This window comes from Exilibacterium tricleocarpae (assembly GCF_007004655.1).
In the GTDB taxonomy this organism is placed as follows: Bacteria; Pseudomonadota; Gammaproteobacteria; order Pseudomonadales; family Cellvibrionaceae; genus Exilibacterium; species Exilibacterium tricleocarpae.
The window spans coordinates 1-226,561 of sequence record NZ_ML660097.1 but is presented as its reverse complement, the minus strand read 5'-3'; the positions used below and the strand labels follow the sequence as shown (position 1 = coordinate 226,561).

Below are 226,561 nucleotides of genomic sequence, written 5' to 3'. Positions count from 1 at the left end.
CCTGTTTCGACGCCTGAAAGGATTCCGAAGAATCTTTAGCCGATTCGACAAGCTTGATGTGGTTTTCAGGTTTTTCATTAACTTTTCACTGATCGCCGACAGGCTGATTAGTGTGAACAGGCCCTAGGACGTTTCATCGAGAATCAAAAACGACAGGAAAATCATAAACAAACTCAAACCCACCACAAACGGCAGCGCCGGGTAGGTAAGCATTACCAGACCGGCAGAGATCCAGAGGTTTTTTACAATACCGCGTTTGCGGTGGTATTTCGTGGTGAAACGCCGGCGGTGGAAATGTGCCGGGTCCGGATTGATGTTCCTGGCCGGCCGCGACTGCATCTGTTGCCACCACAGGCGCAGGTAGAAAACCACCAAAGCCTTTAACATCGCCGCACTCCCCATAACCGAGGGTCATGGGGCTAAGTATAGGCGATTGAGCGAAAATGGCTAACCTGCAACCGGTTCCCGCATGGTGACAAATTCTTCAGCGGCGGTGGGATGAATACCGATGGTGTTGTCGAAGTCCTGTTTAGTGGCGCCCGCTTTTATGGCAATACCTATGCCCTGAATAATTTCACCGGCGTCAGAACCCACCATATGGCACCCGACAACTTTTTCCGTGACGCCATCGACCAGAAGTTTCATAAAGGTTTTTTCATCCAGGCCGCTCAGGGTGTGCTTCATATGGGTGAACGATGACTGGTAAACCTGCAGTTGCGGGTAGCGCTCCCGGGCCTGCTCTTCGGTCAGGCCCACGGTGGCGATATTGGGTTGGGAGAAGACGGCGGTGGGAATATTATCGTAGTCCACCGCCGCATTGGGCCTGTCGCCAAACAGGTAATGCGCCAGCGCCATGCCCTCGGCCAGTGCCACCGGCGTCAGTTCGATCCTGCCGATCACATCGCCGATGGCAAAAATCGACGGCTCCCCAGTCTGGAAATTGTCCCCGACCATCACCGCACCATTTTCGCGCAATTTCACCGCGGTGTTTTCCAGCCCCAGCCCATCCGTTTTGGCGCGCCGCCCGGTGGCGTACATCACCGCATCCACCACCCGGGTGCGACCCTGGGTATCGGTCACCTCCAGCTCACCGGAGGGCAACCGCTCGATCTGCGCCACGGAGGTATCAAAATGCAAGTTGACGCCTTTTTTCTCCATCTCATCGGCAACCACTTTGCGCACGCCGGCATCGAACCCGCGCAAAAACAGTGGGCCGCGGTAATACAGGTGGGATTCGGCACCGAGGCCATTGAAGATACCGGCGAACTCCACCGCGATATAACCGCCGCCGACCACGATCACCCGCTTGGGAAATTCTTCCAGATAAAAGGCCTCGTTCGACGTGATCACATGCTCGGCACCGGCGAAGTCCGGTACAAAAGGCCAGCCGCCTGTGGCAATTAAAATACGCTCGCTGGTAAAGCTGCGGTCGCCGACTTTGACGCTGTGGGCGCCGGTAATTTCGGCCCGCCCCTCAATCAATTCCACACCGGCGTTGGCCAGTATACTGCCGTAGATACCATTTAAGCGCTCGATCTCCCGGGTCTTTCTGTCGCGCAGGGTCGGCCAGTCAAAATGTGGCTGCGGTACCTGCCAGCCAAATCCCGCCGCCGCTTCGAAGTCCTCGCTGAAATGGGAGCCGTAGACAAACAACTTTTTCGGCACACAACCCACATTGACGCAGGTGCCGCCGAGGTAGCGGTCCTCGGCCACGGCCACGCGCGCGCCCAGTTGCGATGCGATACGGCTGGCGCGAACACCGCCGGAGCCGGCGCCAATAACAAATAAGTCGTAGTCAAAGTTGCTCACAAGCCTTCCTCACAAAGTCAAGAATATCGTCGCGCCGCTGGATAACGCTGGCAAAAGACAGCCAATCGCAGCAGAAGTTCATAGCGAGCGGGTCACCCAACTGCCGCAAACTATACCGGAACCCACTGCAAAGAGCAGGTTGTATATGACTATAGCGTTGATTGAGAGAGTTTAAGTCAGCCCGGATATTGCCGGGCAGTCAGATCAACCAGTTGGCACAGTTTTAGGCCGTTAGAGCACATCGAATCCGGGCTGGTGGCGTTCAGGCTTCGGTGTCGATACGGGGGCGCCCGGCGCCGCGCCGGCGATCGCCGCCGCAGCGCAGGTCCACCAGCGGTTTTTGCTGCCGCTGGCGGCGCTCGCGATGCCGGCGCCGATCTTGCGCCGGCGGCTTGGCCGGTTCGTCGGTCGCCTTGGCAGCGGCTGGAATGCCCGCGCCCTTGCGACTTTTGCCGGTCACTTTCTTGGCGGGTGTGACGGGTGTTGTCGGTCCTATATGTACCATGGCTCACCCCATTGGAAACGTTCCGCGGATGCAAAGCTGGGGATACTGTGCGGAAGTGGCATAGTTCCCCTTGAACAGGCTATCGGCCTCGTACGCAGAAGCTTGACCCTCACAAAGCGTTGCGGTGGCACCCCTCGCGGTGGCACGGTGCGGGGACGTAACTTCAGTTGCGTCCCCTTAGAATGGGGCCACTCCCCCTTCTAAAGGCACCACCTCCAGCGGCACGGTGCGAGGACAGGTTTTACCTGTCCCCCTCGAGAGGGACCACGCCACTTTTAACTGGCACTGCTACCTGTTTGTCGCAATGTTGGAAAGGGAACGAAGGAGATCGCAGTGACGGATAGCGGTGCTACTAGAGAGGCAAGTGGCACCATTCTAAGGGGACAGGTAAAACCTGTCCCCACACCATGCCAACGCGAGAGGTGCCACCAAAAGTAGTGCCGTCAGTCACCGGCCGCCTGAAACCAGTTGAGTTTCTCCCGCAGCCTCACCACCTCGCCGATAATCAGCAGTGTGGGCGCGCGCACCTCATTGGCCGCCACCACAGCCGGCAGGCTGGCGATATCGGCACTGAACACCCGCTGTTGCGGTGTGGTGCCTTTTTCCACCAGCGCCGCCGGTGTCGCCGGGGAGCGCCCGTGCGCGATCAGGGCTTCGCAAATAGCCGTCAGCCCGGTCAATCCCATATAAAACACTAACGTCTGAGTCGGCTCCACCAGTTCCGGCCAGTTGAGGTTGATACCGTCGCTTTGCAGGTGCCCGGTGACAAAGCGCACCGACTGGGCGCAATCGCGATGGGTCAGCGGAATCCCCGCGTAGGCCGCGCAACCGGAGGCGGCGGTAATACCCGGCACTACCTGAAACGGAATATGGTGTTCGGCCAGGCGTTCGATTTCCTCACCGCCGCGACCAAAAATAAAGGGATCGCCGCCTTTCAACCGCAGAACGCGCTGGCCCCGTTGCGCCAATTCCACCAGCAACTGGTTGATATCGGCCTGGGGCAGCGCGTGATCGCAGCGGCGCTTGCCGACATAGATACGCTCAGCGTCGCGGCGCACCAAATCCAGCACCGGCTCCGATACCAGGCGGTCGTACAAGACAACATCCGCCTGCTGCATCAGCCGCAGCGCGCGAAACGTCAACAGATCGGGATCACCGGGGCCGCCGCCCACCAGATAGACCTCGCCTCTGACGGTCTCCGGCAGTCCCTGTTCACGCGCCTCGAGCTGTTTTTGCAGCAGTGTCTCCGCCTCGGTTTCACGGCCGCTGAAAACCAGCTCGGCGACCGGGCCCTGGAGATGCTGTTCCCAAAAATCGCGGCGCCGGTCGACATCGGTAAACAGCCGCTTGGCCCGATCCCTGAAGCGGCTGGCCAGCCCCGCCAGGCGCCCGTAGGCGGCCGGCACCAGGGATTCGATGCGGGCCCGCAGCAACCGCGCCAGCACCGGCGCCTGGCCGCCGCTGGAAATACCGATCACCAGGGGGCTGCGATCTACAATCGCGGGCATGATAAACGAGCACAGGCGCGGACTGTCCACCACATTGACCGGCAGGTTGCGCGCCCGGGCGTCGCGGGAAACCTGCGCATTCAGTGTTTCGTCGTCGGTGGCGGCAATCACCAGCACACACCCCTGCAGTTGCGCCGCTGAGTAGGTCTCAAGCCGCACTTCGCCGTCGCCGGCCACCAGCGACGCCAACTCGGCGCCCACCCGCGGAGCCACCACCCGCACCCTGGCGCCGGCTTTTACCAGCAGCCGGGCCTTGCGCAGGGCGATGCCACCACCGCCGACCAGCAGGCAGCGCTGTTGTTTGAGATCAAAGAATAACGGGAGATAATCCATCGCGGCGGCAACCCAAATGTCAGCCGATTTTTGCCAGACCGCCGGCGTAGGGTCGCAACGCCGCGGGCACGATCACACTGCCGTCGGCCTGCTGGTAGTTTTCCAGCAGCGCAATCAGGGTGCGGCCGATGGCCAGACCCGAGCCGTTGAGAGTGTGCAGCAACTCAGCTTTACCGGTCTGCGGGTGGCGGTAGCGAGCCTTCATACGGCGGGCCTGGAAATCGCCAAAGTTACTGCACGAGGAGATTTCCCGATAGCGGTTCTGCGACGGCAGCCACACCTCGAGGTCATAGGTTTTGCGCGCCGAGAAACCGAGGTCGCCACCGCACAGAATCACCGTGCGATAGGGTAATTCCAGTTTCTGCAGAATCGTCTCGGCCTCGGCGGTGAGGGTTTCCAGCGCGCCCTCCGATGCCTCCGGCCGCACGAACTGCACCAGTTCCACTTTCTCGAACTGGTGCTGGCGGATCATGCCGCGGGTGTCTTTGCCGTAGCTGCCGGCCTCACTGCGAAAACAGGGACTGTGGCAGACGAACTTCATCGGCAGTTGCGCCCCGCTGTCCAACAGCTCGTTGCGCATAATGTTGGTGACGGGAATCTCCGCCGTCGATATCAGGTAGTAGTCCCGCTCGTCATCGAGTTTGAAAGCGTCCTGTTCAAACTTCGGCAATTGCCCGGTGCCGTACATCGAGTCGCGATTAACAATATAGGGGACATAAATTTCCCGGTACCCATGCTCGCCGGTGTGCACATCCAGCATAAATTGAATCAGTGCCCGGTGCAGGCGGGCGATAGCGCCGTACATCACGACAAAACGCGAGCCGGTGAGTTTGCTGGCCGTCTCAAAGTCCAGGCCCTGCAGCGCCAGTCCCAGGTCGACATGATCTTTGACCGCGAAATCGAACTCGCGCGGCGAACCCCAGCGCCGCACTTCGATGTTATCGTCTTCGGTAGCACCCGCCGGCACCTCCTCGGCGGGTATGTTGGGCACACTGCTCAGCAGCGTATCCAGTTGCCCCTGCACCGCGTGTAACTGGTGCTCGGCCTCGCTCAACGACTGCTTCAGGTTCTCCACCTCTTTCAGCAGCGGCGCGATATCCACACCTCCGGCTTTCGCCTTGCCAATATTTTTCGAGCGGCTGTTGCGCTCCTGCTGCAGGCGTTCGGTCTTTACCTGGATCGCTTTGCGCTCCTCTTCCAACGCGTGAATACGGCTGATATCGAGCACAAAACCGCGTTTGCTCAGGGCCTCGGCAACAGTTTCGGGATGAGTACGGACTAGTTTTGCATCTAACATAGTGACTAAACAGATGATGGTTGAAAGATAATTAAAACAGTGATTCGCCTGCTAAAAAATACGCAGACTTACGTGCACCGCCAGTGCCACGGCCGCCAGGCAGGTGATCACACTGGCGGCGATATAGGTCAGTGCCGTCAGCGCATGGCCGTTTTGCCAGAGGTTCAGCGCATCCAGTGAAAACGTCGAAAAGGTGGTGAAGGCCCCGAGAAACCCCGCCATCAACAGATGGCGCCACTCGGGGCTGACCAACCCCTTTTCGATAATTACCACGTAACAGACGCCGATCAGAAATGAGCCCAGCACATTGACGATCAGCGTACCGAGGGGAAAGCGGTTTTCCATAATCGGGTAGGCGTAGCTCGTCACCGCATAGCGCCCCAGCGCCCCCAGCGCGCCGCCCAGTGCTACCGCCAGCCAGTGCACGGGAAGCTCCCTTTGTCACGTTTCGCTGCGCTGTTTGCTATCTGACGGGTCGCCGTCGGGTCGCTTCTCGCCAGACTGTTTCTCATTCGGCTCTCTGCCTTCACCCTGCTGCCGGTCCAGCGCCCGCAGGTGCTCCAGCTTTTCTTTGATCTTGATTTCCAGACCCCGCTCCACGGGCTCGTAGTAATATCGGGCTGTCATCTCGTCGGGAAAGTAACGTTCCCCGGCCGCGTAGCCGCCCTCCTCGTCGTGGGCGTAGCGATAGGCCTGCCCGTAAGCCAACTCTTTCATCAAACCGGTGGGAGCATTGCGCAGATGCAGCGGCACCTCGTAACTCGGCAGTTGTTGCACATCCGCCATGGCACTTTTGAACGCATTATACACGGCATTGCTCTTGGGCGCTGCCGCCAGATAGACGATTGCCTGGGCGATGGCCAGTTGGCCCTCGGGGCTGCCCAGGCGCTCCTGGGTGTCCCAGGCGTTGAGCGCCAGTTGCAGGCCGCGCGGATCGGCGTTGCCGATATCCTCGCTGGCCATGCGCACCAGCCGCCGGGCGATATAGAGGGGATCGCAGCCGCCGTCGAGCATCCGCGCCAGCCAGTAGAGGGCGGCGTCCGGGGCCGAGCCGCGCACCGACTTGTGCAGGGCCGAAATCTGCTCGTAAAACAGGTCGCCGCCCTTGTCGAAGCGGCGCACATCGCCGGCCAGCACCTCCTCCAGCGTGGCCCGGGAAATCTGCGCCCCGCCGGCGTCCTCGGTGGCGAGGTCGGCGGCTATTTCCAGCAGGTTGAGCGCCCGCCGCGCGTCGCCGTCAGCGGCCCGCGCCAGCAACTGCAACTCTTCGGCAGCAACTGTCAGGGTCCGCTGACCTAAGCCGCGCTCGCTGTGCAGCGCCCGCTTGAGCAGCTCGACAATATGTTCCTCACTGAGCGAGCGCAGCACATAAACACGGCAGCGTGACAGGAGCGCGTTATTGAGCTCAAATGAAGGGTTTTCCGTGGTGGCGCCGATAAAAATAAGGGTGCCGTCTTCGACAAACGGCAGAAACGCGTCCTGTTGCGCCTTGTTGAAACGGTGCACCTCGTCGACAAACAGGATGGTTTTGCGACCGCGACCGGCCCGTTCCTGCTCGGCCACGGCAACGGCCGCGCGAATATCCTTGACGCCCGCCAGCACTGCCGAGAGAGTTTCGAAGCGGGCATCGGTCAGTTCGGCAAGCATCTTTGCCAGAGAGGTTTTACCGACACCGGGCGGCCCCCACAGTACCATCGAGTGCAGTTGGTCTTTTTCGATGGCCTCGCGCAGCGGCTTGCCCGGCCCCATCAGGTGTTCCTGGCCGATGTAGTCGTCGAGCGCGAGCGGGCGCATGCTGGCGGCCAGCGGTTGCTGCGCCGGTTGGGCAAACAGGTCGCTACTCATCGACCAGCACGTCGGTGCCGGGCGGCGGGATAAAGTTGAACTGCTGGTCGTCGACGGAGGGGTTGACCGCCAGATCACCGAGTCGAATGGTGGTGGTCTGGCCGAGGCTGTCGGCGAGCACCATCTCGCTCAGCTTGCCGGCGGCAAACTTCACTACCAGTGATTCGAACAGATTATTCTTACCTTTGGGCTGCAGGGCGAAGGCCTGTTGAGCGGTGCCCGACTCGACAACATCGACGTTGAACTGCGCGCGGATTTGCTCCACTTCGCCGCTGAGCAGCAGCGCCGGTGTCTGTTGCATGCGCTGATCGACGGCACGCACCGTCACCTGCTCCAGGTCGGGGTCGTAGAGCCAGAGCTTTTGTTGATTGCCGACCAGCAGCTGGTCGTAGGGGGTCTTGGTTTGCCAGCGAAACCTGCCGGGTTTTTTCAGGGCGAACAGACCGCTGCTTTGTTCGAGTAGTTCGCCATCGCGGTCGAGCATCGTCTGCTGAAAGCTGCCGGTCAGGGTTTGCATCGGTGCCAGCAGCTGGCTGAGTTGTTCGACCGGTGAGGCGGTGCTTGCGGCTTGGGCGAGACCGCTGCAGATGAACAATAGCAGGAGGCTTAAACTACGCATAAACGACACCATTCTCAATATATTTCCAGTCACAATGCTGGTTCAATGAAGCTTAACACCCGATGAACAGGGCTTATGCCGCTAATCACCTGAGCAGGCTATCGGCACCCCTAGCGGCGCACGGTGCGGGGACGTAACTTTAGTTGCGTCCCCCTCGTGTTAAAGGCGTTCGTGTTAAAGGGGTCGGAGTGCTTGAATTTTGACCAGGAACGGCCTGGTCAAAATTCAAGCACTCCGACCCCTTTAACAAACCGTTCCACCGGAGGTGGCGCGGCTGACCAGTCTATTGCTTAGGCGGCGGCGGTGCCAACACCTCGCGGTTGCCGTTGGCCCCCATCTCACTCACCACCCCCGCCGCCTCCATGGCTTCTATTAGGCGCGCCGCCCGATTGTAACCAATCCGCAGCTTGCGCTGTACCGAGGAGATCGACGCCTTGCGGGACTCGGTTACAAACGCCAGCGCCTCGTCGTAAAGAGCATCGGCTTCACTATTGCCACCCTCCTCCTCGCCCTCGGTGCTGAGACCGGGCACCGGAATGCTGTTGGTACTTTCATCGATCACGCCCTCGAGATAGTTGGGCTCGCCGCGGCGCTTCCAATCCGCCACTATCTTGTGGACTTCATGATCGTCGACAAAAGCACCATGCACCCGCTGCGGCACGCTGGTGCCCGGGGGCAAATACAACATATCACCGTGCCCCAACAACTGTTCGGCACCACCCTGGTCGAGAATGGTGCGTGAATCCACCTTGGAGGATACCTGAAACGCCATGCGCGTCGGCACATTGGCCTTGATCAACCCGGTAATGACATCCACCGACGGCCGTTGCGTCGCCAAAATCAGGTGAATACCCGCCGCCCGGGCTTTCTGCGCAATGCGGGCAATCAACTGCTCCACCTTTTTGCCCACAATCATCATCATGTCGGCAAATTCGTCGATCACCACGACAATGGCCGGCAGCGGCTCCAGATCCGGCGCCGGCGCCTCTTCCTCCCCCGCTTCATAGTGCTCGGAAGCCACCCACAGGGGATCGGCAAGCGGCTCGCCGGCCTTGATGGCTTCTTCGACCTTGCGATTGAAGCCGGCCAGGTTGCGCACCCCGAGCGCCGCCATCAGCTTGTAGCGACGCTCCATTTCCCCCACACTCCAGCGCAGGCCGTTGGCGGCATCCTTCATATCGGTAATGACCGGCGTCAACAGATGCGGTATGCCCTCATAGATAGACAGCTCCAGCATTTTCGGGTCCACCAGTATCAGTCTCACCTCCTTGGGCGTGGACTTGTACAGCAGACTCAGCAACATCACGTTAACACCCACCGACTTGCCTGAACCGGTGGTACCGGCCACCAGCAAGTGCGGCATCTTGGCGAGGTCGGCGATCACCGGTTCGCCGGAGATATCGTGTCCCAGCGCCAGGGTCAGCGGCGATTTGGAATGCTCGTAAGCAGCCGAAGCCAGGACTTCGCTGAGGCGCACCATTTCGCGGTGCTCATTCGGTATTTCGATCCCCACCACCGATTTACCGGGAATCACTTCCACCACCCGCACGCTGATCACCGCCAGGGAACGCGCCAGGTCTTTGGCGAGGTTGGTAATACGGCTGACTTTCACCCCCGGTGCCGGTTGAATCTCAAAGCGCGTCACCACCGGGCCGGGCAATACCGATACCACCTCGGCGACTATGCCGAAGTCCTTGAGCTTGAGCTCGAGCAGCCGCGACATGGCCTCCAGCGACTCCTTTGAATACCCCTGGTCCCGATGCTTATCGGGAGGGTCGAGCAGGCTCAGCGGCGGCAACTCGCCGGTCACCGGGGTGTCGAACAGCGATACCTGCTTTTCTTTCTGCAGCCGTGGACTCGGCTTGGGTTTCTTTGGCGGCGCGCTGATTTTCGGGGGAATCCGCGCGGCGTCCGCCTTTACCTGTTTCTCCACCGACTGGCGGCGCTCTTTCAACGCCCGCTGCGCCCGGCGCCGCTCTTGCCAGGCCTGGCGCCGCTGCTGGACTGCGGCGCGAACCGCACCTATGGCCTGCAGGGTCCGACGCCCGATGGCATCCATCAACCCCAACCACGACAGGTCGGTAAATATGGTGAGGCCAAATAAAAACGTCGACAGCAGCAGCAGAGTGCCGCCGGTGTAGCTGAAAGCCCCCTCCACCGCCTGGGCCACAGAAGCGCCCAGCACCCCGCCGTTGGAGAACGGCAGTGGGCTGCTCTCGCCGCCGTAGTAGAGTGACGCGAGGCCGGTGCCGGCCACCATGACCAGCGCCAGACCGACGATACGCAACCCGAACAGCACCCAATCCCAACCGGTGTGGCGGGCCCGGTCGCGGAACACCAGCCAGGCCCGGTAGGCCAGCATCAGGGGAAACAGAAACGCCAGATAACCAAACAGCGAGAAAAACACATCCGCCACCCAGGCGCCGGTGGGGCCGCCGGCATTGCGCACTCCCTCGCCGCTGCCGGTGCTGGACCAGCCCGGGTCTTCCGGGCTGTAGGTCACCAGGGCGAGCATCAGGTACAGGCAGACGGCGACCAGGCCAATCAGCGCGCCTTCCTTGAGTATCCGCAGGGTAAACCCGGCGGCGGCCACCGGCGGGCGGGTGTCTGAGGTATTACTGGTCTTCAAGCTGCTATCCTTGGGATTATCCCGGTATTAACTGCGCCTATTGTAATGGCTATCAATGATTTTTCTAGGTTATTCAGCCGCTTATCACACACTTTTAGACGGAGTTGGAACTTTGGGTGACATCTTCCCGGGACCGGTCACGGGATTTAGCAGATTATCTGAGCGACAGGAGCAATGCACCCGATAAATTCACACAATGGTCCATATTAACGGATACTATTTTGCGGCTCCGGGGGGATTCACTTATGATAACTCGCTCCGGGCTTCATGCCTCCGACATCTTGAGATTTATCCATGAGTGAGCCACAACACCACCGCCTGATCATTTTGGGGTCAGGCCCGGCGGGCTATACCGCCGCTATTTACGCCGCCCGTGCCAATCTGAATCCGGTGGTCATCACCGGCATGCAACAGGGTGGTCAGTTGACCACCACCACGGACGTGGAAAACTGGCCCGGCGGTATCCCGGAACTCCAGGGTCCCGACCTGATGGTACAAATGCAACAGCACGCCGAGCGCTTCGACACCCAGGTTATTTTCGACCATATCGAGAAAGTGGACCTGAGCCGGCGTCCTTTTACCCTGACCGGCAGCAATATCTATACTTCTGACGCGCTGATCATCGCCACCGGCGCTTCGGCCCAGTATCTCGGCCTGCCCTCGGAGCAGGCTTATATGGGCCGCGGAGTCAGCGCCTGCGCCACCTGCGACGGCTTCTTTTACCGCGATCAGAAAGTCGCTGTCATCGGCGGCGGCAACACTGCCGTGGAGGAGGCCCTGTATCTTTCCAATATCGCCAGTGAAGTGGTGCTGGTGCACCGGCGCGACGCCCTGCGGGCGGAAAAAATTCTGCAGAGCAAACTGTTTGAAAAAGAACGCAACGGCAATGTGCGGATCATGTGGAATCACACACTCGATGAGGTGCTCGGCGAAGATGCCGGCGTCACCGGTATGCGGATCAAAAGCACAGTGGATCAGAGCACCCGGGACCTCGATGTACAGGGAGTCTTTATCGCTATCGGCCATATACCCAATACGGAAATCTTTGCCGACCAACTGGAAATGAAAGACGGCTATATCATTATCAACAGCGGCCTGGAAGCCAATGCCACCGGCACCAGCGTCCCCGGCGTGTTCGCCGCCGGCGATGTGGCGGACCATATCTACCGCCAGGCGGTAACCTCCGCCGGCGCCGGGTGTATGGCAGCTCTGGACGCGGAAAAATTTCTCGACGACTGACGGGCCGCCACACCGGTGTCACAGATACCCTGGCTCGACTGCGACCACTTGGCGTTCCCGCCCCTCGAGCAGGCGCTGACATCCCCTAACGGCCTGCTGGCCGCGGGGGGTGACCTGCGGCCGCAGCGACTGCTGTATGCCTACCGCCGCGGTATCTTTCCCTGGTATGAAGAGGGGCAACCCATCCTCTGGTGGAGCCCCAGCCCGCGGATGGTGATCTTCCCCCACCAGTTGCATATCGCCCGCAGTCTGCGCAAAATCCTGCGTCGCGGCCGCTTCACTGTCACTGCCGATACCGCGTTTGAGCGGGTCATCGAGGCCTGCGCCGGCACCCGCCGGCACGCCGGCAGTGACGAGGGAACCTGGATTACCGCCGCGATGCAGCGCGCTTACTGTGAGTTGCATCGCCTGGGTCACGCGCATTCGGTGGAAGTCTGGCTCGACAGCAAACTGGTGGGTGGTCTCTACGGCATTGCCCTGGGGCAGGTGTTTTTCGGCGAATCCATGTTCAGCCTGGAACGGGATGCCTCTAAAGTGGCGTTCGTGCACCTGGTGCAACAATTGGGGGATTGGGGTTTCCAACTGGTGGACTGCCAGGTGGCCAGCGACCATCTGTCGAGCCTGGGCGCCGGGGAGATTTCAAGGCAACGGTTCGCGCAATTGCTGTTAAACTATGTCGACGTCGAACCAGAGATTAATAGGCCAGATATCGACCGGCCTGACCTTGAACGCGACGCCGCCACCGGGCACCGGAATCGACAGTCCCGCTGGCGAATGACATGGCGATACAAGAATGACTGATTTATCCAATCTTCGGCTGTTTGCGACCCATCCCCACACCTGCAGCTATCTGGTCGAGCAGAACGCCACCACCGTATTTGTGGACCCCACAGCCACGATTAATGTGAAACTGTATAGCCGCCTCTCGGAAGTGGGTTTTCGCCGCAGCGGCAGTCACCTCTACCGCCCGCACTGCGAACACTGCCGCGCCTGCATACCCGCCCGCATTCCGGTGGCCACCTTCACACCCAATCGCCGCCAGCGCCGCTGTCGCCAGCGCAACCGGGACCTGAGCATAGCTACTGTCGACAGCCTGGGACGAGAGGAACACTACGCGCTTTACGAGCGCTACATCTGTGAGCGCCACAGCGACGGCGATATGTTCCCGCCGACCAAAATGCAGTTTGACGCGTTTTTGACCAGCGAGTGGAACACCACCGAATTCGTCGAGTTTCGCCACCGCGACCGACTGCTGGGCGTCGCAGTCAGCGATATTATGGATAACGGTATTTCCGCCGTTTACACCTATTTTGACCCGCATGAGGAGCGCCGCAGTCTGGGTACTTTCGCCATCCTGCACCAGATTGAAAGGGCCCGGGAGCTGGGTCTGCCCGCGGTGTATCTGGGTTACTGGATCAGGCAGTGTCGAAAAATGCAGTACAAATCCGAGTTTCGCCCGCTCGAAATCCTGGTGGACAACCGCTGGGTGACTTTCCAACCCCGCTAGCAGCGACTTTTTTGGCATTTGCGGCCAAAGTCACTTGGCTACACTGCCTAATTCAGGCACAATTCACGCCTGCTCGCATAGCGCCCCTTTTTTCCTGGTTTCAAACACTGAGCCAATACACGGTTAGCTGAGCCGCGCACTGTCAATATTGACGCCGGGTTCTCGATTGACGATAACTTCCCGGCTCGCCGGTTTAGCGCTGGCAGTACTATTGAGGAAAACGCCGCATGGCAAAAGAAGATCATATTGAAATGGAGGGAGAGGTTATTGACACCCTTCCCAACACCACATTCCGGGTAAAATTGGAAAACGGCCATGTGGTGACTGCGCATATCTCCGGGAAAATGCGCAAGAATTACATCCGCATACTGACCGGCGATAAAGTCAAAGTTGAATTGACACCCTATGACTTGAGCAAGGGCCGGATTACATACCGGGCCCGCTAGAACAGCGGCCCCATGTAGCCATTACCTATTATAGCGATTACCTATACTGTAATTGCCACTTCTCCAAGCAGCACTAGCAATTGACCAGACGGCCTGGCTACCGGCAACAGCCCCGGCTACTTTAACGACCTGCCCAGTGCCACAGACAACCTGCCTCAACAAACGATCTGCCCGGGCAGCTAACCTGCATCAACTGTCAGCGTCAAATCATCATCTTGTACGAACACTCGCACAGTGCCGCCATTGGTGGACAGATCGCCGAACAGCACTTCTTCGGCCAAGGGTTTTTTGACCTTGTCCTGAATCAGGCGCGACATGGGCCGCGCGCCCATTTTTTCGTCGTAACCGTGCTCGGCAAGCCACTTGCGGGCGTCTTCGGTCACATCCAGCACCACATTCTTTTCGTCGAGCTGTGCCTGTAATTCCACCAGGAATTTATCGACCACGGTTTTAATCACATCCGGGCTCAAGGCACCGAACTGAATAATGGCATCGAGACGGTTGCGAAACTCCGGTGTGAACATTTTCTTAATCGCTTCCATGCCGTCGGTGGAGTGATCCTGTTTAACGAAGCCGATCGAGCGGCGACTCATCAGCTCGGCGCCGGCATTGGTGGTCATAATGATAATGACGTTGCGAAAATCCGCTTTGCGACCGTTGTTATCGGTAAGGGTACCGTGATCCATCACCTGGAGAAGCAGATTGAATACCTCCGGATGGGCCTTTTCGATTTCGTCAAGCAATACAACGCTGTGGGGCTGCTTGGTGACTGCATCGGTCAACAGACCGCCCTGGTCGAAGCCTACATAGCCCGGCGGTGCGCCGATCAGCCGCGAGACGGTGTGCCGCTCCATATACTCCGACATGTCGAAGCGCAGCAACTCAACTCCCATCGCCTTGGCCAACTGCCGGCACATCTCGGTTTTACCAACGCCGGTGGGGCCGGCAAACAGGAAGGAACCGATCGGCTTCTCGGCGATATTGAGCCCGGCCCGGGACAGTTTGATCGCCGTCGACAGAACGTCGATCGCCTCATCCTGGCCAAACACGGTCATTTTCAGATTGTCGTCGAGTTTGCGCAACTGCTCTTTATCCGACGAGGACACACTCTTCGGTGGAATACGCGCGATCTTGGCGACGATATTTTCCACATCGGTAACGCCGATAACCTTCTTGCGTTTGCTCTCCGTTTGCAGTTGCTGGTAAGCACCGGCTTCATCGATCACATCGATCGCCTTGTCCGGTAAATACCTGTCAGTGATATAACGGTCGGAAAGCTTGGAGGCGGCGCGCAGCGCCGTATCGGTGTAGCGCAGGTTGTGGTGTTCCTCAAAGCGACTTTTCAGGCCTTTGAGAATCAGATAGGTCTCATCGACAGTGGGCTCGTTGACATCGACTTTCTGGAAGCGCCGCGACAGCGCGCGGTCCTTCTCAAAAATGCCGCGATACTCCTGGAATGTGGTGGAGCCGATACACCGCAGCTCTCCGGAAGTCAGCAGCGGCTTAAGCAGATTGGAGGCATCCATCACCCCGCCCGAAGCGGCTCCGGCACCGATAATGGTGTGAATTTCATCGATAAAAAGCACTGCGTCTTCGTGCTTTTTCAGATCCGCCAGCAACCCCTTAAAACGCTTTTCGAAGTCGCCGCGGTACTTGGTACCGGCCAGCAGTGAACCCAGGTCCAGGGAATAGACCACACTCTTCAGCAGTATCTGCGGCACCTCGCCATCGACGATGCGCTTGGCCAAACCCTCGGCAATGGCTGTCTTGCCAACGCCGGATTCGCCCACCAGCAACGGGTTATTCTTGCGCCGGCGCGACAGAATCTGACTCACCCGTTCCACTTCTTCGGCACGCCCCACCAGCGGATCAATGCGGCCCATGGCCGCCACCTCGTTGAGGTTGGTGGCAAACGACTCCAGCGGGCTCTGGCTCGGACTGCCGTCGGTACCGATACCGTCTTCGTCCTGGTGGTCGTGACCCGGCTCGACACTGTGACCGGAAGCGTGATCCGAATGACCGGCCACTTTGGAAATACCATGGGTAATGTAGTTGACCACATCGATACGGGCGATACTCTGCTGCTTGAGGTAATAGACCGCCTGGCTCTCCTGCTCACTGAAAATGGCGACCAGCACATTGGCTCCGGTCACCTCTTTCTTACCCGACGACTGCACGTGAAAAACCGCCCGTTGCAGGACCCGCTGGAAACCCAACGTAGGCTGGGTCTCCCGTTCGGTATCGTTTTCCGGTATCAGCGGCGTCGTGGAATCGACAAATTCGATTAAGTCCTTGCGCAGGCCGTTCAAATCCGCACCGCAAGCTCGCAACACATTGGCCGCGGATTCGTTGTCAATCAGCGCCAACAGCAGGTGTTCCACGGTCATGAATTCATGCCGCTTGGACCTCGCGCCCTTGAAGGCCAGATTCAAGGTAACTTCTAAATCCTTGCTCAGCATTAGCTATAACCTCTAAAGCAAAAAGCGTTTAAAAGCGCGCCTGTATAAAAACTAATCACCATCCCCTCCCGATACCTCAATCTCGCACAACAGAGGATGCTGGTTCTCTCTAGCATATTGATTGACCTGTGCCGCTTTAGTTTCAGCAATATCACGTGTAAATACTCCACACACCGCCTTCCCTTCAGTATGCACCGTCAACATAACCCGTGTCGCCTTCTCGCGGGTCATTCCAAAAAATGCCTCCAGGACTTCGACGACGAAATCCATCGGCGTGTAATCGTCATTAAGCATGACAACTTTGTACATCGGGGGCCGCTTAAGTTCAGGCTTGGACTCCTGAACCGCCAGGTCCCCATCGTCGTATGGCACCGGGTGGTCGCCATCTTTACTTAATTTTAGTTTAAGATAATCCAGATTACCCATAGAAGATCGATACAAATGCTGTGTATTAACTACCGTCTCAAGGCCGTAACCTGACACGATTTTCCCCCAAAAACCAGTTTTTTTACCCGCCCCAATGGCCGTAAGTCACCTCCCAAGCACACTCTGTGCGCTGTTTTTGCCTATATTCTTAGTAGACCGGCAAATTATCGGCAAAAACTTGACATTCCAACGATTGTTAGTTACAAGAGCATAGCCTAAGCTGGAGTCTGGGCCCAGGATATACAATAAAAGCTGATAGTGCGATACGACCAGTGCGAGCAAGACTGTTAGTAAAACTAAGTCGTTTGGAAAGCACTTGCCCTAAAGCGCTAAAAGAAGGATCCAAGCCATGCCTACTGGTACTGTCAAGTGGTTCAATAATGCTAAGGGTTACGGGTTCATCCTACCCGATGAGGGCGGAGAAGACCTGTTTGTACACTACTCCTCTATCCAGATGGATGGCTACAAAACCCTCAAAGCAGGACAAGAAGTCTCTTTCGACGTCATTCAGGGCGACAAAGGCAAGCATGCCACCAATATACAGGTGCCCGGCGGTAATAAACCCCGCGCCAACACCGTCGCCAGCGGCGAGACAAGTCCGGGAGAGACAACAAAGCTGGAAGCGGTACCATGATCTGAGACCAGGACCACGATCCGGGCGCATGAACCAAGCGCTATCCTGATACCTGACAACAACCCGCCTGCCAAATCAAGCACCTGTCAGATACCGCACTTGCCACACCCTGCCAACCCGGCGGGGACTGTAGAAACGGCATCTCAGAAACCACTTCACCGACAAAAGCCCCTGGTTAAACAGGGACTCTTGGCGCTAATGGTTGGGTAATCACATATGCTTGATGATCTGGTCACCAAAGGCCGAGCAGGACAGCAGTTGCGCATCTTCCATCAGGCGCTCGAAGTCGTAGGTCACCGTTTTCGCACCAATGGCACCCTCGGTACCCTTGATGATCAAATCCGCCGCTTCGTTCCAGCCCATGTGCCGCAACATCATCTCCGCCGATAAAATCAGCGAACCGGGATTGACCTTGTCCTGTCCCGCATACTTGGGTGCCGTGCCGTGGGTTGCCTCGAACAGGGCTACCGCATCGGACATATTGGCACCTGGGGCGATACCGATACCACCCACCTGGGCCGCCAGGGCGTCGGAGAGATAGTCGCCGTTCAGGTTCAGGGTGGCGATCACGCTGTACTCCGCCGGGCGCAACAGAATCTGTTGCAGCATGGCATCGGCGATCACATCCTTAATCACTATGTCCTTGCCGGTACGCGGATTTTTCACGGTATGCCAGGGGCCGCCGTCCAGCGGCTCAGCGCCGAATTCGTCGCGGGCAATTTCATAGCCCCAATCACAGAAGGCGCCCTCGGTAAACTTCATGATATTGCCCTTGTGCACCAGGGTTACCGACGGCAGGTCTTGATCCACTGCGTACTGAATGGCCTTGCGCACCAGGCGTTTGGTACCTTCCGCAGACACCGGTTTTACCCCAATGCCCACATGCTCCGGAAAACGAATCTTGGTGACGCCCATCTCCTGTTGCAGGAACGCCACCACTTTCTTCGCCTCGTCGGTGTCCGCCTTCCACTCGATACCGGCGTAGATATCTTCGGAATTCTCGCGGAAAATGACCATGTCGACCAGGTTGGGCTCTTTCACCGGCGAGGGGACGCCGCTAAACCAGCGCACCGGGCGCTGGCACACATACAGGTCCATCTCCTGGCGCAGGGCGACATTCAAAGAACGAAAGCCCCCGCCCACCGGGGTGGTGAGGGGGCCTTTAATACCCACGACATAGTCTTTGATCGCTTCCAGAGTTTCCGCCGGGAACCAGTCGCCGTCGTATTTCTCCGCCGCTTTTTCGCCGCAGTAAACTTCCATCCAGGCGATGGATTTTTCACCACCGTACGCTTTTTCAACCGCCGCATCAGTGACTTTTCTCATCACCGGTGTAATATCCACCCCGATACCATCGCCTTCGATATAGGGGATGATCGGACGGCTGGGAACGTTGATAGAGAAGTCCGCGTTTACAGTGATTTTGTCACCCTCGGCGGGGACTTGGATATGCTGATACCCCATTATTTACTCCGTTGTGTCGTCGCTTGTTCAGTTGCATTGCCAGGCGGAATTTGCCCGGTGGGTATGGTCAATCGAGATAGGGTTAACCATTGGGTGTGATTACTACTATAGCGCCCTGGCAAATCCCGTGAAGTATATCAGCTCCACTTTATTTTTGTAGTTTATTTACAGAACCGATTCACCTGACACCGGTCGACAACGGCGTATTTATGGCCCGATTAATTCTGTTTAACAAACCTTTCGGCGTCCTGAGCCAGTTCAGCGACAGCGGCAAACGCGCCACGCTGGCCGACTATATCACCCTGTCCCAGGTCTACCCCGCCGGTCGCCTGGATCGGGATTCAGAGGGACTCCTGTTGTTGACCGATGAAGGAAAACTACAGCATCGCATCAGCCACCCGGATCACAAGTTGCCGAAGACCTACTGGGTTCAGGTCGAAGGTGTCGCCGGTGCCGAAGCCGTCGAACAATTGCGCCGCGGTGTCACCCTGAAAGACGGCCCTGCCCGCGCGGTGCAGGCCGCGATCATGCCACCACCCTCGGTCTGGGGGCGAACCCCGCCGATCCGACAGCGCCGGCATATTCCCACCAGTTGGCTGCGGCTGACCCTTACCGAAGGTCGCAACCGCCAGGTCAGGCGTATGACCGCGGCGGTGGGACTGCCGACCCTGCGCCTTATTCGCGTGGCCATCGGCGACTGGCAACTGGGCGAGCTGCAGCCGGGCCAATGGCGTCAACTGCCGGTTCACTTATCCGCCCGCAGGGGACCGCAACACACCCACTCCCGCCGCCGCGAGGTAAAGTCGCCACGGCGACGCCCATAACACCGGAACCCTTTCGGTGTGCGCCGTCGCAGGTAAAGTTCCCGCGGCGGCATTCGTGACAGCGGGGCGCTTTCCCATTCTCACCCGCGCGGGGGTAACCTTGCCACGGCGACGCCCCCGATGCGGGACGTCTTTCTATTCCCTCGGCGACGGGGTAAAGTTGCCGCGGCGAGCGGTGAGCTTTCCCACTGTCAGCACAGCGGGTAAAGTCAGTTGACTGCAACGGGCGGTGCGCCGCGATTATCGCCACCAGGGGTTAAACGTACCGCTTGTTTTACGGGCGGGGTTAAAAAAGCACATTAAAAAGCCGTATTTAAGGAGTATTGGGATGGAGTGGTACCCCCATGTCACCGTCGCCTCAGTCATAGAAGATGCGGGGCGCTACTTACTGGTGCACGAACTATCCGATGGTCAACGAGTCTATAACCAACCCGCCGGTCACCTGGAGCCGGACGAAAGCCTGTTCGAGGCCGCTCGGCGGGAAACCCTGGAGGAAACCGCCTGGGAGGTGCGCCTGACACAGTTTTTAGGGGTTTGCCTCTACCGCTCGCCCCACAACGGCATCACTTATGTGCGCAATACCTTCAGCGCCGTGCCGCTGCGCCACCACCCGCACCGCCCTCTCGATGCGGGTATTGAAGCCGCGGTTTGGCTGACCTATGAGGAAATACTGCAACGCCGGGACCAGCTGCGCAGCCCGATTGTGCTGCAGGCCATAGATGCTCACCGGGCCGGGCGCCACTACCCCTTGGACCTGGTCCACGACCACAGGTAGAATGGCGCCGCCGCACTGCTGTTGCAAACACAGGGCGGCAACCGGCATAACCGCGACCAGGCAGATGACAAACAACAACGTGCAATCCCGACCGCAAACCACCGATACTGCAACCGAGCCGTTGCGGGTTATTGTCGGCATGTCCGGCGGTGTGGACTCGTCGGTAGCCGCCCTGTTATTGCAACGGCAAGGTTACCGGGTCGAGGGATTGTTTATGAAAAACTGGGACGAGGATGACGACACCGAATACTGCACAGCCAAAGCCGATCTGGCGGATGCCCAACAAGTGTGCGACACCCTCGGTATTGATCTGCACACCGCCAATTTTGCCGCGGAATACTGGGATAATGTCTTCGAGCATTTTCTTACGGAGTACCGCGCCGGTCGCACCCCAAACCCGGATATCCTGTGCAATCGCGAAATCAAATTTAAAGTCTTTCTGGAGTACGCCCAGATACTCGGCGCCGATCTGATCGCTACCGGCCACTACGTGCGCCGCGGCGACAGCGGCGGCAAAACTCACCTGCTCAAGGGGCTCGATCCCAATAAGGACCAGAGTTACTTTCTCCATGCGGTCGGCGCCACCGAGTTTGGCCAGTCGCTGTTCCCGCTGGGGGAACTGGAGAAACCCGAGGTGCGCCGCATAGCCGAGCAACAGGGTCTGACAACCCATGCAAAAAAAGACAGCACCGGTATCTGCTTTATCGGCGAGCGTCGCTTTGCCGACTTCCTGCAGCGCTATCTGCCGGCTCAACCCGGCGCTATCGAAACACCTGACGGCACGCTCATCGGCCGCCACAACGGCTTGATGTACCACACCATCGGCCAGCGCCAGGGGCTGGGTATTGGCGGCGTGAAGGGGGCATCCGAGGCGCCCTGGTATGTGGCGCGCAAAGATCTCGAGCGCAATGTGCTGGTGGTGGCGCAGGGCAGTAACCACCCGCTGTTGTTTGCCGATAGACTGCACGCCGGCCCGGCCCATTGGATCAACGGGGCGCCGGCCGGCCTCGATACCGATGTGGGTTACCGGTGTTGTGCCAAAACCCGCTATCGGCAGGCGGACCAGGCCTGCACCGTGCGCACAGTCGCCGGTAATACGGCCTTGGTGGTGCATTTCGAGCAGCCCCAGCGGGCCATTACGCCCGGGCAGTCCGTTGTGTTCTATGATGGGGATACCTGCCTGGGCGGCGCCGTGATCGAGCGTGCCGGCGCCCCCCCGCAAGGTGGACACAGTGCCCTTGAACCGCCAGCATAAGTTGAGGTAATACTTGTCACAGCAAGCCCCGGATTCCGACAGCGTGCAGGATAAATGGCATGACATCACCATCGCCCTGGCCGGCGTGTTCCAGGCTGCGGCACTGGTGGAACAACTGGCCAAGACCGGTTACCTGCCCACCGATCCCTATCGCACCTGCATCGAGAGCTTGTTTGCGCTCAACCCCGCTTCCACCGAGGCCGTCTTCGGCGGCCGCGGGAATTTAGAGCTGGGACTCAAGGTGTTGAGCGACCTGCTGCAACAAAACCGCAGCCGGGAACACAGCCACACGCTGCGTTACGTTCTGGGAATTTTGCATTTACAGAAGAAACTCGGCAAACAAAACGATATGCTGAATATCATCAGCAGCCGCCTCAAGCAGGCCGAGCAACAGGCCGAGCACTTCTCCAGCACCCACGACAATGTCATCGCCAACCTGGCGGATGTCTACACCGATACCATCAGCACCTTCCGCTTTCGCATACAGGTCATGGGAGATTACAACTACCTGCAGCAATCGCGTATCGCCAATCAGGTCAGGGCGCTGCTGTTTGCCGGGGTCAGGGCCGCCACGCTCTGGCGCCAGGTGGGTGGCAATCGCATCCAACTCGTCCTGCAGCGCCGGCGCCTGTTCCAGACCGCCGATGCCCTGTTGAAAAACCCGCAAATTTAACTGTGCAGGGAGCACTGGCGGCACAGGCCGGCAGGCCCGGCAACAGACCGGACGCGAGAGCAACGGCCCTGAAACCTGTTCCAATTTCGGGTACAATCTTCGGCCTTCGATTACCTGCCCGCCAGGTTGTGTTTTGATCAGCTCTCGACACGGTTACTACCTTATGGATCTCTCCCCCCTCACAGCAGTTTCCCCTATCGACGGCCGCTATGGCAGCAAGACCGTGCCACTGCGCCACATTTTCAGCGAATTCGGCCTGCTGCGTTGCCGGGTTGAAGTTGAAATACGCTGGCTGCAGCAACTGTCGCGTCACCCGCAGATTACCGAGGTCCCGGCCTTCAGCGACGCTACCGAGGCACTGCTGGACAGCATCGTGGCCGACTTCAACGAAGACCATGCGGCGCGGATCAAAGCCATAGAAAGCACGACCAATCACGACGTCAAGGCTGTGGAGTACTTTATCAAGGAGCAGTTCGACGGCAATACCGAACTGGCCGCGGTCCTTGAGTTCGTGCACTTCGCCTGTACCTCCGAGGACATCAACAATCTCGCCCACGGCCTGATGCTGAAGGCCGGGCGCGAACACCTGGCACAACAGATGCAGTCGATCGTCGACGCCATCTGTGCGTTGGCGCAAACCTATGCCGGCGACCCCATGCTGTCGCGCACCCACGGGCAGACCGCCTCCCCCACTACGGTCGGCAAAGAGATGGCCAATGTGGCCGCGCGCCTGCAGCGCCAGTTGCAGCAGGTAAAAAACGTGGAGCTGCTCGGCAAAATCAACGGCGCTGTCGGCAACTACAACGCCCATCTGTCGGCCTACCCGCAGATCGACTGGGCGGCTAATGCCCGCGTCTTCGTGGAGAGCCTGGGGCTCGGTTGGAACCCGTTTACCACCCAGATCGAACCCCACGACTATATCGCCGAGCTGTTCGACGCCCTGGCGCGCTTCAATACCGTGCTGATCGACTTTGATCGCGACCTCTGGGGTTATATTTCACTCGGTTACTTCAAACAAAAAACGATCGCCGGGGAAGTGGGCTCGTCGACGATGCCGCACAAGGTCAACCCCATCGATTTCGAGAACTCGGAGGGCAATCTGGGCCTGGCCAACGCCGTGTTTCAGCACCTGGCGGCCAAGCTGCCGATATCGCGCTGGCAACGGGACCTGACCGACTCCACGGTGTTGCGCAATATGGGGGTCGGCTTCGGCTACAGCGCCATCGCCTACGCCTCCACGCTGAAAGGTATCGGCAAACTGGAAATCAACCGCCAGCGTCTGGCCGAGGACCTCGACAACAGCTGGGAAGTATTGGCCGAACCGATCCAAACCATTATGCGCCGCTACAATATCGAGGCGCCCTACGAAAAGCTGAAGGCCCTGACCCGTGGTCAGACCATCACCGCGCAGGTGATCGCCGACTTTGTGGAAACCCTGGACGTTCCCCTTGAGGCCAAGCAGGCGATGCGCGCCCTGACCCCCGCCAACTATACCGGCAACGCCGAGCAACAGGCGCAGTCGATCAGCGGCGACTAGCGACATACAAACATTGCCGTATTAATCGATGAAAGCCATTAAAAATTTCGACCAAAATACGTTTCTGGCTGAATTTTGGCAACAGCAGCCTCTGGTAGTAAGAAAGGGGATTGAAAATACCGAGCAGCTACTGACGCCGGAAGAGTTAGCCGGACTGGCCTGTGAAAGTCACGTCGAGTCCAGGTTAGTTACGCATTTCGACAATAAGTGGGAATTAACACACGGCCCGTTATCTGAACAGACATTCTTAAATTTGCCAAACAGCGATTGGACGGTACTCGTACAATCGGTTGATCTTTTTATTCAGGAAGTGGCGGCACTGCTCGATTACTTTAGGTTTTTACCGAACTGGCGTATAGACGACGTCATGGTAAGTTTCGCCAGCAAGGGCGGCACTGTCTCCGCTCATTACGACTTCTATGACGTTTTTTTGATTCAGGGAAAAGGTAGCCGAAAATGGCAGACCGGTGAGTTTTGTTCACCCGATACGGCCTTAAAACCTGATCTGCCGATGAATATTTTAGCGGATTTTCACCCGACCAAGGAATGGGTGTTGCACCCGGGCGATATGTTATATATCCCGCCTAAGCTGGCACACTACGGCATCGCCCTGGAAGACTGTATGACTTACTCAGTGGGCTTCAGAGCGCCGTCTAAAGCCGAAATTGTCGACTTTTTTGCAACATCAGTAATGTCGCAAGTGGGTGGCGATACTCGATATGAAGATACGCAAAGCACCCTGCGGGCGGACCACCATGAAGTCAATCAGGAGACATTAGAGAGCGTTCGCCAGGCTATAATCGACCTTGCCAACAATAACAACATCCTGCTTTCGGTGATGGCTGAAATTGCCACTAAAAGCAAGTATTCGGAGCGTGATTGTGATGACGTGCGAGACTGGAAAACCCGGCTTAAATCAGGCTGTGTGATTGTGCGCTCTCCGCTGAGTCGATTTAGTTATTACTCCGGCCCTTCGCCCGCGCTTTTCGCCGATGGATCGAGCTACACTGTGACTCTTGAATTAGCCGAGTTTATCTGTAAGTTTGATTGTATAGATTCAACAAATATGGATTCAGTTTTGGCAATGGAGGGTGCTGAAAACCTGATTTCTGAACTAATGGATGTCAAGTGTTTACTAGTTGATGCCCCAAACACCGCACTGCATACCGCTACGCCTGAGCAACTAATCTGACACCGCTGTGGCGGCGCCTTCACCTCTATTCATTATCTACCCCCCCCCCTTTCACTGCTCACATCCTTGTGATTCGCTCAGGCGATGTCTGCTATGACATTGTGGGGAAGAGGGTGTTTACCAACCGCCTCCCCAGCCCCCATCATCCACTTCCACCGGTATTACGGTGCTGAGACCACTTTTATAGGTAACTCTTACCAGGTAGGTTCCGGAAGTGGGATAAATATGGCTCGCCTGTTTTGAACTACCCACATCATTGAGCTGGCTCGTGGTGCCCCTGCCACCAGATTGAAGCGGCTGTATCAAAACACAACGAACATTTCATTCTCCGCCGCCACCGCTTACACTAACTGGCAGACCTTACGTTTTGGATTTCGCCACAGGCTGTAATCGTGACCAAGCAATTATGGACAGTTGATATTGTTGACTGGGAAACAAACCACCTGGTACTGACTGACTTACGCACTCAGGTTTTTATCGTCGAACAGGATGTGCCCGAAGAAGAAGAACTGGACGGGCTCGACCCCGGTGCCTTCCACTTTATCGCCCGCGACGCCGAGGGCAAAGCCGGCGGCACCGCCCGGCTGTTGCCGAGCGGCCAGGTAGGGCGTATGGCCGTGCTGAGCCCCTACCGCCAATGCGGTATCGGCTCCGCCTTGCTGCGCTATATTATCGACTGGCATCGAGACCGGGCGCTGCCGCCGCTGTTCCTGCACGCGCAAACCCATGCGATCCCGTTTTACCAAAAACTCGGTTTCCAGGCCCGGGGGCCGGAGTTTCTCGACGCCGGTATCCCCCACCGGGAAATGGTGATGGATCATGACTGAGCGCGTCTCATCCGACCCCAACCTGCACCTGCTCGGCGACCTCGACGCGTTTCGCACCCACGCCCTCGAGATGACCGCCCATGCCCAGCGCAGTATCGATATTCTCAGCGCGGAACTCGACTTTCCCCTCTACAACCAAGAGGGGTTTCAGCAAGCGCTGTCGGCGCTGGCCCGGCGCAGCCGCAACAGCCGCATTCGCATTCTGGTCAAGTCGACCCAGCCCATGGTGGAAAAGGGGCACCTGGTGGCACAACTGGCCCAGCGCCTGCCCAGCAAACTGCAGATTCGCAGGCTGAACCAGCCGCCCCAGGACGACGCCATGGCTTATCTGATAGCGGATCGGGAATTACTGCTATATAAGAATGACGAAGAACAATACCAGGGATTTGCCAATTACGCGGCACGTCCGGAGGCCCGGCGCCTGCTTGAGGAGTTCACTTACCTCTGGGAACAGCAGGCTCGCCCGGACCCGCAACTGCGACTGCTAACGCTTTAGGTGCGCGGACGATAACAGACGACCGCCAGGCGGCGGAGATCGCTATGACTATGAATATGAGAGCTTTTACCTTCCTATTAACAATGCTGCTCGTCACACTGCTGGCGACAGCCAGTGTTGCGGAGACTCAGCAGGTAGATGTTATCGAGGTACAAAACCGGCCGGCCGAGACACTGATAGAGGTTATCCGTCCGCTGCTGCCCGCCGGCGCTGCCATCAGCGCCAGCGGCAACCAGTTAGTGGTGCGCTCGACCCCGGAAGAAATCGCCAAGCTGAACCTGCTGATCGAAGAGCTGGACCGACCACTGGCACAGTTTCTGCTCAGCGTGCGGTTTGCGCCGGACACCGGCACGCGTCTGGACGAACAGGCCGCGGTGCGGCGTTACAGTACCCGGCGCGGTGCCGGTTACTACCAGGTCCGGGCCCTGGAGGGCTACCCGTCGCATATCGAAACCACCACCGAGCTGACCGATAGGGTCGACCTCCAGGCTATCTATCCCGGCTACCTCCTGTTGGATCGGGAAAAACGCCAGTTGGTGGGCAACTTCTACGCCACCCCCAGAGCTCTGGGGCAAGACCGGATAACCCTCGCCATCAGTACCCGCACGGCCCGCGATGCAGGTCATCGTCAACTCTCACAATCCTACACGGGGGCGATTACCGGCAAACTGGGCGAATGGCTGGCGGTGGGAAGCACCGGCCAACGCCACAATGAAAGCAGTGCGCGACGGCGCTCCACCGCAGCAACCGATCGCGTGATTATTTACCTGAAGGCGGAGCGGCTTGAGTAAGGTATGACGGCTGTTTACCCGCAACCTGTCGGATATTGCTTTTTCAGGTGGGCTACGGACTGCCGCACCAGTTTTTTCAACACACCCAGGTCTATATCCTCCAGCCTTTTTACATACAGACAGGATTTGCCGGTCTTGTAGTTACCCAGCCTCGCCATCAGTTCGTCAAACTGGCTGAAGCCACTGATGATATACAGTGTCAGGGCCTGCTTTCTCGGCGAGAAGCCGGTGAGGAACCACTCCCCTTCCCTGCCGGAGGCATATTTGTAGTGGTAACTGCCAAAACCGACCATACTGGCGCCCCACATACGGGGCTCCAGCTTTGTCACCTGCGACATCAGCTCGAGTACGGTAAAGCACTCATCGCGACGCCGGTCATCGTCGAGGGCATTCAGAAACTGGTGTACGTCACCCTGATTCTGTGTGTTTTTGTTTGCAGCCATAACCCCATTCCCCTAAATCCCCCGGCGGCGGGTCAGTACCGCTCGCCGGCAGTCGCATGCGCAGCGGAAATATCGTCGAGTTCGGACACCTCCGCGGCGCTCAGCGCCAAGTCCCCGGCCCGCCAATTTTCCTCCAGATATTTGATGCGCTTGGTACCGGGTATGGTAGTGATATCGTCGCCTTTGGCAAGCACCCAGGCCAGCGACAGCTGTGCCGGCGTGACACCCTTGCGCGCCGCAAAAGCGACAATCTGGTCGGCCAGCTTGCGGTTGTGGTCGATCGCCTCAGCTTCAAAACGGGGGTTATTCAAGCGCCAGTCGCCCTCCTCCATATCGGCACGGGAGCTGATGGTACCGGTCAGAAAACCGCGCCCGAGCGGACTGTAGGCGACAAAGCCAATACCCAGTTCGCGGGCGGTCGGCAATATCTGCCCCTCTACATCCCGCGACCAGAGAGAATACTCGGTCTGCAACGCCGCGATAGTGTGCTCGCCGGCAGCCTTACGCAGATTCTCCGCATCGGTCTCCGACAGGCCGATATGCTTTATCTTGCCCGCCTGCACCAATTGCGCCATCGCACCGACGGTCTCTTCAATCGGCACGTCCGGATCGCGCCGGTGTTGATAATAGAGATCGATACAGTCTATGTTCAGGCGCCGCAGCGAGGCCTCACAGGCCGCCTTGACATACTCCGGCCGCCCGTTGACACCACTGAACTCGCCGGTTTCCGTGCGCTCTATACCGAACTTCGTCGCCACCACAATATCGTCGCGCCGCCCCGCCAGGGCTTTCGACAGCAGCGCTTCGTTGGTGTGAGGCCCATAGATATCGGCCGTGTCCCAAAACCGGCAGCCCATCTCATAAGCGGCGTCCAGGGTTTTGAGGGCACTGCTCTCGTCGCCCGGCGCGTAGAACTCCGACATCCCCATACAGCCCAAACCGACGGCCGGCACCTGTGGCCCCCCGGGGCCCAATGTTACTGATCGCATTGCAGTCACCTCGCTTGTGTTTCACCTGTGGATTAACAACTCACTGCCAGGCAGGCTAAGGGTTTGAGTTAACTCTAAGTCAAGCTTTTTTCACCACCTGCAGGCGGTGCTTTTGGTAGTAATCGATTTTGTAATCGATGGCGGCCAACCAGTTCTGCCACTGTCCAAGCTGCTCGCGCACATAGACGCGGTGGTTTTCGAGGATGGTCTGGCGCTCCGCCAAGGTAGCGTCGCCCTGCTTCACCAGGGCGACGTAGTGTTGAATCTGCGCGATCGGCATACCGGTGGCTTTTAGCTTCTTGATAAATGCCAGCCATTCCAGATCCCGCTCGGCGAACACCCGATGTCCATTGCTCCCGCGCCGCACGTCCGGCAGTAACCCGATACGCTCGTAGTAGCGCAGAGTATGGGTGCTCAAGCCGCTGCGCTTTGCCAATTCTGAGATGGTCATGGTCTGGTGTCCTTTGTTCTGTAAAGCGTCTGGTAGATTACCTTATGAAGGGTCTTTCCGTCTGCGCAAAAAAAAACCGGCATAACCGCCGGTTTTTTCAAACTCAGGATATCTCAAGCGCCATACCTGGCCTTGGCTTTGCGCCGGTAGGCATGCAACAGCGGCTCAGTGTAACCGTTGGGTTGCGTCTTGCCCTCGAACACCAGCGCACAGGCCGCTTGAAAAGCCACACTGTTATCGACATCAGGTGCCATATTGCGATAAGCGGGGTCGCCGGCATTTTGCCCGTCCACCACGGCGGCCATGCGGCGCAGGGTTTCCATCACCTGTTGCTGCGAACAGATACCGTGTTCCAGCCAGTTGGCGAGATGCTGGCTGGAAATTCTCAAAGTCGCCCGGTCCTCCATCAGCCCGACATTGTTGATATCGGGCACTTTCGAACAACCCACCCCCTGCTCCACCCAGCGCACCACATAGCCGAGAATACCCTGGGCGTTGTTGTCCAGCTCCGCCTGGACCTCGGCCACCGTCAGGGTTGCCGGATCGGCCAGCAGCGGGATATTGAGAATATCGTCGAGACTGGCTCGGGGCCGCTGCGCCAGTTCCGCCTGACGTGCCTGCACGTCGATGCGGTGGTAGTGGATACTGTGCAGTGTGGCGCCGTTGGGCGAGGGCACCCAGGCGGTCGTGGCGCCGGCGTTGGGGTGGCCGCCTTTCTGCTCCAGCATGGCCGCCATTTCATCGGGCATGGGCCACATCCCCTTGCCGATCTGCGCCCTGCCCTGCAACCCGGTTTCCAGGCCCACATCCACATTCCAGTCCTCGTAGGCGTTGATCCAGGCCTGCTGCTTCATTTTGGTTTTCGCCACCATCGGGCCGGCCAGCATACTGGTATGAATTTCATCGCCGGTGCGATCCAGAAAGCCCGTGTTGATAAACACCACCCGTTCGGCAGCCACCCGAATGCACTCCTTCAGGTTCACAGTGGTGCGGCGCTCCTCGTCCATAATACCGACTTTCAAGACGTTGTCCGCCAGGCCCAGCGCCGCTTCGATACGGCTGAAAAGATCGCAGGTAAACGCCACCTCGGCGGGCCCGTGCATCTTGGGTTTGACAATATAGACGCTGCCGGTGCGGGAGTTGGCGAGCCGGTTTTGCCGCTTCAAATCGTGCAGGGCTGCCAGACTGGTTACCATACCGTCGAGAATGCCCTCGGGTATTTCGTTGCCGTCGCTGTCCAGCACGGCATCGGTGGTCATCAAGTGTCCGACATTGCGCACAAACAACAGGCTGCGACCGTGCACGCTAAACAGTTCGCCATTGCTGTCGCGGTAATCGCGGTCGCTGTTCAAGCGCCGGGTCACAGTGGCGCCGCCTTTCTCGAACGTGTCCTCGAGAGTGCCTTTCATCAGGCCGAACCAGTTGCCGTAAACCTCCGCCTTATCCTCGGCGTCGGCGGCGGCAACCGAATCCTCGCAGTCCATAATGGTGGTAACCGCCGCCTCCAGCAGCAAATCCTTGACACCGGCGGCGTCGGTTTTGCCGATAGCCGAGGTGGGATCGATTTGAATTTCGATATGCAGGCCGTGGTTCTTTAACAAGACCGCGCTGGGGCTGGCGGCACTGCCCTGATAACCGACAAACTTTTCCGGCTGGGCCAGACCCGCCTCGACACCCCCGGCCAGCGTCACCACCAGGTGACCTTCCCTGACGCTGTAACCGGCGGCATCGGCATGACTGGCATCGCGCAGGGGCGCGGCCTGGTCCAGCAGGTCGCGGGCGAAAGCGATCACCCTGGCACCACGCACGGGGTTGTAGCTGCTGCCGCGTTCGGCACCCCCGTCTTCGGCGATCACGTCAGTGCCGTAGAGCGCATCGTAGAGACTGCCCCAACGGGCATTGGCGGCGTTGAGGGCAAAACGGGCGTTTTTCACCGGCACCACCAGTTGCGGGCCAGCCTGTACCGCGACTTCGTCGTCGACCCCCGCCGTCGTTACTTTGAAATCCTCGCCCTCAGGCAACAGGTAACCAATATCGATCAAAAAGGCCTTATAGGCAGCGGCATCGTGGGGTTGGCCGGCACGGGCCCGGTGCCAATCGTCGATCTGGGTCTGGAGTTGATCGCGCGTCGCCAGCAGGGCCCGATTGCGAGGCACAAAATCGTCGAGGATCGCCTCCAGTTGTGCCCAAAAGTGTGCCGACTCTACCCCGGTTCCCGGAATGATCTGGTCGTTTACCAGGTTGTAGAGCACTTCGGCGATCTGCAAACCGCCACTTTGAATTCGAGTGGTCATAGGTATATTGGCCTCGAGTCTGTGCGTTGGGGAGCTCGATCCCGGTTGGTGTAGTGCGTAAATTCCGCGTCGATACCGCCCGGAAGAGCCCGTGGAAGACGGGTATTATTGTCGCGGCCGGCGTTGGTGGCTACGGATTTTAGTGAGCGGGGCATAATTTCGCTAATTTATAGCTCTTATACCCACTATTCTGGCTGCGAATAGTGGTGTCAGCCTCAGTCGAGTTTGTGGGCCACCGTCGACACCAGATCCCGCATCCATTTGTGCCCGGCATTGTGCTGCAACAGCGGGCTCCACGCCATTTTCAATTCCAGGGGCGGAATGTCAAACGGCGGCTCCCTCGCCACCAGGCGCGGATTGTCGCGCTGCAGGCAGGCGGCCTTCGAGGGAATGGTAACCACCAGGTCGCGCTGTTCGGCCAGCAGCATGGCCGACTGATAGTGGCGGGTAAACACCTTGATCTGGCGTTTTTTGCCCGCCTTTCTCAGCGTCTCATCCACCCAGCCGAGCCGTTGCACATCGTCGGGATTGACTCCCACGCCCACGCCCATGCCGGTTTTACTGACCCAGACATGGTGGGCAAGGAGATAGGCATCCAGATCGAAGTGCTCGAGAATCGGGTTGTCGGTACTCATCAGGCAGGAAAAGCTGTCCTTCCACAGGGTTTTCTGGTGAAACGACTGGGGCATGGAGTCAAAGCGGTTGATCACCATATCCACCTTGCCCTGTTCCACATCGAGAAAACTCACATCGCTCGGCGTCATGATATCCAGGGTAATACCGGGGGCGCTTACCCGCAGCTCACTCAGCAGCCCCGGCATCAGCGTGGCTTCGGCGTAGTCGCTGGCCATAATCCGAAACACCCGCTCGCTGCCGGCGGGGTCGAAATCCGACTGGGGCTGGACGACCCGCTCCACATCGAGCAGCACCCGGCGCACCACCGGTTCCAATTCCCGCGCCCTCTCCGTGGGGGTCATTCCCTCGCTGGTTCGCACCAGCAGCGGATCGTCAAACAGGTCCCGCAACCGGCGCAGGCCGTTACTCATGGCCGGCTGGCTGATCCCCAGGTGATTGGCCGCCTTGGTCACATTGCGCTCGCGCAGCAGGACTTCCAGATAAACCAGCAGATTGAGATCAACCCGATTGATATTCATCCCACCCCCTCTCATGCCGCCATTGCTTGTTTCATTCACGCAGAGAATAGCGAAAATAAAAAGTATAAATTAGCGAAATCATATGCGGCTGTCTAGAATCCTCTACATATCGCCTGGTACAAATTCGATGGACAGGCAGAAAGTACCAGGCAGAAAGTACCAACAGAAAAAGCAAGTACCGACAGGTTTAAGCGAAAGTACCGACAGGTTTAAGCGAAAATACCGACAGGTTTAAGCGAAAGCACCGAAAGATAAAGAAAGCACTGTCAGGCAGAGAGTACTGATAACCCCATCCAACCGATCGCAGAGGACAGAGGATAAGCAGATGTCAGCAGATAACGCTCCAGGCGGCTACGACCGCGCCGCCGAAATCGCGGCCATAGAGAAAGACTGGGCCGAGAACCCCCGCTGGAAAAATGTCAAGCGTACCTATGGGGCCGCTGATGTGGTACGCCTGCGCGGTTCCGTAAAGAAAGAAAATACCCTCGCCCGCCGCGGCGCCGAAAACCTGTGGCGCCTGATCAATGAGGGCGGGCGCCCGGCTTTCCGCCCGGAAAAAGACTTCGTCAACGCCATGGGCGCATTGACCGGGGGCCAGGCGGTACAGCAGGTTAAAGCGGGCGTACAGGCTATCTACCTGTCCGGCTGGCAGGTCGCTGCCGATGCCAACACGTCGGAAACCATGTATCCGGATCAATCCCTCTACGCTGTGGATTCCGTGCCGACAGTGGTGCGCCGGATCAACAACGCCTTTACCCGCGCCGACCAGATTCAGTGGAAAACCGGCAAAAACCCCGGCGATGAGGGCTATATCGACTTTTTCGCTCCCATTGTGGCCGATGCGGAAGCCGGCTTCGGCGGCGTGCTCAACGCCTACGAACTGATGAGCAATATGATTGCAGCGGGCGCCGCCGGCGTCCACTTTGAAGACCAGTTGGCCTCGGTAAAAAAATGCGGTCATATGGGCGGCAAAGTATTGGTGCCGACCCAGGAAGCGACACAGAAGCTGGTGGCCGCGCGCCTGGCTGCAGACGTTGCCGGTGTACCGACTATCGTGCTGGCGCGCACAGACGCCAACGCCGCCGACCTGCTCACTTCCGATTGCGACGACTACGATAAGCCGTTTACCACCGGCGAGCGCACGGCGGAAGGTTTCTATCGCGTCAAGGCCGGTATCGACCAGGCTATCGCCCGCGGCCTTGCCTATGCGCCCTACGCCGATCTGCTCTGGTGTGAGACGGCAACCCCCTGCCTGGAAGAGGCGAAAAAGTTCGCCGAAGCCATTAGAAAGGAATACCCGGACCAGTTGCTGTCCTACAACTGCTCGCCGTCTTTCAACTGGAAGAAAAATCTCGACGATGCCACCATCGCCAAGTTCCAGACCGAACTGAGCGCCATGGGCTACAAGTTCCAGTTCATTACCCTGGCCGGCATCCACAATATGTGGAACGGTATGTTCAACCTGGCCCACGGCTATGCCCGTCGCGATATGTCCGCCTATGTGGAATTGCAGGAAAAAGAATTCGAGGACGCCGCCAAAGGCTACACCTTTGTGGCGCACCAGCAGGAAGTGGGTACCGGCTACTTCGATGATATGACGACCGTAATACAAGGTGGCCAGAGTTCAGTTACCGCCCTGACCGGTTCTACTGAAGAAGAGCAGTTCTGATCCGCACAGCAACAGCATTCTATTAATGCGTTTGCCGGGCAGCCTCAGGGCTGCCTTTTTTGTGTGCGACAAGCATGGCGCGAAGCACTTTGACCGACACTGTTCCAGTACCAGCGGTGGTGCCGAGATGACAGGGGAAAGATCGCCGGGTGGAATCCAAAGCAAACGCATGCGTCACATCGACCCGGCGCACAGCAATCGCACACCGGCAGTCTTTAAACGGGGAGACCCGGCACCACTATGACTGCCGGCACGGCTGCCCTCAGGCCGGCATACTCAGCGGTTCGGCCGCGACGATGACACCATTGTTATCGGCGTAGACATATTCACCGGGCACAAAGGACACGCCGCCAAAGGTTACGGTCACGTTTAAATCGCCAATCCCTCTTTTTTGCGTTTTCAACGGCACGGTGTCCAACGCCTGGACGCCGAGATCGAGCGCGCCTATGGCATCCACGTCGCGGATACAGCCATAGATAATAATCCCCTCCCAACCGTTGTCGACTGCAGATTCGGCGATCATATCGCCAAGTAGCGCGCGCCTTAGCGACCCGCCACCGTCGACCACCATGACTTTGCCGCGACCTGGCTGCGCCGCCTGCTCCTTAACCAGCGAGTTATCCTCGTGGCACTTCACGGTCACTATCTCCCCGCCGAAGGCAAAACGCCCGCCGAAGTTGCTGAGCATGGGCTCCATCACGCGCACCAACTCGGGGTGGGCATCGCACAGGTCCGGCGTTGAATAGGGCATAAACGTTTCCTTAAATGGTTTCAGCTAAAACAGAGCTACAACAAGACACCCACCTGATTACCTTCGTAGGCAAGGGGGAATTTTTCCAGCGGCGCCAGGCTGGCCGCAACGCCACCACGGGCACCACCGGTTTGTAAATCAAACTCGATACCGTGCAGCGGACAGCGCAGCCAGCCGCTTTGCACAGTGCCATGGGTCAGTGGCGCGTCCATATGCGGGCAGCGGTTGGCGATCAGGTACGTCTCGCCCTGCACCTGCAGCAGCAACAGTTCGCGGCCGGCAACTTTAAACGGCCGGGAATACCCGTCGTGAAGACGGTGCAATTGTTCCAACGGATAAAACGTCACTGTGTTGCTCCTGCGATCGAACACTCACCACCGGTACTCTCGACGCGCGTGGTAAAAGCACAACAATAGCACTACAATGCCGGCCTTCAAATTACTACAGCACTATGACCCAGCTCAGCGTTACCGATATCGATTACCGGCCGGACAGCCGCCCCCTGTTCGAGGCGGTCGCCGACCTGCCGCAGGCGGTCTGGCTCGACAGCGGACGGCCGCGCAGCCGCTTCGGCCGCTATGATATCATCGCGGCCGCCCCCGAGACGCTGCTCACCACCCGCGGACTCTGCACCGAAGTGACCACCGCCAGCGGCAAGCACTCGGCCCGGGACAACCCATTCGCGCTGGTGCAGGCTCACCTGGAGCCACTGCACACCAGTGTCGCTAAAGACCTGCCCTTTTGCGGCGGCGCGCTGGGCTATTTCGGCTATGATCTGGGCCGGCGCCTGGAGCGATTGCCCAGCCTGGCGGCGGCGGATATCGACCTGCCCGATATGCAGATCGGCATCTACAACTGGGCTTTGGTGCAGGATCACCAACAGCGCCACGCCTGGCTGCTGTGCCTGCCCGACTGCGCCCCGACTCACCGGCGCGACATCCTGCAAAGAGTATCAAAAAAAGATACAAAAAATGTTAATAATTTCTTTAAAATTAAAAACTTAAAATCAAATTTTGATGTAAGTTCTTACAAAGAAAAACTCGCCAAAATCGATGCCTATATCCACGCCGGCGACTGCTACCAGGTGAACTTCGCGCAGCGCTTCAGCGCTGACTTCGAAGGCTCGCCCTACGCCGCCTATCGGCGGCTGCGACAAGTCCTGCCATCACCCTATTCCGCCTTTATGGACCTGGGAGACCAGGCGGTGCTGTGCCTGTCACCGGAGCGCTTCATCCACCTGGCCGGCCAGCAGGTCGAGACCAGACCTATCAAGGGCACCCTGCCCCGCGGGGCCAGCGCCGCCGCCGATCGGGCCAATGCCCAGCGCCTGCAGGCCAGCGCCAAAGACCGGGCGGAGAATCTGATGATCGTCGATCTGCTGCGCAACGATCTCGGTAAGAGCTGCCTGCCGGGCAGCGTCAGGGTACCGGAGCTGTTTCGGCTCGAAAGTTTTCCCAACGTTCACCATCTGGTGAGCACGGTCACCGGCACGCTGAGCAGCGACCGATCGCCGCTGGCGCTGCTGCAGCACTGTTTCCCCGGCGGTTCCATCACCGGCGCGCCCAAACTGCGGGCGATGCAGATAATCGAGGAGCTGGAGCCGTGCCGGCGCAGTATATACTGCGGTAGCATCGGGTATATCAGCGCCAACGGTAACATGGACACCAATATCGCTATCCGCACCCTGGCTTGCGACGGCGACCGCATCCACTGCTGGGGCGGCGGCGGTATCGTCGCCGATTCAGAGCCCGATCTCGAGTACGCTGAAAGCCTGGCCAAGATCCAGGTGCTGCTTGACGGCCTCAGTGCGTGAGGCCGCGTTTCGGAATTACCTCAGGGTTCCAGGTTGCGCGAGCTGGCCGCTATGAACTGGGCCTGTAATTCCTCGTAAGTGTTCACGGCGGGATACTGGGGAAACTCATCGATCACATTCTGCGGTGCCCGGAACAAAATGCCGGCATCGGCCTCCGCCAGCATAGTGGTATCGTTGTAGGAATCCCCGGCTGCTATGGTGCGATAGTACAGCGACTTGAACGCCACTATGGCCTGGCGTTTGGGATTGGCCTGGCGAATGGTGTAATCGGTCACCTCGCCGCTGGAATCGACGGTCAACCGGTGACACAGTAGCGTTGGATAGCCGAGTTGCCGCATAAGCGGACCGGCAAATTCGTAAAAGGTATCGGACAGGATCACCACCTGAAACCGCTCGCGCAGCCAGTCAATAAAGTCCTTCGCGCCCTCCAGCGGTTGCAGCCCGGCGATAACCGCCTGGATTTCGTTGAGCCCCAAGCGGTGTCTGGCCAGTTCCTGCAGGCGCATGGTCATCAACTCGTCGTAATCGGGAATATCCCGGGTGGTCGCTTTCAGCGCATCGATGCCGGTCTTCTCGGCGAACTTAATCCAGATTTCCGGAATCAATACCCCTTCCAGGTCGAGACATGCCAGTTCCACACAGAAATCCTCGTTGTAAAGTGAAATTGTATAGTGAAGTCTTACCGCCCGGCGTTTGCGGGACGGGCTGTCGGTGCAAATGTTTTCGCGCGAGGCATTATTTAGCCGAGCCTTCTTTTTAAAGTCAGGTCTGAACTAATTGGCTTCCGTTAAAGGCGCGGACGTTCGCCTCCAATGCTCTCTTTCACTTAAAACCTACTTTTATGGTGGTGCTTAAGCAAAGACGTGCCACTTGACCGGGCTGCCTCTGGAGGCGAACGTCGGTTTTAGTGAGTGCCATCCAAGCCAGTCCTTTTGTCAAAACCCAGCCAATCTAACGTTTTCGATCCGGGGGCGCAAATAGCTGTCGCCTATACTCAGACTGTTTTTTCACGTGGAACATATATTAAAAGATGGATGTTTATTATTCTGCTTATAAATTAACTTCATTTAAAAATCTCTCTAAGCCTTTGTTTTTTAAGTGAAATAATCATACATCTAGTACCTATAGGATTTCCAACCACTAGATATTGTATATTTATACGCCGAGATGGTGATTTAAAAGTCAATGTTCCACGGAGCTGGCCAGCACCGCCCCGTGTCGGTGGGACTGGTTATAACGCTATGCTGGTTGATTCTTTTTAAGTTCAAATAGCGTCTGGTATCCTTCGCAACCTGCCGGTAGCCCTGGCCCACAGGTCACCACCCTGTGACAGCCCATTGCTGTTTGGCAACCGATTGCCCGTTAACGACCGGAAAGCTGACAATGACCACCGAAGTTTTGGATACCCTGGACCTGGACCGCCACCTGCAGTCGCAATCCCCCCTGGACGTGATCAAGTACGCCCTGGAACAGTTCGACAATATCGCCATTTCGTTCAGCGGCGCCGAAGACGTGGTGCTGATCGATATGGCGATGGAGATATCCCCCCACGCCCAGGTGCTCTGCCTGGACACCGGCCGCCTGCATCCGCAGACTTACCGCTTTATTGACCGGGTGCGTGAGTTCTACGGTATCGACATTGATGTGTTATCCCCGGATGCCGCGGCCGTGCAACAGTTGGTCAAGGCAAAAGGTCTTTACAGCTTCTATAAAGACAACCACCAGGAGTGCTGCGGCATCCGCAAAATCGCGCCGCTGCGCAAAAAGTTGCTGGAGGTGGACGCCTGGATTACCGGACAGCGCAAAGACCAGAGCCCCGGCACCCGCGCCGGCATCCCGGTCATTCAGGACGATAAGGTCTTCGCCAGACCCGACGCCAGCCTGACCAAATTCAACCCGCTGGCCAACTGGAGTTCGCAGCAGGTTTGGGCGTATATTCGAGACCGCGATATACCCTACAATGAGCTTCACGACCACGGCTATATCTCCATCGGTTGTGAGCCCTGCACACGCCCCGTGGGACCCAACCAACACGAGCGGGAGGGTCGCTGGTGGTGGGAGGACGCCACTAAAAAAGAATGCGGTCTACACGCTGCCAATGGCCGCTGACGGCGAATCATGGGAAATCCAACCGGGTACTATACCGGGGACACATACCGGGGACAGACACTATCGGGGGCTACCCTATCGGACCCCGAAGCAGAGGAAAACACGACGTGAAAATTACCCTCGTAAAAAAGTTGCTTGCCGACGGCTCGCCCTGCAAAAAGTGCGGCGATGTGCTGCAAAAGCTGGAGGAGTCCGGCTATATGAGTCGCATCGACGAGGTCCTGGTGGCCGACGAGCGCGATCCGGACAGTGCCGGCATCAAAGTGGCGGCGCAGCACAACGTCAATCGCGCGCCTTTCTTCGTGGTGGAGGAGGACGGCAAAGCACCGGTGATATACACGGTTTACTTCAAGTTCGTGAAAGAAGTGCTGGCGCAGAAAACCAGCGAGACGGATGAATTGAAAGAAATTATGAACGACAACCCGGACCTGGATTATATCTAAGCGGGCTGTATAGTTCAGGCGAACGCTGCCGCCCTCGGCAGCCGAAAATCCGGGGGCCACAAGCCTCCGGTCCGGCGTACTCCTTATACATGCATCTTATGCGTGCTTCTTGTACAGGTTCCCTGCCGGTAAGCCCGCCGGCCAGGGGCCGATGCCAGGACCGCCCCAATCGCCTTAAGGCCGGCCCCGGCTAATAGGTCGGCAACTCGATATGCTGGAACAACTCGTCCAGTTCGGCCTTCGAATGGCGGTTATAGGCCTCGCTGACAATTTCCTTGTTAAGGTGAGGGGCAAACTGCTCGATAAATTCATACATAAAGCCACGCAGGAAAGTGCCGCGCCGAAATCCGATCTTGGTGGTGCTGGGCTGGAACAAATGGCTGGCATCCAAAGCGACAAGATCACTGTCCCCTTCTTCGTCATAGGCCATCTTGGCCACAATGCCGATCCCCAACCCGAGCCGCACATAGGTTTTTATGACATCCGCATCGGCAGCGGTAAACACCACTTTGGGCGCCAGCCCGCGCTCGATAAAGGCCTCGTCGAGTTTCGAGCGGCCGGTAAAACCAAACACATAGGTGACGATCGGATGCTTGGCCACGTCCTCCAGCGATACCTCAGACACCTGGCACAGCGGGTGATCCTTGGGCACGAGTATGCAACGGTTCCAGCGATAGCACGGCATCATAATCAGGTCGCTGAACAACTCCAGGGCCTCGGTGGCGATGGCAAAATCCACCGTGCCATCTGCCGCCATCTCGGAGATTTGCATGGGCGTGCCCTGGTGCATGTGCAGAGATACATCCGGGTAGCGCTCGATAAACGTCTCGATGACCTTGGGCAGCGCATAGCGCGCCTGGGTATGGGTGGTCGCCAGGGATAAACTGCCTTTGCGCTCGTTGCTGAATTCTTGTGCTACCTGCTTGATACTCTCGACTTTTCGCAGTATCTCCCCGGCGGTCTTCAGGATAGCCTCGCCCGCGGGGGTGATGCGGGTCAGGTGTTTACCGCTGCGAGAGAAGATTTCTACACCCAGTTCATCTTCGAGAAGTCGTATTTGCTTACTGATACCCGGCTGTGACGTGTATAAACTCTGGGCTGTTGCCGAAACATTCAAATCGTGGTGTGCCACTTCCCAGATGTACCGCAACTGCTGCAGTTTCATAAATCCCTCCGAATGGCCGCAGTCTTATTAAGCTGATTATAAAAATAGAAGAAAATATTCTTTTCCAGAATAGTAACAAATAGATATATTTGCCAGCCATATTTTTAAATTTGTACTGATAAATGCCCGTTTCTATAACCTTGGCCTATATGCATGGATATAATTCTCTATATAATCGCGGGAGCGGCCGTCGGTATGGCAGTGGGTTTAACCGGTGTGGGCGGTGGCTCCCTGATGACGCCACTGCTGATTCTGTTCGGCTTTCCCTATAACGTCGCTATAGGCACTGATCTTCTCTACGCGGCGATTACCAAATCCGGCGGCGTGGTAGCGCACCGGCGCGCCGGCAATATCCGCTGGGACCTGGTTTGGTGGTTGGCCGCCGGCAGTATCCCGGCAGCTGTCGCCACCGCGGCACTGCTGAAAACCGTGTTCGGCGGCGCCGAAGACTATAAAACACTCCTTACCACCAGTCTGGGGATCATGTTGATCCTGACTTCGGCGGTGCTGCTGTTCAAAAACCGCATCAAGGCGCGCTGCCAGTCCGCCCCCGAACCTCGCTGGATAGACCGCCATGCTAAGGCGGTTACCCTGGTATCCGGCGTACTACTGGGTGTATTTGTTACCCTTTCATCGGTTGGCGCCGGCGCCTTCTGTGCGGCACTGCTGTTGGTGCTCTACCCCCACCTGCCGGCGCTGAAAGTCGTCGGCACCGATATTGCCCATGCCGTGCCGCTCACGTTTATCGCCGGTCTCGGACATCTGGCGCTCGGGAACGTGGACTTTATGCTGCTCGGCTGCCTGCTGATCGGCTCGCTGCCGGCGATCCACTTCGGCACACGCCTGGGCTCAAAGCTGCCCAACCAAGTACTGCAACCGATTCTGGCAACACTGCTGATGATGCTCGGTGTCAAGTTTGCCTTTTTCTAGGTATTGCCAGTGGCGCGCTAGGTAGAGGAAGACAGATCGGCCCGGCGCACCATCGGCACCACATAGACGGGAACCTTGGCTCGCAGTAATACTTTGTTGGCTACCGACCCCAGCGTGTGATCATCCATGGCTTTGCCGCTGTGACTGCCCATCACGATCAGGTCGACCTGCCGGCGACCCGCTTCCTCGAGAATGACCTGGGCAGGTTGACCCTGCAATACCTGAATATCATCGATGAAACTGATATCGTCCTGACTGTCCATATATTCCTGCGCCAACACAACTTTTACCCGGGCGCGAATGGAGGCCAGCATCTCCTCCACGCCCGCCGTGGTCAGCGCCTCGCCCGAGGCCTGCGGCAGATAACTCTTTACCATGGCATTGGCGAAGCTGCCAAGCGGCTCAACCACATGCACCACTATCACCCGGGCCTTACAGGAGCCGGCGAGAGCAACCACGTGCTGAAGAACATAGGAGGTAAACACGCCGAGGTCCGTGGCAAACAGTATCGTTCGAATCATAGTCCCCTCTGTAAGTACCGGCCCAGCCCGGTCGAGGCACCGAGCTAATGCGCTTCAAACCTAAGCATAGTCGTACCGGAACCAGGCGTCGCAGTACCAGCAGCAATACCTGAATCAACAACAATAGTACCGGAACCCACAACAGCGGGGTCGCGCCCGCAGCGCCGATCTGGCTGAAAACCCGACCCGGTGCCCGCGGCCGCCGCGGTACAGGCGAACGTCACGACTGCGGTGCGGGTTCATTGGCGACGCCGTGGGGTACGTGGCCGGTCGCCACATGCTCCTTGGCAGACAGGCAATGACTGGGCTGATCATCAAAAAAGACGTCGGCACCGTAAGCTTTCAAAAACTCGCCCTTGTCGAGGCCACCGAGAAACAGCGATTCGTCGATGCGAATATTCCAGGCGCGCAGTGTGCGAATCACGCGCTCGTGGGCGGGCGCCGAGCGCGCCGTTACCAGCGCCGTGCGAATGGGACAGGACTGGTCGGCAAACTCGTGCTGCAGGCCCTGCAGCGCGGCCAGAAAAGCTTTGAACGGCCCGCCGCTCAGGGGTGTTTTGGCGGCCGCCCGCTCGCTTTCCGCAAACGCTTTCAAACCCTGGGTTTTATAGATTTGCTCCGCCTCATCGGAAAACAGTACGGCGTCGCCATCAAAGGCAAAGCGCAGCTCATCGCCCTGTTGCTGATCGTTGTTGGAGGGCATCAGGGTCGCCGCGGCGATGCCGTGGTCGAGTGCGTTGCGCACGTCCTCCCCTTCGGTGGACAAAAACAAATGGCAGCCAAAAGCGCCGACGTACCGATAGGGGCTGGCGCCACCGCAGAACGCGGCCCGGGTGATCTGCAAACCGTAGTGCTCGATCGAGTTGAAAACCCGCAGTCCCGTGTCTGCGCTATTGCGCGACAGCAGGATCACCTCAACTCGCGGTTCGCCATCCAGCTTGTCGTTGATACGCAACAGTTTCTGCACCATGGGAAAGGCGTCGCCGGGCGCCAGCACATCCCCTTCGTGCTCGATCTGGTAGTGGGAGTAAGCATCGAGACCGTCGCTGATGTAGACCTGGTGACTGTCATCGAGATTGAACAGCGCCCGCGAGGAGATCGCAATTACCAGTTTGCTACCAAATCCTGTCGGCATGGCCTGTTCCTGAGAGGTCTCTGAAAGTTATCTGCAAATATCTGGTACTATTCTACGAGTTAACGGGAGCCGTGTCAGCTTATGCAACTAGCCGCCGCACACCTTTGGTTAAGGGACAACGACCTCGGCACTGTGGTGCAGGCCACCCGGCTCGGCGGCGGCGATATCTGCGCGACCTGGTATATCGAAACAGACTTGCAGCAACGCTTTTGCCTCAAAGTGCTGGAGACGGCACCCGCCGATATGTTCCACAGCGAAGCCGCCAGTCTCGAAGCGATTCACAATACTGGCACACTGCCGGCACCGGTGGTGTTTGAAGCCCAGGCGCAGTTTCTGGCCATGGAGTATATCGCGGCGGGCACGCCGGCTGGCGATTACTGGCAGCAGCTCGGTCGCGGACTGGGTCTGATGCACCGCCAGCCGGCACCGCACTTCGGCTTTGGTAGCGATAACTATTGCGGCACCACGCCACAACCCAATCCGCGCTGCGACTGCGGTTTCGATTTTTTCGCCGAGCAACGCCTGCTTTACCAGGCGCGGCTGGCCCAGCGGCGCGGCCTTTTATCGAGCGGCGACTGCCAGGGCATCGAGCAGCTCGCCGCCAGGTTGCCGGAGCTGGTGCCGGAGCAACCGCCGAGCCTGGTGCACGGCGATTTGTGGTCCGGCAATATTCATATAAACAGCGCCGGGGCACCGGTACTGATTGACCCCGCCGCGCACTGGGGCTGGGCCGAGACCGATATCGCCATGACGCGTCTGTTCGGCGGCTTCGCCGAGGATTTCTATCGCGCCTACCTGGCGGTAAACCCGCTGGCGCCGGGGTGGGAACAACGGCTGCCGCTCTACAACCTCTACCATCTGCTCAACCATCTCAACCTGTTTGGCCGCAGCTACTACGGACAGGTGCGGTCAGTTTTGGCTGCTTTTCAGTAACCGCTCATTTGCTTCAGGCAACTGATGGTGATCGAGCGCATCGGCTCAGTGTACAGGTCGGCGCGGCCGCTTCAGGGCAACAGCACCACCGAGCCGGAAGTCTTCCTGGCCTCCAGGTCGCGGTGGGCCCGAGGCGCTTCGGCCAGGGCATAGGTGTGGTTGATATTCACCGTCAGCACACCTGCCTCCAGCAGTGCAAACAGCTCCCGCGTTAATGCCAGACGCTCCGCCGGGCGCTCGATGTAGTGCCATAAGGTGGGGCGGGTTAGAAACAGCGAACCTTTCTGCGCCAGTGTCAGCGGTTTGACCTCCGGTGCCGGCCCCGACGCATTGCCGTAACTCACTAACATACCGCGGGTGGCGAGGCTGTCCAGCGAAGCGGCAAACGTATCCTTACCGACCGAATCATAGACAACCTCCACCCCGCGCCCCTCGGTCAGTGCCCGCACCCGCTCGGCAACCGCCTGCTGGCGATACAATATAACGTCGTCGCATCCTTGTTGTGTTGCCAGCTCCGCTTTCGCCGGCGAACCCACACTGCCGATCACCCGGGCCCCCAGGTGCTTGGCCCACTGTACCAACAGCAATCCCACACCGCCGGCCGCCGCATGCACCAGCACCTGCTGGCCGGCCTGCACCGGGAATGTCTTACGCAGTAAAAAAGCGGCGGTCAGCCCCTTTAGCAATACTGCCGCGGCCGTGGTATCGTCGATGCCGTCAGGCAGTGGAATAAGGTTGTCTGCCGGCATAATACGGGCCTCGGCATAGGCGCCAATCGGCCCCTGGCAATAGCCAACCCGGTCACCGATGGCCAGGTCGCCGCACTCTGGTCCTACCGCCTCAACGACCCCGGCCGCCTCTACCCCCAATCCCGAGGGCAGCTCCAGGGGATAAAGCCCGGACCGATGGTAGGTGTCGATATAATTCAGGCCGATCGCGGTCTGCCGCAACAACACTTCGCCCGCACCGGGCTCGTCGAGTGTCTGCCCGGACCACTGCATGACTTCGGGCCCGCCCTGCTCGCTCAGGCAGAACCTTTTTACGTTAGTTTCCATCGATAACGACTCCTTCACTGCTGCTGGTTGAGATTGATTACCGCACTCTCATCGCGTTTGTTAGATGATCATCCAGACACTCTGAGAGCGCTGGAACAGATTTGCTGACTGAAAAACAACACTGGGCATAAGAAGCCGCTTCTGCCATTATCATGCGAATCAGATTGCGTGCCAATAAGTAAACCCATATTTCCTTTTCAATCATATCAGGTGCTTTGCAGCTCAATGTCTCCATGTCAAGTGTCGTCTAGCGCAAGTGGACGCAGAATTACCGGACTTAATCAAAGAGCCTACGAAGAGGCGAAATAGATGCAAGCCCATTTATTCGCACAGTAATAACATCTGCCTGTGAGGAAACAGGTTCATTGATCATTACGTATCATTGAGTCTGGCTTCAAGCTTTTAAAAGAGGCTGTTTTGTACTCGAAAGGACATAGGTAAATTGGCGCCCTTATATTCGATACAACCTTGAGAAGGTTGCACCAGTTTAAATGCAAACGGAAACTGTATATTCCGTATCTGATTATTGGGAATCACGTTTTGCTGCGGCGTCACACCGGCATTATTCACCGATTCGTAAACCCAGCAAGCAGGTGACCGTAAGCCCAGAAACTCATTGTCTGACACTGTAAAACTGTGCCTTGTATAAATTTTGATTACAGCGTCCAGGGCACAATCAGTGACGCCAGACTGATCAAATGAATTAGCTTTTATGACGTGTGTGCCTTGTTCAGCACCTTTGTCATGGGTCCAGACTTCCGTTCCATGGGCGTTGCAACAAGTATTTCCAACACAGTTTAAATCGCCACCTTCAAAATACACTAGGCTGGCAGCGCTTGTGGTCTCCAAATCGCGCAAATAGTTGTTAGTTATGTTAGTAAACTGAGCATCTGTCTGAATGACACGAGCAGCGACTGATGTATCCGACAAAGTGCTATTCATACCCAAGATTTGATTATCTTGGAAACTGACTCTTGTATTTCCGGCACCGTTACCTTTCAAAGCCCTGACAATAAAACGTACACTTTCAGTCATGGTATTGTGACTAAAATTCAGTTCTCCACCTACCAATCCATCGGCAAGCATCCCACTCATCAGATGAGTATGATTTTGGGCAATGTGAATAGGCAGGTCGAATGGCGGCGTAACTGTGCGCAAGATTGTCAAATCGCTTTGAATGATTGCACCGGAAAAATGATGTGACCAGGGTGTAACTAAAGATGTAGCTATAAGAGCAGCCCTGTTTATTCGTTCTATGGATGTTGGGAACAGGCTGGAACGGGGAAAACCGCTATCTCGGAACAATCAGCATCACGCTTTTTGGAGTAACTTCTGTTTAATCGTGTCAGAGTTGCATTATCCCCTGTTGCTCTTCAACGGGTAATGTCCGCTGTCCCTCTGTAATTCGTGCCAGAGTAAAATCTGTTTATTACTGTTATTTAGAGGGAGAATATGGCCAGTTCGGCAATTCGTGCCAGAGTGGATGAGCCACTAAAAAAACGGTGCCAGCAGAGGATAAATTGACCTCAAAAAAATGGGGTCAGAGTCAATTTAAGGGGATTTTTTCCCTCTTTTTTTTCAAATTTTTATCTGTTTAAATGCCGGTTACTTGACCAAAACAACTCATCGATTGTGCCAAAGCAATCACTGACAAGTTGGCTAAACTGGATCAGGACCTGATTTCTAAATGATGTGGCAACCCTGTAATAGTTGCATCGCTACACGCTTTAGAGCCTCGTTAGACTTACTTTATTTTATTGCGGGAGAAGGAAATTTTTATGCAAGAGCTTTCCGGTTATTACAATCATTCAGCAACCCCATATCCGACGCCGCTGTTTACCACTAGATTGAACAATGTGACTGCAGATGAGGGGCGGCCTTTACCGGGTGACATGCGAGAGGTCATGGAAGCTATCTTTGGAATTGATCTCAGTGATATACGCCTGCATAGAGACGACCTTCCCGGTTTATTGGGGGTAAAGGCCTTTGCCGTCGGGCGCGACATTGTGGTTGTGCCTGAGTGCCAGTTGGATTCGCCGGAGGGTTGGCATATCTTAGGGCATGAATTAACCCATGTGGTTCAACAGGGGATGGGGTTACTGGATCATATCCCGGATGATCGGGCTCATCTGCATATCGACTGGCTGCTGGAAACCGAAGCCGAACTTATTGGAAGCTATGCCGCACAGATATCTGACAGCAGAACTCTGCCGAAAAGCCCGGTATATTTGTCCTCACCAATCACCCGCTCTTCATCGAGGACAATCCAGTGCCTGATGTCGCTGGAAGATTTTAAAACGGCGACGAATGCTGCGGGCAAGCGCAACAAAATCACTGCAGTACAGAATGAACTGCAAGCGTTTCACACACTTGACAGCAAGGAACCAAAAGACTACACCGCCATACTGAAACAATTAAGGAAGTTGTACGAGTCCTGTAAAACCTACCATAAAGAGCGGCCGGGGAGCAATCGTAAAGCGGGTGTGGATAGACTAATGAGGGAGATAGGGTTCGAAGAGGTAGTGTTGACTTCACTGGCGAAATACCATACCGCCGGGGATGAATTAGAAAAGTGGGACTACCTCGATGAATGTATGGCCCGCTATCAAAAAATTAGAGGTCGCAGCGAGTTTACTCGTAAGCTGCTGGGGCCTGAGCTGGATGCGTTGATGACTAAATACAGTTCAATCAAAGCAACGGATTTAACCACCGCCATAGTAAAAAAAGATATCGAAGCATTGAAAGCGGCTGCCAAACGAACGGATATTCCCGATATTTTGAAGTCCTGCATTACTGAGGTGACTGCGCCAAATAATTTGAAAAACTTGGATATGACTATTTGGATGCCGGGGGCGAAGTACAACACAGTTAGAGATAAATCTCTCCAGAAATACACACTTAAGCACACTCTGGCGCAGGGCAGGGGCAAAAACTTCCGCCTTGGTTCTCTATTGCATGAGCTAACACATGTATCGATTGCCGAGACTTATTCAAACAGTGTATTGATGCTAGCAATAGGTAGCGAAGCCACTGATACAGAAATACTTAATGAAGCGCGGTTGCGCAAATCGCATATCGGAGCGCTAAAAGAAGCGATAAAAACCACATCTGACCAGGATCTAGTACCTTTTCTTAAGAAGGAAATGACAGATAAAGCAAACTATCCTGTCAGTGGCAAGCTTATTACTTACTTATCGAACTTCAAAACGAAAATGCCGGAGGTTGAACATAAGCGCCTTTCGGCTCTGGCACGTTCCGGGCTTGATAGCGAGTTGATTGAATATGATACAGTGATCAATCAAATGATGATGTGGTGTTATCTTTATAACGTGGACCCGGAAAATAAAGTTTACAAATTGCTGAAAACATACGCTAGAGTCGCCTACGATCGCCGGGCCGCCTACCGTAATGGTGTGCGATCTATTGGCAACCGGCGACACAGTTTTTAAAGTTGAATGCGGGACGACTAAAAATCACCCCACAGATGTTGTAGTATACCGATGGCTACCAGCGGTGCCATCTCGGTTCGCAGCACTCGCGGTCGTCCCCCGCTGCATGCATTCCTGCTGGCGAAGGTCCCGAAGGACTAGGTCCGGAAGGAGGCAAAAGTGCCACTGAAGTGAAATTGTTTTCTGGTCGAGACACTAGATCTGGGTCAACAGATGTTCCCGCTCCCAGGGCGTGATAGTCGCCATAAAATCCTTGTATTCGGCATACTTCAATTCCCAGTACAAGGTGAGGAAGCGGGGACTGAAGACGTCGCCCAGCGCTTTGCATTTTTTCATATTGCCCAGGGCGCTCAACAAATCCTCCGGCAGAAACAGCGACTTGGCCGCATAGGCGCTGCCGGTCATTTCCCGACTTGGACTGAGACGCTGGCGCATCCCCAGCAACCCACAGGCCAGGGTTGCGGCAATGGCCAGATAGGGATTGGCGTCGGCACCGATCACCCGGTTTTCAACCCGGCGGTTGGCGGGCTCAGAGGCCGGAATGCGCAGCCCGACAGTGCGGTTTTCATAGCCCCAGTGCGTGGTTACCGGCGCAAACGCATTGCGGACAAAACGCCGGTAAGAATTGATAAACGGGGCAAACATCGGCAATAGCGCGGGTATGTATTTTTGCAGACCGCCGATGTAGTGATAGAGATTGTCATGGTTGCGCCCCTCGGCATCGACAAATACGTTGTCGCCGGTTTCGATCGCGTAAACACTTTGATGGATATGCATGGCATTGCCCGGTTGATCGGCTACGGGTTTGGCCATGAAGGTAATCGTCTTGCCGTGCTCGGCCGCCGCTGCCCGGGCCAGGCGCTTGAACATAAACGTCTGATCCGCCGCCGCCAGCGGATCACCGTGTTTCAGGTTGATTTCGAACTGCCCCGGGCCGGCTTCATGGGTAAGCACATCGATATTGACACCCAGCGCTTTCCCATAGGCGTAAATACTGTCGATCAACCCCGCGTATTCCTGCAAAATATCGACACCGTAGGACTGCTGGCCCGACTCTCTGGCACCATTGGAGAGAATCGGACGCGCCAGAGGTAGATTGGGATCACTGTGCAGCTCGGCGATGTAGAATTCAAATTCAGGCGCGACCGTAGCTTTGAAACCGAGCGCCGCAAAGTGTTCGATAACCGTCCTTAGCGCCTGCCGGGGCACCAGGTCGGACGCCTCGCCATTGTCCTCGCGGGCGTCACAGATCACCGATGCCACCCGCCCCTGGCGCCAGGGCAGGACCCGCAGGGTCGACAGGTCCGGCTGTAAATTGATGTCCGGTTCCTGCACGGCAACCACACCGGCGTCAATGGTGCGCCCCTGTACATCCTGGGAAAACAACGACTCGGCAATCCGCAGATGGTCGTCGCTTACGGCCTGGACAAACTTGTCCGCCGGCAGCACCTTGCCCCGGGCGATACCCGCGGCATCGGCAGCGACACATTCCACTTCATCGATATCGCGCTGGTTTAACCAGTCCGGTAGCGATGTCCGGGTCGGCGTCTCCGCCGCCTGCGTATTTTCCAGCGTTTTGGTCATATCGATACTATCCTTCTCCATATCTTTTTATCTGTCTGTCCGACTTGTCGTCTTAACCGAGGTGTCTAAGTTGTTGACCGACTTGTCCGGCGTGCCTGCGGTACCGAATCGCGACGGGTCTCCTGCGTTTGCGCCGCCTGCCAGCTGGCGGCTGCTTGCAGGCATCTTGATGGTTTGATAGCGTCAACCGTCTATAGCAGAGACGTGTGCCTCCACTCCACCAGCGTCCACGGCGGCGCCACCGGATCGGCGGCTGGCACGGTGATATTGAACGACACCATTATAGCGGAGCTTTTTCATGCCCTCAGCGAATCGAGACCAGGGTACCTACGACACCGCCGACTACCAGGCGGCCGACGGCAGGCACCACCTGCATCCCTTCACCGATTTCAAATCACTGCGCAGTCGGGGTACCCGGGTCATCACCCGCGCCCAGGGCATTTACCTCTGGGATTCGGAGGGCCATAAAATGCTCGACGCCATGGCCGGTCTGTGGTGCGTCAACCTGGGTTATGGTCGCGAGGAACTGGCCCAGGCGGCCTACACGCAAATGCAGGCGCTACCCTACTACAACAGCTTCTTCCAGACCACCACCCAGCCGGCCATCAAGTTGGCCGAAAAACTGGCTGAGGTGTCACCGGAGAGCCTCAATCACGCCTTTTTTACCGGTTCGGGATCGGAATCCAACGACACTATCATACGCATGGTCAGGCGCTACTGGCAGTTGCTCGAGCAGCCGCAAAAAACCGTGATCATCAGTCGCAACAACGCCTACCACGGCAGTACCGTGGCGGCCACCAGCCTCGGCGGCATGCGCTATATGCACGACCAGAACAGCCTCGCGATCGAGGACTTTGTCCATATCGACCAACCCTACTGGTTTGGCGAGGGCGGCGGGCGTCCGGTGGAGGCGTTTGGGCTTGCCGTTGCACAGCAGTTGGAGAGCAAAATTCTCGAGTTGGGGGTGAACAGAGTTGCCGCCTTTATTGCCGAACCGGTGCAGGGGGCCGGTGGTGTGATTATTCCACCGGCCAGCTACTGGCCGGAAATTCAACGTATCTGCGACCACTACGGCATACTGTTGATCGCCGATGAAGTCATCTGTGGTTTCGGTCGTTTGGGCGCCTGGTTCGGTTCCGATCACTTCGGCATCAGACCGGACCTGATGACGATTGCCAAAGGGTTGTCATCCGGTTATCTACCCATCGGCGGGGTCCTGGTCGGCGACCGGGTCGCCGGGGTTTTGATCGACCAGGGAGGAGAATTTGCCCACGGCTTTACCTACTCGGGCCATCCCACCACGGCGGCCGTAGCGCTGAAGAACCTGGAAATCCTGCAACGCGAACAGATCATTGAAACCGTCGCCGCGCAGACCGCCCCCTATCTAGAGGCCGCCTGGGGCAAACTGGGCGAGCATCCCCTGGTGGGGGAAGCGCGCAGCCTGGGCCTGCTGGGGGCGATAGAGCTGGTAAAAGACAAGCAGTCCCGCATCCGCTTTGACGACAAGGGCAGTGCCGGCGCCCTGTGCCGCGATATCTGTTTCGACAACGGGCTGGTGATGCGGGCAGTGGGGGATACCATGGTAATCTCCCCTCCCCTCGTCATCACCACTGCCGAGATTGACGAGTTGGTTGAAAAAGCATCCCGATGCCTGGACAAGACCCTGGCGGCCATCAACGACGGTAAATTGTCCGACTAAATCAGCCCCCTGAACGCAGCACCGGCGGGCCTTCATGCGCTGAGGCCCGCAACCGGCACTTGCCCGCTATGACAACTCGGGCACCGCGGCCCTGCTCTCAAAGTAATCACGCGTCAGTTTCACCACGACCGGACTCAGCAGAATCAAACCGATCAGGTTGGGAATGGCCATCAGTGCATTGAGAATGTCGGCCACAATCCACACCAGATCGAGTTTTACGACCGCGCCGACCGGAATCGCAAGCACCCAGGCCACCCGAAACGGCACTATGGCCTTGACGCCAAACAAGTACTCGGCACAGCGCTCACCGTAGTAACTCCAGCCCAGCATAGTGGTAAAGGCAAATAACACCAGCCCCAGGGATATCACGGTATCGCCGTAGGGCAGTACCATATTGAAGGCGGCCTGGGTCATATTGACGCCCTGCGCGCCGCTGGTCCAGACACCGGTCACCACGATACACAGACCCGTCACACTACAGACGATCAGGGTATCGATAAACGTGCCCAGCATGGCCACCACACCCTGGCGTACCGGGCTGTTGGTCTGGGCGGCGGCATGGGCAATAGGCGCACTGCCGAGGCCCGCCTCATTGGAGAACATACCGCGCGCCACGCCGCGCTGAATCGCCAACCAGACCGATGCCCCGGCGAAACCACCCACCGCCGAGACCGGTGTAAAAGCGCTTTCCACGATGGTGACGACCGCCGAGGGGATCTCAGTGAAGTGAAACGCCAGCACAACCAACCCGCAGGCGAGGTAAGACAGTGCCATAAACGGCACCAGCTTGCCGGCCACGTTGCCGATGCGCTTGATGCCGCCGAGCAACACCAGCGCCACCAGCACCGCCAGCACCACGCCGGTCAGCATCACCGGCACCGCAAAAGACTCCCGCAGCGCATTGGCAACGGAGTTGGACTGTACTGTGTTGGCAAGGCCGAAGCCCGCCAGGGTACCGAAAATGGCAAACAGAGTGCCGAGCCATTTCCACTTTTCCCCAAGGCCGTTTTTGATGTAATACATGGGGCCACCCACCCGGCGGCCCTCTTCGTCCACTTCGCGATACTTGACCGCCAGCACCGCCTCGGCATATTTAGTGGCCATGCCGACCAGCGCCGTGCACCACATCCAAAACAGGGCCCCCGGGCCGCCGATACCGATCGCGGTGGCGACGCCGGCGATATTGCCAGTGCCGATAGTGGCCGACAGTGACGTCATCAGGGCATTGAAAGGGGTAATATCGCCCTCTCCCTGACTCTTGCGGCCGGAGAACAGCTGCTTAAAACCGTAACCTATTTTCTTGAGCGGCATAGCCCGCAGGCGCACCATCAAAAACAGTCCGGTGCCCAGCAGCAGCCCCATCAGCGGCTCCCCCCACAACAGATTGCTCAACTTACCGGCGTACTCGATCATTACTTCCATAGTTATTATTCGCTTTTCAATAGAGTTATGTTTTAGCGTTAGATTTCTGCATTACAATCAGTTCGCGCTGCCCGGGCGCGTCGGCAGTGGCTAGGTGTTCGAATCGGTAATCGACGCCAGCAGTTGCCGGCGCTGGGGAAACAAGCCGAATACTCCACCGGTGTGAATAAAGACGATATCGCCGTGTCGCGGCAGACCACCGGCTTTTATTTCGCTTATCATGCCGTGGAAAGCCTTGCCTGTATAGACGGGGTCGAGCACCAACCCCTCAAGCCCGGCCACCAGTTTAATGGTCTCGAAGACCTCCGGCGATGCCTTGGCATAGCCGGCACCGATATAGCGGTCGTTGGTGATGACATCGACCTGCCCCAATTCTACCTCGACCGCATAGCACCGCTGCCACTTCAGCAGATCGTCGCCGACCTTCTCCCGAAAGTAGGCCGCATCATCACAAACCGCCATGCCCACCACCCGGCAGCCCAGTCCCAACAGCCTGGCGCCGACCGACAAGCCGGCCTGGGTCCCGCCGGAACCGGTGGCAGTAACGATATGGCTCGGGGCGATTCGGTGGGTGTGGAAATCCTCTGCCAATTCTTCGCAGGCCCTGACATAGCCCCAGACGCCGATCTCATCGCTGGCACCGGTGGGTATGGAAAATGCCTTGCGACCCAGGCTGCGATAATGTGCCTGCCAGCGCTGGAAAATAGCCTCAAGATCGGTTTGAAACTCAGCCTGTGCATAGTAGCTGACCCGGGCCCCGGCGAGGTAGTCGAGCAATAGATTACCATCGACCTCTGCCGGCGCCTCGCCCCTGAGTATCAAGTGCACACTGAGCCCCAACTGGGCCCCCAGTAATGCCGTAGCACGGCAGTGATTCGATTGCAGACCGCCGCAGGTAAGCAGCGTATCGCAGCCTTGGCGCTGCGCCTCGGCCAGCACGAATTCCAGCTTGCGCACTTTGTTGCCGCTGAGCACGCTACCGGTGAGATCGTCACGCTTAACCCACAGCCGTGGCCCCCCGAGATGGTCCGACAGTCGATCGAGCGGCTGCAGGGGTGTCGGCGTCCGTGCCAGCGCCAGACGCTGGGGGTAGACGAGCGTCATCGGGGCGAGCCGCCGGCCGGTATTGCCGGGGTCGGCCTATATGGCTTTGATGGTGCCTTTGGGCAACACAGCATGGACGGAGCCTTTTTGAAACTTCAGCTCGATATTATTGCCGGCATCGACAACGATATAGTCGCCATCCACCTTGGTGATCTTGCCCAGCAAGCCGCTGTTGAGGACGATTTCATCGCCCTTATTCAACGAACTGACCAATTCCTGGTGTTCCTTCTGGCGTTTGCGCTGGGGTCGGATGATGAAAAGATACATGAACACAAATAAGCCGCCGAACATGATCAGCGTGATCATGGGGTTGGCTTCCGGCGCCGGGGCCGACTGTGTTTGTGCCATAGCGGCAGGAATCAGAAATTCCATGCAAATTACCCTTATTAGTCGTCTCTGGAAAAGCGGGTAACTCTACCGTGTTTGGGGGGCACAGGCAATCGCCCGTCGATCGACAGGAGGGATACCGACTGGGTAATTTCGAGCGCCCCTAAAAAACCACGCCGGCAGCGGAGTTACCCCTGCCAGTGCGGTGTGCTGGGCGCCCGTAGCTTACTAAGCGTAGTCTCGAAACAGTTTTCTAAACGTACTCGGAGACAGATTAGTCCAACGTTTGAAAGCGTTGGTAAAGCTGGTTCGATCGGAAAAATCCAGCGAGGCCGATATACTATCGATACTCAGATTTTGTTCGATCAGATACCCAATGGAAAAATGAAAACGGACTTGATCACGCAGCTGGGCGAAACTGATGTGCTGTTGCTGCAAACGCCTTTGCAGGGTTCGCTTGGACAGATTCAGTTCTTCAGCAATGTAATCAATTGCCAGCGGTGCTTTACCGATACGACGTTGCAAAACCTCTACAACACGACCGGGAACACCATATACTTCTGGTAAACGCGCCTGCTGGATATACTCGTCCAGAGACTTAACTCCGGCTACGGCAAACCCGGCTGCTTCATTAACGCGTTCTTTTGCTTGGGCAGATTGTATTTCAATCATTCTGGCCACTCCTTCTGCCATAAGTTCTATGGTTTCAATGTCATTAGGGGAGAATTCCCCTTGCCGAGGAGTGGTTGAGATAAAACACAACACCCCAAAAAGTTGTTGGCCCACTTTAATAGGCGTACCTATATAGGACGTGGCACCCAGACCATTATAAGCTACAAACGGAGATTGCACACGATCGGCACCAACTTTTGGCGCACATATCGTTTTTTCCTGCTGCACTATTTCATCGCAAAAACTTCCCGCCAAATCCAACTCCTGATCGGTGCTGAATTGTTCCGAGTTGCGAGTGACAGCCAGCAGCCGATGCCGCGACGACTCTTGGACTTTACTGACAAAGCCGTGTTGCGCACCGAACATTCGACAACCGCTGTCCAGGTAAGCCTGGTACTGAGCCGTCGAAGACTCTAAAGGATTTGCTAACAGATTGTATAGAAAGCGCAGCCGATCCGTAAAACTACCGAAGTCGTACTGAGCCAAGGGTGGAGTATGACAATCGTCAAGCTCCTGTTGGTTACTCCGCAACAAGGACGTCAACTTGCTCTCCATAGGGTATATAACCGCGCCCATCAAACTATTTGTGTGTCGGTCAGCCATGGCTGACTCCCGGTTGGCCTGTAAAACTGCCTGTAATTGACTGCCAAAATATGCCTAATAATTACGGATAACTAGTCTCATTCGCGCCAGCATGTTGTTTCACGCGCCAATAGTTCCGACTTATTAAGTCGATCACACTAATTTGAATTGCCTTAGAACTTTAGATAAAAAAGTTAGATAAATCTTAGACTTAGAGCGCATTACGCCTATATTCAATACAACTAGTAAAATTTTTACAGGCATTTTTTATAATTATAAGTTCTATTAAATTATCACTTACTCGATAATTTTCGATGAAAAGGTGGCCGGATATGAAGAGTGGGAAATAGCCGCCAAGTGCGGCCAAAAAGGAGGAATTGGTCATTTATTGACGAGCATGGATTAACGGTACTGGCGTCGGGCATGTCGTCACGATGAAACGTGGTTTTAACTCTGCCTATCGTCTATTCGAGGCGGCGTACTGGCCGATAACACATTAGGCGGTGCACGCTACTTATAAGCCCCTTCAAAGCCCGGATGCTGCATTTGTTCGAGTGTCTGTCTTTTGCAAGCAGCCCGGCGTCGGGTTGTGTTCATTGGGAGACGCACGACGGAGTTCGACCTGTATCTGAGTATTGGTATAGAGCAGATACGCGAACACAACCGGTTGCTGACAGAAAAAATTGTCCGTTGTGTTTCTGCGAAAAATCTACAGACACCATCCGATGCAAGTCAACGGGGCGGAACCCTGGTGCTGAATTTAGAAGTCAACAGAAGATCGTAGATACTCTACAACAAGCCGGCGCGCTATTTGACGCGCGCTCACTGGGACTCCGTATATCACCTCATATGTATAATACTGAACAGGAGATAGATACGGTTAGTCGTTGCCTTATAGAGTAGTTCTTGTAGCCTGTAATGTATTTATTATCAGGTTGTAGCCGCAGCAAAAGCACGACAAGCACCTGATGATATTTTCATGTCCCCTCCCCTTTGGTTGCCGCCGAAGCAGAGATAACCGCCTAGATCGCGCGCCGGCTGCGTGACGAATAGCAGCCTTAACTTCGTTGTTTCTGAATAAATTTAAATCGTATTTCTTCAATCGAGCAATAAAGCACTGGTACAACAAACACGGCGAGAATTGCTAATAGCATACCACCAAAAGTGGGGATAGCCATCGGCACCATGACATCTGAGCCTCGGCCTGTTGAACTTAGAACTGGCAACAGAGCCAATATTGTCGTTGCACTGGTCATCATCGCCGGACGTACACGGCGATTACCTGCCGCAATCGCCGCCTTTCGAATACCCGCAATACTGCCAGGTTTCCGTTCCCTAAATACCTTTTGTAAATACGAGCAGACGATCACGCCATTATCAGTGGCGATGCCAAACAAGGCCAGAAAACCCACCCACACGGCAACACTTAGATTGATAGTGCCCATTTGAAAGAGTTCGCGAATACTGCTGCCGGCTATCGCAATATCAACAAACCAGGGCTGACTATACAACCAAATAAAAATAAAACCACCTGACCAAGCGAATAAAATACCGGAGAAAACCAGCAGTGTAGTTGTCACCTGCCGAAATTGAAAATAGAGAATTAACCAGATGAAAAATAATGCAAAGGGTAAAACGACCTTCAACTTCTTTTCCGAACGGACCTGGTTTTCGTATGTTCCAGTGAACTTATAACTGACCCCGGAGGGAATTGTTAGTTCTCCAGTTGCGATTTTATCGCTTAAAAACCGCTGTGCCTGCTCTACAACATCTACCTCTGCAACCCCGGCCAGCTTATCAAAGATCACATAGCCTACGAGAAAGGTGTCTTCAGCTTTAATAACCTGCGGCCCACGCTTGTAGTTAATACTGGCCATGGCTTTCAATGGAATTTGCGTACCGTCAGGGGCGGCAACCAGGATATTCTCGATTTCTTCGATTGAATCGCGCAGCTCACGCTGGTAGCGCACCCTGACAGGATAACGCTCACGCCCCTCAACGGTTTGAGTGATGGTTTTACCACCAATGGCCACCTCGATAACATCCTGTACCATTTTAATCTTGATCCCGTAGCGGGCGATAGCATCCCGATCAATATCAATTTCCAGATAAGGTTTACCCACAATACGATCAGCCAATACAGCTTCAGCTTTGATTGACGGCACTTGCTTTAGTAGTTTTTCTACCTCTAGTGCGACAGTTTCTATAGTTTGTAGGTCTGGCCCATAAATCTTCATCCCCATCGGGGCTCGCATGCCACTTTGCAGCATAACAATACGTGCCGCAATGGGTTGTAACTTGGGTGCTGATGTGGTGCCTGGGATGGTCGCCGCTTTGACGATTTCTTGCCATATATCATCAGGCGACTTGATTTCATCACGCCATTGACGGAAAGGTTTGCCGTCGTTATCGGGTATTAGGCCGCCCTCTTTATCACGAAAAAATTTACCTTTCTTCTGGTCGTATTTAAAAGTTAAAACCACACCCTTTTTGTCAACCTTATATTCCGATTTATAAGTAACAATGGTTTCAATCATCGAGACTGGAGCCGGATCCAGAGGGCTTTCTACTCGCCCTAGTTTACCCACGGCGTGCTCCACCTCGGGGATTGCACTAATTGCCATATCTTGTTTTCGTAATACGTCGCTAACTTCACCTATCGAAGCATGTGGCATCGTGGTGGGCATCAACAGGTAAGCTCCCTCATCCAAAGGAGGCATAAACTCCTTTCCCAAGCCGGGGAAAGCATGTATTGCGCTACGCCATGGTGCCGTCTGTTTTACCAGGTCCGGCAACCATTGAAATACTGATGCAAACCCCAACCAAATAACAAATCCAAATAGTACAATACTGCTGCAGAGACCTAAAAACAGCAATTTCACTTGCAAGAGGAGAGAGAGCACTTTTTCATATTGTCGAATACAGGTATAAAAGAATCCTAACAAGCCACCAATGCTAACGAGTACAAAAAGCGCATTACTGACAGCCTGATCAATACCTAGTGGTTGCCAGTCTGATGCAAGCACTAGCGCAAAGACAACTGCAATAGAGAGGTTAAAAATAAAAAACAACCGATGTCTTAAATGTTCAGGTAAATATTTGGCGGTTAGATTAAAAACAGCGATGGTAACAATTAGAACACTGAGCCAAAGTGGGAACCAGGAAAACAAAGAAAACGCTATAACTGCGGACGCTGCGATAACCGCCCAAAAGCCTTGCCTTAACCAAGCCGCCTTAAATCGACCTGCAATAAACCAGTGTGCGAGTGGAGGGATAATGGTGAGCGCAACAATTATAGAGCCTAACAACGCGAAGGTTTTCGTGTAAGCCAAAGGCTTGAAAAGCTTCCCCTCCGCAGCTTCCATGGTGAATACCGGGAGAAAACTGATGACTGTCGTCAGCACGGCGGTGACGACAGGGCCGGCAACCTCGCTACAGGCACGGTAAACAACCTCCAAACGCGACTCTTCAGGTGGCGCATCGTCGAGATGTTTAAGAATATTCTCAATTAAAACAACTCCCATATCAACTATAGTCCCAATGGCAATAGCGATACCGGACAGTGCGACAACATTGGCATCGACCTTGAACAACTTCATACCTATAAATGCCAGTAATACCGCCAAGGGTAGTACTGTGGAGATAAGCGCAGCACTGCGTAGATGAAGAACCATTAAAACAACGACGACGATAGTGACTAGAATTTGCTGGCGTACGGCATCCTCCAACGTACCCAGCGTCTCATTAATTAAGCCTGTACGGTCATAAAATGGAACAATCTTAACTTGGCTTTGCTGGCCGTTGGCTAAGGTTTTTTTTGGAAGACCTGGCGATATCTCTTCGATTTTTGCCTTAACCCGTTTAATCACAGCTAATGGATTCTCACCATAGCGTGTGACCACTACACCCCCGACAGCATCGGCGCCGCCTTTGTCTAAAGCGCCGCGCCGTAATGCAGGGCCGAATTCTATTTCGGCGACTTGATCCAGTGTTATGGGTACGTTATCACGCTGAGTGATGACAGTTCGGCGTAAATCGTCAAGCGACTTAACAAAACCCAATCCACGAATGACATACTCCACCGCATTAATTTCGATGGTTCGCGCCCCCACATCAATGTTACTGGCGCGCACGGCGTTAAAAACCTGATGCAAAGCAATGTCATAGGTTCGCAAGGCATCAGGGTCAACATCTATCTGATATTCTTTAACATAGCCGCCAATAGAGGCGACTTCGGCAACACCATCGACGCCTTGTAAAGCGTAGCGAACGTACCAGTCTTGTGTTGAACGCAGCTCTTGTGGGTCCCATCCCCCTGAGGGCCCACCTTCGGGCGTAAAACCTTCCAAGGTATACCAAAAGACCTGTCCCAAAGCGGTCGCATCCGGCCCTAGTTGGGGGGTAACACCTTGTGGCAAGGTACCGGATGGCAGGCTGTTCAGTTTCTCCAAGATGCGGCTGCGCGTCCAGTAGAATTCGGCGTCTTCTTTGAAAATGATATAAATAGAGGAAAAACCGAACATAGAATAGCTGCGAACAGTTTTGACTTTTGGCATACCAAGCAAGGCTGTCGTTAGCGGGTAGGTAATTTGGTCCTCAATATCCTGTGGTGAACGACCCATCCATTGTGTGAATACGATTTGCTGGTTCTCACCGATATCCGGAATTGCATCGACAGGAACGGGGTTGCGCGGCAGGCTCTCGATCTCCCAATCGAACGGCGCAACGCTAATACCCCATAAGACAATTAGAGTTGTAAACAATACCACAACGAGTTTGTTTTCGAGGCAGAATCGTATAAGCCGATTGAGTATAGTACTGTGTTCAGTGCGCATGGATTGACGCCTCTCCTACTTTGTGCACTGTCTCCAGCTCCCCACACTGCAGCATCCTGCCACCAAAATAGGGATTGCGTAGATTATTATCGGCTTGTAGCCAGCTAGTGCCTCGATCACCGTAAACCATTGGACAAAACATTTGATAAACTGTTTGACCAAATGCCTCGGGTCGTCGGCTGACTTGGTCAATCATTGCTTTTGATAGGGCTTCAAAACCCGGTTTACGTAAATCATCTAAGGACTCAGCAGCAAGCATCGTGTGCACCAAACTCGACAGTTGCCCGCTGTGTCCTGTAACTTTCATCATTTCTTTCAACGTATTTTTTGCCGATTCAATATCATCTTCAGCCAAGCCGGATTGCAAACTTAAATAATGCGGTAATAGATTTTTACTTGTGATCAAGTCAATTTTCAGGCTTAGTCCCACATGCCCACCACTGTCATAATCGCTATGTTCGTGATCGATGGAATTGGTTGATGATTCTTGATGCTGATGCCCTGGTATCGGACCACCGCCATCGGGGTTCATCATGCTGGGCTTTGCTTGAATTTGCAGGGCGCTATCAATTTTAAAGGCGCCATGCGTAACCACTTCATCACCTTGTTCAAGACCGGATTTAACAATATAAAAATCGCCAGCACGTGCACCCAGGTTAATCTCACGACCTTCAAATGTTGGCCTCTCAGCATTTTTCTTAAGATAGACAACGGCGCGCTTGCCTGTTCTAAGTACCGCACTTGCAGGTAAAACCAACGGCGCTTCGGCCTCCTCGTCAACAGTGATACCCATTTTTTCCACAGGCACCAGGTCCATGCCACAAATATCACATTGGCCAGGGCCGTCTTTAATAATTTGCGGGTGCATTGGGCTTATCCATTTACCTATAAGCTCGGGCGTATAAACGATACCGTTCTTTGCGATTTGCGCTGAAATTTGCGCTTTAGCAAACATGCCTGGCTTTAAGCGACCACCGTTATTCGGGACATTAACCCTCAGCGTGACCGTGCGGGTTTTTCGGTTTAGCTCCGGCTCGATAAAACTAATATTTCCCCCGAAGCTTTCACCTGGGAAGGCTTCGACTGAAAATGACACACTTTGCCCAAAGCGCAGCCAGGCTAAGTCAGCCTCATAGGCTTCCAGCTGTAACCATAAATGGCTGAGATCGACAATCTTAAATAGAGGCTGTCCTGTCTTGACGTAATCACCTTCGTTAATTTTCTTTTGAACCACCACGCCACTGATGGGGGCGAGCAATTCAAACTCCTCAATCGGGTTATTATCTTCCAGTATTTTTTCGATTTGAGAGGGCAGCAGATCCCACAAGCGCAATTTCTCTTTGGCTGATTTCGTCGCGCTGCTGCCGGGGTTGTAACGATGCGAAGTGAGAAGTTCACTAACGGCCGTGAGTAGCTCCGGGCTGTAGACTTGCGCCAAGTGTTCACCACGCTGCACTTTTAGACCGTTAAAATTGACAAACAAACGGTCAATTCGGGCAGGAAAACGTGCCGATAAAGAGCGCACTCGTGTTTCATCATAACCAAGCTTACCGACTAAACGCACTTTCGCCTCAGGGTAACGCTTCTCAACCCTGGTTGTTTGAATATCAGCAAGTGCTTCAGCAGTTTGACTCATGGTTAAGGTGCGCGGGCCACTATCCTCTCCTGAGCTCGCTGTTATTGGAATAAGCTCCATGCCACAGATCGGGCATTGACCCGGCTCAGGTTGTTGTATTTGCGGGTGCATCGAGCACGTCCACGTGGTGAACTCCTCTGGCAGGAAGTTAGTTTGCTGTTGATGTCCGACATGCGACTGCGAATCGCCGGTACCAGATTGATTGACACTGGTTTGCTGCGTTTGGGAACTATCGGGAGCGGTACAACGACCAATTGAAAATGTGACTACGAGCACTAGCAAGACGCTAATAATATAAAGCTTTTGTTTTGACCTTTTCATGCCTCTATCTCATTAATCAGTTAGCTCTATTAATTTAGCCAAAGACCACCGGACAAGGTGGTTAGCTGCCAGCGGGCAATCCATGCATCTGCCGCAGCACGCCAATATTTTTGTTGCAAATTTAGTAATGCACGATCACTATCGATAACAGATAATATGTCAGCCTTACCGGTAAGGTAGCTGGATTCAGCGATTTCTCGCGCTTGCTTTGCGAGGGGTAAAATTTCGCTTTGATAGCGAGATAAACGTTGTTCCGCATCACTTAGAGCGATAATACGCGAACGTGTTTTTGCCTTGATGCTTAATTCCAAGGCTTTTAATTTGGCACTAACGGCTTGTCTGCTGAAGTTGGCCTCGCGTATTTTGGCCTGGTTCGCACCTTGCCATAGCGGCAGCGATACGCCTACCACGACTGCCCAAGGGTCTTTACCGCTGTCGGGCATATCGGAATTGATTGCCTCGCCGGTAGAGATACGGTTAATACCTACAGAAAAATCAGGAAGATTCACCAGTTTGGCCAAACGCAACCGGGCATCGCTACTATCCTCCAGTGCCTCCAGCATTTTGATTTGTGGCGATTGCTCGACGCTGGCTCGCAACCACAAAGACTTGTCCTCGCGCAATGGAGGGGGCACTTGCCAACTCAAATTCAAGCGTTTTCTCCCCTCTTCCTTTCCAAGCAGAGCTTCTAACATCGATGTTTGCGAGGCAACTTCGGCTGTTTGCCATGCGAGTCGATCCTCGACTTGTGCCACCTCAACCTGTAAATGCAACAATTGACTTAAACCACCCCCCGATTCAACGCGTGTTTTAACAACCGCCACAAGTTGCTCTAACAAAGACAAATGCCGCTGGGAAATTTCGAGGGCTTTTTCAAGGTAGGCAATATCAAGAACACCCTTCGCTACTTTGTCGACTACCTTAAACTGCTCTGATATAGCGGCATGCCACAGGGCTTGGGCCTGTGCTTCAGCAATATCTCTTTTACGTGAGAGTTTGGTCGGCCATGGGATAGCCTGTTGCAGCATAATTGCCTGCTCTTGCGGTCCCGTGCGCGTTTGAATGGACTCGATAAAGTGACTGAGCTGTAGTTTAGGGTTAGGCAGTACGCCCGCTGATTTTATCGAGGCGCGTGCGGCTTGAAATTGTGCGTCAGCCGCTTGCAAACTCGGGTTATAACGTAGGGCTTGTTGTACAAATGGCCCGACAAATTCTCGCCTGGATAGCAGCTCCGTGTGAAAGGTTTGTTGATCCAGTAAATCATCCACCCTCAGTTCAGTACCGTATACTACGGTTATTGAACCACCTAGCAGCACACAATAGACTATCAACCAACGGTATAACGTGCGCTTTATTTTATTGTATTGGGTAAAAATAGACTTCTTCATTGACCCGCTCTTTATCACTAAAGGGAGAGAATTCCTATTGATTAACAACGGAATATATATCGAGCTTTTCAGTGCACTTAAGGTGAATAACACAAAAGTAGCAACTGAGACTCAGGCATCAGACTTAGCAGGATAGAGCTGCGATAGCGCGCCGGCAGACACCCGTTCAGGTGAATGCAAAAGACACAATTATCCTAGGAAACTGAAAATAGGAGGGCGAAATAGGTTTTGAACAAGAATGGATACCAGGTTATTTGGGGACAATGACATAGCCTGGTTTGACGTTTGCACAAAATTGGCATGAAACTGTGGTGGAACAAAAGCCATTGAGTTGCATCCACCTATGATACATGCGCAGTGCTCAGCACAGCAATCTGTATAGGTATCAGATAGAAAGGAGTCCATTTGCGAAGTGGGTAAATCGCTAAGCGTTTCCTGCTGTTGATGGCAAGGGGGCAAATCGTTGTACTGAGCAAACGCTGTTTGCGTATTGCCATCACCACTGTCTTTGTACAATGTACTTGGAAACATAGTGCCGCCGACCTGCATGGCCATCATACAACCAGATGCAAAGGCACCATTAGCCTGGACAATAACAAGCACAAGCAGGGAAAGAAAAACCTTTACTCTCTTTACGGTCTTCCTTTTGTAAGCTTGGGTACTGCCCATTTCTATAGCCACTGGCAATTAAAGGAGATGTTCTGGCAATCTATGACTTCAGGTCACTAATATTTGACTAACTTCCGAGCCTTATATCATAGGCAAACTTTGATTGCAATAACTTCTCTGCTGCCTTCTATTCAATCAATACGTTGGCGGTTTCATAAACCATCACTCACACAGACAGTTTACTCGCCAACCTCAGCACTACAGTGCTTACTAAAGAGGCTGAGTCAAATCTAAGTCAGCGGCCTGTTGCACGAGATAGCGTATGAACCCTATGACTTAACTATATCCCCAGCTCATCCAGTTCAGCCAGCAAGTCACCGTGGTGAGTTTTAGTTTTGAACTTATCCATCACTTTCAAGAGACGGCCATCCTTTCCGATGATATAGGTTGTTCTGATCAAACCCATAAATTCTTTGCCCATAAACTTTTTCATGCCCCAGCAGCCATACTTGTCTGCTACCGCGTGGTCCTCGTCGGACAACAGAGGAAAATTTAAATCGTGCTTTTCAATAAATTTAGGCAAACGTGCAACTGGGTCAGGACTAATTCCCAAGACGACAACTTTACGCTTTTCAAAGTCTTTTTTAGAATCACGAATTCCGCAGGCTTGGACTGTGCACCCTGGAGTGAGCGCTTTCGGATAAAAAAAGATCGCTACTGGGCTTTTTCCTTTAAAATCTTTTAAGCTGACTGTATTACCATCTTGGTCTTTCAGACTGAAGGCCGGAGCCATATTGCCGATCTTGGGATAAGGCACTGTCTCTCCTTTAAAATACTGAGGTAAATACGCACTGATCCCCATATACCAATCCCTACAGGACGAAAGAACTGTACTCACAGTGCGCCATTAATAGTGTTGCGGGCCTGAACCATACCACACCTCTCCCACGCCCACCATAGCCTAAGACCTCGGCTAAATGCCGAAGTACCTGATCTGCCCAAATTGCCCACTCTTTCGATACTTAGGGATAAACACACTATCGCACTTACCCTCTAAGCGGGTGTGATTCAGGCCTCTCGGCTGTTTCATCCTTTCACTCCGGCGTCTTGCTTGGCGGCCCAGATGTTGGAGTGACTATGAGCCTCACGGAATTATCGAACTGCTAATACACCCCGGCACAGCTAGGGGTCTCCCTTTTGTCTCGGAAGGAAAAAACCCTATGAATCTTGTAGTTTTGAATTGAAAGAATCAAACAAAAATGATATGTTATAACGTCACATTATAATATCGTTACCCGCAGAGATCATTACATGCGCAATTTAATTTTATCTTTCATATGTTTATCGACAGTACTGTCGAGTGTGCCGGGTTTTGCGGATGATAAAGACGGGCAGGACATTGAGACGGTTTCAGTGATTGGGAAGCGCCAGGCCTATCAGGGGGCCTTTGACTACCAGGAAGTGCCGGCAGCATCTCAGGAAATTGACCTCGAGTTAATACATAATACAGGTGTACTCAACCTCAGCGAGGCTCTTGATTTATCTGCCACCGTTGCACGTCAGAATAACTTTGGTGGACTGTGGAACAGTTTTGCCATTCGTGGTTTTGCCGGTGACGAAAACTTACCCAGTGGATTTCTAGTGAACGGATTCAATGCAGGCCGCGGATTCGGTGGCCCTAGAGACTTGGTGGGTATTGAAAGGGTCGACGTGTTGAAAGGGCCAAAGGCAGCGCTCTTTGGTCGAGGAGAACCTGGCGGCGCGGTAAACCTTGTCACCAAGCGCCCAACATTTGAGCAGGGGGGAGAAATAAAGGCCACTTATGGAAGCTGGGAGCAAATACGCTTCGAGACTGATCTGCAAACCGTGCTCGATACCGATGATAAAATAGGCGTGCGATTTGTAGGCTTTGTTGACGATGCAGAAAGTTTTAGAAAGACAGTGGAGACAAAACGCGTCGGACTTTACCCATCGATTGCGTGGGAGTTTTCCGAAAACACCAGCGCAACCTATGAATTGGAATTCACCGAACAAGAATTGCCGTTTGACCGCGGTGTCGTGTCCCTGAACGGCAGGCTTGGCGTTATGCCAATAGAAAACTTTGTTGGCGAGCCGGGCGACGGCGATATTGAAACCGAGGTAGTGGGACATCAGTTAGAGGTAGAGCACAAGCTTGCAGACGATTGGACGCTTCTTGCCGGACTTGGATTACGAGATACAACATTTACCGGTTTCGCGTCCGAGCCCAATTTCGAAGGACGCCAAACCCTGTTTTTAGATGGAAGAACGCTGTCCAGATTCAGACGTTTCAGGGACTTCGATACAAAGTACGTAGTGATGCGTGCAGAGATTTCAGGTGCGTTTAGCACGGGGAATTTTGAGCATCGTATTGTCGCCGGTGCAGACTACGACCGTTTCGAAAATGACCAAGTTATCTTGCGCTATCGCCCACTCTCCATTCCATCGGATGCAACCTTGGATGAACTCGACCTCGACGATTACATCATTTTAGATATCCTTAATCCAGTCTATGGCGCAGCGCCGCTAATTGAGCTCGACCCGATCACAGACGCGAACAGAGACCGTTTGGAGGTTCAAAAAGCCTGGGGGATATATATTCAGGATCAAATAGCTATCACAGATCAACTTCAAATCCGACTCGGTGGAAGATTCGACGACTTTGAAAAAGACCTGGATGATCGTCTGACTACGCCAACAACAACCAGCTCACAGTCAGACTCCCGTTTCTCTCCTCAGGTTGGCGCTGTATATCTTATGGATGATTATACCAGCATCTATGCCACTTATGGCGAAGGCTTTAGGCAACTGACAGAATCAGATTTCGCCGGAAATCCATTTGCCCCCAATAAGTCAAAATCTTCTGAAATAGGAATTAAGACTGATTTACAAGGCTTTTTTGACAGCGTTTCCGGCGTGGCAACACTCTCGGTCTTCAATGTCGAACAGAGCAATATCCTAGTATTCGATGACCGCCCTGAAGCATCTGATGGTTTCTTTTTAAGGCCGGCAGGAAAAGCTGAAAGCCGTGGTTTGGAGCTTGATATTAATGCCCGACTCCCCGGCGATGTAGACGTGTGGTTCTCCTATGCGTATATCGACGCTGAATATACTAACGACAATCCCGATGCTAATTTTGGCGCGGCGATTGAGGAGGGTGACCCATTAATCAATGTTCCTGAAAACCAGTTGAGCGTGCAAGTCAGCAAAGGCTTTGTATCCAGCGCAACCCCCATAAGAGTTGGCGCAGGTGCTCTTTATGTTGGAGAGCGCCTGGGTCAGACCGCATCGGATTTCTATCTGCCAAGCTATACCACCGTAAGAGCCTTTGCAGAATTCGAGCCATCTGCAGATATCACCATTCGCTTGGACATTGACAACTTATTTGATAAAGAGTTTTATACAAACTCTTTTGCAGACGTCTGGATTGAACCCGGCGCACCGCGTCGCGCCCGCTTGACCGCTACGCTTAAATTCTAGTCGCCGTCTATTGTAAAACTAAAGTGCAAAATCCACTGTGTGGACTTCATACCAGCAACCCGGAATAGATCCGTCCATGAGTAAATCTGTAAAACAACCGCATGCGCAGCTTTACAATGCAAAGACCAGTTCTCTCAGCATGTCTCGAATTATATCCATTGACCTTTTACGCGGCCTGGTAATTCTTATTATGATGGTTGACCATGTGCGCGAGCGATTCTTTATGCACACCAGGGTCGGCGACCCAATAGACGAAACCGTGTCTCCCGAATTGTATTTCACACGTTATTTAACACATCTGTGTGCGCCAATATTTATATTTCTTGCGGGCCTTTCCGCATGGCTATACGCACACCCTGCCAGTGGCAGTTATCGTTCTCCGGCAAACTTCCTATTTAAGCGAGGACTTGTCCTTATTCTTATCGAAGTTGTTTTGTACTATCTCCTCTGGGTTGACACAATTGCTACAACAATTTGGCTACAAGTGCTCTGGGCGATTGGCGTCAGTATGATAGGTCTGTCGCTTATGTGTCGCTTAAACTACTGGATTATTGGTTTTGTTGGATTTTTAATTGTATTCGGACACAACGCACTGACCCCCATTGAATTCGCACCGGATGAGTTTGGTTATACGATATGGTCAATCCTTCACGACCAAAATAATATTGGTGAAGTCGGCGGGTTGACTATCAGGGCGTCTTACCCGGTGCTTCCATGGTTTGGTGTGATCCTGCTTGGCTACTTCGCGGGGCCGCTATTTGCGCATACGGTTAGCAGCATTACCAGACGCAAAGCCCTGATTATCATGGGACTGACAAGTCTACTGGTATTGCTGGTTCTACGTGGTTTCAATCTATACGGTGAGACCTCCCCTTGGTCCGTTCAGGCCACTACCGTCGGCACAGTGATGTCCTTTCTTAATTTCACCAAGTACCCGCCTTCACTTGATTATTTATTGGTTACTCTTGGGGTTGGCTTTTTTCTGTTGGCATGGTTTGACACTTTCCGCGATCAAAACGCTGCGCTAAAAGTCCTTGAAGTGTATGGCTCGGTCCCTATGTTTGCCTATATCGTTCACCTATACGCACTGCTTGCAGCCTACTGGGTATTGTACCTGTTCTTTGGCGCCACCCATGGCGATCGTTTTGGACTGAGTAGTGTTGGGCAGATATGGATTGGCGCAGCATTACTGGCACTGATACTGTACTTTCCATCGAAAGCATTTGCCAACTACAAGCACAGAGAAAAACACAATAGAGCCTGGTTGAGTTACTTTTAGGCAGTGCAATTGCTTTTTAGGCCTATTTTGCTCATCCAGTCATACTTAAATGCTGCTCAGTCTAAGCACTGTCAAAGTTAGTGGCTATTTACAGCCGGAGCTATTTTTTCCCAGGCAAGGAGCGCCGGTGTTCCATTACATCCAAAACCCGATGAATTTCTTCAGTGACAACCTTCGCATAACGACGAGTGGTAACAATCGACATGTGTGTGGCCCCCTCCACAATAAAGTGCTTTCCGTCCGTAGACAATGTCGACAATTCTGCCTGCAGCGCGCGCCAGATTTCAGTGAATTTCTCTCCACTGATGCCATTAACGTCACCCTGAACCTCAGGGCCGGCAGTAAACACTCGAATCGGGGTCGATCCAAAGTCGGTAGTTTGGGCGGCCCTGTCGAGCACGCTGGGCAGGCTGTATCCCTCCTTTCCCCCTTCCCTGCCGATGCGTCCATTACGGGCCATCCAGCGCAATGCCACAAGCTCATGCTGTGGTAAGCCCTCTTCCAGCTGCTCTTCCGTATCATACAAATAAAGCAGCAAACCCAACTCGCCCAGCACGCGAGCAATGGTGTATATCCAGGTGTTATTACTGGGCGGAGAGCCGTAAAGCCGCTCGTCCTGCTCTGGATGGCTGGAATCAATAAATATCAAACCCGCCACTTCACTGGGGTAATGATCAGCATAGACACGCACCAACGGACCACCCAGCGAATGTCCGGCAAGAATATAGGGCGGTTTTATCTCGGCCTTTGCAAGTAAGGTATGTAACTCGCCGGCTATCGTATCCGCATCGCGCACAGTGACACTGTCATCGCTCCATCCCAATCCCGCGCGATCATAACGGCAGACCTGAACACGGTCTTGCAGATGCTGCTGCAACCAGTAGTTGATTGGTGTTGAAACGCCCGCCCCACCCTCAATGATCACCGTTGGCAGATGATTGGGTTTTCCCTTACAGTCAATATGCAGTCTAAACCCACCCACATCATATCGCTGCCCCGGTGCGGGAACGTCATCGATCAACATACGAGTCGACAAGCCGATGGTTACCGTTATGGTGAGGACAATGCCTACGCCAATTACCAACCATTTGGCGGTTTTCCTGAGTACTCTAAACAACTGATCTGCTCTCTACTGGTTTTACATTAAATGTCGGATTTGAAAGCATCGGTTACTATGCCGTGCATATTATCGCTGTTTCATACCGGTTGCGGCTTCGTCTTTATAAGTGTCAACACGTGAGGGAATAACTTGACGCAGATAGTGGTTGTTTTCCATACCGACAAAAATCACTGTGGATGATAGCCTGGCGGCGTTCGAAACTACCTTTACCGTTAACGGCTATCAGATGAGCGTGAACATCGGTCAGACACGGTGTTAAACACCTAAGATTATAATATACTGAATACAAAAAAAATGGTGCAATCAAAACTATTTGCCGGGCAATAGTTACCCTTTTGATTTGACTAAACGTTTTTATAGGTACCAGTTCAATATCCGCAGACCCGGTCGCAGGCCACCTCACCCACGTTAAGCGTAGCGTTCACACCGGGCAATTCGGTGTTGCAGATACCAGACCTCAGCAGTGTAAAGCCCGCACTTCTTTGCGGTTACAAAATAGCCTGTCGCCATCAGCGCACTGATCGAGCAAGCCCGTATAAGAGTGCGAATTCCCCAATTGTTAGTGTTTTGGCACCCATTAACCGACTATTATTTATAGTAACATTGCCGATACGTGTAAAGACCAAACTGGTCAATTATGTCCGGCTATAAACTAACATGACAGGGAGATAAGGGTTTGAAGCAGCTTTTTAAAACGTTTTCCAAGGCAATGATCGCAGGTACGATGGGTGGATTGGCTGCGTGTCAGTCGGGGATTATTGGGACCGGACCAACACTACAGCGATCGGTTCTGTACAGCGATCAAGCGCTGCCGGAAAGCACCGCCACTACCGCTATGGTGACCGGTACAACCGGCGCAGCCGCGCAACAGGCCGGTGTCGATATCCTGCGAGCCGGCGGCACCGCGGCCGATGCCGCAGTGGGCACTGCAATGAAGCAAATTTGCCTCGCTGCCGGTGCCTGGGTCAGTTATGCCGGTATTATGAACGTTGTTTACTACGAGGCGGCCACGGGTAAAGTCTACAATATGAATGCCTCTTATAATACTGTCGCCGGGGAAACCGACCCGGCCTCCATTCCACCAGTAGAGTTTTCCCGCCGGCATTCCAAAGCCGCGATAGCACCCAATGGTCGCTCGGTACTGGTACCCGGTTTTATGAAAGGTGCGGATGAACTGGTCAAACGCTTTGGCAGGCTAAGCCTGGCCGAAGTAGTGGCACCCAGCGTGCAGTGTGCCGAGCAAGGGTTCACCTGGCACGAAGTCCCCGACCAGATATTTGCCTTTCGCAAAGATTTACTGGCTCGCGACGCTGAAACTAAAGCCGTTTTTACCAGCCCGAACGGTGACAACTATCAAGTCGGCGAGACGTTTCGGCAACCGGCACTGGCGCAAACCTTGAAAGCGTTTTCTCAAAAAGGCGCCGATTACATCTATAAAGGCCCATGGGCGAAAAAGCTGGTTGATAAAGTTCAGGCCATGGGCGGTAAGCTCAGTCTTGCCGATATGGCCGGCTACGAGGTGATATGGAGTGAACCACTAAGCACCCAATACCATGGTTATGATGTGTACGTCCACGGCCTGCCCGCAGTTGGCGGCGTGGCTACCGTGGAGGCGATGGAACTGTCAGAGCTGGCCAAACTGCCGAGCATGGGCCACTACAGTGAATCCCCCGAGGCGCTGCTTTGGATGAGTAACATTACCCGTGTCGGCATCTCAATGACCTATGCAGCGGAATTAGTGGGCAAGGCGTTAAGTATGGACCTTTCACCGCAAAGCCGCCTTAAACCCGAGGTCAATGAAAAAATCTGGCAGTTGATAAAAGCGGGCCACTTTCCTGGTGTCGTGTCACCAAAGAAAATAGTACCAGCGCATTCGGATGGGGTTGTCGTCATCGATCAATGGGGCAATATTGCCACCATGGTGCATACCATAAACACCGAAATGTGGGGCACCACCGGCCTGTTTGTCGATGGTGTCTCGATTCCCGACTCAGCGTCAATTCAAGTGCCGCAGGTGGCTGCTGTGACACCGGGTGAGCGCCTGCCCGACCCCACTAATCCCGGGCTGGTGCTCAAAGACGGCAAGCCTTTTCTGGGCTTCGCGTCCATTGGCGCCGGTTTGCATCAACGCACCCTATCCTGTTTGATCAGTGTGCTGGACTTTGGTATGACGCCCCAGCAAGCGATCAACGCACCGGCCTGGGGCTTCCTCAAATTCGATGCGAAGGATCCCACCAAACAAACCCAGCAGTTTGGTATCGGCGATCTGGAGCCGCAGATGATTAAATCGCTTAACGCCATGGGGATGGAGATTGACGAGAATGATACTACCCGCGGTTACTGGATTGGTATCCAGATTGACCCCGAATCCGGACAGCTCAAAGGCGGCAGCCCTCGCGCCTTGGGTGAAAGTTTGGGTGGGCGTGCAGTTGGCTACTAAAACCTCGACCATCTAACGCATGCGCCAACAGTAAACGGCTGCGTAACAGCCGTCGAATCTCTTTTACCAAATCTGCAACCAGGCCAGTGACAGGGGATTTAATACAATGCAGTTAATCAACAGGTTGATCACCATCGGTCTGGGCATCGCCGCGCTCGGCTGTGAAGTGCCAGTCGATACCAGCGCAGTAAAAGCTAAGCGCGACAGCGTCGGCATCGAGGTTTACCAGCGCGCGGAGCGTCTGATGGGACCACAGTTGAATCGGCATGTGCACAATGTGTTTATCGTGCCGCACTGGGTGGGCGATAGCGATGACTTCTGGTACAGGCGCGAGGCTAAAGACAGCCATGAGTTTATGTTGGTACAAGCTGCGACGGGAAATCAGCAGTCTGCGTTTGATCACGACGCTATCGCGGCGGGTTTGTCCGCTGCCGGCATCAGTGGTGTTAATGCGCAACAGTTACCGTTTACCGAATTTAGCTACAACGCCGATCGCAGCGCCATTCACTTTGTCATCGACGCGATCGAGTATCAGTGCCAGATCGCGACAACAGGTTGTCAAACGATTGCAAGAGCCGCAGCGAAACCCGCACCGGCGGGAGTGCTGGTATCCCATAACGGCAAATTTGGCGTGGAAACCCGTGCCGATAACAACCTATGGTTACTGGACCTGACAACTAACGACAGCCGCCAGCTAACCTTTGACGGCGGCGAGAACATCGGTTATGGCCTGTACCCGGACAACCGCGCCAACTTTGTCCCGCGTTACTATGCACGCAAAAATGAAGACAAAAAGGACCTGCCTGCCAACACGCTATGGTCACCGGACAATCGCACAGTATTGGTGCCGCTCATAGACCAGCGCCATGTGCAGCCTTATCCTTTTATGGAATCGGTGAGAAAAGACGGTAGTTTTCGTCCCCGGGTTCACAATGTCCGCATACCCATGATCGGTGAAAAACCAGCGTTTTTTGTCTGGTATTTGGTGGATACAACAACAGGTAAGAAACAGCGTGTCGATCTTCCCTATGACCAACTGTTACTGATTCAGCAGGACTATATCGCTGTGCGGGACGTCTGGTGGAGTGACGACGCCAGCCGGCTCTATATGGCCGCCCACGGGGATAATCTGGAGTCGGGCTTTTTATTTGAGGTGGATATCACCAGCGGCAAAAGCCGGACCGTGATCAAAGAAACCCTGTCCCCGCGTTTTGATATGAACTCCTCACAGTATTATCCGGCTAATGTGCGCATACTCAAGGACGGCGCCGAGGCACTGTGGTGGTCGCAGCGCAGCGGCTGGGGACATGTCTATCGTTACGATATAAAAACCGGCAGACTCCTCAACGCCGTTACCAGCGGCAACTGGTTAGTGCGAGAGATTATTGACGTCGATGAGCAGCGCAATGTCATGTACTTTACCGCCGGCGACAGCATACCGGGCAGCAACCCCTATTATCGCCATCTCTACCGCGTTAACCTCGACGGCACTGATCTAACGTTGCTGACACCGGAAGACGCCGACCATTTGTTGTTACCTGAAGACCCTTTGATATCCACCGATGGCATAACACCCTACCGCGCCATTTCCCCCAGTGGTCACTACGCGGTCTATAATTATTCCCGCGTCGACCAGCCCACGCGTTTTGCCATCAGCCGTATCACTGATGGCAAGGTCATAGCCGTGGTGAATGAAGTGGATGCCAGCGGTTTGTATGCACAGGGCTGGCGTCCACCGGAGGAATTCAAGGTCATAGCGCAGGATGGAAAAACCGAACTCCGGGGTGTTATTTACAAACCCAGCGATTTTGACCCCGATAAGCAGTACCCCATTATCAACGCGCAATATAATAGCCCGTTGATCGCCGTTGCACCGCGCCACTTTTTCCAGGCTTATCGCGGCCGAGCACCGCTGGCGCCGTCATCCTACGCAGAGCTCGGTTTTATCGTGGTGTCCTTGGATGCGCGCGGCACCACCTATCGCTCTGCCGCGTTTAACCATTACGGCGACGGCAAGCTCAACCAAATTGGCCTGGACGATCACGTGCATGCGATAACAGAGCTGGCTAACACCCGCCCCTATATGGACATCGACCGCGTCGGTATCGTGGGGTTTTCCTATGGCGGCTACACTACCATCAGAGCCATGCTGGAATATCCGGAATTTTTTAAAGTCGGCGTTGCGGGTGGACCGGTGGCTGATATGCATGCGATGTACGACGACTTTCACTGGACAGCGTTTCACGGCAAGCCGCGCTACGGCAATGGCACACGCTGGTCAGGCGACGACAAGACCGAGATACCGGAAAACTTTAAGTCGATGGCGTCATCGTTAATGGCAGATCGATTACAGGGAAAGTTGCTATTGCACTTCAGTGAGCTGGACGAAAACGTACCGCCGGCACAGGTTCTGCAATTTGTCGATGCGCTGATTGCCAACAATAAAGATTTCGACATGTTATATTTGCCCAACCGCACCCACTCTTTTATCGCTGAAGGTTACATCATGCGCCGCCAGTGGGATTACATGGTTGAGCATTTATTGGGTAAAACGCCGCCAAAGCAGTATAAACTTGATATTAACCGCCGCTAAAAGCGAATCAACTGAAAACCAATCAAAAAACACACCGTTCTCCGCCTGCGAGGGATTGCACGGCGGATTTTCAGCGGCTGGTCACCGTTTACAGATATTGTTATGCCGGCAGGGCTGACCAGTTGAGGTGTCGGGAGGCGCGCAAGCCACAACCGGTGAGGTCCTTCACCAGCAGGGCACGGTCACTCGGATTCAGAAATTCACCCACTTCGACGATACCCTGATCACCGCAGACGCAGACGTGCTGGTCATCGGCGAACGGATTATCCGAGTGCACCATAATGGACGCCCCCGGCCGGCAAAAGGACCAGGAGCACTGTGGTGAGCCTATTCCCCTTTCAATGAGCAGGCGCCGATCGTCGATATAGATCACTTCGGTCAGCCGGGTGCGGCGCTGGACGTAACACATCGCGAAGGCCAGCAGGGCGAGCTCAATACCGGCAAAAGGCACAATAACCCAGGCGCCTTTCAGCAGCACGCCTACGCTGATAAACAGTGAAACAGCAAAAAACGAGGCCAGTACCCAGAGGTTTGCCTGCCAGGTCAGTGAGCGATTGGGCGACAAGATCACCTTGAACCCCCGTCCCCGCGCCAGCGCCTCGGTCCTAACCATGCTTTAACCTCTTGCGGTTCAGTTCGGTATGATACCAGACAATAGTCTAGTACCTAACCAGACATTCGGCCGAACCGCAAGCGCCGGCAGCAACCCGCCTGTTAAGACGGCAGCAATGCTTTAACGGCGTCGCGCTCCTCCTGCAGCTCCTGTTCCGTGGCAGTCATTTTTTCGCGGGAGAAATCGCTGATATCGACCCCCTGCACAATCTCCCAGTCGCCGCCTTTACACACGCAAGGGAAGGAGTAGATCAACCCCTTTTCGATACCGTAACTGCCGTCACTGTAGACACCCATGCTGGTCCAGTCACCGGCGGCGGTGCCCTGTGCCCAGTCGCGCATATGAAAGATGGCAGCATTGGCGGCTGAGGCGGCACTGGAGGCACCGCGGGCATCGATAATGGCGGCACCACGCTTTTGCACGGTGGGAATAAAATCGCTCGCGTACCAATCGTGATCCACCAGGTCTGTGGCGGCGGCGCCGTCTACCTTGGACTGGTGGATATCGGGATACTGGGTGGACGAATGATTGCCCCAGATCGTCATATGGGTAATATCGTTGATCGATTTACCGGTTTTTTGCGCCAACTGGGTCAGGGCGCGGTTGTGATCGAGGCGGGTCATGGCGGTAAACTGGCGCGGGTCCAGGTCCGGCGCATTGCGCTGGGCAATCAGTGCATTGGTATTGGCGGGATTGCCCACCACCAGCACTTTGACATGGCGGGAAGCGTGGTCATTCAGGGCCTTGCCCTGCACGGAGAAGATCGCCGCATTGGCTTCCAGCAGGTCTTTGCGCTCCATACCCGGCCCCCGCGGACGGGCACCTACCAGCAGTGCGTAGTCGACATCTTTAAATGCCTGATTGGCGTCATCGGTACAGACCATACCGGCCAACAGCGGAAACGCGCAGTCGTCCAGCTCCATCGCCACGCCTTTAAGGGCGTCGAGTGCCGGTGTGATTTCCAGCATTTGTAAAATGACCGGCTGATCGGTACCTAACATTTCACCGGCGGCAATGCGGAATAATAAAGAGTAGCTGATTTGACCGGCAGCTCCGGTGACGGCGACTCGAACGGGTGCTTTCACAATATCTCTCCGTTAACACTGAGGGTTGGCAGGGGGGCCGTCGAACGGCGGCCTGGCGGGTGGCAATTATAGGGAATTACAGGAAATTTGCCAGTTACCGGGCCTAGCACACACCCTGGTAGCGCGCCTTAAGGGCAGCGTAAAGATCGTCCTTGAAGGTTGCCGCTGCGCCATCGAGGCCCTGGACGATGTCGACCAGGTGTTCGTTGTCCTCGCGATCGCCCCACTGCTTTTTGTAGGTGCCCTCCTGGTAGCCGTGATCCTGGCGAAAAAAATTCAAGACATTCTTCCCCACATAACCGGTGTAGAGCATGTCGAAGCTGAGATCGATGCCCGCCATCAACCGACCGAAGCCCGCCACATCAAACCGGCGCTCGGCAAGGGTACGGGCGGCAAACGCCTCCAGGTCCAGCCGAAAATCCGGCTCATCGGTGGCCACTACCAGCGTTTCATCGATATGGCGGGCCAGGGCTGCCGGGGATTGGTCGGATTGCAGCAATAAACTGAGACCAAAGTGCCAGATGTCGATGAGTTCGAGGCGCACCTGCTCGATATCCGGCGTCTGCTTCTTCCACCACTTCCAGCCGTAGTGGTCGAGCAGCTCGGCACATTCAATCCAGATGGCCCGGTACCAGGCAAAATCCTGCCGGCGCCAGTCGTTGTTGACCCTGGTATTCATATCGTCCTGCATCGCCAACATGACTTCTACTTGCTCTTGCATATCTCCCCCGAACACCGGCCTGTCTTTGTTGACCTGCCTTCTATATGACCTGCCTTGATTGACAACCCCCGCCCGGCGACGGGGCAGCGGCAGTTTATCACAGCCTGTCCCCGATGGAGCCGGAGGCGGGTTTTAACCCCACCCGCCCTGCCAAAAGCGCGGTTTTTGAGGTGTGCGGCGTCACACAACGGTCATCGAATTCACATGTTTCTGTCATAACTCCGCTCTAGGGTATGCGCTAAAGGAGGGCTTCCTCATGCGTTTACTACAAGATAGCCACATACTTGAGAGTATTCACCGCTGTGACCTCGTTACCTTCAGCTGGTGTCTGCGCCGCAAACACAGAAGTGCCCTGATCAAGCTGAGCCGCCTGATCTCACGTAGCGCCGACGGCCCCCTCTACGCACTCGGCGCCCTGGTGCTGGCCTGCTACGGCAACTGGCAGATGGTATCGCTGCTGGGGCTGGCCTTTGCAGTGGAGCGCCTGGTGTATTTCTGCTCCAAGCGCCACTTCAAGCGCAACCGCCCACCCCAGGCGATTCCGGGCTTCGAAAGTGTTATCAAGCCTTCGGACCAGTTCAGTTTTCCCTCCGGCCACACATCGGCGGCGTTTCTGACCGCCGGTATCCTCAGTCACGCATTCCCGTATCTGAGCCCCCTGCTCTACCCCTGGGCAGCGGCGGTGGGCGGTTCGCGGGTAATGTTGGGCGTGCACTTTCCAAGCGATATCGTCGCCGGGGCTCTGCTGGGGCATACGTTGAGCCTGCTGGTACTGACACTCAGTGTTTAAGCATTTCGCATTTAAGGCAATGACATGAAAATACTCTACGGTGTGCAAGCCACCGGCAACGGCCATATCACCCGCGCCCGCGCCATCAGCGCGGCACTGGAAAACACCGACCTGCAGGTCGATTACCTGTTCTCCGGGCGCGAGCGGGACAAGTTCTTCGATATGAAGCAGTTCGGCGACTGGCGCTGCCTGAGCGGTATGACCTTCGTGCACCAGGAGGGTAAGATCGACAACCTGCGCACCCTGCGCCACAATAAAATACTGCAGTTTTTTCGCGATATCCGCGAGCTGCCGGTCGACGACTACGATCTGGTTATCACCGATTTCGAGCCGGTGTCGGCCTGGGCTGCCAGGCGGGCGGGGAAAACCTGTATCGGCATCGGCCACCAGTACGCTTTCGACTACCCGATTCCACTGCGCGGCAGTACCCTCAGTTCGCGGATGATCATGCGCCACTTCGCACCGGCCAGTCTCTCCCTGGGCCTGCACTGGCACCATTTCGGCCACAATATCCTGCCCCCCATCGCCGATATTCCCGCCGGCGCAGGGCGGCATGTCGACCCCCGGAAGATAGTCGTCTATCTGGGATTTGAGTCACCACAAAAGGTGATGTCGCTGTTGGAGCCGATGGAGGATTACATCTTCTACTACTACGGCGAGTTCGAACGGCACGAAGACCGCGGCAATATTCAACTGCGCCCGCTGAGTCGCAGCGGTTTCCAACAGGACCTGCACACCTGCAGCGGCGTGATCAGCAATGCCGGTTTCGAATTGGCCAGCGAGGCGATACAGCTCGGCAAGAAACTGCTGGCAAAACCCCTGCAGGGCCAAATGGAACAACTTTCCAACGCCGCGGCCCTGGAGCAGCTTGGCCTGGGTATGACCATGAACAGTCTCGATGCCGGTACCATCCGCCACTGGCTCGACGACTGGAAAGGGCCCCAAGTTGTCTATCCCGACGTTGCCGGAGCCATCGTTGACTGGCTGGTAGCAGGCGACTGGAAGGATTCCTCCAACCTGGTGACCAATCTGTGGGCGCAGGTGGAGTCACCGGACATTGCCGACTTTGCCGCCAATCCCAAACCCACCACCAGCGCCACTCTCGCCGCGAATACCGGCCGGGCCGCTTGAGGCCGACGGTAGGCCATGCACGGGGTACGCAGCCCTTGCGGTCGCGTTACCGGGATCAGGCCGCGCGGCGAAACAGTGTGTCAACAGCCGGTTGCAGTTCGGGAGAAATCGGGTCAGCCACGGGCGCGGGGAAACAGTCTAAAAAAATTGGCGGCCGTGCGCGCCGCCAGGGTCTCAAAACTAACCCCTTTCAACTCGGCGACAAACTCCGCCACCTCTCGCACATACTGCGGTTCATTGGGTTTCCCACGATAAGGCACCGGCGCCAGGTAAGGCGAGTCGGTTTCGACTAACAGTCGATCCAGGGGCACGCGTTTCACCACATCCCGCAGCGCGCTGGCATTGCGGAAGGTGACTATGCCGGAAATGGAGATCAGGTAATTCATATCCATGGCTTTCGAGGCCATCTGCCAGTCTTCAGTAAAACAGTGCAGGACCCCGGCGTGCTCGAGATCACCGTGGGCGCGAATCAGCTCGAGGGTGTCATTGCGCGCGTCGCGGGTATGCACAATCACCGGCAGCGCTGCCGCGGCGGCGGCTTCGAGGTGAGTGGCGAAACTGCGCCGCTGCAGCGGCTTACTGTCTGCGCTGTAATAGTAATCGAGACCGGTCTCGCCGATGGCGACGATCTTCGGGTGGCGAGCCCAGTCCACCAGTTGCGACTCCGAAGCCAGGCCGCTCTCTACGTCCAGCGGGTGAACGCCGACGGAAGCCACGACCGCATCGTACCGTTCGGCGATTGCCAGCACCTGCTCCCGGTGTTGCACACTGATACCGACACAGAGAAATTTTTCGACGCCGCGCGCCTGTGCCGCCGCGAGCGCATCGGGCAAACCGCCCGGGTAGGCGCCGAGTTCGAGGCGGTCGAGATGACAGTGGGAATCGATCAGCATGTAGTTGGGAGCATATGGTTGGGAGGATGCAGTTGGGAGCGAAGAAACCGGGATCGACTTACATTGTGTGGGTGGGCCGGTCGGAATCCAGGGAGCCCGCCAGGTAGGTTTCTATCTTTTTCGCCGCTGTATCGTCCTGATCGCTGAATTGCACGCCGATACCCGCGGCGCGGTTGCCTTGCGCGCCCTTCGGCGTCACCCAGACCACCTTGCCGGCGACGGGGATCTTCTCCGGCTCATCCATCAGGTTGAGCAGCATAAACACTTCGTCACCCAGCTTGTAAGACTTATTGGTGGGAATGAAAAGACCGCCATGTTGAATAAAGGGCATATAAGCAGCGTATAGAACAGCTTTGTCTTTAATGGTCAATGACAAGATGCCGTTGCGTGCGCCCCCTCCCAAACCTTTCATACGCTGTTCAATGCTCCGCTGCCTGGTTGGCTTGTCTGATCGCCGGGTAATGGCTTTAACTTAATCCATTACGGGTGGACTGTCTAGTACGGGTCCCCGGGTGAACGGCGTTGGCAGGGGTTGTCATTACCGACCCGGGCATGCCCGGCAATCAATCCGATACAGGACCTTAACGCGCAACTCTAATACGGGACAGCGCTCCCCAGTCCATAAACACTTCTTCCAACAACAGTTGCTTGTTGGGATTGGCACCACTGAGCAGTTGTCGTTTGGCTAGCAAAAGTTTGTCGACGTAGAGGTACAAATGCACCGGTTGTATGCGCGCAAACACCGGTGCGAGCCGGTCCATATCCCCGCCGGACGCCATCGGTGCCGCTGCCCCCGCCAGTTGCCGGGCCCCCATTTGCAGCCAGCCCAGCAGCCAGTCGAGCACCTGTAAGGGCTCGGCGCTCATAGCGCTGGCGGCGCCGTCCAGAGCCGAGCGCCGGCCTTCGGCCACATCGAGTAAACCGGCCAGCAATTGCCCGCGCCGCTCCAGGCCGTCCCCCTCGACCAGCGCCAGCGCCGCCAGCGGCGCCCCCCCGGCCGACTGCAGCAACACCCGGGGGTCTTCACCTTTGACCAGGGGCGCCAACCAGGACTCCGCCTGCTCCGCCGTGGGCGTTGCCAGCGGCAGGTTGTGACAGCGACTGCGGATGGTCGCCAACACCCGGCTGGGCGTGTGGCTCACCAACAGCAGCAGAGTATCGCCTGCAGGTTCCTCGAGGCTTTTCAGCAGCGCATTGGCGGCGTTGATATTCATGGCTTCGGCCGGGGCGATAACGGCAAGTTTCATACCGCCCTGCTGCGCGGTCTTGGCCAGGAAGTCCACCAGTTCGCGAATTTGATCCACCTTGATCGCTTTACCGGCCTGCTCGGGCTGCACCCGGACCAGATCCGGGTGGGTGCCGGCCCGATTCAGCTCACAACCGCGGCAATCGCCACAGGCCAGCCCGCTGCGCGGTGCGGCACACAAGAGATACTGGGCCAATGCCGCGGCGAAATGCGCCTTGCCGATACCCTGCTGGCCACCCAGCAACAGCGCGTGGGGCAGTTTACCCCGCTCCTGCCACTGTATTGCCTGCTGCCACTGCGGCTGCTGCCAGGGGTAAGGTAACGTCAGGGTCTCGGTGGTGTGAGTCATAGTCAGGGTATCGGATGGGGGACAGCTAACTTAGCAGGCCGGTTGATAAAATACTATCCGCAACCGGCCCGCAACCGGCTACTGAAACAGCGCCGCCAGCGCCGGTTTGATAGCGGCCTGCACCCGCTCCAGCGGCTGCCCGGCGTCCACCACCCGATAGCGCTGGGGCGCCAAAGCTGCGCGCTCCAGATAAGTGCTGCGCACTTTCTCAAAAAAGACCGCGGCTTCATGCTCGAACCGATCCGGTTGCCCCCGCGCCCGCGCCCGCGCCAGCCCCTGCCCAACTTCGATATCCAGCACCAGGGTGAGATCGGGACGCAAATCGCCCTGCACCAGGTTTTCCAGTTGCGCGATATGTCCCATCTCAACCCCGCGGCCGCCGCCCTGGTAGGCGTAGGTGGCGTCGGTAAAGCGATCGCAGACCACCCATTTTCCCGTCTCCAGGGCCGGTACCACCAGCCGCCTGAAGTGCTGGGCGCGGGCGGCAAATACCAGCAACAATTCCGCTGTCGCATCCACGGCCTCGTCGCGGTTTTGCAACAGCAGCCGGCGGATATCCTCCGCCAGTGGGGTGCCGCCGGGTTCCCGGGTCACCAGTGGCTCGACCCCCCGCTCGCTGAGGCAGCGGGTAATAAATTCGATGTTGGTGGTTTTACCGACACCTTCGATGCCTTCAACCGTGATAAATTTTCCGCGCTGCATAGTGATACTTTTAATTGCTGTTTTTTACCGATTTTAAAAGTCCAGTGGCCAGTGACAGTGGCCGTTATTACCGGAGTTGGACCCAATGCCCCTACCTTAAGCGTATTTGCATCAGTTTATCTAATCTCCGACTCAATCGAACCGACCTCAATTAAGTGTACTGAAGGTAGGTCTGGCCCTGGCTGAAGCCTTCAGAAACTCTCGACAGCAGGGATGCTGTCGGGAAGCTCCCAGGGACGGGTCCACAGCGTGTTTCTGAAGGCTTCAGCCAGGGCCAGACCGGTCAATTAGTACATATTTGCTTAAAGAAGTGCCACTGTGGTTGGGCCCATTACCATCGCACCACTTACCACAGCCGGCGACGTTTAATTTTTCGGTTGCGGCGCCGACCGGTAATCTTTCTTGCGCCGGACTATCTGGTAGCGGCGAACCGCTTTGTTGTGTTCCTCCAGGGTATTGGAGAACTGGTGACTGCCGTCGCCCTTGGCGACAAAGTACAGCGCTTCGGAATCATCGGGATGCAGGGTCGCATAAATGGCTTCGCGCCCCGGCAGGGCGATGGGTGTCGGCGGCAACCCCCTGATAACGTAAGTATTGTAAGGCGTTGCCTGGCGCAGGTGGCGCCTGCGAATATTGCCATCAAAGTCACTGCCCAGTCCATAAATAATGGTCGGGTCGGTCTGCAGGCGCATATTGTTTTGCAGGCGCCGCACAAACACGCCGGCGATCTGCCGGCGCTCCGCCGGCTGGCCGGTTTCCCGCTCGACGATGGACGCCATGATCAGCGCCTCGTAGGCATTCGCATAGGGCAGCCCCGGCGCTCGCGCCGCCCACTCCCGCTCCAGCAGGTCGCGCATACGCCGGTGGGCCTGCCGCAGGATATCCACATCGCTCATGCCCCGGGTAAAACGGTAAGTGTCGGGGAAAAACCAGCCTTCGGGATGGTCGACATCCATGTCGAGCACCTCCAACTGGCGCTCGACACTGAGATCGGCCAGTTGCGCCGTTAAGCGGGATTCGGCATGGAGGGCCGCCAGTGCCTGGGCGTAGGTCCAGCCCTCGACCAGGGTGACCTGATAGCTGACGACATCGCCGCGCACAAGCTGTTCCAACAGCGACCGCGGACTGGTGCCGGGCGCTACCTTGTACTCCCCCACCTTTATCCCCGTGGCCCCGGTCAGGCGTCCATAGGCCACTAGAATCTGCGGGTGGTGAAGCACACCTTCAGATCGCAACCGGTGGGCCACCCGGACCAGCGAATCGCCAGGTTTAAGCTCTATGGAGAGGCCTGCTTCGGCCAGCGGCAATGGCTTTTTCAACCAGTGCAGGCACCAACCCAGCCCGGCGCCGGCAGCTAACAGCAACAACAACAGAGCCACAGAGAGCCGCATTTTTATCGACCTGGTCTTTGTCAACTTAGCGCCCGCCGTTCATCCAGATAGGTTTCGAAGCACTGTTGCAGGGCCGCCGTCACCGGACCGCGGGGATAGTGCCACTGCTCCACGGCGAGCACCGGCCAGATACCGTTAACACTGTTGCAGAGAAAGATTTCATCGGCATCGCGCAGCATCTCGAGCGACAAGCGCGCCTCCTGCACCGGCGACACCGGCGGCGTCAAACGCGCCACCAGTACTTCCATAATTATTCGCCGGGCGACACCGGCAACACCGCATTGGTCCAGCCGCGGTGTGATCAGGGCAGCGTCTTTGACGATAAACACATTGCTGGCGGTGGCCTCGATCACCTGCCCGTTTTGATCCAGCAACAATCCCTCGGCTATCGCCGTATCGGTCCACTCCCGCCGCGCCAGCACATTCTCCAGCCGGTTCAGATGTTTGAGGCCGGCCAGTGCCGGATTGGTCCCCAGGCGTTGGTTGCAGACACGGACTTGCACACCGGTGCGGCAATGAGACACGGGATACGCCGGCGGCGGGTAGAGCCCCGCCACGATCGTGGGGGTCGGCTCCGCGGGCGTCGCATAGCCGCGTCCCCCCTCTCCGCGAGTCACCACCAGCTTCGCCACACCAGTATCAACGGCATGGCGGGCCGCCAGCGCCAGCAACTGATCCTTGTGCGCCGTCAGTGTAGATAGCGGCAGGGGGATGCCCAGGCATTCGCAACCGGCCAGCAGGCGCTGTTGATGGTAGTCCCACAGCGGCAACGTACCGCCGTCCAGGATCAGGGTTTCAAACACGCCGTCGCCGTAGGCAAAGCCGCGATCCAGCGGGGAGAGTGTGGCGCCGGGCCGGCCATTGACGAGGAATACAGGAGCGAATGCAGACATAAAAACAGTTTATAAAGAAACCTGAGCCCGAAACCAGCCCGGTGCCGATATCGATCCGCCGTCAAACTCTGCGAAATATCAATGAGCCGTTGGTACCGCCAAAGCCAAATGAGTTCGACAACACCGCTTCAATAGGTCTTTCCTGAGCGGTGTGCGGCACCAGATTGATATCACAACCGGTGTCCGGATCGTCCAGGTTAATGGTCGGCGGCGCCACCTGGTCGCGAATCGCAAGCACACTGAATATCGCTTCGATCGCCCCGGCCGCGCCCAGTAAATGTCCCACCATGGATTTGGTGGAACTTACCGCAACCTGATCCACCGCTGAACCCATAATCCGTTTGATCGCCAGACACTCGGCGACATCGCCGGCGGGTGTAGAGGTGCCGTGGGCGTTGATATAATTGATGGCCTCCAGGGCGACCCCCGCGTCGTCGACGGCATTCTGCATCGACAGACTGGCGCCGGCGCCGTCCTCCGGCGGCGATGTCATATGATAGGCATCGCCGCTCATACCAAAGCCGGCCAGCTCGGCATAGATGCGCGCCCCGCGGGCACGGGCCTGTTCGTATTCTTCCAACACCATCACCCCGGCACCGTCACCGAGTACAAATCCATCGCGCGCCCGGTCCCATGGGCGGCTGGCCGCCTGCGGATCGTCGTTGCGGGTGGACAGGGCGCGAGCGGCGGCAAACCCCCCAAGTCCGACCGGGGTGGTCGCCATTTCCGCCCCCCCGGCAACCATGGCGTCGGCCTCGCCGTACATGATCATGCGCGCGGCCCAGCCGATGCAGTGGGTACCGGTGGTACAGGCAGTGGTGACCGCCACATTGGGCCCCTTGAAGCCGTACTTGATCGATAGATTGCCGGCAATCATATTGATGATGGCACCGGGCACAAAAAACGGCGAAATACGGCGCGGCCCCTTGTGCTCGATGGTCAGCGCCGTGTCTTCAATCGAGCCGATGCCGCCGATACCGGAACCGATGGCGGCGCCGATACGCCCGGCATTGGCCTCGTTGACTTCCAGGCCCGAATCCGCAACCGCCTGCAGCCCGGCTACCATGCCGTATTGAATAAACGGGTCCATCTTGCGGGTTTCTTTAGCGGGCATGTATTCATCCAGCGCCAGATTTTTTACCGAGGCGCTAAAATGCGTGCTGAAAGCTGACGGGTCGAATGTTTCGATAGGTGCCACACCGCTCTTGCCGTTGACAATACCTGCCCAACTGTCGGCAACGGTATTGCCCAACGGGCTGACCATGCCTAATCCAGTAACAACTACTCTTCTACGCGACACAAGTATCCTCCCGTTTTTTACCGTTTCCGTTATCCACTACAGAAGTTCTACACAGAGGCTCGACACAGCGGTTGGACCCATAGACGCGCCTGCAAATCAGCCACACTGTCCACACCGCTTAAAAAATGAAAAGCCGTACTATTTTGCAATAGAACGGCTTTCGAGAATAAACGTCAGTCGGGTGAGACTAAACAATTACGCCAGGTTTTGATTGATGTAATCGATAGCCAACTGCACAGTGGTGATTTTTTCGGCTTCTTCATCGGGAATTTCAGTTTCAAATTCCTCCTCCAACGCCATCACTAACTCCACTGTATCCAGTGAATCCGCTCCCAGGTCTTCAACAAATGACGCTTCACTTTTTACTTCTTCTTCTTTCACGCCCAGTTGCTCAGCAACAATTTTCTTAACGCGTTCTTCAATGCTGCTCATAGTGTTTTTTAACTCCTAGTCGTTAAATTCGGTTACGCCGCGGCCGGTAGCCTTGTCAACGGCTCTAGTTTTCGTTCGGTTACTGCGGCCAACACGAGCGCGCATTTTACATCGATTTTTGCCGCGTTGTAATCCATTGGGCTAAAAATCTTTATTTCAAAGAAAAATATCCATATAAAACAACAAGTTAAACCCAAATATCAAGCCATATACATACCGCCGTTCACATGGATGGTTTCACCGGTAATATACCCGCCGGCGGCATCGGCCAGAAAACAGACCACCGCCGCGATCTCCTCCGGTTGGCCCAGGCGACCCAGGGGAATCTGGGACAGCATCAGGTCTTTTTGCTCGGCGGGCAACACCTTGGTCATGTCGGTATCGATAAAGCCGGGCGCCACTGTATTGACGGTGATACCGCGCGAGCCGACCTCTTTTGCCAGGGCGCGCGCAAACCCGGCCACGCCCGCCTTGGTGGCGGCGTAGTTGGACTGGCCGGCGTTACCCATCGCACCCACCACCGAGCTGATATTAATGATACGCCCCCAGCGCGCTTTCATCATTTGCCGCAGGCAGGCCTTGCTCAACCGGTACACCGCACTGAGATTGGTGTCGATAACATCGCACCACTCATCTTCTCCCATACGCATCAACAAATTGTCTTTGGTGATGCCCGCATTGTTGACCAGTATCTGCGGCGCGCCGTACTGCTCTTGCATTGAGCGCAACAATTCGGCAACGGCGCCGGCATCGGTCACATCGAGTACCATACCGCTGCCTTTTATGCCTTTGTCGGCAAAGCGCGCGCTGATTTTCTCAGCGCCGCCAGCGCTGGTTGCCGTACCCACCACCACGGCACCGGCAGCGCCTAGTTGATCGGCAATGGCCGCACCGATACCGCGACTGGCGCCGGTCACCAGCGCCACTTTATCTGCAATACTCATGTCGTTATCACCCTGCTGTTGACAATACTTCCAGCGTTTTATCGAGCTCTGCCGGTGTGTCCACCGCACCGGTGACGATAGCTCGCTGGATACGTTTATTGAGACCTGCCAGCACCTTGCCCGGCCCGCATTCAACGGCGGTTTCAATACCGGCCGCCGCCAGTGCGTTGACACAATCGACCCAGCGCACCGGACTGTAAATCTGTTCGATCATCAGTTTCTTGATACTCTCGGCATCCGCTTCAGTGCGCGCGTGGACATTGTGTACCACCGGTATGGCCGGCGCCGTAAATACTGTCTGCGCTATCTGCTGTGCCAGCTGCTCGGCGGCCGGGCGCATCAGTTCAGTATGAAAGGGAGCACTTACCGGCAGCGGCATGGCACGCTTGGCGCCGGCCTCTTTGCACAGCGCAATGGCGCGATCGACAGCCGCTTTATTGCCGGCAATCACCACCTGACCGGGGGAGTTGAAGTTTACCGCAGCCACCACGTCCGACCCGGCGGCCTCGCTACAGACCGCCTCGATAGCGTCGTCATTCAAACCGATGATAGCCGCCATGGCACCCACCCCCGGCGCCACTGCCGCCTGCATAAACTTGCCGCGCTGTTGCACCAGCCTTACGGCGTCGACAAACCCCACCACACCGGCACAGACCAGCGCCGACCACTCGCCGAGGCTGTGTCCGGCGAGCAGGCGCGGCGCGGGGCCGCCGCGCTGCTGCCAGACCCGCCACAGCGCCACACTGGCGCTCAACAGCAACGGCTGGGTGCGCTCGGTCAGACTGATATCCTGTTCGGTGCCGGTCTGCACCAAATCCCACAGATCGTAACCCAAAACCTCACCCGCCTCGGCAAAGGTCTCGCGCACCAGTGGATAGGCCGCGGCCATATCGGCGAGCATGCCGATTTTCTGAGAGCCCTGCCCGGGGAATACAAACGCCAGATTTTTACTCGTCATATCGTTTATCAACTCTAGTTTGATCGACTTTTTTAAATCTCTTTTAAGTCTTTTATGAACTTTTTAGACCCGCTTTTTATAACGGCTTTTTATGTCTATCCACATTTTGTCCGGTGGCCGTTTCAACCCGCGGCGAGCCGAGGTCCAAGCCTGGGTCAATAGCCGTTATCAGCCGCCTGCAGCGCCGCGACCTGATCGTTGATCAACGTTGGAATGGACCGCTCCACCTGATCCCGGGCAGTTTCCAGGGCAAACTGAAAGCTGCGCCGATCGGCCCCGCCGTGGCTCTTGATCACAATGCCCTGCAGCCCCAGAAAACTGGCGCCATTATAGCGGGCGGGGTCAAATTGTGTGTGCCATTTTCGCAACAGAGGCTGGGCCAACTGGCCAACCAGGCGACTATACCAGTTGGCGGTGAATATCTTGCGCACCCGGTCGGCGAGCAGCAGCGCGACGCCCTCGCTCACCTTCAGCGCCACATTGCCGGCAAAACCGTCGCAGACCACCACATCCACATCGCCGCGGTAAATACCGTCACCTTCGACGTAACCCGTATAGTTCAGGCCCGGATGCCGGTGCAACAGCGCCGCGGCCAGGCGGATAGATTCGCCGCCTTTTATCGCTTCCGCGCCGATATTGAGCAGGCCGATACTGGGGCCGGGCTTATCGTCCACCGCAGCCGCCAGCACCGCCCCCATAACGGCAAACTGCAGCAATTGTTCGGCCCGGCAATCGATATTGGCGCCGAGGTCGAGCAGGTAACTGTGTCCTTTCTCTGTGGGTACGGGTTTGCAGATCGCAGGCCGGTCGATGCCCGGAAACGTATTGAGCAAGAATTTTCCCATCGCCATCAACGCCCCGGTGTTACCGGCGCTGACACAGGCCTGGGCGCGCCCGGACTGGACCATCTCCAAAGCTCGCCACATCGAGGAATTACGCTTGTGGCGCAGCGCATAGGCGGGTTTATCGCCCATGCCGACGGTGTCGGCGGCGTACTCGAAAGAGATACCGGACGGTGGATTGGCAGGCAGGAGTGAGGTCAGCGAATGCTCTTCGCCGACCAGTACAAAACGCAGATGGGGGTGAGCTTGGGCTACCTGGAGGGTCGCGGGCACGGTAATGCCGGGACCGAGATCGCCGCCCATAGCGTCAACCGCTATGCAGGTCTCGGTGGGCGGATACTCTGTAGACAACGTATCGGTGGACAAGGTATCAACCGACCCTGTCGGCCCCGTCGGCGACCGGTAGGGGTAACTTAGTCTTCGTTACCGGTTTCCACCACTTTGCGGCCGCGGTAAAAACCATCGGCAGTCACATGGTGACGCAGGTGCTTCTCACCAGTGGTCGGATCGATCGACAGTTTGGCGCCGGACAGTGAATCGTGAGACCGGCGCATACCGCGTCTGGAACGGGTCTTCTTGTTTTGTTGAACAGCCATGATGAGCTCCTATATACCACAAATTTTGTGTCTTACGGTTGCCGCCGGGACGCCTCGGTTTTCGACGTAAACTGATGCCGGCATATCTTCAGTGTCGGTTTACCTTTGTCTCAGTTCACCAATGTTTCAGTTCACCGATGTTTCAGTTCGCACTGGTATCGGTGTGCCACCGGGTTTCGGCGCACTCCTACTTCGGCGTCTTTTTCAATTGCTCCAAGACTTTAAACGGGTTTGATTCCGAAGCTTCCCGATTTGCCTCTGAAAACCGGGCGTTTTTCTGTCCGCCCTGTCCCGTTGCGCCGGTGGCCTCGCCACCGGACAATAAAGCCGGGTCAATACACGCCTCAGCGTGATAAGCGACCATCGGCAGCGCCAGCAACAACTCTTCTTCCAACACCTCGTAGAGGTCTGCCGTGCCCTCGCCGACAATCCAGGGGTCCAGACGCCTGGGCAACTGCCTGGCATCCTCTTCATCCCACACCAGCACCAGGTTCAGCGCACAGTGCAAAGGCACGGCCACCGGTTCCAGGCAGCGCTGGCAGACCAGGTTCACCTGGCCATCGAGGGTGCCGGTCAGGGTTCTGGCCTTTTCTTCATTGATACCAAATGCCAGCGCAGCCCGCACCGGGGGCCCGTCACCGACGCTGGCCTCGGTCAGTCGCGCCAGGTCCGATACCGCAATATCACCGGCCAGATTTACCCCTTGCTGGGCAAACTTCCGGGGATCGATCCGCCTGGGCAGCACCTGTTTTTGGGGGGCATCCGACATAAGCGCGCAATAATAGGCATCCGCCCCTGGTCTGTCAAAGGAAATCCATAAAAATACAGACAAAACAAGGGTTTTCGGCGTTTTTTTGATGTTATAGTGCGGCCTCTAGCGCCGCCGGTCGCAACGCGACAGCAAGGAGCCCGGCGCAAGGGCGTTACAGAGCCAAAACCAGGGTGTTTTATGTTGCCGTTGATACTTGCTTCCAGTTCCCCCTACCGGCAACAGCTATTGCGACAGCTCGGGCTGCCGTTTACCTCAGAGTCCCCCGCCATCGACGAATCCCCGCTACCGGGGGAACCACCGGCCGTACTGGTCAGCCGCCTGGCCCGGGCCAAGGCCGAAGCGGTGGCGGGTCGTTATACCCAGGCCCTGGTCATCGGTTCGGACCAGGTGGCGGAACTGGGCGGAGAAGTCCTGACCAAGCCCCTCGACCACCGGACCGCGGTCAGCCAGCTACGGGCCTGCCGCGGGCGACGGGTGACCTTTCATACCGGGCTGTGCCTGCTGAACAGCGGCAGTGGTGGGGAACAGATCACCTGTGTGCCCTTTGAGGTGGAATTCCGGCAACTGACAGACCTGCAGATCGAACATTACTTGCGGCGGGAGCAGCCCTATGACTGTGCCGGCAGTTTTAAAGTCGAGGGGTTGGGGATTTCGCTGTTTACCCGGTTAATGGGGGAAGACTACAGCAGCCTGGTCGGGCTGCCATTGATTGCCCTGTGTGATATGTTGATGGCGGAGGGAGTGGACCCGGTGGTGGTTTAGTCCGGGTATAAGCCCTTTCCTTTAAATGGCATATTTCCCAATGGCACCGCCTCCGGCGGCACGGTGCGGGGACGTAACTTCAGTTGCGTCCCCCTAGAATGGTGCCACTCCCATTTCTAGAGGCACCGCCACCGCGAGGGGTGCCACTTGCAAGTTACGCTACTGGCACAAAACCATCACTACTCTCCCCTACCGCAACTGCAGCGGCTGCGAAGACAGACCCAACGCCTGCCCCACCCCGCGACCAATCGACATTCCGAGGTTGCCGATCAGCGACTCCAGCGGCGAACGCCGATAAGTATAATCCACGACCGCCTCCTCACCGATCACCTCCCGCGCCACAAACCCCGCGCTGCCCAGACCGTCAATCAAACCCAGCTCCAGCGCCTGCTCGCCGTTCCAGATCAGGCCGGAAAACATATCGTCCTGCACCTGCAGCCGGTCGCCGCGGCCGCGTTTGACCACCTCGATAAACTGCTGATGGGTGTTATCGAGCACCTGCTGCCAGAACATCCGCTCCGATTCCTTCAGCGGCGAGAAGGGATCGAGAAACGCCTTGTGGTCGCCGGCAGTAAAGTGGCGGCGCTCGACACCCAGTTTTTCCAGGCTGTCGACAAACCCGAAGCCCGACGCCGTAACGCCGATCGAGCCGACCAGACTGGCTTTATCGGCGTAAATCTGGTCCGCCGCCGCCGCCACGTAATAACCGCCGGATGCCCCCAGGTCGCCGATAACGGCGTAGACGGTTTTCGCCGGGTGCAGCTCTCTCAAGCGCGCTATTTCGTCGTAGATATAGCCGGCCTGCACGGGGCTGCCGCCGGGGCTGTTAATAGCGACAATAACCGCCTTGGCCTGCTCGCTCTCAAAAGCCGCCCGCAGCCCGGTCACCACTGCATTGGCACTGGCGGTTTGATCGGCGGCGATAACACCTTCGATCTTAACCAGCGCCGTATGCGGCTGACCGGCATCGGGCCCCGGTTTGATACCGGCTCCGGGCAGAAACAAAATCAACACCACGAACAAATAGATAAATGTCAGTGACTTGAAAAAAATACCCCACTTGCGGGCGCGCTTTTGTTCCTGCAACACATCGCCGACCAGCGACTCGATCAAGCGCCAGTCGCGGTGCTCATCGTTGGGGTCGATCGAAGACGACGCTTTCCACTTATCCAAAACCTTTCTCCACTACTGTGTTAAACCTGTTCGGGCGGCGCCCCAATGGCGCCAACAAGCCCGGCACTAAAACCTAGTGCTTCGACCAGAAAACATTTTCATTTCGGTGGCACTTAGGTCTCGATTCGGGCATAGGTCTTCGGGACCTTCGCCAGCAGGGATGCTGGCGAAGAGCCTATGGATGTATTAACGGCCTTTCACGGAGGCCTATGCCCGGATCGAGACCGTGTCGGCTGGGACTCCAAAACCCATTTTGGGTGAAAATATTTATTTGTCGAAACACTAATTATCGACCCACGCCAGAATCTCCTCGAAATAATCCACACACAACACCGGATCATAGCCTCTCAGGCGATCGATATGGTGAGCACCGTAACTGACCGCAATACGCGGCATGTCGAGCTGCCGGGCCATCTCCATATCGTATTCCGTATCGCCCACCATAACCGCAGCGGCAGGGTCCACATCGAACTCATCAAGCAGCTCGCACAACATCTGCGGGTGAGGCTTGGAGGCCGTTTCGTCGGCGCAACGGGAGCCGTGAAAAAAGTCCTGCAACTGCGTATTGGCCAGTATGCGATCCAGTCCACGCCGGCTTTTACCGGTCGCCACCGCCAGTTGGTGACCGTCGCGCAGTAACTGTTCCAGGGTCGCTCTGACCCCGGGGTAAAAGGGCGACGGCGTCTGGTCCGCAGCGACGAAATGTCTTGCATAACTACTGGTGAGCAACTGGCGGCGCTCCTCCCCGGCGCCCGGGTAAAGACGCTCGAGCGCCTCTTTAAGACCGAGGCCGATAATGTCCTTGATAGCATCGTCGGCGAGCGGTTCCAGGCCGCTGTCCGCCGCGGCCCGCTGCACACAGTCGATAATTCTGCCGGTAGAATCACTGATAGTGCCATCCCAGTCAAAGATAAAGAGCAAACAGACCTCCCAACTTACAACGTCATATTTCAACCTGCCGGTCACTCTAGTCGGTCGCCAACCTTTCCGACCGACCCCGTCCCAACACCTCAGTCAACCGGCGCCGCCGGGGTAAGACGGGACAACGCCTCTTGCAAATCCACCGCCAGGGGTGCCCTGACCACCGTGGGCTGATCGGCTCCGGGCAGCGAGAACGCCAACCGTGCGGCGTGCAGAAACAAACGGCGCACGCCGAGTTCACGCAGGGTTTTGTTCAAGGCATCATCACCGTATTTGTCGTCACCAACCAGGGGGTGTCCCGCATGCCGGGCATGCACGCGAATCTGGTGAGTGCGACCGGTAATCGGTTTGGCCTCTACCAGGGTCACCCGGTCGTAGCGCTGCAAGACACTGAACTGCGTCAGCGAGGGTTTGCCGTCCGGCGTCACCCGGACTATCCGTTCACCGCTGCTGAGTTCATTCTTGCGCAAGGGCGCATTGATATGGGCGCGATCCGCGGGCCACTGACCGGCCACCAGCGCCTGGTAGACCTTGTCCACCCGGCCCGCGCGCATCTGCTCCTGTAGATGACGCAGCACACTGCGCTTTTTCGCCACCATAATGCAACCGGAGGTGTCCCGGTCGAGCCGGTGCACCAGTTCCAGGTAGCGGGCCTGTGGCCGCAGTTGTCGCAGCGACTCGATCAACCCCAGGCTGACACCGCTGCCCCCGTGAACCGCCAGTCCCGAGGGTTTGTCGATCACCAACAGGCCCCCGTCCTCAAATAACACGGCCTCGGCCAACACCCGGCGCAGGCCGGCGCCGGGCTTTGGCAGCGAAGTGGTGGCGGCCACCCGAACCGGGGGGATACGCACCAGATCGCCGGCCTGGAGCTTGTGGTCGGGCTTGACCCTGCCCCTGTTTACCCGCACCTCGCCCTTGCGCAAAATGCGGTAAATACGGGATTTGGGCACGCCTTTAAGCCGGGCCAGCAGAAAGTTGTCGACTCTCTGCCCCGCCTGGTCGGGGTCGATTTTGACGAGCTGAACGGAGGGGGATTGGGAAGCTGGTGCGATCATGGGGCCATAATAGCAGGTCGCTTCCCAAAAAAGACCTGTGGCTGCGGATAAAAAGCCACTATCCGCGGTGGTGGCGTTTTTCGCGTCACAGTGACCTGAAGGGGTAAAACCCTTTGCAATTGAAGCACTTATCAAATGCTGCTATAGTCCTTTGTTGCCGAGCCAGGTCGATTTTCGCCGCTTTTTGCCGATTTTTGAAAATAGCAAAATGGCCGCCACACTGCGGTACCGAGGAAATATCGCTGGTCGGTGGAACGAGTGTTAACGGATTGCAAGATAACCCGTTATAAGTGGGCCACTGGTTTACTCGTGTAGTGTACGCATGATGTATATCTACCCGGTAGACCCGGCCGCAAAACACCCAAAACAATGAATGCTGCAGCGAGAAGTGCTAAAGCAAACAAATATAGAATGGCTGCACGACTGTGACGAATCCCTAACGCGCAGATCCCAAACCGGATCATCGCAACTGGACGGTACCGAAACTAGGAAACTGGAAAACTAAATAGTTCCGAAACTGAACAACAGGACTCAATACGTCCCCAGGTAACAGGCAGCCAGGCTGTAACAACCGCGCAATAACGAAGCGCAGGTATGCAGTTAAAACTGATAGTGTAGAAAGCGAACTCATTTTAAAGGTAGTGTTGTGAAAGACCGCAACGATACCAGCCTAACAGCGGCTGCCAGGCAGCTCGGGATGAACAGGTAAATAAACGAGTAATGGGTATAGTGTCAGACGCCAGCACACCGTAAGCAGCACCCGCCACTGGCGCCCGTATCTTGCGATACAACCCGGGTGCCCGGCCGGTTCTACGGTGCAACATCCACTGGCAGAGACTGTCCCCACAACCGCTGATGCGAGCAGGATGCAGCGCGTCAGATAAAAGAGGTTGAGCCCACAGACTGCAGTTGCAATTCGCATCCCGCACCTCGCCGTTGCGCCTAAATGATTTAGGCAAAATATATGAAAAGAATGCTCATCAACGCGACCCAACCGGAAGAGTTGCGCGTCGCCCTCGTAGACGGTCAATGGCTCTACGATCTCGATATAGAAAACCGTAACCGCGAACAGAAAAAAGCCAATATTTACAAAGGTAAAATCACCCGCATCGAACCCAGCCTCGAGGCGGCTTTTGTCGACTACGGCTCCGAGCGCCACGGGTTTCTGCCCCTGAAAGAGATCTCCCGCGAGTACTTCATGAAACAGCCCCGTGATATCGAGGGCCGTCTCAAAATCAAAGATGTCATCAAAGAAGGCATGCAGATCATTGTCCAGGTGGACAAAGAAGAGCGCGGCAACAAGGGTGCGGCGCTCACCACCTTTATCAGCCTGGCCGGGCGTTATCTGGTGCTGATGCCCAACAATCCGCGCGCCGGCGGCATCTCCCGCCGCATCGACGGCGACGACCGCGCCGACCTGCGCGACGCGCTGGGCAAAATCGAGGTACCCTCAGGCATGGGTGCCATTGTGCGCACCGCGGGGGTCGGCCGCAGCGCCGAGGAATTGCAATGGGACCTGAACTACCTGCTGCAACTGTGGGACTCCATCAAAAGCGAATCTGAAAATGCACCGGCACCGCACTTTCTGTTCCAGGAAAGCAACGTTATCATCCGCGCCATTCGCGACTACCTGCGACCCGATATCGGCGAGATCATTGTCGACAGCCCGGAGGCCTATGAACTGGCGCGGGCATTCGTGCAACAAGTGATGCCCAATTTCCAGAGCAAGGTCAAACACTACAGCGACGACACCCCGCTGTTTAACCGCTACCAGATTGAAAGCCAGATCGAGACCGCTTTTGAGCGCGAAGTCAAACTCCCGTCCGGGGGCTCCATCGTTATCGACGTGACCGAAGCGCTGGTGTCTATCGACATCAACTCCTCGCGCGCCACCAAAGGCAGCGATATCGAGGAGACCGCCCTGCAGACCAACCTGGAGGCGGCCGACGAAATCGCCCGCCAACTGCGCCTGCGGGATATCGGCGGCCTGCAGGTGATCGACTTTATCGACATGCAACCGTCACGCAATCAGCGGGAGGTGGAAAACCGCATGCGCGAGGCCCTGTCGATGGACCGGGCGCGGGTCCAGGTGGGCCGTATTTCGCGGTTTGGCCTGCTGGAGATGTCGCGCCAGCGGCTGCGCCCCTCGCTCGGGGAGACCACCTCCAAAGTCTGCCCGCGCTGTAGCGGTCAGGGCACCATCCGCAGCACCAAGTCGCTGGCGCTGTCGATCCTGCGCCTGGTGGAAGAGGAAGCGCAGAAAGAGCGCAGCGCCGAGATTCGGGCCATAGCGCCGGTGCCGGTGGCCACCTACCTGCTCAACGAAAAGCGCAAGACCATTTCCGGCATCGAGACCCGCAACGGTACCCGGGTGGTGATTGTCCCCAACGCCGAAATGGTCACGCCGCACTTTGAGGTGCAGCGCCTGCGCGACGACGATACCGCCACCCTGGAAACCAGCTATAAAATCACCGCCGCCACTGACGACAGTGTGCAGGAGGAGAAACCCAAAAAAGCCGAGGCGCCGGCACTTCAGCAACCGGCCGTGCAGCAGATTGTGCCCGCCCAGCCGGCACCGGAGCCACCCAAGCAGCCGGGCTTGCTGTCACGCCTGGTAAAGGCGCTGGAGGACCTGTTCACCAGCGAACCGGAACCGCAGCCAAGCCGGACCAAACAGAACCAACAGGGTCGCGGCAAGGGCGGACGCAACAACAACCGCGGTCGCAACCAACAGCAAAATCGCAACCGCAACCGCCGCGACAATCGCGGGGAACGGGACGACCGCGGAGAGCGTGATAATCGCGAGGGCCGTGATAACCGCGGTGGCGGCCAGCGCCGCGATGAGCAGGCGCGCAAAGGCCGCCGCCGGGACGAGCGCGGCGGCCGCCAGGATGATAACCGCCGCCAGGAGCAGGCGCCGAAAACCGCCGAAGCCCGCGAATCGACCCAACCCGATCAGGACAAGTCGGATCAACAGCGGCCGGCCAAGCGGCCGGCCAACAAACGGGCCCGCCCGCAGCAGCGCCGCCGCGGTCGCCGCGATGCTGAGGCTGCGGACACTGCGAAGGCAGCCGGTGAGCAAACCGCTGAGAGTGCGGCAGCGGCGGAGCAAAGTCCTGCAACAGCCAACCGTGATGAACGACATTCAGGAAAAGCACAACGCGCGGAGAAGCGGCGGCAGCCGAAGGCAGAACCGGCAACTGCAACCGCGGCAGAGAAGCAATCCGGGGATGCAGCGACACAGCCGGAGGCGACAACCGCGCCGGTAGTGGCTAGCGCCAAAATGGAAACCGAAAAGCCGGGAGCATCGACATCGCCCCAGGAACCGGCAGACACCGCATCCACGGCCACGGTGCCGCCGGCAGACGAAGCAACTGCTGCACCGGTGCCTGAGGCTGAAGCTGGGAAACCTGCCGCAACTGCACAAGCACCGGGCGCTGGCGCCGAGACAGCCGACGCAACCGCCCAAGTGCCGGAGGCTGAGGCAGAGACACCTGCTGCAACTGCACAATTATCGGATGCTGAAGCTGAGACAACTGCCGCAACTGCAGCGGTGCGGAACCCGGAAGCCGAAACAGCCGCCACGCCTGTACCCGTCACTGAGGCGGAAACAGCGCCGGTGTCTGATACTGCCGCCGCGGCAACGGCTGAGACAGCCCCCGCAGCGGCAGAGGACAAGACCGCCGCACTGCAGAAAGAGAGCAGCCCACCGAGAGTGAAAGCAGAGGCAGAACCGGCGCTCGATACCTCGTCTCAAACTTCACAGCAGACGGCCGCGGCTGCCGAACCCGAGCCCGTAGAGACAGCAACACAGTCACAAGCACCTGTTGATACCAACGCGGCTGCAGCGGAGGTTGCACCAGCGCCCGCCCGAGCCGGCAATGACCCGCGGCTGAACCCAAAGCCGGTTACCGAAGTGGAAATCACCACCGCCCCCCAGCGGGACACCAGCGGCGGGCCCTTGGATACCGCGCAGCCGTCGAAGGTGGAACACCGCCCGCGCCGGCTCAGCAGGCCGGCAAATGATCCGCGCGTCAACCGCACTACGGGGGACACCGTTGCGCAGGCAAGGGAGGCGGACCAGTAATAGCCCACATGGGTAGATAAAGACCGGAGCCTGCCAGCTCCGGTTTTTTTTACTCTCCAATACGGCCATAAAGTCGGCCCGCCTGACGGGTTATTGGCCGGGCATTTTCGCCGCTGTAATAACCCGCTTAGATGCTTGTGCCCGCGCCAAACCTCTGTATAATCGGGTCCTCAAATCCGGTGGGGTGGCTGAGTGGTCGAAAGCGGCGGTCTTGAAAACCGTTGAGTGTAACAGCTCCCAGGGTTCGAATCCCTGCCCCACCGCCATTTCATTTTTGCCTCTGTCGTTCGTCCGCTTATCCAGCGAACTCTTGCCGACAACTCAGAAAAACCAATCAATAAAAATGCATTTGAATGTAGATAACTACCAATACTTTCTAATTATTGATCTTGAAGCTACCTGTTGCGACAAACAATCGATCGCCAGACAGGATATGGAAACCATTGAAATCGGCGCGGTAATGGTTGAAGCGGAGGAACTGACTACTGTTGATGAATTTACGCTGTTTATCAAACCGATAAAACATCCCAAGTTAACAAACTTCTGCACTGAACTCACCAGCATTACCCAGTCCGATATAGATACAGCACCAGGGTTTCCGGATGCCGTTAAACAGTTTAAGCAGTGGCTGTATCAATATGATTCATTTCTATTTTGCTCTTGGGGTGACTACGACAAGGGACAGCTTGAGAGAGACTGTCAACTCCATAATATTCCCTACCCAATCGGTTCCGAGCATCTCAATATTAAGAAGATGTTTTCCACCTCCCAGAATCTAAAAAAGAAATTTGGAATGGCCCGGGCATTAACATTAGCGGGATTACCCCTGCACGGCGCGCACCACAGGGGTATCGACGATGCAAAAAATATGGCGCAGTTGATGCCTTATATACTGGGCAGGAAGAAAATTTCAGAAAAAATCTAATAGATATAGAGGACTTAAACGCCCGCTTTTATGCCCTCCACGTACCTTGATCGAAGCACCTCGATCGCCGTAAACATAATAACAACCTGGATCAGACAAGCTAAAAAACATACACGTGCTTGGCAAATCTGTATTCAACCAAAAAATCGATAAATACACGAATACGCGGCGACAGTAAACGGCGTTCGAGATACAGCGCATGAAACTCTGTGTTTGGAGGGCGAAACGCAGCTAAAACCTCCTCAAGCTCGCCGGCATCTATGGCCTTTTTGGCCAGGTACCCAGGCATTTGACTCACACCCATGCCCGCCTTTGCTGCGCGTAAAACGGCTTCGAAATAACTGTTCAGTAATTGCGAGCGGGTTTTCCCCGCTTCAGTAACATACCATGGGTAAGTCCGTCCTGTTCGCGTGTTGCGAAAGCTCAAACACTGATAGTTCACCAATTCATCCGGGTGAGCGGGCCATTGTCCACAAAGATGTCGTCACCAATAGTTCGGCAAGTTTTGGCAATAAAGGCATTGACGCATTAAAGACTTGGGCGGGTGCTTTTCTTACCGCATTTTCAGCCAGAGTCGACTTGGTTGACTACATCAATGCCATCGATGAAAACGGTGATAGTCGCGCTGTTATGACTGTCAATCTATATTGGACTCACGTGCAGCCATTTTTCGATGTATTGCAGCCTACCGGCCGTAAGGGCACATCTGTCGAAAACCTCATCCTTACAGCGAAAGACAGCAAGGTCGTTCGAATAGAAGTGGCAGATACCACACTCGACCTCGTAATTTATATGCACGAGAATGGCTGGGCATTTCCGCAGAACATCCAGCCAAAACCCATCATTGAGGGTATTGAACGGCCATTTGAAAAAGCCGCCGTTCAATTTCGCTAATAACCAAGTATCTCTCCGGCACCTCGACTCGCTCAAGCCAAGGAGCCGGATCAAAATATGTTGCTCCAGGCCTCTGGTATCGCCACAACCTATATCGCCATAATCTATATCGGCACAACCTATATCGGCACCCAAGTACCAAACATTTGAGTGCCAGCACAGTCAACCCGCCGGCAGTTGCTTGCTCGGGTGCCAGTACAAATCGTCCGGTTCATCGGGAAGCTTTTTGATAACCAGGACTTGGATCGGGTACCGTACCGCCGGCGGCTCGCCTAGAAAAACCCCAAACCATCGCCAAGGTGCTTTATTGTAGGTCCGGGCTATCACGACCGCATGCAGCGGCAGGCCGCTAATCGATTCGGTACGAATCACCGCCCGGAGAGTGAGCCCGGTGGACCCGCCTTCCTTTTTCGGTACCCAGAATCCGCCTTGTTTCTCCCAATGTTCAAGGAGCTGCTCCAGATTGCCCGGTTTGTATAGCCAATCCCCCGGGCGTGGGCCCCTCCCCGTAAATCGCATGACACATCACTACAGCTGTTTTTTTATACAGTAGTACAGTACCTCGTGGTCAGGAAATAGGATTTTGCTATCAGGTACTCACATTGAATAGATAACGCCCTATTGGCCTCAGTGCTCCTGCGGAAACTGATGGCAATCGTGCCAAACAGCGGTAAAACTCCACCGTTCATAATCTGCATAGAGGAGTTAAATAATGGAGTTTATTGGGGTTTCTAAAATCGCCGGCGTAGGCGCATACCTGCCGGCCACCGTCGTCGACTCAGCATCGATCATGGAGGAAATCGGGTGTGAAAGGTTTGGTGTTTCCAAATCCTACATGGATAAGGCACTGGGGATTCGGGAACGCAGGGTATGCGATCGGGATACGGCACCGTCAGATTTGGCCTGTGCGGCGTCGCAGCGGGCAATCGAGGCCGCTGGCATCAGGCCTGAGGATTTGGGGTTTATTGTGTTCTGTGGTATCGACCGGGACTGGCAGGAGCCGGCAACCGCACATCGCGTCCAGTCCCTATTGGGTGCCCGTAATGCCAGTTGCCTGGATGTTACTAACGCCTGTCACGGTTTTATCGACGGGATGGCCGTAGCCGACGCATTTATCGCCGCCGGCATGGTCGATAATGTGCTGGTTTGTACCGGGGAGCGGCCGAGCGATGTGATGTACGAATATGTGCATAAACTGAAAAAAGTGCGGAGCCGGGAGCTGTTCAAAAAATGGGTCGGCATGCTCTCGGCCGGGGACGCGGGTGGCGCAATGGTGATACAGCGTTCAGATGACCGTAGTGGCTGGCGCAATTTGCGGTTATGCTCACGGGGTCAGCACGCCGAGCTATGTCACTATAAGCGCACCGACAAGGGCATAACAGGTCACATGCTCATGAGCGAGATCACCTCCGCGGTGCTGGACCTCCACGAGGAGATGATTGGCAACACCTATGACCGCCTCGGCTGGGCGCCAGGGGATGTTGACTGGGCTTACTTGCATCAATCGGGATCAGCACCTCACCGGCGCATGATCGCCGCGGCGCACCTCGATGTCAGCCGGGCCCCGGTCACCTATGAAAAATTCGGGAATTTGACCAGCGCCACTATACCTGTGGCCATGGCGCTCACCCCCCCTAGCCGGGGCGATAAATTGTTGATACTAGGAGCAGGGAGCGGAATTTCAGTATGTCAGGGTGGAATGATTTACTGATATACGCCACGCCGAGCATTACGGCGCTGGCTATAAAGGCGGTTATATTCTGGTATGGCCGCCGGCAAATAAAAACAATGAATCCGTGGTTTTTGGCATTCCTGGTTTCCATGTTCGGTATGACCGTTACCGAGCTGGCATCGTTCGCCTACGCCAACCATCCGGAAGATGGACTGTTGGTCATGATAGGTGCATATCTCTTTTTGTCCGCCACAGGTATTACGTTACTCGGCCTGGCGCTCGATATCGGCGGTTACAAGCATGTCTCGCTCACAATCCTACTGGCGGCCCTGGCCCTGACCTGCATCGTGCTGCTGGTTATACCCAATGCCGCGATCGCGGGCGCCAAAAGTATTGGCTACTCGATCACCCGGGTTGGAGGGCCCTACTATAACGCCCTCCAGGTTGTTATCGTCGGCATGATGTTGGGCTCACTGACCACGCTTATCTACACCGCCAGGACGGGCTCCGAGTTCATTGGACGCCGGCGATCATTAGCAATGGCGATCGGGGTCGCTCCTATCGTCCTCACCGCATTTGGTGTCGCTGCGGCGATGCGACTGGGCCTGCAGGTCAATGCCGCCGTCTGGGGCAGCGTATCTGTCACTTTTCTAATGGGTGTCCTGGTTTACACGGAGCGGGAAACCCGACTATTCAATTTTTTGTGCTGGTTTCCGGCGACCGAGGAACATAGCAGCATCATCACGCTTCGCAGGATCGCGTTCAACACAGAGTCCACGAGCTTGCGCGAGGCGCGAGGTAAATTCGACCAACTACTGATCGCGAAAGCCTTAAACGCTTGTGGGGGTAATCGGTCGAGGACGGCGCAAATGCTTGGCGTCTCCCGCGCTACTCTGCTGCGGAAGCTGAAGGGGGAATGATGCTTGTCCCTGAGCCCTGCTTTAAGCTGCCCTGCCCGTCAATGACTATTTGGGTATGGTTAACCACCATAAGCCGCCGACCTACAAACTCCCCATCAACTCATCTCGATAAGCCCGGATGCGCTTTGCATTCAAGCCCACATCGCTACCGCCGACGCGGGACTTGGAGCGAATATCGAGGCGGCTGCCGGCGCCCTTGTCGGTGATGCGGATAACCACATCATCCTTGTAGCCAAACCAGAAAGTGGTATCGGTCGCTTCTATCCGCCCCTGCGCAACCTCACTATCAACCAGCTCCCATCCCATGGCAGCAACCGCCTCAAGGGCTTTGGCGTGCGCCTGCTCAGTATCCAGGGCAATATCTATCGACACTATATCGGGATAAGCCTGCAGTTGTTGCCGGGTAACCTCACCACCGAGATATTCCACGGGGTTGGGTGCATCGGCACGCAGGGGCGCTATGGCAACGAAGACCGGCGGGTTTGCCGTATCTGTCGTGATATCGTGAATAGGCGGTACACTGCGCGCCGTTTGTTGGAACTGATATAACGGAACCAGCGGAATCCCACACAACAACACGGCTGTCAATGCACTTTTGCTGAGGCGCTTGTTCACCAGGGCCCAGGCGAGTAACAGGGCAACCGCAATACCGCAAGTCCAGGCTGCGACCGTTGCCGCACCCCGCGAGACGCTGAAGGCCGTGCCCAGTTCCCACAGTTCAAAACGGTAGGCGGGCCCCGCCAGCAGTAGTGTCAGAAATACACCGACACTGACAACTAACACCAGTCGTGTTACCAGGAAAAGTACTCTGTTCATAGGCAGGTCTCCATAACCACGATAATGATGAAGCGCGACTATCAGGCACTCTCTATATCATCTACACCATCTACACCATCTACACCACCGGCATCAACAAACCTGCCTGCACAGTCCCTGAAAGTTGAGGGTTAGTATTATACTAACGCCTTCCTCACAATTGCCAGAACCGCAGCGCCGGCACCACGGCAAGTGCGACCGGCGTATCGAGACCAACACTATGCGTATAGCGCTAATCGGTTTAGGTGATATCGCTCAAAAAGCTTATCTGCCGCTCCTGGCAGCCAACGCCGACATTACACCGGTGCTGTGCACCCGCAATGCCGCCATCCTAACCTCGCTGAGTCGGCAATACAGAATCACAGAAACCTACACCGACCTCGAGGCATTAATCAAAAGCGCCCCCGCAGGTGCCATGGTCCACAGCAGCACCGACAGCCATCCGGCGATTGTCGCCAAACTGCTAAATGCGGGCATTGCCGTCTTCGTCGATAAACCCCTGAGCTATCACGCCGACGAGAGTGAGCGGCTGCTGGCGTTGGCGGCCACAAAGCAACTGCCGCTGTTTGTGGGATTCAACCGCCGTTACGCCCCGTTGATCCGATCTATCGACAGCCACCCTGCCACCCAGATACGACTGCAGAAAAACCGCGCCAGGCAGCCCGCCGATGCGCGGGTCTTTATCTTTGACGACTTTATCCATGTGCTGGATACGCTGCGCTTTCTGGGCGGCGGCGAAACAGCGGACCTACAGGTTGAAGCCTTTTATCAGCAAACACTGCTGGCCGCGATCCAGGTCCACTGGCAGTGGCAACAGACCCTGCTGGCCGGCTCGATGAACCGCATCAGCGGCGTTACTGAGGAGATACTGGAGTTCTTCGGTTGCGAGCAAAAGTGGCAGATCAAAAATCTTTCCGGCGGTTGGCACTACCGTGACAATCACAAGGTCGAACTGGGCTTCAGCGACTGGGAACACACACTGCACAAACGGGGTTTTATGGATATGATTGAGGCCTTTCTCCAACAGGTAGAGGCCGGCACCAGTCCCGCAGACCAGTACAGTGATATCCTCGCCACCCACCGACTCTGCGAGCGGGTGTTGGCCCAGGCAATTGGCTGACTACCTGCGGTACCGATCCACAGCAGCATCGGGCGGTTACTGCCGCACACCCTACCCGGTCGGGTGAGCGGCCCGCACTCTGCGCATCAGATAGATGCGGTCGTTATCTCTGACCACCCGCACGTCCAGTAGCTGTTCGAGCGAGAAAACAAACGCGGTCAAATCCCCAACCTGGAAAATGCCCGAAATCAAATGGTCCTCCAGGTCTTTATCCAGAATTTCAATCGGTGTGCGGGTATAGCGGTTGTACTCCAGCACCGCATCGGCCAGGCGGCTGGATTTAAAGTAAATCTTGCTATTCCTCCAGGCAGTGATACGTTCCAGCTCGGCCGGCTCAATGGCGGGTGTAACACCATCGTCATGGTAAGTGGCGGCCTCTCCCCGTTCGATTTGTGTTCGCGGTACCCCATCCGGTCCCCGCCGTCCCTCGAGTTCCACCACGCCCTCCGCCACCGTAACCGAGACCGCCCGAGCGCGCAGCAGCACATTGAACTCGGTGCCCAGCGCCCTGACGACACTGCCAGCAGCGGCGACTTCAAAAGGTCGTTGCGGGTCCGCCGCCACGGCAAAAAACGCTTCGCCCCGGCGCAGTTCGAGGCGGCGGGCGGCGCGGCTGTAGTTGACGGCAATAACAGTATCGGTGTTTAACAGAGCGGTCGAGCCGTCATCGAGACGAACGAGGCGATGCTCCCCAACCCCCGTGCCATAGATGTCCACTGACCGGTTGTCGGTGACAAACCAACCCCCGGCGACCAGCACCACAACGACGGCAGCCACTTGCAGATAGCGCGCAGCCGCGGCGCGCCTGCGGCCAGTGTCGGCCGCTGTCGCCTGCGCAGCGGTTAACTCCCGGCGAATATCACCATCGGCACCTAGATGACCGCTTATATCCCAAAGGGCCCGGCACTGTTCATAAGCCAGTTCATGCAACGGGCTTTGCGCCAACCACTGCTTAAACGCCCGGCGAGCAGCCCGGTCGCAGCGGGGAGATTTCAATTTTGCATACCAGGCCGCCGCCTCTTGCCTGATTCGGCGCCGATCTGCCCGAGCGGTTTGCGCAGATATATTCATAACAGGTCTTCCAGCGAGTTCTGCAGCTTCCTGACTGCCGTGGCCATATGCCGCTCGACGGTACGGGTACTGATATTCAGGGCACGGGCAATTTCCGGATAGGTCATTTCCTCGAACCGGCTCAACAGAAACACCTGTCGGGTGTTCGCAGGCAGTTTCAACAACTCCCGTTTCAGTTTAGCCAGGGATTGCTCCCAGTCCGCCGCCCGGGCCGGCGATGGCGCAGTGCTGGGAAACTCGCCTTCCTCGAAGGGTATGTGGGCATCGGCACGGCGACTGCCGCGACGGCGCAGCGCATCGCGCACCAGGTTGGTGGCCACCGTAAAGATATAGGCGCGCGCATTTTCCTCCAGTCGCTCCAGGTTGTCCTGTTTCAGTAAACGAATATAGGTTTCATGGAGGACTTCGTATGCGTCCTGGCGCCCCCCGGGCAAGAGCCCGGTCAGATAGTTAAGGAGGCTGCAGCGGTATTTTTCGTACAGGGTTTCGATATAGGGATCCGGTCCGGACACGCCCTCCTCAGCGCCGTCGCCGTTTGCGCCACGCTGGGTTTGCCCGACAACCCTGAGTCGCGGTCCGGCTGATAGTTTCGGTCTCACTGACGCCATTGCTTGCCCTAATCACAGCCTTCTTTTGATACGGTTGCTTTTGCAACAGCGTTCAAGTAAGCAGTATTTTGTTGTAAACCGGGACCGGCATAAGGCTCGATACTAATACGTGCACCCTACAACCCTTGACTCTTGAACCTGCAGGCCCCGGGGCTCTGGACCCCTTGTTGCGCATAACCTCCCCCCTGTAAACGCAACCGCGGCCATAAACCCGACAGGCATCGCCGTATTTTTGTCGGGAGTCAGTGGCCGGTTCCGTTATTATAATCACGGCTAACTATAATTATTTCCTGTATTTTCAATCACACTATGGGTCCAGGCCATATAAGAGCATTACTTGAGCGATGCGGCTCAGCGCGCAGCCCTGCTCACCACCTCAACCGGTTTGCACGGCGGATACCGGCCGCCCTTGCCGCGGCTTTGCTGTGCAGCACCGTTCTCGCCGCCGACGGGGCCACTGATACCGGCACTGAGGCCGTCACCGATACTTTTTCCGATACTTTTTCCGATACTTTTTCCGATACCTTTACCGATATTCTTAACTACGCGATCAAACGACAGCCACTCGCTACCGCCCTGTTACAGTATGCCGAACAATCCAACCTGCAGATCATGTTTCGCAGCGAACAACTGCCCGAACTGACGGTGGCGCCGCTGCACGGCGCTTATTCACGGACCGAAGCTCTGGAGCATCTGCTGCACACCAGCGGGCTCAGTTATCGTTTTGGCGGCGGACAGGTGCTGGTGGTGTATCGGGACCCCGCCCGGCAACGCTTGAAGACGATAAAACCGGCACCCGCCGCGCCGGCAGTACAGACTGTTCCGCGGGACAGCGCGATCGAAGAGGTGCTGGTTACCGGGATTCGCAGCAGCCTGGCGCGCAGTCTCTCTATCAAACGCCACGCCGATGCGGCTGTGGACGCGATTACCGCCGAGGATATCGGCAAGTTTCCGGACCAGAATGTGGCCGATGCCCTGCAACGTATTCCCGGTGTCTCCGTGGATCGCATCTGGGGCGAGGGGCGCGATATCAATATTCGCGGCACCGATAAGAATGTGAACCGCACCCTTCTCAATGGCCAGAATGTCGCCTCCGCTTACTGGTGGGCCGACGACAACCCCAGCCGCGGCTTCAACTATTCCATCCTCGCCTCGGAGCTGGTCGCATCACTGGAGGTTCACAAAAGCCCGCAGGCCGATGTCGATGAGGGCAGCATCGGCGGTACGGTAATCATTCGCACCCGCAAGCCGCTGGACCTGGCCGCCGGTACGCTACGCACCTCGCTGGAACAGCAGTACAGCGAGCTGCCCGACCAGTGGGACCCGCAGGCCGCGGCGCTGTTCAGTTGGAAAAACACTGCCGGCACCTTCGGCGCCCTGGCCTCATTCAATCTACAAAAGCGGCAATTGCGCCGCGACGGGCTCGAGGCTTTCCCCGACCACGCGCTCTACACTCTTACAGAAGCCGACGGCAATCTTATCGAGGGGGTTCGCGTGCCCTGGGGCCTGGGGTCGGCAATCTTTCAACAGGAGCGGCGCCGCCGCAGCGCTAACCTGACACTGCAATGGGCCGCCGACCCGCATTGGGATATCGCCTTCAACGCCGTGCTTACCCATATGGATATGGACAACAGCAACCAGAATTACCTAGCCCTGCCGGGTGCATTCAAACTCAACGAGATACCGCCGGTACCGGTCAGCGCCGCACAGATTGGCACCAGCGACGGCGTGCGTACCCTGCTCGGCGGCACGTTTGGCAATGCCGACAGTCCCGGCGCGGCACTGGATGCAATATTCCGTGACGCCTATGTCGAGACCGCCAGTTACGATCTCGATATGAATTACGACGCCGACGGCTGGCGCTCTCACTGGCAGATGGGTGTCACCCGGGCCAAAGGCGGTAGCGATCACGACCGGCGCTACCGCTTTATCGGTGATACCCAGCTATCCTATGCGATTGGCCCGCGCCGGCTGGCATTTGACTTTCCCGACCTCGATCCCCGCGATCCGGCAGCCCTGCAGCGCCTGTCGAGCGACTCGCGCGACTGGATTCGCGAAATGCGCGACGAGGAGTTTTACTTACAGGGGGATCTGAGCTGGGCATTCGACAAGCTGCCTTTTATCAACCGCATCAAGGTCGGCGCCAAGTGGCGCGATCATACGATCGAAAACAACCGCACCGTGGGCAGCGTCGATACCGCTCACGCAGATTGGCCGGCGGCGCAAGCCATCGGCCTGGACCAGGTCTCCGCCGGCCTGACACCCCACCTGCACCGCAAGACCGCCAGCGCCGGCTCCCTCACGCAATACGCCTGGGCCGACCGCAACCGTCTCGCACAAAGTTTGCAGCCGTTATTCGACCGGGGACTGCTCAGCTATCGCTACGACACCGACGCTTTCTACCGGATCAACGAACGTATTTTGGGCGCTTATATCAAGGCCGATATCGAAACCAACAGGCTCTCCGGCAATATCGGCATGCGCGCAGTCCACACCAAGCAAGGTGCCGCGGCTTACCAGAATACGCAGCTCACCCGTCACCTGCGCCCCTACCACAACTACCTGCCGAGCTTAAACCTGGCCTATAAGCTCGCGCGCAACCTCACTCTGCGCACCGCCCTGGCCCGGGTTATGGCCCGACCGAATTTTCAGGACTTGACGCCGGGTATTATCATCGACGCCACCAACGGCACCGCGGCGGGGGGGAACCCGCACCTGGAACCCGTTCGAGCCAATCAATTTGATCTGGCGATTGAGTGGTACTTTGCCGAGGCCTCGGTGTTATCCGCCGCCTATTTTCGCAAGGATATAGCCGCCCTGGTCACTACCCGCACACTGCCGGAGACGCTTGCCGGCCAGACCCTCAACGTCACCCGTCCCTACAATGGCGCGGGCGCAGATATACAGGGCATCGAGCTGCAATGGCAACAGGACCTGGGCAGAGGTTTCGGTGTCACCAGCAATTACACATACACCGATGCATCGGTGACGGCCGGTGCCGGCGGCGAAACGGCGACGCTGCCCGGCAACTCCCGGGATCAGCTCAACAGCTCGGTGTATTTCGAAAACCGGCACTTTAGCGCGCGACTGTCTTACAACTATCGCTCCGACTCTTTCGGCGGCCTCAACGCCGGCTCCCAGGATGTCACGGAAGCCTACGACCAGTGGGATGCCGCCATTAGCTGGACACCCACCCCGCGGCTATCGGTGCACCTGGAGGGCGTCAACCTGGGTAACGAACCGATTTATTTTCGCACCGCCAGCGGTGTGCCGCAGGGTTTTTACGAAAACGGCCGGCGTTTTATTATTGGCATCAGCCTGAATATTTGAGTGCACGCGCCTACTGCACGCCGGCGCAACACAGTAGTCTTTGCCGGCCTTCCCCCATGATTTCCCCACGCCAAAGGACTACACCGAACGCTGCCCTGGCGGGATTTTTCCCCGCCCGCCGTTTACAGCTATGGAACAGGTTACCCCACTTACCAGGCGCAGAGGAAAAGATGAAAAAAACCACAATGACTCCCACTAAACTGGGAACCGCGATCCGCTGGTTCAACACCACCGTTCTGGCTTACGGCTCGCTGGGCGCACTGGCTGCGGTCGGTACGGTCAATACCGCCCACGCACAGCCGGCCGCTGCCGCGGCCGGCGCCGCGCCAATCGTTGAAGAACTGGAGGTCATCGGCATTCGGGGCAGCCTGAGGCGCGCACTGGCGGTGAAAGAGAACGCCGATGCGGTCGTCGATGCCATCAACGCCGAAGATATCGGCAAATTTCCCGACAAGAACGTCGCCGATTCGCTGCAGCGTATTCCCGGTATTTCGGTCGACCGCATCTGGGGTGAAGGCCGCGATATTTTTGTGCGCGGCACCAACAGTGAGGTCAACCGCACGCTGCTCAACGGCCAGAATGTCGCCTCGGCGTTTTGGTGGGCCAATGACAATCCCAGCCGCGGCTTTAACTACTCCATTCTCGCCTCGGAACTGGTGTCGTCTCTGGAGGTTTATAAAAGCCCGCAAGCCGATCTCGACGAAGGCAGCATCGGCGGCACCGTCATCGTGCGCACGCGCCGGCCCATGGACCTGGAACCGCTGACCTTGCGCGGCAGCGTGGAAGGACAGTACAGCGAGTTGCCCGATGAGTGGGACCCGCAGACCTCCGCCCTGCTCAGTTGGAAAAACGCCGCTGAAACGTTTGCCGTGCTGGGTTCTTTCAACCGCCAGGAGCGCAGCGTGCGTCGCGATGGCCTGGAGGCCTTTCCCACCAACACGCTCTACGACGTAACCGACCAAAACGGCGCGGTTACTGAAGATGTCTACGCCGTCTGGGGCGGCGGCTCGGCTATTTTTCAGCAGCAACGCGAGCGCGACACAACCAACCTCACGCTGCAATGGCGGCCGACATCGGCCTGGGACGCCGTGTTCAATTATGTCAACTCCGATATGGGTATGGACAACAGCAATCAGAACTACCTGTTTGTCACCGGCGGTTTCAAACTTGCCAACGGCGATACCGTCACCAACCCGGTATTCATTCCCACCAGCGACGGGCGCCAGGCACTGGTGGGCGGCACCATCGAAAACCCCGCCAGTGTCGGCGTCGCCGATGAGCCCATCTATCGCGATGCGTTTATTGAATCGACGGTGTACGATCTGGATGTCACCTATACGGGCGACGGCTGGCAAGCCCATGTGCAGACCGGTTTTACCGAGGCCGAGGGCGGCAGCACCCACGATCGCAACTATTGGTTCGAGGGCAACACCCGGGAGGTGATTAACCTGAGTGCCAATACCAACGAATTCAGCTTCCCCGATATCGATCCCCTCGACGGCCGGGCGCTGGCCCTGCAGCCGGGCAGCTTGCGCGACTGGATTCGGATTATGGAAGACGATGAGTTTTACCTGCAGGGCGATCTCGAAATCGATGTCAACTGGGGGCCGGTGACGTCATTGAAAGTCGGCGGCAAGTGGCGCGATCACACCATCGAAAACAACCGCAGGGTGGGCAGCATCGATATCGACGACCCGGCCATCGCCGCCGAAGTGGCGGCATTGGCGGCGCTGACACTGGACGATCTGTCTTCCGGCCCCTCGCCCAGACTGCACGGCGAAACCGCCTCTTCAGGTTCACTGACACGTTACGCCTTTCTCGACCGCCGCAAGGCGATTCAACAGGTCGACACGCTCCTGAACGCGGGCGTCATGAGCTACGCGGTCGACCAGAATGCGTTCTATGATATCAACGAAGAAATCACCGCCTGGTATGCCAAAGCCAGCTTCGAGCAGGGTGAGCTGCGCGGCAACATCGGCCTGCGCGCGGTGCAGACCGACCAGACTTCCAAAGCCTTTCAGGACGGCGCTCTGGCCACAGTGACACGGGACTACACCGAGTATTTGCCCAGCGTTAATCTGGCGTACAACCTGCGCGACGACCTTATTGTTCGCGGCGCGATCGCCACGGTGATGGCGCGCCCCACGTTTCAGAACCTCAGTGCCAACCTGGTGATCAACGCCACCACCGGCACGGCCTCGGGCGGCAATCCGCTGCTGGACATCACCACTGCCGATCAATTTGAGGTGGGCATAGAGTGGTACTACGACGAGGCCGCCATTGTCTCGGCCACTTACTTTGTCAAAGACCTGTCCACCTTTATCGTCAACAGAACCCAGACCGAAGACTTCAATGGCCAGACGCTCACCGTCACCCGACCGTTCAACGCCGACGGCGCCGATATCCAGGGTCTGGAGCTGCAACTGCAACACCCGCTCGGCCGGGGTTTCGGCATCACCGCCAACTATACGTATACCGACGCCGACGTGGCCCGCGAAGTGGGCAGGCTGGAACTGCCGGGCAACTCCGAAAACCAGGCCAACGCCTCGATCTACTATGAAGATGATCGCTTCAGCGCCCGCCTGTCCTACAACTATCGCTCCGAGTCCTTCGGCACCCTGGTCTCCGGCTCCCAGATCGCCACTGACGACTACGACCAGTGGGATGCCACCTTTACCTGGCAGGCCACCAATCAGGTCGATATCTTCCTCAGTGCCGTCAATATCACCAACGAGGTTATCTACCAGAGCACCAGCGACGGCATCCCCGTCGGTTTTTATGAAAACGGCAGCCGTTTCAGTCTGGGGGCAAGGTTACAGTATTAACGTCCCACCGGCAGACCTGTCTTATCCGGCCACGGCCCGGCAGCCCAGGATGGCGCCGGGGTGGCTAAGTATAATTTGGTCTAAAAAAGGTGCGCACTGCAACGGATCTTGAACTAGGGTAAGAGAGTAGATATACCACACCACAGGTAAGGTAAGACGCCTAGACAATAGCAATGAGTGCAAGCGCTGAAAGCCCAATCGGCCTGCTGCAACAGGCCAATTTGCCCACTTTTCCGGCTGTTGTCTTCAAACTGCAGCAACTGGTCGACCAGGGCGCCGACTTCACCCAGTTTGCCGACCTGATCAACACCGATGTCAGCCTGAAAACACGCATTATCAAATGCGCCAACAGCGTCTACTATTCCACCGGCTCGGAAAGCGCCGATATCAGCACGGCGATACGCAAAATCGGCGTGCAGCGGCTGTCCGACATTGTCTATACCGCCAAGCTTTGTGAGGCTTTTCCCTACACCCACCAGATCAATATGGCCACTTTCTGGGAGCAGTCCCTGTACACGGCGATAGTGGCTCGTCAGTTGGTCACGGAACTCAACACCCGGGCGGTGGCGGAAGAAAATCCGGTGTTTGCCCTGTTGGCCCGCCTGGTCGGCCGCAGTAGCGCGCTTCCGCCCTCCTATGCCTACACGGTCGGGTTGCTCAGCAACATCGGGTTTCTGGTGAAGTTGCTGCTCAGTCCGCTGACCACGGACGAAGTGCTGCGCTACAGCCGGCAAAAAACAAAGCAGCGTTATAAAGCACAGGAGGAACTCGGCACCAGTCCGGATTCGGAAGTGAGTTCCGCCATTTTGTTAATGTGGGGTTTTAGCGAAAAATTCTACCGCCCTATCCACTACCAACTGGACCCCCGCGGCGCCGGCCCCCACCGGCGCATGGCCTTGATACTCAACGCGGCGCTGTCGATACGGGACTATTTTGTGGAGCGGACCATGAGCGAAGAGATCGGCGCCTACTACTTCGCCGGCCTGGCGGCAAAACTGGGCATCACCTTTGCCGAATGCGGGCAGTTGTCGGACAGTGCCCTCGGCGAGGTTAAAGCGCTGTCGACGTTTATCAATTACCGCAACTGAGCTGCCGCCGGCCCCGACCGGAAGCTGTTGTGACAGCCGCATCTGACTTACCGCTCCAGGTTTAGACCTGCTCAACACTCGATAATATTAACCGGCACTTCCACCACATTCACCGCCAGGCCGCCGCGTGCCGTTTCTTTGTACTGGTCTTTCATATCGCGACCGGTTTCACGCATGGTACGAATGACTTTATCGAGCGAGACAAAATGCGCGCCGTCGCCCCGCAACGCCATTCTTGCCGCGGCGATGGCCTTTATCGACGCCATCGCATTGCGCTCGATACAGGGCACCTGCACCAGACCGCCAACCGGGTCACAGGTCAAACCCAGGTTGTGTTCCATCGCGATCTCCGCGGCATTCTCCACCTGGGCCGGCGTACCGCCAAGCACTTCAGTCAGTGCCCCGGCGGCCATGGAGCAGGCAGAGCCCACCTCGCCCTGACAGCCCACTTCGGCGCCACTGATAGAGGCATTTTTTTTGTAAAGAATGCCAATCGCAGCCGCAGTAAGTAGAAAACGCAGCACCCCATCTTCATCGGCACCGGAAACAAAGCGCGTGTAATAGTGCAACACCGCGGGCACAATACCGGCCGCGCCGTTGGTCGGCGCGGTTACCACCCGCCCGCCCGCCGCATTTTCCTCGTTGACCGCCAGTGCATAGAGCGTGACCCAATCCACTACCGTCAGGGGATCGGTAAGCGACGCCTCGGGTCGGCTAAGCAGTTGTGCGTGCAATTCAGCAGCGCGCCGCTTCACTTTCAACCCGCCCGGCAATATGCCCTGGTTGCGAATACCGTTGTCAACGCATTCGCGCATCGCCTCCCACACCGCCAGCAGACCCGCCCGGGTCTGCGCGTGCGGGCGCCAGGCCGCTTCGTTCTCCCACATGACATCGGAGATACGCAGGTTCTGCTTCTCACAAATGGACAGCAATTCGGCGCCCAGGGAAAACGGGTAGGTCAACACACGGTCGTCTTCGGCGATTATATCGCTGCCGCTGGCCTCCTCATCCACCACAAAACCGCCGCCGACGGAATAGTAGATACAGGCCAGCAGCTCTGCGCCGGAATCAGCATAGGCGGTAAACTTCATACCATTGGGGTGAAACGGCAAAGTCTCACGGCGGTGGAGAATCAGGTCGCCCTTATCGTCGAAATCAATTTCACGGTCGCCACCGAGACGCAGAGTGCCACCGTCACGAATGGCTGCCACCCGCAGCGCCATCGCCTCGATATCGACGGTCTCCGGCTGCTCCCCCTCCAGACCGAGCAAGACCGCTTTCGGCGTGCCGTGGCCGATGCCGGTGGCCCCGAGAGAGCCGTACATCTCTGCCTTGACCCGCACCACCTTCTGCAACAGCCGCTCGTCCCGCAACCGCGCCGCAAACAGCGCAGCGGCCTTCATGGGTCCCACGGTGTGGGAGCTGGATGGCCCGATACCAATTTTAAACAGATCGAAAACACTGATCGACATAGCTTTTACTCACCGGTTACATCGTTGATGAGATCGCAGTATATGGGCAATGGGGATTGCTGTAAGCTGTTTTTCACAATCCGAGCTGCTGCTTGGCCCGACCAAACGCCTCGAGGGCAAACGTCAGATCGTCGCGGGTCAAAGCCGCCGACATCTGTGTGCGTATGCGCGCCTTGCCTTTCGGCACCACCGGATAGGAAAAAGCCGTCACATAGACGCCCAGCGCCAGCATCGCCTCGGCAAACTTCGCCGCCAGCGCCGCCTCGTGCAGCATTACCGGCACTATAGGGTGCTCGCCCGGCAGCAGTTCGAAACCGAGTCGCCGCATACCCTCACGGAAAAAAGCAGTATTGTCCGTAAGGGTATCCCGCAAGTCACTGGACTCGGTAACCAGTTCAATCGCTTTCAAAGCACCCGCCACTACCGGCGGCGCCACGGTGTTGGAAAACAGATAGGGGCGCGAGCGCTGGCGCAACAGCGCCACGATTTCCTTGCGGCCACTGGTATAACCGCCGCTGGCGCCGCCGAGCGCTTTGCCCAGGGTACCGGTAATGATATCCACGCGGTCAATGCAGTTGCGCAACTCGTGGGTGCCGCGCCCCTCGGCGCCGATAAAACCGGTTGCGTGACAGTCGTCGAAATGCACCAGCGCGCCGTAGCGCTCCGCCAGATCGCATATCTCATCGAGGCGGGAAATGTAACCGTCCATGGAAAAGACACCGTCGGTGGTAATCAGCTTAAAGCGCGCCCCCTGCCGGTCCGCCGCCTGCAACTGGGCCTCCAGATCGGCCATATCGTTGTTGCGGTAACGATAGCGTTGGGCCTTGCACAGGCGCACGCCGTCGATGATGCTGGCGTGGTTTAATGCATCGGAAATCACCGCGTCCTCGGCGCCCAACAGCGTCTCGAACAGGCCGCCGTTGGCATCGAAGCAGGACGGGTAGAGAATAGTATCCTCAGCGCACAGAAAGGCGCTGAGTTTATCCTCCAACTGCTTGTGCAGCGTCTGGGTGCCGCAGATAAAACGCACCGACGCCATTCCGTAGCCCCACTGCTCGAGGCCGGCGCTGGCGGCGGCGCGCACCTCGGGATGCTGCGCCAGCCCCAGGTAATTGTTGGCACAGAGATTCAACACCTCACCGCCGCTGTTGATACCCACCCGGGTGTTTTGTGGCGTGGTGATCAGGCGCTCGTGTTTATACAAGCCGGCGGCTTCTATTTCCGCCAGTTGGCGGCCCAGGTAATCTTGAAATTCCCCGTACACAATTTTTCTCCCGCTGTCTTATTCTACAAATGCGACGCTATCGAAAGTGCAACGCTACCGGAGCGTGCAACTCGACCAATGCGTGCAACCCTACGACTGAGTGAACCCCGACCCGCGGCCGGGGCTTTTGGATTGTTTGCCGGCGGCGGCGGCTACTCCCAACTCAGAATCACCTTGCTGGCCTCGCCGTCATTCATGGCGGCAAAGCCCTGTTGAAATTCGCTGTAATGCAGGCGGTGGCTCACCACCGGCGCGATATCCAGCCCCGATTCGACCATCACCGACATCTTGTACCAGGTCTCGTACATTTCGCGCCCGTAGATACCCTTCAGGGTGAGCATGTTGAAAATCACCTTGTGCCAGTCGATGGCCAGTTCGCCCTCGGGTATGCCGAGGATGGATACCTTACCGCCGTGGCACATATTGTCCAACAGGTCCTTGAACGCCGCCGGGCTGCCGGACATTTCCAGGCCGATATCAAATCCCTCCACCATGCCCAGTTCGCGCTGCACATCGGCGAGTCGTTCCCCGCCCACATCGACTGTGCGGGTAGCGCCCAGTTGCCGGGCCAGCGCCAGGCGCCGCGGATTGATGTCGGTCACCACCACATGGCGGGCGCCGGCGTGGCGGCAGACGGCGGCGGCCATGACGCCGATGGGACCGGCGCCGGTAATCAGGACATCCTCGCCCAACAAATCGTACTGTAACGCCGTATGCACGGCGTTGCCGAGGGGATCGAACAGCGCCGCGACATCGAGATCGATATCGGGCCGGTGCTCCCAGACATTGGACATGGGCAGGCTCAGATATTCGGCAAAGGCACCGGGCCGGTCCACCCCGACACCGCTGGTTTGGGCGCACAGGTGGCGGCGGCCGGCCATGCAGTTGCGACAGCGACCACACACCACATGCCCCTCACCGGAGACAAGTTGGCCGGGCTTGAAGTCGTTGACGTTGGCGCCCACCGCGACGATTTCACCGACAAACTCGTGGCCCACCACCATGGGCACGGGAATGGTTTGCCGGGCCCAGGCATCCCAGTTATAGATATGCATATCGGTACCGCAGATGGCGGTGCGCTTGACTTTGATAAGAACATCGTTGATGCCGGTATCGGGCTCCGGCACATCCTCGAGCCACAGGCCGACTTCAGCCTTGCGTTTGACGAGCGCTTTCATAGTGATTTATCTCAGATGTGGTGCCTTTTGGCAGTTTGTCTTGCTTCTGTCCCGCCCATTGCCTCAGGCGTTAACTCAGGTCTTAGCCTCGGATTCTGAAACAGGTCCTATATTCAGGTCCTATATCCAGGTCTTCTAATCAGGTCTTCTAATCAGGTCTTCTAATCAGGTCTTGTAATCAGGCCCTAATCCAGGCCTTAACTCAGTTCTAAACCAGCGCTGACCTGAGGTGCCTATCAGGTGCAGCTTGCAAGTTGGCTCATGAGGCGGCCCGACCAGACTGATCCGAATTTGGCCTGCTAGCGCAAAAAGGTTTACTATAGCAGAAATATTTCCAGCATCTTAGACAATAAAAATCCACTATTCAAGATTTTTTCTCATATAGCGGAATATTCTGAATGGCAAACAAATCCAAATCCGCGGGTCATAACCCGTCTGTAGAGGCCGACCCGGCGAGCCAGGCGCTCTGCCAGCGGGTGACCGAACTGCGCAAGAAAAACAAGCTGACGCTCGACCAGTTGGCGGCGGCTTCCGGCGTCAGCCGCTCCATGTTAAGCCAGATCGAGCGTGGCCAGGCCAATCCCACCCTGGCGGTCACCTTTCGCATCGCCCAGGCGTTTGGCATTACCATCGGCGAACTGGTGGACCAGCCCTGGGCCTCCTCCACTATAGAAGTGGTGCACGGCGACGACCCCAACAATCTGTTTCGCGCCGATGACGAGTGCCGGATTCGCACCCTCTCACCGCTGCACATGGAGAAAAACACGGAGTTTTACGAATTGCGTGTAGCACCCGGCGCCAGCCTCGCGAGCGCTCCCCACTACGAGGGCACCCGGGAGCTGTTGACGGTAACCCAGGGCCGGGCCCGGGTCAGCTCCGGCGACAGTCACTGTACCCTGGCCGAGGGCGACTCGGCCCACTACCGGGGAGACTTGACGCACACCATCGAAAACTGTGGGGATCGGGAGTTGGTCTGCTATTTGGTGGTTACGGGCCAGTAGTGGGTGTGGGTGAGACGCGCTTGCGCCTGACTGAAGGTTCGATCACAACAGTGGGCCAGCCAGCAGCGAGTAGACGGTCCATAAGGCCTGCCGATATCGCCGTCACATCACTATCAGAAATGCATAGGAAACGACCTATGGTCAAGCAACCAACGTCCTCTTTAGTAGGGGCCCTCCTGTATGTTATCACCACTATTACTGCCCAGGGCCAAGGCTCAACAGCTGAACTGCCGCAGGGTAACGGCCGGGAATTGGTCGGAAGCCTTTGTACTGCGTGCCACCAAGTCAACCAGATCACACGCAGTTCCGGCTATTCAAGCGAAGGCTGGCAAGCGTTGATCGACACCATGATTGACCTGTCCGCCAGTCCAAACGAGCAGGCGCGTATCGTCAAATACCTGGCAACGCATTATCCACCCAATACCAAACGGGCACCCACGCTGGTAGCAGGTGAAGTAAGTGTCGAATTTGACGAGTGGCAGGTTCCGACGCTCGGCCAACGCTCACGCGACCCGATCGAAGCTGCCGATGGGGCTATCTGGTGGGCCGGACAATGGGGCAACCTGATTGGCAGCATCGATCCGAAAAGCAGCGCGATGAAAGAATATACCCTACCGAAAAATGCCATGCCCCATACCGTCACGACCGATACGGCGGGCAACATCTGGTACACTGGAAATAAAAACGGCACGCTCGGCAAGCTCGATCCGACAACCGGCAAGATCACTGAATATAAAATGCCGGACCCCGCCGCCCGAGACCCTCACTCCGCCATCTTCGATAAACTGGGAACCCTCTGGTTTACCCTTCAGCACAGTAATATGATAGGCCGGCTCAACCCGGCAACGGGCGATATCAAACTGGTCGAGCTGAAGGTGAGCGGATCGAGGCCCTACGGGATAAAGATCGATGCCCAAGGATTCCCCTGGGTTGCATGCAACGGTAGAAATTGTCTAGTCAAAGTCGATCCGCAGACCATGGAGCTTACGGAAATTAAGTTGCCGAACGACAAGACAACCGTTCGGCGTCTCGACATTGGGCAAGACGGTATGATCTGGTACGTTAACTCATCGCAGGGCCGCCTCGGTAGATATGATCCGAAAACCGGTGCCATAAAGGAGTGGCCATCACCTAGCGGTCCCCGGTCTCACCCCTACGCCACTGTGATCATAGACGGCATCATCTGGTACAACGAGTCGGGTATGCGGCCGGATACTCTGGTGCGCTTTGATCCGGCAACCGAACGGTTCCAGAGCTGGCCTATCCCGTCGGGCAAGGTTTACGCAGGCATCATCAGACATATGCGACCGACACGCGACGGCAAACTACTGATCCATCAAAGCAGCACTAATCGCATCACGCTGGTCACACCCACATCAAAACAAACTGCCACAATGCAATAAGCAGATGCAAAAAAAACGCTTTTGACCACGACAGCGTCCCTGCTGTCGAACACTTCTGTTACTTCTCCTGGGGACAGAAAATATCTTCATCCAAAAAGCAGATAATCCGATCCACATCCGCTTTGAATTTGTCGACACCGTAGTCGATGCTGTAAAGTGCGCTGTTTCATTGAGCGGATTGAGATCCACCAACGCATTCGCGGTAGCCACAGCGGCGGTATAGTCGCCGTCACAGTACTGCTGCTTATGCAAACGCTCGAGTGCCTGCCGCAGTTTTCCCCGCAGTGTCTCTCTGCGAAAAAACAGCCACTCTTCCAACTCCTCGCTGTCGGGTATCGTAAAACCGGCCAAAAAATCCGCACGATAAAGTTCAATGGCCCGGCGAAAATTACCGCGCTCGCATGCCTGTTCGAATACCCGGGTATCGGCATCGATATGCACCCGGGCGGATATCTGCAACCTATCCCGATCAGCTTGAATAGCCTCGGTGTCCAACAGCGCGCGCAGCCGGTGCAGGGTGCGTCGCAGCCGGGCCCTGGCGATATTTTCATCGGCCTCCGGCCACAGGAAGCGGGTTGGGGCCACTTGCTACTACACCCCCGTTCTGGCGCGCGATTCGAATATGGGGCCTAACACAGTCCCCCCGGCGCAAACCTCGTGCAGTGCCACACCCACCTTTCAACTTGCAGTCATTGCAGCCCTCGCCTCCCACTCGCAGTGATCTGCAAAGCCAGGTATATATCAAGGCAAGGATGGAGCCCCCACTCCAGGCCTCTGGGATGTAAAGAAGGGACGGCAACCAAAGTGCTCACCGCACACCCCCCCCCCCGGCCACCAACCGGCAATTTAAAAAATTCTTAAAAATCAGTTACCTAGAACTATATCACTGCTTTGAGACCAGGTTTTCCGGAGCGCCCTCTTCCCCCTCTCGGAGGGCCGTCAAAAGCCGTGGACAAACTTGTTGTCCTGTTTTTCCTTCGCTGTAATCAGTTTTTCCCGTACAGTTCCTAAGTCATTAAAAAGTAAAACTTTTTTGCAGAAAAATAGTCCGAATAAATAACCGCAAAGTCCCTTGATTTTAGCGCCCGGGTTTGTATGATTAGCCCATTGATAGCCTAGTGACTAGGACGCACTCAACGGAGATTGACCTATGCAAGAGCTCTACACCCAAACACAGACCGCCAGTCGGGGTCTGGAAATCAACAAGGTGTTGCGCAACACCTACATTCTGCTTTCCGCCACCCTAGCCTTCAGCGCCGTGACCTGCGGTATTGCCATGGCGGTAGGCCTGGGTCGCGGCACTGCTCTGATCATGAGCCTGGCAGCCCTCGGATTGATCTGGTTTGTTTTGCCGCGCACCGCCAACTCCGAGAAAGGCCTGCTGGTCGTCTTTGCCTTCACCGGCCTGTTGGGCGCCTCACTTGGCCCCACCCTTAGCTACTACCTGGGCATGGCCAACGGCTCTCAAATCGTGCTGCAGGCTTTGGGGGGCACCGCCCTGGTATTTTTCGCCCTGTCCGGCTACGTATTGACCACCCGCAAAGATTTCAGCTTTATGCGCGGTTTCCTGGTCACCGGCCTGATCGTGGTATTGCTGGCTTTGGTCGGGACCTTTGTCGCCGGTTTGTTCGGCGTCAATATCTCCGGCATCCACCTGGCCATCAGCGCCGCTATCGTTTTCCTGATGTCCGGCTTTATACTCTACGACACCAGCCGTATCGTTAACGGCGGCGAAACCAACTATATTATGGCCACCGTCGGGCTCTATCTGAGTATCTACAATCTCTTTGCTGCCCTCCTGCACCTGCTGGGCGCATTTGGCGGCGACGAGTAAACGACTGCGGTACTTAACCTGATCCATCACAGAAGCCCTGAAGTTCGCTTTGGGGCTTTTTGTTTGTTATAACACCCCATGATCTTTTCATTGGCCGTATACGGTGCCCCCTACTCCTCCCAAGCCAGCGACAGCGCCTACCGTTTCGCCGCTGCAGCTCTGGCCGGGGGCCATTCCATCTATCGGTTGTTCTTCTATGCCGATGGTGTGCACAACGCCACCCGCCTGGCCGCACCACCGCAAGATGAACTCGATTTGCCGCAGCGCTGGCGCACGTTGATCCAGGCCCATAAAATCGACAGCGTGGTCTGCATCGCCGCCGCGCTGCGACGGGGAATCATCAACCGGGAAGAGGCCGAGCGCTACGAGCGCGATGCCGACAACCTGGCACCAGGCTTTGAGATCTCCGGTTTGGGGCAATTGGTGGATGCCGCCGTCCACTCAGATCGCCTGGTGACCTTCGGCGACTAGGAGCCACTGTGAACCCGAAAAAGATCATGGTGATCAATACCCATGCCCCTTACGGCAAGGCCACCGCCAGGGAGTCCCTCGATGCAGTACTGGCCGCCTCCGCCTATGACCAGGACCTGAGCCTGCTGTTTTTGGGAGACGCTGTCTTTCAGCTCCTGCAACAGCAGGACACTGCCGCACTGGAGGCGAAGAGCTTGTCTACCGCCCTACCGGTGCTCCCCCTCTACGACGTCACCGCCATTTATGCACAACAGTCGGCGCTCGACGCCCGGGGCCTGACCCGGGCAGACCTGGTACTGGACGTGGAGTGCCTCGAAAACCACCAGATAACGGCGCTGATGGACAGCCAGGATATATTGTTGAGCTTTTAATATGATCCTCCACACCGTCAATAAATCACCTTTCAGCCACTCGCTGCTCGAGGCGTGTCTCGCCATCATGGGGGCGAAACACAGCTTGCTGTTGCTCGAGGACGGTGTCTATGGAACGCTGAAAACCAGTCCTATGGCCGCGGCGCTGGCCGAGCGCGGGCGGGCCGGCGCCATCTACGCGCTGGAGGCGGACCTGCGGGCCCGCGGCCTGACCGACACGGCCCTGTTATCCTGTGTTAAACCTATCGACTATGCCGGCTTCGTGCGCCTCGCCACCGAGCACAGTAAAGTTCAGAGCTGGTTTTGAGCCATGCACCTGTGCGTCAACCAGCGCCGTATCCCCGTCGACAAAGACGGTTACCTGAAGCAGCTCGATGACTGGGACCCGGATGTGGCCCGCTATCTGGCTGCAAGGGAAAACCTGTCGCTGTCTGCGGCCCATTGGGAAATTATCGAACTCTTGCGGGAATTCTACCGGGAATTTGAAGTATCGCCGGCCATGCGGGCACTGGTAAAACAGACAGGTAAAAAACTGGGGGCGGAGAAAGGACGCAGTATTTACTTAATGCAGTTGTTTCCACCGAGTCCGGCCAGGGTGGCCAGCAAAATCGCCGGGCTGCCACGCCCGACTAACTGTCTCTAGACACCGGTGCAACGCCTCACGCTACACCGGCACAGTCGACTCAGTTGTTACTTTTGGCGTAGGCCCAGTCGTCACCGGCTAAATCGATAGAAACATTGGCCGGCGCGCCGGTTTCTCTGCCGCGGGCGGACCTATTTTCCGCTGCCACTTCGCCGCTCCGGGTTTTCGCCGCGGGGTCCTTTGCAGCCGTGTCCTTTACTCTAGCGACCAGCGACCGGAGTAAACCGGCATTTACCGTATGGGTTTGTACATAATGCATAGCTCACCTCCCAATGGCTGTATGCAGTATTTGCCTCGATGGTCATTATTATCCAGATTGCAGGAATCGTTATGCGGCAAATTGGCCATGTAACCGGCGTAATATGCACACGCGTGAGAGTATTAGACGTTTTTAGAAGTGACGTCACCCGTAAGCTTTGAACCAGGTCACATTTTTCAGTCGACCTACCCGCCGCAGGGTGACACTCGCTGGAGCAAACCGGAGATATGACGCCTACTCCCGGGTCCCTTCGGGAAAGCTGTAATCCGCCAACTGCTGGCGAATATCTTTCTTGCTCAATTTGCCGGTGGCGGTATGGGGCAGGCTGTCCACAAACACGACATCGTTAGGGACCCACCAGGAGGCCACCTTGCCATCAAACCAGGCGAGCATATCCTCGCGGGTGAGATCGGCGCCGTCTTTTTTGACCACTACCAGCAGCGGCCTTTCGGTCCATTTCGGGTGATAGACCCCGATCACCGCCGCCTCCTCCACCGCCGGGTGTCCGACAGCGGTGTTTTCCAGATCGATAGAGCTGATCCACTCGCCGCCCGATTTAATCACGTCTTTGCTGCGGTCGGTGATCTGCATATTGCCGTCGGGGTCAATGGTGGCTACGTCACCGGTATCGAACCATCCCTCGTCGTCGTGCGCTTCGCTGTTTTCCAGTTTGAAGTATTCGCTGCAAATCCAGGGGCCGCGCACCTTGAGGGCGCCAAACGCGACCCCATCCCAGGGTAGCGGCTTATTGGCGTCGTCCACAATTTTCATTTCCACACCGTAGATGGGGCGCCCCGCTTTTAGCCGCAGCCGCGCATACTCCTGCTCGCCCAGCGCCTTGCGGTCGAGACGGCTGTTGAAGGTGCCCAGCGGGCTCATTTCGGTCATGCCCCAGGCAGCGTGGGTGTAAACACCGTAGCGGTCTTCAAACTGCTCCATGATCGACAGCGGGCAGGCGGCACCGCCGACGACAATGCGATCGAGGCAGTCCACCCGCTCGCCGCTCTCGTTCAGGTAGTTCAGCAGGGCCAGCCATACGGTGGGCACGCCGGCGGAGATATTGACCCCTTCCTCGTTGATCAGCCTGGCCAGGGTCGCCCCGTCGCCCATCTTGGGGCCGGGAAACACCAGCTTGGTGCCGGCCATCACCGCCGAGTAAGGCACGCCCCAGGCGTTCACATGGAACATCGGCACTATCGGCAGCACTACGTCGTTGCGCCCGATGCCGAAGGCATCCGGCATCGATGAGGCATAGGCATGCAGCACGGTGGCACGGTGGTTATAGAGCACGCCCTTGGGATTACCGGTGGTGCCGGAGGTATAGCACAGGGCGCTGGCGGTGGTTTCTTCCAGCACCGGCCAGTCGTAGGTATCGCTGTGCGGCTCGATCAGCGCTTCGTAACTGACAGCGCCGGGCAAGGTGGTGTCCGGCATATGGGCGGCATCGGCGAGCACGATATAGGCCTTGACCGATGTCAGCTTGCTTTGCAGCGACTCGACCAGGGGCACGAACATGGGATCGATAAACAGCAATTGGTCTTCGGCGTGGTTGACAATATAGTCGATCTGCTCGGCAAACAGGCGCGGATTGATGGTGTGGCAAACCATGCCGGCGCAACTGACGGCGTAGTAGAGTTCAAAATGCCGGTAATCGTTCCAGGCCAGGGTGGCAATGCGGTCGCCCCTGGCCAGGTCATAGGTCTGCAGCGCATTGGCCAACTTGCGGGTACGCCGGAAGGCTTCGGCGTAGGTATAGCGGTGTCTCGGATTGTCCGCGGTGACGGAGACGACTTCTCCGGTCGGGTGCACCCGCTCTGCAAACTGCATTATGGAGGTAATGGTTGCAGGTACATCCATCATCAAGCCATTCATAGAATTATCTCCCGGTTATCGTTATTGCTTTGACCCGCCGGCTATTCTAGCCTGTGCCGCGCCCATCAACTATCAGATAAAAGCTATTTTTTCAGCAGTCTTCGACGCTCGTTGCATCAGCGGGCCTCGCCCTGGAGGGTGACCACCAGCCGCCGGCGCCCGCCGCGGTCGCGGTGCTCGCCCAGATAAATACCCTGCCAGGTACCGAGCCGCAGGCGGCCGGCGCCGATGGGAATACTGAGCGAGCAACCCAAGCTGGATGTCTTCAGGTGAGCCGGCATATCGTCCGGCCCCTCGCAGGTGTGGGTGTAGTAAGGTGCGTTTTCCGGCATCAACCGGCTAAAGTGCGCCTCCATATCCGCCCGCACGCTGGGATCGGCATTTTCGTTAATACTCAGACTCGCGGATGTGTGAAGGATAAACAGGTGCGCCAGGCCGGTGCCGATAGTGGCCAGCTCCGGCACTTGCCGTTCGATCTCCCCGGTTACCAGGTGAAAGCCCCGCGATTTGGCGGTTAAGGTAATTTCTTTTTGTATCCACATTTTTTACACCCGCAGGAAGCCGACACTCCTCGGCCACCTCAATGTATTCAGTTGTTTTACTACATGCGATTGTCCAAACACCATAGTGCCGGCACTGTATCTGACAGAACCGGGAGCGGTTATAATAGCCGCCTTTTTACCGTCAGCCTATTCCCTTTGACTTTTTTTACTATGGCGATCCACGCAGTCTTCCCCGATACCTACGACCAACAGCTCGACGCCAAAGCCGCCCGCTTACGCCGGCAATTCGCTGCCTTCGAGCCGCCGGCCCTGGAAGTCTTTTGCTCTCAGGCGACACACTATCGCCAGCGGGCCGAATTTAAAATCTGGCAGGCACAGGGCCGCGCCCACTACGCCATGTACAAGCCGGGAGAGTACAAGCAGCCGTTTATCATCGAGGATTTCAAAGTCGGGGCGCCGCTGATAAACGATTTAATGCCCCCCCTGCTAACCGCGCTCAACGCCTCGGAAATCCTGCGCCGGCGCCTGTTCCAGGTAGAGTTTCTCACCACCCTGAGCGGTGCCGCCCTGGTCACCCTGATCTATCACAAAGCCCTGGATGAACACTGGACCGCGGCGGCGGAAAAACTACGCCGGCAACTGGCAATCGACATTATCGGGCGCAGTCGCAAACAGAAAGTTGTACTGGGCAAGGATTATGTGATTGAGTGCCTGAACCTGGGCGAGCGGAAGTATTACTACCAACAAGTGGAAGGTTGCTTCACCCAACCCAACGCCGGGGTCTGTGAGAAAATGTTGGCCTGGGCCTGTGACGCCACCCAACCCCTGGACGGCGACCTGTTGGAACTCTACTGCGGCAACGGCAATTTCACCCTGCCCCTGGCCCGGCAGTTCGACCGGGTGCTGGCCACCGAGATATCCAAAACGTCAGTAAAATCCGCCCTTTACAATCTGGACCGCAACGGTATCGACAACGTCGCCATCGCCCGTATGTCGAGCGAGGAGTTCGCCCAGGCCATGGACAAGGTGCGCGCCTTTCGGCGCCTGCAGGATATTGCACTGGACGGCTACCGTTTCAGCACCGTGCTGGTGGACCCGCCGCGGGCCGGGCTGGACCCCCATACTGTGGATATCGTCAAGCGCTTTGACAATATTCTCTATATTTCGTGTAATCCCGAAACTCTGCAGCAAAACCTGCAGTCCATCAGTGCAACTCATCACGTGCAGCGCTTCGCGCTGTTCGATCAGTTTCCTTACACCGATCATATCGAATGCGGAGTGTTGTTGCGGCGCAGGGACGCCTGAAAGACGGATAAGACCGTCACGTCAACTATCAACCCAACGCACGGCGTCTGTCCGTTTGGCAACGGCGGAAAACGGCCGTGCGCCAGGATACCGCTAGAATGTCTTGCCGCGTATACGCTTGGCCGCATCCAGCACAAAATCCCGGTATTCCCCCTCCAGTGTTTCCCGCTCCCGGTCAAACGCCACACGCTTTTTCAGGGTCAGTTGTTTCCACTGCGCCAGGATCGGGATATGGTCGGTCGCCTTGGCCAGTTGATAAAAAGCGGTATACTCAGCACGCACGCTGTCATCCACGCCCAGACTGTCGAGCAATACCTTAATCCGGATGGATGCCTCGGTCAGACTGAGCTGATCCGATTCAACCCCCTGGGCAATGATCTGTATGCTTTTATTGATGCGATCGCGTTGGTCGCGTTCCGCCTGCTCCAGCGCCAACTGTTCTGATTGCCGCTGTCGTTTCAACGCCGCCACCTGCAACTGCAACCGCACCGCCACCACAGCCAGCACCAGAATGATCAAACCGCCGGCGAATAAAATCCAGGACCACATAGTAGGGCACCACCTCTTAAATCAACTGCAATTCCTTCAACAGCAATAAACCCACGCTCACGCTGACCAGCGATCCCAGCGTCGTAACTACCACAATGTTGGCCGCCAGGGTCGCGTTGCCGTGCAGGGCCCGGACCATCACGAAACTCGCCGCCGCCGTCGGCGCCGAGGTCATCATAAACACCATGCCCAGTTCCATTTGCCGGAAGCCGGCAGCATAGGCAATACCGGTAATCAGCAGCGGCGAGATGACCAGTTTCGCCACCAGCGCCGCCACCTGGACCCGGCCACTGCCGCGATGAGGTTTAAGGCTGAGGGTGGCGCCGATACACAACAGCGCCAGCGGCAGGGTCATCTGAATAAAATACTCGCCGGTACGCATGATGACCGGGTGAAAGACTATTTGCAAATGCGCCACCGGCAGCGCCGCGACAATGGCGATAATCAAGGGATTGCGTGCAATGCCGAACAAAACGCCCCGCCACCCCGAAGCCACATCGCGATCGAGCAGGCTGCGATTTAGTATATAGACGGACAACACATTGTACAAAACCGTGAGCACCGCCATCAGCACCGCGGCGGCAGCCAGTCCCTGGTTGCCATAGGCGTTGACACAAAACGCCAGTCCCACCACTCCCAGGTTGCCGCGAAAGCCTCCTTGCACAAATACGCCCCGGTCGCGCGGTTCGTCGACTACAACCCGTGCAACCAGCACCAGCACCAGGAACAGCGCGATCGTGCCCGCACTTGCCAGGACAATCAACAGAGGGTTGAGCACGCCGCCGATATCGGCTTTGATAATACTGAAAAACATCAGTGCCGGCAGGGCTACATGAAATACCAGTCGCGAGGCACCGTGCACAAATTCGTCGTTGATCACGCCGAGGTGCTTAAGCAGCGCACCCAGAACCACCACCAGAAAAATAGGGCCGGTGACATTCAGGGCAAAACCAACGGTATCGAGCCAGGCAGCGGACGCCAAGACAGGCTACTCGTCCAGCGCGGGCAGTGAAACGGGGTCTGTATCTGCAGAGTCTGTATCTGCTGAGTCAGTATCCGCCGCCTCGCGATCGAGCGCCGGTGCTTGACCCGCATCTGCCAGCAGTTCGGCATCCAACGCCTTTTTGGTTTTGGCGCCGAGCAGTTTGATATCTTCGACACGTTTAACCAGATTACCGCGCCCCGACACCAGGCGTTTTTGCACGGTGCTGTAGGCCTGCTGGGTTTTATCGATATTTTTGCCGACTTCCTCCAGGGCGCCGACCAGGAGCACAAACTGGTCGTAGAGAGACCCGGCCTGGCGGGCAATTTTTTCCGCATTCTTATTTTGCTTTTCGTAGCGCCAGATGCCTTCGACGGTTCGCAGTGTCGCCAGCAGCGTCGTCGGGCTCACCAGAATAATATGCTTGTCATAAGCTTCGCGAAACAGGTTGGGCTCGTGTTGCAACGCCAGCATAAACGCCGCCTCCACGGGTATGAAAATAAAGACGAAATCCAGGGTGCGGACCTGCTCCAGTTTTTCGTAGTCTTTTACACTCAAGTGGTTGATATGGGTGCGCAGCGAAGCGATATGCTGCTTTAATGCCTGACGCCGGTCTTCGTCGCTGTCGCTGGAACAGTAGCGGTCGTAATCGAGCAGCGAAACCTTGGCATCGATGATAAGGTCTTTGTTTTCCGGCAGCCGCACAATGACATCCGGATTGCGGCGCCGCCCCTCGGCACTGGTCAGGCGCACCTGGGTTTCATACTCGCGGCCCTTTTGCAGGCCGGACTCCTCCAGCAGGCGCTCAAGCACCACCTCGCCCCAGTTGCCCTGGGCCTTATTGTCGCCCTTCAAGGCATTGGCGAGGTTAACCGCGTCCTCGCCGATCTGGCGGGTCTGCTTTTGCAGTTCAGTTATCTGACCGACCAGCTTGTTGCGTTCGGCATTTTCTTTTTCATACACATCCTCCACCTTGCGGCGAAAGTCCTGCAGCTGCTGCTTGACCGGACCCAGGGTGACATCCAGTGCCTGTTTACTCTGTTGGGTGAACTGGGTCTGCTTTTGATCAAAGATCTTGTGCGCCAGGTTTTCGAACTCCCGGGTCAATTGCGCACGAGCTTCGGTCAGCAGCCGCAACTGTTCTTCAAAGTGACGCTTCTCCTGCCGGTGCTGCTCCTCGCTCACCGCCTGTTGTGTTTTGAGCTGGTGGTGTTGTTCGCGCTGTTGCTCGAGACTGCCCCGCAGTGCATCGGCCTCCGCCCGGGCCCGGCTGATCTGGGCCTGGCCGGCTGTCAGCTCCCGGTTCAGGGCGGCAATCTCCTGCTCCAGCCCGGCGATACGGGCGGCACTCTCCTGGCCGGTATGGTAGCGAGCCAGCTCCCGGGCCTCGCCGATCCGGTGTCGCCACAGCAACGCCACCAGCGCCACGCCGATGACGACGCCGGCCAGCAGGGCGATAAGCGGCAGGTGTTCCCCCAGGTTTACATTGTCTAAAATTTGATCCAATTGCACTACCAGCTACCTGCCTATGCCGAGTAAATTATGCGCCTCTGTTCACGCGGTCGATTTTTCCTTACCATCAGACCTTTGTGACAAATGACGATTGGGTTCAGAGGTCTTATGTCAAACCTAGCCTCGCAGACAGCCACACGGATAAAGTCTCTGTGCGCCCAGGGCTACGAACACTACGACACACAGGACTACAAAGGTGCGCTGCGCGTATTCTACCAAGCTTGGTTGGAAGTCCCCAAACCACAGACCGACTGGATTGAGGCCGGCTGGGTTCTGACCGCTATTGGCGATACGTATTTTCGCCTCAACCAGTTCCACCAGGCCCGCGAAGCATTGAACTCAGCGCTCCACTGCCCGCAGGCCGAAGGCAATCCGTTTATTCATCTGCGCCTCGGCCAGAGCCTGTTGGAACAGGGCGATATCGGTAACGCGCGCCGGGAATTGCACCGCGCCTATAACGTCGGCGGCACCGCCATCTTCGAACGGGAGCCGGAAAAATACCTGGCGGCCATTCGCGATGTCGTGACCCAGTAGCCGACGCACTAACCCTCACTATGCCCGCCACAGCCTCAGCTACCCCCCGCATCCTGGTTTTTGATTCCGGTGTCGGCGGGCTCAGCATTCTCGCGGAAATTCGCGCGCGACTGCCCCACTGCGCGCTTGTCTACGCGTCCGACAATGCCGCCTTCCCCTACGGCACCAAGTCGGAAGCTGTACTGGTGGAACGGGTGGACAAAGTGCTGCACCGCCTCCTCGACCGGCATCCGGCAGATATCGTGGTGGTGGCTTGTAACAGCGCCAGCACCCTGGCCCTGCCACGTATCCGCAGTCGCTTCAGTCAACCCATCGTCGGGGTGGTGCCGGCCATCAAACCCGCCGCCGCTTTGACAAAAAACCGCACTATCGGCCTGCTGGCCACCCCCGGCACGGTAGCCCGGCAGTACACCAGCGATCTGATACGGGATTTTGCCCCGCAGTGCCGGGTAGTATCAGTAGGTAGCAGTGAGCTGGTGCAGATGGCCGAGGACCATCTGCGAGGCCAGGCAGCGGACCCGGTGGCTATCCGTCCTATTATCGAACCGCTGTTCGATACGACTACCCAAAGCCCGGCGCCGGACGTTATTGTGCTGGCATGCACCCATTTTCCCCTGCTCAAGCCGGCATTGGCAGCGGCGGCGCCGCGCCCGGTCACCTGGGTCGACTCCGGTGCCGCAATCGCCCGCCGCGTCAGACAGCTATTGGGAGCGCGAGCCGGTGCCGGCACCCTCCCCAACGCGCCGCGGCATCTCAGTCTGTTCACCGCCGACACCGATCAAGTCGCGGCCCTGGCGCCAACCCTGCAGGCATTTCACGGCGGACCTGCGGAGATCATCGACATTCCCTGGTGAAAGCGGGGGTTTTCGCGCTGCGAGCCCTGCCGGTGGCGGGACCATCCCTGCGGGATCAGCGCCATTGCGGATAGTCGGAGGAAGGCGATTCAATAACCGGTCAAGCGGCAGAGGACCTTTTCGCCCTGTTCTGCTGCCGGTCTGCGCCGCTGGCAAGCGCGGATGTCTACTGAAACCAATCAACACGCAGCTGCCGGACTAAAACACTCCGGCACTGACAATAATACGCTTTTTACGACATTATTTGTCAGTGCTTGTTTCAATATGCGTTGCCAGGGCTGTTTGTCAGTGCGCTTTACCGATATTCGTACATAAGAACCTCGGGGCCACCCGGCAAACCACCCGGGTTTGATGGCGCCGGTTTTAAGACGCAGATACTGCCCTTACGACAACCGGCCAATGCCGGCACCGGCACACCCCGACTATTTTATATCGATATCTGACTGCTTCTTCAGAAAGTCCTCGTAAGCGGCAAAGTCCATATTGCTGTACTGATCGGCCAGTTGGCTGCTCATGCCGGTGCGCTGCTCCTTGGCCAGGGCCTCGAAGTCACCACTGGCCACTGCCGTCAGGCTGACCAGCACATAGTCACCGTTGGCGAGGTTCATAGTGCTGATCACCGGGGTATCATCGTCCGCCGGTTTGGGCAGCGTGAAGACGTGCTGTAACACCTGCCGGTTGGCACCGGGTTCGGTGCGCCGGGCCTCGAGGCTGGTCTGCGACTCGTAACCCTCCGATTTGGCCACCTCTTCCAGCGCTTCACCGTCGCGCAGGCGCTGTTGCAGCGCCTCGCCCGCTTCTGCCAGCAAGGTCTTCGCTTTATCGCGCCGCAGCGACGACGTGACTAAATCTCTGACTTCCTCCAGAGTTTTAGTGCGCGCTTTCTGGTGCTCGGTCACACGCAGCACTACGACCCTGCTTTCACTGAGCTCGAGCATGTCACTGGTATTGCCCGCCACCAGCACATCATCGCTAAAAGCGGCGTCGATCACGTCGCGATTGGCCAGCAGCCCGACGCCACCGGAGCGGCTGAAAAGAGCACTGGTGCGAGCCTCGATACCGAGGGTTTCGGCGACCTCGCCCAGGTTGTCGGCGTTGTAAGCGAGATCGGCCAGGCGCTCCGCCAGCTCTACAAACAGTTCTTCCGCCTGAGCCAGACGCAATACATTCTCTATGCGTCCCCGGTCCTGTTCGAAACTGGGCGCCTGCGATTCTTCGATGTCTATCAGTTTGATCAGGTGCCAGCCGGCATCGGTCTCCACTGGGGCCGACACTTCACCTTCTGCCATCTCGGCCAGTGCCGCTTCAAACGCCTCGGGGAAGGCATCACCAGAGGTATAGCCGAGATCGCCACCCTGGTCCTTTGAGCCCAGGTCATCGGAGTACTCCCGTGCCAATTCCGCAAAATCCTCACCCTTGGCCAGACGCGCCTGCAGGTCGGCCAGCAGACTCTGGTCACTGCCATCGTCCTTCGGCTCAAGCAAAATATGCGCAGCGCGACGCCGGGTCTGGTCCTGCCGCTCGGCCAATTCCTGCTCGTACTGCTGGCGCACATCTTCCTCAGCGACGTCAATCGCATCGGTCAGTACGGCCGGGCTCAGGTCGATATACTCCACTGCCACCTGTTCGGGGCTCTGGTACTCGGCGGTGTGCTCCTCGTAATACGCCTGGATCTCTTCGTCAGTGAGTTCGATACCCGCCTCGGTATCGGCAATGGGGACGGTCAGATACTGAAAACTGCGGGTTTGCATGGACAACGCAGCAATGCGTCGCAGGTCATCCTCGGTGGCGAAGCCACTGTCGTTAACCCCCTGAACATGTTGATTCAAGAGTACATCCTGGGCCAACAGGCGCTTGTAACCGGCCGGCGTATAGCCCTGCATACGCAGCAACTGGGTGAAAATCTCGGGGCTGAATTGTCCGTTGTCGTGAAACTGCTCGGTATTGATAATAATGTCATCGAGCCGCTGGTCCGACACCGCCATGCCGCGATCCATCGCCTCCTGCACCAGTACCAGACGCTGGATGAGATCGTTCAGGACCGGCTCGCGCAGGCGTTCATCGCTGACCATCCCGGCGGGCATTTGATCGCCGAACTGGGCTTCCAGACGGCGCTTTTGAAACTGTATAGCGCGGGCAAGCTCGGTTTCGGTAACCGCCTCGCCGTTGACCGAAGCCGCTTCGCTACCGGATACGCTGGGCGCAAACAGTGTTTCGAGGCCCACCAGGCCAAACGACAGGGCAATGAAAACGACAATGATTGTCGCCGCTGTGCCCTTTAAATTATCCCGCAAACTTTGCAGCATCTCACACCCCGAAATTAAAGGATCATTAAAAATTCTGTGCCATAAGAAAAATGAAAAAGGCGCATCTAAGCTGATGCGCCCTGGCTGTTTTATCGATGACGCGGACCACTGAGTGAGTGCCGGTGTCGGAATTGGCTAAAACAGTCTCTTTGGAAACCCTGACCTCAGCGACTCTTTAGCGGAACTCTTTAGCGGAACTTCTTAGCGGAACCTCAGCTAACAGAACTTCAGCAAATCTGTTGTGGTTGCCTGCAGCCGCTTGCATCCGGTCGCATTTGCTTACGCTTATTGACACTTGCCTAAACTTTACAGTTTCTGTCTCGACAGCTTCCGTTGTGACGGTATCTGCCTCGACTATTGACCTGATTGGACTGACTCATCTAAACCGGCCAATTACTTTTAAGCTGTTTCAAATGAATTTTTATGTCTTGCGCGCTAAATTTAGTACTCTGCTTTTTTCCTATGCATTTTTCCTATGCTTTCTACCTATCACCTGCATGGCTTTCTCAGGCCTGCATGGCTAGACAGTCTGTTTTACATCTTGTCGACTGACATCCTGCCAGTTCCCTGTTTAAGTCTATCCTTTTCCTATTATGTCCCGGAGCGCCTATCACTTCCCGGGCTTGTACTTCCTGTACGTATACTACCTGTGCTTATGCTTCCTATGCTGGTACTTCCTGTACTTTTTATTACCAACACTATTACCAACACTATTTCCTGACATTCTTTCCCGACACTTGCTGATGCCTTAACCCTCACCCTGAGTCTACATTTCCGATTTACTACCGGGAGGAGGCACTCAGGCAATGGCAGTGAACTCTTAGTTCACTGCGTCTTTAAGTGCCTTGCCAGCTTTGAAACTCGGAATTTTTGCCGCCGAGATCTCAATCGGTGCGCCGGTCTGAGGATTGCGTCCGGTACGCGCGGCACGCTCTTTCACGGAGAAAGTGCCAAAGCCAACCAACACGACCTGGTCTCCCTCTTTCAAGGCGTTTGAAACAGTATCAACCATGGCATCCAAGGCTCTCCCGGCTGCTGCTTTGGGAATATCCGCAGATGCAGCAATGGCTTCAATCAGCTCTGATTTATTCACACTAAACCCCTTTTATTATTCGGTTCAAGTAATTACAAAAAGATAGAATTAACGAGCAGGTAAAACTATCAGTGGACCATCCGTCCTTCTATGTGCCTCTACATCAGGCAAAGAGCCCTGTGCCAGGCGAGTGAACTGCGATTTATACCAACTGGGTATGGGGCGGTCAAGGACGGAATCGTAGAAAAACCCAGTAAAATAGACAGTTGTTGGATATTTAACCGATAACGGCGTTTCACGGCCGCAATTGCGGCGCAATTCCCCGAATAGCGGCGCGTCTCGCGCCGCTTCGGCATACCTTATCAATGCGTACTGATACGGTTTGATGCCTTTTTTTCGCTTTGGGCTTTTGCCTCCAGCGCCTCATATTCCTCATCGGTGAAGGGTTTCGGCATGTACTGCAGCGCCTCTTCCAATACCTGGTCAATCCATTTCACCGGCTTAATGGTCAGATCGGCCTTGATATTGTCCGGTATTTCCTTCAGGTCACGCTCATTATCGGCCGGAATGATGACCGTTTTTATGCCGCCACGGTGTGCCGCCAACAATTTTTCCTTGAGCCCGCCGATTCTTAAAACTTCACCGCGCAAGGTAATTTCACCGGTCATGGCCACGTCGGCGCGCACTGGAATATTTGTTAACACCGAGACCAACGCCGTGCACATGGCGATACCGGCACTGGGACCATCTTTCGGTGTGGCGCCCTCGGGCACATGAATGTGCAGATCAAACTTCTCGTGAAAATCCGGTGTGATACCCAGCACCTGGGCGCGCGATCTGACCACCGTCATCGCTGCGTGTATGGACTCCTGCATGACGTCGCCCAGCGAGCCGGTTTTGATCATGCGGCCCTTGCCGGTCACGGCGGAGGACTCAATGGTCAGCAGCTCACCGCCCACTTGCGTCCAGGCCAGACCGGTCACCTGACCGACCTGGTTTTCATCCTCGGCGGTGCCGAAATCAAATTTGCGCACCCCGAGATAGTGTTCCAATTTATCCAGGTGCACTTCGCCGCCGGCACCCTGTTTGGATTTGACGTGTTCGGTCACCACTTTGCGACAAATCTTGGCGATCTCCCGGTCCAAACCGCGCACACCGGCTTCGCGGGTGTAATAGCGAATAATGCCCTGAATGGCAGCCTCTGCAATCGCCAGCTCGCCCTTCTTGAGCCCATTGGATTTCATCTGCTTGGGAATCAGGTAACGGGTGGCAATGTTGACCTTTTCATCTTCGGTGTAGCCTGGAATACGGATGACTTCCATACGGTCCAGCAACGGGCCGGGTATGTTCATGGAGTTGGAGGTACAGACAAACATCACGTCCGACAGATCATAGTCCACTTCCAGGTAGTGGTCGTTAAAACTGTTGTTCTGCTCGGGGTCCAGCACTTCCAGTAAGGCGGAAGCCGGATCACCGCGATGGTCCATCCCCATCTTGTCGACTTCGTCCAACAAAAACAGCGGGTTCTTAACGCCGGCTTTCGACATTTTCTGAATCAGTTTACCGGGTAGCGAACCGATGTAGGTGCGCCGGTGTCCCCGAATCTCCGCTTCGTCGCGCACGCCACCCAGTGCCATACGTACAAACTTGCGGTTGGTGGCCCGGGCAATGGATTCACCGAGCGACGTTTTACCGACTCCCGGCGGTCCCACCAGGCACAACACCGGACCTTTGATTTTTTTCACTCGCTTTTGCACCGCGAGATATTCCAAAATGCGCTCCTTCACCTCTTCGAGACCGTAGTGATCTTTCTCCAAAATATCTTCAGCTCGATTCAGATCGTGACGCACTTTACTGCGTTTCTTCCAGGGCACGTTGATCATCCAGTCAACATAGGCCCGCACCACCGACGCCTCGGCCGACATTGGCGACATCATTTTCAGTTTGTTCAGCTCCGCCCGGGTTTTTTCTTCGGCCTCTTTCGGCATACCCGCCTCGGCGAGCTTGCGCTCCAAATCTTCGCCTTCGCTGGGCTGGTCGCCCATTTCCCCCAGCTCTTTTTGGATTGCCTTCATTTGCTCGTTGAGGTAATACTCCCGTTGACTTTTCTCCATTTGCTTTTTTACCCGCCCGCGAATTTTTTTCTCGACCTGAAACAAGTCGATTTCCGCATCCATTAGACCGAGCAGGTGTTCGAGCCGCTCGCGCGCACTCGACATCTCCAGAATCTCCTGTTTCTGCGATAATTCCAGCGACATATGAGTGGAGACTGTGTCCGCCAGACGCCCCGGATCGTCGATACCGGACAGCGACGTCATCACCTCGGCAGGTACTTTTTTACTCAGGTTGACGTATTGCTCGAAGTGGTTCATCACCGAGCGCACCAATACCTCGGCTTCGCGCTCCGGCACATCTTCACTGGCCAGCAAGGTGACATCGGCACGGAAAAAACTGCCGGTATCTTCCACGCGGTCAATACGGGCACGGTCGCCTCCTTCAACTAATACTTTAACTGTGCCATCGGGCAGTTTCAGCAGTTGCAAAATCGTTGAAATGGTACCGATACTGTATATGTCGTCTTCGGTTGGATCATCTTCGGAAGCATTTTTCTGCGCGACCAGCAAAACCTGCTTGTCAGAGGCCATCGCCTGTTCGAGTGCCTCAATGGACTTTTCCCGTCCCACAAACAGCGGCAATACAGTGTGCGGATAGACCACCACATCCCGCAATGGCAGGAGAGGGAGTTCATGGCAGTCGGATGTCAGTACTTCGCTATGGGTCATCGGTGGCCTCGCTAACACATCATTTACGCCCTTCCCCGGGCGCTTGCTGACCGCCGGCAGGGGTGAACGGATCGTTAGATAAGAGTGGGGGTTGGCAAACGGAATTACAAGTTTTTGGCGGAGAAAAACCCGAAAAGGGCCTGATAGCAGGCCCTTTTATGTATGAAAAATATACTTATAGTTCAAGGCTTACCCAGACGGGACGCCGGTACTAATCCTCCGGGGCAGCCTTGGGGGTTTCCGTCGTTTCATAGACCAGCAGGGGCTCGGATTCCCCCTTGATCACCGCCTCGTCCACCACGACCTTGGTCACACTGTCTTCCGAAGGGATTTTGTACATAGTTTCGAGCAGCACTGATTCCATGATGGAGCGCAGTCCACGCGCCCCTGTCTTGCGCTCCATGGCGCGGGTAGCGACGGCTTCGAGTGCATCGGGCCGGAAATCGACTTCCACATCTTCCATGGCAAACAACTTGCCATACTGCTTGGTGAGGGAATTCTTCGGCTCGGTCAAAATCTGCACCAGCGCCGCCTTATCCAACTCATCGAGGGTGGCAATCACCGGCAGGCGACCGACAAACTCGGGAATCAGGCCGTAGCGCACCAAATCTTCCGGCTCCAGCTCCTTCAGTGTCTCGCCGACGTTCTTGCTGTCGTCTTTGCTTTTCACCTCGGCGGTAAAACCTATACCACCCCGCTCGGAGCGGTCTCGAATGACCTTGTCCAGGCCGGCAAAGGCGCCACCGCAGATAAACAGGATATTAGAGGTGTCTACCTGCAGGAATTCCTGTTGGGGATGCTTGCGCCCCCCCTGGGGCGGCACCGAGGCCACGGTGCCCTCGATCAGCTTCAACAACGCCTGCTGCACCCCTTCGCCGGACACATCCCGGGTTATCGACGGATTGTCTGACTTACGGGAAATTTTGTCGATTTCGTCGATATAGACGATACCCTGCTGCGCTTTTTCGACGTCGTAGTCACACTTTTGCAGCAGTTTCTGGATAATGTTCTCCACATCCTCGCCCACATACCCGGCTTCGGTAAGGGTCGTGGCATCGGCGATGGTAAAGGGCACATTCAGCAGCCGCGCCAGGGTCTCTGCCAGTAGTGTTTTACCGCTACCGGTGGGCCCCACCAGCAGGATATTACTCTTGCCCAGCTCGACATCGTCCTTATCCTTTTTCTTGTCACCGACCCGCAGGCGCTTGTAGTGGTTGTATACGGCGACGGCAAGGATTTTCTTGGCACGCCTTTGACCGATGACGTACTGGTCGAGAATCTCAGCTATTTCCTGCGGCGTGGGGAGGCGGTCGGATGCACCCTCACTGGTGCTTTCCTGGATTTCCTCGCGAATGATGTCATTACACAAGTCAACGCATTCATCGCAGATAAACACCGATGGACCGGCAATCAGCTTGCGCACCTCATGCTGACTTTTGCCGCAGAAGGAACAGTACAACAGCTTGCCGTTGTCGTCCCCGTTTTCGTTGGTGTGATCGGTCATTAAACCACTCCGTAAACCATGCCCTACCAGCTAACAAGATGCTAGCTTTTGGCCCATTTTTCAAGTGCCTGGCGTCAATGTGTGATATATCCCTACCCGGAAGCAGGATATAGTGCATCTATATTGTGCTTAATCGTGCTGGATGTTACCTATATGGAAGCAAGATTAACGCCAGGCGGGTATATTATTCGAGTACCGCTCTACGGGACCCGCCCAAATCAGGACTTGCCCTCAAATCGCCGCTCCACGACCTTGTCAATCAGCCCGTATTCCTTGGACTCTTCGGCATCCATAAAATTGTCCCTCTCCGTGTCACGGGCGATCTCTTCTACCGACCGACCGGTGTGGCCGGCCATGATTTCATTGAGTCGGTCGCGGGTCTTCAGGATTTCCTGGGCGTGAATATGGATATCCGAGGCCTGACCCTGGGCACCGCCGCTCGGCTGGTGAATCATAGTGCGGGCATTGGGCAGGCAGCAGCGCTTGCCGGCGGCGCCGGCGGTCAACAGAAAGGCTCCCATACTGCAGGCCTGACCGACACACATGGTGCTGATATCCGGTTTGACAAACTGCATGGTATCGTAGATCGACATACCTGCCGTCACCGAGCCGCCGGGGGAATTGATATAAAGACTGATGTCTTTATCGGGATTGTCCGCCTCCAAAAACAATAACTGCGCCACTACCAAATTGGCCATATGGTCTTCCACCGGCCCAACCAGGAAAATGACCCGCTCTTTCAACAGGCGTGAATAAATATCGTAGGAGCGTTCGCCCCGCGCCGTCTGCTCCACCACAATGGGCACCAACCCACTGCCGGTAATCTCGGGGGCTTGTGATGAGAAATCGAACTTCGCCATTTTTAATCAAGTGTCCTTCTGGAAGTCAACCCTTTCACTGCGGGTCGGTGTTAATCGGCTCAACGCACGGCTTTCGCCAACAGTATCTCTAACAATATCTCTCGATAACACTATAACCCGTGTGTTGATTCAATAACGGTGTAGTGAGCTTAACGTGTGCCGGCTGTATATGCCAGTTTTGGCGCCTCGATCACAGCATAATTTGGCGGGATTGCGAATGCGTGCCGCAAAGCCTTCGCTTCGCGGTAAACGTTGGTCAATTATTCGGCGTCTTTACCCTGGCTTTCCCGATCTTTAGGTTCCTGCTTGATCACCTCTTCGTAGGTGCTTTGTTCATCAGTCACCTTGGCGGCGGCCAGAATATGGTCGACCACTTGGTCCTCCAGCACCGCAGACTCCACCCCGGATAACAGCTCTTGATTATTGTAGTAGTAGTTCACTACCTCCTCGGGCTCTTGGTAGGTGGAGGCGATCTCCTCGACCATGGCGCGCACCCGTTCGGCATCGACGCTGATCTCGGCGGCCTTTACCACTTCACCCACGATTAAACCGAGGGCTACCCGACGTTCGGCCTGCTCGGCAAACATCTCGTCGGGGAGCAGGGATTTCAGGTCCAGGTTCTGCGCATTGGCCCCGCCGCCAAACTGTTGCAATGCCTGGTTGCGCAGGGTCTCTATTTCACTGGTGATCAGCGACTTCGGCAACTCGACCTCGTGGGCTCCGAGCAGTGCCTCCATCACCTGGTTTTTCACTTTGGACTTGGCGGCGTTGTTGAGTTCGCGCTCCATATTGGCCTTGACGTCTTCGCGAAACTTTTCTTCACCACCTTCTTTTACGCCGTACTTGGCGAAAAATTCATCATCCAGCGGCGGCAGTTCTTTGGCCGCCACACGGTGTACGGTGACTTTGAATTCCACCGCGGCACCTTTCAGATCTTCAGCGTGATAATCCTCGGGGAACGTCAACGCCAGCGTCTTTTCCTCCCCGGCAAGCGCTCCGATTAAACCCTCCTCGAAACCGGGAATCATCGACTTGGAGCCCAACTCCAGATCGTGGTTCTCACCGGTGCCGCCTTCGAATGCCTCGCCGTCGCGGGTGCCGGTAAAATCGATCGTCACCTGGTCACCGTCCTGCGCGGCGCGCTCAACAGTCTCCCAGGTGGCGCTCTGTTGGCGCAACACCTCTACCATGTTATCGATATCGGTATCCGTCACCGTGGCACTGAGACGGGTAATTTCGAAGGCGGCGAAATCGCTGACCGCCACCTCCGGATAAACTTCAAATGTCGCCACAAACTCGACATCTTTACCCTCGTCGAGTTGGGTGGGTTCGATGCTGGGCTGACCGGCGGGTTTGACGGCTTCTTTTTGCACCGCCTCGTAGAAGGTGCGATTGATTACCTCACCCAGGACTTCCTGGCGAACCCCGGCGCCGAAGCGTTGCTTGACGACTTTCAGCGGTACCTTGCCTTTGCGAAAGCCGTTTAATCTGACGGTTTTCGCCGCCTGCTGCAGACGTTTTTTCACTTCGCTGTCGACCTGTTCGGCCGGTATACCCACCGTCAAACGACGTTCTAAACCGGAAGTCGTCTCTATCGAAACCTGCATGGTGTTCCTCGTGCAATTCAGGGGTGATGCCACTGTTCTTGTATTCTGGGCTTATATTCTGGTGCTGCTGCATTTGGTGCGGTCGGAGAGACTTGAACTCTCACGCCTTGCGGCACTGGAACCTAAATCCAGCGCGTCTACCAATTCCGCCACGACCGCTATTCGACCAACGCCGAGCCGCCAACTTCGAAAGAAGTCCAACCAAAGACCTGACTCAAGAATCCAGCTTTCTCGAGAATATCACTTTCTCGAAAATCCAACTTCCTCAAAAATGCAACTTTCTCAGGAATCCAACTTTCTCAGGAATCCAACTTTCTCAGGAATCTAAATTTAGCCGCTAAGCCTTTGATTTATCAGGGCAATTTAGTATATCGCCCGCCCCTCCGGCGACTCAGGGGTGCTGATTGTGCCACACTCATTCAGCAGGTTCAATATAAGGCCCCGCCGGCCGATTCCGGGGTCGACGACTGCGCCGACCCCGGCCGGCTAACCGCCCGGGGAAACCTGCTCGACGCGATAGCCGGCGCGGTCGAGACGGGCGACAATCCCCTCCTCGCCGAGCATATGGCCCACCCCCGCAACCATGAAAACCCGCTCGTTGCGAGCCAGGAAACCTACCGCCGCCGAGGCCATGCGCGCATTGCGCTCACTGAACACCAGCCGGTAGAGTCTGGCGCCGACATCCTCGCTGTCAAACGCCGCCAGCACCGTCGCGGCCAGCGCCTCGCGGTCACCGGCACGCCAGCCGGCGGCGATGATGTCCAGGTGTGCCTGTCCCCGCTCGTGGGCATCCAGGGTCTGTTTCAGGAAAACGTACTGTTCGCGGTCGGAAAACTGCCCGAAAATGGCCAGTTGTTCCTCCAGGGTCTCCAGCTCTAGGATGGGTTTTTCGCCGCGGGCCAGGCGCAGGAAATGGCGATCCACACCAAGCTCCTTGCGGTAGTCCGTCTGCAGCATCTGCAGGGATACCAGTTGCACCGCCACCAGCCAGGGCTTGACCTGCAGAAACCGCTCCACATCCACCCCCAGGTCTTCACAGACCTGCCGCAGGCGCTGCCAGGTCGGTGGGCCCAGTGTGTCGCGCAGGGTCACACCGGCCGGGTAACGCCCCTGGGCCTGCATCAGCCGGGCGGCGTGGTGTGGGTCCACCGCCTCCAAATCCAGTTCGACCGCCAGGGCTTCGGCGTCGTGGTAAGCATCCATCACCGGCGGCGGCAGCGGATACAGGCTGGGATGTCCAAAGTGAATCGACCCGAGCAGATAAACCTGCCCGGCGGATGTCTGTGAGGACACCCGCCACAACAACGGCGATACGTCGGTGGCAGCCACTACTGGGGGAGACAGCACCCACACAAACAACAGGGAGATAACGGCAGTGGCGCGGGTAAGTGGCCAACAGGGGACAGGACGGGACAGGGATTCTCTGGAGATCGGGGTCATTACGGGCCGGTTTTGGGTTTAACGGATCTGCAACTGGTTTTACAACTGGTTTTGCAACTGGTTTTACAACTACATCATCGACAGGCGAGCGATCACAGCGGCCGGCTAGTCTACCAGAAAGTGACAGCGGCGGAGAAGCGCCCGAGGCAACAAGTCGGCACTGGATTCATCCGGGTCGGCTATTGTAGTATCGATTCTGATTGCGCGGTAATTGCATGCCAGTGGTAGGGTATCCAACCCCCCGCGACCCGATTGGTAAGAGCCGTGTAAGCCCGATGCTATTACAGGACAAACTGGAAATACTGCAAACAGACCGCTGGTTTTCGCAGCTGCCGGAGCCAATCCTCGCCGCGGTAGCGCAAGTGATGAAGGCCCAGGCGTTACAGGACGGCGAATTGATTTTCGCCAAAGGCGACTCTCCCACCGGGCTTTATTGCATCGTCTCGGGCAACGTCAAGGTCTGCAGTCTCGGAGGCGACGGGCGCGAGCACCTGCTCGCTTATCTCGAGACCGGTAACTGGTTCGGCGAAATTTCGCTGTTCGACGGCCTGAGCCGCACCCATCATACTTACGCGGCCGGACACACCCAGTTGCTGCTGTTGCCGCAAAAGGATTTCCATGCAATGTTGGCGATCCATCCCGAACTCTACCCCCTGATCCTCAAGTTACTGTGCAAACGCCTGCGCCTGACGCTCAGCTATATCGAGGACGCCGCATTTCTGACCCTGCGGGCGCGTCTGGCCAAGCGGATACTGCACCTGACCGAATACTACGGCAAGCCGAGTGACCAGGGCATTCGCATTGGACTGCACGTCTCGCAGGAGGAATTGGGCAAGATGCTCGTCACCTCGCGCCAGAGTATCAGCAAGGAACTCAGCCAGTGGCAAAAGGAAGGGGTGATACTGGTTGAGTACGGCCACCTGACGGTGCGCGATATCGACAAACTGAAAGTGTATTCGCAAAAACGGAAGTAGAAAAGAAAAGCGCTGACTGACAAGCGGCAGCAGAGTCGTCACTGCTGCCGGTTGTTAATTTCTCTGTCGCAAAACAACGGCGTCTCGAATGGCACTTACTTAAGCAGATATCTGCTAATTGACCGGTCTGGCTCTGGCTGAAGCCTTCAGAAACACGCTGTGGACCCGTCCCTGGGAGCTCGCCTAAAGCGCCTACTGTTGGTCACGACAGCATCCCTGCTGTCGAGAGTTTCTGAAGGCTTCAGCCAGAGCCAGACCTCCCTTCGGCACGCTTGATCGAGGTCGATACGATTGGAGTGGGAATCTGCAAGTTGCTACAAGTAAGCATGAGGAAATGCCATTAACCGCGTCCCTAAAAAAACAACCGCGCCCGCACTGCGATAGAACGAGGCTGTTCCAGCGCCGCCTGAAAGGTGCCGGGAAACAGCGGCGTATCATTGGCGTAGTTGATCGTGGTCTCATCCGACAGGTTTTTACCGATCAGTGAAATATCCCAGGCGCCGCTCTCAGGTCCCAGGGTGAAAGTGGCGTCCACTTTGACAAAGCTTTCATCGAGTGTGATCGGATCGATATCGCCGGCGCGGAACTGCTCGTCGGAATAATTGAGCCCGAGGGTCGCCAGCAACTGGTAAGTACCGATCGACTGGGTCAGAGTCGCCGCCAGGGAGGCCTGGAACTCCGGCGTGTTTTCGCTGACGCTGCCGGCCAGATCATTGACACCGGCATCACTGCAATCGCCGTTGTTCAACAGTGCCGCCAGCGGATTGGCGCCCCCCGCCCAGATACCTTCACGAAATGTCTGGAATTGGAGGTTGGTACAGGCCTGGCTGGTGAAGCTGTCGAATTCGAAGTCGATCCACCCGAACGAGCCCTGCAGCAGGACATTTTGTGTCAACTGCCATCGACCGTCTATCTCTATGCCCTGGGTTACCGCCTCGGCGGCGTTTTCCACCGTGAAGGTGGTGCCGCCGGTAAAGACTGCCGCCTGCAAATCGTCGTACTCAGTGCGGAAAGCGGCAACACTCAGCTCCGCAGCGCCCTGCGCCAGACTCATTTTCGCACCCAACTCAAATGTCAACGCCTCCTCTTCCTCAAATTCGGCGTCGTCGGGATCGAAGCCGGCGCCATTGGGCTCGCCGAAATAAAACGAGTTGAATCCGCCCGCCTTGAAACCGGTGGAGGCGGTGCCGTACAACATGATCTCCGGACTCAGGTCCCACTGCAGGTTCGCCGACCAGGTGAAACTCTCCTCATCGCGGCTGAGCCCGCGAATATCGTGAGGCGTGAACTCGCCGATAATGCTGGTGACCAACACCACTGCCGGGTTGGCGGTGGGGGCGGTATTGCCGCCGGCGTAATCCGCGGCATTGGCGGACTTGTCGGCTTCCTTCTCCTCTTCTGTGTAGCGCACCCCAAGCGTTGCGCGCACCGTGTCGGTAACACTGAAGGTGGCTTGGCCAAATACGGCCCAGGTATCGGTGTCCTGATCCAATACGGAATAACGGTTGCCGCCGGGTACCGATGGCAGCCCTGCCAAAAGCGCGGCCTGCCCGCAGGAGTTGGCAGTCGCGGCAGTAGTGGGCGTAGGTAGCATCGCGTTGGCGTTCACGGTAGCAATCAAACTGGCGAAGGGGTCCGAAAGCGCAGCAACCTGCACACCACCGCCGGCGGCACAGCTGACATTGAGAATGGCATTGATAGCACCATTATTCAGGTACGACAAACCGTCCACCGTCATACTGCTCTCGTGATAGTAGATACCGCCGATGTACTCCAGCGCTGTCCCGGTCTCCGAGGCAAAGCGCAGCTCGAAACTGGTTTGCTCAAAATCCTCACTGTCGTCAAATCGGGATATGGGCAGCGGGCCGAAGTCCGAATCCAGAGCGCGGGTAAAATCATATTCCGACTGTGCGAGAATCGCCGTCAGCGTGCCGAGATTGTCAAACGTGTGGTTTACCGTCAGAGCCAACTCGGAGGAATCGCCCTCAAAAAGATTGGCGGAACCGAAGTCAATCGGCCCGTCGTCTCCCCAGGCCGGTTCCGGGATACCGGTAAGCGCCGCGGTAACGCTTCGATCGTTGGTCATCACGGTGTTGAAATCCCGGCCGCCGCTAAAACCAAACGCCGCCAGGGTGCCCGCCTCGAGAATGATTAGCGGTTGACCGACCACATCCCAGTCGCCGTCTTCATATTTGAATTCGACAAGTGTGGTGTCGGTGGGCGCCCATTCGAGGGAAATACGATAGGCAAGTTCATCAGAGTCGGGAACATCCTCGCCATAACCGCGGTTGTCGACCCAACCCTCATCCATTTGCCGGGACATAATCGCCAGGCGCCCGCTTAGGGTATTGCTTAACGGTCCCGAGACATAAGCCTGTATTTCGGTTTCCTTGAATTCCGGATTGTAGGCCAGTGACACTTCCGATTCGAACTCATCGGTGGGTTTGCCGGAGCGAATATTCAGGGCGCCGCCGATAGTGTTCTTACCGAATAACGTACCCTGGGGTCCGCGCAGCACCTCCAGCATCTCGATATCGAGAAATGCAAAGCGCGCCTGCACGCCGCGGCCGCGATACACACCATCGACAAACGTTGCCACAGACTGCTCGAAACCCGCCTGATTGCCCGACTGGATACCGCGGATATTGATGCGGTCGCCGATCGGGTCTTTCTGCACAGAAAAGTTCGGTACATAAGCACTGACGTCTTCGAACCGTTGCAGACCCGCATCGCGCAGCCGTTCACCACTGACCGCCGCCACTGAGATGGGGACATCCTGCAGGGATTCACTGCGCTTTTGCGCGGTGACAATGATTTCTTCCAGCAGCGGCTGCTCCTGCGCCAAGGTAGACAGCGACGCAGTTGCAACTACATTCGCAACCACGACGGCAGCCAGGGGCTTCACGGTACAATCGTTTCTCTTCAACATCACGGCAACGCCTCCAGTTTTTCATATTATCGTTATTGAGAAAAATCTGTTTACTGCGCTTGTATGAATCGTCTCGGCATCAATGGCCGAGGCTGTGATCTACTCTTGTTGGCTCTTCGTCACTATTACTTATTTTTCTTAGCTGTGTTTTTTTTATATCTGTGTAACGTATCGCTTTCGCTCTCGCCGTTGTTATCTGTAAGTTGCCGCCTGTGAACACCAGCGGCGTCGAGCTTGAATGCTAAAAAGGCTCGCTGCAAAAAACCCAGCACCACCCCGATCAGAACCTGTAACCGGCAGAGCAAGTCGATAAACGCGCCGACAGTGTAGACCATTTTTTAGCGACCAAACAGTCTCTTTGACGACAATTGCAAGGCAACAGATTCCCAGTTTAAAATCCCGGTCTGTGTAGAAAAACTACAGCGGCACGTATAACTCCTTTGTAAAAAATGAGCAGTTTCTTTTTACGCATAAAAATCAACCAGTTAGAAAATTCATTTATGCACAACACCGAAAAACAGTCTATGCTGACACCTCAGTAAAGTCGGCGGACGATTCCATAATGCAGAAAAGGACACAACAGGAGCGCAGTGCGCAGACTCGGCGCAAAGTCATCGAGGCGGTTATCGACAGTTTGTACGAAGTGGGCTACTACAGCTCCAGCACCCAGGAAATCTGCGACCGGGCACTGTTATCCAAAGGCGGCCTGTACCGGCAGTTTACCAATCGCACAACGCTGATGGTGGCCACTGCTGATTACGCCTACGCCAAATTGGTGGAGAAATTCAAGCGGCGTTTCACCCGCCGGCCCGTCGCCGCCGATCGCATCGCCGACGGCCTGGAGTTGATCCGCAGCAACTATAAGACCCGCGAATACCACGCGGTGTTGGAATTGATCGTGGCCTCGAGAACAGACAGCGTCCTGCGCGCCGGACTCAAGCCGATTATCAAGAACAATATGAAGACCATTTTGACGCTGGCGAAAGACCTGTTTCCCGTCGCGGCGCGAGACAATCCGCAATTTGATGCGGTGATTTACATGTTGGTGCATGAGTTTCAGGGCGAAGCTATCGACAATATTCTCTACTCCTCACCGAAGCGGGCCAGACAGCGCACGGATTTTCTGGCAGCCATCGCCAAGCGCGAATTGCTCGATCTGCCGGGTGAAAGCACGGCAAGGCGTCAATCTCAGCCACCGGCACAGTCGGCATCGATCAAGAAAAGCCGCGGCCGTACCCCTGTCTAGCCTTCGGCATCGTGTCCGGTTTAACCCCACACCCGTGGGGAACCCCTAATGATATGTCCTTGTTTTTAAAGAACGAATTTAACAATAGCTTTTCTACCGATCTTTAAATAACCAGCATTCATATCTGTTAATACCCTGGACAACCCACGGTTAGTGACTTTGACCCGTCCGGGAAACCACACCTCCCATCATCCAATGCGCTCCACCACCGTAGTAATCCCCTGCCCCAAACCTATACACATAGTGGCGACACCGCGCCCGGCATCGCGCTCGGCCATCACCGACAGCAGCGTACCGGTAATCCGGGCACCGGAGCAACCAAACGGATGCCCGAGCGCGATGGCGCCGCCATAGAGATTGACTTTTTCATCCATACTGTCGAGCAGCGCCAGGTCCTTCAACACCGGCAGCGCCTGGGCGGCAAATGCCTCATTGAGTTCCACACAATCGATATCGTCCATGGTCATGCCCAGTTGCCGCAACGCCTTTTGCGTGGCCGGCACCGGACCGTAGCCCATAATGGACGGGTCAACCCCCGCCAGCGCCATCGCGGTGATTTTGGCCAGCGGTTGTAAACCCAGCGCTTCGGCCCGCGCCGCCGACAAAACCAGCATTACCGAAGCGCCGTCGGTGACCTGGGAAGATGTGCCCGCGGTAACCATACCGCCCTTGGGATTGAAAACCGGCTTCAGTGCGGCAAGCGCCTCGACGGTGGTATCGGGCCGGATGGTTTCGTCCTGCTCGATAAGACACAGGGCGCCGTCGCTGTCGTGACCGGTCACCGGAATGATCTCGCGGTCAAATTTCCCTTCGTCTCGGGCGCGGGCGGCGCGGTGATGGGAGCGCGCGCCGAAGGCATCCATCTGCTCCCGGGTAATGCCGTGTAACAGCGCCAGGTACTCCGCCGTCAGCCCCATGGAACCGGCGGCCTTGGCCACCGACAGGCCCAGCATCGGGTTGGGGTCCAGCCCCTCGTTCATATTGATATGGCCCATATGCTCCACCCCACCGACCAGATACACATCCCCCAGTCCCGCCATGATATTGGCCGCGGCGGTGTGCAGCGCCGACATGGACGACCCGCACAGACGGTTGACCGTCTGCCCGGGGATGGTGTGCGGCAGCCCCGCCCGCAGGATGGTGTTGCGGGCGATATTGAAACCCTGCTCATCGCGCTGCATCACACAGCCCCAGATCACATCGTCGATGGCGGCCGGTGCCAGGGCCGGGTTGCGGGCCAGCAGCCCGTTGATAACGGCAGCGCTCAGATCATCCGCACGCCGGTGGCGAAAGCAGCCGTTTTTGGCGCGGCCCATGGGCGTGCGCCCGTAGTCGACGATCACCGCATCTGTTGGATTCAAGCTCATGGTCATTCTCCTGCTTCTGCTGTGAACGCGGCTTAAGCGCCAGTGGTGGAATAATAGGTGCGATCGGCCCGCGCCAGTTCGGTCATACCATCAGTGGGCTCGTAGAGTTTGCCAAGCGCGGTGTGCGCGGTCGCCATATCACAGAAGGCGGGCAACCCGACCGCGTCCATCCAGCGGAACACGCCACCGCGAAACGGCGGAAAACCCAGGCCGTAAATCAGCGCCATATCCGCCTCGGCCGCGGAGCCGACGATGCCCTCCTCCAGGCAGCGGGCCAGCTCCGTGGCCATGGGCACCATGGTGCGGGCGATAATCTCCTCGTCGGAAAAGGACCGGCCGGCGGCGACATGGGGTTCGAGCAGTTTGTAGCTCTCCTCAGTGGCCGTTTTCCTGGGTTTGCCGCGCTGGTCTTTTTCATAGTCGTAAAAACCTTTGCCGTTTTTCTGACCATAGCGATCGGCTTCGAATAAAATATCCGTGCAGGCTTTGAAAGGTTTGCCCATGCGGTCGGGAAAGCCCTCGGCCATCACCGCCTCGCAGTGGACACCGGTGTCGATACCCACCACATCCAGCAGGTAGGCGGGGCCCATGGGCCAGCCCCACTTTTCCATGACCCTGTCGATCTGCTGAAAATCGGCGCCATCGCGCACCAGCATCGAAAAGCCGGCGAAATAGGGAAACAGGACCCGGTTGACGAGAAAGCCGGGGCAATCGCGCACGACTATCGCCTTCTTGCCCAGGGCATTGGCGTAGGCGACAGTGCGGGCGACGGTGGCGTCGCTGGTTTTCTCGCCGCGAATAACCTCCACCAACGGCATCGCATGCACCGGATTAAAAAAGTGCATACCGCAAAAGTTTTCCGGTCGCTGTAGCGCCTGCGCCAGGTGGCTGATAGAAATGGTGGAGGTATTGGATGTCACTATGGTATCGGCGCCGACTCTCGCCTCCACCTCGGCCAGCACCGCGTGTTTGACTTTCGGGTTTTCAACCACCGCCTCCACCACCAGATCGACCTGATCGAAGCCGTCGTAAGACAGTGTCGGCGTAATGCCAGCGAGCACCTGCGCCATTTTCGCCGGCGCCAGACGGCCGCGCTCGACCTGTTTGGCAAGCAACTTGCCCGCCTCCGCCAAACCCAGGTCAAGACCCGCCTGGGCAATATCTTTCATATGGATGGGAATGCCTTTTAAGGCGGATTGATAGGCGATGCCGCCGCCCATGATACCCGCGCCCAAGACCGCAGCCCGCGCCACTTTGGCAGCAGCGGAGCGCTCCCAGGTTTTGGCTTTTTTACCGATCAACTGCTCGCTCAGGAACAGGCCCACCAACGCGCGGGCGGCATCCGTTTGCGCCACCTCGGCAAACGCCCGGGCCTCTACGGCAATGGCCTCGTCGCGGCTTAGCGACGCGGCTTTTTCAATGGCGTTGACCGCGGTCACGGGCGCCGGATAGTGTCGACCGGCCTGGGCGGCGACGAAAGCCTTAGCGGTCTCCAGGGCCATTGGCAGTTCGGTCTCGTTATGTTGCAGAGGCGCCTGCTTTTGCCGGCGCCGGGCGCGGTAGTCCAGCTTGCCGTCGATACACTGGCGCAAGGTGCGCAGAGCCGTGTCGTGCAACAGCGCCGGTTCCACCACCGCATCCACCGCGCCGGCGCGCAGGGCGACAGCTGCTGCCTGGTCCCTGCCCCCGGCGATCCACTCGATGCCGGTATCGAGTCCGGCCAGCCGCGGCAGGCGCACCGTACCGCCCCAACCGGGAATAAGGCCCAGCTTCACCTCGGGAAATCCGACTTTGGCGGTGCTGGCGGCAACCCGGTAATCACAGGCGAGACAGAACTCGAAACCGCCGCCGAGGGCGAAGCCGTTAATCACCACCACCGTCGGCACCGACAGGTCTTCGAGGCGGTTGAGATTGACATTATTTTGGGCCAGATGTCGTATCGCAGCGTCCGGCCCCTGTTCAAACACCGGCCCGAATTCAGTGATATCGGCACCGACGATAAAAACGTTCTTGCCGCTGGATACCAGCAGCCCGGTGAGCCCCTCCGTGCGCTCCAGCGCGGTAATGGCCGCATCCAACTCAGTAACCGTCAGGGTGTCGAATTTGTTGACCGATTCCCCGCTCAAATCGAATCTGAGTTCGGCGATGCCGTCGTCGAGCTGTTGCACCGTAATCGCTTTGCCTTGGAATATCATGGATAACCTCGTTTGCGCCCGGGCTCGGGCCCACTGGAATACGTTTTTCGATTGCCTCGGCCACAGCCGGCCGGTGGGCGATAGTATAGCTGTCTTCAAACGATTGTTTGAACCCTATTTTCAGCTATCTGTCCGGGCTTTCCCGGATGAAATGCGACGCAGTTAAACTGCAGCTGCCCCGGTGCGGGGTCAATCAATAAAGACCCGGCCGCCACAGTCTAGGAAAAGAACCTCAAAACGCCCGGGAGGTAGCGATGATCATCACACAATCCCGCCGGCCGGTATTCCTGAACCGGTGCGGCCGGCGGCTTTCGAAGTAATAACCGTCACCGGTATTGAGCAGCCGCACCTCCCCTGCCGCCATGGCTTCGATCTGGCCTTCCACCACAATGCCGCCCTCGTCGCCATCGCTTATCAGCACTTCAGGCCCGGTATCGCTGCCGGGGGGGAAGCGCGCCTGTTTGATCGACATGGCCCGACCCGGCCGGTTGGCGCCGAGCAGGTGGTAGGCGACGCTGCCGTTGCCGACGTCGCGAAAGTCTGCGGCGTCGTAGAACACCTGTGTATCGGCATCGAGATTGAGCGTGAAGAAGTCCCGCAGGCTCATGGGGATGCCATCGAGTACTTTCTGCAGCGAGCTGACCGAGGGGCTTACCCGACCCTGCTCTATCATGGAAATGGTGCTGTTGGTAACGCCGGCGCGCTTGGCCAGCTCCCGTTGCGACCAGCCGTTTAAGGTGCGAAGAATTTGTAACCGAGCGCCGACATCCATACTCATTACCGTCCTCAATGCCTGTTCCTGTGACTATTCCAGTGCCTAATCCAGTGCCTAATCCAATACCGCTTCCTAACGCCGCAGCCGCTGCTGCCGTACGCCGCAGGCCTAACTATAGCCAGTTTTCAGCAACAGAGGCCAGCCATCCCGGCCACGACAGCTTACTCAAACAACACGCACTTTACTGCCTAATACTGCTCAATATGCCGGAAAAAAAACGGCCGCCCGAAGGCGGCCGTTTCCCTGCAGCTTACAAGACTAGGTCATATCCGCATACCGATTGGGCAAGCGCAGGTCGATGGGATGGTTGAAACCGGGCACCCGCACCTGCTCACTACTGATACCCAGTGCCGTCTCATCGATCATATCGCGACCAAAATGATAGATGGTCTGAAAATCACCGCGGGTCGCACGGCGATCGTAGGCGGCAGCCGCAGCGCGGGTGTGCTCGCGCTTTTGCGCATAGCTTGCCAGGGCGGCATCACCGTAACGCTTGCGCAACATCCGTTCCACCTGTTGCGGCGACAGGATAGTCGCCGTGGCGTTATTGCCGCCAAAGCCCTTCGAATTGAGGAACGCCACATCGAGCCCGCCCACACCCCTGTCGACATCCGCCGTAGGGATATGCAGCCGCTCGGCGTAGACGTCGTCCGCCACCTTATCGATGGTTTTAATGCCCGGGATAAAACCGTAGGCAAATACCCCCAGCGACGCCATCAACTGGTCGGCACTGGCCGGCGCCAGCGAATGCCCCAGGTAGGCCTTCACCGCCGCCACCGGCCAATCGCGGATAGCAAAGGCACCGGCCACCTGATCAAAAATATGGGATTCACTGACCCGGTTTTGCGGGGTGCTGGAACCGTGCGCCTGGATAAAACTGCGGGTCCGCACCGCCTCATCGCCGACAATGGCCCGCGCCGCGGCCACCGCTTTGGCCATGGTGATGTAATTGCCCGGCCCGGGCGCCGATATGGATTTCTTGTAGCCGTCGGCGTTGACAAAAACATCGGTCGCCGCGCCGTGAATATCCGCCCCCAGTTGCAGCGCCAGTTCGTCGTCCATCAGCACCACATACTGGGCCGACTCGGCCATGGTGAAGCCGCAGTTCTCCCCAAACGGCCGGCTGGCGCGGCGGTAGTCCACGGTATCGACAGCATCCAGGTATTTCAGGTTGTCGTCTGTCGCCAGGGCGCCCATAGTGCCGTAACCGTCCAGAATCTCCGGCGTGATCGGCGCCTCGCTGTTGCCCACCACCACCACGCGGCGGCGGCCGCTTTGAATATCCTCCACCGCCAGGCGCAGATTATAGAGGAAGCTGGCACAAGCGCCGGTGGTGCTGCCGGTAACGCCGACACTACCCAACACATAGGCATTGATAAAATCCGCGGGCATGGTATTCAACCCCAGCGGACACTGCTTGGTGGACACACGGCCGCCTTTGAGGCGCGCCTGCAACATACCGCCGAAGCCGGCGTCGTCGAGCTGGCTCATGGCACTGCCGGCGTAGACACCGATGGCATCGGGTGGCACGGCATCGACCACCGTGCGCCACGCCAGCCCCAATGAATGAATGGCGTCCGAGGCTGCCGCGATCGTCATCTGCAGCGCCCGGGGATGAAAGCGCGAGTTGTAGAGTTCACCCGGGTCAAAGCCGCTGGGAAGCTGCCCCGCCGCCTTCACCGGCGCCTCGCGAAAACTGTCCACCTTGACGTTAAAGTTATCCCGTATCTCGACCCGCACCTGGCCATCGCCGCAGGCACTGACCGTCCAGGTCGGCGGCAGTGGCTCCGGCAGTTGCCTGGGGGTGGTGATAAACCCCAGGCTCTGCCCCTGTGCCGGCCCTATCTCCATCTGTTTGTGCCAGTGCAAGCGGTCCACATCGTGATACCGGCTCTCGATGCGGCGCACCAGGGTCGAGTTGAGAATCTGCTGCCCGAAGCGGGCCTCGATATCGGCCTCGCTGAGCCGGGCACCGTCGCGATCCGCATAGCCGTTGTCGGTATACGTCACCAGCTTCATCATCGCCGCCAGCCCAACCAGGGTCTGCTGCCGTGCCTCGGGGGCCAGGCTTCCAATCACCATACGGCGGTAGGCGTGGTGAAACGAACTGCGACCGGCGGCACCGAAGCCGCCGAAGCCGGCAATAACAGGTAAACGGGACATGGGGGACGACTCTCTTGTAAACGCTCGTAAATTGAAGGTGTCTTAAGTTGCCGATGGCTGAATTGATGATCCAACCGACTTCACCCGCATAGCCTGAGTGTAAGTAGGCCTTTGTATAATTTCCTGGCTATATTAGCCAAAAAATCTGTCAGACCAGCCAGTCTATGTAACTATTTTTTATTTCGGCCAAAATAGCAACTCTAATGGCTGAAACAGCCTGGATTTTACTAAGCGATTTTAGCCACAATTCGCGGTAAAAGCGCCAGTCACTCGGGCCAGTACCTGGACGATACCTGCACCCAAAAGAGACGCCATGCCCACCATCACCTTCGTACTTTGCGACCATATGCTGGCCACCAGCACCACCCTGCCGATCGAAATGTTGCGGGCGGCCGAAAGCGCCGCCCAGGGCCGCGACCGGCACGCCGCGACTCTGCATATACAGACTGCCGCCATCAGCCCCGAACGCGTCGAGACACGCGCCGGATTAAGCTTCACGCCCGCCTGTACCCTGGACCAGGCCGGCCACTCGGATATGATTTTTCTACCGGCACTGTGGCGCAACCCGCGCCCCCTGGTGCGCCGCGATACGGTGCTGAAACCCTGGCTGCGGCGCCAGTACGAAGAAGGCGCCACCATCAGCGCGGTAGGCACCGGCTGCTGCTTCCTGGCGGAGGCGGGGCTGCTCAACGGCAAGCCCGCCACCACCCACTGGCACTATTTCGATCAGTTCCAGAAGGACTACCCGCAAGTGCAGCTAAAGCGGCAGTATTTTATTACCCAGGCCGGCAGCCTCTACTGCGCCGCCAGCGTCAACGCACTGGCGGATTTGACCGTACACTTTATCCAGCGGCTCTACAATAAACCCATTGCCAATCACGTCGAAAGACACTTCTCCCACGAGATACGCCGCGCTTACGAGACCACCAGCTACTTTGAGAGCGACACCCTGGACGGCACCACCCGCCACCATCCGGACGAAGAGATAGTGCAGGCGCAAATCTGGCTGCAGGACAATTACGGCCGCGATATCAAACTCAGCCAGGTGGCCCTGCGCTTCGAAATGAGCGTGCGCAGTTTTAACCGCCGCTTCAAAAGCGCCACCGGCAAATCACCCTTGCAGTACCTGCAGGAAATTCGCATCGAAACCGCCAAGGATTTGCTGAAAACCAGCAACTTGTCGATCAGCGAAATTGCCTATCGGGTGGGCTACCAGGACATGGGGCACTTCACCGGTCTGTTTAAGAAATTTCTCGCCACCACACCCAGTGACTATCGCAGCACGGTGCGGGCGAAATTATTCAGCGTGGATAGCCAGTCGCCCTAAAGGGTTTCGACTGCCGATATACGAACGCCGCCCAGGCAGAAGTATCCACACTCTTTCCTTTTTTCTTGACGATTTCTTACCCGTTTTGCGTCCACCGTAACCACAACGACCCGCTTTCGCACGGTCAAACAGTTTACGATGAAAAGGCACTACGGCTATGTTGCAAAACCTGACCTTACACTATCAACGTTTCAAATCGATCCACTCAGCCGTTGTACCGGCGCTGTGTCTGACACTGGCTATCGGTGCTGTCGGTTGCGCTCACGCCGATCGCAATCACAACCAGGTAAAACCACGCCCGGTAATTCCCAAACATCACTATCCGCCCCGCGGTCAAATCGTAAAAGCCCTGCCCAAAAATCACACTCGCTTGCGGGTGGGAACCCACCTGTATTTCCATTTGGGAGGCGTTTTTTACCGCTCCGGTACCAAGGGCTATACCGTGGTCGCCGCCCCGGTGGGTGCGCGGGTGTCGGCTCTGCCGAGGGGGTTTGTGACACTGCATATCGGTCCGCGGGTCGTCTACAAAGCCAATGCCGCTTACTATCACTACGATGCAGACAACCGGGAGTACGTGGTCGTCGAAAACCCCGAGACGGAAGTGGCCAGCGATGATAACGAGTTGATGATCTATCCGAAGAACAACCAGAGCGAAGAGCAACTGGACCGCGATCGCTACGAGTGTCACCGGTGGACGGTGAGCGTTACCGGTTTCGATCCTTCGCTACCCGATCAGGAACAGGCCAAACGCAGCCATTACAACCGCGCCATCAGCGCCTGCCTGGATGGCCGCGGCTATGCGGTGCGGTAGGCCGGATCAGTGGGGTTTTTGCACTAACATCACATCGTCGCCGATAAACCGCATGTCCGTTTGCCACTGCCGCGCCAGCCAGGTGAACGTTTGCCGGGAGTAAAAACCAATATGGGTGGGATCGTTTTTGTAGTGCCAGTTGGCAAACGCCTCGCGGTCGCGAACCAGCTTGGTCATAACGCCAAGCCAGCCTCCCGGCAACAGACACCGCCACAGCCGCTCCAGTTCAGCGCCCGGTCTGGCCAGGTGCTCGACGACTTCAGTGGCGGTGATAAAGTGATAGCGGTCGGCAAACACCCGCTCGTCGGCCGCATAGAACGGATCATAGACACTGACGTCGTGCCCCGCCTGACGCAACATCAGCGCCAGCGCCGGACCGGGGCCGCAACCGAAATCGAGCCCGCGGCTATTCGACGTTAAACACGCTGTCAAAGGCTCGCACAGGCGCCCGAGAAATGCCCGATAACCGGGATCGTGGGGATCGTTGTGGTGCAGGTCGTACTCAGCTTTTTCACGCGCCGCCGTCAAGTGATACGGCGGCGGCACAAAAACCAGGTGACAGGTTTGGCAGCGCCGGTAGTCCCGGCGCCTGTCACTGTGAAAATGCGCGTGCAGCGTCGAGCCGCAAAGCGGGCAGGACGACGCCTCGGCGTCAGTCAAACCGCGACCGCCGTCACGGGTGACGGCGGCGCTGGCAGGTGTTTGCGATGCCTGGGTCAGGCTGCGCTCGACTTCTTGGCTTCAAGCAGGCTGCCGGTGCCGATGTTAATCCGCCGCGGCTTCATCGCTTCGGGGATTTCGCGCACCAGGTCGATATGCAGCAGGCCGTTTTCAAGGCTGGCGTCGTTTACCCGCACGTGGTCGGCGAGTTGGAACCGACGCTCGAAATTGCGCCCGGCAATACCCTGGTATAGATACTCGGGTTTTGTCTCGGCCTCGGCTTTTTTACCCGTAACGGTCAGCTTGTTCTGCTCGACCTGAATGTCGAGCTCAGACTGATCGAAACCGGCGACCGCCATGGTGATACGGTATTGATCCTCGCCCGTCAGCTCTATGTTGTAGGGCGGATAAGTCGGTTGCGACTGTTCTGCGCGGGTGACGGCGTCCAACATATTGGCGACGCGATCAAAACCGATTGCGGTGCGGTACAAAGGAGAAAAATCGAAGGTTCCCATAGTTATATCCTCTCATGAGCAATATATCGATAAATGGCTTATCATTACGACCAAGCCTGGATTACATGAAATTACGCCCCTCATTCGAGCCGGCGTATTCTGTATATAAGGGCGGGATTTTATCGTTTCAAGCGCCTGGTTAAATTTTTTTAGTCGCCCGGGCCACATAAAAGCGCAGCCGCGTAATCGCGCGGTGGCATCAATAAACGAAACAAACACTGGCATCATGGTTATCGGTTTACTGACACTGGAGTTTCACTTGCCGGGTTGCCGCTCGCTAAAAGAGAAACGCCACCGCTTGTCCGGTTTAAAACAGCGGTTCGGACGCCTGGCCAATATCGCCGTGTCCGAAGCGGGCTTTCACGATCGCCACCAGCAGGCGCAGTGGTGCTTTCTCGGTCTGGCCAGCGACAGCAAAGGCCTGGAACAACTCCTGGCGCCCATTGAGACCTACGCCGCCAGCCAGTTGGATGCGGTCATCACCCAGCGGTCGTTGGAACGCTTGTAATCTCAGCGTGAAAAGCGCGGTAACAGGTTGGCGGCCGTGGCCGAACCGACAACAGCGCCGGCAACTATCCAGGACATAGCACGCTATTGCCGGCGCACACCCGGGGCGCACTGCAACCGGTTAAGGACTCGCTGGCAACGACCGGCCCTATGCGGGGCCCTTTTGGGTGGAACCCGGTAATCGGCATGCCAGAGCCCTGTTAAGGGCCCTGCACGATATCTTTTAAAGCCGACTCAATGGTGGGAAAGCGGAACTCAAAACCCGACTCCAGCGCCACTGCCGGATACACCCGCTGGCCGCTCAGCAGCAGCTCCTCGGCCATTTCCCCGTAAAGCAACACCAGCGCCCAAGCCGGCATGGGCAACCTGGCGGGCCGCGACAGGGCACCACCCAGGGCCTCGGCAAAGGCGCGGTTGCGCACCGGCTCGGGGGCGGTGCCATTGACTATCCCGGGTAGAGTCTGGTGCTCCAGACAGTGAATAAAAAGGCGTACCAGATCATCCAGATGAATCCAGGAAAACCACTGCCCACCACTCCCCAGAGGGCCGCCGAGCCCCAGTTTGAAGGGCAACAGCATACGGCTGAGCGAGCCGCCGCCGGGCCCTAGCACAACACCGATACGCACCTTGCAGACCCGGGTACCCAACTCGGCGAAGCCATCGGCACTGGCCTCCCAGTCCCGGCACAGCTGGTGGGAGAAACTGGGCACGGCCGCGCCGGTTTCGGCCAGGATTTCGTCGTCGTGAGGGCCGTAAAAGCCGATAGCTGAGCCGTTTAACAGCACCTCAGGCTCGCTACCGCCGGCTCGAAACGCCTGCAGCAAGTCCTCGGTAAAACCGATCCGGCTATCGCGAAACCGCTGCTTGCGGGCAGTGTTCCAGCGCCCCTCGGCCAGCGGCTCACCGGCCAGATTGACGACCCAGTCGAACGAAAACGGTTTATCCAGCTCATCCGGGCCGGCAATCTGTCGAACCTCGCCGGCAAGCTTTACTTTCCCCGGGGTACGGGTAAGCACGGTAACCCGGTGACCGAGGGTGTCCAGACTGCGACACAGGTGGCGGCCTATGAAGCCTGTGCCACCGGTCACCAATACACTTTTAGAGGAAGTATGCGCCATAGTTTCACCCACTGACAAACTGGCGGTCAGTGTAACCAATGACTGCAACGGGGAACATAGCCGCGACTTATTTCGCGGCTATGGAAGAAGTCACGACCTACAGGTGTTCCAACAGCGATTTTCTGAAAATGGCCAGACGCGGCCGGGACAACCGTTTGGCATCATAGATAAACACGTACATCTCACCGTCATCGGAGGCGGGGATGGTGCGGCGAAATTTGTGGCTGCCGATCTCGAACTGCTGCTTACCCGCCGCTACCGGCACCTCGGCGCGGTACTGATCCCTGCCGAGAAACTCAAATGCCACTGCCTGCACCTTGGAGCCGCGTAAAACCAGACGCCGGTAACTGGGTCGACCGGGCTGCCCGTCGGCCAGAAACGACTCCAGGCGAGACATTTCCCCCCGCGCATAGGCCAGCGCTTCCTGATCCAGTGCGATCACTTGTTTGGGAGCTGCTGCCGGTGGTGCCTGCAGGGCCTTGGCCGCAACGGCCGCCGGCTGCGGCGGCTCGACAGGCTTTGGCTCGGGGGCAACCGGCTTGGCCGGGGCCTTCGGCGGCTGTGGCGTCGGCCGGGAATCAACCCGGGTGACGGCCGCCGCGGTGGCATCCTGATCGGCCTGGGCCTTTAGGCTCGCCGCCACCTCGCTAAGGCGCTGTCGCTGACTTGCAATCTGGCTCCTTAAGCTGGCGATGGCCTTTTTAGTGGCCGCCAATTTGGCTTCCGATTCCTTGAGATTGCGGTCAACCCGCTCCAGACGCTTGGTTCGGGTGCGCACGCCGCGCTCCGCCATTTTGTGAGAGTGTTCAGCTTTTTTCAGCGCGCGGCTGTTCTCCTGGCCGGCATCGGCGGAGAAAGCCTGTCGGGCCGCGGTGAGTTCCGCTTCGGCGGTCACCAATTCTTGCTTGGCCTGCTCCAGATCCGCTTGCGCTTCGGTGGCCTTGGTGCGATCACCGAGCAAATCATTTTCGATGTCTTGTTGGGTCGTCTGACGATTTTCCAGTGTCTGCTCAAGGCGCGCCAGAGTTTCCTCCTCGTCGGACAGCGTCGCTGCCTTGGCCGTTGTCACCACGAGCAGGGCCAACCCGAGCAGACGCAAGACGGGCGTTACTAATTGATTTGATAACATCAATCTCATTGTCATTTGCCACGTTATTTGGGGCCGCTGATTATCGCACCTGGCAGGCAAATTTCAACCCGGCGCTGGTTTTAAAAAAAATTTTTATATACCCAAACACTTGACAACAGCCGTTGTGGGTACTGAATATAGGATTTTTGCCGGCGCCGCCAGGGTAATTCATGATGCCGACTTATCACTGCCTTGTGTGTGCTGTCGATCTGACGGCCGATGCGAATCGCGTTGTCCGTCACAGTTTGCAGCTAGTGCAACAAAACCGACAAAAACTACATTTGATTCACGCCTGCGAACACCCGATTACCGGCTACGGTGAACTCACCGGTAACAGCCATTTGATAACGGAGTCACAGATTCGGCGCAGTATTTATCCGTATATGGAAACGCTGAGCAAACACCACGACATTCCCGTTAAGAATCTGCATATTGAGTTCGGTCGCCCCGCCGCCGTCATCCATGCGTTGGCCGCAACCCTGGCGGCGGACCTGATCGTTATCGGCAGCCACGGCCGCTCGGGCATACGCGCATGGCTCGGATCCACGGCCAACAGTGTGCTGCACGGCGCTAACTGTGATGTGCTCACAGTGAGAATAAAAGAAAACTGAAACCTCGCCCCTGCACCTGCCGGCGGCGCACCGCTTTAGTGCCCGGTGGGGCGTAGATTTCAATTGTGGGCGTAGCTGTCAATAAAAAAGGCGCAATAAAAGCCGCACTATGAACTAAAAAAGTGCAGCAACGGTTAAACGTTCTGTCAACTATTTTTATGTACTTTTATGTTGTAACCGTGAAGTGCGATTTATTATCACTGCCGCACCGATCTGCAGATAAACGCGCGATAAGTTTGCGGCGGCCAGCAAAGCATCCGGTTGGAAACGAGATATCACCCGCCTGGCTCCGAATCAAACTCCTGTTCAATTCCGCTTGTGTACTTTCCGTCCCGGATGAGAAAAAACGGGAGCGGTAGGATTGAAATTTTTTTCAATGCTTTGTATCTGGCCCGCAAGAATAACACCACCTAAAGATCTCCAAATAAACGAGTAGCACGGCTATTTATGAAAATACGTTCGAAGCAAATAGCGCTGTCTTGAACCGGCACAATGTGGAGCCGGACCTTGACACGGTGCGGGGTCAGACCAGAATGGCACTTGCCTTGGGCGCCTACCTCTGGTGCTTAAGAGAACTTGGGCCAATTTATCGATCTCAACTCTAGCCCTATCGGTCTTGATTAAGAATACTGTGGGAAGGTCTACCTCTGGCTGGGGCTTTCAGAAACTCTCGACAGCAGGGATGCTGTCGTGACCAAAAGTAGGCGCTTTAGGCGAGTCCCCATGGACGGGTTCATCGAGGGGGCGCCTAGCCCGTGTTTCTGAAAGCCCCAGCCAGAGGTAGACCGGTCAATTGGCACGCCTTCGCTAAAGCACCGGAAGTAGGCGCCCAAGGCAAGTGCCCCTCCCGAAAGGGGTTAGTTTGAGGGAATGCCATTCCGCGCGGGCGTGGGGACGCCCAAAGCGCCCAAGCTCGCCGCCCTGTTCCGAAGGGCAATAGCTCTAATACCTATATTTGACCGGGACTTCGCCGGCAGGCCCAGATGGCGTGTCGCCGCAGATGCGGATGGCATAACTCCGGCAATAAGCAAGCCAGGCAGCTGATAACTAAAGGAAACAAGAGTGAACCCATCGACTGATCTCCGACCCAGGCTCAGTGGCGGAAAGCAGGGAGAAAAGTCGGCCGGGGGAGAAATCGGTGGTGATGCCGCAGCAAATCTTATCGACAATAACATCAACCCGCCCCCACGCCCAGCGTTTTCGGGGCCGAACGGAAAATTTACGCCAACCTATCAATAAACTGAAATAATTCCGCAGTAACCCCTTGAAAATTTTCCTGGCCACGTCAATATATTTCTCAGAGCGCTCTGAATGTAAAAACCTTTCTGACCCTGGCCTTTTAAACAGGCCCAGAAAACCGAGGTTTATCCTGATAAACCTCGGGCATATAAGGATATTCCAGTAAACGTCTGCCGGCACTTGATTGCGACGCTGACAGGGCGGAGCCCGGGATCAACCGTCCCGGCATCCAACCTCCAGGTGCCGGTCCAGGCAGCAGGTATTGACAACAGACAGACGGAAACAGGAGACTCGCCCCTATGCAGCCAGCAGCCGATGTAGTGTACCGGGACCTCGATGCATCCCAGGCTCTCAATGACATCATCAGTAAAAAGCTCGAAAAGCTTTCACGTTTCTCCCACCATATCCAACGCAGTCGCGTGGTACTCGACTCACCCCACAAACACAAGCACAAAGGCAAGCGCTACCGGGCCTCGATCGAACTGGACCTGAAAGGCGCACCCGTCACGGTCAGCCAGGACGACACCTCCATTCACATCGCCGTGCGCGAGGCATTTAACGCCGCCGAACGCAAATTGAAGGAAATGGCTGCACGCCGCCGCAGCGCCCGCCACCAGCCGGAGCCGGCAGACACCGACCAACCGGACTGAGCAGCCCCGCCCCGGGGGCCCTGGCGGCCCCCGCAACGCTGGAATTTGCGACACAGGACCACAATTCCCCTCTAATCGATAGCGCCTCGACCGGGCGGCTTATATACTTAAGCGATCCTGGCTAGAGGGCACTGCTCCATGACCTCGAACAACATCCCGAGAAACGTACCATCCCCCGTTAAACGCCGACCCGCCTGGGTGCTACTGGTCTGGCTTGCGCTCTACCCCGCGCTGGGGCAGGCGCTGAAACCCGAACATGAAGGCGCGCGCCTGCTGCTCGCCGCTGAGCAGGCCGTCGAGCAGAAACAATTCAGCAAAGCCAAGCGCTATCTGGCCCAGGCGGAAAACCTGAGCATAGTGCTGGCACCGGCATTTCACTATTACAAAGGTCGGGTACTGGCCCACGACGGCCGCGGCAGCGAGGCCCGGCGCCAGCTCGAAATCTACGTCGACAAAGCCGGTAGTGAGGGGCCCCACTACGAGGCCGCGCTGCGGCAGATCACCCGCCTGGAAGAAAACCTCAGCCCGCGCAAGCCGGCGGCGTCCCCCAAAGCCGAAATCAACTGGACGACCCGGCCCACCAGCGGCAAGGCCTATACCGAGCGGTTGCAGATGCTGTATATGGCCGGCACGCCGGTGGAGGCGCTGGTGACCCACGTCAATAAACTGCTGGATTTCTACGCCTACGGCGACCCGAGAATCACTGCGGCCAACCGTATCAAGAACCCCACCAAACACAGTATCCGCGTCAGCAAACGCGGTGAGATCATATCTCTCAGCCAGCTTACCGCCCCGCAGCAGAGCTCGGCGGAAGAACCCCTGGCAAAAGAGGAGCGCTTTGCGGTATTTGGTGTCAACCCCTATGTCGACCACCGCTGCGACAATAGCACTGCCAGCTGTTGGATTTTGCACCCGAACAACGCCGGGGACTGGTTGCAGGTGGTGCAGAGCCGCGATGCCGTTAACGAACTGAGCAAGGCGCTGACACAACTGATCAAGCAATTGCAGAAAAGTTAGGTCGGGAGTGAATGGACTCGCTTCGGGCACCCACTTTGACCGGAAATCTACAGTTGAAGTTTCGAATACCCCGCCCGAGATGCCGGTAGTTCCCCTGGTTTATTGGAGACATTCTGACAACTCTGGAGGCGACTGTTACTCAGACCACTGACCACCAACCCCACCCTCACCAACTGAGCTCAACACCAAAATACAACGACCGCGGCTGGCCGGGAAAGTACCGCTCCCCCGTAAAACTGGTAAAGTCCGCCCGCTCGGCGTATTTGCGGTCGGTAAGGTTGGCCAGGCGGGCATAAAATACCGTATCGGGCTGCGGTTGCCAGCGGGTACGCAGGTTCAGCAGGTTGTGGCCCGGGTAGCGGTTGCGGTTTTCGACATCGGTGTAGTAACGGCCCATATGCAGCCACTCCAGCTCCACCAACGCCCGCTCCTCGGCGCGCCAGCTCAACTGCACACTGCCAAAGCGGCGCGGCGCCGAGTCGATATCGTTACCCTTGATATTCACCCCGCCCAGCAGCTGATCGCTGGCGTAGCTGTGACGGGCATAACTGCCGTTGGCTCCGATGCGCCAGGCCGGACTGATTTGATAGTCAACCCGGGCCTCGATACCCCGGTGGCGGGTTTCGCCCTCGCTGACGTTGAAAAAATCGGAGTCCCGGAAGATGACATCCGACTTCTTCATGGTATAGAGCGAGAAATCGTAGCTGAAACGCGCCTCGCTCAGACCGCGCAGCCCCATCTCGATACCGGCAATCGATTCGGAGTCCAGGTCGGCGCCCGTCTGCCGGCGCTGCAGCCGGTACAGCTCAGTGGCCTGGGGAGCGCGGAAACCGTGGGAGAGATTGGCATAGGCGCGGTGATTATCGGCAAACGTGTAGAGCAGGCCCAACTTGGGCGACCAGTTTTCGAAGTTGTCCTCGCGATCCTCGGGACGGCTGAACCGGCAGCCGCCAAAGCCGCAGGGTGTACCGTCAGCCCGGGTGCGCCCGGCCAGCATGCGGTTGTCATAATCATAGCGCAGCGATTCGTAACGCAACCCGGCAGACACCAGCCAGGCCTCACCGAGCGCCCAGCGCGCCTGTACAAACGGTGCCAGCAACGTCGCATCGACATCGTAATCGTAGTGATCACCAACGGGAATCGTCTCGCGCAGAAACGCCGACCCGCGGGTAGGCTGCTCCTGATACTCGTGCAGATAGGCGCTGGTATATTCCATATCGACACCGGCAATCCAGGTCAGCGCCGCGTCGGTGTCGGCAAACAGTGCCGTCTGCACGCCGACGCTGCGCTGGCCGTTTTCCTCGATCGGCTGGCCCGGCAGGAAGTGCTGCAGAAATCGCATCTCGGTGTAGCGGGCATAGGGGGTCACCTTGAGCGCCATTGTGTCACTGAGCGAGTAATCGATCTGCGAACTCAAACGGTAGGAACGGGCATCGCGAAAGGCCTCGGGATTGGGGTTGGAATCGCGCAGATCATCATCCTTGTAAGCGTTCGCGCCCACTACAAAGCCCGCCGTTTCCTGGTTCAGGTTGGTGGCGGAAAAGCGGGTTACCACCGCCAGCCGATCGCGGCTGTAGCGGTGCCCGAACAGGAGCTTTTGCTGGCCGTAACCGGACCGGTCACGATAGCCGCCGTCGTCGGTCAGGTTGATATCCAGGCGGTAGGCCTGCTCCGCCGCGCCCGTCCCGGCATCGGCCAGGCGCCCACCACTGGACAGTTTCAAGCGCGTATAATCGTCGGGCCCCAGCTCCAGGCCGAGGCTGCCCACGGCAGCCCCGTCGACCGCGGGGCTGATCACGTTGATGACACCGTGCAGCGCATTGGAACCATAGAGGGCGGTGCCCGGGCCGCGAATCACCTCAATGCGCCGGGCCTGTTCGGTATTGGCCTCAAACAGCTCATTGACGTTACAAAAACCGGCGGCCCGCAGCGCAACCCCATCCTGGGCGGTAAGAAAGGCGCCGCAGGCGCCGGCACCGGTCAATACCGGCGAGCGCAGGGCCGCCAGGTATTCCTGGCCGTTGCCGCGGGCAATATTGGCCCCTGGAATACGCACCAACGCCTCGTTGATGTGGGTGTGGCCGACCAGGTCCAGTGCGGCCTTATCGACCCCGGCCGCGGCGATCGTGTGCTCTAGGGAGCGCCGCTCCCGACGGCTGGCAGTCACCAGCAGGGTTTCACTGATACCGGCAACAGGCGCCGGGTCTGTGGCAGGTGTTTTTGTGGTAGCGGCGGCGATGCTTGGAATCGCCAGACAGACAGAGACACCTAGTGTCAGGGGTAACAACTTAAGCACTTTATTCACGCTTTACTCGACAATACAACATGTGTCAGGGATGCCGGACGCTAACTCACAGCCGGGCTGATACTGGGAACTATGGGGCCCGAGGTCCGACGCTGGGTACCGAATAGAGAAAGATTGGCAGGCATACTAACACAGGGAATGCAGTCACTTACAAGTGCCTGATAGCGGCAGCGTACAAGGTGTCTTGCGACAGCGGGCGCTGGGTAGGCGCGCGCGCCATAGCGGCTGTGCGGGTCGCGGGGATTGAGTCAGGACTCAGATCGACGTAAATATCGTGTCGGAGGGAATGCTGTACAGCCCTTCGTTGTCGAATGCATGGATATAGATTTCATAGCGGCCGGCCTGCAAGTCTTCAAGCACCACCTCAGTTGCCGCACCGTCGTTAACCACCACCGAACTGAACTGCTCTCCACCCACCATCCGATAGTTTATCTCGTAGCCACCGATCGCGCCCACCACCAGCGGATCGCCGTCTTCGCGTTCGCTCGGCGGCAGCCAGGAAAGCGTGGCGCTGGCGGTTACCGGTGGATTGGGTGGCTGGGGCGGATTGCTGGTCGGCGGATTGTCGAGCCCATCGGAATCACCACCGCCCGAGCCCCCACCCCCACCGCAGGCGGTAAGCAGGGCTGCCAGAAACGCCATCAGTATCGCAGTTGTTATCTTACGGCTGAATACGTTCATACAAGCGGCGCCCCGGACGTTGCAACAGTGGCTGAAATAGGTTGTCGGTATTGTCAATAATCCCGACACTTTTTCAATACCCATAGCGCATTATTCGCTAAATTAATGGCGTTGAAAAACACTTATTGCAGTTAAAAGCCGAGACTGTGAACTCGGCCACACCTCGACACCGGCGGTGCCGTTCCCGCATCACAGCCGGGTGTTAATTGCGACCCCAGGTGTTGTGCTAATTACGACCATAGTTATCTGAAAAACGCACGATATCGTCTTCGCCCAAATAGCTGCCGGACTGGATTTCAATGATTTCCAGCGGGATGGCGCCCGGGTTTTCAAGCCGGTGTTTGACTCCGAGGGGAATATAAGTCGACTCGTTTTCCGTGACCAGATATTCGTCCTCCCCCCGCACCACTTTCGCAGTGCCCTGCACTACAATCCAGTGTTCGGCGCGATGATGATGCATCTGCAGAGACAGTTGTTGTCCCGGGTTGACGACAATCCGCTTGACCTGAAAGCGCTCCCCCATGTCCACCGAATCGTAGTAACCCCAGGGGCGGTAGACCTTGCGGTGGTAGTCGATCTCATCTCTGTCGCTGGTTTCCAGTGCCTTGACGATCGCCTTGACATCCTGTACCCGATCTTTGTCGGCCACCAAAACCGCATCGTCGGTTTCTATGGCGACGATATTGTCGAGCCCCACCGTGGCCAGCAACTTGCCGCCGCTGTATAAATAGCTGTTGGTGGTGTCGTGGCTGATGACATCGCCGATGCTGCAGTTGCCGCGGGCATCCTTCTCGGCCACGTCCCAGATTGCCGACCAGGAACCGATATCGTTCCACTGCGCATCCAGCGGCACCACCACGACATCGTCAGCCTTCTCCATCAGGGCATAGTCGATGGATTCGGCCCGGCAACGGGCAAAGCCGGCCGGTTCCAGACGGATAAAATCCAGATCTTTGTGCGCCTGTTTATACGCGTCGCCGACCGCCGCCACCATGTCGGGTTCGAATTTTTCGAGCTGCCCGAGCAAGGTCGACGCCTTGAACAGAAACATGCCGCTGTTCCAGTAGTAATCGCCCTGCTCCAAATAGCGACACGCGGTCTCCAAATCGGGTTTCTCCACGAACTGCCGCACTTTATAGGTGCCGGCGCCGGTCTCCTCGCCGCGGTGAATATAGCCATAGCCGGTCTCCGGTACCGCCGGCACTATGCCGAACGTCACCAGCTTACCGGCCTCAGCTGCCGGGCGGGCGATATCGACCGCGGCTTTGAAGGCGGCGATATCTCGGATCACATGATCGGCAGGCATCACCAGCAGCACGGGGTCGCTCTCGTCTTCGTGCAGGGCGTGGGCCGCCGCCGCGGCAATGGCCGGCGCCGTGTTCTTAGCCTCGGGCTCGAGCAGGATACCGGCGGCGCCGACGCCGAGCTGGCGCAACTGCTCGGCGATGAAGAACCGGTGCTCCTGGTTACATACCAGCAGCGGCGGCGCATTGTCAGTAACTTCCAGAGCCCTGGCGACGGTATTTTGCAGCAGTGAATTGGTGTCGATCAGATCGATAAACTGTTTGGGGTATGCGCGGCGGGACAGCGGCCACAAGCGGGTGCCACTGCCACCGGAAAGAATGACGGCTAACATGGATTGACTTATCTGTTCCGATATTTTGTAAAGTGCCGTATTGTCTTGTATCTGGGGGGCAATCGCAATCAAATTCGACTGCAGGGGGGCCGACTGCCGGGACCGTGAGTAACGGCAATCGCCTCAGGCGCCTACTTTCGCTTCAAGCGTCTTCATCGTGATAGTACTTAACTTAAGAGGATTTACGCCAAGTTATTAATCCTTGTCTCAATCCTATTGGACTTGCTTAAGAATACTGTGGGTAGGTCTGCCTCTGGAAGGGGCTTTCAGAAACTCTCGACAGCAGGGATGCTGTCGGGAAGCCCCCATGGACGGGTTCACGGCGTGTTTCTGAAAGCCCCTTCCAGAGGCAGACCGGTTGATTGGCACGCCTCCACTTAAGTACCGCCAAAGTAGAAGCTTGCAGCGAAAGTAGGCGCCTGAAACAAGTGCTGTTAGAAACTGTGAGTCCAATAAAGGTACTTTAGTTAACTACAGATAACCGTCAAAATTTTGCCGCTCGGCCAAGGTCTCCCGCAGTCGCTGCAACGCGCGCTTGTGCAATTGCGATACGCGTCCTTTGGTAACGCCAAGCACCGCGGTCAGCGACTCGAACCGGGTCTGCTTGAAATAGTGTTCGCGCAGCACCAGCTGCTCGCGCTCCGGCAGTCGCTCGAGCGCGGCGTGTAAACGCTGCTCCAGCTCGGACACCTCCCGGGCAACATAGGCCGGGTCCTCCTGCGTAGCGACCGGGTCGCGGATCATGCCGGTGTCGGCCAGCATGTGACTGAGCGCCACCTCCACCGTAACATCGACCATTTCCTCAAACAGTTTGGTTCGCGCCCGCTCGTCCAGGCCCTCTGCCAGCGACTCGAGCCGCTCGCGCTGCAAGCGGCGCTGGTGGCGGTACTGATCGCGCCGCTCGGTGGTGCGCTCCATACCGTTGAGGATCGCCCCGCGAATGCGATAGGTGGCATAGGTCTCGAAAGAGGCCCGCGAGTCGGGCCGGTAGCGATCCACCGATTCGATCAGGCCCACCACCCCGTATTGAAAGTAGTCCTCGAACGGCATATCGTCATCGGGCCGGCGAGCGTACAAGCCGGCCGCTATCTTTCTGGCCAGCGGAGTATAGCGATCGATCAGTGCCGTGCGGGCGCCGGCATCGGCTGCGTCGCGCAGGCGCTCCCAGTCGCGCGCTTCATCGGTATCCGAGAGGTCTTCCGGCACCGTCCTGCACCGCTAACTGAAGCTGTTCAACAGCGAATAAACAACCAGATTCCAGCCGTCTATCAAGACAAACATCAGCACTTTGATCGGCAGCGAAATCATCATCGGCGGCACCATCAACATACCCATCGACATCAACACGCTGGCGACGACGAGATCGATCAACAGAAACGGTAAGAAAATCACAAACCCGATCTGGAAAGCGCTTTTCAATTCACTCAACATAAATGCCGGCACCAGCAGAAAGGTCTCGATATCGGCGGCGGAGGCCGGCCGCTCGGCCTTGGCCACATCGACCATCAGCATCAGGTCTTCCTCGCGGGTCTGGCGGATCATAAAGTCATGCAGGTACGTCAGTCCCTCGTCCAGCGCCTGGCGCGATTCCAGCGCGCCGTCCATGTAAGGCTGGAAAGCCTCCGCCTCGATCTGCTTGAAGGTGGGCAGCATATTGAATACCGTCAAAAACAGGGCCATGCTGACGATAACGGTGTTGGGCGGCGTCTGTTGCATGCCGAAAGCGTGGCGCAACATCGACAGGACGATGACAATGCGGGTAAACGAGGTCATGGCAATCAGAATCGCCGGTGCCAGGCTCAACACCGTCAAACCGAGCAGCACTTTCAATGCCGTGGCGGTCTCCTCGGGGTCGCCGCCCTGAGCGCCGAAATCAAGTGTAATCCCCGGCAGCGACACATCTTGCGCAGCGGCGACATTGGCCAGCCCTAACAATGACAGCCCCAGTAAGAGCGGAACCCACCCCACCAGCACGCTATACGGGCGTGCGCCCGCGCTGCTAGTGCTTCGACCAGAAAATACTATCACTTCGGTGGCACTTAGGTCTCGATCCGGGTATGGTCCTTCGGGACCTTCGCCAGCAGGGATGCTGGCGCAGAGCCTACAGGGACGTATTAACGGCCTGTCCCGAAGGACCATACCCGGATCGAGACCGGGTCGATTACGGACACCAAACCCGTTTGGGTGAAAAGATCTACTGGTCAGAGCACTAGTTTTCATCATGTTGCTGCCACGCAGTCTTCTGGCCGTCGCCGTGCAAAACCAGTTGCGACTGGGTGCCGCTGTTGACCAGTAAGTATTCTTTGTTATCAACCGCCAATAGATACACGGAAATTTTGGGTGAAACCCGTTTTACACTCAGCAGCGAAATACGTTGATCGGTCAGGGACTTGACCAGCTTGCTATGAGGAAATTTGGCGCGCAGCAAATCGGGATTTGCCACTGTTTTGCGCACCAGGATAACGCCGCCCACCACCGCCGCAAGCATGACTGAAAACGCCAACAGCAAACGACCGGTGCCGATCCCCTCGGCGCCCGCCGTCTGCTTAAACGGAATCGCAGGCGGGGGATCGGCGCGCTCGGCAGCCGGCGCTGCCCGGGCGGCGACGCCGGCAACACTGACCGACAGCAGAGCGGAGATCAAAACAGCGGTAAACGAACGCACCACGTCAGCGTGTCAGCTCTGTTATCTGCACGCCGAAATTGTCGTCGACGGCAACCAGATGGCCGCGGGCAACCACCTTGCCCTCCAGCAACAGATCCACCGGCGCCGTGGTCGGGCGCGATAATTGCACCACCGAGTTTTCGCCGAGCGACAACAATTCATCGACGGTCATTTCCGCTTCCCCGATCCGCACTTCCAGTTTTACTTTCACACCCCTGATAACGTCCAGGTTTGCCCCGAGCAGCGGGGCCGACACCTCGGCAGAGCCTTCTACCGCGACAACTTCCAGAGTTTCTACACTGCTCATAGTCTGATTTCCTTAACTGCAACTTATTGGTTTAAAGACCCGGCTGGTCTGAAGCTCCGGATCACCGCTGCACCAGGCCGCTTACCTGAAAGGCAAACTGGTCATTGCAACGGGCCAGGTAACCGGAGAAACCGGTCGTCGACAGGGCGATATCCAGCCGTAGCGGATCGTCCAACCCCTTATCCAGCCGAATGACATCGCCCACCCGCAGCCGCGCCAGCGCCTCCAGTTCTAGTTCGGCCTCGCCGAGCACGAGGTGTGCCGATACCGTTTTGCCGCTCAACGCCTCACGCACACTGGCGACCGGAGTGGTCTCAGCTGCCTCTGATGGCTGCATGACAACGCGCTGTGACAGGGTGGATACGGGATAGAACGCCGTCAGCCGGTAATCGCCCAGGGTTATCGCCAGGCGGCAAACACCGCGCTTTACCTCCCTGCCCGTCACCAGGTCGGCAACTATGTTCGCCGTCCCGCCTCGCGCCACGGTCAAACCCGCACCGGCCGCGCCGACCAGCCGGCAGTGCAAATCCGCCAGCGCCTGTTCCACCAGGGACTGGGTGAGGCTCGCCTCCGACACTCCCTCGGGCTCGGCAGCGGGAAAGCCCAACAGCAGCGACGCTATAACACCGCAATCGGCGATCAATACGGCGGCAAGTTCACCGGTTTCCGACACTACCCGCAGATGGGTCTTCGACTCCTCTCCCGCTTCCGACTGTGCCGGTCCGGCGTCGATCAGCTCGACTGTGCTCACCTGCGCGGCCAGACCCGGCACCCAGGTCTCGCGCCAATATTGAAGGTCCCCGTCGAGCGACGTCTGTAACTGGGCGAGCTGGCTGCGGCCCAGTAGCAGATAAGGGCGCGCTTTCATCGCCTGCCTCCGGCGCTGTCCAGTAACTGCTGCAGCATCTCATTGGCGATACTCACCACCTGCGAGGACACTTGAAAGCCCCGCTGCACAATGACCAGATCGGTAAATTCCTGCGACAGCTCGACATTGGAGATTTCAATACTGGCGGCGATAATATTGCCCATCACCCCTTCATTGGCGGCATCGATCTGCAACCGGCCAGGGGTATCGAAGGTAAACAGGCCGCGACCTATCTGCTGCATGTCCTGCAATTCGTTGATCCAGGCCAGCGCCAGGCGCGGGCCCGGGGCGACTTCACCGTTGGAGTAGGCAACTTGCAGGACACCGTCCTCATCAAACGCCAGGGCGGTCTGGGCACCAAAGGAAAAACCGTTCTGGGACTCGACAGCGAGATTGGAGCTGGCGCCGGCGGACAGCGAGGTGGCACCCCGGAAGGAGCCCGGCTCGCCGAAAAAGAAGGTGATGTCGACAGGTTCAGCCGCCTCCGGTTCAAACGCGATGCTAAAGCTGTTGAAGTCTTCCAGCGGCGAGCCGTTGCCCTGGAAACGAATCTCTTTACCGGTGGCGATAGTCACGTCATTTTCATCCTCCACCTCCACCAGCCAACTGCGCGGCGTGGTGGAACTGTTGTTGGTAAACGTCACCTTCAACAGGTGCGCATCGCCCAGTGAGTCGAAAACTCTGACATCTTCGATAACATGCTCGGTGGAGCCACTCGATAAATTGTTAAAGAAACTGACCTCGGTGGTGGCCCTGGCCGGATTGGTTCGCAACGGCGACAGGTTGATATCGATCAGCTCGCCACCGGCGTCGATACCCGCCACCCGGGCGTCATTGATCGTGGATATCACATAACCTTCATCGTCCACTTCGAACTGGCCGACCCGGGAATAAAATGTCTGCCCGCCATCGCGCAGGATCAGAAAGCCGTTGCCGTTGACGGCCACATCGATTTGATTGCCGGTCTGCTGAATGTCCCCCTGGGTGAAGCTCGTCGTGGTGCCGCTCTCGGTAACGCCACCACCATTTTTATACGTGGAAAAGCGGGCGTCGGCCTCGCCGGTGTTGCGGTACTGGTAAAACAGGTCGCGAAACAACAGGTCGTCGCGCTTAAAGCCCGGGGTATTCAGGTTGGCGACATTGTTGCTGATCACATCCAGCCCTTTGGAGAAGGTAACCAGGCCTGTCGTACCATTGTAGATCGTGCCGAAAATACTCATAAGCGGTACCTGTTTGGTTGCTTGACACTCTTTCAGTAACTTGATCCCGGGTGCCGGTTAGCGAATCACGCTGATCTGTCCCAGGGTGATATCGGTGATAAAGCCACCGGCTTCGGTTTCCAGCGTCAGTAACGGCGTGCCGTTTTGAAAGGCGATGGTGACCACCTTGCCGACCACCTGGCTGGTGGTCGTTTGCGCCTGTACGGAGCGACCGATCAAACCGATCGCCTGGGCGCTGTTTTGCAGGCTCAGGGAGGTGTCGAGTTTATCGTTGAGCTGTTGGGTCTGCTCGAGGTTGGTCAACTCGGCAAACTGGGCGATAAATTCATTGTTGTCCAGCGGCTCCAGCGGGTCCTGGAACTGCAGTTGCGCCAGCAGCACCTGTAAAAAATCCTCCTGTTGAATGGCCGCCCGATTGGATGCCGTGGTATCGGCGGGTACACCTATTGCGTCTACTTGCATGGTTTAACTCCTGTCGTTAATTGCGTTTGTTAAAAACCGCACCTGCTTAGTGCTTCGACCAGAAAATATTTTCACTTCGGTGGCACTGAGGTCTCGATCCGGGCATAGCCCTTCGGGACCTTCGCCAGCAGGGATGCTGGCGTAGAGCCTACAGGGATGTATGCACGGCGTGTCCCGAAGGGCTATGCCCGGATCGAGACCGTGTCGGCTAGGACATCAAAACCCGTTTTAGGGGAAAATCTTTATTTGTCGAATATCATTTGGACCTGTTAAAACTCTTTCAATCAGTTCTTTGCCATACAGGCTCACCGTTCAAACTGACCGACAATAACCTCTCACCGACGCCGGCCAGGGCACCGTGCAGGCGATTAAGCAGGCGCAGCACATCGTCGCGCTGCAGCGTGGCATCTCTCAGGAATACCTGCAGACCCTGCTCGGCCCGTGTCACGGTGACGGCACTGGCGGCCGGGAACAAAACTTTAACCAGTACGGCCGGTACCGGCCTGGGTACCGCCGGCAATACCGGTCGTTGCGTCGCACCGACTTCAGCAGTTTTGCCAATACCAACGCCGGCCTCGGCAAGCCCTGCTTTGACGGCACTGTGAAACGTTTTCTGCCGCGCGATCTCGCTGCCGCCCACCTTGCCGCCACGCTCGCCTGCAGCCGTTGCCGGCAGCTTTGCGGCAAAGCTTGTTCGGACCGACGGCAGGGGTGCGGCAGAGTCAACACCGCGCTCGGGCGTTGTCGCCGGCGCTTGCGACGGCTCTGCCACGGCCGCCGGCACGCTGCGCATCAGCGTTGCCTGGCGACCCAGATGCACCCGCTCCAGGGCGCGCTGCCACTGTTCGTAAAAGCCGCGACCGGCCGACCGGCGCCGCGTCGGGTCGGCCGCCGCGGTGGTGTTTTCGACACCGATATCGTCCGTCATTTGTGCCCCTCGTTTTGTAACTCGTGCTGTAACCGATGTTGTAACCACTGTTCGGTCAGTTGCTCGTTGGAACGTTTTTCCCGCTCCCGCAAAACTGTCTTTTGCGAGGTTTCCCTGACCCGCTCCAACGCCTTTACCTGCAGCGCCGCCTGTTTCAATTCCGTGTCCGCCTGCGCGGCCTTCTGCTGCGCCCTTTGCAGCAGTGCCTGTCCCTGCTGGCGGGTCCGGTAACGCTCCGCCAGGTAATGCCGGGCCGCCTGCAGGGCATCGAGGTCCAGTGACGGCCCGGCGGTAACCGCTTTGTGCATGGCACTTTCGGTTGCCGCGATCGCCGCCTCGACCTCATCCAGCGCCTGCTGCGCCGCGACCAGGGACGCGCTGGCCTGTTGCTGGCGCAAGCGCAGTTTTTCCACTTCCCGCGACTCGACCCGAATACTGATATCAGCCTGGCGGGCGCGGCGCTCGTAATCGCTGCTCATGCCGGTGATACCGCCAGCGGCAGTTGCCGCAGTTGTTGCAGCGCCGACTGGCGCGAGACTTTTTCGTCAAACGGTTGCGCGAGAAAACGGTCGATAGCCGGCATGGCACTGATCACCGTGTCCAACTCGGGGTTGGCGCCGGACCGGTAAGCACCGATATCCACCATATCCCGGGCTCGCTCGTAGGTATCCACCATTTTTGTCAACTGCGCGCTCAGCGCCAGGGCGTCGGCATCCACCAGCGAACTCATCAGCCGACTGTTGCTGTGCAGGATATCGATCGACGGATAATGCTTGCGATTGGCCAGCGCCCGCGACAACACAATGCCGCCGTCGAGAATCGCTCTGACGTGATCGGCAATGGGATCGTTCAAGTCGTCGCCCTCCACCAGCACAGTATAAAATGCCGTGATGGAACCGCCGCTGGCGGCGGTGCCGCAACGCTCCAACAGACGCGGCAACATGGCGAACACCGACGGCGTGTAACCGCGACTGGTAGGCGGCTCGCCCACCGCCAGGCCGATCTCGCGCTGCGCCATGGCAAAGCGCGTTATCGAGTCCATAGTCAACACCACATCGCGGCCCTGGTCGCGAAAATATTCGGCGATGGCGGTGGCGGCCAGGGCCGCATGGGCGCGCACCAGCGCCGGTTGGTCAGAGGTCGCCACCACGATGACCGAGCGCGCCAACCCCTCTGTGCCCAGCACGTCTTTGATAAAGTCCATGACCTCTCGCCCGCGCTCGCCGATCAGGGCGATAACGTTGACATCGGCGTTCATATTGCGGCTGATCATACCGAGCAGTGTGCTTTTGCCGACACCGCTGCCGGCAAAGATGCCCAGGCGCTGGCCGCGGCCGACAGTCATCAGGGTATCCACCGCCCGAATACCGGTCTCCAAGACCGTGTCGATCGACGGGCGTTGCAGCGGGTTGAGCGGACGGCGGTGAATCGGGTAACAGGGTCCGGGCGACAAGGGGCCGGCGGCGTCCAGGGGTTCGCCGAAAGCGTTGACCACCCGACCGAGCAGCGCCTCGCCCACCGGCACTTCCACCCCCCGGCCGGTGGCGATAACATCGCTGCCGAGACTGATGCCCCGCAGTTCACCGTAGGGCATTAACAACACCCTGCCGTCTTTGATACCTACTACCTGCGCCGGCGTTGAGGCCGACTGCCGGTGCGCGCGGATTTCACACCGCTCGCCCCAAAAAACTTCCGGCCCGTCAGCCTCCACCACCAGCCCCAAAAACTGCGTCACCGAACCGGTACGCCGTACCAGTTCGGTATCGGCAATGGCGTTGAGGTAAGGTGTGGTAATCACGCCGGGCTTCCCTCCTGTACCGGGTCACCCGCCGTGGCCGCAGCGCTTGTGCGAGTCGTCACGAGCAGTTTCTTGAGCTGCTGCAACTGGTAGTCGAGCCTGGCATCGAGCACACCGGCGCGACTCTTTACAATGCAGCCACCACAGGTCACGCTGTCGTCGGCTTCGAAGGTCACCCCCTGCGGCCAGGCCCCGCGACCTTTGGCAGCCGCCGGCTGCCGCGTCAGTTTGTCGTAGTCGGCGGGCGCTACATGAATCACCAGATCGTCGCGCACCGATACCTGTTGCAGCGCTTGCTTGACCATGGCGGTGAGCAGCGACAGGTCACTGCGCGAACGCCCCAAGATTTTCACCAGCGCGGCGTAAGCAATTTCAACCGCTGCATCTTCAGACGCCTGCAGCAGCGCTTGCTGTTGATGCGCCAGGTTCTCCGCCAGCGTGCGAATACTTTGCACTTGCGCCGCAAATTGTTCGGCACCCTCGGTCTGTGCCGTCAAGGCACCGGCGTCATAACCTTTTTGTCTGGCCTCTTCGTGCAGGCGCTCGCCATCGTTCTGCCACTTCTGCAAACGCTCTTCCAGCTCCTGGACGCGACTCAAAGCCTGCAGGCGCTCGCTGTTCAGCTGCTCGACATAATCGAGATCGAAGGTGGCGGCCGGGACATTCGCCGGCGCTTGGACGGCCGTGCCGTCCGGCACCGGTGGCGCGTCACCGGCCTGGTCCCGGGCATCGTTCCCGTGTCGGATCAGCTCCCTCGGCATGCCTTTTTTAACCGCGGGCGTATGAATTACCGTTGCCACATCAATCTCCTGAAAAAGCCGGGACGGGCCAGCGCCGGATCGCTGTCACGCTGGCGTCGCTCGGCGGCCACCTGGCGCGAGCGGGCGCTGAGTCTTTCCGCAAAGCCTTCCAGCAGCGCCGCCTGCAGTCGCGGACTGATCGCGGCCGACCGTTGTTGCCGATACTCCGCCACACGTCGACGTCGGGCCGGCGGCAAACCCTCGAGCAGGACAGTCTCCCAGGGCCAGTCGCCGCCTGCCAGCAACGCCGCTACCAGGACATCGGGCTCGCCGTTCAGCAGCTCCTCCACTGCCGGCGCTTCGACGGCAGCGATGGTCTGCTCGGCGACGGAGCGATCGCCCCCGTTTCCGGAGTTGTCAGCAGCAGAGCCCGGCGCCTGCAACCGCGTCAGTTCAGCGGTGGTCAGGGCCACTTTGGGAATACCCAACAGATCCAATTCGTCGAGCAGCGGTGCCAGGCGGTCTTTCTGCGTCTCGGACAGTTGCGCCAGGCACCAGTGCCGGTCGGCCGCCGACAGCGCGTGCAAGCGCAGCGCCACCGCTTTATATTTGTCAGTCACCTGATTTTCCATCGTCTCTCACTACCTCATACCGGTCGCGGTATCGGTCACCGCCGGTGTTTCGTCCCGCTCCAGCCACAGCCGTATATCACTGAGCAACCGCTCCCGCTCCGGTGCCGACAGCGCCGGCGCCGGGGCCGGTGTCGGGCGTCGCACCAGCGCAAATACCGAGACCAACAACAGCAACCCCAACACCCCGCCGAACAGCGCCACGGCACTTCGCGGCCACTGCCGCCAGTCAGCCGTTGCCACCGGCGGCGCCTGCAGCGGCGCCGGTGCCACCTCGACCGGTGCCGCCGCCGGCGCGGCGAGTTCACTGATGGCGTAGACGGCGATGTGATCGCCGCGGGACGGCTCCAGCCCGACAGTGACCTCGACCAATTCCCGAATCGCCAGGCGCTGTTCGGGCGAGGTGTCCTCCGGCACCATGACACCGACCGTCAACCGCAACAGTTTGCCGGGCATTTCCACCACCTGCTCCACCGCGCGCCCGTGCCGGTACTCGACTTCAGTGGTGACATTGGCCTCGGCGGTGCTGGTGCCGGAGTCCATGCGCGTCTCGCGACGGCGCACGATATTGCCGGTGCCGGCCGCATCGGCGGGCATCACACTTTCCACGGTCTTCTGCACCTGGTTAAAATCCAGCTCGGCATTGACGGTGACCATGGCGAGGTTGTCACCAAAATGACGCCCCAAGACGGCGTCGACTTTGTCCGCGAGGTAAGCTTCAAACGCCTGTTTTTGCTGCAGGCGCCCGGACACGGCCGCGGCATTGGCCGAATCCAGCGGCTGGCGGCTCAAGGTCATACCGGTCTGATCGGAGACGGTAACCCGCTCAGCACTGAGTCCCGGCACCGACGCCGCCACCAGTCGCTGCACACCGCGTATCTGATACTCGCCGGGCCGACCCGCGCCGCCCAACGCCGCGTCGTTCAAAAACAGGGTGACCGAGGCGCTGGGCGGACTGTCATCCTCTTGAAACAAGCCGCGCTCCGGCATCACCAGATGCACCCTGGCATATTTCACTTCTTTCAACGACATGATGGTGCGGGTGAGTTCACCTTCCAGCGCCCGCTGATAGTTGATGCGCTGGGCAAACTCCGTCATCCCGAAACCGGAATCGTTAAAGATTTCAAACCCCACACCACCGCTCAACGGTACCCCCGACCCCATCAGCTTGAGCCGGATTTCGTGCACCGCCGCCTCCGGTACGTTGATCTGGGTACCGCCGTTGGCCAGTTCAAAATCGATTTTGAGGCGCTCCAGCTCCGCCACCACACCGGCGGCATCGCGCGGTTCCAGATCGGTGAACAGCGGCTGATAGCGCTCGCTCGATAACCAAAAAAACCCGCCGGCGGCCAGCCCGACAACAATGGCGATGCTCAGCACCAGCGACAGCCGCGCCCGCGTGGTGAGAACGTCCCAACCCGGTAGTAGAGATTCCATCATTCAAGCCCTTCTTATCACGCTAACTCGTTCTATCCGTCACACCTGCATCCGCATCACTTCCTGGTAACTTTCCAGTAGTTTGTTGCGCACTTCCACCACCAACTGCATCCCCAACTTGGCTTTCTCCAGCGTCGACATCACCTGGTGCAGGTTATCCTGCTCACCGGTAACCAGCCGTTGCACCTGGACATCGGCGGCGGCGATCTGTTGATTGACAGTGTCGATCTCCTGTGCCAGCCAGGTGGCGAAGTTCGGCGCATCGGAAGCGATGTTGACACCGGTAAACCGGGTCGCCGGCGTATCGGCGGCAATCCAGTCAATCGCATCAATGGACATGGGTCACTCTCCTATTTCCAGGGCCCGCAGGGCCATGGTCTTGGCGGCGTTCAGCGCCTGCACATTGGCCTCGTAGGCGCGGGTCGTTTGCAGCAGGTCGACCATCTCCGATACCGGGTTGATATTCGGATAGGCCACAAAACCCTCGGCGTCCGCATCCGGGTGGGCGGGATCGTGCACCAGACGCGGCTCGCTCAGGTCCGGCTGCACCGCCACGACCCGGGCGCCGCCATAGCGCTGTTGCATACCGCTGACCGAATCGCTGTAGAGCGCCTGGAAACCTCTGCCCTCACCGATAATCACCTCCAGCGGCTGGAACGCCGCCCCGTTGGCGCCACGGGTCGTGTTGACGTTGGCCAGGTTGAGCGCCACGGTATCGAGGCGGACTTTCTGCACGGCCATACCGGAGGCGCTGATATCAAATGCGGAAAAATAGTCCATTATCGCCTGCCTCCTGCAATCGCCATTTTTACCAACTCGCCGCGTTTACCCGAGGCATCCAGTAGCGCGTGGTAGCGCAATGTGTTTTCCGCAATGCGCACCATCTCGCCATCGAGTTCCACCGCCTCCGCAGTGGTGACCACCAGCGAACCGTCTTGCCGCAGTTGCCCTTTCAGCATCTCCAGGCGCTGTGCCAGCCCAGTCTCGGAGGCGCCCAGGCTATCGGTGGCACCGGCCAGGTGTTGCTCGAAGGTCAGGCGTTTGGCCCGATACCCCGGGGTATCCACGTTGGCGATATTGTGGGCGATCACCCGGTGACGCAGCAGCGCGGCATCGAGCGCCGTGCGCAACAGGTCCGAGGTCACCCCACCCAGATTGTCGATCATGATCCGACTCCTTCAGTTGCTGTCATAGGTACTGAATAATCTACTTTTTTACTGAATAACCAATTCGGCGTGTAAAGCGCCGGCCCGCTTGATGCCCTGTAAAATGGTGATAATGTCGCGGCTGGTCGCTTTGACTTTGTTCAGGGCCGTCACCAGGTCAGCCACTTTCGAGCCCGGCGGCAAGGCGACCGACAGCGGCAGTTCCTCAGTCACTTCCACGGTGGTTTCCGGGACTACCTGGGTGCCGATACCGGACAGGTCGCTGTCCACCACCGCACTGCCCACAATCAGCGGTTGCGAGACAAAAAACTCCGTGCTGATAGCGACATTGAGATTGCCGTGGGTGATAGTGATCGGCGAGATAACCACATTGCCGCCGGACACCACAGTGCCGGTGCGCTCGTTGACAACCACCCGCGCCGGCGTGTCGGGCACCACCTCGACACCTTCCACCCGAGTCAGAAACGGTACGATATCGACGGCTTGTGCGGCGGGCACCGAGACCTGCACCCGCGCCGCATCCAATGCTTTGACCTGGCCTTCGCCGAGCAGCGCGGTCAGGGACTGGACGATGCGGTTGGCAGTTTCGAAATCCGGTTCGTGCAGTTTGTACAGAATCGATCGGGACGCGTCGATGATGACGGTTTGCACGGAGCGATCCACGGTCGCACCACTGGTGATATAGGCGGCGGTGGGGTGGTTCTTCTGGATCAGGTTACCATTGAGATCGTAGCTGAAACCGCCCACCGAAACCGGTCCCTGGGCAAACGCGTAGATATCGCTGTCGGCCATGGCCAGCGGCGTCAACATCAGGGTACCGCCCACCAGGCTGCGGGCGTCGCCGAGCGAGGTGACGTTGACATCCAGCTTGTCACCGCGCTGGGCATAGGCCGGCAGGGTCGCCGTCACCATCACCGCGGCGGCATTGCGGGTGCGCACCTTATCGGCGGGCACATTGACGCCGAAACGCAGCAGCATATTGCGCACCGACTGCAGGGTAGCGGTGTTGCGGGCGGTGTCGCCGGTGCCCGCCAGACCGGTGATGATACCGTAACCCACTACGGCGTTATCGGTTTCCGTAGCCAGCCGGGCCAGGTCTTTCAGGCGCACCCCGCCCGGCGGCTGCGCCTCGAGTGCGACACCGGGTACCAGGATACAAAACACCAGCAAACCGAGGTAGCGGATCAATCCCGGCCGCTTACTGTTGCTGTCACACATATCAAAACACCCAGTTAAAAAAGCGTGTTAAGAAACCCGGACGCTGGCGACTGCCGAGCAGGCCATCGCCCAGGTAACTGATTTCGGCCGCGGCAATCCGGGTCGACAGGACGGTGTTGTCCCGGGAGATATCCTCGGGTCGAATCCGCCCTGAAACCCGGATGTGTTGGGTTTCATTGTTGAACTCGATGCGCTGTTCGCCGCGCACCAGCAGTTCACCGTTGGGCAACACCTGCTCGACCACCGCCGAGACACTGGCCACCAGGCTGCCCTGGCGACTGATCGAACCGCTGGCATCGGAATTGTTGCGCAACTCGAGATTGCCGAAGTCCAGGTTGTCGGTTTTTTCCAGGCGCCCGGCAACGTCCATCGACTTGCGGGTGCGGGTATCGGCACTGGTGGTCGATGACGCCTCCTCGACGATCAGTATGGTGACGCTCTGCCCGACGCCAACAGCCCGGTGATCGCTCACCAGCGACGGAAAGTTGCGCAGGGTTTTGGCACCGGTCGCCGGCGCCGGCCAGGCTGCCGGCCCGACCGCTTCCCGTTCGGGTTGCTGCGGTTTATCGGCACAGCCGACCAACAGACTAAAAAGGCAGGCGCCAATCACCGCCGCCGCGCTGCGATAGCGGTCGGTACGGCGGCGACCGCCGGTTGAATTGCGTGGTGATATCAGCATCTCAGTTAACCCTCGCTATGCCTTTGTCAATCACAACGGCGTTATAGGAGGCGCCGCTGGCGGGATTTTCCACCGCTATGGACTCCGCTATATGGCCGTCTGCCCTCGCCTTTCCCTGCACTTTGATCGCCACCGAACCCTGGCGCGCGTACACCGTAATCAACTGTCCCCGGGAGACCGCCGGCACCGGCTCCAGATGGTCCTGCAGTAACACAGACCCCTTTTGCAACGCCCGCTTCAGGCGCAGTGCCGGCAGCGCTGCCGGCACCAGCGGTTGGCCGCGCAGGGTCGCCAGGTCAATAACTTCCGCGCGCAAATCCCCGGCGGTGGGGGTATGGCGGGCGGGAAGACCGCGCCGCGCGGTTAACACCGGCGCCGGCGCCTGCACGGCAAACCACACCGGCAGTGTCTGGAAGCGGTTGGCGTCGACAAAGATATCCACCCATACGCAGATGCGCTGTGCCAGCCGCACCGCAGTCGACAGCCGCGGTCGCACCTCGAGCGCACCGGCGGGCACCAGCAGCGACTGGGTTTGCGCCCGCACCGGTGTCACCACCGCGGTGGGAAATCGCGGCCGCAGCCAATCCTCGAGATGCGTCTGTGCCTGTTGCACTGCCGCCGCCGTCGCATAGGGCACGCCGGTGGCGCGAATGCGAGTCCTGGTCTCACCGCGCCAACGCAACGAGGCAACCAGGGCGGGGAAGTGGCGGGCGATCTGCCGGTCGACATCGATGCGCCGGACGTGCGCCTGTTGCCCCGGGCGCGGCGCCAGCCCCAACGGCAGTCCCTGCAACTGCCGCCGCTGTTCGACATCGGTCTCGATATCAGCAACGTCGCCCAGGGTATAGGTGGTTGCCTGCACTACGGCTCCCGTCTTGAAACTGAGAGTGATCGCCGCATCGGCGTTATCGCCGCTCCCGTGCAGCGGCATCGACACAACCGTGACCAACAGCAGGTAACCGATCGGCAACAGACGCTTCATCGTCGACCTCAACGGCGCAGGTTATTGATGATGCCGAGCATCTCGTCGGCGGCCTGGATAACTTTTGCCCCCATCTCGTAGCCCCGTTGCGCCACCATCATATTGGTGAGTTCCTCAATCAGGCTGACGTTGGAGGCTTCCAAAAACCCCTGGGCCAACACGCCAAAATCATCTTCACCCGGCGCACCGTAAAAGGCGTCGCCCGAGGCGCCCGACACGGCGTAGAGATTGTCACCCATAGGGGTCAGGCCGCCGGGATTCATAAACGCCGCCAGTTCGATCACACCCAATTCCAGCGGCTGGTCGCGTTCGGGCAGCAGCACCGACACCACACCTTCCGGGCTCACCAGCACATCCTGCGCATCGGCCGGTATCTGCAAAGCCGGATTCAACGGATAACCGTCGGCATTGACCAGCAACCCCTCGGCATCAATCTGCAGGTGACCGGTGCGCGAATAGGCCGCACCGCCGTCGGGCAACAACACTTCAAAAAAACCCTTGCCCTGAATCAACAGGTCCAGGTTGCGATCGGTGCCCTTGGCTTCGCCCTGGCTGAATATTTTCTCGATGGCCGCGGTGGTGGTACCCAGACCCACCGGGTGGGTCAGATCGGGGCGCACCAGCGTCCCCGCCGCGGCCGCCAATTCCCGGTACATCAGGTCTTCGAATTCCACCTTGCTCTTTTTAAAACCGGTGGTATTGGCATTGGAAAGGTTGTTGGCGATCACATCGACATGGGTCTGATGCGCTTGCATACTGCCGGCGGAAATATGGAATGCGTCTAACATAGGTGAATGCCCTGTTGATTGAATACCCGGGATCGCGCAGACCCCGCCTGTCTTTTCGTTAGTTAGCACCTAGAATTCAGCAATGGTGGAGATAGCCGAACCGATCATATCGTCATAGCCTTTGAGCACTTTCGATGTGGTTTCAAAATGCCGCAAGGTCGTCATCATAGCCACCATCTCTTCCATGACATTGACATTGGAGGCTTCGGCGTAACCCTGGCGGATCGCCACGGCCTCGAGCGGCTGCGCGCGCTGCCCGGCGGCAGGCACCCAGAGTCCGCCGCTGCGCCTTTGCAATGCGCCGGCGTCGTTAAAGCCCACCACCCGCAATTGACCGGCGTAGTCGCCCTCTTCGTACACCCTGCCCTGCCGGTCGACGGTCACATTGCCGCCGCGCAGTAAGAGTTCGCCCTCTTCACCGTTGACCACCAGGCCGCGGTCATTGACCAGGCGTCCGGCAGCATCCAGCGTGAAAGCACCGCGGCGGGTGTAGCTGGCGCCCTCGCTGCCGAGCAACTCAAAAAAACCCTCACCCTCAATGGCGAGATCGAGCGGGTTGCCGGTAAAATGTAACGCGCCCGGGGCGTGATCCGCCTGTGTCTCGACACTGGGCGCCCAGGGTGACACTGCGGCGCCGGCAGTCATGGTGTTGAATTGAGAGTCAAACAACGTGCCGAACAGACGCGTCACCGCCTGCTCCCGCTTAAAACCCGCCGTGGTGGCGTTGGCCAGATTGTGGCTCAAAATATCGAGCCGCTGCATATCGTTGATCAACGCCAGTTCGCTCACCTGCAACGCCGTTGTCATGGGTTGTTCTCCTCTTGTAAAAAGGCTGCGTCCGCCGCATAAACCTGCGCCAGCAGAATCGCCACCAACTCGTACAAACTCGGATCGATAGCGGCGTCCAACGGCAGGCGATACAGTTGCTGTAGCAACGCTTCGTCCTGCACCAGCGCCGGGCCCGACACCAGCGACTCGCTCTCATCCAATACCGCCTGCGCCGCCACGCCGGCGCTTTTTAACACGACCCGGGGCGGGCCGGCCTCGGGGTCGTATTGCAGGCCCACCACCCGCCTGACTGTTTTATCCGGCACGACCATCGCCTACATCAACTGACTTAAACTGTCTTGAGTGACGTAGTGCTCAACCACTGATCGCACCACATCGTTGTCCGCCTGGCCGACCTGGTAGCGCACTTCGTCGACACGCCAACCCCATTGTTGCAGCGCCGCCTCGAGTGTAGCCAGGCGCGCGCCGAGAAACTCGGCACTCTCGATCTCCGCCGCCGTGATCTCCAGGCGCAGGTGACGGTCGGCCACCCGGGCGAGGATATCGACCTGTCCCAACTGGCGGGTGTTGAGAGAGAGCACGACTTTGCGGTATTGCAGGGCGGCGTCCGGGTCGGACCGGGGGCTATCGCCGGTAGCGCCACCGCCGGCGGACTTTGTCTTTGTCTTTGTCTTTTGCGAAAACAGCGCCAGGGAAACCTCCACCAGTTCACCGCCAAACCAGACTGGCAGGTGCAGCAGCCGGTGTGCCACTGAGGAGTCGGTCTGACTGTTCAATACCCAGTGGCCCAACTGCCACTCGCGTCGCTGTTGCGCCGCCGCAGCATCCTGCCGCCGCATGCCGGCATCGGATTGCAGTGATTCTGTGCCCCGCGGCGGCTGTTCAGAAACCCGCTGTGGCACTTCAGCATCAGCTCGCGGCGTCTCGCGGTTGCCTGCAGTTGGCAGCGGCGCGGTCCCCGTCCCTTGGCGGCGATCGTTAAAATTAATCAGTTGCGCCAGGATCGGCGTCAGTGCCGCCACCATTTGCGGCTCGGCGGCGGGCGCGCCACCGCTAGCCGCAGCAGGCACCAGCGCCGGTCCCTGGAATGCAGTCAGGCGAGTGGCGCCGGCGTCGAGTCCCGCCAGTGCCCGGTGCACCGCTCTTACCAGCAAAGGGTCCAGCGGCAGACCCAGTTTTTGTGTCAGCAGCGCACTGGTGGCCACCGGTCGCGGGTCGCCGAGTTGGCGCTGCAACTGCTGGAGCTGGCGGGCAGCGGCGGGCGGCAGCGGCAGTTGATGTTGTGCAAACAGGGCGGCGTTGCCGCCCTGCTCGGCGCCGCCGCGGGCAACCGCCGGCAGCGCCGATTCTGGCGCCGTGGCAGCCGGCGCCGCACCACTGGGAAACAGGCGCTGCAGATGGACTTTTTCATCGAGGGCGACAACCCGGCCATAGAGCACTTCACCGGTCTTTAACGGCAGACTGCTGTCGACCACCCGCTCCTGAGCGCCGAAGTTGACGCCGTAACGGCTGCCCTCATAGTGGCGCATCACCTTGCCCTTCAGAATCTGGCCCAGGGTCAGCGTCGATGTGAACTCGGCATCGGAGCGAAACGCCAGCGAGCGGTCGGCGCCGGTGAGGCTCTGTTGCAAACTGTCCAGCACATTGGTAATCGTCATACGCTCACCATACCGTGCGATTGCACATTGACGCTGGGCGGTACTTCAGACATCGACAGCACGGCCAGGTGAGGAATGGAACGCTCGGTAATGCGGCGGATATGGCGGCGCAGCTCCGGTGAACACAACAACACCGGCGCCAGGCTGGCACCGAGCATCCTCTCCGCCTGTGCCGCCAGTCGCGTCAGCACCTGTTCGGCGAAAGACGGCTCCATGATCAACAAACTGCGATCGGCCTCGCGACGCAGGCTGGTGGCTATCTGCTGCTCCACTTTCGGATCGAATACCAACACCTGCAGCTCACTGCCTTTGACCAGGGGCTGGCAGATTGCCGGCCCCAACTTCTGTCGCACCAGTTCGGTCAGCAGCTCCGGGTCCTTGGTCTGTTTACCTTCGTCTACCAGCACTTCGAGAATCATTTCGAGGTTGCGAATAGAGACTTTTTCCCGCAGCAAACGCTGTAAGACTTTTTGCACGTCGCCCATGGAGAGCACACCCGGCAACAGTTCCTCCACCAGCCCCGCGTTGCTGGTTTTGACCCGCGCCACCAGGCGCTCGGTCTCGGCGCGGGTCAGCAGGTTGGGGCTGTGCTGGCGAATCAGCTCGGTCAGGTGAGTGACCAAGACGCTGATGGGTTCGATCACCGTATAACCGGCCTCCTTGGCGGCGGGCTTTTGGGCGTCGGTTATCCACACCGCCGGCATATTGAAAGTCGGGTCCTGGGTCTCGATACCCGCCACCGCGCTGGTGACGTTGCCCGGATTGATCGCCATCACGCGGTCCGGCAGGATATCGCCGGCGCCGACCTTGGCACCGTAAATCCAGACTTCGTATTGGTTGGGCGGCAGTTTTTTATCGTCTTTGGCGCGCAGGCGGGGCATGACAAACCCCATGTCCAACGCGTACTGCTTGCGAAAGGCGCTGACTCTGTCCATCATCAGGCTGTCGGCGCCGGTAAACATCGATACCAGGTCCATGCCGACCCGCAACTCCAGCGCCTCGATCGGCAGCATATCGTAGATGTCTTCCTCGGCCTCCAGCGCCGGTGCCGTGTCACCGTCGGTATCGGGCTGGTCCGCCCGGTTGCGCAGCGTCACGAACAACAGCAAGCTGAAGACGCCGAGCAGCATCACCACCGGAAAGGCGGGAATACCCGGAATCATCAACGCCAGCACCAGGGCCACGCAAATCAGGGCCAGAATCTTGGGGAAGGCGGTGACCTGGCGGGATATTTCGCGGCTGAGAAATGCATCCGAGGCCGCCCGCGTAACGATGATGCCGGTGCCGGTAGAAATTACCAGTGCCGGAATCTGCGTCACGATACCGTCGCCGATGGTCAACAGGGTAAACGTCTCCAGCGCCTCGCCCCACTCCATCCCGCGCTGCGCCACACCGATGGTCAGGCCGCCGATAATGTCGATCAGAATTATGATAATGCCGGCGATGGCATCACCTTTGACAAATTTGGAGGCGCCGTCCATAGCACCATAGAAGTTGGTTTCCTTTTCAATTTGCTGGCGGCGCTCCTGGGCCTGTTGCTCGGTAATCAGCCCCATATTGAGATCGGCGTCGATGCTCATCTGCTTGCCGGGCATACCGTCCAGGGTAAAGCGCGCGGCCACCTCCGCCACCCGCTGCGCGCCATTGGTGACCACCACGTACTGAACCACAATCAGCACCAGAAACACGATCATGCCGATAACGTAGTTGCCGCCCACCACATGGGTGCCGATGGTCTCGATGACCCGACCGGCATCCGCATCGGATAGGATCAGACGGGTGGCGGCAATATTGAGCGACAGGCGAAACAGCGTGACGATCAACAGCAGTGATGGAAAAGTGGAAAACTGCAGCGGCTTGTCGACATAAAAGGTCAGCAGCAACACCAACAGGGCGAAGGTCAGGTTGGTGATCAGCAGAAAGTCCAGCAGCGCCGGCGGAATCGGCATAAACAAGACCATCAAAATGCCAATGACCCCGAATACCAGCACCAGGTCCGACTGGTTGCCAAAGCGCAGGCGCAGGGCTTCCATCATCCGCGCGCCCTCCCGCTGCCGGCGACATCTGCCGCCTGGCGCTGCAGGAACACCCAGGCCAGAATTTTGGCCAGGGCCGGAAACAGCGCTTCGGGAATCCAGGCGTCCACTTCGCCCTCCCTGAACAGGGCGCGCGCCAGTGGCTTGTTTTCGACAACCGGCACCCCGTGCCGCACCGCCAGCCGTCGCATCTCGGCGGCCAGGTCGCCACCGCCCATGGCGGTAATACGCGGCGCCGGCATGGTCTCGCTGTTATACTGCAGGGCGACCGCCAGGTGGGTGGGATTGGTGATCAGCACATCGGCATCCGGTACCCGTCGCACGGCGCCGGCGCGCTTCACCGCCTCTTTTTGCAGTTGCCGCCGGCGCGCGCGAATCTGCGGGTCACCCTCGCGACGTTTGACTTCCTCTTTCAGTTCGCGGCGGCTCATGCGCATTTGCTGGCCGAAGTCCCAGCGGCTGTACATCAAGTCGATCAGCGCTATCAACAAGATGACCCCCAGCAGTTTGTAGGCGAGGCTGCGGCCGTGATCCATCAACAGCGGGGTATAGGCGGCGGGATCGACATCCAGCAGCACCATCAACTTGGGTACCAGCAGCTGAAATGAAAAATACATTACCGCGCCGAAGGTGGCGATTTTGATCAACGTCTTGACCGATTCGAACAGTAATTTTTTCGAAAACAGGCGTTTAAAACCACTGACAGGATTCAGACGATTGAAGTCGGGCTTGATCGGAAAGAAGGAAAAAATCGGTCCCGTCTGAAACAGATTGGCCAGGATGGCCGTCAACATCAACGCCATCACCAATGGCCACAGGACACTGACCAGGGCACTGAACGAGTAATCGAACAACCCGATGGCGGTGGGGATGTCGAAGTCGATACGGTGGGCGTTGGCAAACAACTCGCGATACAACGCCAGCATCCGCTCCACCATGGCCTCTCCCATAAAGTAGGTGACCACCAGCGCCACCGACAACAGCAGCAACGAATTGATCTCCAGGCTCTTTGCCACCTGGCCCCGCTTGCGGGCCTCCCTCAGCTTAAAGGGAGTAGCCGGCTCGGTGCGATCCTGTTCCTGTTCCGATCCCGCGGCCATTCAGATTTATCCCAGCACTCGTTCCCAATAGCGGAAAATGGATGCAAATACCCGTTTCAGCAACGGACTCATATAATTCAACGACAGCGCCAGCACCACCAGGCCGACAAAGATTTTCAGCGGTAAACCGACGATAAAAATATTGACCTGGGGCATGGTGCGGGCAGAGACCGCCAAGCCGACATCCAACAGCAGCAGACTGAAAACGGCCGGCGCCACCAGCATCAGGCCAAAGGTAAACATGATGCCAAACTGCATAACCACCTCATCAATGCGCAAAGCGCCGGGGCTCTGCCCGATGGGCACCTGTTGCAAAGAGAAGGCGATACCGCGAATCAACAGGTGATGGCCGTCGAGCAGAAAGAACGTCATCACCGCCATCAGATTGAGAATCGTACCCAACAGCGGTCCCTGGGTCTGGGTGGCGGGATCGATAAGATTGGCCACCCCGAAGCCCATTTGGAAATCGAGGATACGTCCGCCAAAAAGAAACACCGCAAACGCCGCAAACAGCCCGAACGCCATCACCGCGCCGATCAACAGCTCCTGCGCGGCGGCGATAAACCATTCGGAAAGCGTCTGCGGCAGGGTTGCGGGAGTCGCGCTCAGCCCGGCAATCAACATAAACGCCAGCGCCAGGAAAAACAGCGTACGTACCGTAACCGGCATGGGCGCCGCCACGAACAACGGCGTCAGTAAAAACAGCGCACTCAAGCGAATAAACATGAGCAACACCGCTGATATGACAAGCATATCGGCTTCAATGCGCATAACCACCCTTACGACTTTAGTTATAATATATTTTTATGAAAACGAGTCTTTTATATGTTGACTTTACACGTGAACCATACTCCCTATGGGCCCGCCAACCGCGTTTACGGGTCGGCAGATTAAAAATATATGGGGATATTTCCGATAACCGTGGTGGCGAACTCAAGCAACATCGCCATCATCCAGGGACCAAATGCGATCAATGTCAGCGCTACGGTTAGAATTTTCGGCACGAAGGTCAGCGACATTTCCTGTATCTGCGTCACCACCTGAAAAACGCTGATAAGTAAACCAACCAGCATACTTAATCCCAACACCGGGGCCGCCATCCAAATGCCTGTCCACAGCATCTCATTGGTCAACGCCAGCGCAAAATCCGTGCTCATACCGGTAATCCCCTGAAAATCACTTATCCGTCAGACAAAACTCACCCGCGACTGCGACAACGGTTGTCGGGCAGTTTATTCACACAATCCAGTTACTTTGGTGAGTACTTTACGTTAGTGCTTTACGTTAGTGCTTTACGTTAGTGCTTTACGTTAGTGCTTTACGTCAGTACTTTGGTCGCTGCTATGGTTACTTGTTTGATTACTTTTGGTTACTTTTGGTTACCGTGAATACATACTGTCTAAATTCTGCTGTCTGCTATTCACTGTAATTCGCTGTCTAATAAACAGCTGGTTCACCTAAACCCCACGTCGATTGCCCGGATATTGTTATTTGGCAATCACGATGCAGTATTATTGCGACGTTTCTCACAAACTTGCAACAGCCTGTCGATAGGAATTATGGCTTTTTTTTATGACTGTTTTTTTTCGCGCTTTGGATTTTTTTCAAAACGCTGATAAATGTTTATTCTATCTCTTTGATTAACAGTGATTTTATAAAATGCGCACCAAAGGAAAACACCCGCCTGCCGGGGGGATCACCACAAATAATATTGGCACTAAAATTATCTTTCTATTCCGGCGGGTTTCACGTACTTTGTAGCAGACCGATGCTTCCCCACAATCCCACAAGGCTGAATGTCTAATGACAGAGAAATCCACAGTAGAACTCCAGGCCCAGTTGGCGCAGGCGACCAGCCAGGCCAAGGCCGGTAAACTCGACAGCGCCATGCAAACCTTGAAAGACATTCTGCAACAGCAACCCGATCACGAGTTGAGCCTGGGGATGCTGGCCTCCATCTACCTGCAACTGGGCATGCACGTCCAGGCGATCGCGCACTATGAAAAATTGTTGGACTGTTCACCGGACAATCCACTGGCCAGGTTCCAGTTGGGTATGGCGCTGTTGAGCACGAATGAGCCCGAACAGGCGCTGGCAACCTGGGAACCTTTGCTGGCTATGGAAAACGAGTTTATGGCACACTTCCACAGTGCTCTGGCACTGCTGCAACTGGGCCGCCATGCCGAAGCTGCCACCAGACTGCGCACCGCCCGGGAACATATGCCGGACTCCCACCCTCTGCGCCCCAGGCTGCTGGAGTTGCAGGCTAAGCTAACCCAACATTGACAACCGGAAACCCGCCACCATGGAAACCACAGCCAAGACCGCCGCTGCCGGCGACGAAGAGATTCGCCGCTACGAAGCCTACATCAAGCACGACCCTGACAACCGGCTGTTGTGGGTGAGCCTGGGCGATCTCTACCACAGCAGGGGTTTGTTTGAAGAAGCCAGCGCCTGCTTTGAAAAATGCCTGCTTCTCGATCGGGGCGACAGCGTGGCGAAAAGTCGGCTGGCTGCCGTGTTTATCAGCCAACACCGGTTTCAGGACGCCGAAGTCGCGTTGCGGTCCGTTGTCGACAGCGGCGATACCAATCCAGCGCTGCTGCACAACCTGGGCCTGACACTTTTTTATCAGGCTCGCTTCAAAGAGGCACAGACGCAGTTTGAACAGGCGCGCCGGGCCGGCCTGACCGCAGCCAACAACCTGGCTTACACAGTCTACAGTCTGCACAAACAGAGCGAGACCGCAGCGGCGCTGGCGCTGGCCGAGCAGTGGCTGCAGGAATCACCGGGGGCGGCTACCGAGGGCTACGTATCGATGTTGGAGATGGATCACGGCGATATGGACGCCGCCCGTGCGCGCGCCGATCAGGTGTTGCAAACGCAGCCCACCAATCCCGACGCCAATGTTGTGCTCGGCACCTGGCATACGGAACAGCAGGACATAGACAAGGCCGTCGCGCATTTTAAACAGGTCGTGGAGGCCGAGCCGGACAACCCCCGCGGCTGGCAGGGACTGGGACTGGCGCATATGTACCGACAGCAGTTTCCCGAGGCGATTGCCGCCATCGAAAAAGCCCTGGCACTGATGCCCGGCTACGCCACCAACCATCTTATTATCGGCTGGGCCAAGCTCGCCAACAAAGACGCCGTTGGTGCCGAGCAGGCGTTTCGCGAGGCGATAACGGCCAATCGCACCTTTGCCGAGGCACATGGCGGCCTGGCATCGGCACTGGTTTTTCAAAATCGTCAGGAAGAGGCACGGCAGGAAATAAAACGGGCCATGGGCCTGGATCCCAAGGGTTTTGGCGCCGTATTCGCGCAGTCGGTCACACTGCAACTCAAAGGCAAGGGCCAGCAGGCCACCAAACTGCTGGGCAAACTGTTGCAACAACAGCCCCTGCCCCGCTCCAAACCCATGATTGCCCATATCCAGGACTACCTGCGCACCCAGGGACATCAGGCCGTGCACACCGCCCCCGCAAAAGCACTGGCGCCGGAAAACGCCCGTAAAAAGTGACGGGACAGACCAATAGTGTGGCGTCGTTAACAGTACTGCGAGCGCAACAACCTAGAATGCTCCTAGGGTAAATAGGTAGATGTCTAAATAAAAACACCACCCGGGCAAGCACCATCATTCCCTGTTCCCTGTAGTAAGAAGTATCAACTTGAACAACTTGACTGCGCCGCGCCGGGTACCAGACTGGAGTATCTGTCTTATGGGTAAATCGTTGCGTTATCTACTGGGATTGGGCCTTGCAGCCGGTCTCCTGTACGGCTGCGGCGGCGGCTCCGGCGGTTCGTCAGACGACGGCGAATCACCGGATACCACGGTGACCTTCGCCGGCTTGACGACCCAGGCCCAGGTCACCACCGACAATGCACCGGCGTTTACCGCCGCTGTATTGACCAACAGTATCGCCGGCGCCTCACCATCCGCCGTCATTGGCGTAGCGGCCAGGGACGACCAAGCCGCGGCCCCCAAAAACCCCATCTACACCGGCAGCAGCAGCCGTATGTACACCGGCGGGAGTGAGGGTGCCGCCAACCCTCTGTTCACTGAGTCCAGTCGTGTGGATATCCGCTCGGTATTGTCGGCGGCGGCCACTGCCATCACGGTCGACCCCATTACCCAGAACTGCGCCGATGGCGGCAGCATTACCGTAGAGATGAGCGTCGACCCAGACAGCAGCAGCTTCACCGGCGAGGTAACCTTTGCCAATTGTGTCGAGGCGGGGCTGACCAGCAACGGCACCATGGCCCTCAGCGGCACGCTCAATCCCGACACCGAGACGATAAACGGACTGATAACACTGGCGTTTACGAGCTTCACTACAAAGTCACAGGGCAGCGAAAGCACTGCAGCCGTCGACATTACACTCAACGGGTCTATGGCCTGCGAACTTACCACCCTGCCGTTCGCTTTTGGCTGCACGCAGAACTTTGATCTGCGGGACAATCTCGGCAACGAGACTTTCAGAACCGAAGATCTGGCAGTGGTGCTCAGCACGGTTACCGGCGGTTCGGCTGTCGCTATCACAGGCAAGTTCTACCACCCCGACCACGGCTATATCGAAACCATTACCCCCACCGACCTTATCTGGCTGGCCGGCGATCCCTGGCCCTCTTCCGGAGCGCTCAGATTACTGGGGGCCGACGATTCAAGCGCCCGCGTCACCGTTATCGACAGCACGCAGTATATGCTCGAGGTCGATAACGACGGCGACGGGGTGTTTGAGAGCAATGCCATAGAGGACTGGCCCTGATCATCGCCGCGGCGCCGACCCGATAATTGCCGGTAGCACCGCCGGCATTTATCGCTATTTTCTGTATCATTCAATCGGTAAGTCGTTCACTTGACACCTCGATCCCCAGTGTACCCACTCTCGCGACAAGCGCTTGAACCGGAGGCCGGCCCGGCCACCTTACAGTATCCGAGTGTCACCACAAATGTTTAGTGCCGGTGCAAAAAAAGACTGGCCGGGAAAAATACCGCCAAGGTATAAATCACCTGCCAGCGAAAACACAGCGTGATATAGTGGAGCGCCCGTAAAGGGTACGTCGCCCCCTGACTCACAGGACCGGTTATGAACGCAGCAACAAACCCGTACGCTGACAGCAACTAAGCGAGCAAAACCGGCGAATACCCTATGCTATCGCTATGCTCGGCAGATAGACCTGACAGGATAGCCCCAGAGACAGAATCGATTAACAAGGAGCCTCAAATGGAAGCGAGTACCCAACTCACCCCCGACGAACTGATGCACCTGGCGCTCCATGCCACTCAACACGATAACCCCGAAAAAGCACTGTCACATCTCAAACACCTGCTGCAGGTGGAACCCGACAACGGTAAGGCCATCTACCTGATGGGCGCCCTGCATGCAGAAATCGGTATGCATGAACAGGCCGCTGAGGAAATGACCCGGGCGGTGTCCCTCGCCCCCGAGTTGACCACCGCCCGCTTCCAATTGGGTCTGCTGCATATCACCGCCGGCCGCATCGAGGCCGCGCGGGAAGTCTGGAGCGGCCTTGATGCGCTCGGCGACGAGGACCCGCTCTACCTGTTCAAAACCGGCCTGTTGCACTTGGTAAACGACGAGTTCAGCGACTCTGTCCGCCTGCTACAGGCTGGTATCGACCACAACCAACTGAACGAAGATTTGAACAATGACATGCGCAGGGTAATGGAGGACGCGCGCAAGGCTGCCGGCGCGACCGCACCGGCGGCAACTACGGCACCGGCAGCAGTGGGCGAGACAGCGACGGCGAGCGGCGCCGGTCAACGCATGCTGCTGTCGGTCTATGAGCGTGACGCTGAGGACGACGGCTAGCGGCAGACTTCACCCGTGGCGGTTCAGCGCCGCTACAGTCAGGCCGGCTAGGGGATAGCTATTACGAAAGGGCTATTACGAAAGGGCTATCACAAAAAAGCGACGACAAGAAAAGCAACTGCAGGAAAACCAACCACAGGAAAAACGCCCGCTATGGACCCGGTTAATGGCCTGAGCCAGATCGTGCAGATTCTCCGACAAAAACTGGCCGAACGCAGCAGCGCGACCAGGCGCCTGCGGGACGGCGCGCCGGCGGGGACCGACACTGGCCCCAAACCGGCCGCCAAATCGAGCCTGGCAGACATCAAACGCAAAATCGGCGAGCGTATACGCGCTCTGCCGGACGAGGAGAGGGAAGAGGCCCGCGCCGTACAAGTCTTTGTCGAGGCGGTTATGGTCTGGGAGTTCGGCGATCAGTTATTACAGGATCCGCAGTTTTCCGCACTGTCGAAAGAGGTGGCGCAAAGTATGGCCGATCACCCCCAGATAAGCCAGCCACTGCGTTTGTTAATACGGGAGTTTCGCAGTAGCTGGTGATTCGACCAGAAGATATTTTCACGCTGGCGGCACCCAGGCCCCGAGGGGCCGTTCCGGATCGAGACCGTGCCGGTTAAGCACACCAAAACCCGCTCTGGGTGAAAAGATTAACTGGTCGGAGTAGTCGTGTCCCGTCACTAACGCGCACTCAGAGCCGGAGCATTGGCGCGGTTGACCAAACCACCACCTCATCTACAATTATTTCTGACTGAACCCGGACGGAGCACCCTGACATGATGGCCGACAGCCACCCCCTGGCACGGGAATTTTATGATCGACTGCGTGCCGATGACCAGTTGCTCGAGTGGATCGAACAAGGGGCCTCGACCGGCATCTGGTACCGGGACCTGGAACGCCATGACCATCAATGGTTGAGCCCGCGGCTGCAGTTGATATTCGGCCTTGATGACGGCGAGACACCATCGCCCCCGCAGTTGCCGCAGGAAAGTCGCTCGGCGCAAGAGGCTGAGCACTCGGGTGATCATCCCGACCAGCCCGGTGACCGGCTTCTGCGCTGCCGGCATCGCAACGGCAAAACAATCTGGGTACGCCATCGACAATTGACCATTCGAAATGCCGACGGTACCCCGATCCGCTCGATCGGGGTATATACCGATGTAACCGCTGAAAAACTGCATGAACTGGAACTGGAACGCTCTAATCAGGAGTTGTCGACGTTCGCCTATGTCGCCTCCCATGACTTGAAATCGCCGCTCAGGGCCATCAAACAGCTGGCGGCCTGGATCGAGGAAGACCTTGACAGTGTCTCCGACAGTGTTGCCGAAAACCTGGCACTGATGAAAAACCGTATTCTGCGCATGGAAACACTGCTGCAGGACCTGCTGGCCTACTCGCGTATCGGCCGGCTTGAACGTCGAACCGAAGTCGTGGATACACTGGCATCAATCAAAGGTATTTTCGCACTTTTGGATGTACCCCCGGACTTCAGGATGGTAACTGAGGGCGATTTCCCCTGCTTAACCACGCTGAAAGCACCGTTTGAACAGGTGATGAGAAACCTGATTGACAACGCCGTCAAACACAGAAAAAGTGCGGCCGGCACTGTCACCCTATCCGTGCGGGAAAATGACGATTTCTTCGAGTTTCGCGTCACAGATGACGGACCTGGGATACCGGAAAGGTTCCAGGAGAAAGTATTCGAGATATTCCAAACACTGCAACCCAGGGACCGCGTCGAAGGCAGCGGTATGGGGCTGGCGATCGTCAAGAAAATTGTCGAGACTCATGGGGGCAGCATTAAACTGGAACCTGTAGCGGCTGCTGAGCCGGCGCACCCCGACAGCGCGGGGAGTTCGGGTACATCCTTCGTATTCACTTGGCCGAAAGCCGTCGTCGGGTGAAAGCGACCCACCCCACACAGCCTTCCCACGCAGCGGGCAAACTCACCGATGCAACGGCAGCTCGATAAGGCGCCAATAGTCACTCAGTTTTTCTACCAGGCCGGTAAATTCCTCCGCCACCCGGGACTTGACCAGATAACCGGCAACATTTTTACTGTAAGCGCCAGCAACATCTTCATCGGCACTGGAGGTGGTCAGGACAAAAACCAGGGAGCTGGCAAGTTTTGGATCGTTCCGCAACGCCGCTAAAAATTCCAGGCCATTCATGCGAGGCATGTTGATATCGAGCAAAATCAAACATGAATGTGTCAAAGCCTCTTCTCGCCGCAAAATATCGAGCGCCTCGATACCGTCATGCGCCCGTATCAACGGGTTGTTGATGTTCAGTTTCTTCAGCGCCCGTTTTACACTGATAACGTCCACATCATCATCATCGACCAGCAGGAGGGTGACGCCGGTCGCCAGCCTGCCGTTACCGCTCATCGAGCGTCCCCCTTTACTCTTATGCTTGCCACTTTTACCGTCCCCCTCACCACTATTCACTTTCGCTTCAGCGCTCTCACGGCGCACCGCTGTCGCTTTAATCGCTCGCATGGCGACCATAATACCGCAGCAGTAATCGACCGGGACCAGCTACACATCGGAGTCTTCCAATACGTTCTGCAGCCCTTTTCTGTCTATTGCGTAGTCTATACTGCGTACTAACAATTGGCTCGACAGCTCCTCCTTATTGAGAAAGTCAAAGACATCAGTAGTGAGAAACTCTGTATCCAGGCCTTTCTCGGAGTAGGCCGATAAAATAACAATGGGCAGCTCAATATTCTGGCTGTGAAGTTTTTGCGTGAAGTCTTTGGCCGTTCCTGCCGAAAGCCGATAATCGACCAGGCAGATATCAACTGGGGTCCTGCCGGCAATATCAACCGCCTCGTCAATCTCAGAGCAGGGAATCACATCAAAGCTGCGGTTCTCCACTGTGGTCAGCAGCTTTTCAATAAACTTTCGATCAAAGCTGTCGTCATCCAATAACAGCACTTTCAGGCTACTGTGCTTCAGGCCACGCCGACTTTGCCGGTCCGTTCGGTTTAACAGTGAACTCCTCAGTTGTTCCTGCGCCCGGTGCAATGCATTTTCCACAAATCGCAATCTGGATATATTGGTAATGGTGATCAATACGTCGGCCCGAACCTCCGCAGCGTCAGCCTGATAGGAAACAATACGCACCAATAGCGCATGATCGTTGCGACTCATAATGTCTTTTTCGATCGACTTGCTGCCGCCGCTGCTGACCATAGCAATATCGGTCAAGAAGTCATCATATAGCAGATCGTGGGAGATATGGTGAAAGGGTCGCCCGATGTCGCCTCGGCGCAGATTGATATAAACCGCGGCGCCGGGCGTATATCTGCGGATTGTAAGATGCTCATCAAGGAATATGATACCGATATCAGCAGCGCTGATAACACTATCGAGGTCGTCGTTGGCGGCGGTAAGCTGGATAATTTTTTCCTGATATTCACTGTTTACCGTGTACAACTCCTCGTTTACCGACTGCAACTCTTCATTGGTGCTTTGCAACTCCTCGTTAGCCGACATCAGTTCCTCATTCGCCGACTGTAACTCTTCGTTGGTGGTTTCCAACTCCTCAATGGTAACCTGTAAATGCTCCTGCTTTTTCATCAGTTCCTGTTCCAGGTCCCTGATACGCTGTTGCGACTGTTCAGTGGCATCAAATGCGATGCCGCTCGCCACTTTAACCGGTTTGATCTCGTCGGTATACTTGATAAACTGCACGACATAGTAATGGGGCGCATTGGGAAGATCACTTTCCCTGACATACAAAATTGACAGGTCAATGTAGACTTTCTCGGTGTCGGAAAAACTCAGGGCCACACCCTTATAGAGCACATCTTCCTCGCTCCTTTCACATCGATGCAAGCCGGTCGATACCGCCACACTCAGCTCGTCGACCACCATATCCTTTATGTTATTACTGATACGGCCGGCCGTTATACCTTTTGTATACTGAGATACATCGCCATAAACATGTATCGCATCGAACAAATCATTCAGGACGATGCAGTCAGGCGAATACTCTCTGATCAGCCTCTCCACCACACCACTCAACTGCCCCGCCGCCAACAGCCGACCGGGTTTCATTGCGGCGGGTACAGGAGCCATTGCCCCTCCCACGCGACCGGCTTGCAGGTTTGTCCTCAGGGGCGGCGAATGGCCGATGGGAACCCGCACGTTACTGATTTTTCTGTATATTCTGGCGCGTTCGTCGATAGTCTCAAAATGGGACTGCAGATCGCCAAGCGACTCAGAACTGCCCAAAAACAGGATGCCCTCGGTGCGTAGCGCAAAGTACAATGATGACAATACCCGTTTCTGCGCGGAATGTTGAAAATAAATAAGGGCGTTGCGGCAGGACACCATATCGATATTGGAAAAAGGGGGATCCTCTATCATGTTGTGCGTGGCAAAGATGACCATTTGCCGCAATCGTTTGGAGACTACGTACCTTTGATCTCTGATTTCAAAGTACTTCTCTAATCTCTGCGCAGAGACATCGTGAACAACATCGGCCGAGTAAACGCCGCTGCTGGCCTCGGCGATTGATTGCTCATCGACGTCAGTTGCAAAAATTTTTACCCGGCAGTCTAGCTTTCTATAACCAATGGCTTCATCGAGCAGAATGGCCAGGGAATAAGCTTCTTCACCGGTCGAGCAACCGGCTATCCAAAACCGAATCTCACCCCCATCGCCCGCTTTCGCAGTGAGCTCTGGAATCACACTGTCGGCAATCGTCGCAAAAGGCTCATCATCGCGGAAAAAACGCGTAACGCCAATGAGTAATTCTTTACTAAGTATCTGTAACTCGCGCGGCGATTCCATCAGCAGACGCAGGTAGGCATCCAGCGAGGTGAGCTGATTGATACCCAGGCGCCGCTCTATGCGCCGGGCAACTGTCGAGGCTTTGTACTGGGAAAAGTTGATGGAGGACTGCTTTTCAAGCAGTCTAAATATCTCCACCAATGTCTGGTCATTATCGTCAATGGAGTACTTCAGCGGCGAGTCGGTACCGGAGATAAACGGGTGGCTGATGAAACTCACCAGATTGGCACCCATTTCGGCCGGCAGCAACAGCATATCAGTCAGGCCTGCATTGTGGGCACTGATTGGCATACCGTCGAACTTCGCCGACGCCGGGTCCTGCACGATGACCAGGCCACCACTCTCCTTAAGTGCCTTGATACCCTTGGTGCCATCGCTGCCGGTGCCGGATAGTACTATGCCGATAGCGCGGTGCTGTTGATCTTCAGCCAATGACCTCAAAAAGGTATCAATCGGCATATGCAGGTGGCTGTCGGGCATTTGCTCGGAGAGCAGTAGCTTGCCCTCAGCCATCAGCATATTCTTGCGCGGCGGCATCAGGTACACACAGTTGGAGTGTACCTCGATAGCATCGGTCACCTGGCAAATGGGCATCGATGTGTGTTTGCTCAACAGCTCCGGCATCATGCTTTTGAAGTCCGGTGACAGATGTTGAACGATGACAAAGGCCGCTCCCGTATCATTCGGCAAACCGCCGAAAAACTCCTGCAGTGCCTCCAGGCCACCAGCCGATGCCCCTACCCCTACATAGTGAGAAGGATGCCCGGTTTGTTGTTTTGTTGTGGTCATAGTCTCCCTACTGATTGCAATACCAGTGGTAGTTACCCCGTACCACTGTCAAGGTGAACGACAGCATCGCTGTAAGGTGCAATATCTAACAGTTTCTCAATGCTCGCCCGCTCGAGCGGTTGATAGAAGTAAAACCCCTGCTGATAGTTGCAGTTGTGTTGCAGCAACCACTCTTTGACGGCCAGATTATCGACTCCCTCGGCGACGACTTTGAGATCGAGCGCTTCAGCGAGATTGATGATCGCCGAGACTATTTTCCGATCGCTTTCATCGTCCATTACATCTTTGGTAAAAGATCGGTCGATCTTCACATATTGCAGTGGCATATCCCGCAGACAGGCCAGCGATGAATAGCCGGTGCCAAAATCGTCCAGCGACAGGGAAAAACCCATTTTGCGTAGTTCTTTCAAGGTCGCTGCCGCCAGGCCCGGATCGTCAATCAATGCCGTTTCTGTGACCTCCAATACAATTCGATTGGGTTCGATACCGTGAGACAGGCAACATTGATGTATGTAGAACGCCAAGTTTTTATTGCGAAACTGCTTTGCAGATAGATTAATGGAAATCGGTATCGGTCCTTTGGCCCGCTTCCAGGAAGTTATCGTGCTGAAAATCTCTTCGAACAACCATTCGGAAAACTCGCTGATCAGACCCGATTCCTCTATCATTTTTATAAACTTTTCCGGACTGACGTCATCCGCATCAGGATGTCGCCAGCGGGTGAGCGCTTCCAGCCCGACAATTTTGCCACTAACCGCATCGACCTGTGGCTGGTACACCACCCTAAAATCCCGCCGGCTTCGCTCTTTCAGGCTTTGTCTCAGGTGGATATGAAGATCGGCGTCCTTATCCAGTTCCGCCGTGTAAAACTTGTATTGATTACGCCCCGCTTCCTTGGCCTTATACAGGGCAACATCTGCCTGTTTCAACAGCACTTTTGTAGTGGTCTCCTTGCTCTGTGCCACGGCAATACCGATGCTGCCGGTCACGTAAATGCGCCGTTCACCGATGACAAACGGCTGGTTGAGAGCACTGATTGCTTTGTCGGCCACGGCGGTTATGCCGCTGAGGTTTTGGACGTTGGTCAACACCAGCGTAAATTCGTCGCCCCCCAGCCGGGCAATAGTGTCGGCTTTGCGCAGCGCAGTCCTGAGCCGATCAGCCACTTCTTTCAGCAACTGGTCGCCGACATCGTGGCCCAGGGTATCGTTGATGAGCTTGAATTCGTCCAGGTCGAGAAACATAAGCACAACCGACCCAAAACGTTCGATCCCGGTTAAAGCAAGCTCCAGGCGGTCATTGAAAAAGGCGCGATTGATAAGCCCGGTCAGTTGGTCTTTCTCGGCAATCTCCTGCAGACGCCTCTCATTGTTCAGATGATCGGTGACATCGTTAAATGTCATAATCAGGCCGCTGGTCTCGCCGGTTTCCTCGTAGAGGCTGCAGGCGTTGGCCTTTACCCAAACGATCTTGCCGAGCGGCGACTGTAAACGAAACTCACCTTCATAGGCGCCAGAGAGCGTGGTTTCACTGCGCAGGCTGTCCAGCACCCGGTCGACATCATCAATATGGAGACCCTGCATCCAACCGGTACCCTTGGCTTCCGCCGGCGTCATTTGACAGTATTCACACCAGGTGTCGTTGGCGTAGGTGCATTGCCAGTTGCGATTCAACTGCAAAATACCCACCGGCGCCAGATTGGTTAACACCTGAAAGCGCTGTAAGGTGCTGTGGTATTCGGTGGCGGATTTCATCCTCTCCGAAATATCATTCATCACCAGACCCCGCAGCACCTGGTCGCGACGCCGCAGCTCAAAGGCACTCAGGTCCACCAGTATTTTGTCGCCGTTGGCCCGCAGGGTGGTGACGCCTCGCCATACCGTTGCGCACTTGCTCGTTTCGGCACAACTGCCGGTGCCGTGCTCAATCAGACGCTGCTCCATTAAAGGGGCGCCCTTTGGCATAAACTGCTTCAGCGGAGCACCGATCACTTCGGTGCGTGGTATGCCGAGCATTGATGCGGCGGCGCTGTTGCACATCACCACCTCTTCCATATCGTTAATAACCAGGACACCGTTAAACAAGGCATCGAGAAATTCCAACGAGAACTCCGGTGTGTCCGCCAGGGTCAAACTTTTTACCGTGGCTCTTTTCTTGGCGGCGCGCAGCAGGCAGTTGGCCGCGGCAATAAACGGTCGAATCCGGGTCTCACACGCCGCGTCAAAACCGCCGTCCACATTGCACAGGTAAAGCACGGCGTGTATGTAACAGGCATCGACCAGGGGTATGCAAAAACAATTGGTGATCTGCGGGTGATCGTGCGGTACCGGGTTGAGGGCGTCACCGATATCGTTGTCGAACAGGCAGCGACCTGAGAGGAGCCGCGGCTGGACGGCGGCTGGCATGCGGTCACTCGTGCATGTATTTTCCACCTCCTGCAAAACGCCGCTATCTTGGCGGTAACACCCCACCAGCTCCCAGGGGATGGCATCGCCGTCAGAGTCACGGCACTGGTACACATACCCGAAGGCAGCGCCGAACAACTCCATTAGCTGACTCAGACATCTCGACAGCACCTCTGTCGCGCTCGGCTCGGTGAGGAGCATTCGCTCCACTGCTGCGATGGCGGAGCGCAACTGATTATCGGTGCGACGTGACATCTATATCTCTGATTATGCCGTTTAGCTCGGTTTTACTTAATTGTAAATGGCTTTTTTTGTCCAATAGCAACGCCCGGAAAGACAACGACTGTAGAGTCAATCCTGCCGCGCGGATGTGGCGCATTTGACTTTATAATAAGAAGCATAGCCTGATTCTGGTCTGATAGCGGGGTAAAAGAGGGTCTCAGCTCAAATCTTTTTCATAGTCTGTCTTCAGGCTGAGCAGCAGCGACTGCGCCATGCTGCGATCGCCGAGCACGACAGCAGGGGAAAATCCCTCGGTAAAAAAGTCGGTAAATCCCTCGATTTTGACCGGTGCCCTGGTATCCAGATTGAGAAATCCCATCGTCCAATCGGGAAACAATCTGGTGTCAATGGCGTAATCGATCGAAAGGCTCACTCCGGTGTGGCGACAATCCGATACGATGCGATTGTCGAGCAGGTCGAAAATAACATCCTTGGCACCTTCGAGGACCTGCATAAAAGACTGTTTGTAGTACAGGAGCATACCGGTAACCTGAATGCTATGGTTATTGGCACGCGATTTGGTGAGAATGTCCATCAGGCTCACCTGAGATATGTCGCTTGCGGCCCGACTGGTATAAATCAATGTGTGCACGGCAACACCCTCCCCGCCCTGGACTTTTCCGTCACTCTTGCCCTATGTAATTAGCACATCTGGGGCCGGTGTCAAATTTGTGGCGACCCGACGTACCGGCCGATGACCGCGGCCGATGTTGCTTGTCGCTGTAGTCGTCAGACCGTATCGAAATGGATTTCAAACGGTGTCAGTAGCGCCGCGGCCCATGCCGGCGGTGGCGGTCGGTTTATCTGGATAAGTCCCTGGCGCACGGTGGCCACGACGCGAAACGGATTGGTCGCCAGGGTATTGTCCAGCAACCTGACCTGGTCGCACAGTGGCAGGGCACTCCTCACATGATTCAGCAAGCGCGGGACCCGCTGCTCCACTTTCTCATCGGGCACGTCGTGACCGCCCTCGGCTACCCGCTGGGATATGCGGGCCTTATTGAGCGCGATGGAATCGAGATGAATAAAGACGAGTATGACCTCGTAGCCAAGGGCCTTGGCCTCGGCAATAAAGTCTATTTTTGACGGATGGGAAAAAACGGTTTCAAAACAAAAGCTGCGCCCTTCGTACAGCAGATTGCGCCTTATACGCTCGGCCACTTTGGCGGCATCATAGCTGTGAGCCTCCGGCGCCTTGGGATACAACTCACGAGCGATCAGGTCGGCATTGACAAACGGCAACCCCAATTTTTCGAGTCTGGTTCGGTAGAAGGTGCTTTTGCCCGCGCCGTTGCCGCCGGTCAGCATCCAAAGCTGTTTATCGCTCAAATTACTGGTCTGTTACCGGTGTGAACACACCGCCGTTAAACTGTCCCACTGTCACCCGACCGTCGGCGCTGATCCGCTCCAACTGACCGGGGTGGGATACCGAAGCCTGATAACGCACCGCTGCGCCGCTGACCAGCACCGGCAAAACGCCGGCCTGGCGATCGTCCTCGAGTGCTTCAAATACACTGTCGGGGTCTACCGGCGCGGTAATAACCGGTTCCACTGTCAGTTTGGCAGCACCGGAAATCACGCTGAGCAGATTATCGGGGGTGAGGACATTGGAGACCCTGCGGCCGATGGACGCCCAGTATTCCACCTGTTCGGCGGCACTGCGGTGACTCAATTTTGCCATTACGACTGCGTCCTGCATCAGCTCTTCCTGTACTCTCAGTGGCGATGTGGCCTTGGCCATGGCATAGCTCCCGGATTGGACAGCGGTTAATGTAGCAGAATGCTACAGCAAAGTCATCTCTGGGGCCAGTACAGACTGAAAAGTCATGAAAGATAATTTGCCTGTCAAAATAAAGTAAAATGCGCCAAGTTCACTCTATGTCGCCACCTAAGTGACGCACACCACAGGCGATCACGTCAAACCGGCCTGCCTGCCGCAACCGCTTCGATAATGGCTACCGCCTGTTCTATGCCCCGCTCATCGCGCAGGCGCGCGGCCAAACGACCGGCATTGGCACGAAAACTACCGTCGGCGGTCGCCGCGGTGATGGCGGCAGCCAAACGCTCGCTGGTCAACTGCTTGCGCGGCACCGGGGCGGGCCCAACACCCAGCGCAACGCAACGGGCCGCCCAGAAAGGCTGGTCGGCAAAAAACGGACACACTATCGAGGGTGTGCCCGCATACAGGCCGGCGGCCGTGGTACCGGCGCCGCCGTGATGCACCACCGCCGCCATCCGCGGCAACAACCAGTGGTGCGGCGCTTGTTCGATCCCAAATACCGTAGCGGGCAGGCTATCGGACTGCAGCCCTCCCCAGCCGGATGCCAGCAGGCCGCGTCGGCCCGACAGTCTGAGCGCCTCCACCACCAGTGCCGACAACGCCTTGGGATCGCGCCCGGCCATACTGCCGAAACCGATATAGACCGGCGGTTCGCCGGCGGCCAGAAACTCGGCCAGCGCCGGCGGCGGGAACCAATCATCGCCGGATTCCAACGGCCAATAACCGGTGGTATGAGCGTGCGCCGGCCAATCACCCGGCCTCGGGACCACCTGCGCGCTAAACCCGTGCAGGACCGGAATCGGCGCGCCGGCGCTGGTGTAGCGTATATCGCCGGCACGCGGCGATGAGGGCAGTCCCAACCATTGGCGCCGAAACCGGTTCAGAACCTTGGTGTAGGCACGCAAACCCGCCGCCACCAGGCCATACGTCAGTTTGTTATATACCCGACCCAGACTCCGGGCCGGCATGCCGGCGGCGGGGAAGATACCGGTGGGCACCAGCATGGGTTGCAGTGCGGCCAACACCGCGGGCACACCCAGTGCCTCGGCGATATGCGGCGCTGCCATCATTTTGGGATGGTAGAGAACAACGTCCGGCGAGGTTTCGCGCGCTGCCTGCCAGGCGTCCACCATGGTCTGCCAGTTTAGGGGTTTGGCGGCCCGGGTCAGCTTCAACCCCGCCCGCAGACCGCCCAGCACACCGGCACCACCCTCTAGCAACAGGCGGACCTCCTGCGTATCCTTGAGGTTCAACAGGTCATCGCTCACCGGTGCAAAGCCGACGCCCTGTTCGACGATCAGCCCTTTATAGTGACTTGCGGTACACAGTGTCACCTGATGACCGGCGCGCTGTAAGCCGAGGGCCAGGGCGATAAAAGGCTCTATATCGCCGCGCGATCCATACGTGAGAATAAGCACTCTCATGCCAAGACATCCGTGACACACATCCGCATCCCTATATCAGCCATTCGAGAAGCGGATGGGCGGCACGGGTCAGCAACACTACAGCGGAGGCCATTGGCTGCTAACCTGTCGGACCGACAACGGCCTCCGCGCCACAGCATTTGCAGCACGGCCAGTCCGCGGCCGGCTCGGCGGCGAGAGCCCGGCCATTCTGTCAGTTTATCTGCAACCATCTGTTCACTTGAAATTGAAACCCTCTAAAAGCCGATCGATTATCGATCTTTACCGGCTGTGTCAGCTTACCGGCGGTCTGACAAGTATCCGGCATCGAGACGGTCGGCTTCAACCCGCTCGCCTTGAAGTACGATCTCAGTCCCGCCAAGTCCGCTTTTACGCAACTGCCGAAAGTCATACCCAGAACGTCTCGTAGAAAGTCGATCGCCCCTGTCGATAACGCTATGTTGCTGCCGCGAGACGGCAATCACCGCCCCCGGTTTCGCGCTCGGTTTACCAGTGGCGTATCGGGCCGGTGAAACGCCACCCACACCGCTATAACGGAGACGTTATCATGTCCTACCGTACCACCGGCAGGCTCCTGATCACCGCAGGCGCCTTTTTCCTGAGCACCTTCCTGAGCACCGGGACCTTCGGCCACGGCCTGATCGAAAGTCCCTCGGCACGCAACCATTTTTGCGGCGTCATTACAAAACCCAACGAAGCCGGCACACCGCAGGCACAATACCCGGTCTGTGCCCAGGCCTTCGAAAACCTCGGCACCCAGGGATACAACTTTATGAGTGTGCTGACCCACCATCGCGGCCGCCTGCGGCCGCTGCCGCCCCTGTCGCCCCCGCAGACGCCGCCGGCCAATGAAGCCGGTGGGGTCACCCCGCCGCTGGCGCAACATGTCTGCAGTTACGATTCGGAATCCTTCGACGGCAACCCCACCGTCTGGGACCAACCCATCGACTGGCCCACCAACAACCTGCAGGCCGGACGCAACCGTTTTACCTGGAACATCAGTTGGGGACCGCATTTCAGCGATACCCAGGAGTTTCACTACTGGATCACCAAACCGGGTTTCCAGTTTACGGTCGGCACGCCACTGGCATGGAGTGATTTCGAAGCACAACCGTTTTGCCAACTGGCTTTCGACCGCGAAAATCCCGGTGCCAATCCCGATATTGTCGCCCGTGTCGACGACGCTAAATTCGATACGTTTTGTGACGTACCCCAGCGCAGCGGGCGCCATGTGATCTATGCGGAGTGGGGACGCAACTATTTCACCTGGGAGCGTTTTCACGGCTGTGTGGATGTGGTTTTCGGCGGCGGCGGTACGCCGATCGATGCCGACATCAGCGTGCAGCCGGCCGGCGCTTTGTCCGGCGCCGGCTCGGTGGTGCTCGACGCCAGCGGCTCCATCGGCAATAACCTGACTTACAGCTGGCAGGTCCAGTCCCAAACCACCGATGCGCAATACACCATCGCCGATCCCGGCGCCGCAATCAGCACCCTGAGTTTTACCGATCCATCCGCTGCGGGCTCGGTCACCGTGGCGCTGACAGTCAGCGCCGGTGCCCAGTCCAGTGTCGAAACCGCCGTCCTTGAACACCTGCCGCAAACTGCGACTTCCGCCTGGGTATTCGAACAGGTGCTGACAGAGGCGCGGACGCTGAGCGCCGGCGACCGGGTCAATATCCGCCTGGTACTCGGCGATGGCACGGATGTCTTTCTACCCGCAACGCCCCTGGTTATCACGGCTGCCAACAGTGCCGCCGACGCCTGGCCCGCGGCGCTGGCCCAGGCGGTCAACGCCCTGGACGGCGAGGTGCGGATCGGGGTGCTCAACAGTGCCGATCAGGTGGTGCCGGCACCAAGTGCCACGGCCAATAATGTCTACTCGAAAGTAACCGCAGACGTGGCCAGTGTCTTTCTGCAAGTCGAGCCGGCACCCGCACCGGGCAACTGTGCCTATGAAGTGGTCTCGGAGTGGAATACCGGTTTTAGCGGCAAGATCGTCATCAGCAATACCGGCACCACGGCCATCGAGGGCTGGACGGTTAACTGGAACTACAGCGACGGCACGGTGCTGACAGAAGTCTGGAACGCACAGTCGAGCGGCAGCTACACCGCCACCAATCTCAGTTGGAACGCCACTATCGCCCCGGGCGCCAGTGTTGAATTCGGTTTCAACGGCACTAAGGGTGGCGCCACGGCCGAACTACCGGCGGTAACCGGCAGCGTCTGCCAATAATAGTACAGGCGCACCGGCACTACTGCTTGTGCCGCCGGCATTTACATTGTGGACAGAGGATTACACTACGTGAATCGGATCGCGCTGCCACACTACCAGAGTGGCAGCACGCGCCGGTCGGCTGAAAACGTAACTGTCGGCAGCTTTAGCGCCTGAGCTGCCGCAGTCCCCGATAATGACTTCAACCACAAGGGGGATCCAACCAGGCTGATATAGAGGTAAGTCTCTGCGTCTGGTTAACACTTATCTTTGATGAGATGGCGTGGTTAAACTGATCTTGCGTAAAGGCGCCACCGCCCACCGTCTCAATAGAAAGCGGTGGCAATCCAACCGGGAGACTTATATTCGGCCACGGACAAATCGACCGCGGTTCAACCAGCGCCAATGTCACCGGTTACCATGGGTATTCTGTAGAACAGGTATGCTGTGGAACCTGATGCCAACGAGATCCGTTGGTACCGACCCGGGCTGCAAACATTGACCGAGCTTATTTCAGTAGCGCTTTCACTGTCGAATTCAGCTTTTCCAACTCGTCGCGGGATAGTAAGGTAGAACTGCCGACAAGCAGCACACCGTCGTGGAATAGAGACACACGCTCGACTTTACCCTCTAAGCGTTTCACGATTGCTTCCGGTGACAAACCAAAAGCTCGCTTACAGAGTTCTCGATCATAAAAATTTAATTCATTGATGCGATATACACCGTCCCTGCCGTTGACATCCCTGCCCTGCGAATTACACTGCTCAACAATAGTCCCCCAATCGTCCTGGGCGATTTCCCGGTTGCCAACGGTAGCTCTATAACAGTCAAAAGCTTCGATATAGCGGGGAAAAACAGTTTCAATAAAATTAGAGAGATCGGCGTCTCCCGGCTTAAACTCGATAATGACAGTATCGTCATATTGGGCATTATCCCTGAGATATTTTTCGCTCCTTAATTTATAAGTAATGTAACTTTTAATACCCCGGCTCGACAGCTCACCCAACTCGACTACCGCCACCAATTCCATATCGCTCACGTTTACTGCCGGAACGGACTTGCCCCCATAGCCCCAAGGCGCCTCGATTTCGGCCATGGTTTGCATGAAATGCTTATGCTTATTCTGAATGGGTTCATCAACTTTCGCTCTGTGCCGCAAGTCAAGGTAGTATTTATTCATTTATGGCGCAACTCTCGTGGCAATGTTGGTAATATTTTGGCTCCGCAAGATTCTCCTTGCACTTTCCAGTGAGCTTTGGTCGGGGAACTCAAAAACCAGCCTGAAATTCGGATTTTGTCTGACAGCTTCAGAGGCGCGTGCAAGATCATTAATCTGCTTGGCTTTTGTGGTCAACGCGGTTTTCCTGTCGATCAATGTTACACCATCGGCCTCAATACCATCAAATCTTACAAAATTGTTAACCCCTGGGTTACTGCTGGCGGCGGGATTGTCAAATCTCAACGACGGAGATGAACGGCTGCCGGACGCCACATCCGAGGCGGCACCGGTAGTGCCCGCTTCAAACCGACCGGGACGGGTAGTAAAATCGCCCTGGGGCTCTCGCACAAAAATAAGCCCCCTATTGGGACCGTCGAGGCGGCGGGCATCTCTTACACTTACGGTGTCACGATTACTCAGGTCCACACCCACCCGCCTGTCAGGGTTTGCAAAGCGGACCCGGTTGCGGAAACTGGCTGCCAGCCGCGGTAGATTTCGACGCAGGAATTTGCCACCAATAATCGCCGCGCCAGCCACCGCCAAGGTGCCCACCACAACTTTGCCGGCCCGTTCCTCGTCAAAGCCCGTTGCCGCTACCACCAGCGCGGTGGCCTCTTGGAAGGCAAACTCGACACCGTCATTTATCGCGTCACCGATCGGCGAGGCAAGGACCGCCTCGCGCACCGCGAACTTGACCGGCCCACCGGCAATGTCGAGGGCGATCAGTGCAAAGCGCGCCAGCGGCCTGTCCAACTGTTCGCTGAGGTCCAGGGAGAGCTGCCCCAGGGTTTCCAGCACCGGGGCGGCCGTATTAATCAGGGTATCAAGGGTCGTGCGCTGATCCGGCAGAAATGTGTCATCGGTCGAGGCAAGTAAAATTGGTTGATTGCGCAAGTCGTCAAGCCGCTGCCCGACGGCCACAACATCACCCAAAGCATTGTCCAGGTCGAGAGACTGGAACACGTCTTCAATCTGTTCAGCGCTCGCCCCCTCGGCGGCCAGGCGCGCCCTGATCTGCTCGGCCAGGCTCTCCGTATCGGTGTCGTCTCCCCCCAAACCGGTAAACGGATTATTCGACACTAATTCGCTGGACAGGGCATTGCCGAGAGAATCGTCGAGCGCCACCGGGTCATTGGTATTGGCGGCCAGCAGTCGCAACGGGTTGCCCTCTTCATCCAAAAACAGACTGTCGTTGCGGGGATCGTTGAAGCTGGCAAACAGCAGCTCCGGTCTCAGGTTGCGGGACGCGGCGAGGGCCTCGGCATTGACAATGTTTTGCCGCAGGCGGGCAATACTGCCCGTCTCGCCGGCCAGGCCAAACGCACCGGCGAGCCTCTGACCGATAAAACCGGCCAGTTCACTGCCGACAGTGCCGGCGATGTATTCTAGCCCGGCGTCTTTATCAAACGCCGTCAGAACACCGGCGGTGATCAAGGTGGTCAGGCGCTGGGTTTCCGCCGCCTGCAGCCCGAGGAAAGTACCGTCGTCACCGGTTATGGCACTGCTCAGCGTGCTGCCGAGATTTGATACCCAATCCGCGGGGGCCACCTCACCGGTCCTGATAAAGGTTTCCGCCGCACCCAGCCAGGGCGTCACGTAATTCAGCGCAGTGCCGAGCGTGCCACCGACTTCGGTGCCGACACTCTCGATCAGGTTACCCACCTTGCCATCTGCGCCCACCCCCCTGACCGGCCCCAGACCGGCTGCCGCCAGGCTCGACCAACTGGTTATTTTTCCGCTTTCAATCAGTTGCCTGCTGGCAGCGCTGGCAACCTGCAGTGCGCGGGCGGAGGTTTTCGCAAACTTGACCGTGTCGGCCACGGTGGAGACGGCGGCCACTTGTCCAAATCCTTGCGCCGCCCCCGACAGGGCGCCGCTGATAGCGCCCGCGGCGACCGAGCGCCAACTGAATTCATCCTGGTACCCCAAGGCAATAAACAACCCCTGCTGCACAATCGAGGCCGCGGCACCGACAATAGCGCCGGCAACGGCAAAGGCGGCCACGGTGGCGGCGGTGCCGGACAGCCCCAGGAAAGTCCCGGCGGCGCCCAGGAAAGCGCCGGCCAGGCCGGCCGTGGCAATGACCGCCACCACGGCGATGATCACCACAATAATGATGGCGAGGAAACTGCCGCAACCGTCGTCTTTGGGATCGGATTTCAGGTTGGGCAGGGTGGAGCCGATAATATCGCCTTCGTTATACACCACATGGGTGTCGGCCGTGAGCCGGCCGGTCTTCACGGTATTGGGTATCTGCAGTCGCTGGCCTTCGGTCAGGGGTTCCCCGGGCAGCAGGCCGTTGGCTTCGGCCAACACAAACCAAAGACTGGGGTTACCATAGACGGCGGCGGCAATTCCCTCCAGGGTATCGCCCGCCGAGGCGGTGATGAAGGTTACGGCACTGTTGGGAAAGTCCTCCCCAAGCGGCTGCACCAGGTTGTAGGCGCCAGTGTCCAACAAGGTTTCACTGGCGGCGTCCTCGGTCTCCCCGGTTTGACCAACAGGATTGCGGTTGGCGTAGGCAAATTCGGTTTCGAAAATATCATCGCCCTTGCCGGTGTCGTTGAATCGATAGAGAATCTGGCCGTCGTTGTTGTAGACAAAGCGCAGCAGTTCGCGCCGGTCCTGGTTGTCACCCTCCCCTTTGTCGAGTTCAACCAGGTTGTCGTTGACGTCATAGTTATTAATGGTGCGGCCGCCGACGTCTTTACCGCGGGCATTGATTCGGGTTTCCTGACCGGCGGCGTTGTAGATATGGTCGAAGTAGAAAGTATCGCCGTCGTCGACCAGTTTGGTGCGGGTGACATTGCCGGCGCCATCGAGGGTGAGTGTGGTCTGTTGGCCGTCGTCGTTGGTGAAAAAGTTACGGTTGTTCTCGTGATACTGTCTGGTGGTGACCTTGTCCACCGCACCGCTCGCATCGAAGGTGCGAAAGCGCGTGACGTTGCCGACATTGTCATAAGCCCAGTCGGCGGTGACGGTGCCACCGCTTTCAGCGCGAATAACACGGCCGTTAGCATCGAAAAGGTAATCGGTGACCGTACCCTGGTGATTGACCATCACCCGGTTACCGGCGGCGTCGTAACTGTACTGGACCTCAATGGCACCGCGCTGGGTTTGTTGGATCACGCGGTTGTTGGCGTCGTAACTGTACTGGTGATCGACAAATCGCGTGCCGGCAGCCAGCCCCTCGTTATCCGGATCGTAGCCCAGATCGGTAAAGGCGTGGGCCAGATTGCCGGCGGCGTCCCAGTTGTAATTGGTCTGCATGCCGGTCACCGTATCGGCCCAGCGCACCATTTGGCCGATGGCATCGTAGGCATAGCTGACATTGCGGTTGTGGGCATTACCCGGTGTGGTCACCACTTCGGTGAGACGCTTGCCGGCCAGGTCGTAGGTGTAAGTAGTGCTGACACCGGTGCCGACATCGTTGACCGCCAGCAGGCGGCCGGCGGCGTCGTAACTGCGGCGGATGTCTTTGCCGTTGGCGCTGAACTCGCGCACCACCCGCCCCTGCTCATCATAGTCAAAAGCGGTGATCCGGCCGCCGGCATCGATTTGCTGCAACAACCGGCCAAAAGCGCCGTACACTTTTGTCGTGATCCGCCCCGCCCCGTCCACTTCAGCCACCAGGTTACCGTAGGCATCGTACTGGTTGCGCTCGCTGATAGCCTGACCGTTTTGACGGGTGACTGTCTCCCCCACCCGACCCAGGCCGTCCCAGACCTGCCGCGATTCATTGCCGTTGCCATCGACTGTCAGCGTGCGGTTACCGCGCCCGTCATATTCATAGCGGGTAACAAAACCCAGGGCATCCTCGGCGCGCACCAGGCGGTCGCGTTGATCATAGGTCATATCGACACTTTGACCGAGGGCATTGGACATCTGAATGCGGCGGCCAAACACATCGTAAACGTGGTCGACGGCGTCGCCCCTACCGTCGATGGTCTGGATAAGGTTGCCCACCTTATCGTAGCGTTTGTATTGCGTGTTGCCGAGCGCATCAATTTCGGCGGTGTTGCGACCGAGCCGGTCATAGCGAAAGGTTGTGGTGTTAAAAAGCTGGTCCTGCTCGGTCAACTGACTACCCAGCGCATTCCAGGTGCGGCGTGTCTGCCCGCCCAGGGCATCGACAATCAAGGTGATATTGTCCTGTAAATCGTACTCGAAACGGGTGACCGCCTGTTGCCCGTCGACTTGCGGTGCGAACTGCGCCACCTCGCGATTGCGGCTGTCATAGGCATTGAAGCTGGTAATGGGATTGGGTGCGCCCTCGTCACCAAAACTTTGGGTCACTACCCGATTGCCGTTGGCATCTACGCCAAACTCACGCCAGACGCCGGTTTCACCGTTGGTGGCGATCAGATTATTGAGCGCATCGTAGCGGTTTTCCACGAAGTAGCCCGTATCGCTGCCATCGCGCTGGACCGTTGCACCGAGGTTCCCGGTGGCTAGTGTTTGCAACGTCAGTGCAGCGGCGGCCAAATCCAGGGGCCCGCTGTAAAGACCGGGATCGACATCGACTGTGTCATCGGCAGACAGGCTGATAGCGCCGTTGGTCTCCGTCGCTGCAACGGCAATCGAATTGTCGGTAACTGCCAGTGTCGCCTCGGCCGTATCCACCCGCAACCAATCCACGATAACCTCTTCACCGGCGCTATTGAGGTAATGTATTTTTAAGTCGTATTGCCCGGCTGCCAGCAACGCCAGTGTGGTCTCGAAGGTGGAACCGGTAGCCGCCAGAACCACTTCGTTGGCAAACTCGGTGCCGCTGCCGGCCGCGCGCCACGACAGGCGCACATCGCCGTCAATGGCGGCGGCTTCGGCGGCGGACAAAACCGCCGACACACTGAGGTCATACCCGAGCACGGTAACCGTCGGCGGCATGGTGGTGGTGTCCGTCTCAGTGATTTCGGTCGAGGTGACAGTCGTGGTGTGGGTATCACTGAAGGCGGTGCCGTAAAAGACGCTGTAGTCGACACTGCCCGGGTTGTCGAGACCCGGGTCAACCACCAGCCGATTCCCTTCGCGCACCGCCATGGCTCGCTCGCCGTTGACGACAACAACCTGGCTGTCACCCACCGGCGCCGCACTCCAGCTCGCACTGCGGCGTGTGTCAGTGAGCAGACCGCTGCCGACAGTGACTTCGAACGTGTCGAGAATGGTATCCTCGACTTCACCGACAGCCCGCAGGGTGACTGTATAGGTGCCCGCTTCCAGCGCGTTGTCACCGGCCCCAATCACAATCGGGAAAGTGACGAATCCGAGACCGCTATCAATCCCCTCGACACTGGCACTGCCGCGGATACCAGCATCGGCGCTGTTAACCCAGGTGGCGGACACACCGAGCAGGTCGCCGCCAAAAGCGCTCGGCAACGTGGTATCGACGTTAACCCGGTAGAAGTTATCGGCACCGACCATCACGGTAGACTCGGTCAACGCCGAACTGACACCCAGGTGACCGCCCTGCGCCTCAAACGGCAGCTCTTCACTGGCGTAACCGGCACCGGTGTCGTCCTGCCACTGGATACGGAAAGCCAGTTCCTGAGGGTTGGTCACACCCGTCAGCGTCGCGCGGTACAGCCCGCCGCCGAGATCGACCATAGACACCGTCGTCGTGGTTGTGCCCGGCATGCCAAAGGCGACTTCGGGATCGACGACACCGGCATCAAACTGCACGCTGATCTCGAGTGTATCGGCAGCAGTTTGGGCTACGGCTATGTCGTTTATGCGTGGCGGCAATGTCACCGATTGCTCGGCCGTCCAGGTCAGGCTGCCGACGGCATCCTCGGTCACGACCCGGAAAAAAACGGTATCACCGGCAGTCAGGGCACTGGTGGGTATGGACACCGAGCCGGTCTCGCTAAACCAGGTACCCTGCACGACGCTCTGGTTGGCATAGGTATTCGGATCACTGCGGCTCGCGGTATCGTAAACAACATAAGACTGGACATTGGCACCGCTCGGCAGCGTCCAATCGAAAGTCAGTGAATCGCCCAGACTCGCGCCGATATTGGAGGCGGGAAGCGGCACCGAATCCAACTGCCCGGTAAAGGCAAAAATCTGGTTGCCGGCCGTATCGTATTCGTAGATCGAGCCGCTGTTATCAGGGCTGATGGAACGCAGTAGATTACCATTGCTGTCGTAACTGAACTGTTGCACAAAGCCGTCTTCATCGACCGACCGGCTGCGATTGCCGTTGGCGTCGTAGCCAAAGCTTTTGAGTAAATCATCGGCGCCACCGGGGCCCATCAGTTCGGTTTCCGCACTGAGACGGTTGAGCGCGTCGTAGAGACGCCTTATTTCCTGGTCGTTTACATTATCGGCCACCAGGGCGGCAAAATTGGTGCCGCCGTCAAGCGTGGTCGGGTCTACAGCCACCGCCAGGGTATTGAAATACCGCTTGGCCAGGGTCTGGTTGCCATTGGCATCGAAACCGAAGACATTGATCACACGGTTGCCGTCGATAACCGCAACCTCGCGGTTGAGCGCGTCAAAATAGCTGTATTCGGTAAGCATCTGGGCTGAGTCTGCCGCCAGGGTGCGGCTGGTCTGGTTGCCTACCCCATCGTAGGTATAGCGGGTGATGACGCGCTCGACGCTGGTGGCGAGTGTTGCCGGATCGAAAACTTCAACCTGCGGTGAGTGCTCTTCGATCAAACGATTGGCAACATCGTAAACCCGGTTGGTCTGATAGACTTCGCCCGCCGGCGGTGTCGGGCGCACGGCCGGGTCGAGCGTGGCAAGGTCCAGCCGCTGTGTATAATTGCGCTGCTCCAGCACATTATCCTGGGAGTCATAATCAAATTCGGTGAGATAGCCCTCGCCGTCAACCTGTGCGACCAGTCTGTCCTTGGCATCATAGTAGGCCACCGTGCGGTTGCCATTGCGATCGATAATTTCAATTTGATTGCCATACGCATCATAGGCAAACAGCTCCTGGGGCGAGACAGTGGCGGTGGTAAAACTCGGACTGTCGGTGCCGGCATCGATCAATGTGGTCACGGTGATGGCCGGCAGGGTAATGCGGGTTACCCGCCCCAGGAGATCGTACTCCATGGCTGTGATGCGGGACTCGCCCGCCGGCGCTGCGGGCCTGACCGCGGGGTCCTGGGCAGCGGCCGCCAACCGGGTCATATACAGCGTTTCGCTGAGCATTTCACCGGCGGCGTTGAAGGTGAACTCCCTGAACGCATTGTCGCCGTTGATTTCGGCAACCAGTCGGTCGTTGCTGTCGAAGTAACGGGTGGTAATATTGCCCTCGGCATCCACTACCTGGACTTCATTCCCGGCCGCATCGTAGCTGCGCGCCAGGGTCGGCACTATGACTTCAAAGCCGCCGTCGATAGCGTAGCGACTAACCGACGGCAGGGTTTCCAGAACCACGCGATTGTTGCGGTCATAGGCAAAGGTGCGGGTGTTACCGTTGGCGTCGGTAACCGCGATTTGATTACCCACGGCATCGTAGCTGATCAGGGTGTCGTTGTTCAGCGCGTCTACCTGGCGCACAACCCGGTTGTTCAAATCGTATTCGGAACGCGTGGTATTACCGTTGGCATCGGTGTTGGCAATGGCGTTGCCCACCAGATCGTATTCGATGCTCTGAACCAGATTCAAACCGCTCGGATCAAATATCTCCCGCACCAGGCGATTGTTCAGATCATATTCAAACAGTGTTTGCCGGACGGCGCCGGGCTCCAGCGGATTACTGAGCGTTTCACTGGTCTTGTTGTTGGCCCCGTCGTAGGTAAATGTGGTGACGGTGCCGTCGACGTCGGTAAATGTCGTCAGGCGGTTATTCAGGTCGTAAACGTAACTGAGCTGGCGCGGCGCCGCCGTATCGGCAAACTGTACCTCGCGACTGACGTTGCCGGCGGCATCGTATTCAAACAGAGTGGTACTGCCGTCGGACTCGATGCGTTGCACGAGCCGGCTATTACCGTCAAACACCGATGTAAACACCCGATCATCGGCCGAAGGTGTCGCAACCGGCGGGATGAAGTCATCCACGGGTCCGGTATAGCGCGTCATAAAAATCGTTTCACCGCTGCGGTTACCGGCCGCGTCGTAAAGAAACGCGTTCACATAGCCCTCAGCGTCCAGAATGGCAATCAGGTTGTTGCTGCCGTCAAAGTAATAGCGTGCGACCCGACCCAGGGCATCCGTTACCCTGATACGATTGCCGAGGCTGTCGTAGGCGAATTCCGAGCGGTTAGTCTCTCCGTCGATTTCGGCGCTGACTCTATTGTTTAAATCGTATTCCTTGCGGGTGACACGCTCATCGGCCGTGCCGGCAGCGCTGCGGATGAGCAATTGATTACCCATGGCATCGTAGATAAATTCCGTGCGGGTACCATAGGAATCCACCTGAGCCGTGAGCCGGGCGTTGCCGTCGTATTCAAAGGTCGTGGTGCTCCATACCTGGGTGGTACCGTCGTCGCTTTGCAGTCTCGCCTCAGCCACCCGGTTACCGGTTTGATCGTAACTGTTACGGCTGACACCGCCCTCGGGAGTGGACGTTTCCAGCACGCGGTTGGCCAGGTCGTAGGTAAACGTTGTCAGGCGCGGCTGGCTGTTTGCGGCTTCGGTAACGCTGGTGCGGTTGCCCACCGCATCGTAGGTGTAGGCGGTGATATTGCCGACACCGTCGGTGAGACTGAGCAGGCGGTCTGCCGCATCATAGGTAAAGGCATTGTCCTGGGCGATAGCGCGGGCGGCTTTGGCGGCGTCGTAATCGCTATCTCCCGGTTGTGGCAAGTATTGCCCATGTGTCACCAGGGTCTGATTGCCAAACACATCGTACTGGAAAGTAGTGCTGAATCCTTCAGGGTCGGTTACCAAAACCTGGCGATCGAGCAGATCATAGCCGTACACGGTGCGGCGGGCGTCGGTGCCGTCGGCAGCGGACTGCGTCGTGCTGGTGGTATTGCCGCGCAGGTCGTAAGTATTGCTGGTCAGTATGCCGCCCGCCGACACGGTGGATACCAGGCGCCCCAAACTATCGAAACTGTTGGTTTGTATGCCGCCGTTGGCATCGGTTACCTGAGTTTGATTGCCGAGCACGTCGTACTCGTACTCGGTGACACCGCCGATCGGATCGGTAACCTGCAACAGGCGATTGTCCTGATCATATACATAGAACGAATGCCGCTGCTGGCCCGCGATGGCGGTCGCCTGGATAGTTTCGATCTTGTTGTCGGCGCCGTCGTAGCGATATTCCGTGCGCACGCCCTCGCCGTCCACACCCGCCACCATGCGATTGTCGCGATCGTATTCAAACGTGTTGGTGCGCGCCTCGGCCAGCCCGGGCGCCAGTGTCAGCCGAATCCGGTTACCGGCGCCGTCGTAGGCAAACTCCCTGCCCTCACCGGCGCCGTTGACCTCGGCTGTGCGGCGGTTTTCGCGGTCGTATTCAAACGTTTCGGTACGCGTCTCCGGCAGGCCGGCGGCGAGGGTTTTGGCAGTCAGGTTGCCATTGCCGTCGTAAACAAACCGGGTGACTGCGCCGAGCGCATCGGTTTGGCTGACAACACGGTTATTGCCGTCGAAAGTGAATGTGATCACCCGCTCAGCGGCCGTTGCGAAGGCGTCGCGGCGCTCCAGCGTATTGCCGTTGGCATCGAGAACAGAGCGCGTGATCGTGCCCTGGGCGTCGATGGTATCGATAAGGCGATCGGCCGTGTCATAGGCAAACCGGGTGATACGTTGTTCGTCGCTGCCGGCAGCCTCGATAATCGCAATGCGGTTACTGCGGTTATCATATTCGAAGTCGGTGACCACGCCGAGCGCGCTGGTGGCCCGCACCTGCCGGTTGACAAGGTCGTAGGCAAACACCTCGGTGCGGCCCGCATCACCGGGCTGCCCCGCGGGCAAACCGCTGGCCGGAACGATCACGCGCTGATCGAACAGAGTACGACGAGTGCGGTTGCCCACCGCATCATAAGCGTACTCGGTCAAGTAACCCTCCGCCGTGATCGCGGCGACCTCGCGATTGACAGCGTCATAGTAGCTGTGGGTTACGGCTATATCAGTGCCGGCGAGATTACGGAACTGGCGCGTTTGCAGGCGGTTGCCGACCGCATCATAGGCGAATTCGGTCCGAAAACCCTCGGCGTCGATACTGGCGACGACACGACTGAGCCGGTCGTATTCAAACAGTGTGGTCTGATCTGCGGCTGTTACCGGCAGCACGGGGGCACTGGCCGGATCAACAGGCAGGGGCAACGGCTGCATATGCAGTGTGCGGCTCACCACATTGCCGTTGTTGTCGTAGACGAACGCCGTGGCGTAACCCTCGGCATCGACCGATACGGTTACCTCGTTGCTGGCATTGTAAAAACTGGTAGTCGCATGGCCGCGGGCATCGATCACCTGGGTGCGGTTACCGTTGCCGTCATAGGTGTACCGGACAATATTACTCTCCGGGTCCTGAATCTCGACCACGCGGTTATTGGCATCGTAGCTAAACACACTGGTGTTGCCATTGGCATCTGTCACCAGGGTGCGGTTATCATTCTCGTCGTAGGCAAACGTTGTGGTATTGCCGGCGGCATCAGTTTGGGAAACCAGTCTGTCGTCGAGATCATACCCAAAAGTGTCGGTAGCCGCCTCGGGCGTATTGGCAGCGCGAGTCACCGTGACACGGTTGCCCACGAGATCAAAGCCGAACTGCGTCTCGATGTTGTCGGCGGTTGTCTGCCGGATCAACCGATCATTGTCGTCATAGGCAAACTGTGTGCTGCGCCCGAGTGCATCGGTTTGCAGCAGGCGGTTACCCACGGCGTCATAGGCAAATAGCGTCACCTGCCCTTCGGCATCGGTGACGCGCACGACACGGTCCACGGCGTCAAATTCGGTCGTCGTTGCATTGCCATTGGCATCGGTCGCCGTTGTGCGGTTATAGACCCGATCGTAGTCGTTCTCAGTAATACCGCCCTCGGCATCGATTACGCGGCGCAAATTTCCCTCCGCATCGTAGTCGAACACCGTCAGCTGTTCATCGCCGGTGCCCGCCGCAGTGCGACTTTCGACACGGTTACCACGTACATCGTAGGCAAAAGTGGTGGTGCGACCCTGCGCGTCAGTGGTGGAAATACGGCGGTTACCCGGATCGTATTCAAACCGCACCAGCCCCCCGCGGGCATCGATCAGGCTGATGCGATTACCCACGCCGTCATACTCGAGCCGCGTTTCAAAGCTGAGCGGATCGAGAATCCGTACATTGCGATTTAAGGCATTGTAAATAAATCGTGTGTCGTTGCCACGAGCGTCGGTAAAACGGATGCGGTTGCCTAACGCGTCGTATTCAAAACCCTGGCTGTGCCCCTCTGGATCGACCTGTGCAATGACCCGGTTATTCAGATCGTACTGAAAGTTTGTGGTGCGCGCCTGATCGGTGCCGAAAGCCCGTGTTTCCGCGGTCAGGTTACCAAAAGTGTCGTAATCGCGGTGTGTCACCACCCCGAGCGGATCGATGGTGTCCGTCAGCCGGTCCACACTGTCAAAGTCAAACCGACTCAGGCGGCCCTCGGCATCAAGCTGGGAAACACGGTTGGCGTTGCCGTCATAGGTAAAACGCGTGGCTTGCCCCAAGGCATCGATATTGGTAACCAGGCGGTTCAGTGCGTCGTATTGAAAGGCCGTGGTGCGCTGGAGGTTGTCGAGGGCGGTGAGTTGATTGCCGACTTTGTCGTAGGTAAAACGCTGGGTGTAGAGATCACTCAACGCCTGCTGGTCGGCCGGACTCAAATCGGCCACCAGTGCGGCGAAGCCCAGCTCCTGGCGCAACAGCCGGTATAACATCGCATCGCTTTGCGACAGGGCGTTACCGACGCCATCGACTTGCCCGATCAATTGGTTAAATTCGTCGTAAATAAACCGGGTAGACTTTGCCTGGTCAACATTGTTGACAATAATTTTGCGGCCGGCGTCTTCGACATTACCAACCCCACGCACTTCAATTTCATCGATATAGATGTCGTCACCATTGCTGCTGGCATCCGCCATAAACCGCACGCGCGCATCACTCGAGAAGTTATAGTCTCTACTGGAGATGCTAACCACGGCACGCTTGAACTCGTTGTTGCTAAAGTCTACGCCCCTGGCGAAGGTCGCAACGGTCTGCCAACTGCTGCCGTCCCACAACTGCACGAAGAAGTCCTCGTTGTTTTCCATGCTGACGGCGTAATACCAAAAGTCGATTTCCAGGGTCGAAAACTCGCTGATATCGTAACTGGCGCCGTGAAAAAAGGAGGATGCAACCCCACTGTTGTCCTGTATATTGGCGGCATTGTTCCCCTGATGGGCAAAGCTGCCGCCGGTGTAGAGCTGCATATCGGCACCGCCGTCTACATAGTTGCCGAGACCAGTCTCGAAATCATCGTAACTCAGGACCACTACGGCAGGCTCGGCATTGGGATCGGGCTCCTCAACCGTCACATCCGCACCGACAATGACAGCGGTGCGATTTTCGCGGGAATCATATTGGAAAACGGTTTTAACGCCGTTTGCATCTTCCACTAACACTAGTTTATCGTCCCGATCAAAGAGGAAGCGGGTGCTGTTTCCATTTTCATCGATGGTTTCGATTTCATTGCCGTTGGCATCAAAAATATGTTCTACGGTGTAGCGCACCGGATTGCCTGTGATTGGATCGATCACCTCGGGGCGAATTTCTCGAACAAGGCGATTATTGCCGTCGTATTCGAACTCGTTTATATTGCCGTTGGCGTCCGTAAACGCGACCCGATTACCCGGTGCGTCATAGGCAAAGGTGGTGACATTGCCCTCCGCATCGGTCTGGCTGACGAGTTGATTCTCTTCATCGTAGCGGAACGTCAACACCTGCCGCAGGGCCGGCACCAACTGCAGGCCGGCAATAACGCGAAGTTGGTTGTTGTTGGCGTCGTACTCAATGCGGGTAACCTGGCCATCGGGATCGGTCTGCTGGCGCACCAGGTTGTTCCGGGTATAGAGAATGTCGGTAGCAAAACCGCGGTTATTGGTGGTGCGTATTCTGTTGCCTTCCCCGTCATAGGCAAATGTAGAACTGTAGCGGATCGGCGTGACACCATCCGCACCGGCCACTTCGGCAGTGGTGGTCTCAACGAGTTCCCGGCGCCCGTTGAAGGTAAATTCGGTGCGGCGGCCTTCGGCGTCCACTTTCACCGTGCGATTACCCACGACATCGTATTCGAACCGGGTGGTGCGGTCCTGCAGGGGGTCGGTCTCCGACGGGTCAACAGTGGCAATCAGGTTATTGTTGCGATCAAAAACACGGGTAACCGTATGTCCGTTGGCATCGGTCACACTGATACGGTTGCCGACCGCATCATAGGTGTTGGTGGTCGTGTGTCCCTCCGGGTCTGTGACGCTTAACAGCCGATCGTCCGCATCGTAGGTAAATGACGTGACGCCGCCATTGCCGTCGATAAACTGAGTGACGTTCCCAAATTGGTCAAATGCACTGTGGGTTACGTTGCCTTCGGCGTCGATGGTGCGGATATTGTTACCGAAAGCATCATAAAAAAGCTGTGTCACCTGCTGCTTGTCGGGATCGCTCAAATCGCCGGCGTCAAGAAAGACGGTGCGCTTGATCTGGTTGCCGAAACTGTCGTAGGCAAAACGCGTTATGTCGCCGCCGGCATCGCGCCGCTCGATCAGGTTTTGGTTGGTGTCGTAGTCAAAAAAGGTCGTATGCAGTGTCAGGATAGCTTCGATATCCGCTGCGGATAAATCGGCAATCAGCGCGGCGTATCCCAGCTCAATTCGTTGCTCCTGGTATTGCTGATCGTCACTGTTAACCAGCGCATTGCCGACTGCCGAAGTGCTGCTGGCGATCTTGTTGAAACCGGTGTAGGTAAACGTCGTCAGGTTATCTGCGTTATCGGTTGCCGCCAGCAGGTTCCCCTTGTCGTCGTACTCAAAATGGCTGGTAAAAGCCTCGACAATAAGCGCTTTTTCAGCCTCGCTAAGTTCGGCCACCACTTTACCCTGGCCGGCACTATCGACGATACCCAGCTCTCTTCTGATCTCGCGGTAATAACTGCTGTCGCTGTTGGTGGCCCCAAAACCGTTGCGGTCGGTCACCGCAACCAGATTATCGGCAGCGTCGTATTCATAGAGAGTCTGCAAGCCCTGCTGGTCGACCACCGCGGTCAGGTAACCGTCGGCACGATAACTGTAGGTCAGGCTGTGAGCATTGCGGATAGCGTCAACCTGGGCCTGAAAACTTGGATCGGAGCCGGCCTGGCCGGCGCTGTAAGTGGCGTAGTAACCGTTCGCCAGCCGCCATTCGATATACTGGGCATCATTCGAAAAGGCCCGATTATTACCCAGGGCATCGACCATGACCGTCGTGCCGCCGGCAAAATGCGAATAGGGATCAACGGCGTCTTCCGGAACACCGTTACCCGGGTACTCCTCCTGCTCAGCACGGTCGTAGTGGCCAAAGAAACGCCGGGAATCAGTGGGGTCATCGACGAAAGTAAAGTCGTAGTCAAATGTTGTGCTGCCGCCGCCGGCGTCA

187 protein-coding genes and 2 tRNA genes are annotated in these 226,561 nt (G+C 57.2%); 64 read left to right on the top strand and 125 right to left on the bottom strand.

Translation table 11 applies throughout. From position 1 onward, the window contains the following. Positions 1–123: 123 nt before the first annotated feature. From FKG94_RS17845 to FKG94_RS17805, 9 genes are all read right to left on the bottom strand, one after another. Complete coding sequence (locus FKG94_RS17845) at positions 124–387, bottom strand: hypothetical protein (protein ID WP_142905685.1); 264 nt, start codon at positions 385–387, stop codon at positions 124–126. A 60-nt stretch (positions 388–447) separates the two neighbouring features. Next, positions 448–1,809 (bottom strand): glutathione-disulfide reductase, encoded by a 1,362-nt coding sequence (gene gorA, locus FKG94_RS17840; RefSeq protein ID WP_142905684.1) that lies wholly within the window; start codon positions 1,807–1,809, stop codon positions 448–450. Between the two features lie 262 nt (positions 1,810–2,071). Beyond that, positions 2,072–2,314 (bottom strand): hypothetical protein, encoded by a 243-nt coding sequence (locus FKG94_RS17835; RefSeq protein ID WP_142905683.1) that lies wholly within the window; start codon positions 2,312–2,314, stop codon positions 2,072–2,074. Between the two features lie 443 nt (positions 2,315–2,757). Next, positions 2,758–4,155, bottom strand: a complete 1,398-nt coding sequence (cysG, locus tag FKG94_RS17830; RefSeq protein WP_142905682.1) for a siroheme synthase CysG — start codon at positions 4,153–4,155, stop codon at positions 2,758–2,760. A 19-nt stretch (positions 4,156–4,174) separates the two neighbouring features. Continuing rightward, positions 4,175–5,452 carry a serine--tRNA ligase gene (serS, locus tag FKG94_RS17825; protein WP_142905681.1) on the bottom strand — a complete coding sequence of 426 codons (1,278 nt, stop codon included), beginning with the start codon at positions 5,450–5,452 and terminating at the stop codon, positions 4,175–4,177. 51 nt (positions 5,453–5,503) lie between these two features. Beyond that, positions 5,504–5,878, bottom strand: a complete 375-nt coding sequence (gene crcB / locus FKG94_RS17820; protein ID WP_142905680.1) for a fluoride efflux transporter CrcB — start codon at positions 5,876–5,878, stop codon at positions 5,504–5,506. 15 nt (positions 5,879–5,893) lie between these two features. Continuing rightward, a complete protein-coding gene (locus FKG94_RS17815; protein WP_142905679.1) occupies positions 5,894–7,297 on the bottom strand; it encodes a replication-associated recombination protein A in 1,404 nt (467 codons plus the stop codon). Continuing rightward, positions 7,290–7,916 carry an outer membrane lipoprotein periplasmic chaperone LolA gene (lolA, locus tag FKG94_RS17810; protein WP_179957696.1) on the bottom strand — a complete coding sequence of 209 codons (627 nt, stop codon included), beginning with the start codon at positions 7,914–7,916 and terminating at the stop codon, positions 7,290–7,292. The genes FKG94_RS17815 and lolA overlap by 8 nt, the downstream gene beginning before the upstream one ends. Before the next feature lie 283 nt (positions 7,917–8,199). After that, positions 8,200–10,545 carry a DNA translocase FtsK gene (locus FKG94_RS17805; protein ID WP_142905677.1) on the bottom strand — a complete coding sequence of 782 codons (2,346 nt, stop codon included), beginning with the start codon at positions 10,543–10,545 and terminating at the stop codon, positions 8,200–8,202. Between the two features lie 294 nt (positions 10,546–10,839). Here FKG94_RS17805 and trxB point away from each other — a divergent pair, with 294 nt between their 5' ends. The 4 genes from trxB (at position 10,840) to infA (ending at position 13,737) form a co-directional block, all read left to right on the top strand. After that, positions 10,840–11,784, top strand: a complete 945-nt coding sequence (gene trxB / locus FKG94_RS17800; protein WP_142905676.1) for a thioredoxin-disulfide reductase — start codon at positions 10,840–10,842, stop codon at positions 11,782–11,784. A gap of 15 nt (positions 11,785–11,799) precedes the next feature. Continuing rightward, positions 11,800–12,585, top strand: a complete 786-nt coding sequence (gene aat / locus FKG94_RS17795; RefSeq protein WP_142905675.1) for a leucyl/phenylalanyl-tRNA--protein transferase — start codon at positions 11,800–11,802, stop codon at positions 12,583–12,585. Next, complete coding sequence (locus FKG94_RS17790) at positions 12,578–13,291, top strand: arginyltransferase (protein ID WP_142905674.1); 714 nt, start codon at positions 12,578–12,580, stop codon at positions 13,289–13,291. Before aat ends, FKG94_RS17790 begins: the two co-directional genes overlap by 8 nt. A gap of 227 nt (positions 13,292–13,518) precedes the next feature. Continuing rightward, on the top strand, positions 13,519–13,737 hold the full coding sequence (gene infA, locus FKG94_RS17785; protein ID WP_142905673.1) for a translation initiation factor IF-1: 219 nt from the start codon (positions 13,519–13,521) through the stop codon (positions 13,735–13,737). A gap of 179 nt (positions 13,738–13,916) precedes the next feature. Here the strand turns inward: infA and clpA are convergent, their stop codons facing one another. Both clpA and clpS read right to left on the bottom strand, forming a co-directional pair. Further along, a complete protein-coding gene (clpA, locus tag FKG94_RS17780) occupies positions 13,917–16,196 on the bottom strand; it encodes an ATP-dependent Clp protease ATP-binding subunit ClpA (protein WP_142905672.1) in 2,280 nt (759 codons plus the stop codon). Positions 16,197–16,247: 51 nt separating this feature from the next. Then, positions 16,248–16,622, bottom strand: coding sequence for an ATP-dependent Clp protease adapter ClpS (gene clpS, locus FKG94_RS17775; protein ID WP_142905697.1), 375 nt, complete (start codon positions 16,620–16,622; stop codon positions 16,248–16,250). 349 nt (positions 16,623–16,971) lie between these two features. On the opposite strand from clpS, the gene cspD reads away from it, so the two are divergent. Then, positions 16,972–17,256: a cold shock domain-containing protein CspD gene (gene cspD, locus FKG94_RS17770; protein ID WP_142905671.1), complete on the top strand. Its 285-nt coding sequence runs from the start codon at positions 16,972–16,974 to the stop codon at positions 17,254–17,256. A gap of 210 nt (positions 17,257–17,466) precedes the next feature. On the opposite strand, the gene icd is transcribed toward cspD, so the two are convergent. Then, on the bottom strand, positions 17,467–18,720 hold the full coding sequence (gene icd / locus FKG94_RS17765) for an NADP-dependent isocitrate dehydrogenase (RefSeq protein WP_142905670.1): 1,254 nt from the start codon (positions 18,718–18,720) through the stop codon (positions 17,467–17,469). A 209-nt stretch (positions 18,721–18,929) separates the two neighbouring features. On the opposite strand from icd, the gene FKG94_RS17760 reads away from it, so the two are divergent. The 9 genes from FKG94_RS17760 (at position 18,930) to FKG94_RS17720 (ending at position 27,090) form a co-directional block, all read left to right on the top strand. Next, complete coding sequence (locus tag FKG94_RS17760; protein ID WP_142905669.1) at positions 18,930–19,544, top strand: pseudouridine synthase; 615 nt, start codon at positions 18,930–18,932, stop codon at positions 19,542–19,544. A gap of 328 nt (positions 19,545–19,872) precedes the next feature. Beyond that, complete coding sequence (locus FKG94_RS17755; RefSeq protein ID WP_142905668.1) at positions 19,873–20,319, top strand: NUDIX hydrolase; 447 nt, start codon at positions 19,873–19,875, stop codon at positions 20,317–20,319. Between the two features lie 64 nt (positions 20,320–20,383). Further along, positions 20,384–21,574 (top strand): tRNA 2-thiouridine(34) synthase MnmA, encoded by a 1,191-nt coding sequence (mnmA, locus tag FKG94_RS17750; protein ID WP_142905667.1) that lies wholly within the window; start codon positions 20,384–20,386, stop codon positions 21,572–21,574. 43 nt (positions 21,575–21,617) lie between these two features. Further along, positions 21,618–22,247, top strand: coding sequence for a high frequency lysogenization protein HflD (gene hflD, locus FKG94_RS17745; RefSeq protein WP_142905696.1), 630 nt, complete (start codon positions 21,618–21,620; stop codon positions 22,245–22,247). A 163-nt stretch (positions 22,248–22,410) separates the two neighbouring features. After that, on the top strand, positions 22,411–23,784 hold the full coding sequence (gene purB / locus FKG94_RS17740) for an adenylosuccinate lyase (RefSeq protein ID WP_142905666.1): 1,374 nt from the start codon (positions 22,411–22,413) through the stop codon (positions 23,782–23,784). A gap of 28 nt (positions 23,785–23,812) precedes the next feature. After that, positions 23,813–24,976, top strand: coding sequence for a cupin domain-containing protein (locus FKG94_RS17735; RefSeq protein WP_142905665.1), 1,164 nt, complete (start codon positions 23,813–23,815; stop codon positions 24,974–24,976). Between the two features lie 392 nt (positions 24,977–25,368). Beyond that, a complete protein-coding gene (locus FKG94_RS17730; RefSeq protein WP_218943567.1) occupies positions 25,369–25,803 on the top strand; it encodes a GNAT family N-acetyltransferase in 435 nt (144 codons plus the stop codon). After that, the gene (locus tag FKG94_RS17725; RefSeq protein ID WP_142905664.1) at positions 25,796–26,299 is read left to right on the top strand and encodes a DUF7931 domain-containing protein; all 504 of its coding nucleotides are present in this window, start codon (positions 25,796–25,798) and stop codon (positions 26,297–26,299) included. The genes FKG94_RS17730 and FKG94_RS17725 overlap by 8 nt, the downstream gene beginning before the upstream one ends. A 44-nt stretch (positions 26,300–26,343) precedes the next feature. Continuing rightward, complete coding sequence (locus FKG94_RS17720) at positions 26,344–27,090, top strand: secretin N-terminal domain-containing protein (protein ID WP_142905663.1); 747 nt, start codon at positions 26,344–26,346, stop codon at positions 27,088–27,090. A gap of 14 nt (positions 27,091–27,104) precedes the next feature. On the opposite strand, the gene FKG94_RS17715 is transcribed toward FKG94_RS17720, so the two are convergent. From FKG94_RS17715 to FKG94_RS17695, 5 genes are all read right to left on the bottom strand, one after another. Continuing rightward, positions 27,105–27,533, bottom strand: coding sequence for a DUF1801 domain-containing protein (locus tag FKG94_RS17715; RefSeq protein ID WP_142905662.1), 429 nt, complete (start codon positions 27,531–27,533; stop codon positions 27,105–27,107). A gap of 32 nt (positions 27,534–27,565) precedes the next feature. Beyond that, complete coding sequence (locus tag FKG94_RS17710; protein ID WP_142905661.1) at positions 27,566–28,522, bottom strand: aldo/keto reductase; 957 nt, start codon at positions 28,520–28,522, stop codon at positions 27,566–27,568. A 79-nt stretch (positions 28,523–28,601) separates the two neighbouring features. Beyond that, the gene (locus FKG94_RS17705) at positions 28,602–28,973 is read right to left on the bottom strand and encodes a MerR family transcriptional regulator (protein WP_142905660.1); all 372 of its coding nucleotides are present in this window, start codon (positions 28,971–28,973) and stop codon (positions 28,602–28,604) included. Between the two features lie 113 nt (positions 28,974–29,086). Next, positions 29,087–31,267, bottom strand: a complete 2,181-nt coding sequence (locus tag FKG94_RS17700) for a malate synthase G (protein ID WP_142905659.1) — start codon at positions 31,265–31,267, stop codon at positions 29,087–29,089. A gap of 215 nt (positions 31,268–31,482) precedes the next feature. Next, positions 31,483–32,421, bottom strand: coding sequence for a LysR family transcriptional regulator (locus tag FKG94_RS17695; RefSeq protein WP_142905658.1), 939 nt, complete (start codon positions 32,419–32,421; stop codon positions 31,483–31,485). A 325-nt stretch (positions 32,422–32,746) separates the two neighbouring features. Between FKG94_RS17695 and aceA the strand changes: the two genes are divergently transcribed. Further along, positions 32,747–34,090 carry an isocitrate lyase gene (gene aceA, locus FKG94_RS17690; RefSeq protein ID WP_142905657.1) on the top strand — a complete coding sequence of 448 codons (1,344 nt, stop codon included), beginning with the start codon at positions 32,747–32,749 and terminating at the stop codon, positions 34,088–34,090. A gap of 262 nt (positions 34,091–34,352) precedes the next feature. Here aceA and rraA read toward each other — a convergent pair whose 3' ends face one another. Both rraA and FKG94_RS17680 read right to left on the bottom strand, forming a co-directional pair. Then, complete coding sequence (rraA, locus tag FKG94_RS17685) at positions 34,353–34,841, bottom strand: ribonuclease E activity regulator RraA (RefSeq protein WP_142905656.1); 489 nt, start codon at positions 34,839–34,841, stop codon at positions 34,353–34,355. Positions 34,842–34,876: 35 nt separating this feature from the next. Further along, positions 34,877–35,188, bottom strand: coding sequence for a Rieske (2Fe-2S) protein (locus tag FKG94_RS17680; RefSeq protein WP_142905655.1), 312 nt, complete (start codon positions 35,186–35,188; stop codon positions 34,877–34,879). A 104-nt stretch (positions 35,189–35,292) separates the two neighbouring features. Here FKG94_RS17680 and pabB point away from each other — a divergent pair, with 104 nt between their 5' ends. Further along, complete coding sequence (gene pabB / locus FKG94_RS17675; RefSeq protein ID WP_142905654.1) at positions 35,293–36,654, top strand: aminodeoxychorismate synthase component I; 1,362 nt, start codon at positions 35,293–35,295, stop codon at positions 36,652–36,654. Between the two features lie 20 nt (positions 36,655–36,674). Here pabB and thrH read toward each other — a convergent pair whose 3' ends face one another. Beyond that, positions 36,675–37,292 (bottom strand): bifunctional phosphoserine phosphatase/homoserine phosphotransferase ThrH, encoded by a 618-nt coding sequence (thrH, locus tag FKG94_RS17670; RefSeq protein ID WP_142905653.1) that lies wholly within the window; start codon positions 37,290–37,292, stop codon positions 36,675–36,677. Positions 37,293–38,037: 745 nt separating this feature from the next. On the opposite strand from thrH, the gene FKG94_RS17665 reads away from it, so the two are divergent. Next, complete coding sequence (locus tag FKG94_RS17665; protein WP_142905652.1) at positions 38,038–38,763, top strand: phosphoadenylyl-sulfate reductase; 726 nt, start codon at positions 38,038–38,040, stop codon at positions 38,761–38,763. Positions 38,764–38,870: 107 nt separating this feature from the next. Further along, positions 38,871–39,206 carry a hypothetical protein gene (locus FKG94_RS17660; protein ID WP_142905651.1) on the top strand — a complete coding sequence of 112 codons (336 nt, stop codon included), beginning with the start codon at positions 38,871–38,873 and terminating at the stop codon, positions 39,204–39,206. A gap of 190 nt (positions 39,207–39,396) precedes the next feature. On the opposite strand, the gene cysB is transcribed toward FKG94_RS17660, so the two are convergent. Continuing rightward, on the bottom strand, positions 39,397–40,371 hold the full coding sequence (gene cysB / locus FKG94_RS17655; protein ID WP_142905650.1) for an HTH-type transcriptional regulator CysB: 975 nt from the start codon (positions 40,369–40,371) through the stop codon (positions 39,397–39,399). 153 nt (positions 40,372–40,524) lie between these two features. Here cysB and FKG94_RS17650 point away from each other — a divergent pair, with 153 nt between their 5' ends. Beyond that, positions 40,525–41,301, top strand: coding sequence for a sulfite exporter TauE/SafE family protein (locus FKG94_RS17650; RefSeq protein WP_142905649.1), 777 nt, complete (start codon positions 40,525–40,527; stop codon positions 41,299–41,301). 17 nt (positions 41,302–41,318) lie between these two features. Here the strand turns inward: FKG94_RS17650 and FKG94_RS17645 are convergent, their stop codons facing one another. After that, positions 41,319–41,822, bottom strand: a complete 504-nt coding sequence (locus FKG94_RS17645) for a universal stress protein (RefSeq protein ID WP_142905648.1) — start codon at positions 41,820–41,822, stop codon at positions 41,319–41,321. A 220-nt stretch (positions 41,823–42,042) separates the two neighbouring features. Continuing rightward, entirely contained in the window at positions 42,043–42,957 is a 915-nt protein-coding gene (locus FKG94_RS17640) for a 5'-nucleotidase (RefSeq protein ID WP_142905647.1), read from the bottom strand. Between the two features lie 81 nt (positions 42,958–43,038). Between FKG94_RS17640 and FKG94_RS17635 the strand changes: the two genes are divergently transcribed. Next, positions 43,039–43,890: a fructosamine kinase family protein gene (locus tag FKG94_RS17635; protein WP_142905646.1), complete on the top strand. Its 852-nt coding sequence runs from the start codon at positions 43,039–43,041 to the stop codon at positions 43,888–43,890. A 71-nt stretch (positions 43,891–43,961) separates the two neighbouring features. Here FKG94_RS17635 and FKG94_RS17630 read toward each other — a convergent pair whose 3' ends face one another. Together FKG94_RS17630 and FKG94_RS17625 are read right to left on the bottom strand one after the other, a co-directional pair. Next, positions 43,962–44,945 (bottom strand): quinone oxidoreductase family protein, encoded by a 984-nt coding sequence (locus tag FKG94_RS17630; protein ID WP_142905645.1) that lies wholly within the window; start codon positions 44,943–44,945, stop codon positions 43,962–43,964. Between the two features lie 402 nt (positions 44,946–45,347). Continuing rightward, on the bottom strand, positions 45,348–46,250 hold the full coding sequence (locus FKG94_RS17625) for a hypothetical protein (protein WP_142905644.1): 903 nt from the start codon (positions 46,248–46,250) through the stop codon (positions 45,348–45,350). Positions 46,251–46,723: 473 nt separating this feature from the next. Here FKG94_RS17625 and FKG94_RS17620 point away from each other — a divergent pair, with 473 nt between their 5' ends. Further along, on the top strand, positions 46,724–48,394 hold the full coding sequence (locus tag FKG94_RS17620) for an eCIS core domain-containing protein (RefSeq protein WP_142905643.1): 1,671 nt from the start codon (positions 46,724–46,726) through the stop codon (positions 48,392–48,394). Positions 48,395–48,589: 195 nt separating this feature from the next. On the opposite strand, the gene FKG94_RS17610 is transcribed toward FKG94_RS17620, so the two are convergent. Continuing rightward, positions 48,590–49,999 (bottom strand): glutamine synthetase family protein, encoded by a 1,410-nt coding sequence (locus FKG94_RS17610; RefSeq protein WP_142905642.1) that lies wholly within the window; start codon positions 49,997–49,999, stop codon positions 48,590–48,592. A 277-nt stretch (positions 50,000–50,276) separates the two neighbouring features. On the opposite strand from FKG94_RS17610, the gene FKG94_RS17605 reads away from it, so the two are divergent. After that, positions 50,277–51,677: an aspartate aminotransferase family protein gene (locus FKG94_RS17605; RefSeq protein WP_142905641.1), complete on the top strand. Its 1,401-nt coding sequence runs from the start codon at positions 50,277–50,279 to the stop codon at positions 51,675–51,677. Between the two features lie 66 nt (positions 51,678–51,743). Here the strand turns inward: FKG94_RS17605 and FKG94_RS17600 are convergent, their stop codons facing one another. The 9 genes from FKG94_RS17600 to bcp all read right to left on the bottom strand — a co-directional run bounded on the left by FKG94_RS17600 (position 51,744) and on the right by bcp (position 65,390). Then, positions 51,744–53,090 (bottom strand): alanine/glycine:cation symporter family protein, encoded by a 1,347-nt coding sequence (locus tag FKG94_RS17600; protein WP_425460054.1) that lies wholly within the window; start codon positions 53,088–53,090, stop codon positions 51,744–51,746. A 99-nt stretch (positions 53,091–53,189) separates the two neighbouring features. Beyond that, positions 53,190–54,203, bottom strand: coding sequence for a 1-aminocyclopropane-1-carboxylate deaminase/D-cysteine desulfhydrase (locus FKG94_RS17595; protein ID WP_142905639.1), 1,014 nt, complete (start codon positions 54,201–54,203; stop codon positions 53,190–53,192). Between the two features lie 36 nt (positions 54,204–54,239). Further along, positions 54,240–54,575, bottom strand: coding sequence for a preprotein translocase subunit YajC (yajC, locus tag FKG94_RS17590; protein WP_142905638.1), 336 nt, complete (start codon positions 54,573–54,575; stop codon positions 54,240–54,242). Positions 54,576–54,758: 183 nt separating this feature from the next. Further along, on the bottom strand, positions 54,759–55,805 hold the full coding sequence (locus FKG94_RS17585; protein WP_142905637.1) for a helix-turn-helix domain-containing protein: 1,047 nt from the start codon (positions 55,803–55,805) through the stop codon (positions 54,759–54,761). Positions 55,806–56,842: 1,037 nt separating this feature from the next. Beyond that, on the bottom strand, positions 56,843–60,619 hold the full coding sequence (locus FKG94_RS17580) for an efflux RND transporter permease subunit (RefSeq protein ID WP_142905636.1): 3,777 nt from the start codon (positions 60,617–60,619) through the stop codon (positions 56,843–56,845). After that, positions 60,609–62,576 carry a heavy metal-binding domain-containing protein gene (locus tag FKG94_RS17575; RefSeq protein WP_142905635.1) on the bottom strand — a complete coding sequence of 656 codons (1,968 nt, stop codon included), beginning with the start codon at positions 62,574–62,576 and terminating at the stop codon, positions 60,609–60,611. Before FKG94_RS17575 ends, FKG94_RS17580 begins: the two co-directional genes overlap by 11 nt. 29 nt (positions 62,577–62,605) lie before the next feature. Then, positions 62,606–63,964, bottom strand: a complete 1,359-nt coding sequence (locus tag FKG94_RS17570; protein ID WP_142905634.1) for a TolC family protein — start codon at positions 63,962–63,964, stop codon at positions 62,606–62,608. A gap of 189 nt (positions 63,965–64,153) precedes the next feature. Next, positions 64,154–64,633, bottom strand: coding sequence for a hypothetical protein (locus FKG94_RS17565; RefSeq protein WP_142905633.1), 480 nt, complete (start codon positions 64,631–64,633; stop codon positions 64,154–64,156). 280 nt (positions 64,634–64,913) lie between these two features. Beyond that, on the bottom strand, positions 64,914–65,390 hold the full coding sequence (gene bcp / locus FKG94_RS17560) for a thioredoxin-dependent thiol peroxidase (RefSeq protein ID WP_142905694.1): 477 nt from the start codon (positions 65,388–65,390) through the stop codon (positions 64,914–64,916). A 494-nt stretch (positions 65,391–65,884) separates the two neighbouring features. On the opposite strand from bcp, the gene FKG94_RS17555 reads away from it, so the two are divergent. Both FKG94_RS17555 and FKG94_RS17550 read left to right on the top strand, forming a co-directional pair. Then, complete coding sequence (locus FKG94_RS17555; RefSeq protein ID WP_142905632.1) at positions 65,885–68,071, top strand: TonB-dependent siderophore receptor; 2,187 nt, start codon at positions 65,885–65,887, stop codon at positions 68,069–68,071. A 76-nt stretch (positions 68,072–68,147) separates the two neighbouring features. Further along, on the top strand, positions 68,148–69,350 hold the full coding sequence (locus FKG94_RS17550) for an acetyltransferase domain-containing protein (protein ID WP_218943566.1): 1,203 nt from the start codon (positions 68,148–68,150) through the stop codon (positions 69,348–69,350). Between the two features lie 100 nt (positions 69,351–69,450). Here FKG94_RS17550 and FKG94_RS17545 read toward each other — a convergent pair whose 3' ends face one another. Next, positions 69,451–70,374: an alpha/beta fold hydrolase gene (locus FKG94_RS17545; protein ID WP_142905631.1), complete on the bottom strand. Its 924-nt coding sequence runs from the start codon at positions 70,372–70,374 to the stop codon at positions 69,451–69,453. Positions 70,375–71,146: 772 nt separating this feature from the next. Here FKG94_RS17545 and FKG94_RS17540 point away from each other — a divergent pair. After that, on the top strand, positions 71,147–72,910 hold the full coding sequence (locus FKG94_RS17540) for a gamma-glutamyltransferase (RefSeq protein WP_142905630.1): 1,764 nt from the start codon (positions 71,147–71,149) through the stop codon (positions 72,908–72,910). 106 nt (positions 72,911–73,016) lie between these two features. Continuing rightward, positions 73,017–75,503: a S9 family peptidase gene (locus FKG94_RS17535; protein ID WP_142905629.1), complete on the top strand. Its 2,487-nt coding sequence runs from the start codon at positions 73,017–73,019 to the stop codon at positions 75,501–75,503. Positions 75,504–75,603: 100 nt separating this feature from the next. Here the strand turns inward: FKG94_RS17535 and FKG94_RS17530 are convergent, their stop codons facing one another. From FKG94_RS17530 to FKG94_RS17520, 3 genes are all read right to left on the bottom strand, one after another. Continuing rightward, positions 75,604–76,116 carry a DUF2244 domain-containing protein gene (locus FKG94_RS17530; RefSeq protein WP_142905628.1) on the bottom strand — a complete coding sequence of 171 codons (513 nt, stop codon included), beginning with the start codon at positions 76,114–76,116 and terminating at the stop codon, positions 75,604–75,606. 101 nt (positions 76,117–76,217) lie between these two features. Continuing rightward, positions 76,218–77,201, bottom strand: coding sequence for a malate dehydrogenase (locus FKG94_RS17525; RefSeq protein WP_142905627.1), 984 nt, complete (start codon positions 77,199–77,201; stop codon positions 76,218–76,220). 103 nt (positions 77,202–77,304) lie between these two features. Next, complete coding sequence (locus FKG94_RS17520; RefSeq protein WP_142905626.1) at positions 77,305–77,922, bottom strand: dUTP diphosphatase; 618 nt, start codon at positions 77,920–77,922, stop codon at positions 77,305–77,307. A 256-nt stretch (positions 77,923–78,178) separates the two neighbouring features. On the opposite strand from FKG94_RS17520, the gene FKG94_RS17515 reads away from it, so the two are divergent. Then, positions 78,179–78,712 carry a phosphatase PAP2 family protein gene (locus tag FKG94_RS17515; RefSeq protein WP_142905625.1) on the top strand — a complete coding sequence of 178 codons (534 nt, stop codon included), beginning with the start codon at positions 78,179–78,181 and terminating at the stop codon, positions 78,710–78,712. 24 nt (positions 78,713–78,736) lie between these two features. Then, positions 78,737–79,843 carry an MJ1255/VC2487 family glycosyltransferase gene (locus tag FKG94_RS17510; protein ID WP_142905624.1) on the top strand — a complete coding sequence of 369 codons (1,107 nt, stop codon included), beginning with the start codon at positions 78,737–78,739 and terminating at the stop codon, positions 79,841–79,843. A 113-nt stretch (positions 79,844–79,956) separates the two neighbouring features. Here the strand turns inward: FKG94_RS17510 and FKG94_RS17505 are convergent, their stop codons facing one another. The 13 genes from FKG94_RS17505 to FKG94_RS17445 form a co-directional block, all read right to left on the bottom strand. Then, positions 79,957–80,736, bottom strand: coding sequence for a TatD family hydrolase (locus tag FKG94_RS17505; RefSeq protein WP_142905623.1), 780 nt, complete (start codon positions 80,734–80,736; stop codon positions 79,957–79,959). Between the two features lie 58 nt (positions 80,737–80,794). Further along, complete coding sequence (locus tag FKG94_RS17500) at positions 80,795–81,148, bottom strand: PilZ domain-containing protein (RefSeq protein WP_142905622.1); 354 nt, start codon at positions 81,146–81,148, stop codon at positions 80,795–80,797. Between the two features lie 169 nt (positions 81,149–81,317). Further along, positions 81,318–82,331: a DNA polymerase III subunit delta' gene (locus tag FKG94_RS17495; protein ID WP_142905621.1), complete on the bottom strand. Its 1,014-nt coding sequence runs from the start codon at positions 82,329–82,331 to the stop codon at positions 81,318–81,320. Between the two features lie 78 nt (positions 82,332–82,409). Then, entirely contained in the window at positions 82,410–83,033 is a 624-nt protein-coding gene (tmk, locus tag FKG94_RS17490; protein WP_142905620.1) for a dTMP kinase, read from the bottom strand. A 365-nt stretch (positions 83,034–83,398) separates the two neighbouring features. Continuing rightward, the gene (gene mltG, locus FKG94_RS17485; RefSeq protein ID WP_142905619.1) at positions 83,399–84,424 is read right to left on the bottom strand and encodes an endolytic transglycosylase MltG; all 1,026 of its coding nucleotides are present in this window, start codon (positions 84,422–84,424) and stop codon (positions 83,399–83,401) included. Between the two features lie 20 nt (positions 84,425–84,444). Next, positions 84,445–85,317, bottom strand: a complete 873-nt coding sequence (gene pabC / locus FKG94_RS17480) for an aminodeoxychorismate lyase (RefSeq protein WP_142905618.1) — start codon at positions 85,315–85,317, stop codon at positions 84,445–84,447. A gap of 61 nt (positions 85,318–85,378) precedes the next feature. Continuing rightward, positions 85,379–86,617 carry a beta-ketoacyl-ACP synthase II gene (gene fabF, locus FKG94_RS17475; protein ID WP_142905617.1) on the bottom strand — a complete coding sequence of 413 codons (1,239 nt, stop codon included), beginning with the start codon at positions 86,615–86,617 and terminating at the stop codon, positions 85,379–85,381. A gap of 195 nt (positions 86,618–86,812) precedes the next feature. Next, positions 86,813–87,049, bottom strand: coding sequence for an acyl carrier protein (gene acpP, locus FKG94_RS17470; RefSeq protein ID WP_142905616.1), 237 nt, complete (start codon positions 87,047–87,049; stop codon positions 86,813–86,815). Between the two features lie 200 nt (positions 87,050–87,249). Further along, a complete protein-coding gene (fabG, locus tag FKG94_RS17465; RefSeq protein ID WP_142905615.1) occupies positions 87,250–87,993 on the bottom strand; it encodes a 3-oxoacyl-ACP reductase FabG in 744 nt (247 codons plus the stop codon). A gap of 7 nt (positions 87,994–88,000) precedes the next feature. Then, the gene (fabD, locus tag FKG94_RS17460) at positions 88,001–88,951 is read right to left on the bottom strand and encodes an ACP S-malonyltransferase (protein ID WP_142905614.1); all 951 of its coding nucleotides are present in this window, start codon (positions 88,949–88,951) and stop codon (positions 88,001–88,003) included. A 155-nt stretch (positions 88,952–89,106) separates the two neighbouring features. Next, positions 89,107–90,159 (bottom strand): phosphate acyltransferase PlsX, encoded by a 1,053-nt coding sequence (gene plsX / locus FKG94_RS17455; RefSeq protein ID WP_246125227.1) that lies wholly within the window; start codon positions 90,157–90,159, stop codon positions 89,107–89,109. 47 nt (positions 90,160–90,206) lie between these two features. After that, positions 90,207–90,389 carry a 50S ribosomal protein L32 gene (gene rpmF, locus FKG94_RS17450; RefSeq protein ID WP_142905613.1) on the bottom strand — a complete coding sequence of 61 codons (183 nt, stop codon included), beginning with the start codon at positions 90,387–90,389 and terminating at the stop codon, positions 90,207–90,209. Between the two features lie 187 nt (positions 90,390–90,576). Continuing rightward, positions 90,577–91,158 (bottom strand): YceD family protein, encoded by a 582-nt coding sequence (locus FKG94_RS17445; protein ID WP_142905612.1) that lies wholly within the window; start codon positions 91,156–91,158, stop codon positions 90,577–90,579. A 180-nt stretch (positions 91,159–91,338) separates the two neighbouring features. Here FKG94_RS17445 and FKG94_RS17440 point away from each other — a divergent pair, with 180 nt between their 5' ends. Beyond that, on the top strand, positions 91,339–91,923 hold the full coding sequence (locus FKG94_RS17440; protein ID WP_142905611.1) for a Maf family protein: 585 nt from the start codon (positions 91,339–91,341) through the stop codon (positions 91,921–91,923). Positions 91,924–92,112: 189 nt separating this feature from the next. Here FKG94_RS17440 and FKG94_RS17435 read toward each other — a convergent pair whose 3' ends face one another. The 3 genes from FKG94_RS17435 to rluC form a co-directional block, all read right to left on the bottom strand. Continuing rightward, positions 92,113–93,096, bottom strand: a complete 984-nt coding sequence (locus FKG94_RS17435; protein WP_142905610.1) for a S49 family peptidase — start codon at positions 93,094–93,096, stop codon at positions 92,113–92,115. 282 nt (positions 93,097–93,378) lie between these two features. Then, positions 93,379–94,017: an HAD-IA family hydrolase gene (locus FKG94_RS17430; RefSeq protein ID WP_142905609.1), complete on the bottom strand. Its 639-nt coding sequence runs from the start codon at positions 94,015–94,017 to the stop codon at positions 93,379–93,381. 89 nt (positions 94,018–94,106) lie between these two features. Beyond that, complete coding sequence (gene rluC / locus FKG94_RS17425; protein ID WP_142905608.1) at positions 94,107–95,075, bottom strand: 23S rRNA pseudouridine(955/2504/2580) synthase RluC; 969 nt, start codon at positions 95,073–95,075, stop codon at positions 94,107–94,109. Positions 95,076–96,039: 964 nt separating this feature from the next. On the opposite strand from rluC, the gene rne reads away from it, so the two are divergent. The 3 genes from rne to FKG94_RS17410 all read left to right on the top strand — a co-directional run bounded on the left by rne (position 96,040) and on the right by FKG94_RS17410 (position 100,087). Next, the gene (gene rne, locus FKG94_RS17420) at positions 96,040–99,162 is read left to right on the top strand and encodes a ribonuclease E (RefSeq protein ID WP_142905607.1); all 3,123 of its coding nucleotides are present in this window, start codon (positions 96,040–96,042) and stop codon (positions 99,160–99,162) included. Between the two features lie 178 nt (positions 99,163–99,340). Next, positions 99,341–99,428, top strand: a tRNA-Ser gene (locus FKG94_RS17415). 77 nt (positions 99,429–99,505) lie between these two features. Further along, positions 99,506–100,087 carry a 3'-5' exonuclease gene (locus tag FKG94_RS17410; RefSeq protein ID WP_142905691.1) on the top strand — a complete coding sequence of 194 codons (582 nt, stop codon included), beginning with the start codon at positions 99,506–99,508 and terminating at the stop codon, positions 100,085–100,087. Positions 100,088–100,187: 100 nt separating this feature from the next. Here FKG94_RS17410 and FKG94_RS17405 read toward each other — a convergent pair whose 3' ends face one another. Then, on the bottom strand, positions 100,188–100,529 hold the full coding sequence (locus tag FKG94_RS17405; protein WP_179957695.1) for a LysR substrate-binding domain-containing protein: 342 nt from the start codon (positions 100,527–100,529) through the stop codon (positions 100,188–100,190). Here FKG94_RS17405 and FKG94_RS28770 point away from each other — a divergent pair. The 3 genes from FKG94_RS28770 to FKG94_RS17390 all read left to right on the top strand — a co-directional run bounded on the left by FKG94_RS28770 (position 100,475) and on the right by FKG94_RS17390 (position 103,573). After that, the gene (locus tag FKG94_RS28770) at positions 100,475–100,981 is read left to right on the top strand and encodes a nuclear transport factor 2 family protein (protein ID WP_179957688.1); all 507 of its coding nucleotides are present in this window, start codon (positions 100,475–100,477) and stop codon (positions 100,979–100,981) included. The two genes, FKG94_RS17405 and FKG94_RS28770, sit on opposite strands and share 55 nt — an antisense overlap. A gap of 712 nt (positions 100,982–101,693) precedes the next feature. Further along, positions 101,694–102,692 carry a ketoacyl-ACP synthase III gene (locus FKG94_RS17395; RefSeq protein WP_142905604.1) on the top strand — a complete coding sequence of 333 codons (999 nt, stop codon included), beginning with the start codon at positions 101,694–101,696 and terminating at the stop codon, positions 102,690–102,692. Next, positions 102,668–103,573 (top strand): helix-turn-helix domain-containing protein, encoded by a 906-nt coding sequence (locus FKG94_RS17390; protein ID WP_142905603.1) that lies wholly within the window; start codon positions 102,668–102,670, stop codon positions 103,571–103,573. Before FKG94_RS17395 ends, FKG94_RS17390 begins: the two co-directional genes overlap by 25 nt. A gap of 81 nt (positions 103,574–103,654) precedes the next feature. Here FKG94_RS17390 and FKG94_RS17385 read toward each other — a convergent pair whose 3' ends face one another. Beyond that, complete coding sequence (locus FKG94_RS17385) at positions 103,655–104,389, bottom strand: DUF1499 domain-containing protein (protein ID WP_142905602.1); 735 nt, start codon at positions 104,387–104,389, stop codon at positions 103,655–103,657. Positions 104,390–104,609: 220 nt separating this feature from the next. On the opposite strand from FKG94_RS17385, the gene FKG94_RS17380 reads away from it, so the two are divergent. After that, positions 104,610–105,509, top strand: a complete 900-nt coding sequence (locus tag FKG94_RS17380; RefSeq protein WP_142905601.1) for a Gfo/Idh/MocA family protein — start codon at positions 104,610–104,612, stop codon at positions 105,507–105,509. Between the two features lie 51 nt (positions 105,510–105,560). Here the strand turns inward: FKG94_RS17380 and FKG94_RS17375 are convergent, their stop codons facing one another. Continuing rightward, positions 105,561–106,580 carry a FecR family protein gene (locus tag FKG94_RS17375; protein WP_142905600.1) on the bottom strand — a complete coding sequence of 340 codons (1,020 nt, stop codon included), beginning with the start codon at positions 106,578–106,580 and terminating at the stop codon, positions 105,561–105,563. Then, positions 106,577–107,188 (bottom strand): RNA polymerase sigma factor, encoded by a 612-nt coding sequence (locus tag FKG94_RS17370; protein WP_142905599.1) that lies wholly within the window; start codon positions 107,186–107,188, stop codon positions 106,577–106,579. The genes FKG94_RS17375 and FKG94_RS17370 overlap by 4 nt, the downstream gene beginning before the upstream one ends. 420 nt (positions 107,189–107,608) lie before the next feature. On the opposite strand from FKG94_RS17370, the gene FKG94_RS17365 reads away from it, so the two are divergent. The 3 genes from FKG94_RS17365 (at position 107,609) to FKG94_RS17355 (ending at position 114,431) form a co-directional block, all read left to right on the top strand. Beyond that, a complete protein-coding gene (locus tag FKG94_RS17365; RefSeq protein ID WP_179957694.1) occupies positions 107,609–110,518 on the top strand; it encodes a TonB-dependent receptor in 2,910 nt (969 codons plus the stop codon). Between the two features lie 170 nt (positions 110,519–110,688). Beyond that, positions 110,689–113,343: a TonB-dependent receptor gene (locus FKG94_RS17360; protein ID WP_179957693.1), complete on the top strand. Its 2,655-nt coding sequence runs from the start codon at positions 110,689–110,691 to the stop codon at positions 113,341–113,343. Between the two features lie 173 nt (positions 113,344–113,516). Next, positions 113,517–114,431 carry an HDOD domain-containing protein gene (locus FKG94_RS17355; protein WP_142905596.1) on the top strand — a complete coding sequence of 305 codons (915 nt, stop codon included), beginning with the start codon at positions 113,517–113,519 and terminating at the stop codon, positions 114,429–114,431. A gap of 71 nt (positions 114,432–114,502) precedes the next feature. On the opposite strand, the gene FKG94_RS17350 is transcribed toward FKG94_RS17355, so the two are convergent. The 3 genes from FKG94_RS17350 to tdh form a co-directional block, all read right to left on the bottom strand. Further along, positions 114,503–115,903 carry an L-serine ammonia-lyase gene (locus tag FKG94_RS17350; RefSeq protein WP_142905595.1) on the bottom strand — a complete coding sequence of 467 codons (1,401 nt, stop codon included), beginning with the start codon at positions 115,901–115,903 and terminating at the stop codon, positions 114,503–114,505. A gap of 73 nt (positions 115,904–115,976) precedes the next feature. Beyond that, entirely contained in the window at positions 115,977–117,167 is a 1,191-nt protein-coding gene (gene kbl / locus FKG94_RS17345) for a glycine C-acetyltransferase (RefSeq protein WP_142905594.1), read from the bottom strand. 152 nt (positions 117,168–117,319) lie between these two features. Continuing rightward, the gene (tdh, locus tag FKG94_RS17340; RefSeq protein WP_142905593.1) at positions 117,320–118,345 is read right to left on the bottom strand and encodes an L-threonine 3-dehydrogenase; all 1,026 of its coding nucleotides are present in this window, start codon (positions 118,343–118,345) and stop codon (positions 117,320–117,322) included. Between the two features lie 398 nt (positions 118,346–118,743). Here tdh and FKG94_RS17335 point away from each other — a divergent pair, with 398 nt between their 5' ends. Together FKG94_RS17335 and FKG94_RS17330 are read left to right on the top strand one after the other, a co-directional pair. Beyond that, entirely contained in the window at positions 118,744–119,346 is a 603-nt protein-coding gene (locus FKG94_RS17335; protein ID WP_142905592.1) for a helix-turn-helix domain-containing protein, read from the top strand. A 137-nt stretch (positions 119,347–119,483) separates the two neighbouring features. After that, on the top strand, positions 119,484–120,749 hold the full coding sequence (locus tag FKG94_RS17330) for a virginiamycin B lyase family protein (RefSeq protein WP_218943564.1): 1,266 nt from the start codon (positions 119,484–119,486) through the stop codon (positions 120,747–120,749). Here the strand turns inward: FKG94_RS17330 and FKG94_RS17325 are convergent. Further along, complete coding sequence (locus FKG94_RS17325) at positions 120,723–121,334, bottom strand: AfsR/SARP family transcriptional regulator (protein WP_142905591.1); 612 nt, start codon at positions 121,332–121,334, stop codon at positions 120,723–120,725. The two genes, FKG94_RS17330 and FKG94_RS17325, sit on opposite strands and share 27 nt — an antisense overlap. 565 nt (positions 121,335–121,899) lie before the next feature. Between FKG94_RS17325 and FKG94_RS17320 the strand changes: the two genes are divergently transcribed. The 5 genes from FKG94_RS17320 to FKG94_RS17300 all read left to right on the top strand — a co-directional run bounded on the left by FKG94_RS17320 (position 121,900) and on the right by FKG94_RS17300 (position 124,068). After that, the gene (locus tag FKG94_RS17320) at positions 121,900–122,583 is read left to right on the top strand and encodes a Bax inhibitor-1/YccA family protein (RefSeq protein ID WP_142905590.1); all 684 of its coding nucleotides are present in this window, start codon (positions 121,900–121,902) and stop codon (positions 122,581–122,583) included. Positions 122,584–122,661: 78 nt separating this feature from the next. After that, positions 122,662–123,054 carry a sulfurtransferase complex subunit TusD gene (gene tusD / locus FKG94_RS17315; protein WP_142905589.1) on the top strand — a complete coding sequence of 131 codons (393 nt, stop codon included), beginning with the start codon at positions 122,662–122,664 and terminating at the stop codon, positions 123,052–123,054. 8 nt (positions 123,055–123,062) lie between these two features. After that, complete coding sequence (gene tusC / locus FKG94_RS17310; RefSeq protein WP_142905588.1) at positions 123,063–123,425, top strand: sulfurtransferase complex subunit TusC; 363 nt, start codon at positions 123,063–123,065, stop codon at positions 123,423–123,425. A 1-nt stretch (position 123,426) separates the two neighbouring features. After that, positions 123,427–123,732: a sulfurtransferase complex subunit TusB gene (gene tusB / locus FKG94_RS17305; RefSeq protein ID WP_142905587.1), complete on the top strand. Its 306-nt coding sequence runs from the start codon at positions 123,427–123,429 to the stop codon at positions 123,730–123,732. A 3-nt stretch (positions 123,733–123,735) separates the two neighbouring features. Then, a complete protein-coding gene (locus tag FKG94_RS17300) occupies positions 123,736–124,068 on the top strand; it encodes a TusE/DsrC/DsvC family sulfur relay protein (RefSeq protein WP_142905586.1) in 333 nt (110 codons plus the stop codon). Between the two features lie 40 nt (positions 124,069–124,108). Here the strand turns inward: FKG94_RS17300 and FKG94_RS17295 are convergent, their stop codons facing one another. The 3 genes from FKG94_RS17295 to FKG94_RS17285 all read right to left on the bottom strand — a co-directional run bounded on the left by FKG94_RS17295 (position 124,109) and on the right by FKG94_RS17285 (position 126,741). Continuing rightward, a complete protein-coding gene (locus tag FKG94_RS17295; protein WP_142905585.1) occupies positions 124,109–124,327 on the bottom strand; it encodes a hypothetical protein in 219 nt (72 codons plus the stop codon). A 234-nt stretch (positions 124,328–124,561) separates the two neighbouring features. Beyond that, positions 124,562–126,199 carry a long-chain-fatty-acid--CoA ligase gene (locus FKG94_RS17290; protein ID WP_142905584.1) on the bottom strand — a complete coding sequence of 546 codons (1,638 nt, stop codon included), beginning with the start codon at positions 126,197–126,199 and terminating at the stop codon, positions 124,562–124,564. A 116-nt stretch (positions 126,200–126,315) separates the two neighbouring features. Next, the gene (locus FKG94_RS17285; RefSeq protein WP_142905583.1) at positions 126,316–126,741 is read right to left on the bottom strand and encodes a secondary thiamine-phosphate synthase enzyme YjbQ; all 426 of its coding nucleotides are present in this window, start codon (positions 126,739–126,741) and stop codon (positions 126,316–126,318) included. Between the two features lie 171 nt (positions 126,742–126,912). Between FKG94_RS17285 and trmA the strand changes: the two genes are divergently transcribed. After that, complete coding sequence (gene trmA, locus FKG94_RS17280) at positions 126,913–128,007, top strand: tRNA (uridine(54)-C5)-methyltransferase TrmA (RefSeq protein ID WP_142905582.1); 1,095 nt, start codon at positions 126,913–126,915, stop codon at positions 128,005–128,007. A 93-nt stretch (positions 128,008–128,100) separates the two neighbouring features. Here trmA and FKG94_RS17275 read toward each other — a convergent pair whose 3' ends face one another. Genes FKG94_RS17275 through FKG94_RS17265 form a run of 3 tightly spaced genes read right to left on the bottom strand, consistent with a single transcriptional unit; the run spans position 128,101 to position 131,044 of the window. After that, the gene (locus tag FKG94_RS17275; protein WP_142905581.1) at positions 128,101–128,556 is read right to left on the bottom strand and encodes a DUF2489 domain-containing protein; all 456 of its coding nucleotides are present in this window, start codon (positions 128,554–128,556) and stop codon (positions 128,101–128,103) included. Positions 128,557–128,572: 16 nt separating this feature from the next. After that, entirely contained in the window at positions 128,573–129,538 is a 966-nt protein-coding gene (locus tag FKG94_RS17270; RefSeq protein WP_142905580.1) for an AEC family transporter, read from the bottom strand. 6 nt (positions 129,539–129,544) lie between these two features. Then, the gene (locus FKG94_RS17265) at positions 129,545–131,044 is read right to left on the bottom strand and encodes a DNA recombination protein RmuC (protein WP_246125224.1); all 1,500 of its coding nucleotides are present in this window, start codon (positions 131,042–131,044) and stop codon (positions 129,545–129,547) included. A 114-nt stretch (positions 131,045–131,158) separates the two neighbouring features. Between FKG94_RS17265 and FKG94_RS17260 the strand changes: the two genes are divergently transcribed. Beyond that, complete coding sequence (locus FKG94_RS17260) at positions 131,159–131,584, top strand: tetratricopeptide repeat protein (protein WP_142905579.1); 426 nt, start codon at positions 131,159–131,161, stop codon at positions 131,582–131,584. A 20-nt stretch (positions 131,585–131,604) separates the two neighbouring features. Continuing rightward, on the top strand, positions 131,605–132,438 hold the full coding sequence (gene murI / locus FKG94_RS17255; protein ID WP_142905578.1) for a glutamate racemase: 834 nt from the start codon (positions 131,605–131,607) through the stop codon (positions 132,436–132,438). Positions 132,439–132,860: 422 nt separating this feature from the next. On the opposite strand, the gene FKG94_RS17250 is transcribed toward murI, so the two are convergent. The 8 genes from FKG94_RS17250 to FKG94_RS17215 all read right to left on the bottom strand — a co-directional run bounded on the left by FKG94_RS17250 (position 132,861) and on the right by FKG94_RS17215 (position 143,971). Continuing rightward, positions 132,861–134,744: a SurA N-terminal domain-containing protein gene (locus FKG94_RS17250; RefSeq protein WP_142905577.1), complete on the bottom strand. Its 1,884-nt coding sequence runs from the start codon at positions 134,742–134,744 to the stop codon at positions 132,861–132,863. A gap of 820 nt (positions 134,745–135,564) precedes the next feature. Next, entirely contained in the window at positions 135,565–135,837 is a 273-nt protein-coding gene (locus FKG94_RS17245; RefSeq protein WP_142905576.1) for an HU family DNA-binding protein, read from the bottom strand. Positions 135,838–136,139: 302 nt separating this feature from the next. Next, entirely contained in the window at positions 136,140–138,560 is a 2,421-nt protein-coding gene (gene lon, locus FKG94_RS17240; RefSeq protein WP_142905575.1) for an endopeptidase La, read from the bottom strand. Between the two features lie 211 nt (positions 138,561–138,771). Then, positions 138,772–140,064 (bottom strand): ATP-dependent Clp protease ATP-binding subunit ClpX, encoded by a 1,293-nt coding sequence (gene clpX / locus FKG94_RS17235; RefSeq protein ID WP_142905574.1) that lies wholly within the window; start codon positions 140,062–140,064, stop codon positions 138,772–138,774. A gap of 218 nt (positions 140,065–140,282) precedes the next feature. Then, positions 140,283–140,924, bottom strand: a complete 642-nt coding sequence (clpP, locus tag FKG94_RS17230) for an ATP-dependent Clp endopeptidase proteolytic subunit ClpP (protein ID WP_142905573.1) — start codon at positions 140,922–140,924, stop codon at positions 140,283–140,285. Between the two features lie 260 nt (positions 140,925–141,184). Then, on the bottom strand, positions 141,185–142,531 hold the full coding sequence (tig, locus tag FKG94_RS17225; RefSeq protein ID WP_142905572.1) for a trigger factor: 1,347 nt from the start codon (positions 142,529–142,531) through the stop codon (positions 141,185–141,187). A 74-nt stretch (positions 142,532–142,605) separates the two neighbouring features. Next, positions 142,606–142,690, bottom strand: a tRNA-Leu gene (locus tag FKG94_RS17220). Positions 142,691–143,017: 327 nt separating this feature from the next. After that, on the bottom strand, positions 143,018–143,971 hold the full coding sequence (locus FKG94_RS17215) for a TraB/GumN family protein (protein ID WP_142905571.1): 954 nt from the start codon (positions 143,969–143,971) through the stop codon (positions 143,018–143,020). A 275-nt stretch (positions 143,972–144,246) separates the two neighbouring features. Between FKG94_RS17215 and FKG94_RS17210 the strand changes: the two genes are divergently transcribed. Beyond that, positions 144,247–144,945: a Crp/Fnr family transcriptional regulator gene (locus FKG94_RS17210; RefSeq protein WP_179957692.1), complete on the top strand. Its 699-nt coding sequence runs from the start codon at positions 144,247–144,249 to the stop codon at positions 144,943–144,945. A gap of 352 nt (positions 144,946–145,297) precedes the next feature. Here FKG94_RS17210 and FKG94_RS17205 read toward each other — a convergent pair whose 3' ends face one another. Further along, positions 145,298–147,874, bottom strand: a complete 2,577-nt coding sequence (locus FKG94_RS17205; RefSeq protein WP_142905569.1) for a TonB-dependent receptor — start codon at positions 147,872–147,874, stop codon at positions 145,298–145,300. Positions 147,875–148,436: 562 nt separating this feature from the next. Here FKG94_RS17205 and FKG94_RS17200 point away from each other — a divergent pair. After that, positions 148,437–149,120, top strand: coding sequence for a TetR/AcrR family transcriptional regulator (locus FKG94_RS17200; RefSeq protein ID WP_142905568.1), 684 nt, complete (start codon positions 148,437–148,439; stop codon positions 149,118–149,120). 188 nt (positions 149,121–149,308) lie between these two features. Here the strand turns inward: FKG94_RS17200 and fadA are convergent, their stop codons facing one another. From fadA to FKG94_RS17180, 4 genes are all read right to left on the bottom strand, one after another. Then, positions 149,309–150,487: an acetyl-CoA C-acyltransferase FadA gene (fadA, locus tag FKG94_RS17195; RefSeq protein ID WP_142905567.1), complete on the bottom strand. Its 1,179-nt coding sequence runs from the start codon at positions 150,485–150,487 to the stop codon at positions 149,309–149,311. Between the two features lie 32 nt (positions 150,488–150,519). Continuing rightward, positions 150,520–152,682 (bottom strand): fatty acid oxidation complex subunit alpha FadB, encoded by a 2,163-nt coding sequence (fadB, locus tag FKG94_RS17190; RefSeq protein ID WP_142905566.1) that lies wholly within the window; start codon positions 152,680–152,682, stop codon positions 150,520–150,522. Between the two features lie 232 nt (positions 152,683–152,914). After that, a complete protein-coding gene (locus tag FKG94_RS17185; RefSeq protein WP_142905565.1) occupies positions 152,915–153,454 on the bottom strand; it encodes a helix-turn-helix domain-containing protein in 540 nt (179 codons plus the stop codon). A gap of 261 nt (positions 153,455–153,715) precedes the next feature. Then, the gene (locus FKG94_RS17180; RefSeq protein WP_142905564.1) at positions 153,716–155,620 is read right to left on the bottom strand and encodes a beta-ketoacyl synthase; all 1,905 of its coding nucleotides are present in this window, start codon (positions 155,618–155,620) and stop codon (positions 153,716–153,718) included. Between the two features lie 313 nt (positions 155,621–155,933). On the opposite strand from FKG94_RS17180, the gene FKG94_RS17175 reads away from it, so the two are divergent. Continuing rightward, the gene (locus tag FKG94_RS17175) at positions 155,934–156,947 is read left to right on the top strand and encodes a GlxA family transcriptional regulator (RefSeq protein ID WP_142905563.1); all 1,014 of its coding nucleotides are present in this window, start codon (positions 155,934–155,936) and stop codon (positions 156,945–156,947) included. A 157-nt stretch (positions 156,948–157,104) separates the two neighbouring features. Then, positions 157,105–157,758 (top strand): DUF6515 family protein, encoded by a 654-nt coding sequence (locus FKG94_RS17170; protein WP_142905562.1) that lies wholly within the window; start codon positions 157,105–157,107, stop codon positions 157,756–157,758. 6 nt (positions 157,759–157,764) lie between these two features. On the opposite strand, the gene FKG94_RS17165 is transcribed toward FKG94_RS17170, so the two are convergent. Next, the gene (locus FKG94_RS17165) at positions 157,765–158,418 is read right to left on the bottom strand and encodes a class I SAM-dependent methyltransferase (protein ID WP_142905561.1); all 654 of its coding nucleotides are present in this window, start codon (positions 158,416–158,418) and stop codon (positions 157,765–157,767) included. 56 nt (positions 158,419–158,474) lie between these two features. Then, the gene (locus tag FKG94_RS17160; RefSeq protein WP_142905560.1) at positions 158,475–158,933 is read right to left on the bottom strand and encodes an Hsp20 family protein; all 459 of its coding nucleotides are present in this window, start codon (positions 158,931–158,933) and stop codon (positions 158,475–158,477) included. 226 nt (positions 158,934–159,159) lie between these two features. Here FKG94_RS17160 and FKG94_RS17155 point away from each other — a divergent pair, with 226 nt between their 5' ends. Continuing rightward, positions 159,160–159,441 (top strand): DUF503 domain-containing protein, encoded by a 282-nt coding sequence (locus FKG94_RS17155; RefSeq protein ID WP_142905559.1) that lies wholly within the window; start codon positions 159,160–159,162, stop codon positions 159,439–159,441. A 199-nt stretch (positions 159,442–159,640) separates the two neighbouring features. Here the strand turns inward: FKG94_RS17155 and FKG94_RS17150 are convergent, their stop codons facing one another. Continuing rightward, positions 159,641–160,558 carry a TIGR01777 family oxidoreductase gene (locus FKG94_RS17150; protein WP_142905558.1) on the bottom strand — a complete coding sequence of 306 codons (918 nt, stop codon included), beginning with the start codon at positions 160,556–160,558 and terminating at the stop codon, positions 159,641–159,643. Between the two features lie 97 nt (positions 160,559–160,655). Further along, positions 160,656–161,696 carry a hypothetical protein gene (locus tag FKG94_RS17145; RefSeq protein WP_142905557.1) on the bottom strand — a complete coding sequence of 347 codons (1,041 nt, stop codon included), beginning with the start codon at positions 161,694–161,696 and terminating at the stop codon, positions 160,656–160,658. 161 nt (positions 161,697–161,857) lie between these two features. Here FKG94_RS17145 and FKG94_RS17140 point away from each other — a divergent pair, with 161 nt between their 5' ends. The 3 genes from FKG94_RS17140 to FKG94_RS17130 all read left to right on the top strand — a co-directional run bounded on the left by FKG94_RS17140 (position 161,858) and on the right by FKG94_RS17130 (position 165,204). Continuing rightward, positions 161,858–162,298 (top strand): universal stress protein, encoded by a 441-nt coding sequence (locus tag FKG94_RS17140; protein ID WP_142905556.1) that lies wholly within the window; start codon positions 161,858–161,860, stop codon positions 162,296–162,298. 1,538 nt (positions 162,299–163,836) lie between these two features. After that, the gene (locus FKG94_RS17135; protein WP_142905555.1) at positions 163,837–164,187 is read left to right on the top strand and encodes an HPF/RaiA family ribosome-associated protein; all 351 of its coding nucleotides are present in this window, start codon (positions 163,837–163,839) and stop codon (positions 164,185–164,187) included. Positions 164,188–164,325: 138 nt separating this feature from the next. Continuing rightward, complete coding sequence (locus FKG94_RS17130; protein ID WP_142905554.1) at positions 164,326–165,204, top strand: hypothetical protein; 879 nt, start codon at positions 164,326–164,328, stop codon at positions 165,202–165,204. A gap of 166 nt (positions 165,205–165,370) precedes the next feature. Here the strand turns inward: FKG94_RS17130 and FKG94_RS17125 are convergent, their stop codons facing one another. From FKG94_RS17125 to FKG94_RS16980, 30 genes are all read right to left on the bottom strand, one after another. Further along, a complete protein-coding gene (locus FKG94_RS17125; protein WP_142905553.1) occupies positions 165,371–167,509 on the bottom strand; it encodes a TonB-dependent receptor in 2,139 nt (712 codons plus the stop codon). Between the two features lie 255 nt (positions 167,510–167,764). Then, entirely contained in the window at positions 167,765–168,190 is a 426-nt protein-coding gene (locus tag FKG94_RS17120; RefSeq protein ID WP_179957691.1) for a fibronectin type III domain-containing protein, read from the bottom strand. A 226-nt stretch (positions 168,191–168,416) separates the two neighbouring features. Beyond that, positions 168,417–169,826 carry a mannose-1-phosphate guanylyltransferase/mannose-6-phosphate isomerase gene (locus FKG94_RS17115; RefSeq protein WP_142905551.1) on the bottom strand — a complete coding sequence of 470 codons (1,410 nt, stop codon included), beginning with the start codon at positions 169,824–169,826 and terminating at the stop codon, positions 168,417–168,419. 471 nt (positions 169,827–170,297) lie between these two features. Continuing rightward, positions 170,298–171,032 carry a sigma-70 family RNA polymerase sigma factor gene (locus FKG94_RS17110; protein ID WP_142905550.1) on the bottom strand — a complete coding sequence of 245 codons (735 nt, stop codon included), beginning with the start codon at positions 171,030–171,032 and terminating at the stop codon, positions 170,298–170,300. 12 nt (positions 171,033–171,044) lie between these two features. Continuing rightward, positions 171,045–171,794, bottom strand: coding sequence for a flagellar type III secretion system pore protein FliP (gene fliP / locus FKG94_RS17105; protein ID WP_218943562.1), 750 nt, complete (start codon positions 171,792–171,794; stop codon positions 171,045–171,047). 241 nt (positions 171,795–172,035) lie between these two features. Next, a complete protein-coding gene (locus FKG94_RS17100) occupies positions 172,036–172,494 on the bottom strand; it encodes a hypothetical protein (protein WP_142905548.1) in 459 nt (152 codons plus the stop codon). Position 172,495: 1 nt separating this feature from the next. After that, positions 172,496–172,798 (bottom strand): FliM/FliN family flagellar motor switch protein, encoded by a 303-nt coding sequence (locus FKG94_RS17095; RefSeq protein ID WP_142905547.1) that lies wholly within the window; start codon positions 172,796–172,798, stop codon positions 172,496–172,498. Between the two features lie 61 nt (positions 172,799–172,859). After that, on the bottom strand, positions 172,860–173,666 hold the full coding sequence (locus FKG94_RS17090) for a FliM/FliN family flagellar motor switch protein (protein ID WP_142905546.1): 807 nt from the start codon (positions 173,664–173,666) through the stop codon (positions 172,860–172,862). Then, positions 173,663–174,886 carry a flagellar hook-basal body complex protein gene (locus FKG94_RS17085; protein WP_142905545.1) on the bottom strand — a complete coding sequence of 408 codons (1,224 nt, stop codon included), beginning with the start codon at positions 174,884–174,886 and terminating at the stop codon, positions 173,663–173,665. Before FKG94_RS17085 ends, FKG94_RS17090 begins: the two co-directional genes overlap by 4 nt. Positions 174,887–174,943: 57 nt before the next feature. After that, the gene (locus FKG94_RS17080; RefSeq protein ID WP_142905544.1) at positions 174,944–175,348 is read right to left on the bottom strand and encodes a flagellar hook assembly protein FlgD; all 405 of its coding nucleotides are present in this window, start codon (positions 175,346–175,348) and stop codon (positions 174,944–174,946) included. A 280-nt stretch (positions 175,349–175,628) separates the two neighbouring features. Then, positions 175,629–176,276, bottom strand: a complete 648-nt coding sequence (locus FKG94_RS17075; RefSeq protein ID WP_142905543.1) for a hypothetical protein — start codon at positions 176,274–176,276, stop codon at positions 175,629–175,631. Continuing rightward, entirely contained in the window at positions 176,273–176,755 is a 483-nt protein-coding gene (locus FKG94_RS17070; RefSeq protein WP_142905542.1) for a hypothetical protein, read from the bottom strand. The genes FKG94_RS17075 and FKG94_RS17070 overlap by 4 nt, the downstream gene beginning before the upstream one ends. Continuing rightward, positions 176,752–178,074 (bottom strand): FliI/YscN family ATPase, encoded by a 1,323-nt coding sequence (locus tag FKG94_RS17065; RefSeq protein ID WP_142905541.1) that lies wholly within the window; start codon positions 178,072–178,074, stop codon positions 176,752–176,754. The genes FKG94_RS17070 and FKG94_RS17065 overlap by 4 nt, the downstream gene beginning before the upstream one ends. Continuing rightward, complete coding sequence (locus FKG94_RS17060; RefSeq protein WP_142905540.1) at positions 178,071–178,874, bottom strand: FliH/SctL family protein; 804 nt, start codon at positions 178,872–178,874, stop codon at positions 178,071–178,073. Before FKG94_RS17060 ends, FKG94_RS17065 begins: the two co-directional genes overlap by 4 nt. After that, positions 178,862–179,434, bottom strand: a complete 573-nt coding sequence (locus FKG94_RS17055) for a hypothetical protein (protein WP_142905539.1) — start codon at positions 179,432–179,434, stop codon at positions 178,862–178,864. Before FKG94_RS17055 ends, FKG94_RS17060 begins: the two co-directional genes overlap by 13 nt. 21 nt (positions 179,435–179,455) lie before the next feature. Next, positions 179,456–180,883, bottom strand: a complete 1,428-nt coding sequence (gene fliF, locus FKG94_RS17050) for a flagellar basal-body MS-ring/collar protein FliF (RefSeq protein ID WP_142905538.1) — start codon at positions 180,881–180,883, stop codon at positions 179,456–179,458. Positions 180,884–180,919: 36 nt separating this feature from the next. Continuing rightward, on the bottom strand, positions 180,920–181,219 hold the full coding sequence (gene fliE, locus FKG94_RS17045; protein WP_142905537.1) for a flagellar hook-basal body complex protein FliE: 300 nt from the start codon (positions 181,217–181,219) through the stop codon (positions 180,920–180,922). 3 nt (positions 181,220–181,222) lie between these two features. Continuing rightward, positions 181,223–181,660 carry a flagellar basal body rod protein FlgC gene (gene flgC / locus FKG94_RS17040; protein ID WP_142905536.1) on the bottom strand — a complete coding sequence of 146 codons (438 nt, stop codon included), beginning with the start codon at positions 181,658–181,660 and terminating at the stop codon, positions 181,223–181,225. Then, positions 181,660–182,046, bottom strand: coding sequence for a flagellar basal body rod protein FlgB (gene flgB, locus FKG94_RS17035; RefSeq protein WP_142905535.1), 387 nt, complete (start codon positions 182,044–182,046; stop codon positions 181,660–181,662). The genes flgC and flgB overlap by 1 nt, the downstream gene beginning before the upstream one ends. A 48-nt stretch (positions 182,047–182,094) precedes the next feature. After that, positions 182,095–183,264: a flagellar basal body P-ring protein FlgI gene (locus FKG94_RS17030; protein WP_142905534.1), complete on the bottom strand. Its 1,170-nt coding sequence runs from the start codon at positions 183,262–183,264 to the stop codon at positions 182,095–182,097. 1 nt (position 183,265) lies between these two features. After that, positions 183,266–183,943, bottom strand: coding sequence for a flagellar basal body L-ring protein FlgH (locus FKG94_RS17025; protein WP_142905533.1), 678 nt, complete (start codon positions 183,941–183,943; stop codon positions 183,266–183,268). A 1-nt stretch (position 183,944) separates the two neighbouring features. Then, positions 183,945–184,925: a flagellar basal body P-ring formation chaperone FlgA gene (gene flgA / locus FKG94_RS17020; RefSeq protein ID WP_142905532.1), complete on the bottom strand. Its 981-nt coding sequence runs from the start codon at positions 184,923–184,925 to the stop codon at positions 183,945–183,947. An 8-nt stretch (positions 184,926–184,933) separates the two neighbouring features. Beyond that, entirely contained in the window at positions 184,934–185,713 is a 780-nt protein-coding gene (gene flgG / locus FKG94_RS17015; protein ID WP_142905531.1) for a flagellar basal-body rod protein FlgG, read from the bottom strand. Between the two features lie 69 nt (positions 185,714–185,782). Beyond that, positions 185,783–186,520, bottom strand: a complete 738-nt coding sequence (locus tag FKG94_RS17010) for a flagellar hook-basal body protein (protein WP_142905530.1) — start codon at positions 186,518–186,520, stop codon at positions 185,783–185,785. Then, positions 186,517–186,807, bottom strand: coding sequence for a flagellar protein FhlB (locus FKG94_RS17005; RefSeq protein ID WP_179957690.1), 291 nt, complete (start codon positions 186,805–186,807; stop codon positions 186,517–186,519). Before FKG94_RS17005 ends, FKG94_RS17010 begins: the two co-directional genes overlap by 4 nt. Positions 186,808–186,816: 9 nt before the next feature. Continuing rightward, complete coding sequence (fliK, locus tag FKG94_RS17000; RefSeq protein WP_142905528.1) at positions 186,817–188,160, bottom strand: flagellar hook-length control protein FliK; 1,344 nt, start codon at positions 188,158–188,160, stop codon at positions 186,817–186,819. Next, positions 188,157–190,196 carry a flagellar biosynthesis protein FlhA gene (flhA, locus tag FKG94_RS16995; protein ID WP_218943561.1) on the bottom strand — a complete coding sequence of 680 codons (2,040 nt, stop codon included), beginning with the start codon at positions 190,194–190,196 and terminating at the stop codon, positions 188,157–188,159. Before flhA ends, fliK begins: the two co-directional genes overlap by 4 nt. Then, the gene (gene flhB, locus FKG94_RS16990; protein ID WP_142905527.1) at positions 190,193–191,296 is read right to left on the bottom strand and encodes a flagellar biosynthesis protein FlhB; all 1,104 of its coding nucleotides are present in this window, start codon (positions 191,294–191,296) and stop codon (positions 190,193–190,195) included. The genes flhA and flhB overlap by 4 nt, the downstream gene beginning before the upstream one ends. Before the next feature lie 6 nt (positions 191,297–191,302). Beyond that, the gene (gene fliR / locus FKG94_RS16985) at positions 191,303–192,067 is read right to left on the bottom strand and encodes a flagellar biosynthetic protein FliR (RefSeq protein WP_142905526.1); all 765 of its coding nucleotides are present in this window, start codon (positions 192,065–192,067) and stop codon (positions 191,303–191,305) included. A 119-nt stretch (positions 192,068–192,186) separates the two neighbouring features. Further along, positions 192,187–192,453 carry a flagellar biosynthetic protein FliQ gene (locus FKG94_RS16980; protein ID WP_142905525.1) on the bottom strand — a complete coding sequence of 89 codons (267 nt, stop codon included), beginning with the start codon at positions 192,451–192,453 and terminating at the stop codon, positions 192,187–192,189. A gap of 646 nt (positions 192,454–193,099) precedes the next feature. Here FKG94_RS16980 and FKG94_RS16975 point away from each other — a divergent pair. The 6 genes from FKG94_RS16975 to FKG94_RS16950 all read left to right on the top strand — a co-directional run bounded on the left by FKG94_RS16975 (position 193,100) and on the right by FKG94_RS16950 (position 199,028). After that, entirely contained in the window at positions 193,100–193,582 is a 483-nt protein-coding gene (locus FKG94_RS16975; protein ID WP_142905524.1) for a tetratricopeptide repeat protein, read from the top strand. Between the two features lie 19 nt (positions 193,583–193,601). Then, positions 193,602–194,816, top strand: a complete 1,215-nt coding sequence (locus FKG94_RS16970; RefSeq protein WP_142905523.1) for a tetratricopeptide repeat protein — start codon at positions 193,602–193,604, stop codon at positions 194,814–194,816. 199 nt (positions 194,817–195,015) lie between these two features. Beyond that, positions 195,016–196,062 (top strand): hypothetical protein, encoded by a 1,047-nt coding sequence (locus FKG94_RS16965; protein WP_142905522.1) that lies wholly within the window; start codon positions 195,016–195,018, stop codon positions 196,060–196,062. A gap of 459 nt (positions 196,063–196,521) precedes the next feature. Next, positions 196,522–197,130: a tetratricopeptide repeat protein gene (locus FKG94_RS16960; RefSeq protein ID WP_179957689.1), complete on the top strand. Its 609-nt coding sequence runs from the start codon at positions 196,522–196,524 to the stop codon at positions 197,128–197,130. A gap of 153 nt (positions 197,131–197,283) precedes the next feature. Beyond that, the gene (locus FKG94_RS16955) at positions 197,284–197,667 is read left to right on the top strand and encodes a hypothetical protein (RefSeq protein ID WP_142905520.1); all 384 of its coding nucleotides are present in this window, start codon (positions 197,284–197,286) and stop codon (positions 197,665–197,667) included. Positions 197,668–197,900: 233 nt separating this feature from the next. Then, a complete protein-coding gene (locus FKG94_RS16950) occupies positions 197,901–199,028 on the top strand; it encodes a sensor histidine kinase (protein ID WP_142905519.1) in 1,128 nt (375 codons plus the stop codon). 42 nt (positions 199,029–199,070) lie between these two features. Here the strand turns inward: FKG94_RS16950 and FKG94_RS16945 are convergent, their stop codons facing one another. The 7 genes from FKG94_RS16945 to FKG94_RS16915 all read right to left on the bottom strand — a co-directional run bounded on the left by FKG94_RS16945 (position 199,071) and on the right by FKG94_RS16915 (position 208,603). Continuing rightward, on the bottom strand, positions 199,071–199,622 hold the full coding sequence (locus FKG94_RS16945) for a response regulator (protein WP_246125223.1): 552 nt from the start codon (positions 199,620–199,622) through the stop codon (positions 199,071–199,073). 39 nt (positions 199,623–199,661) lie between these two features. After that, positions 199,662–202,712, bottom strand: coding sequence for a chemotaxis protein CheB (locus FKG94_RS16940; protein ID WP_142905518.1), 3,051 nt, complete (start codon positions 202,710–202,712; stop codon positions 199,662–199,664). Positions 202,713–202,744: 32 nt separating this feature from the next. Continuing rightward, positions 202,745–205,372, bottom strand: coding sequence for an EAL domain-containing protein (locus FKG94_RS16935; RefSeq protein ID WP_142905517.1), 2,628 nt, complete (start codon positions 205,370–205,372; stop codon positions 202,745–202,747). Between the two features lie 184 nt (positions 205,373–205,556). Continuing rightward, positions 205,557–205,991, bottom strand: a complete 435-nt coding sequence (locus FKG94_RS16930) for a BLUF domain-containing protein (protein WP_142905516.1) — start codon at positions 205,989–205,991, stop codon at positions 205,557–205,559. Positions 205,992–206,128: 137 nt separating this feature from the next. After that, positions 206,129–206,728 carry an ATPase gene (locus tag FKG94_RS16925; RefSeq protein ID WP_218943560.1) on the bottom strand — a complete coding sequence of 200 codons (600 nt, stop codon included), beginning with the start codon at positions 206,726–206,728 and terminating at the stop codon, positions 206,129–206,131. Between the two features lies 1 nt (position 206,729). After that, positions 206,730–207,140 carry a TA system antitoxin ParD family protein gene (locus FKG94_RS16920; RefSeq protein WP_142905515.1) on the bottom strand — a complete coding sequence of 137 codons (411 nt, stop codon included), beginning with the start codon at positions 207,138–207,140 and terminating at the stop codon, positions 206,730–206,732. 176 nt (positions 207,141–207,316) lie between these two features. Next, a complete protein-coding gene (locus FKG94_RS16915) occupies positions 207,317–208,603 on the bottom strand; it encodes a glycosyltransferase (RefSeq protein ID WP_142905514.1) in 1,287 nt (428 codons plus the stop codon). Positions 208,604–209,150: 547 nt separating this feature from the next. Between FKG94_RS16915 and FKG94_RS16910 the strand changes: the two genes are divergently transcribed. After that, positions 209,151–210,836, top strand: a complete 1,686-nt coding sequence (locus FKG94_RS16910; protein ID WP_142905513.1) for a lytic polysaccharide monooxygenase — start codon at positions 209,151–209,153, stop codon at positions 210,834–210,836. Between the two features lie 487 nt (positions 210,837–211,323). Here FKG94_RS16910 and FKG94_RS16905 read toward each other — a convergent pair whose 3' ends face one another. Beyond that, complete coding sequence (locus tag FKG94_RS16905; RefSeq protein WP_142905512.1) at positions 211,324–211,995, bottom strand: hypothetical protein; 672 nt, start codon at positions 211,993–211,995, stop codon at positions 211,324–211,326. After that, positions 211,996–226,383 carry a hypothetical protein gene (locus FKG94_RS16900; RefSeq protein ID WP_218943559.1) on the bottom strand — a complete coding sequence of 4,796 codons (14,388 nt, stop codon included), beginning with the start codon at positions 226,381–226,383 and terminating at the stop codon, positions 211,996–211,998. Positions 226,384–226,561: the final 178 nt, after the last annotated feature.

Bases quoted from the DNA above. Each gene is read 5' to 3' on its own strand.
- FKG94_RS17845 (WP_142905685.1), bottom strand. From the start codon at position 387: ATGTTAAAGGCTTTGGTGGTTTTCTACCTGCGCCTGTGGTGGCAACAG.
- FKG94_RS17835 (WP_142905683.1), bottom strand. From the start codon at position 2,314: ATGGTACATATAGGACCGACAACACCCGTCACACCCGCCAAGAAAGTG.
- cysG (WP_142905682.1), bottom strand. From the start codon at position 4,155: ATGGATTATCTCCCGTTATTCTTTGATCTCAAACAACAGCGCTGCCTG.
- serS (WP_142905681.1), bottom strand. From the start codon at position 5,452: ATGTTAGATGCAAAACTAGTCCGTACTCATCCCGAAACTGTTGCCGAG.
- FKG94_RS17815 (WP_142905679.1), bottom strand. From the start codon at position 7,297: ATGAGTAGCGACCTGTTTGCCCAACCGGCGCAGCAACCGCTGGCCGCC.
- lolA (WP_179957696.1), bottom strand. From the start codon at position 7,916: ATGCGTAGTTTAAGCCTCCTGCTATTGTTCATCTGCAGCGGTCTCGCC.
- trxB (WP_142905676.1), top strand. From the start codon at position 10,840: ATGAGTGAGCCACAACACCACCGCCTGATCATTTTGGGGTCAGGCCCG.
- FKG94_RS17790 (WP_142905674.1), top strand. From the start codon at position 12,578: ATGACTGATTTATCCAATCTTCGGCTGTTTGCGACCCATCCCCACACC.
- infA (WP_142905673.1), top strand. From the start codon at position 13,519: ATGGCAAAAGAAGATCATATTGAAATGGAGGGAGAGGTTATTGACACC.
- clpA (WP_142905672.1), bottom strand. From the start codon at position 16,196: ATGCTGAGCAAGGATTTAGAAGTTACCTTGAATCTGGCCTTCAAGGGC.
- clpS (WP_142905697.1), bottom strand. From the start codon at position 16,622: ATGGGTAATCTGGATTATCTTAAACTAAAATTAAGTAAAGATGGCGAC.
- cspD (WP_142905671.1), top strand. From the start codon at position 16,972: ATGCCTACTGGTACTGTCAAGTGGTTCAATAATGCTAAGGGTTACGGG.
- icd (WP_142905670.1), bottom strand. From the start codon at position 18,720: ATGGGGTATCAGCATATCCAAGTCCCCGCCGAGGGTGACAAAATCACT.
- FKG94_RS17760 (WP_142905669.1), top strand. From the start codon at position 18,930: ATGGCCCGATTAATTCTGTTTAACAAACCTTTCGGCGTCCTGAGCCAG.
- FKG94_RS17755 (WP_142905668.1), top strand. From the start codon at position 19,873: ATGGAGTGGTACCCCCATGTCACCGTCGCCTCAGTCATAGAAGATGCG.
- mnmA (WP_142905667.1), top strand. From the start codon at position 20,384: ATGACAAACAACAACGTGCAATCCCGACCGCAAACCACCGATACTGCA.
- purB (WP_142905666.1), top strand. From the start codon at position 22,411: ATGGATCTCTCCCCCCTCACAGCAGTTTCCCCTATCGACGGCCGCTAT.
- FKG94_RS17735 (WP_142905665.1), top strand. From the start codon at position 23,813: ATGAAAGCCATTAAAAATTTCGACCAAAATACGTTTCTGGCTGAATTT.
- FKG94_RS17725 (WP_142905664.1), top strand. From the start codon at position 25,796: ATGACTGAGCGCGTCTCATCCGACCCCAACCTGCACCTGCTCGGCGAC.
- FKG94_RS17720 (WP_142905663.1), top strand. From the start codon at position 26,344: ATGACTATGAATATGAGAGCTTTTACCTTCCTATTAACAATGCTGCTC.
- FKG94_RS17715 (WP_142905662.1), bottom strand. From the start codon at position 27,533: ATGGCTGCAAACAAAAACACACAGAATCAGGGTGACGTACACCAGTTT.
- FKG94_RS17710 (WP_142905661.1), bottom strand. From the start codon at position 28,522: ATGCGATCAGTAACATTGGGCCCCGGGGGGCCACAGGTGCCGGCCGTC.
- FKG94_RS17705 (WP_142905660.1), bottom strand. From the start codon at position 28,973: ATGACCATCTCAGAATTGGCAAAGCGCAGCGGCTTGAGCACCCATACT.
- FKG94_RS17700 (WP_142905659.1), bottom strand. From the start codon at position 31,267: ATGACCACTCGAATTCAAAGTGGCGGTTTGCAGATCGCCGAAGTGCTC.
- FKG94_RS17695 (WP_142905658.1), bottom strand. From the start codon at position 32,421: ATGAATATCAATCGGGTTGATCTCAATCTGCTGGTTTATCTGGAAGTC.
- aceA (WP_142905657.1), top strand. From the start codon at position 32,747: ATGTCAGCAGATAACGCTCCAGGCGGCTACGACCGCGCCGCCGAAATC.
- rraA (WP_142905656.1), bottom strand. From the start codon at position 34,841: ATGCCCTATTCAACGCCGGACCTGTGCGATGCCCACCCCGAGTTGGTG.
- pabB (WP_142905654.1), top strand. From the start codon at position 35,293: ATGACCCAGCTCAGCGTTACCGATATCGATTACCGGCCGGACAGCCGC.
- FKG94_RS17665 (WP_142905652.1), top strand. From the start codon at position 38,038: ATGACCACCGAAGTTTTGGATACCCTGGACCTGGACCGCCACCTGCAG.
- cysB (WP_142905650.1), bottom strand. From the start codon at position 40,371: ATGAAACTGCAGCAGTTGCGGTACATCTGGGAAGTGGCACACCACGAT.
- FKG94_RS17650 (WP_142905649.1), top strand. From the start codon at position 40,525: ATGGATATAATTCTCTATATAATCGCGGGAGCGGCCGTCGGTATGGCA.
- FKG94_RS17645 (WP_142905648.1), bottom strand. From the start codon at position 41,822: ATGATTCGAACGATACTGTTTGCCACGGACCTCGGCGTGTTTACCTCC.
- FKG94_RS17640 (WP_142905647.1), bottom strand. From the start codon at position 42,957: ATGCCGACAGGATTTGGTAGCAAACTGGTAATTGCGATCTCCTCGCGG.
- FKG94_RS17635 (WP_142905646.1), top strand. From the start codon at position 43,039: ATGCAACTAGCCGCCGCACACCTTTGGTTAAGGGACAACGACCTCGGC.
- FKG94_RS17630 (WP_142905645.1), bottom strand. From the start codon at position 44,945: ATGGAAACTAACGTAAAAAGGTTCTGCCTGAGCGAGCAGGGCGGGCCC.
- FKG94_RS17620 (WP_142905643.1), top strand. From the start codon at position 46,724: ATGCAAGAGCTTTCCGGTTATTACAATCATTCAGCAACCCCATATCCG.
- FKG94_RS17610 (WP_142905642.1), bottom strand. From the start codon at position 49,999: ATGGAGAAGGATAGTATCGATATGACCAAAACGCTGGAAAATACGCAG.
- FKG94_RS17605 (WP_142905641.1), top strand. From the start codon at position 50,277: ATGCCCTCAGCGAATCGAGACCAGGGTACCTACGACACCGCCGACTAC.
- FKG94_RS17600 (WP_425460054.1), bottom strand. From the start codon at position 53,090: ATGATCGAGTACGCCGGTAAGTTGAGCAATCTGTTGTGGGGGGAGCCG.
- FKG94_RS17595 (WP_142905639.1), bottom strand. From the start codon at position 54,203: ATGACGCTCGTCTACCCCCAGCGTCTGGCGCTGGCACGGACGCCGACA.
- yajC (WP_142905638.1), bottom strand. From the start codon at position 54,575: ATGGAATTTCTGATTCCTGCCGCTATGGCACAAACACAGTCGGCCCCG.
- FKG94_RS17585 (WP_142905637.1), bottom strand. From the start codon at position 55,805: ATGGCTGACCGACACACAAATAGTTTGATGGGCGCGGTTATATACCCT.
- FKG94_RS17580 (WP_142905636.1), bottom strand. From the start codon at position 60,619: ATGCGCACTGAACACAGTACTATACTCAATCGGCTTATACGATTCTGC.
- FKG94_RS17575 (WP_142905635.1), bottom strand. From the start codon at position 62,576: ATGAAAAGGTCAAAACAAAAGCTTTATATTATTAGCGTCTTGCTAGTG.
- FKG94_RS17570 (WP_142905634.1), bottom strand. From the start codon at position 63,964: ATGAAGAAGTCTATTTTTACCCAATACAATAAAATAAAGCGCACGTTA.
- FKG94_RS17565 (WP_142905633.1), bottom strand. From the start codon at position 64,633: ATGGGCAGTACCCAAGCTTACAAAAGGAAGACCGTAAAGAGAGTAAAG.
- FKG94_RS17555 (WP_142905632.1), top strand. From the start codon at position 65,885: ATGCGCAATTTAATTTTATCTTTCATATGTTTATCGACAGTACTGTCG.
- FKG94_RS17550 (WP_218943566.1), top strand. From the start codon at position 68,148: ATGAGTAAATCTGTAAAACAACCGCATGCGCAGCTTTACAATGCAAAG.
- FKG94_RS17545 (WP_142905631.1), bottom strand. From the start codon at position 70,374: ATGTTGATCGATGACGTTCCCGCACCGGGGCAGCGATATGATGTGGGT.
- FKG94_RS17535 (WP_142905629.1), top strand. From the start codon at position 73,017: ATGCAGTTAATCAACAGGTTGATCACCATCGGTCTGGGCATCGCCGCG.
- FKG94_RS17530 (WP_142905628.1), bottom strand. From the start codon at position 76,116: ATGGTTAGGACCGAGGCGCTGGCGCGGGGACGGGGGTTCAAGGTGATC.
- FKG94_RS17520 (WP_142905626.1), bottom strand. From the start codon at position 77,922: ATGCAAGAGCAAGTAGAAGTCATGTTGGCGATGCAGGACGATATGAAT.
- FKG94_RS17515 (WP_142905625.1), top strand. From the start codon at position 78,179: ATGCGTTTACTACAAGATAGCCACATACTTGAGAGTATTCACCGCTGT.
- FKG94_RS17510 (WP_142905624.1), top strand. From the start codon at position 78,737: ATGAAAATACTCTACGGTGTGCAAGCCACCGGCAACGGCCATATCACC.
- FKG94_RS17505 (WP_142905623.1), bottom strand. From the start codon at position 80,736: ATGCTGATCGATTCCCACTGTCATCTCGACCGCCTCGAACTCGGCGCC.
- FKG94_RS17500 (WP_142905622.1), bottom strand. From the start codon at position 81,148: ATGAAAGGTTTGGGAGGGGGCGCACGCAACGGCATCTTGTCATTGACC.
- FKG94_RS17495 (WP_142905621.1), bottom strand. From the start codon at position 82,331: ATGACTCACACCACCGAGACCCTGACGTTACCTTACCCCTGGCAGCAG.
- tmk (WP_142905620.1), bottom strand. From the start codon at position 83,033: ATGCAGCGCGGAAAATTTATCACGGTTGAAGGCATCGAAGGTGTCGGT.
- mltG (WP_142905619.1), bottom strand. From the start codon at position 84,424: ATGCGGCTCTCTGTGGCTCTGTTGTTGTTGCTGTTAGCTGCCGGCGCC.
- pabC (WP_142905618.1), bottom strand. From the start codon at position 85,317: ATGTCTGCATTCGCTCCTGTATTCCTCGTCAATGGCCGGCCCGGCGCC.
- acpP (WP_142905616.1), bottom strand. From the start codon at position 87,049: ATGAGCAGCATTGAAGAACGCGTTAAGAAAATTGTTGCTGAGCAACTG.
- fabG (WP_142905615.1), bottom strand. From the start codon at position 87,993: ATGAGTATTGCAGATAAAGTGGCGCTGGTGACCGGCGCCAGTCGCGGT.
- fabD (WP_142905614.1), bottom strand. From the start codon at position 88,951: ATGACGAGTAAAAATCTGGCGTTTGTATTCCCCGGGCAGGGCTCTCAG.
- rpmF (WP_142905613.1), bottom strand. From the start codon at position 90,389: ATGGCTGTTCAACAAAACAAGAAGACCCGTTCCAGACGCGGTATGCGC.
- FKG94_RS17445 (WP_142905612.1), bottom strand. From the start codon at position 91,158: ATGTCGGATGCCCCCCAAAAACAGGTGCTGCCCAGGCGGATCGATCCC.
- FKG94_RS17440 (WP_142905611.1), top strand. From the start codon at position 91,339: ATGTTGCCGTTGATACTTGCTTCCAGTTCCCCCTACCGGCAACAGCTA.
- rluC (WP_142905608.1), bottom strand. From the start codon at position 95,075: ATGATCGCACCAGCTTCCCAATCCCCCTCCGTTCAGCTCGTCAAAATC.
- rne (WP_142905607.1), top strand. From the start codon at position 96,040: ATGAAAAGAATGCTCATCAACGCGACCCAACCGGAAGAGTTGCGCGTC.
- FKG94_RS17410 (WP_142905691.1), top strand. From the start codon at position 99,506: ATGCATTTGAATGTAGATAACTACCAATACTTTCTAATTATTGATCTT.
- FKG94_RS28770 (WP_179957688.1), top strand. From the start codon at position 100,475: ATGGGTAAGTCCGTCCTGTTCGCGTGTTGCGAAAGCTCAAACACTGAT.
- FKG94_RS17395 (WP_142905604.1), top strand. From the start codon at position 101,694: ATGGAGTTTATTGGGGTTTCTAAAATCGCCGGCGTAGGCGCATACCTG.
- FKG94_RS17390 (WP_142905603.1), top strand. From the start codon at position 102,668: ATGTCAGGGTGGAATGATTTACTGATATACGCCACGCCGAGCATTACG.
- FKG94_RS17385 (WP_142905602.1), bottom strand. From the start codon at position 104,389: ATGAACAGAGTACTTTTCCTGGTAACACGACTGGTGTTAGTTGTCAGT.
- FKG94_RS17380 (WP_142905601.1), top strand. From the start codon at position 104,610: ATGCGTATAGCGCTAATCGGTTTAGGTGATATCGCTCAAAAAGCTTAT.
- FKG94_RS17375 (WP_142905600.1), bottom strand. From the start codon at position 106,580: ATGAATATATCTGCGCAAACCGCTCGGGCAGATCGGCGCCGAATCAGG.
- FKG94_RS17370 (WP_142905599.1), bottom strand. From the start codon at position 107,188: ATGGCGTCAGTGAGACCGAAACTATCAGCCGGACCGCGACTCAGGGTT.
- FKG94_RS17360 (WP_179957693.1), top strand. From the start codon at position 110,689: ATGAAAAAAACCACAATGACTCCCACTAAACTGGGAACCGCGATCCGC.
- FKG94_RS17355 (WP_142905596.1), top strand. From the start codon at position 113,517: ATGAGTGCAAGCGCTGAAAGCCCAATCGGCCTGCTGCAACAGGCCAAT.
- FKG94_RS17350 (WP_142905595.1), bottom strand. From the start codon at position 115,903: ATGTCGATCAGTGTTTTCGATCTGTTTAAAATTGGTATCGGGCCATCC.
- tdh (WP_142905593.1), bottom strand. From the start codon at position 118,345: ATGAAAGCGCTCGTCAAACGCAAGGCTGAAGTCGGCCTGTGGCTCGAG.
- FKG94_RS17335 (WP_142905592.1), top strand. From the start codon at position 118,744: ATGGCAAACAAATCCAAATCCGCGGGTCATAACCCGTCTGTAGAGGCC.
- FKG94_RS17330 (WP_218943564.1), top strand. From the start codon at position 119,484: ATGGTCAAGCAACCAACGTCCTCTTTAGTAGGGGCCCTCCTGTATGTT.
- FKG94_RS17320 (WP_142905590.1), top strand. From the start codon at position 121,900: ATGCAAGAGCTCTACACCCAAACACAGACCGCCAGTCGGGGTCTGGAA.
- tusD (WP_142905589.1), top strand. From the start codon at position 122,662: ATGATCTTTTCATTGGCCGTATACGGTGCCCCCTACTCCTCCCAAGCC.
- tusB (WP_142905587.1), top strand. From the start codon at position 123,427: ATGATCCTCCACACCGTCAATAAATCACCTTTCAGCCACTCGCTGCTC.
- FKG94_RS17300 (WP_142905586.1), top strand. From the start codon at position 123,736: ATGCACCTGTGCGTCAACCAGCGCCGTATCCCCGTCGACAAAGACGGT.
- FKG94_RS17295 (WP_142905585.1), bottom strand. From the start codon at position 124,327: ATGCATTATGTACAAACCCATACGGTAAATGCCGGTTTACTCCGGTCG.
- FKG94_RS17290 (WP_142905584.1), bottom strand. From the start codon at position 126,199: ATGAATGGCTTGATGATGGATGTACCTGCAACCATTACCTCCATAATG.
- FKG94_RS17285 (WP_142905583.1), bottom strand. From the start codon at position 126,741: ATGTGGATACAAAAAGAAATTACCTTAACCGCCAAATCGCGGGGCTTT.
- trmA (WP_142905582.1), top strand. From the start codon at position 126,913: ATGGCGATCCACGCAGTCTTCCCCGATACCTACGACCAACAGCTCGAC.
- FKG94_RS17275 (WP_142905581.1), bottom strand. From the start codon at position 128,556: ATGTGGTCCTGGATTTTATTCGCCGGCGGTTTGATCATTCTGGTGCTG.
- FKG94_RS17260 (WP_142905579.1), top strand. From the start codon at position 131,159: ATGTCAAACCTAGCCTCGCAGACAGCCACACGGATAAAGTCTCTGTGC.
- murI (WP_142905578.1), top strand. From the start codon at position 131,605: ATGCCCGCCACAGCCTCAGCTACCCCCCGCATCCTGGTTTTTGATTCC.
- FKG94_RS17250 (WP_142905577.1), bottom strand. From the start codon at position 134,744: ATGCTGCAAAGTTTGCGGGATAATTTAAAGGGCACAGCGGCGACAATC.
- lon (WP_142905575.1), bottom strand. From the start codon at position 138,560: ATGACCCATAGCGAAGTACTGACATCCGACTGCCATGAACTCCCTCTC.
- clpX (WP_142905574.1), bottom strand. From the start codon at position 140,064: ATGACCGATCACACCAACGAAAACGGGGACGACAACGGCAAGCTGTTG.
- clpP (WP_142905573.1), bottom strand. From the start codon at position 140,924: ATGGCGAAGTTCGATTTCTCATCACAAGCCCCCGAGATTACCGGCAGT.
- tig (WP_142905572.1), bottom strand. From the start codon at position 142,531: ATGCAGGTTTCGATAGAGACGACTTCCGGTTTAGAACGTCGTTTGACG.
- FKG94_RS17215 (WP_142905571.1), bottom strand. From the start codon at position 143,971: ATGACCCCGATCTCCAGAGAATCCCTGTCCCGTCCTGTCCCCTGTTGG.
- FKG94_RS17210 (WP_179957692.1), top strand. From the start codon at position 144,247: ATGCTATTACAGGACAAACTGGAAATACTGCAAACAGACCGCTGGTTT.
- FKG94_RS17205 (WP_142905569.1), bottom strand. From the start codon at position 147,874: ATGTTGAAGAGAAACGATTGTACCGTGAAGCCCCTGGCTGCCGTCGTG.
- FKG94_RS17200 (WP_142905568.1), top strand. From the start codon at position 148,437: ATGCAGAAAAGGACACAACAGGAGCGCAGTGCGCAGACTCGGCGCAAA.
- fadA (WP_142905567.1), bottom strand. From the start codon at position 150,487: ATGAGCTTGAATCCAACAGATGCGGTGATCGTCGACTACGGGCGCACG.
- fadB (WP_142905566.1), bottom strand. From the start codon at position 152,682: ATGATATTCCAAGGCAAAGCGATTACGGTGCAACAGCTCGACGACGGC.
- FKG94_RS17185 (WP_142905565.1), bottom strand. From the start codon at position 153,454: ATGGATGTCGGCGCTCGGTTACAAATTCTTCGCACCTTAAACGGCTGG.
- FKG94_RS17180 (WP_142905564.1), bottom strand. From the start codon at position 155,620: ATGTCCCGTTTACCTGTTATTGCCGGCTTCGGCGGCTTCGGTGCCGCC.
- FKG94_RS17175 (WP_142905563.1), top strand. From the start codon at position 155,934: ATGCCCACCATCACCTTCGTACTTTGCGACCATATGCTGGCCACCAGC.
- FKG94_RS17170 (WP_142905562.1), top strand. From the start codon at position 157,105: ATGTTGCAAAACCTGACCTTACACTATCAACGTTTCAAATCGATCCAC.
- FKG94_RS17160 (WP_142905560.1), bottom strand. From the start codon at position 158,933: ATGGGAACCTTCGATTTTTCTCCTTTGTACCGCACCGCAATCGGTTTT.
- FKG94_RS17155 (WP_142905559.1), top strand. From the start codon at position 159,160: ATGGTTATCGGTTTACTGACACTGGAGTTTCACTTGCCGGGTTGCCGC.
- FKG94_RS17150 (WP_142905558.1), bottom strand. From the start codon at position 160,558: ATGGCGCATACTTCCTCTAAAAGTGTATTGGTGACCGGTGGCACAGGC.
- FKG94_RS17145 (WP_142905557.1), bottom strand. From the start codon at position 161,696: ATGAGATTGATGTTATCAAATCAATTAGTAACGCCCGTCTTGCGTCTG.
- FKG94_RS17140 (WP_142905556.1), top strand. From the start codon at position 161,858: ATGATGCCGACTTATCACTGCCTTGTGTGTGCTGTCGATCTGACGGCC.
- FKG94_RS17135 (WP_142905555.1), top strand. From the start codon at position 163,837: ATGCAGCCAGCAGCCGATGTAGTGTACCGGGACCTCGATGCATCCCAG.
- FKG94_RS17130 (WP_142905554.1), top strand. From the start codon at position 164,326: ATGACCTCGAACAACATCCCGAGAAACGTACCATCCCCCGTTAAACGC.
- FKG94_RS17120 (WP_179957691.1), bottom strand. From the start codon at position 168,190: ATGAACGTATTCAGCCGTAAGATAACAACTGCGATACTGATGGCGTTT.
- FKG94_RS17115 (WP_142905551.1), bottom strand. From the start codon at position 169,826: ATGTTAGCCGTCATTCTTTCCGGTGGCAGTGGCACCCGCTTGTGGCCG.
- FKG94_RS17095 (WP_142905547.1), bottom strand. From the start codon at position 172,798: ATGAGCAGTGTAGAAACTCTGGAAGTTGTCGCGGTAGAAGGCTCTGCC.
- FKG94_RS17090 (WP_142905546.1), bottom strand. From the start codon at position 173,666: ATGAAAGCGCGCCCTTATCTGCTACTGGGCCGCAGCCAGCTCGCCCAG.
- FKG94_RS17085 (WP_142905545.1), bottom strand. From the start codon at position 174,886: ATGAGTATTTTCGGCACGATCTACAATGGTACGACAGGCCTGGTTACC.
- FKG94_RS17080 (WP_142905544.1), bottom strand. From the start codon at position 175,348: ATGCAAGTAGACGCAATAGGTGTACCCGCCGATACCACGGCATCCAAT.
- FKG94_RS17075 (WP_142905543.1), bottom strand. From the start codon at position 176,276: ATGACGGACGATATCGGTGTCGAAAACACCACCGCGGCGGCCGACCCG.
- FKG94_RS17070 (WP_142905542.1), bottom strand. From the start codon at position 176,755: ATGAGCAGCGATTACGAGCGCCGCGCCCGCCAGGCTGATATCAGTATT.
- fliF (WP_142905538.1), bottom strand. From the start codon at position 180,883: ATGATGGAATCTCTACTACCGGGTTGGGACGTTCTCACCACGCGGGCG.
- fliE (WP_142905537.1), bottom strand. From the start codon at position 181,219: ATGTCCATTGATGCGATTGACTGGATTGCCGCCGATACGCCGGCGACC.
- flgC (WP_142905536.1), bottom strand. From the start codon at position 181,660: ATGGACTATTTTTCCGCATTTGATATCAGCGCCTCCGGTATGGCCGTG.
- flgB (WP_142905535.1), bottom strand. From the start codon at position 182,046: ATGATCGACAATCTGGGTGGGGTGACCTCGGACCTGTTGCGCACGGCG.
- FKG94_RS17030 (WP_142905534.1), bottom strand. From the start codon at position 183,264: ATGTGTGACAGCAACAGTAAGCGGCCGGGATTGATCCGCTACCTCGGT.
- FKG94_RS17025 (WP_142905533.1), bottom strand. From the start codon at position 183,943: ATGCTGATATCACCACGCAATTCAACCGGCGGTCGCCGCCGTACCGAC.
- flgA (WP_142905532.1), bottom strand. From the start codon at position 184,925: ATGAAGCGTCTGTTGCCGATCGGTTACCTGCTGTTGGTCACGGTTGTG.
- flgG (WP_142905531.1), bottom strand. From the start codon at position 185,713: ATGTTAGACGCATTCCATATTTCCGCCGGCAGTATGCAAGCGCATCAG.
- FKG94_RS17010 (WP_142905530.1), bottom strand. From the start codon at position 186,520: ATGACAACGGCGTTGCAGGTGAGCGAACTGGCGTTGATCAACGATATG.
- fliK (WP_142905528.1), bottom strand. From the start codon at position 188,160: ATGACGATTACCAATGTGCTGGACAGTTTGCAACAGAGCCTCACCGGC.
- flhA (WP_218943561.1), bottom strand. From the start codon at position 190,196: ATGATGGAAGCCCTGCGCCTGCGCTTTGGCAACCAGTCGGACCTGGTG.
- flhB (WP_142905527.1), bottom strand. From the start codon at position 191,296: ATGGCCGCGGGATCGGAACAGGAACAGGATCGCACCGAGCCGGCTACT.
- fliR (WP_142905526.1), bottom strand. From the start codon at position 192,067: ATGCGCATTGAAGCCGATATGCTTGTCATATCAGCGGTGTTGCTCATG.
- FKG94_RS16980 (WP_142905525.1), bottom strand. From the start codon at position 192,453: ATGAGCACGGATTTTGCGCTGGCGTTGACCAATGAGATGCTGTGGACA.
- FKG94_RS16975 (WP_142905524.1), top strand. From the start codon at position 193,100: ATGACAGAGAAATCCACAGTAGAACTCCAGGCCCAGTTGGCGCAGGCG.
- FKG94_RS16970 (WP_142905523.1), top strand. From the start codon at position 193,602: ATGGAAACCACAGCCAAGACCGCCGCTGCCGGCGACGAAGAGATTCGC.
- FKG94_RS16965 (WP_142905522.1), top strand. From the start codon at position 195,016: ATGGGTAAATCGTTGCGTTATCTACTGGGATTGGGCCTTGCAGCCGGT.
- FKG94_RS16960 (WP_179957689.1), top strand. From the start codon at position 196,522: ATGGAAGCGAGTACCCAACTCACCCCCGACGAACTGATGCACCTGGCG.
- FKG94_RS16955 (WP_142905520.1), top strand. From the start codon at position 197,284: ATGGACCCGGTTAATGGCCTGAGCCAGATCGTGCAGATTCTCCGACAA.
- FKG94_RS16950 (WP_142905519.1), top strand. From the start codon at position 197,901: ATGATGGCCGACAGCCACCCCCTGGCACGGGAATTTTATGATCGACTG.
- FKG94_RS16945 (WP_246125223.1), bottom strand. From the start codon at position 199,622: ATGCGAGCGATTAAAGCGACAGCGGTGCGCCGTGAGAGCGCTGAAGCG.
- FKG94_RS16940 (WP_142905518.1), bottom strand. From the start codon at position 202,712: ATGACCACAACAAAACAACAAACCGGGCATCCTTCTCACTATGTAGGG.
- FKG94_RS16935 (WP_142905517.1), bottom strand. From the start codon at position 205,372: ATGTCACGTCGCACCGATAATCAGTTGCGCTCCGCCATCGCAGCAGTG.
- FKG94_RS16920 (WP_142905515.1), bottom strand. From the start codon at position 207,140: ATGGCCAAGGCCACATCGCCACTGAGAGTACAGGAAGAGCTGATGCAG.
- FKG94_RS16915 (WP_142905514.1), bottom strand. From the start codon at position 208,603: ATGAGAGTGCTTATTCTCACGTATGGATCGCGCGGCGATATAGAGCCT.
- FKG94_RS16910 (WP_142905513.1), top strand. From the start codon at position 209,151: ATGTCCTACCGTACCACCGGCAGGCTCCTGATCACCGCAGGCGCCTTT.
- FKG94_RS16905 (WP_142905512.1), bottom strand. From the start codon at position 211,995: ATGAATAAATACTACCTTGACTTGCGGCACAGAGCGAAAGTTGATGAA.
- FKG94_RS16900 (WP_218943559.1), bottom strand. From the start codon at position 226,383: ATGGTCGATGCCCTGGGTAATAATCGGGCCTTTTCGAATGATGCCCAG.